Genomic DNA, 229294 nt, shown 5'->3' with positions numbered 1-229294 from the left:
GTGAATTCAATTTACAAAAATACGTATCTTGCATTTGAAATAAGTAGACTCGTAAAGCTCTGTAAGATTTAGAGCTCAGGTTCCGTGGACTTCTGTTTCGGTTTGGCCACATGCAGATCGTCTTTAGGTTTGATGGGTATAGCGACGATGCGGCTGCCCATCGTCATGAAGATCTCAGGATCAGCAAATTTCTCCCGATACTTCTCGGCCAGCTCAGGCGTCAAGGAATCAAAATCCTCTTCGCCAAGCCCACAGACGATGAAGGTCCCGGCGATGATGTCGTAGTCCTCAAGTTTTCGGTTAAGCGGGAGGCCGATGAGCTTGCCTTCCTCATGACAGACAATGGCCACCGGGTCATCATAGGGATAGACGGCTTCGATGTAGCCGCCGACAACCTGCTGCAGGGAGTTCAGGTCACCGTTGATACTGGCCATTCGCGGCGCTTTTTCAGGTTCAACAATCAATACATCCATAGATTTCTTCTCCTTTTCTGTTTTTGAATTTGCACGAAATATTCCTTTTTTCCTATGTTACGCGCAAAAGTAGGAATGGATTTTTCTGTTGTCTGGTAGGGTTTTTCTGACCGTCGCGTTTAACGGTCAGGATGCCACTTAATGAAAAAACCACCTTTTCAGGTGGTTTGGAATAGAAGTCATATTTCTGATAGCTTTATTCACTAATAATACTCAAGGTTGAAAACCAAAATCTGCTTTCATGGTGGATAATTAATTGAAGCTTAGCTGTTGTCATTTGACCTACTGGTCGAACTGGTTATCACCGTAGATTGACTTAAGATACGCTTCAAGCTTGGATGGATCTGTTCCAAAGTCCTTCACATCATGACCCAGAGTTTGAGAAGCTTCATCTGCTGTCAGCCGAAATGTACTTTCACCGTCGGTGATTTCAACATAGTCCAGATTCTTGATTAAGCCAAGTAGCTCTGTGGCGTAAGGTGAGTAGATATTCGTTTCAAAATCCATGATCGCGTCAGTATAAATAACTCTTAAACCATAAGGTTTTTCCGAAGTTTTCAGCTCGAGGGTATAGTCCCCTGCGAATTCAAGCCCAGTTTCTTTGACCAGTCGACTAACTCCTGAGTTATCACCAAGATAATCCAGGCGAAGCTTATATAAATTGGCTGCGCCGTTTCTCCACGGAACTGGATCGATAAACAGCAGTGGATTTGTGGATGTTGTTAATTTATAATCCGCTTTCTGGCCATTCACTAGAACCTCAAGTTGAACCTTTGCTGTGGTAGAATAGTCCACCTGGTAAATATGATAATCTGTTGCTCCAGTTATTTCAGAATCGTTGTATTCAACTCGCAATGATTCCTTAAAGAAATTTTGGAAACCAACAGCTGCCACGCTGACATCCTTAGAAAGCCCAGTTCGATAGACGATATAGTTCGATCGATTCAGATTACTTGATTTATCTTTTGGATACTGGTACTCCAGAACATAAATTCCTGTGCCGGATGCATCGCAACTTTTGAGCCAATCCGATACGACCTTGTTTTCTGCAAAGTCCTCAATACGCATGCCATCCACTGAACCAACGCTGGTCGGATGGCCGCTGCGGAAGCTGGCAAGCCCGAAAACAAGAGTGGATATGATTAGAACGGGAATAAGAATGACGGCCACCAATATCTTGCCCAGCCCATTGTCTTTACGCTTTGGGAGAGTAGGGATCATTGCATCTGCAGGAACGGGTTCTCCGCAATGAGCACAGTTTTGCCAACCGGAAGCGATCGCTTTACCGCAATTAGTACACTTAGCCTTTAAGCTCGTTCCGCATTTAGGGCAAGAGGAGTATTCTTCAAGGATTGGGGCCTTACAATTGGGACATTCCAAACTATTATAATCTGATCTAACCACCAGGTAGATGATCAAGCCAATACCGGATGGGGCCAGAGCCGCAATCAAAGTCCAAAGAGCTGCATTCATCCCACGGCTGTTAGCATCCCGATATACATAGACTCCGATGAGGATGGGGAGCACCAGAAACAGTGCTACGACAAAAATTAGGTAAAAATATGCTGCATCCATTTATCCATCTTCCTTTCTGATTTAGGCATTGAGTGCAAAGGGTACGGCAGAGGCTTTGCCGTAACGGTCAATGAGTTTTCTGGTAAGCAGGACAGTCAATATTCCACTTGCCGACAGGTAAATTCCCAGGAATACGAGACAGATAACACTGGCTAGCATGGAGTATGGGGCCAGCGCAAGCGCCAGAAGAGCAAGGCTGATCAGAAATAGATTGGACGCCGCGGCAAAAAGGAACATGCGCCGAACTTCACGGCGTTTTTGAAAAACAGCATTGAGCATCTGTTCAGTGAGTCTTGGTGGCTGGTATTGTTCAAAATCATAGCTCAATTTCATCGTTGATCATCTCCTTCAACAGCAGTCTGGACTTACTCAATCTGGACTTGACGGTACCTGGGGGAATATTTAAAATCGCTGCGGTTTCACCGATGTCGAGCTCTCTGAAATAGTACAAGACTACTGTCAGTCGAAGTTTTTCAGGAAGTCTTTTCACCGCAGCATGAAGGTCACTAAAGTCCTCTTTTTCTTCCGTGGCAGCTTTTTCAAGTATTGCGTCCTTCGCCTCCTGAGAGTCAAATAGGTCGAAGATCAGGCTGAGTTTTTTCTTTCGCAACTGATCCTTGTAGGTGTTAACGCATATCCGTGTCAGCCAAACTTCAAATTCATACTCAGGGTTGTAGTGGTCAAATTTTTGATGGACCTTCAGCCAGGTCTCCTGGTACAGATCATCGGCATCATCAGGGTTTTGGCACAGTGTCCGACATAGACCATAAAGGCGCCTTCCATGTTTTTCTATGTAATCATCGAGCACTTTACCACCTCCCTTACTAACATATACGAATGCCGACACCAAACGGTTCATTCATTTTTGATTTTTTGTTTATATTTTTTGTTCAGAAGATGGATATCAGGATAAAAAAGAACTGCCGGCCTCTTTGCGGCAGTTCCTTAAGATGCATTAGCCCTTCCGTCTTAATCATTGATGATTACCTTAGATCAACCTCAGTGATATAGTAATCTTTTCCGTCATACACTCCAGCGCGGATTTTCAGCCCGCCAATGGATGTATCCAGACGCGCTGAGATCCGCTGCGTCATATCATTAAAAATGGTATCAACCTGCAAAGTATCAAGGACAGGCGGATCCCATGATAAATCAACAACATATTGGTTCTGGCTTAGGCGAGTGGTCATGTCACGTTCGAGAAGATCCGGTGAATTGTACTCCTCAAAGATGTTGACTTTGTATTGCAGATCATCAAAGTCATTACCAAATGCTTCAGATATGACTTTACGAAAATAATCTATACTGCGGGCAGCCGCATATCGATCGATACGGTCCGCTTCATCCAGAGTCGAAGTGAATATTATTTCAGGCTGACTCTGCGAAGATATCCTGAATGAAAATTCCTTGCGCTTATAGTCGTAGCTTGAACTTACAATCTTAAAATCTTCATCATAACTTGTTTCATATGCCTTAATGATTGCTCTTTGCTGGCTGAATCGCTCAATGATGTTACCTGAAAAAGTCATATAGAAATAGAGCGCAAAGGCAAGCACCGTTAGGAGAAGAAATCCAATAACACCAATAATTATTCGCTTCGATCTCTTTTTCATATTTCAGCGCTCCTTTCTAATTTGTTCTCCTCACGGCAACATATTCTTCCGTATTTATAAGTATTATATTACACCCATTAAGGTATAGGTTAATATAGTTACAAATAGACTCATGACAGGCAAGCTGGAGATGTCACAAAGACTAAACGCAGAGCTATTTTGCGGTATTTTGACCGTGTCTCTTAACGGTAAGAATGCCGCTTAGGGTGGTTGCCGGGATGCGATGGCAATGTCATTCTTCACAGCAACTTCGAATGAAGATGCTTCAATATTTGAATTCCTGAGTCAGTATTTATTTTTGTGAGCACTTCCAGAGTGCCATAGGGTGGTTTCGAATACGTTCTACGATTTCGGTTGATTCAAAAAGCAGCTCCGGCTGATATGTTTTATTCCTAAAGGCATCCAGGAATTCCTGTTCATGGTCCTCTAGCTTTAAAAGCGATTCAAGCCAGGATTTGACTTCCAGCTGAGCAGTCTTAAGATCAAATTTGTCCTTGTTTCGTAATACAGGATAAAGGTCTGTCTTGATACGCTTCTGAGAGACTTCATCGATCGTGTTAAATTGGAACTCAAAAGGCGGAAATTCCGCGCCTATCGCGCTGTAAAAAACAACACACTTTCTGAGCATGGGCTCCTCTGATTCATCAATCAACCCAAATTTCACCAGGTTATAAATGTCATAAAGATCTCGGGGTGCCGTTCGATTGATCAAAGCAACGATTTTGCTTGCAAATATTTCGATGGGGGCCACACTAAGAACAGAAACGCCGGTTGGTTCCCAGGAAGATACAAAATGTCTTTGTCCAGTTTCAAGAACATGACAGCGAAGCATATAGTTGATTTCAACCTTAATGTTATCCTTCATGCCTCCTGAATTTGAGTATTCATAAACAAAAGAATCAAGAGCATGATATTGCTTCGATTTGGGACTTAACAAATAGCCGTTAGCTTTCATAAATTTTTCGATTCGGTCATTGATGATTGATCTTGTCGCCATCATTTCATCCCGAGTGACGTTTTTTGAAAAATCCAGATCAATATCAACAGACAACCTTGGCAAATTGAAAATTGTCAGGTTGATGGCCGTTCCGCCCTTTAGAGCCAAAGAGTTCCCTAGCAAAGCGTCATTTTCGAAAAACTTCAGTATATCAGTCAATCTGCAAACTTTCTCATATGTATCTCGCACAAAACCAAGTTCCTTAGCTTGTTTCCCCAACAATAACTTGTTCCACTCAGACATTGAGATCAACCCCCTTACTGAGGATTGATTTAATATTCTCAGGGGCAAAAATCATCCAATCTTTATGTAGGACAAAGTGCTTGGAAAGGGCATCTTTTTCTGAATACAGATAACTTTTTGATTTGGAGATTTTACTCCTGCAGTAATCAAAAAATAGTTTTGTAAGACCCAACTGTTCAGCAAATTCCTTGAGTAAGAAGCCGGATTTCTGATACAAATTCACCTGCCCATATTCATCAAGATAGGTTATCAGCTTATCAGCTTGTAGTGCAGGGACCAGCAACAGACAACGGAGTAGTTCTTCCAAACCACCAATTTTCTGAAAAGAATAGATACTATCGATGACAGTCCTTTCAAGATCCGTGACTCTGATTTCTGTATTGGTTGTAATTACTCCAGAATCAATTTTCGGAGAAACCCTGGTAAAGGTAATACCATCAAAAGAAAACTCAGTGAATCTGCTGGTTGTCGATACATAGACCTGATGAAAAACTTGATTAGCATAACCATAGTATTCAAATGCACTGTGATGCGAAATATAAGCATCCTCAGCAATATGAGTTGCTATTAAAAATCGGTTTGCGACAGGCTGCTTCGTTTCAAGGCTGATTGCTGTATATAGATCTCTTCGAATTCGATCAATATATCCGTTTTTGACATAATCGTTTAGTATTGAGTGTGCTGCTTTTTCGGTTCCGATTAGGTCAACAACTTCTTGCCGTGAAAAACAACCCAACTCAATTAGTTTGTCTAAATATTTCATTACAACACCTCCGTTTCTATTATTGCACAAAACATTCCTTTTTTCCAATGTTTTGTGCAATTTTAGAAACGGCCATTTTTAAATATGCACGAAACATTCCTTTTTTCCAATGTTTCGTGCAAAATCAGGAATGGATTCTTCTGTTATCTTGTAGGGTTTTTCTGACCGTGGTGTTTTAACTGTCAGGATGCCGCTTAAAGTTGTTGCCGGGATTCGATAGCGTTCAGCAATGGCAATGTCGTTTTTCATGGCTTCGTTGATCCGAGTATAATGCTCCCAGGAATTGAGACACGACAAACCGGTTCCATCCGAATAGAATGGAGAGTATGAGTAAGAAGAAAAAAATCTATAGCCCTGATTTTAAAGCAAAGGTTGTGCTGGAGCTCTTAAGCGGACAGCACTCGCTCAATGAACTAGCCCAGATCCATCAAATCGCACCTGCCACGTTGAGCAGCTGGCACCGCCAGTTCCAGGAACGGGCAGCCCAGATCTTCCAGAGCGGACCGTCCGATCAGGAAGAGGCGCTCGCCCAAAAAGAGGAAGAGATCGCGGTCCTGCAGCAAAAAGTCGGTCAGCTCAGCATCGAGTGTGACTGGCTAAAAAAAAATCTGACGAAGTCTTTGGACCACAAGGAGCGCACCGAACTCGTAACCCCAGAAAATGAGACCCTGACCGTCAAGCGTCAGTGCGAATTGCTTGACGTTAACAGGACCAGCGTCTACCGTACAAAGGAGGAGCGGATAGACCTCGGGGAATCAGAAGAGAATCTTACCCTCATGACGATCATCGACAAGATCCATCTGGAGCACCCGGCCTGGGGTTACCGCAAGATAGCCCACTATCTGCGCAATTCCGGCCACGACATCAACCGTAAGCGGGTTCGGCGCCTGATGCGCCTGATGGACATCCAGGCCCTGTATCCTGGCCCGAACCACTCCCGACGTTACCACGCGCAGTACGTCCGGCCCTACCTTTTGAGGAACCTGGTTATCGAGCGAATCGACCAGGTATGGGGGATCGACATCACCTATGTTCCCCTCAAGAAAGGCTTCTTGTACCTGTTCGTCATCATCGACTGGTTCAGCCGCAGGATCGTCGACTATGAGATCAGCTATAGCCTCGAGAAGGAGTTTGTCCTGCGCTGCCTTAGGCGTGCCTTGTGCGAGAGAAAGCCTGAGATCATGAACTCGGATCAGGGGAGCCACTTCACCTGTCCCGCCTACCTTAAGCTCCTGGACTCCTGCGATGTTAAGGTCTCCATGGACGGCAAAGGACAGGCACTGGATACTGTACGGACCGAGCGGTTCTTCCGCAGTCTGAAATACGACGACCTCTACATCAAGGAGTACGAGACACCAAAGGAGATGATCACAGGGATCAGAAAGTACATCCACACCTACAACACCATTCGTCCGCATGCATCCCTGGGGGGCCTTACCCCCTATGCTTTCTGCCAGAACCAATCAACCCATCACGCAGCCTGAACAAGGTGTTCGGATGAAATCAAAATCCGTGTCTTGACAATAGGGGGCACTTTAAGATGGGATTGTAGCCAGCATCGAATACTTTCCTGCTGTATTTAGCGGCAATCTCAGTATTTTCAGTTGGATCAACACCCCAGGAAGCCGTAATATAGGCGAGAGGTCTTTTCATTTCGGGTTACTCCTTTCAGTTGACTTAAATAGGCTCCCGAGATCTTGATAAAAGTGGGAGCCAGGTCCATAAAGGTCATATTTCACCAGAGCGGTGTAATAGCTGTCGATTGTGGATGGGGCATTGAATAGCGTAGTCAGCAGATATTTCTTGATGTTCCGGATGAAGGTGGTGTTTTTATCCAGGCATTCAAAGACATATTCAATGTGGGTACTGTCGATGCGCTGCAGCCGTCCCTTGACCAAAGATGCCGGGTAATCATCCCCGGCAACGGTGATGGATTCTCGCTTGGAACTGAGAGTCTCAACCATCAGGTCCACGATTTCATCGAGACGGTCTTTGTCGTAGCGCTTCACAATAAACTCGTATTCGATTTTCTCCTGGATGGCCTCCTTGATGGACTGAGCATCCAATCTCATCTCATCCTTCTCGGCCTTGTCTTCTCTTGATAGATCAGGGATTGATGGATGTTTACTTAATTCCTTAGTCATTAATGGATCTTTATTTGTTTTCTTAGTATTTAATTGCATTGGATTTCCCAACGTAGGTTTATCCAACACTGGATTATCCAATATTGGATTTTCCAACATAGGTCTTTCCAATACTGGTTTATCCGATATAGGGTCGCTGATTGCTGAGAGGTCTACCGCCAGGTGAGGCTTTTCAAAAATCGTGTAGTCCGTACCCTTGAGGTGACCAAACTCATTTCTCTCTCTGGTCCGGACAATGTATCCGGACTGTTCCAGTTCGCGTACCGCTTCCCGGATGGCATCGATGCTCTCCCGGTTGATCATGGAAAGTCCCTTAAGGGTGTAATCCCAGTCTTCCGGGAGTGACAGCATCTGGGACAAAAGGCCCTTGGATTTCACCTAAATTCCCGAAAAATTATAACGTGGATGGCGGGTCTACTCCCAAGTTCGTATACAAGCCTTCCTGCTTCTTGGTCACTTCGCCTACTTGGAGAGCCTTCCCTGGATTTTCAAATGCTTCTATGACATCAAGTTCGTCTAGTAGCTCCTGCATGGTGTAGTTTTGGAATAGACCCTTATCGGCCATCGTCTTTTTCAAATGGGACATAAAAATCAGGGCAATGAATTGGACAAACAGCTTTCCGTCCAGCGAGCTTTCAGATGAGACTGCAGTTCGCCTCAGATTGAGCCTTTCTTTAAGATTCCCAAACGCCTTCTCGACCAGATCTTTGTTACGGTAAATCTCCAAGGCTATGATGGGATCCTTGATGTCGTTACTTAACAGCGCGAAAAAGCCATAGTCCTTTTCAGCTCGAGTGATGGCATCCTGTTTGGGAATGATCTTGATTCCACGTACCGGGGTATCTGACAGTTCAAAGTATTTGGCGTACTGCTTCTCGTTCTCTGGTTTTCGATTTCCGCTCGTAAGCTCAGCCTCCAACTGATCCAGCATCAGATTGAAGCGGCTCTCATGTTCCAACGCCTTCTCGCTACTGTAATAGATGTGCAGATACATGCGGCGAGTATCCTTGATGACATCGCCTTTGCGGGGTCTTGTTTGAGAGTAGTTCCATTCAATGGCGGTGGAATGGCTGTATAACTGATAGATTGAGTTGTAGTTGGTCCTTGTTTTTATGCTGTCTCTGACTTTGTCTAATTCTTTTCGCACAAACTTCAGGGATACTTTGGTGGCAATCAGGAATTTCAGGTTGTTCTGATAAAGGGCATTGATGTTGGCTTCACTGTAAAAGCCACGATCCATGACCAGTTTAACTTTGCCAAAATCAAGTTGCTTTAAGTCGGCCAGCAATTTCTTCAGGGTCGAGATATCGCTGATGTTGCCGGCCAGCTTTCTGTAGTAGAACGGCAAGCCTGAGTCTTCTCCAAAGAGCAGCGCCAGGTTAATCTGGGGAAGCGGATCATGATCCTTGTTCATCCCATATTTGACTTGTTTGAGAGACTCTGAATAGGACGAAATGCTGGTGGTATCATAGGCCCAATATTCATTTTCCATCCGGCGCTTGCCCTGCAAGCGAAAGAAACGTTCTTTTGCTTCTTCCGTAATCATCGAGAACAGATCACTGCTTCGTTGGGAAGAGATGCAGGCCCCATGTGGATGAAAATGGGTCCTATCCCATTTCGGGAAACGAAGAAGGGAGTTGCGGTCCTCCAAAATCAAATAGTAGGCCACGGAGAGGATCTTCTTATAAATCTGCGGAAAGCATGCCTTCAAGTCTTGTGTGATGCCCAGCTGCTCCCCGATCGCATCAAACAGATACGTAGCGCCAAAATAACCATGCCGAGTGGAAGTAGATGGAGTCGGCCCTGGTTTAATCACAGTGGAGACCGGAGGTTGAGTGAGTCGTTTGGAAGGGATCAGATTGCCCTGTTCATCACGTTTGCCAATACAAACACGCTTACTTCGAGACTGTTTCTTCTCTTTGTCCCAGTAGTCGATGGATTCGTAGACGTAGATAACTCCGTTTTTCTTGTTTTTGACATCGATGATATTCATGCGCCACCTCACGTTATAATTATAACGTGTTTATGAGGCAAAATCAAGAGAAATTATGCTGCTAATCCAGTGATATCAACGATTTCCAGCATTCCCCGTTATAATTCGCCGGGAATCCAGGATTTCAGCGACAGATCATTGTTCTTCAGATGATGATTCGCCATAACGGTGTAATCCCTCGTTTTCTCAACTCGAAATACAGCCATCTGCATCCCTCCCTTCGACCGGTTGAAGAACAAAGCGGCTAACGCCGCCTGTCGTACCTCGCGTGTTTATTTAGGCTCTGGTGTTAATCAGAGCCCCTCTTATATTCAAATACTTTCCCGAATATGCTTGTATATTTCTCGGGGCGCATCAGCCCGCCACAGGACTCGCAGTCAAACTGCGGAGGTTCGTTAATATTGCTTTGGTCCATTTCGTCAAATGTTTTAACAACACTTAATGGAATTTCTTCCTCTGCCCCACAGCTAGTGCATATATACCGGACGATCGGTTGATTAATCGCCTGCTTGCTTTGATTCGCACCTTGTGTTTTCTTCTTTCGTTTCTTGCTAACCGGCATTTCGTCCTTCCCACCTGTACCTTTCCTGATTTCTTCTTTTCTCAGGTACCACTATATCACTCTTTTTCATGAGTGCACCACATTCGCATTTCAATGGATTTTTATCATATTCGAGCATCATACGGAACTGCCATGTTTTCATTTTCTTTAATCTTGCGTATTTTTCTTTGGATATCAGTCTGCGTTCGATTCGCCTGGCTCTCAAGTTGTTTCGCGAGTAGATTCCATAGTTTCGAATCATCTTAAAGTGAGTATCCGGAATATGAATGATTAACCGCTGGATGAACTCCATGGCACTAATGGATTCCTGAACTTCCTGGGACTGACCGTGAGGCGTATACTTAAATGTCACTGTCTTGCCGTCATATGCAACTATTCTTGATTCAGCGATTGCAGGACGTCCAGCATATCGGGCCAGATACTTCGACACAATCTGAAGATCGGTGATTTCGCCTTTGGCATAAACATAAAATCCATTCTCTTTCTGCTTGTATAGCTTGTTTATCAAAGAACGCATCCATCCCGTTGGAAAGGACTCTTTCATCAGATCGAGCAACTCTTTTTGCCAGAAATACCGTAGTTTCTTGTAATTTAGATACTTTAACGTGCGATCTTCCGTAACTCCCAGACAACGCAAAGACATGATGATATGAACGTGTGGGTTCCATTTCAAGTCCCGGCCAAAAGTGTGAATTACGCTGATGATGCCGGTTTCAAACCGCTGCGTCTGATTCATCTGGTAGATCGTTTCCTTCAAAACTTTAGCAGCGCGATCTGAGAGATCCTTTAGCATTCCCCGGTTCTTCCGAAAATAGATTCTGAGTTCCGCCGGAATCGTAAATACCAGATGCTTATGGGGCGCATTGATCAGTCGGGACTCAAGTTTTTCCGCCCACTTATCCCGGTAGAGCTTTCCGCAACTGGAACAGAAACGGCTTTTACAGGTGAATGGAACCAAGACCTCAGAAGTACATTGTGCACAAGTGTATACAGTCCATCCGTTTTCAAACTTGCCGCAATTCAACATCCGTTCCACTTCTTTGTGGACCGATATGCGAATCATTTCGGGGTGCTCAGCAACGAACTGATCCCAGTGTTCCTCGAAAATCTGCTTAATCTTACCCATATAATCACCTGCTGATTAATTCTTAAAACCATTATAATAAGCGGGTTAAGCTTGTTCCACAAAAGTATAATTTCCTACACCATAAAAAAAGCGCTTCGGATTGAAGCACTTCGGAGGGGAATTACCGTTCCTGTGTTTGCTGTCGCTTCCGCGACCAGCCCTCCAGCAGCTTGATGATGGTTTCCTCCATCTGCTGGGGTGTGTAGGATTTAGGGAAATACTTTTTGAGTTTCTCGCCTGTGAGCGTCACCTTGTCCAGTTCACCTTTCAATCCATTTATTTCTGTCATTTGTATGGATGAAAAGCCATGTCAGCTGCTGGATGAGGCCAGAAAGCCTATTCCGGCATCACCTGGGTATGTCCGCAAGGAAGATAACGAGTATATTCGCAAAGGGACTTGCAGCCTGTTCCTTTTTACTGAACCTTTAGGTGGCTGGCGGCGATGTGATGCATCGGAACGTCGTACCAAGCAGGATTGGGCGGAACAGGTTCGGATTCTTTTGGAAGAAGATTATCCGGACTGTGAGAAGGTCATACTTGTGATGGATAATCTCAACACCCACAACATTTCAGCGTTGTATGAACGGTTTCCGCCAGCTCATGCGTTCCGCCTGAGTCAACGACTGGAGATCCATCATACTCCAAAACATGGAAGCTGGCTCAATATAGCCGAAATAGAACTTAGTGCTTTATCAACTCAATGTCTCAATCGAAGAATCTCGTCAATTGAGATGATGGATCGAGTGGTGAAGTCTTGGGCTACAAAGCGGAACTACAATCAAAAGTCAGTAGACTGGCAATTCGATGTTACAGATGCACGTTGTAAATTGAAACATTTATACCCAGTGATCATTACAAATTAAGATGTTACAGGATACTAGGTGTCTCTATTATGCGCTTACAATCAAGTTACAGAAAATTAAAGTCAAACCAAGCAGGATGAGAAAAACTCCACTCTGATCCCCTTAGGCAAGCTACCCTTCTTGTAAACGAAACTTGAAGGATTAAAGGGTTGATTAGAATGGAGCCTGACTGTATCTGCGTTCATATGTATAAACCGATAATCTAGAGTTTTTGAGACATTTCTGTATTCCAGTCATTTTGGAGCTTTTCTTCCAATGACCATACCAGCTTTTTATATCGGTCGAATCTTTCTTTTCCTTCGAAAACCAATATGGTCATGATCATGTCGATGACGGAAAAAACAGCAGTCAGCGAGTTGAAATAAATGGGATGTTCCGTGTTTACAATAATTGAATTCTTCTCGTCTAAATAAATAGGGGAATTTATGCTGTCAGTGATACAAACAATATTTGCATTTACCGATTTTAGATACTCCATGATATTTATGGTATGTACCGAATAGAAGGGGAAGGAAAAGATAAAATACAGATCATCCTTGTCAGTATTAACCAAGTCGAACATCACTTCAAACTCATCCATAGTATTGACCACTGAATTTCTAAAACCGATGGTTTTTAACCGCAGCTCCATGAATTTGGCGGCGACATAGGAAACCTTATGACCATAAATATGTATGGTCTTGGCTTTTTTTATCCGTTCCGCCACTGAAAACAACAGGTCAGGATCGATTGCTTCATAAGTGGTTCTGATTCTTTCAATTTCCCGGTACCGGTAATCTTCATAAATCTTGAACTTGTTTGTTAGCCCTTTCAGCTCGTGGTCATTTTTTATGCTGATTCCCACGATATTGGTTATATGTGCCTGCAGGCTCTTCTTAATGTCCGAATAATTGGAATAACCGAGTTTTTTAGCGAAATTCAATATTGTCACTTCCGAGACAGAGACATTCTGAGAAAGCTCTTTCAAGGATAAAAAACAGGCTTTCTCTACATTTTCTCTTAAATAATCCGCTATTTTTTTTTGAGTCTTGCTTAGAGTGTCATAGTTTTTTTCCAGTGATTCCAAAATATTCATTGTTCGCTTCCTCTCCTCAAAGCTGATATAACACTACAACCGATAACTGATTCTTTTTTTGTGATTTCCCCAATCAATTCCAGCGGTGCAGCCTTAAAGGATCAGGATTAAAACATTATTCCAGGATCTATTCGAAAGTATCCCTGCAATTCAATTTTTTATCCAGCATCATGATCATGCCGCCGGATATGACCCCACTGATTTCAAGCGTGTCAGCTTCCAAAAGAACGATGTCGGCGTCATTTCCTGCCTTTAATTGGCCTTTTAAGGGTAAACTTAAAACTTTTGAAGGATTCAAGGTTATGACCTTCAGGGCTTGATCCAACTCAATACCATATTTTAGCACGCTTTCCTTAACAGTCTCAAATAAGCTGTCCGAAAGTCCCATGCCCATACCCTTGAAGTTCCTGTTCTCATCAAACAATGGCAGGCTTCCCTGTCCGTCTGACGTCATGGTTATTCTATCGATGGGAGCTCCACGATCAAGCAGAATTTTAAATGCTTGTGCACTGGTGACTTTTTCACTGTCTTTGGATGGGATCCATGAGGTGGTAATATCGATGAACCCGCCTGCCTTGGCAAATGCAGCTCCTTCATTGAGCAGTTTTTCATTTCTTCCAATGTGGGTAGGATAAAATTGAGTGATCGGGATTTCTGTTTCAGCGATAACCTCCCATAACTGGGATAACCCCTTTTTTCCATCACCCAGATGGCAGTTGACGACTCCCGATTTACCTGACAAGATACCTCCCACCCTTGCATCAGAACCAATTCTGGCCAATTCATGCAAGTCAGGCGATGAGCTCCTGTGATCGGAAATAGCCACTTCGCCAACCCCGATCACCGGGTCAAGCAGCATGATATCCGAAATAACCGACCCGGTAAGTGTTCTGATGGGAACCTGATAAGACCCTGTATAACAATAGGCCGATACCCCTTCTTCCCTCAAAGAATATACTTTTGCGATCAGATTCTCCATGGTTCTGCTGATACCGTCCGTACCGAGGCATCCGACACACGTGGTCACGCCGGACTTGATCAGAGTTGTCATTTTCAGCTCCGGTGTCCTCATTTTAAATCCACCTTCACCACCACCGCCCAGCATGTGGACATGACCATCAATAAACCCGGGAACCGCCAGAAGATTTTTACAGTCAATTTCAGTGATGTCAAGATTACCCGTTAGGAATTCTTCTTCCTGGATCTGTTCTATTGAATTTCCTGCAATAAGGAGATTTCTCCGTCCCATATGACTCGGAGAAAACGTGTCTGCGTTTTTTAAAACTATCATATTCACCATTCCTAAGATAATAATTCATCACTGCTTTAGTCCACAGGCAAATAAAGCTATTTTCCCACTCCTGCTTCAGTTTTCAGCGGTGCTTTTTTAAATGCCTCTATAAAATCAACGATATAGTCCGCCGTCGTATCCAGCATTTCATTTCCCCATTCTACCGTCGCGGTATTAGGATGGTCCGGACCGATCCAGCCACTGTCAGTAATATCTGTAACAAGTCTGGGTATATGAATGTTGACGCCTTTATATAGGCTCGTATTGAATCCTGATGCCGTTATCTCGGGGGTTAAATCGTGCATTTCAAGGGGTCCGCCAATTTCGGTCTTATCAACCAGACTCTCATTAATGGCCAAAATTGCTGCGGTTTCCTCACCGCCGCCATGTCCGCCCTTCCATTGGGGATTCATGTCCCAGGCCATCAACCACCAGTTTAATTGCGCCATTATGGCACCCTTTCTTCTTAAGTCAAATCCGACCTGATCAAGGCTTTTCAAATTTCCGCCATGCCCGTTCAATACAATAAAATGCCTTGCTCCGTGCCGGTACAATTCATTGCACACTTGGGACATCAACTGATATAAAAGCTCATTCCCCAGATTGATGGTGCCCGGGAATTCCCTCAGTGAGTCACAAGCTCCAAATGGCAATACGGGAAGCATCAATACATCCGATTTTTTTTCGATTTTATCCATTAAATAACCAGGAATAATCATATCTGTACCCAGGGGCATGTGCCTTCCGTGGGATTCACAGCTGCCAATCCCGATCAGTACCGTATCATTGTCTTTGAAATACTCTTCAATAACCGGCCATCTGCTATACTCAAGTCTCATTTTTTATCTCCCTTGTACTCTATTTGATGATTTTTATTGAAAATTTAAATTGCTTTAAAATAATTGTCGAAACTAATTGCACGATTGATTTATGGATTTCATTCCACTAAGGATATTTGGGATTGCATGTGAAAATACCCGGATAATTGCTGTGCCAGAGATTGGCTGACACAGCAATTGATCTAGATATCTCTGTTGATCGTGATTCTTTGTGTCTAAAATTGTTATTTTGTAACTGTTACGTTCTCGAGCTTATGATATCCGATGGGATCAGCCACAAATCCCTGGATCTTTTTGCTGGCTCCGACTGTTATCGAGTTGTAGTATACAGGAGCATAAGGAGATTCTTCCTGAAGGATGTCTTCCAGATCTGCATAGATCTGTTTTCTTTGAGCTTCATCAAGCGTAGATCTGCCCTTATTGATCAATTCATCAGCTTGAGGGTTATTGAAGAAGGCTCTGTTACCTGCTCTTCCAACCTGAGTTGAATGGGTCAGCGAGAAGTAAGTGTAATCTGCATCAAGGGTTGAGGTGATCCATCCCATATAGGCCATGTCATGTTCACCATTAGAGGTTGAATCGATGAACTTTCCAAATTCTGTAACTTCCACTTCAGTGGTGATCCCCACTTCCTGCAGCATGGCAGCAATTGCCTGAGATACTTCAACCCGTATCTGCGCATCATTGACTGACAGCTTGATTTTCAATCCACTGGCATGACCTGCTTCAGCGAGGAGTTTTTTTGCCAGTTCAGGATCATAAGCATAAGGAGCGTCTTCGGCATATCCAAATACCTTAGGAGCGACCAAATCACCCGCAGGGATTCCATTTCCATAAAGGATTGTATCGATGATCGTCTGTGAGTCGATGGCATGTCTGATTGCCTGTCTGACAAGTTTATTGTCAAAGGGAGCTTTCTTCGTATTGAAGGACAGATAGAAACAGGTCAACGGATCAGCTTCAAAATAAACGAGATTTGAATTGTCTTTGATTTTCTGGACGTCATTGGCCTGAACATCATAAACCAGGTCTAATTCACCTGTTTCCAGAGCGATGGTTCTCTGTGAAGCTTCAGGAATGACCTTCATCACCAAGTTCTTTGTTTTGGCTGGTCCTGCAAAATAATCAGCAAAGCTTTCAAGTGTTGTTGAATCGCCTTGTTTCCATTCAACCAACTTATATGGACCGGAACCAATGGGTTTTGTTGCAAACTCTTTTCCTTCGGTCTTCATCTTTTCCGCATAGGCTTTTGGGATGATGGCAGAGAAAGGCACTGCAAGATTTCTCAAGATAGGTGCATAGGGTTCCTTGGTTTTTACAGTAACTGTGTTGGGATCATTAACTGTTACTGTCTCGATGAAGTTAACAATGTATGAGACCGCAGCAGAGGCGATGGCTCTGTCCAAAGAATATTTGACATCTTCGGCGGTCAGTTCAGTACCGTCATGGAATTTTATTCCCTTTCTGATCTTGAATACAGTGGTTACATTATCCGGCTGTTCCCATGATTCCGCGATTTGACCTACAACCTTTCCGTCTGCATCCAATGTCGTCAACGTATCGAATATATGATTCGTTACCTGCACCGCATAGGTTTCTTTTCCGATGTGCGGATCGAAAGATGTGACGTCGGATCCCTGCCCCCAGGTTAATTTGTCCCCTGCTGCGCCCGATTGGGTAGAATTTCCAGCCTGACTTCCTGTTGTAGAAGTGGCAGTTGTTGAGCAAGCGGTTATCACCATACTTGCTGACAAAACCAATCCTATGAGAATGTTGAGTTCCTTCTTCATTCTTTACGCCTCCTGTTGATTTTTAGTATTATCATATAAAATACATGCTACAAAATGGTCTTTTCCTACTTCTTTCAGCTCAAAATCCCTGCCGGTACACCCGGGTGTTGCATATAAGCACCGTTTTGCAAATCGGCATCCCGGCTCCGGTTCGATGGGCGAGGTCAGTTCTCCCTTCAGTGTGATCTGGTTTCCGGGAAGATCCGGGTTCGGTATCGGAATTGCCGACAAAAGTGCTTTTGTGTAGGGGTGAAGCGGGTTCTTGAATAAGTCCTCCGCCTTGCACTTTTCAACCATCATTCCCAGGTACATTACCGCAATCTCATCAGACAGATGCTTGACGACAGACAGATCATGGGTAATAAAAATGAGCGTCAGTCCAAGCTTATCCTGAATGTCCTGCAGCAGGTTCAAGATCTGAGCCTGTATCGATACATCCAAAGCCGAAACCGGTTCATCGCAGATGATCAGTTTTGGTTTAAGGGCCAGTGCCCGTGCGATCCCGATTCTTTGCCGCCTGCCCCCGTCAAGTTCATGGGGATAAGAGTTGATCAGCCGTTCAGCCAGTCCCACCAGCTTCATAAGATTCAACACTTCCACTTTTATCTTTTCAACTTCGTTTTTCCTGTAAACTTTTTGTATAAGGAACGGTTCTGCAATTGTTTCGTAGATGGTCATCCTTGGGTTCAAAGATGCAAAAGGATCCTGGAATATGATCTGCATATCCCTTCTTTTCTTTTTCATCTCACCCGGGGATAAAGCCAGGACATCCTGTCCCTCGAAAATCACCTCTCCGGAGGTCGGTTCATGCAGTCGTAAAATCGCTCTGCCCATGGTTGATTTTCCGCAGCCTGATTCGCCGACCACTCCAAGCGTTTTTCCCGGATACAACTCAAAGCTTACATCATCCACGGCATGGAGCATGCCTGATGGTGTCTCAAAGTATTTCTTAAGATTCTTTACTTCAAGAATCGGTGCCTTATTGTCAAAGGATGTATTTTTTATCATGCTTTCCTCCCATTGGCAACTTCAGCCCAATGATGACATCTTACTTCATGCTTTTCAGAAACAAGTTCCAGGAGCGGAAGCCTATTATGACAAATCTCAGTCTGGTATGGGCACCTGGTAGAAAACTTGCATCCGGCAGGAAGATCGGAAGGGTCAGGCATGAGTCCGCTTATTGACTGAAGCCTGTCCACTTTTTTTTCCAGCGAGGGGATGGATGCCATAAGACCCAGTGTGTACGGATGTTTCATTTCATGGAAAATATTCCTCACTGACCCGTATTCCACGATCTCTCCTGCATAGATCACAGCCACATCCTCGCAGTTTTGGGCAACCACGCCCAAATCATGGGTTATCAGTAACATGGCGGTATTAAGTTTCTTTTTGAGGTCCGTGATCATTTTTAAAACCTGAGCCTGGATCGTTACATCCAGAGCCGTGGTGGGCTCATCGGCAATTAAAAGCTTAGGGTTACATGCCAGGGCAATTGCGATTATTACTCTTTGTTTCATTCCGCCCGAAAACTGATGCGGATAGTTGTTTGCCCGTCCGGCGGGGATCCCGACCAGCTCCAAACTTTGGAGTACTTTTTTCCAGGATTCTTCGGGATTTAACTTATTGTGTGCGTCGATTACTTCCTGGATCTGCTTTCCTACTGTCATAACAGGATTCAAGGACGTCATCGGGTCCTGGAATATCATGGAGATGTCAAACCCTCTGATTCCCCGGATTTCTGCATCACTGAGTTTTATAAGGTCTTTTCCATTGAATAGGACCGAACCTTGAACGATTTTCCCCGGGGGGGACTGGATCAATCTGACGATCCCCTTGGCAAGGGTAGTCTTTCCGGCTCCGGTCTCTCCCACTAGACCCAGGGTTTTGCCTTCACCGATCGTAAAACTAACATCGTTTAGGGCATGGACGACTCCATCATCGGTTCTGTATTCTATGACAAGGTTTTTAACTTCCAGTAATTCACTCATTTAGATACCTCATCTCTTCATTTTTGGGTCAAGAGCATCCCTAAGTCCATCACCCATCAGGTTTAGGGACAGGATCGTAAGCATGATGGCGATTCCGGGAATAACGGTGATGTGCCAGGCATCCCTCATATAGGTTCTGGCATTTGACAGCATGGTCCCCCATTCGGGTGTCGGCGGCTGAATTCCCAGACCCAGGAATGAAAGACCTGCAATATTCAGCAAAGCGCCGGCAGTACCCATCGTTGCCTGAACAATGATCGGAGACATGGCATTCGGTATGATGTATTTCATGATCTTTCTAAAATCGCTCGCTCCCAGTGCTGTAGCCGCTTCAATGAATTCCTGGTCTTTTATCGTGAGGATCGCTGCCCGCACTATTCTTGCAAAGGTCGGGACCGTCGATATCGCTATGGCAATCAAAACATTGACAAGACTCGTTCCCAAAGCTGCAACTATGGCAGTTGCCAAGAGCATGGGAGGGATCGCAAGCAATATATCCATCGCTCTCATGACGACATTATCAATTCTTTTTCCATAATATCCTGCGATGGCTCCAAAAAATCCTCCGACCAGTACACTGAATACTATTGAAATAACGCTCATGAAAAGAGAATATCTGATTCCCCAAATAATTCTCAAAAACATGTCTCTGCCGAATTCGTCAAGTCCGAAGATGTGCTCACTGCTGGGGGGTTTGAGCCGAAGTCTTAAATTCTGATTGATGACATTTTCCTGATAAAACTTACCGTCCGTTACAAAGTCGATCACGATGGTGCCAAAGGCCAGGATAACCATCGTCATGAGGAAAATCAGCGATATGACTGCAAGCTTGTTTTTAAGAAATCTGCGCCAGGCTTCCTGCCAAAGTGATCTTTGTTTCTTAATTACAATAGCTTTTGCAGTTGAAGTGTTAATTCCTATTTCTGCCATTATTTCACCCTGGATACCTTTCTCATTTGAACTTTTTGAAATTGGGACTTGATCCTTGGATCCACAAACGCATAAATTATATCCACCAAAAGATTCACTACTGAAAATGTTACTGCCATGAAAATTACACAGCCCAATACGATGGGTATGTCTTTGGACTTTATCGACTCAACCATAAGTCTTCCAAGTCCTGGCCAGGAAAATACGGTTTCAGTCAGCATTGCTCCCCCAAGAAGTACTCCAAACTGAAGTCCTACCGAAGTTACAATGGGTATCAATGCATTTCGCAGCATATGACGGCTTGTGACCTGACTTTCGGGGATTCCCTTGGATCTGGCGGTGGCTATATAATCCTGATTAATAACATCCAGCATGGATGATCTGGTCATACGCGCGATGGTTGCGGCATTGTGAGTACATAAGGTAAAGGCGGGTAAGATCAGGCTTTTTAGTAGGGGAACAAATCCGTCTCCCATCCCCTGAGACGGGAGCCAGCCCAATTTAAGCGAAAAAATCATTACGAGGATGAGTCCCAGCCAGAATGTGGGCATGGATACACCAAGCATTGTCACCAGGGTTGCAGAATAATCCAATGCCGAATACTGCTTTTTGGCTGAGATGATACCCACTGGTATTCCCACCGCCAAAGCCAGGATTATGCTGGCGATGGCCAGGATCATCGTTGCTGGAAATCTTTCCAGTACCATTGCTAACACGGGGAGTTTATTTCGATAGGAAAAACCTAAATCACCTTGCAGCGCATCAACTAAAAATTTAAAGTATCTTACAAAGATGGATTGATTCAAGCCTAATTGTTCTCTCATGGCTTCGATCCCCGCTTCGGTCGCCCCATCTCCGAGAATTATTGAAGCTGGATCACCCGGTGTTAAGGATAAAATGAAGTAAACAATAAAAGTTACCCCTAAAAGCACAGGTATCATCATAAGCAATCGCCTGAATATGTATTTATGCATTTCCGATTTCCCCCAATTATTTATGTTATTATCGATTGTATCACAATTCTCGCCTCACTTTATTGCATTTAAAACAAATGCTATACGATTTATTATCATTTAGATTATTTAAAGCAAAAACTATAAAATCGATTAAAAATGGGTTATAATAAAAGTGAAGTGAAAATATTTTCATTAGTTGGACACAATTGTTATTTTCATAACTACAGGCAGAGATGAGCAGCACCCTATGTTAACTCTTAGATTAGCCAAGTGTTGCAAAAAAATCCAAAAATACAATATCAGGAGAAAAGAAGATGATCGGTGGTATTTTTGAAGTAGAAGGTAAATTATCCAAAAATAATAATCTTTTAGAAAAGCTAAAAAAAGATGGAGACATTCAGTTTTTAATGTCTGGTAGATGTGCACTCAGCCACTGTTTGCGTGATTACATCGCAGAGGGTGGAATACCAAGAGCCTATGTACCCGTGTACACCTGCGAGACCGTTCTCGCCCCATTTATACAGTTAGGATTTGAATTAAGCTTTTATGATGTAAATAAGGATTTCAAGCCGGTATTTGACGATGCTCTGCTTGCATCCGCCCCCCTGGTTTTATTCACAGGTTATTACGGTTTTATAAGATATTCAGAAAAGGATCTGCTTAAGGTAAAACAGAACGGAAACTGCATCATTCAAGACATGACGCACACCTTATTAAATGACGAACCTTATTCCGTATATGCAGACTACGTTGCAGGCAGCTTCAGAAAATGGATCGGTGTAGTTTCAGGCGGTGTGGCCATTAAAAAAGATGGAAAATTCAAATCAGAGCCTACTAAGATCCACGAGGAACACGTGTCCCTCAGGCATCAGGCACTTAGTATGGCCTCCGATTGCCAATCATTAGATTCAACCGACAAAGTGTTCTGGAGTGGAGAAATGCTGTTGAGAGAGATTTTTGAAAACCAGGAAAGCGACCCGGAATCAATTGCTGTGGTCACTCATTTCAATGCAGCTGAAGTAATCAAAAGAAGAAGAGAAAACTATCGTTACTTGGCATCGAAACTTAAAACTCTAAAAGAAATCGAGCTGGCCTTTCCAGAACTTAAGGAAGGGGAAACCCCTTCTCACCTGTCTATTTTTTCCAGTGACAGGGATGAGCTTCAAAAATTTCTGAGAGAAAAAATGGTCAAAACCACTGTATATTGGCCCAAGGGCCCTGCCGTACCGGAAAATAAAACTTATCAGGCAGACTATATATTCAATAATATCCTTTCGATCCCCATAGACCAGAGATATTCCTTAAAGGAAATGGATACCATATTTGAAAAAATCACGGAATTTTATAACTCCGGGTCATGAGTTTCAAATTATCATGGGTGGACTAAATGTTTGAAACGAGCCAATTGGTGAACTAAGACCAGGGCGAACGAAAACATCCCTCAGAATTATGAGGGATGTATAAAATCATTATGCAATTTTTGAAATCATAGCTACCTTTGAATACGAGTATTTACATGGGGTACGGTACGGCAGACTCCAACTCAGTTTTCCCGTTCAACCCCTGCTTTTACAGTGATTTCAATGCTTCCTGGACTTCCAGAATGTTTGGAATGGATGCTTCGGCTCCCTTTCGGGTAACAGAGATGGCCGAAGCCTTAGTGGCCAGCAGCAGAGCTTCCGGGATACTTTTATCTTTGCTCAATGCGGCAAAGAAATACCCAGTAAAAGTATCTCCGGCAGCTGTCGTATCGACTGCTTTCACCTGGGTCGATCGGCGGAGTATCCTCTGGCCTTCCTTGAAGGGTTCAGCGGCTTTCTCCATAGCGATGGATATCAGGTGTACCACAAGATCCCCTAAAGTGCCCCCCTATTGTCAAGACACGGATTTTGATTTCATCCGAACACCTTGTTCAGGCTGCGTGACAGGTTGATTGGTTCTGGCAGAAAGCATAGGGGGTAAGGCCCCCCAGGGATGCATGCGGACGAATGGTGTTGTAGGTGTGGATGTACTTTCTGATCCCTGTGATCATCTCCTTTGGTGTCTCGTACTCCTTGATGTAGAGGTCGTCGTATTTCAGACTGCGGAAGAACCGCTCGGTCCGTACATTATCCAGTGCCTGTCCTTTGCCGTCCATGGAGACCTTAACATCGCAGGAGTCCAGGAGCTTAAGGTAGGCGGGACAGGTGAAGTGGCTCCCCTGATCCGAGTTCATGATCTCAGGCTTTCTCTCGCACAAGGCACGCCTAAGGCAGCGCAGGACAAACTCCTTCTCGAGGCTATAGCTGATCTCATAGTCGACGATCCTGCGGCTGAACCAGTCGATGATGACGAACAGGTACAAGAAGCCTTTCTTGAGGGGAACATAGGTGATGTCGATCCCCCATACCTGGTCGATTCGCTCGATAACCAGGTTCCTCAAAAGGTAGGGCCGGACGTACTGCGCGTGGTAACGTCGGGAGTGGTTCGGGCCAGGATACAGGGCCTGGATGTCCATCAGGCGCATCAGGCGCCGAACCCGCTTACGGTTGATGTCGTGGCCGGAATTGCGCAGATAGTGGGCTATCTTGCGGTAACCCCAGGCCGGGTGCTCCAGATGGATCTTGTCGATGATCGTCATGAGGGTAAGATTCTCTTCTGATTCCCCGTGGTCTATCCGGTCCTCCTTTGTACGGTAGACGCTGGTCCTGTTAACGTCAAGCAATTCGCACTGACGCTTGATGGTCAGGGCCTCATTTCCTGGGGTTACGAGTTCGGTGCGCTCCTTGTGGTCCAAAGACTTCGTCAGATTTTTTTTTAGCCAGTCACACTCAATGCTGAGCTGACCGACTTTTTGCTGCAGGCCGCGATCTCTTCCTCTTTTTGGGCGAGCGCCTCCTGATCGGACGGTCCGCTCTGGAAGATCTGGGCTGCCCGTTCCTGGAACTGGCGGTGCCAGCTGCTCAACGTGGCAGGTGCGATTTGATGGATCTGGGCTAGTTCATTGAGCGAGTGCTGTCCGCTTAAGAGCTCCAGCACGACCTTTGCTTTAAAATCAGGGCTATAGATTTTTTTCTTCTTACTCATACTCTCCATTCTATTCGGATGGAACCGGTTTGTCGTGTCTCAATTCCTGGGAGCATTATATTCCTTGCTGTAAGGAATGCCTCTGCTTTTTATCCATTTGCGAGGCCAGCTCTGGTGTGAGGGATTCAAAATCCTCTTCGTCAAGCCCGCAGATAATAAAGGTTCCTGCTATGATGTCTTAATCCTCAAGTTTTCGGTTAAGAGGGAGGCCGATGAGCTTGCCTTCCTCATGACAGACAATGGCAACCGGGTCATCATAGGGACAGACGGCTTCGATGTAACCGCCGACAACCTGCTGCAGAGAGTTCAGGTCACTGGCGATACTGGCCATACGGGGTGCTTTTTCAGGTTTAACAATCAATACGCCCATAGATTTCTTCCTTTTTTTGCTTTGCAAGAACAAAGCGGCTACCGCCGCCTGTCGTACCTCGCGTGTTTATTTAGGCTCTGGTGTTAATCAGAGCCCCTCTTATATTCAAATACTTTCCCGAATATGCTTGTATATTTCTCGGGGCGCATCAGCCCGCCACAGGACTCGCAGTCAAACTGCGGAGGTTCGTTAATATTGCTTTGGTCCATTTCGTCAAATGTTTTAACAACACTTAATGGAATTTCTTCCTCTGCCCCACAGCTAGTGCATATATACCGGACGATCGGTTGATTAATCGCCTGCTTTCTTTGATTCGCACCTTGTGTTTTCTTCTTTCGTTTCTTGCTAACCGGCATTTCGTCCTTCCCACCTGTACCTTTCCTGATTTCTTCTTTTCTCAGGTACCACTATATCACTCTTTTTCATGAGTGCACCACATTCGCATTTCAATGGATTTTTATCATATTCGAGCATCATACGAAACTGCCATGTTTTCATTTTCTTTAATCTTGCGTATTTTTCTTTGGATATCAGTCTGCGTTCGATTCGCCTGGCTCTCAAGTTGTTTCGCGAGTAGATTCCATAGTTTCGAATCATCTTAAACGTATCTTCCAGAAAAAAAACCTCAAAATTGATTGGTGCCTCTTGCTTTGAGGCACTTTTTCAATTTCCAATGTATGGTCAAAACTTGATTTCCAGCAGTTCCGCAATCTTTCTCTGCTCTTCGCTGAGTTCGGAGATGACTTCGCTCTCCACGCCGCTGAATTCGACGATTTCTTTGCGGATCGATTTGAGAACTTCGATGACATAGTCAAAGGTATATTCTTTGTTTTTTCCCTCAACATCGCTTTCCATCAGCGGTTTGATGCGCTGCTTCATGTTCCACATCAGGTAGTAGGCAAGCATACACACAAAGACATGGCAATCCACTCGGTTATCAGTTTTGTGGAATACCGGTCTGATGTCGAGTTGCACTGTCTTCAGGTTGCGGAAGGCCTGTTCAACATTGATCAGTTTCCGATAGCTCCTGACTACTTCCTCGATCTCCATATCTTCTTTCGGCACACTTGTGAAAATGACATAACAGCCGTCAAACTGCTCTTCTTCCCGGATTTTGGCTTCGTCGAAGGACCAGGAGAAGGTTCCGTCGATGATGGTAGACTGCACGAATTTACCGACTTTGAACTTATTGATAACCTTGCCTACCCGGATCCCCAAGTCGCCATCATCAACTTTGCGCTTGCCTCTGGCGATCTTATCCAGCTCAATACGGGTCTTTTCCAGTAATGCACGGCGAGTCTGCCCCTCATCGGCCGCGCGGGCGTTGTTCTTGCACAAGCCATACCGGATTCCCTTTTCAGGGTCCACCACTTCGACGATATTCTTCTCATCGAACATCGACAGCTGCACATCTTCCCGTTCGCAGAGCTTCTCGATCTGGGAATGGGTCAGGGCTGAAATCGTATGGATTTGGAAGGCTTCCTGGGTTTGGATTTTCTCAAACTGCGCCTTTGTGATCATCCCACGGTCACCCACGAAGATGGCATTCTCAACTCCATACTTTTCTTTGATCTCGAGGATCTTCGCCGATACGGTCGTCTCATCCTTGGTGTTTCCCCGGAAGACCTCGACAGCTATGGGGCACCCATCCTGACTGCAAATAAGGCCGATGACGATTTGTTCATGGCCTCTTTTTTTATCACGGTTGTAGCCGTAGGTGATCATTTTGCTGTTTGAATATTTTCCTTCAAAATAGGTACTGGTGATGTCATAGAGGATTACACTGCGCTGGGTCAGATGCTTTTGTGCCAGTTTCTTCTGGATGATGTCCTTGCGCTCCATGAGACGATCCATGGGGCTGTAGCAGTGATGGTTGACATCGATATTCGTGTCAGTCACACCGCACAGTTCCCACAGCGAGCTGAAAGAGCCCACTCGGGTAAGGGACAGCTTGCTGCCCGCATAGATGACGCGGCCGACTATCATAGCCATAACATCCTGCACCCACGGCTCAGCCGGGCGGGAGTAGATGATCTTGTCGAGTCCGGTGGATCTGGCGATCTGGCGCAATGCAAACGAAGCCCCATACTCCTTGGAGTTGAGGATTTTAAAGTCTGATTTCAAGACGACATTGCCTTGAAAAGCAGCCTGGATGAGTTTCAACGTGGCCAAGGGAACGCCAGTGATCCGGGATAGCGTTTCGTGCTTAATGACACCGTTCTCCCTGTAGGAAGAGCGGATGAGACCATACGGATTTGAACGATGGGTTTGGATCTCTAAATGCAGTCGTGAAGACTTTTTATCACTCGACGATTTCATAAGACACCTCACCATTGAACTGTATAGTATTATTATACACTTATATCGATTACATATCAATGGATTTCGATTAAAATGTATGGCTACATTTTCACAATCAATATGGCTGTAATCATTGGCACACAATGATTACAGCCATTTCCCCTCTGGAAGATACGCTTAAAGTGAGTATCCGGAATATGAATGATTACCCCAATTCCCGGAAATAGTATAGTCTACACCTTCGGTTTGATCCCCCAATTGGGTGACATAGATGTTGGATTTTCCTCGAATTAAGTCACAGAGCCGATTTCATATGAGATGGCTCTGTGACTTAATTTATTTTTATCTTGCTTATTACCCCTCTGTAGACTACAATATAAGTAGTCTACAGAGGAGGGATATTATGGCAATGCTCAATATTTCAATCCCAATTCCCACCGAGCGCATCACCTACAAAAAAGATGGCCCGGATAAGCCCAGACGCGTCTATCATGTCGAAAAACGCTACAGAAACGCATTGGGTACCCCTACAGCCAAGGAAGTTGCCATTGGCAAAGAGGATCCTACTCGTCCCGGTTGGATGATCCCCAATGAACGATTCACTGAGTTCTATCCGCTGCCAGTCGATGCCATTTCCCTGACCCCGCCTCAAGAGGTTCTGGCGGCTGGTCATATCGCTCTGTTGTGGCAGCGAGCTGAGGCTATTGGATTGACCAAGGCTTTACAACAGGTATTTCCCTTGCAGGCACAAGAGCTTTTGGCGATGGCCATCTATATGGTCTGCGAAGGCAATGTCATGATGAATCTGGATCTGTTCATCCGGGAGAGCCTACTTTCTACAAGGCTCAGTCTGAATTCCCAGCGCAGCAGCGAACTGTTTGCACAGATCAGCGAAGAGCAGCGCTTTCGGTTTTTAAGCTCTGGAGTGCTCTCCACAAAGACGAGGAACAGACCCTGGCTTATGATGTGACGAGCATATCGACCTATGCGGAGATCCAAATGGCAGAGTACGGCTATAATCGGGATCAGGAAACCCTACCGCAACTCAACATCGGCATGCTCTATGGCACCAAGACAGCCCTCCCGCTTTGCTATGAGATCTACAGCGGAAGTATCGTGGACAAGGCCTTTTTCCCCTATATGATGGAATTGGGCGAATTGGTCGGTCTCAATGATTTGTTCTACATCATGGATCGAGGCTTTCTCACCCTGGACAATCTGAGCTTCATGGCCCAGAACCAACTCAATTTCCTGATGGCTGCTCCCAAATCCCAGAAAATCTATCGTCAGGCATTAATCGAGGCAACCGCGGTGATCCGTCACTCTCGTTATCACATCCCCCAGACCAGCTGCTATGGACTGTCCAAAGTGATCCAGATCAATGAGTTGCCCTATACCCTCCACATCTACCTGAACACATCCAGTGCGGCGGATGAAGAAGCCCGGATCTACCAGCATGTTGATCGTCTCGAGGAAGAGCTGCAAAATCAGATGAAGCCCATCAGTATTACTCGGTATAACAAGTATTATGATGTGACACGCAATGCATCACCGATTGAGGAGTACGAACGCAATCACGAGAAGATCACCGAGATGATTGAGCTGGCCGGCATGTTCTGCCTGCTGAGCAATACCCAGGATAAGAGCGCAGAGGTGGCACTACGACTTTATGGGCGACGGGACATGGTGGAGAAGGCCTTCCAGAATTTAAAAAACAGCATCGACTATGACCGCTTTCTGACGCACACAGAAAAGACGACAGAAGGGAAAGCCTTTGTCGCCTTTTTGAGTCTTATTCTGTGGTCGGATTTGACCAATCATGGGAAAAACAGCGGGGAGAAATCCATCAACCGGTTGGTCAAACAGATGGGAACGATCAAGCGGACCGATTATGGATCAGGCTGCAGTTTGCTCCAGCCACTGACCAGGAAACAAAAGGACATTCTTAGCGCGTTCGCCATCGAACCGGAGGAATTTCTTCAAACCATTCTCCACTTTGAAGTGTAGACTATAGAATTCCCGGGAATTTGGGTGATTAACCGCTGGATGAACTCCATGGCACTAATGGATTCCTGAACTTCCTGGGACTGACCGTGAGGCGTATACTAAAATGTCACTGTCTTGCCGTCATATGCAACTATTCTTGATTCAGCGATTGCAGGACGTCCAGCATATCGGGCCAGATACTTCGACACAATCTGAAGATCGGTGATTTCGCCTTTGGCATAAACATAAAATCCATTCTCTTTCTGCTTGTATAGCTTGTTTATCAAAGAACGCATCCATCCCGTTGGAAAGGACTCTTTCATCAGATCGAGCAACTCTTTTTGCCAGAAATACCGTAGTTTCTTGTAATTTAGATACTTTAACGTGCGATCTTCCGTAGCTCCCAGGCAACGCAAAGACATGATGATATGAACGTGTGGGTTCCATTTCAAGTCCCGGCCAAAAGTGTGAATTACGCTGATGATGCCGGTTTCAAACCGCTGCGTCTGATTCATCTGGTAGATCGTTTCCTTCAAAACTTTAGCAGCGCGATCTGAGAGATCCTTTAGCATTCCCCGGTTCTTCCGAAAATAGATTCTGAGTTCCGCCGGAATCGTAAATACCAGATGCTTATGGGGCGCATTGATCAGTCGGGACTCAAGTTTTTCCGCCCACTTATCCCGGTAGAGCTTTCCGCAACTGGAACAGAAACGGCTTTTACAGGTGAATGGAACCAAGACCTCAGAAGTACATTGTGCACAAGTGTATACAGTCCATCCGTTTTCAAACTTGCCGCAATTCAACATCCGTTCCACTTCTTTGTGGACCGATATGCGAATCATTTCGGGGTGCTCAGCAACGAACTGATCCCAGTGTTCCTCGAAAATCTGCTTAATCTTACCCATATAATCACCTGCTGATTAATTCTTAAAACCATTATAATAAGCGGGTTAAGCTTGTTCCACAAAAGTATAATTTCCTACACCAATAAAAAAGCACCTTCGAATGAAGATGCTTCAATATTTAAATGCCTGAGCCAGTATTTACCTTTGTGAGCACTTCCAGAGCGCCATAGGGTGGTTTCGAATACGTTCTACTATTTCGGTTGATTCAAAAAGTAGCTCCGGCTGATATGTTTTATTTCTAAAGGCATTTAGGAATTCCTGTTCATGGTCCTCTAGCTTTAAAAGAGATTCAAGCCAGGATTTGACTTCCAGCTGAGCAGTCTTAAGATCAAATTTGTCCTTGTTTCGTAATACAGGATAAAGGTCTGTCTTGATACGCTTCTGAGAGACTTCATCGATCGTGTTAAATTGGAACTCAAAAGGCGGAAATTCCGCGCCTATCGCGCTGTAAAAAACAACACACTTTCTGAGCAGGGGCTCCTCTGATTCATCAATCAACCCAAATTTCACCAAGTTATAAATGTCATAAAGATCTCGGGGTGCCGTTCGATTGATCAAAGCAACGATTTTACTTGCAAATATTTCGATGGGGGCCACACTAAGAACAGAAACTCCAATTGGTTCCCAGGAAGATACAAAATGTCTTTGTCCAGTTTCAAGAACATGACAGCGAAGCATATAGTTGATTTCAACCTTAATGTTATCCTTCATGCCTCCTGAATTTGAGTATTCATAAACAAAAGAATCAAGAGCATGATATTGCTTCGATTTGGGACTTAACAAATAGCCGTTAGCTTTCATAAATTTTTCGATTCGGTCATTGATGATTGATCTTGTCGCCATCATTTCATCCCGAGTGACGTTTTTTGAAAAATCCAGATCAATATCAACAGACAACCTTGGCAAATTGAAAATTGTCAGGTTGATGGCCGTTCCGCCCTTTAGAGCCAAAGAGTTCCCTAGCAAAGCGTCATTTTCGAAAAACTTCAGTATATCAGTCAATCTGCAAACTTTCTCATATGTATCTCGCACAAAACCAAGTTCCTTAGCTTGTTTCCCCAACAATAACTTGTTCCACTCAGACATTGAGATCAACCCCCTTACTGAGGATTGATTTAATATTCTCAGGGGCAAAAATCATCCAATCTTTATGTAGGACAAAGTGCTTGGAAAGGGCATCTTTTTCTGAATACAGATAACTTTTTGATTTGGAGATTTTACTCCTGCAGTAATCAAAAAATAGTTTTGTAAGACCCAACTGTTCAGCAAATTCCTTGAGTAAGAAGCCGGATTTCTGATACAAATTCACCTGCCCATATTCATCAAGATAGGTTATCAGCTTATCAGCTTGTAGTGCAGGGACCAGCAACAGACAACGGAGTAGTTCTTCCAAACCACCAATTTTCTGAAAAGAATAGATACTATCGATGACAGTCCTTTCAAGATCCGTGACTCTGATTTCTGTATTGGTTGTAATTACTCCAGAATCAATTTTCGGAGAAACCCTGGTAAAGGTAATACCATCAAAAGAGAAGTCAGTAAATCTGCTGGTTGTCGATACATAGACCTCATGAAAAACTTGATTAGCATAACCATAGTATTCAAATGCACTGTGATGCGAAATATAAGCATCCTCAGCAATATGAGTTGCTATTAAAAATCGGTTTGCGACAGGCTGCTTCGTTTCAAGGCTGATTGCTGTATATAGATCTCTTCGAATTCGATCAATATATCCGTTTTTGACATAATCGTTTAGTATTGAGTGTGCTGCTTTTTCGGTTCCGATTAGGTCAACAACTTCTTGCCGTGAAAAACAACCCAACTCAATTAGTTTGTCTAAATATTTCATTACAACACCTCCGTTTCTATTATTGCACAAAACATTCCTTTTTTCCAATGTTTTGTGCAATTTCAGAAACGGCCATTTTTAAATATGCACGAAACATTCCTTTTTCCCAATGTTACGCGCAAAATCAGGAATGGATTCTTCTGTTATCTTGTAGGGTTTTTCTGACCGTGGTGTTTTAAAACGGTCAGGATACCGCTTAAGGTGGTTGCCGGGATTCGATAGCGTTCAGCGATGGCAATGTCGTTTTTCACGACTTCGTCGATCCGAGAGCCCCAGACTACGAGGACGTTGGAGCGTCTGAGGTAATCGAGCTCGATGTCCTGTCTGTCCTTATGCTCCTGGGGGATGCCGTCATCCATGAAGTTTGAAAGCATCAGGATGGGACAGATGGGATTGTAGCCAGCGTCGAAAACCTTCCGGCTGTATTTGGTTGCAATCTCTGTATTCTCAGTTGGATCAACGCCCCAGGAAGCGGTGATATAGGAGAGAGGTCTCTTCATTTGAAGGAACTCCTTTAAAAAAACGACTTGAAGAAAATTTGATGATAATGCTGGTTTCGCTGATGAGATGTGCACTGAAATCATATTATTTTGATTTCAGTGCAAGTTTGGCATACGATATTAGCACAGAAATCAAATTGAAGGTGGTAGCATGACTATGCCCGATGAACTTCAATCAGTCCTGAAGCAAACTGGCGGAATCGTTACTACTGCCCAAGCAAACGAAGTCGGGGTCTCAAACGAAGGATTGCGCCTGCTTGCTCACTCAGGCGATTTGGAACGAGTGACTACCGGGATTTATGTTTTGCCTGATGAACTTACTGACAATAGAATGTTAAGGCCGCTGCGATGGTTGGCATTGATGCGCGCACCACAATGGATATGGATGCAACGATCAAAGGGCAGGCTCAATCTAAGACTGAATTAACGGTGATCATTGAGAACATCTTAAAAACTCAGATTGACGACGATGCTGTATTTTCATTTCAAGGGATTGAAGAGATCCGAGAGGAAGCGGACTATCCGGGGTATCGTGTATCGATCGGAGTCGTCTTTGATAAAACGCGACAGATGCTGAAGATAGACATCACAACTGACCAAACTCATTTCTCTCTCTGGGACCGACTAAAATCTACGCTGAAATAGCCAGGTTCGATGGGCGAACCTGGCTATTTCAGCGTAGATAGTTTTGTTTGGATCGATCATTTCCCTGCATAATGACCATTTGATGATTCAATCCGACGTTTAATCGCTCAGAAATTAATCGCTAGCCGGCTTTAGCTATCCCCGAGTTCACCTAATATCCGGGCAACCAGTGTCCTGGCCAGGATCACTGGTTTATGGGTTTCCTGTAAGACCAGTTGCTTCATCCCTGCTGTATAGCCGATGCAGTCCATGATGATGAGATCAAGGGAGGGATCACTGAACCCGGTGAGATCCGGCAGAGTGCCAGTCACTTTTTTATCGTAGGGTGACCAGGGGATCACACGGGCTTCCAGTCCTGCGTCCTTCCATTTTATCCGGGTCTGCTCGATCTGCTCGGGATCAGGAATCACCACCCCTATTTTTTTCGTGCCGGAGAGTTCCGGAACGATCCGGTGCAGGATCACCTGGGGGTAAATCAAGGGAACGCTGGCCCGGAAGATATCCGGGAATTTCCCGGTACAGATAAAAGCAATGGCTTGGACTTTTTTCTCTTCCAATCGATCGATACAGTCCTGTAGCCGGCCTAGAATATGCTTTTCCGCAAATTTGACTTCACGTCCATCCCGCAGGGTCGACACCAGCACATAGTCTCCCTGTTCTGGCTTAAGTGTTTGAATTTCCTCATAGGACAGCCCATCCAGTGCGCCAGCCTCCAGGATTTCAACCCACGTTCCGAGATACGGAAGCATTTCCGGGATCACGTCCTGCCGGGGAGACTGACCGATGGTAATGGTGCCCAGCCGGAAGCTCAAGCCCGGACGAGACTCCGGCCTAGCGTCTGAAACTGGTGCATTTCGCCGTACAGTTCCAGTAAATGGCCAAACTCAGCCTCGTCGTAGAAATTGCAATTGTGCCGGCCGAATTCTTTGGCGACTTCCAGGACAAAGCGTCCGGCCTGCTCCAGGTCAAACGGATTGCTGGCACCGGTGGCACATCCCGGCACGGCCGATTCCGTGGTGATGGCGATCCCCACTACCGGGGCTTTGGTCGCCGTCGCCGGCTGGAGGATGCTGTTCAGGTGATACACCCCATTGCCGTAGGGGGTGATGTCCTGGATGCTCAGCGGGAAAACCACCGGGAACTTTCCCGTCGTCGTCTGCATGATGTCTAAGAGCTGGTCACTGACTTTTAAGATATACCCCTCTTTCACCGTGGGGGAGATGGCAAAGCCGCAGTGATTGATGACCCGGTTGCCCTTGGTCGTATCCACCGACAGAATGGCATCCAGATCGCCGTTGACTTCTTCCTGGTTTACCGTGGCCATATCCACCGGAGAATCCATGAACGCAACCGGTTTATGGGGCTGCGTCGGTGCATCCGGGCAAATGTGGGTTGAAACCACGACATCCCCGTCCAGGTGATCCCCTTTATTCTGCATATCCAGGAGCTTTGCCGCAACAGCCAGGGCAACCAGGGCCCCGTCACCATCAGAGACCATGCCGATGCGCTCCGGGCGGGCACCGATGCCGCCTAGCCGTCCCAGTACGCCTAAGGTCGGGGCGGAGCCGCCCTTGGACCGGCCGTTTTTCCCGGGGATCGCCACCCGGATAAAATCGGTCTTGCCTTTATCCCCCGTGATGGTCTTAACGACCACATTCTTCGCACCGTAACTCTCCAGATATTTTTTTAAATCGTTGCCGCTGGCCGTTGCCGTGTCCACCAGCTCATATACTTCCATGATCTGCTTAATAATCATCGATAACCTCACAAATTTTTATTCTCAAAAATTAATTCACACCTAACAGGTCACATAAGGACATTAAGTAGATTTGACTGGCGTTCAGAACGTCTTCGATATCCACTGTCTCGTTGTAGGAATGGATCCCTTCCGTGTTGGACGGTCCGTACTGGATGGTCTGGATCCCCATTTCACGATAATAGCGCGCATCACTGGACGCCCACTGATAAGCTGGCAGAACATCGATGTGCCAGAGTGCCTCGGCATGTTTTTTGACCGTCTGGACAATGGGGGCGTTGATTGGCGTATAGTTGCCCGTGGCCTTCCAGGTGATCTCATACTCCACATCCAGCGCTCCGCTCTGGGCGATGATGCTTTGGATCTTCGCTTCGACCTCGGCCTCATCGGCCCCGATGGGGAGCCGGATATCGACCCGGGCTTCACAGTAATCCGGCACGACGTTTAATTTAGTGCCGCCGCTGATAAGGCCGACACTGGCTGTGACATGGTCGATGACATTTTCGATCCCCGGGGTTTCCAGTTTGTCGGCGGCAATCAATCGCGAGTTTTTGAGGGCCTGGGCTTCTTCCTGGGGGAATTTACCCTGAATCTCATGGAGTTCGCCGATGTGAGAGAGAACCTTCCCCAGTTTCAGGATGGCATTGTCCCCCTTATAGTTGCCCAGGCTGCCGTGGGCCGGTGTGCCGTGGGCTTTTAAGATCAGTTCATTGGATCCCTTCTGGCCGATCTCAATGGTGTAATTCGATGTGGGCTCCGCCACGATACAGGCATCAGCGCCATCGGCATGACCCTCGGTCAGGAGCCATTTCGTACCATACTGCCCGCCCGACTCTTCATCGGAGACGATGTGCAGACGGACGTTCCCGGTCAGCTCGGCCCCCGATTCATTCAAGAGACGCATGGCAAAGAGGATCCCGGCTACCCCGGCTTTCATATCCGACGTCCCCCGGCCAAGGATCCGCTTCTCCGTGACTTCACCGCCGAAGGGATCAAACTCCCACTTCGATAAATCCCCGGCGGGGACCACATCGACATGACCGTTTAAAATAATGCTGTAGCCCTCGTCCGAACCGATTTTCGCAAGGATACAGGGGAATTCATCATTGGCAGCGATCTCGGTGGCCGCGATGCCGGAGTCTTCCAGATATTGTTTGACAAAGTCAATGACCGGCCGCTGAGATCCCGTTGGGTTCTCACTGTTGATCCGGATGAGCTGCGATGTCAATTCGATGAGTTCGCTGCTCCTTCGGCTGGCTTGTTCCATGATTTCAGTTTTAGTTATACTCACGATGTTCCTCCTAGATTTTTTCCTGGAATTTTCATTCGAGTTTATTTGATGAGTGATTCAAGCTGTTAAAGTTGGTTTGATTCTTAAATCGTTAGGATCCGCTTTCCCTGGCGCTCTGGCTGTCATAGAGGTAACAGGCGACCAGATGATCCTTGGCGACTTCCGTCAGTTTCGGGGTCACCCTGCGGCACTTCTCCATGACATAGGGACAGCGGCTGGCAAAGGGACAGCCGATCTGTTCGCCGATGGGACTTGGGATCTCTCCGGTCAGCTTGATCTGGCTGTTTTTTTCAAACGGGCTCTCCGGCGGGATGGCTGACAAGAGGGCCTTCGTATAGGGATGCCTGGCATCGGTATAAATCTCCTCGGCATTGCACTGTTCCACCACCCGCCCAAGGTACATGATGGCGATGCGGTCGCTGACGTGCTTGATGACACTTAAGTCATGGGAGATGAAGATCATCGTCAGTTCATGCTGCTTCTGTAGGCTGTTGAGAAGGTTCAGCACCTGCGCTTGAACCGATACATCCAGAGCGGACACCGGCTCGTCACAGACGAGGATCTCGGGATCCAGGGCCAGGGCCCGCGCGATATTGATGCGCTGCCGCTGACCGCCGGAAAATTCATGAGGAAAGCGATGGATGTGGGATTCACTTAAGCCTACTTCGTTCATCAGCGAACGGACCCTGGCCTTGCGTTCGGGTTTGGACAGGTGGCCGTGCACGATCATGGGCTCCTCGATGGTCTCCCCCGCTGTTTTTCGCGGGTTCAGGGAGGAGTAGGGATCCTGGAAGATCATTTGAATCTCCCGGCGCAGCCCCTTTAAATCCTTCCCGGTCAATTCATTGATATCCTGACCATGGAGGAGGATCTGACCGGAAGTCGCCTGATGAAGGCGTACCAGGCAGCGGCCCAGCGTGGACTTGCCACAGCCGGACTCGCCGATGATCCCCAGGGTCTCCCCCTTATAGAGTTCCAGGTTCACTTGGTTGACGGCATGCAGGATCTTATGCGGCTCCCGAAATTTTGATTTTCTAAGCTTAAACTCTTTGTTGAGTCCGACGACTCTAAGAATCGGTTCTGCCATGGGATGCCGCCTCCTTTCGTTTCAGTGTTTCAGTCTTCGTCTGCCGATGGCAGGCGACAAAGTGATTCTCCCCCACTTCCATGAGCTCTGGGACGACCTCGGAGCAGATGGGCAGGGCGTAGGGGCAGCGCTTGTAGAAATTACAGCAGCCCCCCGTCAGCCGGAGGTCCGGCGGGGCGCCGGGTATGGTCACGAGCTCAGATTTGGAGGCCTGTGACAGTTTCGGCATGGAATCCAAAAGGCCCCAGGTATAGGGATGCCGGGCCGCGCTGTAAAGCGTCTTTGCCGAACAATGCTCCACGGTCTTCCCGGCATACATGACCATGACTTCATCGCACATATCCCAGACGATGCCCAGATTATGGGTGATGAGCAGGATCGCTGTCTCGGACTTTTTCTGCATTTCTTTTAACAGATCCAGGACCTGGGCCTGAACGGTGACATCCAGGGCCGTGGTGGGTTCATCGGCAATGACGAGCTTGGGCTTGGCACTGATGGCCATGGCGATGATCACCCGCTGACACATGCCGCCCGATAATTCATACGGGTAGGACTCCATGCGGCTTTCCGGGTTGGGGATCCCGACTTTTTTGAGCGATTCGATGGATAGCGCCCGGGCTTCGGCTGCCGTCATCGAGCTGTGGGTCCGCAGCATTTCCACCATCTGATAACCCACTTTGAAAACCGGATCCAGCGAGGTCATGGGATCCTGTGAAATCAGGACGACGTCTTTTCCGCGGTAATCCAGGAGCTGGGCCTGGTTAAACCCTAAAATGTCCCTGCCTTCAAAGTGGATCTCGCCGCCGACGATTTTTCCGGTGTTTTTGGGAAGCAGGCGCAGGATCGACGAAGCCGTCATGCTTTTTCCCGAGCCGGATTCACCGACAACGCCTAAGGTCTTCCCTCGCTTCAGATCAAAACTGACCCCATCGACGGCCTTGACGACACCGCTGGCCAGGTATAAATAAGTCTGTAGATTTTTTGCTTCCAGAATCACTTCTGCCATTTTGATCACTCCCATCCGTACTGAGTCTTCATGCGTTGAAATGACTCTTTTAATTCGGTCTGCAACCCGGGATCGCTCATCAGCTCCAGAGCTGTCAGCGCCATAGCCTGAGCCCCGGTCCGGATCACCTGGTGACCCAGGGGACCGCCCACGGTCTCTTCAAATTCTGGGGTGTGTCCCCGCATCCCCTGGGCCACCAGAATATAGGACTGCAGAGCCGGCACCCGATGGGTCACATTGCCCACATCGGTTGTGCCGATGCCCAGCTCCTTGCGCCGGGGTCCCACGACTTCGCCCAGGGCGGTAAATTTCTCTTCAAGTATCTTCTCCAGCACGGGATTATTGCGGATCTCCTCATAGGTCGGTCCGGTGAACCGGTATTCAAAGCGGGTCCCCGTCAAGGCCGCCAGGCCTTCACCCATTTTAATGAGCTGGTCTACCAGCTGGATGCGATACTGATTGTCATAGGAACGGACGGTGAAGGACGCCTGACAGTGATCGGGGATCATGATGGCTTCCTCGCCCCCTTTGGTGATGACCCCCAGGATCTTGCCCCGGTCGGCCACTTCCAGCCGTTGGGCTGCGATGAGGTTAAACAGCGCAAGGATCGGGGTCAGAGCGCTGATCCCCTCCTCGGGCCAGGTGGCTGCATGTGCTTTTTTTCCAAAGAAGTCAACGAGGAGGTCAGTCTTGGAATAACTGATGTCATTTACCACCGTTTCATTGGCCGGATGAAGGATCAATAACGCGTCGTACTCATCGAAGACGCCGTGTTCCAGCATGATGACTTTGCCGCCGCCGCCTTCCTCGCCCGGTGTTCCGATGACGCTGACCTTCCCGCCCAGCTCCTGAATCACGCTCTTTAGAGCGGCACCCGCTCCCACCGCCATGGCGGCCATAAGATTGTGGCCGCAGGCATGGCCCATTCCGGGAACGGCGTCATATTCGCCTAAAAAACCGATGTGGAGGCCCGGCCGGCCTGAATCAAAGACCGCCCGGACGGCTGTGTCAAGCCCGCCCACGCCCTGTTTCACCTGGAAGCCCAGACGGGTCAGGATCCCGGCAAAAGCGGCGCTGGATTTGACTTCCTTGAAGTTATATTCCGGATGCTGCCAGATGTAGTCGGAGAGTGCGATGAGCTCAGGCATGAGCGCATCGACGGTTTTTTGAATTATCTTTTGATCAGCCATTTGAGCCATTGCATTTACCTACTTTTTCATTTTCGGGTCCAGGACATCACGGATGCCGTCCCCCAGAAGATTGAAGCCAAGTACAGTGAACAGGATGAACAGCCCCGAGATCGTGGCTACGTGGGGCGCCGTATTGAGCGTTTCCTTACCGGCCCGCAGGATATTTCCCCAAGAGGCGTCAGGCGGCATGATCCCCAGGCCCAGAAAGCTAAGCGCCGCCTCCGAGATGATGGATCCGGCCGTATTGAGCGTGGCATACACGATGATCGGTGAAACGATGTTGGGCATGATGTGTGAAAAGACGATGCGGGCGTGGGATGCGCCGATCCCCTTCACGGCGTTGCAGTATTCTTCGTTTTTGACGACGTGGACCTGGCCGCGCACGACTCGGGCAAAATTAGGGATGTTGGCGATGCCGACAGCAAGAATGACGTTGAAGACCCCGGGACCCAGGATGGTCATGAGGATGATGGACAACAGGATGAAGGGAAAGGCCATCATGCCGTCCATGACGCGCATGATTAGGGTGTCAGTGGTCCCCCCGACATAACCCGACAGGAGCCCCAAAAGGATCCCGATGGCCGCGCCGACAAAGGTGGCGCCTACGGCGACAAACAGGGAGATGCGGGAGCCAAAGATGATCCGCGATAAGAGATCGCGGCCGAACTCATCGGTGCCAAAGAGGTGCCCGGGGCTGCCGGGCTTTAAAAAGGCACTACCCAGTTTCAGGGCATTGGGATCGTAGGGCGCAAGGACTCCGGCAAAAATGACCAGGATCATCATGAAAGAGACAATGACCAGACCAACCATGGCGGTTTTATTGCGCTTGATCTTGCTCCAGGCACTGTTGGCCCGTCGTTCCTTTTCCAGCATGCGGCTGTGTGCTTCACTGCCCAGGAGATCTGTTTTCTGTTCCATCAGCTTTTCCCTCCTTTGCCTTCATAGCTGACCTTGGGATTGACGACCATGAAGATGAGATCCACAAATAGGTTAACAAACACGAAGGCCATGGCTGTGATCAGGACGGCGCCCTGGACGAGCATGTAATCCCGGTTTTCAATCGCACCGGTGATCAGGGTGCCCATACCCGGCCAGGCGAAAATCGTTTCGGTGAGGATGGCTCCGGTAAAGGCACCGGCCAGCTGAATGCCCACCACCGTCACGATGGGGGGCAGGGCATTTTTAAGGGCATGCCGGAAGATGATGATCCGTTCGCTTAAGCCCCGAGAGCGCAGTGCTTTGATGTAGTCGCTGTTGATGGTCTCGAGCATGCTGGAGCGCGTTATGCGGGTAAAGGTCGCCGTCGGGATAGTCGACAGACAGATCACCGGCAGGATCATGTGACGGATCACGTCCCCCAGACCGTTGCTAATAGACCCCATCCCCATGGTGGGCAGCCAGCCCAGACCGACGCTGAAAATCAGGACAAGCATGAGTCCAAGCCAGAATATGGGCATGGATACGCCCACCAGGGCAAGGACCATGGCCGTGTAGTCAAACACGGAATACTGCTTGACGGCCGACACAATCCCCAGGGGAATGGATACCAGGATCGACAGGATCAGGCTGGTGATGGACAGGACCAGGGTATTGGGCAGCCTCTCCAGGATAAGGTTCAAGACCGATTCGCTGTAGGAATAAGAATGGCCAAAGTTTCCCCTGACGATGTCCCCCAGGTAATTCAGATACTGCTGACCCAGGCTGGCATTTAAACCCATCTCGGTGCGCAGTTTTGTGATCTCATCCAGCGAAGCCTGCGGGCCGAGCATAGCCGCCGCCGGGTCGCCGGGGATCATCCGCGTCAGGACAAACGTGATGGATACGACGATTAGCAGCGTCGGGATGATCTGTAGCAGTCGCTGCAGAACAGTTTTTAACATAGTCTCCTCCTTTGCAGTCCAAGGGATGCGATATAAAAAAGGAAAGGCCTTAAAATGGCATCCGCACACTTTTGGGGCCTTTCACCGTTGCAATTACTACTCAGCGATCCAGACGTTCACTTCTTCATTGACGAGGAAAATGCTGCCATCGGCGCGCTGTACCAGATCCTGGACTTTCGGTGAAACACCCCAGGTCACATTTTCATTGGAGTAGAAAACACCCGGCCGCTTGGCAATGATCGCTTTCACCGCCTGACTGTACAGCTTGGCCCGTGCGGCCTGATCCGTGATCACCAGCGCTTCGTTGAGGAGGCGATCGACTTCCGGATCATTGAATCCCTGGCCATTGCCTAATGAACCGATGGCGGTGGAATGGAAAATCTTATTAAGGAAGAAGTAGGGATCGGGATACCAGGTCCAGGACATGGCGAAGATATCGGCATTGTTCTTGGACGCGATTTCACTGAAGGTGCCCCACTCGGAGGTCATGATCTCCACATCGATATTGAGGTTCATTTTCCAGTACTGCTGGACGATGGTCGCCATACGGACCCGGGCCGGAGTATTGGAAATATAAAGCTTGGTTTTAAAACCATTGGGGAAGCCGGCTTCGGCAAGCAATTCCTTGGCAGCGGCTGGGTCATACGTCGGGACATCGGCTTCCAGGGTCTTATCATATCCCCAGGATCCAGGAGGCAGGGGGAGGCTGGCCGGCTGAGCTTCGCCGTACTGGTAGACTCCCTTTACCAGTTCCTTGGTATCCAGGGCGCGGATCAGGGCTTCACGGACTTTGATGTCCGCTGTGGGACCTTTGACCATGTTGAAGTAGATATAGGCAAAGTGCAGTCCCGGCATTTCCAGGAGCTTGATGGACTGGTCGTCGCGGATGAGCTTGACGGATTCGCCGGTCAGGTTCGAGGCGAAGTCGATTTCACCGGTGCGCAGGGCATTGGCATTCTGGTTCATGTCTGTGATGACTTTGAAGATGACACTGTCCAGGTGGGGCTTGGCGGCCCAGTATTTTTCGTTGCGCACCAGGGTGGTGGCCTGATCCAGCTTGAAGTCCTTCATCATGAAGGGGCCTGTTCCGATGAGGTGATTGCCAAAGGCATCCCCCCAGCCTTCGACTTCTTCCTTGGGCACGATGATGTTGCCGGAATTCGTCAACGCCGTTAAGAAGACTGCGCTGGGCTCCGGTAAGTGCACGATGATCTCAAAATCGTTGACGACTTCAACCGAAGTGATCATATCGAGCCGTTTCATGGCTGATTTTTGGGCAGAGCGTTCCAATGAATATTTAACATCTTCTGCCTTCATCTGGCGGCCGTTCTGGTAAGTTCCCGGATGGAAATACACATCCTGACGGAGCTTAAACGTATAGGCCTTGGCGTCGCTGGACACGGTCCAGGAAGAGGCTATGGCCGGAACGATCTTGGATAAGTCCATGCTGTAGGCCACCAGCGTGTCGCCGACATTCTGGATGATCTGTGATTCATAGGTGCCGGTATAAGTGACCGGATCAAGGTTCTTGGGCGAGGCCGTCAGCGCGACGGTCAGTGTTCCTCCATCCTTTGGTTCCCCCACCGGCACCGTAGCGCCTGCTGTGGTCGTTGTCTTCGTCCCCGCCGCCGTAGTGGCTGGTGTCGTGGTGGAGCAGGCTGACAGGCTGAGACTCAAGCCAAGGGTCATTCCAACCAGAGACAAGATCTTTTTCTTCATTCTTAGTTCCCCCTCATGATATGTTTTGTTCGTAGAATCCTGTAGGTTATCCTCAATGATTGTTCGTGCGTTCACCGTACCGGTCTGTTTTTCAGATATTCACTACCCTTCGCATTTTTATTAAGTATAGTGGAATGAAAACCATTTTCCTATGCGCTTAACTCATGAAACGAACGAGCTTCTTTTTATGGCAATCCATAAAGACCTGTAGTAGAATTTATAAGACAGCCAATTATATGCGCCGATTCAGCATAAAACTTTCAGAAAATCCGCACGAATTGAAACAGATTTAAATCAAGACCAAAACAGGGAGACGCCATGGAATCCATCACCGATCGCTATAAGAAGCTTTTTGAGGAGCCCGCCAATGGCCCTTTGACGACACCCCAAAACCACTCCATCACCGTCAGGGAATACCTGGGCCTTGGAGCAATGCAGTCCACCCGGCTCATTGCCGGAAGAAAAGGCCTAGGCCGGCAGTGCACCTCCATCGTCGTCTGGGAGACACCGGATGGCCTGGACTGGCTTATAGGAGGGGAATTCATCCTCACGGCCGGCTATGCCTTCAAAAATGATCCGGCCATGCTGGACAGCCTCATCGATAAGATCCATGAGCGGGGTTGTGCCGGCATCGCCATCAAGGAGCAGCGCTTCTTGGAGGCGATTCCTCCCAGAATGCTGGAGCGGGCAGATGCCTTGGGCATTCCCCTTATCATCCTGCCGCGCCGGATGGTCTACACTGAGATCGTCTCCGCGTTTTATGAAGCGCTCTTCTATAAATCCAACGCTTATCTTCTGGAATCAAAAAAGACCCATGAAGAACTCTTGGATCTCGTCTTTGACAAGATGGATAATACCGGTATCCTGGAAGCCCTTGGCAACTTAGGGCGCCTGTCCCTGTTCCTGACCGGTCCAGAAAAACTGATCCGCACTAGTTTCCTGTTCCACGATATCAGCGGCCACCCGGTAGAAGAGGACGACCTCTCAGTAATGTTCGACGGATCGGCTTATTCCCACCTGAGGCTCCCCATCCGATTTGAAGATGGTCAATCAGGGCGTCTCCATGTCTTTTCCCTGACGCCGTTCCTGCCCCTGATTCGAAATATGCTGGAACACAGCACCAAAAGCATCCAGTTGAATCTGTCCAAAGCGGACCAGGACATCTATAATGAACTTCGTAATAAACAGATGATCACCAGCATCATCCTCCAGGACCGGAATCTCACCGAGGACTTTATCCGAAACGTCGCCTCCAATATCGGCTGGGATTCCTCCCATCCCTCCTATGGCATCGCGCTCAAGTTCTATCAGATGGACGGGCAGCCCGTACCAGGACAGTATATCCAAACTGAGCTCAATACGATCCTCAACAGCTATGGAAAAAAGATCACCTACCTGCTCAGTGAGAGCAACGGGATCGTCGTGATCTACTTAAACAACCTCACGCAAAACAAACTTTATGAGTTCATTGATCTGATCCAGCGGAAATCCAATGTCCGAAACAAAGCACTTACCGTGTCGATCAGTGTGTCCGCTCCGTTCTACGGTCTGTCAGAATTGCCCAAAGTGCAGGATGAATGCATTTTTGCAGCCCTGATCAATAAGCCGGGAAAGATCCTGACCTATGAGTCCCTGGGCATTATTCGCCTGCTGCATTCCCTGAAGGATGATCCCAATGTCCTTAAGATGTACTCAGACATTATGGTCCGCATCGAGACCTACGATGATCAGAATGGCGGCGTCCTGATGGAGACTCTGCTCCAGTACTTCCAGCACAACCTCAATAAAAAAGAAACGGCGGATGCCATGCACATCCACGTCGAAACCCTCCGCTACCGGCTCAATAAGATTCAGGCATTAACCGGTTGCTCCACCGCTTCTTCCGAAGGTCTCTTCATCCTGCAGATGATGGTCAACTTGACAAACATCATCCAATAAGAAGAATCCGCTCGGACCATAAAATCCCGTATCCGGTCCCTGAGTTTGGGAGTTGAGAATGTTAAAACCCTTGAAATCACTCAATTTGAGCGATTTCAAGGGCGTTTTTTTGTCCTGTTATTTTAAGTTCCTCATCAAATCGACCTTCGTTATACTTCGAAACTGGGTCAGGGTCATATTCTTTCTCAAGGGTTTCAGTCCCAGGATCCGATGCAAGTCCAGGTAGATATTTGATACCTGGATGGGCGTCAGGATGATGTCAGGAAATGTGCCCAGAACCACGACCCGGGGTTCCTCAAGGGTATCCATCAGCACTCCGGCTGAGATCGGGGGCATCTCATGGTCCACCACAAGATACTGGGTGTAGCGGACCATACACAAGGCAAGGAAGCACAGGACGAAATGGCCTCTGATGTGCTTGTCAGTGTACACGTACGCCGGTCTTGCCTCCAAGTCGGACTTGAGCACCCGAAAGCTCTCTTCGATCTTCCACAAGCCGTGGTAGCACGTTGTGACCTCTTCGGTGGTCAAGGCCAGGTTGTTCGTTATGACGGCGTAGTAGCCGTCATATTGCTCAGCTTCTTTGACCTTTTCTTCACTGATCTTCCAGCCGGAAGTATCCAGTTCCATCTCCAGAAACTGGTTGACGCCTCGTTTGAGCGAGGCTTTTATCTGGTAGGGTTTGTCCATTTTCTTGTGCAGCTTCTCCAGCATTCGCTGCCGATCCGCGTAATCTTTGCTCGCTCGGCTGGCGGTCCAGGTCAAGTGGATCTTGACCGGAATACTCTCCTCTCTCGTCTTGCGTGGCCTGTCCGGCTTGCTCTTGGCACTTTCCAATTCTTCCTCAGTCAGAGGCACTTTATACTTGAATTCCTGCGTCACGACCTTTTCTCTCCGCACAAGTTCACCCGTCTTTGGATCCACGATTTGGGTCCAGCCAACCTCATCCCACACCAGCTGCTCGAATTCCTTGGAAGATCGTTTCAGGGTATAGCTGATAACAAAGTCATGGCCTGCTTTGCACAGGTATTCCAGATTCGGTCCCCCGTTGAGTCCGCGATCAGCGATGATGGTGATCTTCTCCATCCCATAGAGCTTGCGAAGGCGCTCAACCGATGTGATCAGAGTGCTCTGGTCCATGGTGTTGCCAGGGAACAGCTCATAGGTCACAGGGATCCCGTTGTTGTCGATCAGGAGTCCCATGACGACTTGAACTTCGTTGTTTTTGTGATCCTTGGAAAATCCAAACATCCTCAGTTCGCCCCAGCGCGTACTCTCAAAGGTGTAGGTCGTAACATCGTAATAGCCACGGTTGCTTTCCCGAGAGGTGTTCTTCTCAAAGAACTTGGCCAAATGCGAGATGAGCTCATCCTTGGATTCATCCAGGACATCCAGCACGTCATAGAGACGGTCAAGTTTCATCTCAGCGATTCCGGCAAAGTTTACCTGATCCTTTGAACAGTCAAGGATACTGGATGGATCCATCAAGCGGTGAATCAGCAGATAGAAAATCATATCCAGGACCTCCTGCTGATCCCGTTTACCGAAGGTTTTCGCAAACAGCTGGTCCAGTTTCAACGTGTCCCAAAGTCTCCGAATCAAGCTATGGCCGAAGTGGTAGCTTTGGGTGACTTCCGATTCATCCCCTAATTCCTGATTGGACAAAGATGCCGTCAGTGGGCAATTGGACTCTTTTTTTTCGAGCGTGCGCCTGCGCGCTTCTTCTTTTAATTTGGCAATGATATCGGGGTCTTGAGCCAGCATCTGGTCGTAGTTGCCCAGGGTCTCAATGACATTAGTTTTTTTTTGATCGGTGCCGGGAATCCGTTTATCTTCCCGAAATTGGATGACTCGGTACTTGCCGGAACCGGTAATTGCTACGTACATGGGACACCTCCGTGCAGAGTTTTTCTTACTATCATTGTACCACAATGTAACAGGATATAACAGGACATATATATAAACAATTTGAGAACATAAAAAAGTCTGCAATCCGCTCTGTTGAACGTTTTGCAGACTTAAAAACATGATTTTGTTGACGCTAACTCCCAAACTCAGGAAAAATTAACCCATAGTTATGCGTTATAATGTCGGTGACTAAACAAACATTATGGGGCACAACTATGAGTCATCTCCTAGTCATTCTCTTTTATTTCGATATATCTGATAATTTAACCACAAGTACGTTATCAATAATTTCTATCGAACCATCCGATGGATAACAAGACATTAACTTGACCTCCTGAAGTTCACCGTATTTTTCACTTTCAGTAGACGTCATCACTACAGCGGGAAAATCATTATAATAATAAAAAAAAGCTCTTAGATTTCTAGTAACTGGATCATTATTATTTATGAGGGAATTTACTGGATAATTTTTGATATTTATTTTTTCCAATTCTCTATACTGTACATATGTTGACGCATCAAATTTGCCGACCAAAGCAATCGTCATTCCTGGTCTATAACCGTCCTCAGACTCAACTCGAGTAATTAGCCTATTATAAAATTGCTCAGCTTGCTCTCTATATATCCAAGATTTAAAATAAGCAGCATTGTTATAAATACAAAAATAAATAACAAAAAAAATTGAACAGCAGGTAACAAGAATCTTGATTCCAGAAAACAGGTGTCCGGATAGCTTAATGTTATTGTTTTGCAAAAAGCACAGGGGAAAGACAAATAGATAGACGAGACTATATGTCATCAGTGTATGGACTATTGATTCGCCACTTCCATTAGAAGAAAACAACTCGATTAACTGTATCACCAGCGGACTTGCCAGGATTAATAATATAAGCAGAAATTTTCTCAATAATGACTTTGTTTTCAAGATGAATAGAACAATATAAGTGGTAGAAGCCAAACACATTATTAACAAAACGATTTGAGTACTCTTTAAATAAAACAGGCCTTTATACCCATTTACGAACATAAAATAAAATGAATTATAGGAACGAATAATCCCAATTTTAATGTTATGGATACTGAATTGCGTCATGGAATTTAGTCCTTGATATGTGCCCATTTCTTCAGCATTTAAAAATAAGAAAATTTTATTAAGCAGCAAGTATAGCACTAATGCTATTCCAACTGCAGCTACTGAGATCACACATGTTCGTATCCACAAATAACAATCGGTATTATCGTCCATTAACCTGTAGAAAAAAAAGAAGAATATAAAACAGATTGCACAAACCAAATAAGGCTGATAAATACCCATCGTTAATGCAATTAATAGAATACCACTCGATGCATTGATGATTGCCTTGATCAAGGCAGAATTCTCATGAAAAACAAAGCTCCGCGTATTTTTATCACTTTCTCCGGAAGTATGTTTTTGTCTCTGTCCATCTAAAAAAACGTTCAATGCTTCTGTAATAAGATACCCACCTAGAATCGACGTAAGCAACGCGAAAAAATAATATGGTGCCGTAAACATGTATCCAAATGTCGCAGTAACCACTGGAAAGCATATCATTATTGAAGTAATAATCATTTGGGGTAATCTTTGTTTCACCTCAAATCTATAAATTATCAAAAAAGCGGATAGTGCGATAAACAACAGGGAAACAACACCATTAATCACCGGAATGCTAATGTTCATTCCGAAAACATTTTTTACTAAAGAGCCCAATAGACCTAACGCCCATCTACCAGACTTATAAGTTGCACCTACATCAAAAGTATGTCTGAAATCATCGTGCCAACTTATTTTATTAAAGAGCATAAAGGAATGTGCCAAAAATCCAAAAACAGTAGCACTCAACAAACAAACATTTAATGTTTTTCTTACTTCCGTTCCTGCTTTAGATTTTGATAATTTTGAAATTAAGTTTTCTTCACCTTCCACTTTGTATCCCCTTTAGTTCACTATATGATTGTTCTTATAAGAGCTGACTTAAGTCCGTAATTACATTGTGTGACATGAACATCTATCTTCTAGCTCCCCATGTTTTTCGTATAGCATGCAAGTAGTGAAAAACTGAGTGTCTGCTTATAAGTAAAAGTACACTGCAACCTTTTAAAAAATCGAAAAATTTTAAAAATTATTTATAAAATCATGTAATTTTATAATTATATAGCCATAGTACAACATTAATCTGATTGAGTATAGACTGAAAATCAGCATCCATTTTTTGAATGCAATCAGGTACTATTTATTGTATCATACTCTCCAGAGTTTATCTTGATTGCAGAAATTTACGTAGATGATCACCATACGAGCATATAAAAAAATCCTGTACAACAATCATCCAGGGTGAAGTTTTTTCAGTATTTTAGGGGTCAACTCAAAACTCCCAATTTTTTATCATCGTCATCTCACCTCTTGTATGTTAACCACACAATGTCTTAATCGAAGAATCCCATCAATTGAAATGATGAATCAAGAAGCTAGGGGGTCACTTTCTTTGTTTTACCGGCTGAGCCGTAATCGATGTTTTTACGGTACTCCTTGGCGTTCCTTCCTTTCACATAGACTGCGAGCTTGATGGCGGCAGCGATCACAATGCTCAGGATCAGGCCCTGCGGAAGCAGGCTCGGCCAGGGGGACCGGAAAGCTAAAGCAAAGCCGTCCATGAGATGCAGCACTTTTGGAGAGATATCCAGTCCTGGAGAATTTCGCCAGGCTTCACATAGCTTCGTGACAAGTAGAGCAATCAGAACGTAGGGGAGGTTTAAAAGGAGCATCCGCTTGATTTTTCCTGTCATCGCGTCAGCTCCTTATCTTTGTTTTTTACCTTGTCCATAACCTTGGTTTGAACAAGCGCTTTGAATTTGGCAAGCTGCTCCAGGATAGAAGGCTGCTTGTCCTTTTTAAGGACCTTCGCTGTGTATTCTGCGAAGGCAGCAGTGAGGGCATCAGCATCCCGGGCTTTGAAGAAGACCAGATATTTGAGTTTCTCTCCGGTGATGTCCTTTTTGAGGGCATAGTCCACGCCGTATTTTCTGGCGACCTGCTCAAAGGACTTGATGTTTTTATCCGTGATCTCGATGTTTGAGACTCCGGCATTCTGACCGATGAGTTCCTTCACGGTCTGCTTGCCATGGGGGATCTGCGGCGGACTGTCCCGGCTCTTCTTCATTTCAGCCAAAAGCTTGATGAGTGCAGCCTTCAGAACACGTCCGGTCATTCGGGCGGTACTGACGGCCAGGGCGACGGTCCTTTTTTCCACTTCTTCCTGCATGAAAAATTCCTCCTTTACAAGTACTGATTATGGAAAAGCTCAGTTTCTAACAACTGAACTTAGAGTGTTAGCGAGAAAGTAGTTTTTGATCGTATTGCCGTGTCTTGATAAATTTATTTACAAATATACTTAAACGAACTACAATATAAGTATATTTGTAAAAAGGGGTGATGATGATGAATTACTTGGAAAAACTTGAAAAGCTCATTCAGAAGCAACACGGCACAGTTTTAAGTGCTGACCTGGATATATATGAAATTCCTAGAACCTATCTTCAAATGATGGTAGCCGAAGGGAAACTGGAAAGAGTGGATCGTGGTGTTTATGTTTCAATCGATGCCATTGAAGATGAAATGTATGCCATGCAAACGAAATATCCAAAATTGATTTATTCTCATGAGACTGCGCTCCATTTGCATGGTCTTTCTGACAGGACGCCTTTTGAGTATTCAGCCTCTGTTCCAAGTGGTTACAAAGTGGTGGGATCAGTCGCAGATCGATTCAAAATCTACTACATCAAAAAAGAGCTGCACGAGCTTGGCGTTGAAACGGTGAAGAGTTCACACGGCAATCCGATCAGGACTTACGATGTCGAGAGAACTGTCTGTGATTTGATCAGAAGCAGAAGTCGGATTGATGTCCAGATTCTAAATGATGCGTTGAAACGATTTGTGAAATTGAAATCTGCGGATCATTCAATTCTCTTGGAATATGCCAGGAAACTGAAAGTTGAAGCAGTACTGAAAAGCTATCTGGAGGTGCTGATGTGAGTGGGAAAGCCATGAGCTTAAAAGCGAAAATCAGAAACTTGGCCAGGAAGAAAGATATGTCCGCCCAAGTCGTGCTTCAAAACTACACGTTTGAACGGTTCCTGGAAATGCTTTCTCAATCAAAGTATCAGGATAAATTCATCCTGAAAGGCGGAATGCTGATTGCGGCACTTGTCGGGTATTCGAAGACATATTCGATGTAGGTGCTGTCGATGCGCTGCAGCCGTTCCTTGACCAGGGAAGCAGAATAATCATCTCCGGCAACGCTGATACATTCTCGCTTGGAACAAAGGGGTTCCACCATCAGGTCCACGATTCATCTAGATGATCTTTGTCAACGCTGAACAATAAACTTATACTCGATTTTTCCCTGGATGGTCTCCTTGTTGGATTGAGCATCCAATCTCATTCTTCTCGATCGTGGCTTCTCTTGATGGATCAGGCCTATAGTATGGACAGATAAATCATTGGAATTTATGTTATTTGCACAAATCATTCAAAGAGCCAAAAACAGAGGGACCTTCCTGAGGTCCCTCTAATTCGTCTTATCTGGTTGCTGCAGCTTATTTCTTACCGACCTTGAAACCATTGTTCGTGTCGCATCTTGTGTACTTCTGATCATCCATCGAACCCGAGATTGGATTCCATCTGGTGGTGATCCAGTAGTTACCGGCTTTGATTTTCAATTTCAGGTTTGCAATCGCGACCCCGTTATTATCGGTCTTGGCAGTTGCGGTTTGCAGAATACCCAAGGTCTCATGCCAGATCGTGAACTCGACCAGACGTCCACCCAGCGGAATGCCAAATTCATCTTTCAGCACTGCCTTGAGCGGAATCATCTGTGAGGAGGAGCTGCTCAGCGGTCCAAAGTAACCAATCTGAGTATCCCGTTTCTGGACAACAACGGAGGCCATATCCTTATCATAGAGTCCCCCTGGATCTGTAACGGTCAATTCGGCATCATAGGTGCCCGGCAGGTCATATACATGATTTACTTTTGGTCCGCCGGATGCACTGGGGGTTCCATCGCCAAAGTCCCATGCATAGTCCAGCATGGACTGCTGATAGGTGCCTGGATTCCATCCACTGCCGGACAGAGTCACCGGAATACCCCATTTGGTGGACATGTCCGGTCCCGCATTCGCAGTGGGTTTCAGGTTATCAACCTCGATGGTGAATGTTTTTGTTGCGGTCAGTCCGGTCATATCCGTTGCCGTGAGCAGTCCGGTAAACATTCCAGGTGCCTCAAAGGTGTGTTTCGGCTTTGCACCATACTCAACACCTCCGTCCGAGAACTCCCACTTCAACGTCGGTATCACACCACAGACGCTCTTACTGAGTGAACCATCAAAGGTAATGGCAGTTCCCTCCGATCCAAAGTATTCGTCTTCGGTAACAGCTGTCGGCGGGATATTGTTGGGAAGAACTTCACCCAGGTTGAAAGACATACCCGGTGCGGAAATGTTAAAGCTCTTGCTTGAAGAACCTAATTCGAAGGTTGGTGTAGCGAAGGAAATTGCATCATGCGGAACCGGAATCAATCCGGCATTAATTCCGACATCAACCACTAGATAGGATGTCACAGTGAAATCCTGGTAGGTAGTCAATTCTCCCAGAGAATAAACCAGATCGTCACCGGATCCCAGATTGCAGGGTACAAACAGATCATCCTCATCCGATGGATCAAGGTACAGGTCTGAATCGGACGGTACTGCATTTCCTCCGATCTCCGCATGGCGCAGTGTTTCAATTCCTTTGGATGAGATGGTGACATCAGCTGCGAGAGATAAGGCAACATACGGCGAATCGGGAAGCTCGGGCAGAATGTCATAGGCTCCCGACTCCAAATGGTAGGTACGCGCCTGATCATCCGGAAGAAGCGGAGCACTGCCTGAGGCGGATCTGGACAGATCCGGTCCGTCAATCGAATGATCTCCGAAAGAATCACTCCAGGAGAATTTCAGATTTGACAGAGACCAGGTAACAGCCAGGAATCCATCTCCGATGTTGCTGTACGTCACATCCGGATCAAGGTGGCGACCCTGGGATCCGCAGAACAAAATATACACGCATGTTTACTACAGTGCCGTGAAGGCAATGGGAATTCGTGAGGACCTGTATGCATCCATTGCTCTATTGCGCGAAAAGGCCACTGAAAACCCAGAAAAATGGATTAATGACGAGGAATGTAGAAAATACCTGGTGATTCGAAAATCCGATAAACAAGCCAGCGGATACACCGTCAGCATTCGAAATGATGTCGTTGAAAAAAGTCTGGAAACGGCAGGTTGGGTGGTCCTGATCAGCAATGACATCAGTGATGCCAAAAGAGCCATGAGCATCTATCGAGACAAGGACGTTGTAGAAAAAGGCTTCCTTCGTCTCAAAAACAGTATTGACCTAGGGAGACTACGTGTCCACAGCGACAACGCCGCTCAAGGGAAACTATTCGTCGGCTTTATTGCCTCTGTTATCATGTCTGGGATTAATCAGGTGATGAGTGACAAGGATCTATACCGTAAATACACCATGAAAGAGCTTCAGCGGATCCTGGCCAAACTCCGAATCCAAGAGATCCATGAACACATCATCATTGCACCGCTAACAAAAGAGCAGCGAATGATCTTTGAGGCATTCGACATTTCCTTGGGGGAGTGATGTTGTTATAAATTCGGGCGGGATTTCAGGTTAAGTATTTACCTTTAACCTTAACATTTCATCCTTTCAGCAATACCTCCTCTTCACCTGTTCCTTTCCGATAGATTCGTCGTCGGATCAAAAACCACGCGATAAAGAAGATCGTCTATTTTAGAAGCATCCTCCTAAATTTCGCTTATATCACTTTAGTTACTAACTTGGAGCGTCCTGCTTATTATTATGAGTACTGGTCATGCAATTAAAAAGATACACTATTCGTTAACTATTGTATTATCAAATTATACAGTGCTCACTCACTTTTTTCTTACGACTTCGATTATTAATAAAGGTAAATTCCTTAATTTTTTATAAAAACTGATCTCCTATATATTTATGTCCTTGTGGGATGTTATTATCATGATGTCAATTAAATTAAAAATCAGTTATTTAACAATTGCTTTCAAAATGAGCAATGAGTTAACGAATGAAAGAAACTGTTTCCTAGGAGAAGGGACTAATTTTTATCGGAGGATGGTTATATTGCTTAATTGGAGAAGTTCTTTAAGAAGGTTTAGTAGAATTACTACTATCGTGTTCGTCATGTTTATAACACTTGCTGGTATCAGCGGGTATACCGCTTACTCACAAGCAATTTCCACTAGTATTTCAGGAAAAAGTATTATTTTCGAAGATATGAAAAACAACTACACTTTCTCAGACCAAAGGCTCCCAGAATCAACAACTGATGAGATAAATGCATTGGGGAAGCTCACAATTACCGGGAATACCAAAGGGAGTTCAATGAGAAATGGATTCCCATCATACAGTGTAAAAACGGGTAACGTTGACTTTTCATATGTTAGTAATAAACCCTTAATCTCGGAAAACTTAGATCAATGGCACCTTGTCGATGATCCTAACAAATCCGTTGATTCAACTATGTTAGATGAAAAGATTGGAAAAGGTGCAATAATTATCCAGACATCAAAGGATGGAATCATTTGGGTAACTGATAAGATTATGACAAATGTCTTTGATACAAACTATGCAGCTTCCGAGCCTTTGTATACTTCAAATGCCCTTCAATTAACTAATGGATGTTACTACCGGATAATCGTTGCTTATAAAACCAGAATTCGGACCGGTCAATCAAAATTTCTTTTTTTTACTCAAGATGATTTTAGCTATCAGAAAAATCTTGAGATCTATGAGTTTTATCTTTTTAATGAAAGTCTTATCCACTTTAATGATCCAAATATGAAGCACTATAAAGTCAGTAATGATCCGATCAGAACTGAACCAACTGGTTATACCGGCGCTAAAGAAATTAAAGTCAGTGATCCTTTCTACAATTTAAATTTAGGGGACTTTACAGTAAGTGGCTTTACCGAAGATTCCAAAGACACCGATGGAAACCCAGTATTTTTAAAAAATCTCGGCGATCAAGTTACCTTATGGTTTAAATTGCAGTACGACATTAACCATCTGAATGGTAACGCTGCATTATCAGTTGTCTCAGATGAAGAAGGCTTTGATAATTATTTCAGAACTACCAAGCAAAACTTTGGAAAAGGCACCTTAATCATTAGACATACTGACTTTCAGAATATAAAAACGCGTCCAACGATATATACGAATTACCTCGAGGCTAATGCAAAAGTCAATGCTGACACGAAGGTTGGATTATACGAAGAAGGCGATTATGAAGTCGCACTCAATTATAAGATCAAGTATGATAAAACGAAGATTCTTGGTCAATCTGTTCTACCTCAGTTCTCTTTCCATCGAGTGTTCTTTAAATTTTCAGTCAGGAACGGTAACTGCATGGTATTTCCATTCGATCTGAGTACTGGCGCAGAGCTTTCAAATACATCTATTACCCCTAATGGCTTTTACCTGGATTTGGCAAAATCTAGATACTTAAGCATAAACGTTAAAAGAGAAATTTTTAAAGAAGGAGCCGATGGTCTTACTGAAGATACAAGGTTTAATAAACCAGCTAAGGATGGCGAAGAGTACAAGGAAGAAGGCGTCTATACGATAACAGTTAAAAATCAATATACCAACCAGGAAACTACGAAAAAAATCTATGTTGGTTCGAATCCCATTTTAAAGGCTCACGTCTTTACCCAGAAACCTATTAGTGAAATAAAAAAAGAAATCGCTAGTGGCGCAACAATAAATGAAGACGGATCCATTAATATGGTATCCAAAGAGACCGTTGCTCCCAAAACAATACCGGAAGTGAATAAGACACAAACGACACAAACGATAGAATCAACAGAATCGCCAAAGGTTGAACAAACCAATCAATTACTCGGATTATCAAACCTTTCAATCGGCATTGGCGTTGCTGTCGTTGCAGGTTTGATAGGAATTGTGAAAATCCGTAAAAGGAAATAGGCTAGTGAAGAATAATAAATACGAGGTCAAAGGTGAATGAATAAAATAATTTCAGTTTTGCTAATTTTTACTCTCCTAATCACAGGCTGTTCGATTACTTCTAATCCAACAGTGAAGCCAAATACTTTGACTTCATCACCATCTCTTCAGAAAAGTGATTCAACCATACTAGCAGATAAGAATACAACGAGTTCTATTTCTGGTGATTTTGAGGATGCCATTTTTCCCGAGGATATAACAAGTATTAGTGACCCATTGCTGCTTCAATACGTGGAAGATCAGGTATTTGCTCAACTGGAATATGAGCTGGATACTAATGAATATATCATTGAGAACGTTAATAGCATATATATTTCGAAGGAATATTTGGACGAATTAGCTTACAACTCTAAATCAAATGTTTATTTCGGCTACACCCTCAAAGAATTGGATTCACACTTTGAGGGTGCCAAATATGTATTTACGCTTTCAGAAAATGGTCAAACAATAGTCAAACAACAGGACGAAAGCATCAATGATACCCTCAACCAAATAATCAAAAACGTTGCGATTGGCGGGGGTGTGATCCTGGTGAGTATTTCAATCTCGGCGGTATCTGCCGGAATGGGGGCACCGGTCATTTCAGCCATATTTGCCGCGGCAGCTTCAAAGGCCACGTCTTATGCAGTTTCTGGTGCTGTTATCGGAGGAATGAGCGCTGCCTTTGTTGAAGGATATGAAACCAAAGACTTTTCTGAGACATTGAAGGCGGGAGCATTGGGTGTCAGTCAAGGATTAAAAGTAGGAGCCATTACAGGAACACTAGTGGGCGGTGTAGGAAAAGCAATTGCTATAACGAAAGCTAATTTTATACATTCAGCCCGCCAGTCCGAACTGGATGTCCTTTCAAAATATGGAGGTCAGGAACAAATAACATTTCTTAACAACCAAAGGGTAGGTTATGGAACTCCCGCAGGCACTAGACCAGATATCGTCAGATATGTAAAAGGAAAATTGGAAGCAATCGAAGTTAAAAATTATGATTTGACTAATAATAGAAGCTTGCTGAATCGGACATTATCAAAAGAAATAGCGGATCGGGTGACGAATCTTCCTCATGGATCCACTCAAAGAATTGTACTGGATGTTAGAGGGCGCCAATATTCGGAGAGTTTTTTAAACAACGTTATTAAAGAGATACAAGAAAACCTATATGATATTTATCCGAATATTCCGGTTGATGTTATGAGGTATTAGGATGCTGATCATAAGTTCTGATTCCCAACAGATCGTCGATGTTGGAACAAACGATATTCTAAACGCATTATCCTCGACCATTCAAGTTTGGTTGTGGCCCTATATTAGTGATATTGAGGAAGCTTTAGAATTTATAATTTATGGAACAAGTGATGCGAATAAAACAATAGAAATAGCAAAGCAGTTTGTATTTATTCGAGACAAATTATCTCTCCTTGGCCCAGAATGTGCAGTTTATGATATATCCAATCCAACTAAACCTGGTCCATGGAATGGATATATTAGTAAAGAGGTAACTTCGTGCGCCAATCTTTTTACAACATCAGACGGGAAAAATTTGCTAGATGAGATCATAAGATTGTGCCACTATGCTGATCAAAATAGCCAATCATTAGTTGTAGTTAAAGAATAGCAGTCAAGCAATAAAACATAGGGTTGCTTGTATTGAAAAATCTCAACATACACTTGCCTAACTAACAACTAAAAAAAATGACCGCCGCATTCCTCTCGTTAACGTGAAGATTGAGTCGGTCATTTATTACTACTTTCTAAGCTATCGATATTAATCTTGTATACCGTACCCTTAAGGTGACCAAACTCATTTCTCTCTCTCTGGTTTGGACGATTTATCCTGGCGGTTCCAGTTCACGAACCACTTCCCGAAAGGCATCGATGCTCTCCCGGTTGATCATGGAAAGGGCCTTGAGGGTTTAATCCCAGTCGTCAGGGAGTGACAGGATCTAAGATAGAAGCCCTTTAGACTTCAGCGACAGATCATTGTTTTTATTGCTCCCCTGATTAAACCTTGCGCATATTAAGAGGCATATTTTGTGGTTTTTGAATGGAAGAACCCCCTGATTTTATTAGGACGCAATTGCACAGTTTTTAAATGTGATCGAACATTATGTTCAAGCTCATCGTCTGTCCTGGGACTTGGTTTTTTACTTATGCCACGTTTGAGATCACTGTTGAGCAATTCATCGGGATTGTATTCTGGGGCATACGGTGGCAGGTAGAACAGCTCAATTTCTTCCTTATGCTTTTCTACCCACGCCATGACTTTTTTAGCATGATGAACCCGCAGATTATCGAGCACCAGGAACACTTTCTTTTTGCTGTCATGCACCAACCGCCGCATAAAATCAATCAGTTTGTCGGCGTTCATGTTGTCTTTATAGAGGACAAAACGCAATTTCCCTCGATTGGAAATTGCTCAAAGCATGTTGATCTTGATATGTTTTGCTTCGGTTCGAACCACGGGCGTTTGACCGATTGGCGCATATCCACGCAAGCAAGTTGACTGATTTTGCAATCCGGTTTCATCTCCAAAGAAAATCTCTGCATTCTCAGCCTCTGCTCGTTCAGTAATGCCAGGAAACTCAGTTTCGACCCAATGCTGCACCTTCTCTGTGTCTTGCTTGTAGGCGCGTTTCATCGGCCGCTGGACTGAGAATCCCCCCCCCGCGCCAAGTAGACCCCTAAAGTAGATACGGGCAGGCTGATTTTATACTTTTCATAAATAAGTTCTGCAATGGTTTTTCTGCTCCACATGCAGTCTTTGAACTTCAATTGATCCGGGGTCTTATCAACCAGGATTTGTTGTATTTCCTTTTCCTGGGCAGGAGTGAGGGTTCGTTTGGCACCCTCTCGGCGACCACGCTTTTGGGGCTTGATCGCTGCGATCCCGCCTTCTTTGTATTGTTTCTTAGTGTTCTGGACGTGCCGCAAGCTTACATCTAACCTGAAATCCCGCCCGAATTTATAACAACATCACTCCCCCAAGGAAATGTCGAATGCCTCAAAGAACATTCGCTGCTCTTTTGTTAGCGGTGCAATGATGATGTGTTCATGGATCTCTTGGATTCGGAGTTTGGCCAGGATCCGCTGAAGCTCTTTCATGGTGTATTTACGGTATAGATCCTTGTCACTCATCACCTGATTAATCCCAGACATGATAACAGAGGCAATAAAGCCGACGAATAGTTTCCCTTGAGCGGCGTTGTCGCTGTGGACACGTAGTCTCCCTAAGTCAATACTGTTTTTGAGACGAAGGAAGCCTTTTTCTACAACGTCCTTGTCTCGATAGATGCTCATGGCTCTTTTGGCATCACTGATGTCATTGCTGATCAGGACCACCCAACCTGCCGTTTCCAGACTTTTTTCAACGACATCATTTCGAATGCTGACGGTGTATCCGCTGGCTTGTTTATCGGATTTTCGAATCACCAGGTATTTTCTACATTCCTCGTCATTAATCCATTTTTCTGGGTTTTCAGTGGCCTTTTCACGCAATAGAGCAATGGATGCATACAGGTCCTCACGAATTCCCATTGCCTTCACGGCACTGTAGTAAACATGCGTGTATATTTTGTTCTGCGGATCCCAGGACCGCTCTTTGGTGACGGCTCTCATCGAGTTGTCATTGATGACAATTGTGTTTTCCACACGATCGATGTCTTTTCGCTCGCTCTCCACTTGCTGCTTGGAAAAAGCGGCGGTAAATGGTACAGCGATTAAAAACTTCACTGTTCCATTGCCGGTGTCATTGAGCAGAAAATCGATATTCCGCTTGCTGTAGAACCCTTTGTCCATCACTACTGTGATTGCCCGATTCTCTGTGATCGCCTCAAACTGACTCAAGGTGGTCGTCAGCGTACGGACATCCTTTTGACTTTCACTGAATAGGGATTGATAGATCGGCAGCCGTCTGGTTTCCCCCATCAGCATACAAAGATTGATCTGGGGGAGATGATCGTGGTCGCGATTGTATCCCCATTCCACATCATCAATCAGTTCCGAATAGGATGATGCAGAGGTGATGTCCAAAGCCAAATAGTCATCCGCTGGATTGGCCTCACACCAGTTCTTATAAAAATCATTCCGTTGCTGATCCGTAATAGAAATCAAAAGTTCACTGATTCGCTGAGAGGTCATCGAGCCCACCGGATACGACTCTGTGCCTGAGATCCAGTCAGAGCAATAAAGAAGTGGATCACTGGTAGAAATCATATAGCAGGCCAACATGAACAGTTCCTGCCAGTAATCAGGGATCGCTTGCCGTAAGGCATCGATCAAACCAAGTCGTTCAGATAGGGAACGATACAGCCAGAACAGCCCATAGGAGCGAACGGATGATTTGCGGACATCTTCGATGGAAAACATGGTTTGTGTGGAAGGGATCTGAATGGGATTACCAGAGATCCGTAGCTCCTCAAGATATTCGGCTTTGTACACTTTATGTCCTGTTTCAGGATCGATCTTGCCGATCGGTCGCCGTTTTTGCCGCGATTGGCCATCTTTATTGCGAAACCCTTCGGCTAAATAAATATATTGATACCGGCCCACCTTTTGGATTACCTCAAAACTCATAACACCCACCTCACTTGTTGTTATAAACATTATAACAACAAGCAGATGAGTATTCAATAATTATAGGGAGAAGCTGAGGTAAACTTTCAAACACTAAATATATACTAAAACCCCCATAATAAACAATACAGTAATTAGTCCAATGCCAGTCAATGCAAGAACCACTCCGATGTTGTATCTTTTGTATTTCTTAGTGCAGATCTTGGAGTTAATGTAAATTTGATTAATCAAGTCCTGTATTTCGTCCGCATCTGTTTGCTTCATCAATTTTCTTTTATAAATATTACAATCATTATTTGAGGCAATATCCACAAAATAAATTTTCGAATCATTTTGACTATTATTAACCCTTGCCAAAAGGACACTAATGATAAGTACCAATCCAATCAGCAAGACGAACATTGAGAGAATGATTAGAATCAGAAAGATAATCGAATGAAAGGTAGCTGAATCAGATGCAGCTTTAACAATTGTGTATAGTTTCGATATCGTTGAATCCGTAATAATTATTGTTAGCATGATTCCAAAAATGCCAAGTATTACTGAGGCTTTAGTATCACAGTTTCCAACAAACTCAATTATGCGCTTTAAGGTGTCACGTGCATCATCTTTGGAATATGCAGTCTCAACAACTTCTCTAACTGGTTTTTGCTTAACATTTTTTTTGTTATGACTCACAACAATTTCAACCCCTCATTTAATATCAATACTCTTCATCAAGAAAATGATTTGTAAGATACTCACAATTCGTCATGATCGTTAGCAAAACTTAATCAATCCCAATCTTCATACGAGAGTGGGTTCAATATAATCCCCTCACTATCCCGTGAGTCTAAGTAATTGAATCCTTGAAATAATCCAGCCTGGGTGGACTGTAAGTGAAGAAGGCAAAGATGACAAACTGCACAATCAGTAATACTGCTCCGACTACGGTGAGCAGCCTGGATGGCTTGAGGTGGTTTAGAATCCAGTACTTTCCACGGTGACCTGCATAAGCTCCCAGTAAAAAAGTAGATACGTGGACACCCAGATGGGAGTGACCGAACACAATCTCATACAGTTCAATCAGTCCGAATGTCGTCAGTTCAAACACTGCAATGCCACCAGCTATTGAAAAGAGGTAATTCGGCAGTTTCCAGTTCGTCCGTTTCAGCATGACATATTCTATGGTACCGACGATCACCATGGGGCTGTAGGCCATTTTCCAGTGTTCCCACTTGCTTTCATTCACGGGGCTGATGAATGCCAGGAAAGGAACTCCGGTGCTTTTGTAGAGCTCATGGAACAATAAACCCAAAACGATGGTGCTGACTAAACCAATCCGGCGGATACTTTTTATTCTCTCCTCCTCGACCATGAAAATCGCCTCCTTCGATTTGTTCGGGAACCGTTCTCTTTTCTTATATTTTACTCTAATGCAAGAGTGTATTAAATCGAATCGTTCATCGGAAAGTGATCCGGTCAGTTATTTATATCTTTTGTGCCTCAAGGCTGATAGGATGATTGTAAGAAGTTAAGCAGAATCCCTTTCCTTTGGCTGCTTGATCAGTTCTCTCTACCCAAAATTAAATTCATTCATGGAGGAACCAGAATGCAATTTCGTATGAAAACCCATCAGCTGAACCAGGATCAAATTGAGAACCTCTTAAACACTGTCCAGACTGGTACCCTGGCTACCATACGACCGGATGGTACTCCTTATGTCACACCGATTCATTTCGTCTTCTTTGATGACCAGCTTTATTTCCACGGATTGCCTCTGGGTCAAAAGATCGAGAACATCAAGAACAATTCCGCTGTCAGTTTTGCGGCTTACACCATGGAAAAGTTACTGCTTGACCCGGCTGAAAATCCCTGTGACACAAACACTCAGTATCAAAGCGTCCTGATCCAGGGTGACGCTTCCCTGATCACAGATCTGGAAGTTAAACGTCTGATTCTGAGCAAGATCATTCAAAAGTACACCCCTCACCTGGCAGACAAGCCTCTGCCGGAGGGGATGGTCAAAGGAACCGCCGTCCTTCAAGTCAGCTGCCGCGAGATCACCGGAAAGTACTACGAATAGGACATATTGTAATGCTCTGTGACAAGACGGATCAGCATGTGTCCCTCCAATGGCGAAGACTCCAACGGCCGAAACTCCGGTGAGGAATTGCTGGCTCACCTTCCGAGCTTCTGCTTACCCCAAAGCCTAGCCCAAAACAAAAAATTCCACAAAAAATAGGACAGGACCGGGCAAGCCCGGTCCTGTTTGTTATGCGAGAACTGTGGATGTGTTGAATTCATTGGACTGAATCGATGCCAGCTCCTGATCCCCCACATAGAAGATGTTGGAGGAAATCATCAGATCCATCAGTCCGTTGACCTCTTCGGCCGTCAGGCCGGCCTTTACATTGGGAATCCGCATGCTGACGGACTTTCCCGCTTTATTCTTGAATTTGCAGACAAGTGTATTCATGGGTTACCTCCTAGGCTTGTGCCAGTTCAGATGAAACAGTGACCTGATACTGGGTGAAGCTGCCCAGCGAGATGGCGGCAATGGCCTTGGCCACGGTCAGGATGGCATCAGGGGTGGCTTCTCCCTTCAGGTTCTTGAACCGGCGGGTTTCGAGAACCTGCTTGCCGGTTTCACTCACGGATTTGAGGAAAATAAGTTCCAGAGACTGGTTTTTCGGTTTTAAAATAGACATAACATCAACTCCTCTTTTTTAATTGGATCTGGGAATTCATTCATTGGCCAGGCAGAGCAACCAAAACCTTTCGATTCTGGCAGCTCCTGGTGCCTGATGCGGTACTGAACAGGACGGATGCCGGTTAGCCCAGCACTGTGGAAGTATTGAACTCATTGGACACAGCCGAAGCCAGTTCCTGATCCCCCACAAAGAAGATATTGGAGGAAATGATGAGAGCCATCAGACCGTTGACTTCTTCCGCCGTGAGGCCGTCCTTCACATTGGGAACCCGCAGACTGACTGCTTTCCCCGCTTTGTTCTTAAATTTGCAGACAAGAGTGTTCATTGGCTACCTCCTAGGCTTCCGCCAGTTCGGATGAAACAGTGACCTGATACTGAGAAAAACTGCCCAGGGAAATCCCCGCGATGGCCTTGGCCACCGACATAATGGCATCCGGGGCGGCATCCCCTTTCAGGTTCTTGAACCGACGGGTTTCAAGAGCCTGCTTTCCGGTGTCGCTGACTGTTTTGAGAAAAATCAGCTCCAGTGATTGGTTTTTGGGTTTAAGTACTGACATATCATCAACTCCTTTCACTCAATAAGTACGCAGCTGTGCCCAAAGGAGCAAATCTTCCTCTCACTTTTTTTAAGGTTTTCTCTCCCCTGCATTAAATCCCGAGTCACATGAATGTCCTCTGATCTAATGCTCCAGTCGTTTCTCCCCTTCCGGGATCTGACCCCAAAGGGAATCCCCCAGCCTGAATCGAGCTTCAGGCTGGGGGATCTGCCGGTATGAGCGATCTTCAATTCTTTCCTATAGATGCAGACTTCCCGGACCTTCCACCCGGAACGCACTGGCCTCGAGTCCCTGGATGGGATCATGGTCCCGCAGCGTGCCGAAATCAAGGCCGGTCAGGGATTCGATCTGGGTAATGGGGACCTGGTACGTTTCATACTCGCCATAGGCAAATTCCAGATCGGTGATCAGATTCTTCTGAGTCTGCAGGTAAGCCGTGGCCGACAGGGCCTGGCCTTCCCGCACAATGACAGCGACTTTCCAGAACTCAGCCGGAATCCGGTATTCTCTGCGGTAGACCATGTCATCGGACCGGAAAACCGGTCCGGTGAAGACCACCACTTTCAGCCGGTGAGTCGCCGCGTTGTTCAGAATGTAGTCCTCCAGATTGAGCCAGGTTTTCTGATTCAGATTCTTATGCTGCGGCGAGCAGTTCGTAAAATGGAAGGTATCCTCATTGGCGCTGGCCGCATCACTGCCCCAGACCGGATCCAGCCGCCGCACCAGATGGCCGCGGTCCAGCTCATTTTTGCTGTAGAGGGCCGGTCCGCACTGGAACTCCTGAGAGATTCTCGGATCATAATACCATTTGTCGCCGCTGCGCTTCAGATTCTGCCGCAGTTCCCCGTCGATATTCGAAGCGGTGTAGAACGCCAGTTTTCTGGACTGACTCATGACAATGGAGAAATGCGTGTAATGGAGCACTTCCTGCCCCTCCTGGGTCCGGGCAATGTCAGGCTGGAGTTCCTCCGACAGTACGGGCAGCGGCACCTCAAAGCCCTCCCCCAGAAAAACGGGATCATAGCCTGTTGCCTTCTCATACCACTCCTGGCCCAGTTCGCCAATCTGCATGAAATCATCTCGAGGCGATTCCGGCAGGGTTCCCCCTAAAAGTTCCTGCAATAAGGCTCTTGCATCCGGCCCGAGTTCATCGGCTCCGGCTGCCAGCCGCTGGAAGATGGAACTGATCCTTACCCCCTCATTGGCTATCCATTTCGACGGGTCCTCCGGATCCGGCACACCGGCATGATGCAGTGCCACCACGATCCACTGGTCATTGAAAACCGGTGAACCCGAGGAACCCGGCTCCGTATCCGTGACATAATGGATGAAATCCTCCGACAGGAACCGCACCTGGTTCTCCCGCACCGTCACGGCCTTCTGTCCGCCCTGGGGATGCTGAATAATCGATACATACTCGCCCTCCAGGATCTTCCCGGCAAAAGGCAGCAGCTTCAGGCAGCCGAAATCCGAAAGCGGACAGACCGTATTGGATGACTCCTGCACCGCCACCAGTGTGAAATCCAGCGCCTCATCCGTGAGGAAGAACCGCCCCGGATCCAGCCGGTAGCTCACCGACTGACGCGGCATGAACTGCTCGTCATCCTCGTAGTTGAATTCCGCCAGGCTGAACTGGGCAGTCTCCGCCGTGTTCAGGACATGGTTATTGGTCAGAAGCAGGGTGGGTGATACCATGAATCCCGTGCCGTAGCCCAGCACCCGTCCTCCCGGCCCCTTCACTGAGATCCGGCAGACCGCCTTCCCGGCATTGAACCCCAGCTGCAGATGGGAGATCGGAAACAGATCGCTTTGATTGATGATCCGTTCGATGGCCAGCCCGTCATAGGGATTGATAATGCTGCGCCGGGTCCTCATCCGGTCCGGAGTCACCAGGGGACCGCGCGCGCCCCGCCGCTGTTTGTCCAGTTTCTGATACCGCCGCTGCGCCGCCCTGACCACGCGGTCATACCGCTCGATCCGCTCTTTTTCATCGGCTGCTTCTTTTGTCCCTCTCCTCATATTCATCCCTCCTGCCTTTCATTCGAACACCTGCTGCTTTTTCAGAACCGTTTTCCCCTCCAGCTGGGGATGCTGAGGATACCCGGCAGAGCGCAGCGAAGCATTGACCTTTTTATGCAGCTCCTGGAACGTCAGCTGATAATCCGCTTCCTTCATCGCCTGCAGCGCGTAGTAAGTCATCGCGCCATGGTAATCACCGTCAAACAGGGCATCATACGAATATTCGCTGCTCTTGCAGCCGCTCAGCAGCAGATCCAGCACCTTGGTCCGCCGGCTGATCTTCCGGCCATTGGCTTTGGCCCGGAACGGATTGTCCAGCGTGGCCCGCTTCAGGAACACCGGATTCAGGAACCGGCAGCGCCTCTGATCCAGGGTATCCCCGATCAATGCCTTGCGCAGATCCCCGGAGTGACATGAATCCGAAATCAGGAACATCCGCACACCCGGCTTGAGCCGATCGAACCGCTCCCGAAGCTCATCATCCAGAATCAGCTGCGACTCACAGTCATACGGACAGATCGCTTCGTCGTATTTGTCCTGCTCTTCCCCACTCTCATCCGCCACATAGGTTCCATGGGACGAATTGGTGAAAACCAGGGTATCTCCCTCGACGCCGTCTTCGATCATCTGATCCAGCTCCGCCAGAATCGCTGCCTTCGTTGCTTCCTGATCCAGCAGTATCTTAACATCCGCCGCCGCAAAGCCAAAATGATCCGTCAGCAGGGCGGCCCAACTTCTGGCATCATTGACGCATCCCTTGAGATCATTGCCCTCAAAGGGATAATCATTGATTCCGACACACAATGCTTTTTTTGCCATTTTACTCTTCCTCCCAGGTCTTTCGGTCAAAACAGAAATCCATCGAAAAAGAAGAGACTCACGGCACAGCTTCCTCCATTGACAGCGGCAGACACCTCAATGGCAGAAACTGAGAGTGAGTCACTTCAGTTGGTTATTCGGTTGGGTTTAACAATAATGATTATCCTGTCAAAATTGAGCAGTAATTTGTTATTCTGACAACATTCAGCACGAATTGGTTACTCTGTCGACCACCGGGAGTAATTGGTATCCTGTTTGTGCGTGATCGGCAGTTGAAATCGTTATTCCGTTTGAACTGTCCTGTTATTAATTCCATTTTATCACTCAAGTGAACAATATTATACAAAGCTGATATGAAAAATCGGACTTAATATACGAATAAACATCATTATCTATTAATAGTTACTATCTTTTTATATACGATAGTGATAATCTTCCATTGGATTATTGTTTTCTCTTTGTCTCCTGCTTCCACAGGATGGCTTCATAGGGTCGCAGCCAGCCCTGCGGCAAATCCGGATAATTGGAGATCAGGCGATGACGGCTTCGGCTGGAGATCCGCCGCCGAATCCGACGGCTCGAGAGATTGCATTCCACGATCAGGGTTTCCTCGGGACTGACGCGGTGATACAGGAACAGGTTCCGAGTCTTTTTGAACCGGATCCGGATCTCGCCGTAGACCAGAACAGGGTGCGATCGGCGCAGCCGGATCAGGCGCCGGTAGAAATTCAGGACGGAATTCGGGTCAGCACTCTCCGCTGCGGCATTCCAGGTCAGATAGTCCTGGTCCTGAGCAATCCAGGGCTCCGCCTCGGAGAAACCGGCCTGGCGATCGCTGTTCCAGGCCATGGGCACCCGGGCATGATCGCGGGTACCCGTCAGGATCTTGCGGCGGGCGGTCTCTTCCCCCATAGTTTTCCTCCAGGTTTGGTACAGATTCAGGCTTTCGACATCGCGCAGCTGGTCCATCGACGTAAAGTTCTGGTTGACGCGGCCCAGTTCCTGACCCTGGAACACGAAGGGTGTGCCCCGCAGCGTCATCTGAAGCAGCGCCAGCAGCTTCGCCAGGACCTTGCGCACCTGCGGTTCCGGATTCACTTTGGAGATCATACGTGGATTGTCGTGATTCTCATAGAACAGCGATATCCAGACCCCGCCGGGATCCTCCATCCAGGGGATGATGTATTCCTTGTAGTAATTCAGGTCATACCGGTAATCGTCCCCTCGAACCTTTCCCGGATTCTCCAGGTGGTCAAAGTTGAAGATCATGTCCAGCTCGCGGCGCGGGGGAGCTGTCAGCAGCTTCGCCGTCTGCCGGCCGATTCCCGGAGTTTCCCCCACAGAAAATGCCTCATAGGGGTCTAAGGCCTGGCGGCGCAGCTCCCGCAGGTACCGATGCAAATTGGGACCGTAGAAATAATGCTCAAAGCCGCGAAAGCCTGAGATGTGAGCCAGACATTCATTGCCCGGCGGCAGACCTGGCCGTTTCGAGATATAGTTGATGACATCCAGCCGGAAGCCGTCCACGCCCCGATCCAGCCAGCTCCGCACCATCCGGAAGATCTCCTCCCGCAGGGCCGGATTGTTCCAGTTTAAATCCATCTGACGCTCACTGAACAGATGCAGAACCCACTGGTCGCGCTGCGGAATTCGTTTCCAGGCGCTCCCGCCGAAAAACGACACCCAGTTATTGGGGTCGTCCCGGAAAAAGTAATAGTCCCCTTTCGGTGAGGAGGGATCCCCCATGGCTTCCTGAAACCAGCGATGCTCATCCGAGGTGTGATTGACCACCAAATCCATGCTCAGCCGCATGCCCCGGCGATGCAGCTCTTGGATCAGCGTGTCAAAATCCGCCATGGTGCCATAAGTTGACAGAATGGCCTGATAGTCCCGGATATCGTAGCCGTTGTCCGCCTCCGGGGAGTCATAGATCGGAGTGAGCCACAGGGCGTCCACTCCCAGATTCTGCAGATAGTCCAGTTTCGCGAGAATTCCGCCCAGGTCTCCCACGCCATCGCCATTGCTGTCCATGAAGCTTTTAGGGTAGATCTGATAGCAAACCGCTTCCTTCCACCAGGCCGCCCGGCCCGGTCCCGAACCGATTACGGGCACATTCGGCTCGCTGTTTAACAGCTCCAGAACCGTTGCGACAAAGCCCTCATCCACCTTCCCCCCGGTCAGGCGCGGCAAATGAGACAGCCGGATCCGCCGGATCAGCGGATGGCCCAGGAACCGCCGGCTGATTTCCATCTGGAGCAGGAGCTTATGGAGGATATCCTGAAACAGCGGCTGATCCATAACATCCCCCACGGTATGATTCTGATTCAGCATGATGAGCTCCCCTCCTCTCAGTCAGCCTGACGCTCGCCCCGGTTTATCCGGTCCGAGCCAGGGCCTGAACCTGCCCCAGCAGGCTCGGGTATTGTCCACCAGCCCCTTCCTCAGGGGATCATTGACGGCATCAAAAATCCAACGCAGCGTCAGCACACCGGTGATGGTCCACATGGTTTCATCCGGCAAATCCAGCACATCCGCCAGATAGTAGAGGAAATACCTGCTCACCAGCGGTGAGAGCATGGCCTGGCCTACGGTTCCAAGCCCGAAGGCAACTCGGCTCCTCCTGGCATTTTCCATCTCCTGCCCCTCCTGTGTCATCATCCGATCGCAGTTCATGAAACCTTGTCTCAAATCTTCTGCCGGGCGGTCCGACCGGGGCAGTCGGATCCTTCTCTTTGCCTTCAGCATAGCACAGCCCTCCCGGATCTTCTATCATCTTGGCAAACAGTGTTTTTATACAATTCCCCCAAAAATCCCAGCAATCAGATCCCCTGCCCAGAAAGGTGAACCATCGCCGCTCCGGATGATTGGAACATCGTCGCTCCGGAAGGCTGGAACCTTCTGGTCCCCGGAACGTAGACAGGCCCTCCGGCGAATCTCGTCGCCGGAGGGCCTGTCTCTTGTCATTCATCTGATTGTCCGGTCATGTTACATGTGATTGTCAGGTCATGTTACATGTGATTGTCAGGTAATGATTCCTGCGACTATTATGCCATCGGGTACCAGGTGTATTAAGCCTGATTCAGCGGCAGTTCCGGCTCTGGGCAGTTCCGGTGCCGAACGGCTCCGGTCTGATCCGGCAGTTCAGGTCAGCTGCCGGGCCGCATTACCTGGTCTGATCCGGATCGTCCCCCAGCAGGTGACGCTCATAGTCCAGCACCGGTGCCAGGAAGCCGTTCTGTTTCAGGCGGGCGGCGATGCCGTCCAGGATTTCCTCCGAAGCTGCCTCCACGGTGTGGAAGTGGTAGCCCGAGGTCATGTGCATGAGCAGAGAGGAGTTGCCGGAGGAGATTTCATGGACCAGGTGGTCAATGTCGCGCCGGGACCGGATCTGCATGGGCGTACGGATCACGCCGTAGACCCGGTGGTTCACAAAGACTTCAACCACGGTGCCGCCGCCGTCGATGATGGTCTGAAGCTCTTTGCTGGTATGGTCTTCGCTGTGGTGCACCTTGAAGACCCGGCGGCAGGATGTCGGCCGGTCCATCCGATAGCCGCGGATTGTGGATTCAATTTGGTAATCGGCTGCCCGCAGGAGCGCAATGTCCTGCACGATGACCTGACGGCTCACCGCAAAGCGGGTGGCCAGGGTCGATGCGGAGATGGGCTCCTCGGAGTTTCGGATCATCTGAATGATCTGGTCTCGTCTCAATTTCCCGGTCGACATAAAATTTCCTCCTCTAGTCGATCGCCCTCAGGTTCTTCATCGAAAAATCCAGGATCGGCGCGGAATGCGTCAGCGCGCCGACTGAAATGTAGTCGATCCCCAGATCCAGGTATCGGGCGATATTTTCCTTTGTTACGTTGCCGGAGCATTCCGTGGCGGCGCGCCCGGCAATGAGCCGGACGGCTTCCTTCATCAGCTCCGGGGACATATTGTCCAGCATGATGATGTCTGCTCCCGCCTCGGCGGCCTCCTGAACCATGTCCAGGGTTTCCGCCTCCACCTCGATTTTGTAGACATGGGAGGCGTAGGCCCTAGCCCGCTCCACCGCCGGACGGATCCCGCCGGCCGCCGCGATGTGGTTGTCCTTTAACATGATGCCGTCAGACAGGTTGAAGCGGTGGTTCTTCCCGCCCCCAACCTTGACCGCGTACTTGTCAAACAGCCGCAGCGTTGGCGTCGTCTTGCGCGTATCCAGCAGCGCGATCCCGGTGCCTTCCAGCACATCGGCCACACCCCGGGTATAGGTTGCGATGCCGCTCATGTGCTGCAGGTAGTTGAGCGCGGTGCGCTCCCCGGTGAGCAGAGCCCGCAGGCTGCCCTGAATCCGGGCAATCACCTGCCCCTGCCGGATCGCTTCGCCGTCATGGACTGCAGCGGCGCACTGCACCTTCGGATCGAGCAGCGCAAACACGCGGCAGAAGACCTCGATCCCGGCCAGAACTCCGTCCTGCTTGCAGATCAGCTCCACGGTTCCCTGCCGGGCGGGATCCACCACAGCGTTCGTGCTCAGATCCTCCTGGGTGATATCCTCCGCCAGGGCCTGTCTGATGTGTTCATCCATCTTGATTCTACCTGAAAAACTATATTGCATGAAGCTGCTCCCCCATTTTTTCCCGGACGGTCCGATGATAGCGCTCCATCAGCGAATCCTCCTGATATTTCTCGAAATCCGGCAGCGCCAGACTGCCGCTGCCCCTCTTCTCTATCTGGGTTCTGTGACTTGCCCCGATCCGCCGGGCGGCCCGGCGGGCAAACACCAGGCTTTCCAGCAGCGAATTGCTGGCCAGCCGGTTGGCTCCGTGGACCCCGTTGCAGCTGGTTTCGCCGATGGCATACAGCCGGGCCATGGAGGTCTGGCTGTCCAGATCCACCTTGATGCCGCCCATGAGGTAGTGCTGGGCCGGCACCACCGGAATGGGCTGGGTCAGCACATCGATGCCGCGCTGGCGGCAGGATTCGTAAATATTGGGGAAATGTGACCGGATCACCTCTTCCCCCAGATGCTGCATCGCCAGATAGACGTGGTCTGTCCCCGTCCGTTCCATCTCCGCCCGTATCGCCGCCGTGACAACGTCCCGCGGCGCCAGCTCATCGGTAAAGCGCTCGCCCCGTTCATTCAGAAGATGCGCCCCCTCGCCCCGGACGGACTCGGAAATCAGCAGACACCGGCTCGACGAAGGATCATAGAACGTGGTGGGGTGCATCTGCACCGCGTCAACCCGCTCTGTGGCGATGCCGTGTTCCAGAGCGATGGCAATGGCATCCCCGGTAATGTGCCGGTAATTGGTGGAGAACTCAAACAGCCCGCCGACACCGCCGCAGGCCAGTACGGTTGAGTCTGCCTGCCACAAGCGCAGCCTGCCGTCTGTTCCCCGGCTGATGACGCCCCGGCACTCCGCCTGCTCCACCAGCAGGTCCACCATGGTTTCATATTCATGGATTTCAATGTTGGACCGTTCTTTCACCCGGGCAATGAGCCGGGTCATGACCTCCCGGCCGGTGATGTCCTGATGATATACGATGCGGGGACGGGAATGCCCCCCTTCCCTGGTACAGAGCAGATTCCCGCCCTGCCGGGCAAAGTCCGTCCCAAAGCTCACCAGATCCTCGATCACCGACCGGGAGGATTCAATCATCAGGGATACCGCCGCCGGATCATTCTGATAATGACCGGCCCGCATCGTATCCTCATAAAAACTCTCGTAATCCGACTCGCCCTGGGCCACACAGATTCCGCCCTGGGCCAGGTAGGAGTCGCTGCGCTCGAGCCGGTCCTTAGTCAGGATGACGACCCGGCAGCGCTCCGGAAGGTTCAGGGCGCAAAATAATCCCGCCACGCCGCTTCCGACGATTACAATATCCGCCTTGCTGTTCACTCCATTCCCTTCTTTCAATCAGTTCGCCAGAAGCAGCATCCGTTCCAGGGTAGCTGCCGCCTGCTCCGTATTGCCGTCCGTAATCCTGATTTCATTGCTGCCGCCGCGCAGCACCTCCCGAATCTTCTCCAGTGTGACCTTCTTCATGCTGGCGCAGACCCGCTCGCCGGGGAAGACGAAGGTCTTGTCCGGACAGGACCGCTTCAGTTCATCCAGAATGCCCATCTCCGTACAGATGATCAGCTCAGACGCCGTGCTTTCCCCGGCCCGCTTCAGAATGCCGGAGGTGCTGCCGATATAGTCGGACAGCGCCAGAATCTCCGGCCGGCACTCCGGATGAGACAGCACCTCGGCGTTGGGATAGTCCCGTCTGGCCTGCTCCAGGTCCGCCGTCCGGATCCCGGTATGGACGCAGCAGGAACCGTTGTGCAGGATAAACTGTTTCTCGGGAACCTGCTGCGCGACAAAGCCCCCCAGGTTCTCATCCGGCACAAAATAGATGTTGCGCTGGGGCATCCCCCGCACCACCTTCACCGCGTTGGCGGAGGTAACGCATACATCGGACTGACCTTTCAGCTCCAGGGTGGAATTGACATAGCAGACCACCGCCAGATCCGCCACTTCCCCCTTGAGCCGCCTGATTTCCGCCAGATCATACATTTCCGCCATGGGACAGCCGGCGCTCAGATCCGGCATGAGCACCGTTTTGTCCGGATTGAGCAGCTTGACGCTCTCCCCCATGAACGTCACGCCGCACAGCACAATGGTCCGCTGCGGCAGCTCCGTGGCCAGCCGGGCCAGATAGTAGGAATCTCCCACATAGTCAGCGGCCGTCTTCACGCGATCCTCCACATAGTAATGCGCCAAAATAACCGCGTCCTTCTCTTGCTTCAGACGTTCAATTTCTCCCAACAACTGATTCATACGCTTCCCCCGTAAACTATCGTTCGTGCCCCAGCCTGAATTCTCGCTGGGGTTAAGACGTAAAGTGTTATAACATGACGGTTTTCACCTGTCAAGGGAGGTGACAAGACACCCATTGATAAAAAATAGTAATCCAGCAGCCCCAGTCTTGGTTTTTGAGATAAAGCCTCCAGATCCTTATCCTTCTTGCAGATCTCTTCCGCAGAATTTGACAGTTCCGTTTCCTGTGCCAGGCCTGAAAAGGTCTCTGAAGCCTACGATAAAACGGTTGCGCTCCTGCCGCCCCCGAACCAATTCCTGAACAATTTTGGCAGCGGAATCCGCATCCCCAGTCTCCGACAGGAGACGTCCAAAACCAATGACTTAATTCCCCCTGTCTTCTGACCGGATCATCCGTTTCTCCCATGCGGCTATTTGGGTTATAATTGACTTGAGCATTCACCTGTACACGGAACATCGGAACTGAGTGGTGCGATGTCCCACTGACTGCAGGACGATTGGAGAGATGAACCATGAAGGCTGAGAAAGCAACCAGACTGTTTGAAAAATACAACCCCACTTCTGACATTGTACGCTGTCCCTATGGGAAGGGTCCCTGGCGGACGCTTCTGGACACCTATGCCCGGGCGGCGGTGAATCTGTATGGCGTGATCGATCGGGATGAACTGGCTGATATTATCAACAGCCAGAATGAGACCCAAACCAGTGGAGAGGAGATCTACCGGCTGCTCCTTCCCCTGATCCACAAGAACGCTCCCTATCTTTTCTACCAGCAGTATCTGGTTGACGCCTCCTTCCTGGAGGATTTCGATGAGGTGACCCAACTGCTGGTGGAACAGGGCCAGAAACCCCGCTATATTCCGGAGAAGGAGGAATTTCTCCGGTTTGTGGATGATGACCATCGGATCGGCCCTCAGATCCAGGAGCTTTACCGCTTCTTAAAGCGGCTGTTTGGCCAGGTCACGCAAGCCCCCGACTTCTTATTCCTGCTGGACCGCTGCATTTTCGGACCAATCAGCTCTTTGGACGTGTTAATGTCCGTCTATGATCTGAACTTCTCGGAAAAAAACCTGGAAACATTCTTCCAATTGATGATGGATACAAAAAACAATACCCGAATCTGGGAGAATAAGGGCCATTCCCCCGAGGAACTGTTCCACCTGATGAAGCAGGAGGATGATCATACTCCGATTGTGGCAAAACCGAAAAAGATCGGTCGGAATGATCCCTGCCCGTGCGGCAGCGGCAAAAAATACAAGCGCTGCTGCGCCAGAACAGAGGACCTGAAAACTGCCCAGCTCCAACAAGCCGACGCCCGTGAATTCTTTCAGATCTGGTTTGGCCTGATCTCCTTCATCAACTTCTTCGGTCCGGATGCCCCCGAGTATGATCTGGAATACTCAGCCAACTCGAACCTGGAAATCTATAAGCTCCGGACTCTTCTCTGGGAACACCCCGAACTGATTGATGATTACATCAAAGCTGCCGATCTGCCTAAGGAGCACGTCGAAATCCTGAAGCTTTGGAAATCAAATCATATAAAAAACAAGTTCTTAGTGATGCGATATGAAGAAAACTACGCCGTACTGCTCGGCTCTAACGAGAAAGCGAAGGATGTCCTGTATGGTGTCGTGGGCATCAGTCAGCCGGTTTCTACCGTGCTGCTCCAAAAGCTTCCCATCATGGTCGATACCGTCCTGCTTCCCTTTAAAGGCAAGATTATCTATGACAGTTTCATGAACCCGATGTCGGTCACTTTTGGCCCGGGAGCCCAAAAGATGTTTCAGGAACAATATGACAAGGTAATCCAGCAGGGGATCATCACCACGTTGGAGTAGAGTTCTCAAGTCACAGGGTCATCCTGCGGCAGCAGACTGAAAAATATAAAATCAGCTACTATGAAAAAGGGCCGCTCTCCCGAGCAGCCCTTTTTCTCTTTCCATTGATTTGGTTCCTGCAGCATCCAATGGCACAAACATACACTCACGATGCATTGCCCAAATTGCAGTTTTCTATTTTTCTGAAAGAGCAGCTTCTTTATCTCTGTCTGTGCAACCTCTTTCTTTTTGTCTGAGCAGCTTCCTTTTGTCTGAGCAGCTTCTATTAATACCATCTTTCAGTACTGCTTTTTTGACCTTTTTCTACGGTACGATTCCCTTCGATGCCGCTTTTCTGTCTCAGATTCTTTCCGGATCCGTTCCTCCATCGAACTGACTCTGACTTCAATCAGACTCACGATGATTTTCCTGGAACGATCTTTTCTCATCACAACGATCACCTTAAAGGGTCACCTTAAAGGGTCACCTTAAAGGGTCACCTAAAGGGATGCATCTGGTAGGACAAACGCATCAATTCAAACAACATAACCTTAAAGGAAACTGTCCCCTGGCCATTACAGGCCAGGGGACAGTTTCAGCTTGAAAGGTGATTTTGGAGCGCACTTTCCCCAAGGTTTTTGTCGTTTTCTCCAAGATCCCTATTTTTTATTCAAATTTGCATTTTCTAAAGCGTTTTTCAAGACATTCTCGTCAAAGGAATTGAGCAGCTTAGCCAGATTATCTTCGAATCCCCAGGAGAAATCCTTCCGGATCAGCCGGATACTGCTGTTCTTTTTCATCAGTGGCTGGACCAGTTTGAACAGGGACAAGGCCATCTTATTGAGGATGCTCAAATTGGTGAACGCCTGTCGATCCACTGTCGTGTTGTCGTCTTCGTGGAAGGTATAGTCCAGATGCCAGTGCAGCTGGTTTTCCACACTCCAATGCCCCCGGATCGCGTCTCCGCCGAGTTCAACATCATTGAGACTGGTGATATAGTATCGGATTTCAGTGCTCTCTTTGCCGGTTATTGTGCTGAATATCCTTTTCTCGTAACAGATGAAATTACGAAGCCCCTGCCACTCCTTATCCAGATCAATGGCCTTGGTCATATAGAACTGCCTGGTTTCAATCTGACTGTGAGATTTTTCAGTGGTCTCGAAATAATTCTTTCCAGCTTTTCGAATTCTGACTTTATTCTTCTCCGTGAAGGATTCAGCGGCAGCCAGTGCCAATTTTCCCTGATTACCCTTCAGGGCACCAACATAGTTTCCGCCTCGCTCCATGATGATTCCGATGGTTTTGGTCTGCGTGTGCAGAGCATCAAAGGTGACGATGGCATTTTTGAGTTGGAGCATTTTGAGTGCTTCCTGGGCAGCGGGGATCTCATTGGTTTTGCTGTCGATCTGATGAGAGACTATGCAGACGCCATTGGAGGCATCGTAGATATGCAGAGTCTGCAGATTACGGATCTCCTGATCAGTACCGGCTTTGCGTCCCGTACCGCGTTCTTCTTTCCCATCAATGCACAGTTGACGTACCGATGATTTGATGCCCAAAGACTTCCTGAGGACAGCCATATTCTCCATTAGAAACAGTACAGTAGCCTTTTCCAGCTGCTCCGAGGCAATCAGTGAGAAGACCCGGCGAAACGTGTCATGAGAAGGAATCCCATTGTTCAGCTTCAGGAATTTTTTCAGCCACTTGTGCTTGGCATTGCCAAACCGCTCGATCTCATTCCAACTCGAGGCATTGCCAAGCACCGCCAGAAAGGCGATCACCAGGATCTCCTCGAGCGGGTAGTCGGTCATCGCCTGGATCCTGACATCTTCGATCTCCCGGAACAGGCGAATAAACCGCTTCATGATCTTTTGGGGAGGGGTGTACTCGTCAATGGTTATGCCGGTGGCTTTGATGACTTCCCGGTATTCCAGGATGGGTCTGCAAATCTTGCTCATAGCTGGTTCTCCCACTTCAAGTTATATTTCAATCGTAGTTGTCTGGTGACCTCGGGTTCCGCGGAACGGTAAATCCGGTCATTGATGCTGACCATGTAGACCAGAGGAAAAAGGAGCATCACGGTTGGAAGATCCTCACCAAAGTGTCTAGCCATCGTGTCCCGGATCATCAATTGACTCCGCTGGATCCCAAACTCTTGGGGCTTGGTCAGAACCGCGTCAAAATCAAGGTCTGGGAAGCGCCTGGATAGATAGGATTGTTTGAACAGAAGAGAGTCGTAAGTTCCATACAAAAACGAGAGGATGGATGCTGCCATGACCAGGTCACCAGCTTTGGTGAAAGTACGGCGCAGGCCTTTGTGGATGTTCTCGCAGATGGTAAGAACCGTTGTGGACATGCCAAACTCCAAAACAACCGGTGGCTCATTCACTTTGTCCTTGGGCGGGATCAAGCCATCTTTCTCAGTGATCCGACCCAGATAACCATCACTGACCCGGCGAACTTTGTCTGTGCCTTTGATCCGCTCCGAATGGGCAGCATACAGATAGTACTTACCTTTGACGACGTTGATGTAGGTACCTGGTTTCTTATGTTTAAGCACCCAATCGGGATAATCAGCCATTCCTTCACCGCCTTTTGTATTACATAGTATGTAATACAATTATGCGCTAAAAACCGACAAATAACAAGGGGAAGTCATTTGTCGGTTAAAATGAAGGCTAATTGATGCGTTTATCCTATGCATCTGGAGGATCAACCTGTGGAATCACCCTTAGGGAGCCCCCTGAGGGATCCCTGTGCCGGGGAAGATACATCGTGCCGGATCGGTGAGTTATGCCAGGCTTATGATACGGTTGCCTGGTTTTGTTTCTTCTTGACGAACCAGATCAGGATGCTGCTGATGACAATGCCCAGCACGGCAAATCCCGTCATGGTCATGAACACATTGCGGTAGCCGGTTATGCCCGGATTCTTGTCCAGCATGCTGCCGTACATGGTATACGCAAAGACGGAGGGGAAGTAACCGATCAGCGATCCGATGGACATCGCTGCACCGGTGATTTCACGGGGTACTTTGACTTCGTCCATTGGTGCGAAGAAGACGGCGCGCATCGAAAAGATGATGGCTCCAAAGCTCAGAGTGGCCGTCATGCCCAGATACACATTCATGCTCTCGTGAGGCAGCATGATGAATCCGGTCATGGCAAGTGCCGCGGCGATAAATCCGTACCGCAGATAACGGGAAGCGGACTTGACTACTTTGTCCGCCAAAAATCCGCCGGCCGGTCCCCCGATCATCTTCAGGCCGTATTGGTTGATGATGCCATAGGCTCCCACCAGAGTCACCGGAAGTCCATAGATTTCGCTGAGGAAAGGAATGAAGGAAGTTAAACCCGCATAGATGGAATAGACGGAGAAAACCGTAAAGGCAGCTGCCCAGATTTCGGGAGATTTAACAGCCCGCATCATTCCTTCGAAAGCCACTTTGTTCTTTCCGACGACACGGCCCGCATGGTCGGTGTCACGGATTTTGTCATCCTCAATCAGGAAAAAGGATACAACGCCTACCACCATGACTATCACTGAATAGAACAGAATGGCGGAACGGAATCCGGTTTTGGCCGCACCCAATGCCGCGAAAATTGCCAGAGCAGAGAAAGCTACAATGGTATCCACGATACCTCGTCCGGCTTCGAGGAATCCGAACAGTCGACCCTGTTCATCCGAGCTGCCCAGTAGCCGAACTGCTTTGAGCAGGACCGGCCAGTATGTTACCTCCCCAAAGATCGCCAGGGCTCCAAAAGAGGCCAGGTAACCATAGTAACCCGGGAACGTCGCCAGATACAGTCCGATGAGTCCTGTTCCGATCAGCGATCCCGGAATCAGGAATCTCTTGGAAAAGCGATCGGCAATATAGATCGAAAAGGTATATCCGATGGTCTGGATGATGGCATAGACGGACAGACCCAGTCCAATCTGTGTATGGTTGAGGCCGAAGTAGGTCTGCATCGGCAGATAGAACGCGTCTTTGAGAGAACTCAGTTTGAAGATCGTGCCGCCGCCAAGAATCAGCACGATGAGAACGAACCACTTGTTGCTTTTGGCAAGGCCTGCTTTTTTACTGTTCACTACATTTTCCATTTCTGATAACCCCCCGGTTATAATACATTTTTCCCTTCTGATGTTTCCATTTCAAAACCCATGATGCCGGCCAGACTAGGCGCGATATCAACAATGCTGAAGTTCCCTAACTTTCTGCCTTTGGCAATGCCCGGTCCCTGGATCAGGAACATGGATCGCATGTCTTTCAGATGTTCATGATAGCCATGCTGCGCTTTCTGCGACGGTATTTTTTGAAGGAAGTCTCCGTCCCATTCTTCCCGTACTTCGACTCCGATTTTCGTTGTCAGCACGAAGTCCGCCTCCGCGTAGCCTCTGCGCTGCTCCTTGGCCTGTTCCCCCGTCATTACCTCGTCAATCAACTCGGGATATTTCTGCTTCAGATCCTTTAATAGCTGATAAACCCCTTCCCGCAAACCATGGTCTGACTTGTCTTTCAACTGAATGTTGGCCGCGCCCCCTCCCCGCTGGGCATACACCTTCCAGTCCGAAATTTTTCCCTTTTCATCAATGGACAGATAGTCATTTTGAAAGAAGACCGTATTGGGCCGGATGTCACAGACATTGTCCGTCATTCCATGATCAGAGATGACACAAATTACCAGGTTGCCTCCGGTCAGCTCCATCGCCTTGTCCACCAGAATGCCCAGGTACTCATCGGTTTTCTCCAGATATTGCAGCGCTTCCCTGCCAAACGTACCGACGTGGTGCGCAATGTCGTCATAGGCGGCAAAATACGTCGTCATAAAGAACGGCTGTTGTTCCAGTCTGGGCTTGATCTTTTCATCCAGCATCCAGAGGCAGGTTTCGAGCTTGGTGGCATCATCGGTGATATCCCACAGCCCGCAGCGGATTCTTCCGACCTGTTCTTCCGCTTCCCGGGCCAGTCCCTGAGGCAGACTGACTGCGCTCAGGAGCTTGCTGTCCAGCTGCGTGGTATCCCGCCATATTTCCGGGATGTTCAGATCCATATCGGCCAGCACCCCGGTTGGAAAACCGACATTCACGGACAGATACCCCTGCTGCTTAGCCATCGACCACAAGGTCGGAACTTCGGAGCTGGCATACCAGTACCAGGCATCCGCATAGCGCCCTGTCGGGTCAAAATACTTGTTGGCATAGGTGCCGTGTGTGGCCGGGTGAGTTCCCGTGATAATGGACTGGTGACAGCAGTAAGTCAGTGAAGGAAAGATCGGATTGACACCGCATTCCGAGTAAGCTCCCTCGGTCAGGAATCGCTGCAGGTTCGGCAGCCGAATCCCATGCTGTTCCGGGTTCAGGGCCAGATCGAACCCCACGGCATCAATCGACACCAGGAGTACACTTGGTTTGATACATTTGCTCATAATCCATCCCGCTTTTCATTAATCTTGAATTCTTGGTTCAAGTATATGAAAACGAATTTGCGATGTCAAGCATTTATGTGTATCTTTGTGTGTTTATAATATTATTTTGTGTACTTCATCCTTCATCGGATATTCATCCTTTCAGCTCGATCCAACAGAATAGATAGCAGGCAAACCTATAAAACCAAAAAAACCTGTCCGAAGACAGGTTTAGTTCTTATTTTATAACTTCCCATGACATCTGAAGTGGTTCCAGAGTTTTCAGGTGAAGGAACGGTGCTCTGGAACAGACTGTGCGAGAAAGCCTCTGAAGGAGTCTCTCTGAGTGGAGATCTCTGAGGGGAGGTCTCTGAGTAAACGTGTCTGTGAACGTCGTGAGGAAACTGCAATTGGAGACAGCCCCTGAATTTTGACGATTCATTTCCCGGAGAGCCTGGAACTCATCACGAATAGATGGCAACCTTCTGGGACTGGTAGTCCCGCAGAATCGTCTCATCCAGGGGCTGATCTGTTACTATGGCATGGATTCTGGAAATATCACAGATACGAAGCAGCGAAGTTGTTTTAAATTTTGTCTGATCTGCCAGGACAACTACCTTCTGTGAAACAGCGATCATCTTTTGCTGAATTCTGATTTCATCCATGCGCCAGTCGGTCAGCCCGCTTTTCGAGGATATCCCCGACACACTCAGGAACGCTTTGTCGATGTTGAAATTCTCTATGGTAGCGAGTGCCGTATCTCCGATGAGTGACAGTTCATCTGTCTTTAAGATGCCGCCGGTTGAAATGACCGTATAAGAATCAACACCGGACAGCTCGTTCAGCACCATCAGGGAATTTGTCAGGACCGTCAGCTTCTTGAAATGATCTTTCAACAGTCTTGCCAGCTCCAGGGTCGTTGTCCCTGAATCCAGGGCGATAGAGTCATTCTCTGAGATCAGAGAAAGCGCTGTTCTGGCAATCTTTCTCTTTTCCTCGATCTGTTCGTCAATCCGGGATTTCAACGCGACATAGGTCGTTCGTTCTGAACCGTCCACTGACCCATGCTGATTTGAAACAGCTCCGCCGTACACGCGGTTCAATAATTTTTTGCTTTCCAGATACTCCAGATCACGCCGAATTGTCTCGGTTGAAACATTGAACTGACGGACCAGATCCGCCACCCGGACGGTTCCCTCTCGATTGAGCTGTTCCAATATCATCTTGTAGCGCTCTTCAGCTAACATATCCATTCCCCTTTTTTCTAAAAGATACTACGAAATCGTAATCATCTCTGCTATAATAACCCATAGAATCACACAAATTAACACAAACTTCATAACAATTATGAAGAACCTTGGTTTTAGTCCAACCGAAATATTGGTCTTGTATGGCTTCTATGTGTTTTTGTGTTCAGTTTAATCTGATTTTATACTACCATCCTTTGTAACGGAAAGAAATACCGGTAGACAAATCTGTGACAGGCGAAGGTCTGACCGGATCCTTCCTTTACAAGGGGAACAGATATCAGAATTGAACTGATCGAATCATTTTGCCGCATTGGCAACGGAGGAATTCACCATGGATCATCTGGAACGTTTTTTCGAGTCCATCTCAGGATCCCTTTGGGGAGACTGGCTGCTGTACGTCCTGATCGGAGTCGGCCTGCTTTACACTGTGGGAACCCGCTTCATCCAGTTCAGGCTGTTTGGCTACGCCATCAATGAATCCATCATTAAACCCTACAGCAAAAATGGTACAACTTCCCAGGGCACCGGTACAATCAAGCCATTCCAGGCACTGGCCACCGCGCTGGCCAGCTGTGTCGGGTCCGGCAATATCATCGGTGTATCCACGGCGCTGATCTCCGGTGGTCCCGGGGCTGTATTCTGGATGTGGGTGGCTGCCTTGGTCGGCATGGCCACCAAATTTGCTGAAATCACTTTGGGGATCCATTTTCGGACGAAGGATGAAGCCGGCGTCTATGTCGGGGGACCGATGTATTATATCCGCGACGGGCTGAAACTTCCGAAACTGGCCTTTCTGACAGCCATTTTCATGACGATTCAGATCATCAGCGGCAACCTGATCCAGTCCAATGCCATCTCCGGCGTACTCCTCAATATGTTCCAGGTTCCCAGGCAATTCTCCAGCATCCTCATTTTCATCGCCTTGTTTCTGGTGGTGGTCGGCGGCATCAAACGATTAAGCAGCTTTGCCCAGAATCTGGTTCCTGTCATGGTCGCTATTTATCTGATCGGAGCTCTGATTGTCATTCTGCTGAATCTGCGGCAGGTCCCCCAGGCCTTCCTCCTGATCTTTCGCGGGGCCTTCAATCTGCAGTCCGGAATCGCCGGGTTCGCCGGCTATTCCATCAGACAGGCCATGCGCTACGGCGTCGCCCGAGGCCTTTATTCCAATGAAGCCGGCGAAGGTTCGGCCCCGGTTCTGCATTCCGGCGCCATCACCGATCACCCCTGCCGCCAGGGACTGTTCGGTATCGCAGAAGTCTTCATTGATACCATTGTCATCTGCACGGTGACCGCACTGGTTCTTCTGGTCACCGGGATTTATTCGACGGGTGCCCCGGCCACGGTTATGGTCGCCAACGCCTTTGCCACCGTTCATCCCCTGATGCGCTACGTGGTCGGCATCAGTCTGGTTCTGTTCGCCTTCACCACACTGACCGCCCAGTGGTACTTCGGATATGTCGCCATTTCCTACTTTGCGGGAAACCGCAAGGCAGTCAATTTTAAGTACATTTTTCCTTTTTTCAGCATCCTGGGAGCAGTCAGCACCATCGACCTGGTCTGGTACATTCAGGATACCGCTCTGGGTCTGCTCGTAATCCCCAATCTGATTGCCCTCATCTTCCTGTACCCCCTGGTCATTTCCTACACCCGGGAGTTCACAGAAATCCTGGCCCGGGAAAAGAACCGGACATCCTGATTCGAGCCTGCAAGCTGACCATCCGGATACTGGGCAGCCTGTTCCCTTCGTTCCCACAAGGGATCCATTTTAACAGCGAAATACTGAAATACGGCGATACAGGAATACCGATTTCCGTGATTCGAGAGAGCCACATGTTGAAACAAAAAATCCCATGAAGTATGAAAAAGGAGCCGCTTCCCACCGGGGAGCGACTCCTTTTTCATACCGTGTTTGATTTTGGTATCAATCCATCTCTTTATTTTTGTCCAAACGGTTCGGGACTGGCGACTTACTGCAGCTTGTCGGTCAGGGCCGTTCGGATCGCTCTCAGGAACGTTTCGCTGTCGACGGAGTGAGCCGGTCGGGTGCTCAGATGAGCCAGATCGGCGGTCATGGTGCCGGATTCAATGGTTTCCAGCGTCGCCTGCTCCAGGGCGTCCGCGAAGCGGATGAGCGGCGCATTGCCATCGAGCTTGCCGCGCTGGCGCAGTGCGCCGCTCCAGGCGAAGATCGTGGCCACCGGGTTGGAGGAGGTCTTCTCGCCCTTCCGGTGCCGGTAGTAATGCTGGGTAATGGTGCCGTGAGCGGCTTCGAATTCATAGCAGCCGTCCGCGCTGACCAGTACGGAAGTCATCATGGCCAGGGAACCGAAGGCGGTGGACACCAGGTCGCTCATGACATCGCCGTCATAGTTCTTCAGTGCCCAGACCATGCCGCCCTGGGAGCGCAGAATGCGGGCTACGGCGTCATCGATCAGGGTATAGAAGTAGGTAATTCCGGCCTGCGCAAAGGCCGCGCGGTAGGTCGAGTCGTAGAGGTCCTGGAAGACTTCCTTGAACCGTCCGTCATACTGTTTCATGATGGTGTCCTTGGCCGAGAACCACAGGTCCTGTCGGGTGGCCAGGGCATATTCAAAACAGGCAGCGGCGAAATGCTCGATGGAATCATCCTTGTTGAAGCAGCCCTGGAGAATTCCCGGTCCTTCAAAGTTATGGATGGTTTCCCGGAACGTCTCACCGTTCTGACCGGTGAACAGAAGCTCCGCTTTCCCCGGTCCGCTTACCCGGTACTCGGTGTCGCGGTAGATGTCTCCGTAGCTGTGGCGGGCGATGGTGATGGGCTTTGTCCAGTGCGGGATATAGGGTCGGATGACCTTGGTCAGGATGGGCTGGCGGAACACCGTCCCGTCCAGAATGGCCCGGATGGTTCCGTTGGGACTGCGCCACATCCGGCTCAGTCCGTACTCCTCCATGCGCTGGGCATTGGGCGTGATGGTGGCGCACTTGACGCCGACCCCGTGCCGCCTGATGGCATGGGCCGCCTCACTGGTGATGGCATCCCCGGTCTGCTCGCGCCGGGGCAGGCCCAGATCATAATACTCGGTTTTCAGTTCCAGGAACGGCTCCAGCAGCTCGGTCTTCACCATCTGCCAGAGCACCCGGGTCATTTCGTCGCCGTCCAGCTCCACTAAAGGGACGGTCATCTGAATTTTTCCGGTCATCTTTTCTCTCCTCCCGCCGGCGCAGCGTTTTGGGCGTACCAGTTCATCAGGCAGCCGGCCAGCACCAGCTCCCGTTCGGCCGGACTGAAGCCGGTCAGCAGCAGTTCCATGGGCTGGACGTCTGCATCGGTCACAACCCACCCCTGGACCCGGTCTGCTCCGCTTTGCACGGCTTCCCGGATGCCGGGCACATACACCCAGTCCCCGGGGGCATAGTCAAAGGCCGTATCAGGCGCAATGGTAAAGGGGAGCATGCCCCAGTTGACACAGTTGGAGCGATAGCGTTTCGTGGCATAGGTCCGGCAGATGTTGGCCAGACCCCCCAGCACCCGCTGGCAGGAGGCTGCCTGCTCCCGGGCTGAACCATCCCCCGGGCTTTCGCAAAACAGCACCGACCCGATCATGGTGTCGGAAAGGTCCGCCGCCTGGCTGCCCAGCCGCTCCAGGACGCTGTTGACTTCCGTCGGTACCTCTCCGCTGCGGCGCTGCTTCTCCAGATGCTGAACCGCCTGACAGCGCCCTACATAGGCCGGTTCCCGGCGGCTGAGGGTAAAAGAGGCCAGTTTCATCGGATTGGACCGGTAGCTCGAAGTTTCTCCCGAAGGAATCAGCTCATCGGTGGTGGTGACCGGATCATGAATCACCGCGGTCAGGCGCAGCAGCAGATGGTCGGCCAGAGACGGAATCGCCGGCCAGGGCGCGATGTTGGGTCCGTATGGCAGGATCGTCTCCGGACGGGGCCGGCCAAAGCCCTGATACACCCGATTCCGGTAAGGCGTGGCGTCATAGGACCGGGGCAGGCTGGATTCATCCTCGTATTCCAGACCCAGGGCCGAGGTCAGGACGCCCTGATGGCGGGCGGTGGCCGCGATGGACCGCGCATCCATCAGAATGACGGAGGCCAGCTGGCCGTCTCCCGGGCGGGAACCTTCCCGGCTGGGGAAGTTTCTGGTGGTATGGCGGATGGACAGCCCGTTGTGGGAAGGCACATCGCCCGCCCCAAAGCAGGGGCCGCAGAAAGCGCTCTTCATCAATACGCCGGCTTCCATGAACTTCGCGGCAATGCCGGCGCCCAGCAGTTCCAGATTCACCGGTACGCTGGAGGGATAAACCGACAGCGAGAACGGTCCGGTGCCGGTGCCAGCCTCGCCCAGAATGGCACTGGCCGCCGCCATATTCTCGAACATGCCGCCGGCGCAGCCGGCAATAATGCCCTGATCCACCATCAGTTTGCCGCCTCTTATCTTATCGGTCAGACGAAAGTCCAGACGGGCTCCAAATTCCTCCTGGGCAGTGCGCTCCACCTGCCGCAGAATGTCACCCGGATTGGCGATGAGCTCGCGCAGGGCTACCGCCCGGGATGGATGGAACGGCAGGGCCGCCATGGGTTCGATCTGATCCAGATCAATCTCAATGAGCCCATCGTACCGGGCCCCCTCCCCGGGCGTCAGCTCGCGGTAGTCCGCCGGCCGGCCGTGGACGGCGTAGAAATCACGGATGACCTCATCGGTCTGCCAGATGGAGGACAGGCAGGCTGCCTCCGTAGTCATGACATCAATGCCCAGGCGGAAGTCTACAGATAAACCGGCAACCCCCGGACCGGCGAATTCCATCACCTTGTTTTTGACAAAGCCGTTGCCGTAAACCGCTCCGGTCAGAGCAATGGCAACATCATGCGGGCCCACCCCCGGCCTGGGCTTTCCCGTGAGCCAGACCAGAATGACTTCCGGCGCCGTGCTGTCCCAGGTACTGCCCAGCAGCTGCTTGACCAGTTCCGGTCCGCCCTCCCCCACCCCCATGGTGCCCAGGGGGCCAAACCGGGTATGGCTGTCCGAGCCCAGAATCATCCGGCCGCAGGCGGCCAGCTCTTCCCGGGCATACTGATGAATGACAGCCAGATTGGCCGGCACATAGATGCCGCCGAACTTCTGCGCTGCCGCCAGCCCGAAGGCATGGTCATCCTCGTTGATGGTGCCGCCCACGGCGCACAGGCTGTTGTGGCAGTTGGTCAGGACATAGGGCATCGGGAACTGCTTCAGCCCGCTGGCCATGGCCGTTTGAATTATCCCGACATAGGTAATGTCATGGGAGATCAGACGGTCAAAGCGCAGCGACAGACGCCCTGCCTCCTGGCAAGAGTCATGGGCGTTAAGAATCGTATAGGCAATGGTATGATTGCGGGAGGCTGCGGCATCGAGCCCCGTCGTCAACTGGGGTACTCCCCCCCGGAGCATCACCGGTGCGTCGGTCAGTCTGATCATGGGTCCACCTCATCTTTAGTTAGGATTTTTTTCAGTATACCATTTTCATCGAATATTGCAATATCTGATGTTCCTAAATTTCATTTTGGATGACATTCAATCATTTATCCCCCTAAAAAATCCTTCAAAATGAAATCATCTGACTTTTAACTTGCAAAAACCTTTCAGTTTCGGTATACTACAGAAAAATCCTGTAAAGGGCGGGGAAACAAATGAATCTGAATCAGTGCGCCATCAACGGCACCCTCACTTCACTGTGCGGGGATCTGCAGAAAGAATACAGCATCGACTCCCATTATTTTGAAGGGGACATGGTCAAGCGCGGCCTGCGCAACGCGGACGGCACCGGCGTCATGGCCGGCGTCAGCAAGATCGGCAGCGTCCAGGGCTACTATATCCGCGACGGCGAACGAGTTGCGATCCCGGGGGAACTCTACTACCGGGGCATCAACGTGATGGATATCGCGGAGAGCCATCAGCGCGAGAACAGTTTCGGCTACGAAGAGGTGGCCTACCTGCTGCTCTTTGGCAAGCTTCCCGCCAAATCTGAATACGACTGCTTCCGGGAAATCCTGTGCCGGACACATAAGCTGCCGGACCGGTTCTTTGAGGACATGATTCTAAAAGCCCCCTCCAAGGATATTATGAACAAACTCGAGCGCAGTGTTCTGGCCCTGTATTCCTACGATGACAACCCGGATGATACGTCCCTGGAGAACGTCATGCGCCAGTCCATCGAACTGGTCGGACGGTTTCCTTCCATTGTAGCCAACGCCTATGCCGTCAAGCGGCACGTGTTTGAAGGGCATTCCCTCTATATCCACCATCCCAAGGAGAACCTGTCGGTGGCTGAGAATTTCCTGCGGATGATCCGTCGGGACAAAGTCTACACCGATGAGGAAGCCAAACTGCTGGACCTCATGTTCATCCTGCACGCCGAGCACGGCGGCGGAAACAACTCCGCCTTCGCCTGCCGCACCGTCTCCAGCAGCGGAACCGACACCTACAGCGCCATCGCCGCTGCCATCGGCTCGCTGAAAGGGCCGCTCCACGGCGGCGCGAACGCGAAAGTCACCCAGATGATGGACTTCATAAAGGCAGAGGTCCAGGATCCAACCGATGACGCCCAGCTGCGCTCCTATCTGGCCAAGCTCCTGGCCGGCCAGGCCGGAGACCGGTCCGGCAAGATCTACGGACTGGGTCACGCGGTCTATACCATCACCGACCCCCGGGCCGTTGCCATCAAAAAATATGCCCGCAGCATGGCCCAGGCCAAGGGCCGCATCCAGGACCTGGAACTCATCGAAAGCGTGGAACGCCTGGGCATCCCCCTGGTATTCGAACGAAGCGGACGGAGCATCTCCCTGTGCGCCAATGTGGATCTGTATTCCGGTCTGGTCTATGACATGCTGGATATACCCAAGGACCTGTTTACCCCCCTCTTCGCCATCGCCCGCATCACCGGCTGGTGCGCCCACCGGATCGAAGAGCTGGTCAACGGCAAGCGCATCATCCGGCCGGCCTACCGCTCCGCCCATGAGATGGCCAGCTACACCCCCATGGAATATCGGACAGAACCGACTGCACCCATTCAGGACACGGTGGAGATTGGATTGGATTGAATCAATAATATGCCAGAAGGAGCTGCCGCTCCCCGGGATGTCCGGGCGAGCAGCAGCTCCTTCTGGCTTGGCTTTGGCTTGGCTTTGGCTTGGCTTTGGCTTGGCTTTGGCTTGGCTAAGCTTAGCTTTGCAATTCATTAGCTATGGCCTGGCCGTGACTTGGCCAGGCCGGACTGTTGCTTCAACAACAGTATCAGACCTCGTTGTATTCGTAGTTCGTGATCCGGTCAATGGAATTGTCCGGATTGACAAACACCACTTTAGGCTTCCAGGCTCTGGCTTCCGCTTCGTCCATCTGGGCATAGCAGATGATGATGACAACATCGCCGGGCTGAACCAGTCGGGCGGCTGCGCCGTTCAGGCAGATGATGCCGGAATCCCGGGTTCCCGGAATGACGTAGGTCTCCAGCCGGGCTCCGTTGTTGTTGTTCACGATCTGAACCTTCTCATTCTCAATGATTCCGGCCGCGTCCATCAGGGTCTTGTCGATGGTAATGCTGCCCATGTAGTTTAACTCCGCCTGGGTGACCGTGGCTTTATGGATCTTGCCTTTGAGCATGTTGAGCAGCATTATCTGACCTCCAGTTCCGGGCCAAACACCACATTGTCAATGAGCCGGGTGGTGCCGAAGAACACGGCAACCGCCACCAGCACGGGCCGCGTCATGGGGCCCTGAACCGGACGCAGATCCTCAAAATCCACCACTTCGACATAGTCGATTCTGGCCAGCGGCTCCGCGGCGATCTGATCGGCCACCTGCCGGCGAATCAAGTCGGCGCTGCGCTCGCCGGATTGCATGGCCTGCAACGCCCGGCTCAGACTTCTGTTCAGCACCAGGGCCGCTGCCTTCTCCTCTGCGCTGAGATAGGCGTTTCTGGAGCTTCTGGCCAGCCCGCCGGCTTCGCGCACAATCGGACTGGCAATGACATCAACCCCGAAGTTCAGGTCCCGGACCATCCGCCGGACCACCGCCACCTGCTGGGCATCCTTCTGGCCAAAATAGGCCCGGTCGGGATTCACGATGCTGAACAGCTTGCTCAGGACCAGGCAGACGCCGTCAAAATGACCCGGCCGCTTGGCGCCGCACAGGACATCGGTCAGTCCGGTGACATGGACCGTGGTGGCCCGGTTGGGAAGGTAGAGCTCCTCCGGTTCCGGATGGAACACCGCGTCGACCCCGGCACTCTGGCACAGGCTGTAGTCCGTCTGGATGTCTCTTGGATACGAGGCGTAATCCTCATTGGGTCCGAATTGGGTCGGATTGACAAACACGCTGGCGATGACCCGGTCGTTTTCCGCCACCGCCTGTTTGAGCAGGCTCAGATGGCCCTCATGAAGCGCTCCCATAGTGGGCACAAATCCAATGGAGCAGCCCTGTTTTTTCCACTCTCGGACGAGTGCCCTTACCTCTTCGATGGTTTTGATCAGCATAATTTCCCCCTCGCTAATTCTTGCTGCGCTCATGCCTGTCGGATCATGAGCCTTTCGACTAATTAATATAATTTTTCCAGCAGCTGCTCGCTGATTCTATATGTATGCTCTGCTGCCGGAAACTGGCCCGTCTCCACTTCGTGGATGTAGGTACCAATCGCCTCAACTATTATACTCCCGATATTGGCGTACTGCCTGACAAATTTCGGAACGAAATCCTGGAACAGACCGAGCATGTCCTGATACACCAGAATCTGTCCGTCGCAGGCTTTTCCCGCTCCGATTCCGATGGTCGGAATTGCCACCTTTCGGGTGATCAGCTCCGCCACCTTCTCTGGGATTCCTTCCAGAACAATCGAAAAGACCCCGGCTTCTTCCAGCGCGGCTGCATCGTCCAGCAGCTGCCGGATGGCTTCCTCGCTCTTTCCCTGGACCTTGAAGCCGCCGAAGGCATTCACCGACTGCGGGGTAAGCCCCAGGTGACCCATCACCGGAATCTGAGCCGCGACGATTGCCCGGATCTGGGGAAGGATGATTCTGCCCCCCTCCAGCTTGACCGCGTTGGCGCCCCCTTCCTTGACCAGGCGTCCGGCATTTTCCACGGCCTGTTCCACCGAAACCTGATAGGACATGAAGGGCATATCGCTCACGACCAGCGCATTGCCGGCCCCCCGTTTTACCGCCCGGGTATGATAAATCATTTCTTCCATGGTGACTGACAGGGTGTCCGGCTCCCCCTTAACCACCATGCCCAGGGAATCTCCGATCAGGATTCCGTTGATCCCGCTCTGATCCATCAGCTTCGCCATGGTATAGTCATAGGCGGTCAGCATGGTCAGCTTTTTTCCTTCGGCTTTCGCCTGGCGAAAGGTCCAGGTTGTATTTTTCATCAGTGCTCTCCTTTCAGACAACGTTCCATTTCCTCATATGCCCGGGCCTGTTCCACCCGCTCATTTTTCCTGGCCAGCTCCAGCAGGCGCAGGGACAGATTCCGGTACAGCCCTTCATCCTCGGGCCGAACCACCGCCAGGTGCCGCCGGACCGGCTGTGCATCGCCCCGCACCACCGGACCGGTCAGTGAATCCGCAAAGCCCTTTTCCCCGATGCTTCGAATGTTTCCTTGGATAAGCGGCAGCATCGCCGCGATGGCGTCCGGTTCGGAAAGATCCATCGCTGTCAGATAGGAAATCCCCGTTTCCAGTAAGGCCAGGGTCAGGTTTGACACAAACACATTGGCCAGATGATAGGCCGCGGCGTCTTCCTTCTTCCGGATGAAGTACGGATTGCCCAGAGTCCGGAGCAGACCCGGCACAGAGTGGGGCATTCGGTCCGCCGCCAGTGAATCATCTTCAGTCAGGCCATCGCCTTCTGCTGAAAAATAGATGGAACTCAGATCCTGCGGCGGAGTCTGTCTGGTGGAGAAGGCATAAATCGGATGCAGTGAACAGACCGTCGCTCCGGACCTCCGGGAACCTGCCAGCGCGTCAGACGTCAGTGAACCGCTGGTATGGCAGATAATCTTGCCGCGCAGCTCCTGACGGGCGAGCTCTGCATCCACCATCGCAACCTGGTCATCCGGCACGGTAACAAACAGCAGATCACTGGCGAAAAGGATGTCCTGCAGGCTTTCAAAGCAGACCGTACCGGTCAAACCTGCCGCATCCCGGGCATGGCCGAGGCTTCCGCCGAAGAATCCGGTCACCTGAATTCCCTGGTGGATCAAGTAGCGAGCCAGACTGACGCCTACTTTCCCCGGACCGATAAATCCTGCTTTCATCATCCTTCCCTCCCTCGGACTGATCCCGGCTTTAATCCGGACTGCTGAGCCAGATCCCCAGCCTGACAGCATCTGCATCGTTTCCCCTTCAGTGGCTCCGGCTCATTCCCGTGGAACTCCTGACGTTTCATCCGGAACCTGAACTCATGGGTTTTTCCAATCCTAACTTTAACACAATTCACCGGATAAGCTAAAGATGAAAGTTTGCTGATCAAAGCTTTTTTGAGTCCACTCCGTCTTTCCCAGGCAGCCGATTCAGGAACAGGGCAGATCGGTTGAAGAATAAAAAGGTGCTCTCCGGACAGACGAAAGAAACTGCTTGGAAATATTTGATCTGCAGTTCTTTGCCGTTGAATCATGCGGTTTTTTTGATCAAATCGTGATACCCTAAGGGTAAACAAATCAATGGAGGAACGCATCATGAACGAAAAAATCCAGCAGCCCCGGTCCGGAATGGGTTATCTCATTCTCTTCATTTCATTGTACCTTCTGGCAATTGCCCTGTTCTTCATTGGACTAAGGCAGACCTATCAGGATTCTGTCCTGGGACCGATTCTGATGATTGTCAGCGGGATCTGGCTTTTGATCGGCTTTGTTCCCTTCTTCGGTCTGAAAATCCTGCGCCCGCAGGAAGCGCTGGTTCTCACCCTGTTCGGCAATTATACCGGCACGCTCAAGGGGGATGGCTTCTTTTTTGTCCATCCGTTCTCTTCCGCCGTCAATCCGGCGGCCGGCACCCGATTGGGTCAAAGCGGCGATGTGGAAGTCGACAAGAAGCGGAAGAACGTGCTCGAACTTGGCACCGGCACCATCCATCCGGCCGAAAAGCCGGACAAGCGGATTTCCCTGAAAGTGATGACCCTCAACAATACCCGGCAGAAAGTGAACGACGCCCTGGGTAATCCGGTGGAAGTCGGTGTGGCGGTGATCTGGCGGGTCGTCGATACAGCCCGGGCGGTATTCAATGTGGACAATTACAAAGAATATCTGTCTCTGCAGTGCGATGCCGCGGTTCGGGACATCGTCAAAATCTATCCTTATGATATTGCTCCCAATGTTGACACCACCGGTGACGGAATGTTTGATGACGGCAGCCTGCGGGGTTCCACCAGCATCGTCGCCGAGCGCATCCGACAGGAAATCCAGGTTAAGGCGGACCTGGCGGGGATCGAAATCCTGGAGGCCCGCATTACCTATCTGGCCTATGCGACGGAAATCGCCTCCGTAATGCTGCAGCGGCAGCAGGCCAGCGCCATCATTGATGCACGGACCATGATTGTGGACGGAGCCGTCAGCATGGTGGAAATGGCTCTGACCAAACTCAGTGAAAACAACATCGTGGAGCTCGATCCGGACCGCAAGGCGGCCATGGTATCAAACCTCCTGGTCATCCTGTGCGGCAACCGGGATGCCCAGCCCATCGTCAACAGCGGAAGCCTGAACTAAGCCTGAATTCCCCGAAGCATCCCGGTTCAGCCGGAGACTGCTTCGAACCACGAAAGGAGTCTCTTATGCTGCAGATCCAAATCCCCGGCTGGAAGGAACTGGCCTTACACCACCTGGTCCTTGACTACAACGGGACCATCGCGGTGGACGGCCGCCTGCTGGAGCCGATCCGGCCACTCCTATCCCAACTGTCCAGTCAGCTCGCCATCCATGTCCTGACGTCGGACACCCGGGGAACGGCCCGGCGGGAACTGGCCGGACTTCCAGTCGTGCTGGAGACCTTCGCCGGCGACGCGGCCAGCATCGCCAAGGAAGCCGTCGTGAACCGGCTGGGAGCTGATTCCTGCGTCTGTGTCGGAAACGGCCGCAATGACACTCGCATGTTCCAGGCAGCTGCCCTGGCCATCGCTGTCCTGGAAGAGGAAGGGACCTGCGCCAGCCTGATCCCACATGCTCATATGCTGGTTCGCTCCAGCCAGGACGCCCTGCTCCTTCTGCTTGATCCCCAGCGCCTGATCGCGGGCCTGAGGGGCTGACTTGATATATCAACTCCACGGCAGCACATTTCCATTCAGCACTCTCATCAACTGAAGCAACTAAAACCGGTCTGGCGCCTCATCGTTTGAGGCACCAGACCGGTTTTTCAATTGAACGTGCTGTCCCGTTGCCCCTCATTGGTTGTTCCCTGAGAGCGGCGTCCACCGTTCCGAAACTGACTGCAGCTTCTTCCCGGAACGGGTTATCACCGGATCCATTCAAGATAGACATTTCGGTAGATAATATACGGAAACTGGTCCAGCAGAACGGTAGATTTGGCACCCTCGGCGATATCCTGGGCCACCGGCTGATTCTGAGCCATTGAGGTCTGGTCAAAGATTTCCTCCAACGTTTCCGGTGAGGAAACGGTCTTGCTGTAGTACGTCTGAGCGTTGGGGCCGATGTGGCGAATCACCAGATCTCGAATTCCCGGACCCTTGGGCGATGTCACGTAGTAAAGTCGGATCCTGTGAGCGCCGCCCTTCTCGGCTCCGGGCGTGTTAATGGTCCGGCCCAGTTCCGATCCTTCTATGTTGTCTGTTCTGTTCCAGCCATAGAGTCTGGCTTCGGGATCATTGGCATAGTGCGATTCAAACCAGGCTCTGGCGTCCTCCCCCTGGGTTTCATTCTCAAACAGTATCTCCACTACAGGCGGATTGGACGGATCATCTTCCCGATGATACCGGGCATAGAGATAAGCCAGACCGTCAAAGGGATGAACTGTGCGCCCGGCGATGTTGCCGATCAGATGCCAGTTCCCGGCCGGATCCGGAATTTTGTCCGATGGGGTCTGATTCTGCTGCAGGAACACCAGTCGAAGGGCGCTCACTGTCATTTCAGAGGGAACAACGGTAAGATGCTGATTGGCATACTCCACATAGGCTTTCTGATATTTTTCTCGGAGGGCGGAAGTCGGAGCGAATTCCCAGATGGGGACCAGCCCGCCGTCTTCAAAATCACACAGATCCGGCTCACTGGCCACGCTGTCCCGCCAGTTCTTCAGCACGGCCGGGTCATACTTCATACTCAGTCCATCCACCCCGTTGCCGCCGAAGGTCATGATGGATTCATCGATGTGCTCGCTGAATTCTTCCGATACGGTGGAGGTGGACCCTTCATAATCCATGCCCAGGGAAGCGAATCCGGCGTTGAATTTTGCTTTGGCCTTGATCTCAAAGTCTTCCTTGTCGCTGACGAACCGCTTCTCAATCGCAATGTTGTAATTAAGCCGTCCTCCGACCCGGATCGAGCGCAGGACGTGGGTTCCCTTTTCGCGGAATACCGTCAAAGGATCTGTCTGTTCCATATACGCCAGAAACGCCGGATTGACATAATTTTTCAAATCCGTCATCGGATCGATGTAGATCTTGTAACGGGAAATATCATAGAAAATCGTCCCGAAATAGCTGCTGGTCTGCTCCAGATGAGTGGATGTAAAGCTGGCTTTGGTGCTTCCTGAGAAGAACAGGTAATTGCCCTCAATGCCGATGGATTTGGCAACTTCCCTGGAATAGCTGCGGGCATTTTCACTAGATACCATGCGATAGTCGCTGTGTTTGACATCATCGCGAAACAGTTTGCCATCGGCCAGCAGACGTTCAAAATCAAGGATTTCCGTTTCCTTGACACAGCCTCGCATGGCATAGTAGGAAAAGATATCGTAGCCTCGGCCCAGCGTGCTCAAAGCCGGCAGATCTTTGTCCGCCAGAGTCAGCGCAAACAAAGAATGTGATGTGGCATTCGTCTGACCGGGTCGGATGGAACCCAGGTTCCCCCAGAAGCTGCCCGGCTTGATGCCCAGCTTGCTGAACAGGATCGAATTGGCAATCTGCTTGTGTTCGGTGCTGGCAGGTGCTGAGAAGCTTCCCGGCAGTTTGATTTCCACATTGCTGGCGTAGTCTGAAAGCTTTGTAACTGGCGTTGTAGTCGCAGGAGTAGTGGCAGGCTGAGAATCCGGCGTTGTCAGGGGCTGAGTGTCCGGTACCGTCTGGGTCTGGATTGCCGATGGAATTTCAGTGGTCGTCTGAAGTGAGGCCTGCGGATCCTTGCCGCCGGAAGCCTGCGCCTGCGTCGTCAAGAAGGAAATTCCGGTTGTCGGAGTCTGGGCGGTTGTTGCGGGCGAGCAGCCAGTCAGCAGCATCCAACAAAGCACAATTCCGGTGATTCGCTGGGAATAGACTGCAGATTTCATAATAAGAAACTCCTTTCCGTAGGAAATGCATTCCCTTATTTTGATCTTACTCCCAGGGAAAAGTAGGTTCAAGACAGTACCTCGACCAATTCTCAGACTGGAGGGATCCCCTGTCAGACTCCCTGAACTCCCTGAAACAGAAACAAGGATCCTCCTCATGATAAACGCACCGGTTGAAATGATATACTGGTTGTAGTCGAAACAGGACATTGGGAGGTACCGGTATGGGAATCAGGGAAAAACTGCTGGGATGGAGGACGGGGAATCGTGAAGAGCGGAACAGAACCAGTCCCCAAAAGCATGACACAGCGGTTCTTTTTGAAACGATGACGGATACGCAGCTCCTGGCCGCACTTTCTCAGCGCATCGCTCCGGCGATCCGAGCCCTTAATGAAAGACAGGTGGTCGAAGGGTTGGATGGGCCAGCCAGAACCCTGTATCTCCTGAATGCCTTTGACCGGGAAATCCGAGGCGGCGGACTCTGTCAGTTCTTTGTAAACTCCAGCCGCGCCCTGGCGCCTTGGATTTCCGAAGCTCTGCTGCAAATTGAAGCGTCGCCCTATGCCCAGCTCTACACCGATTTTACCCGCCGACACCAGATCGACCTGAGTGACCTGGATTCGTTTGCCATCCGCAATTTGAAAGAATACGAGGGGCAGGCTGCCCGTTATCCCTTCGATGACTTTGACCGACCCTTCTATGATCTGGAGCAGGTTCGGCCGTTAGCATCCTACCTTGCCGATTATGCCCGCAAGCATCGGTCAGAATTCTGATTGTCTTATTCAAAGAACCATCCAACGAACCATCCAAAGAACTAGTCAATGAGCCTTCAATGAATTAATCAAAGAACCATTCAGTGAAATAACAAATGATCCTTTCGAAAAAGGAAAGCAGACCAGTCACCGCTGGAATCCACAAGGATTCGGTGACTGGTCTGCTTTGCTTTGAATCGAAGTCATGAAATGTCTGATGCCTGTTACTGTTTTCCGACCTGGCGCAGCCCCTTGATCCCGCCGGTGATGACACTGGTCGCAACGCCGGCCCGCTGGAGCATGGAGGCGGCCGTGATTGCCCGGTTGCCGGAGGCACACAGCAGGTAGACCAGTTTGCCCTTGGGAATTTCCGCCAGCCGATCCCTCAGTTCTTCCAAGGGAATCAGCAGTCGGTTGGGGGGATCTCCCGCGTCATACTCATGCTCCTTGCGCAGATCGAGAAGGACAGAATCCTTTGCCGGTGAATTCATGAACTCTTCGGAAGAGATCGTATCCAGCCGCTCCAGCCGGCATCCGGAGGTCTGCCACTCGACAATGGCCTGAGGAATGAAGCCCCGGATCTGTTCAAAGCCGATCCGCCGGCTCTGTCGGAAGATGTCCTCCAGTCGACTCAGCTGAGTGGGATCAATGATCAGCGCCAGCGGCGTGTCCGGATCCAGAATCGTGCCCAGATGGACGGACCAGTTGTCCATGTTCAGATAGATCGAACCAGGGATATGCCCGCCGTTGAAAGCTTCCTTGGGACGGCAGTCCACCAGGACCAGCTCCTGGTCCGCGGCTTCCTTGAGCGTCACCGGCAGAATCACCATCCCTAGTCCCAAGGGCTGTGCTCCCATGACATTGTACCGGCGCATCCGGTCAAAGTAAGCCGGGCGAAGCCGCATCCGGCCAAACCGCTGTATAAAAGCACTGCGTGACTCATCCTGAAGCTGTTCGTTATAGCGCCGTTCGTAGCCCAGAGTGGAATACGGCCTCTCTTCCATACTCTGACCGCAAGCTGAGCCTGCGCCATGCGCCGGCATAATCAGCACCTCATCTCCTAGGGGCAGCAGCCGTTCAAAGACCGTCTCATACATCAGATTCGTCATGGATTCGAGCTGCTCTGGGCCATACAAATCGGTTCTGGCCAGATCTCCGATGAACAGACTGTCTCCGGTAAACACCAGGTACGGCGTCTCCCGGCCATCTTCATACAGCGCATAGGACAGATGCCCCAGGGTATGGCCCGGGGTATGGATCGCCTTTAAGGCAATTCCACCCAGCTGCAAGGAAAAACCGTCCCGGATCCGATTGCCGTAGACATGCCCCACATCCTCATGACCGGAGATGTAGATGTCAGCCCCGGTCAGCTGACGCAGCTCCTGGCTGCCCAAGATCATATCCTCATGCCGGTGGGTCTCCAGGATCGCCGTAATCTTCCCCCCGGCCTGTCTGGCCAGCTCCAGGTACACCCCGACATCACGCCGCGGATCAATCACCGCCAGATTTCCGCCATCGCCCACCAGGTAGGAATAATGGGCCAGGCCCTCACTTACAATTCGCTGTAGTATCATACGATTCTCCTTATCCTGCAGCTCTCTCTGCATTCATACGCTGCGTTGATTTTTTGCTGAATGGTTACTGAACCGACGGTCCGGCAAGAAACCGCTTTAACCCAAGCCATCTGACATCCCAAATTATTAGGTAATCTCCACTGGCAGAAACCACCGGATTGTATCTTGATCATACAACAAGAATCGTTCCAGTTGAATCCCGTTTCAGGACGTGGTTGAGGATCTTGCTGTAAGTTGCTTACCCCTGGTTGTCTTTGACAGTTCATTCACTTTGGTGTTATTCTCGTCAGCCGCACAGGCGCTCAGATCTCAGATCTCAGGATCGAGTGAATCGCTATCCAGTTCCAACTGGAAGGAATGCAGTTCGTTTCGGCTCTTTTTTTCATGGGACAGAGGAACACAGGAAATCCAGATCCATCATCCTGAGACACGCTCCCTTAAGCGGAGCTTAAAGAAATCAAAGTTCCAAAAGAATCTGATGTCCCGCAGCTGTTGATGTGTGACCCAATCCAGGCTGGTTGAACCCTGTCCGCAAAAACTGCTGCCCGATCCCCCCACTTTCCTGGTTGAGAATCGGACAGCAGTTTCTCAAGCGTTGACAGATGATGAAAAATGACCTAAATGACCCTCCGTCCCAGCCTGTTTATGTTCGTAACCCCCTGACTCTGATCAGGCAAGCCGCTGCGAAACCTCGCAGCGAATGATTCAGCTGATTAATTCAGGGGTTCCTTTGACGTTTCCATGGCAGCGTTCTCATATTTGAAAACACCTGCCACGAGGATGACTGCCGAGATAATAAAAAGGTACAGGCCGCTCCCCGCTGCATTCACGGTAGACCCAAAAAGCTCCACACTCTTTGAAAAGGCAAAGTAGAGTCCGATGATGACTGCCAGAGAACTTGAAATCAGTCCAATGGTTTTATTCATGGGCTTGTCTGCCAATACCACATAGACCGGATAAGCAAAAAGGACTAAGAACAGATACCCGTCTTGTTGGAAACCGGAAGCACTGAAAATTCCTAAATCAACCCATTTCAAGAACAAAGATAAAATTGCCAGGCATAAAGCTATAAAAATTAGCTTTCCCCCAAGACTCCAGCGATTAAAATTAAACTTCATTCCAACCCTCCATCCTAGTTTCGCGAAAATTTCGGCCATTTAACAAAAAATAGCATTTTTCTGAGAATTAACCATTCATTTTCGAGATAAAAAACTCTTTCTCTCACTGGATCTTTGTTTGGCCAGATCCCTACCATCGGAGGCCAATCACAGATTTATCGGTCATCCGTCGTTCCTGGTCGTTCCCTGCTCGGAGTCAGCATTGCGCCGGTACCCCCGTCATGGCGATGCTCAGGATCCGCTGGCCCGATCGCATGAACAGCTCCGGATAGGAAAATTTTGCCCGGTACTTTGCCATCAGCTCCGGAGGCAGCGAAGTAAAATCATCCTCCCCCAAACCACACACAAAGAAAGTTCCGGCAATGATGTCATAATCCTCCAGCGACCGGTTCAGCGGCAGTCCAATCAGCTTCCCTTCCTCATGACAGATCAGAGCCACCGGATCATCATACGGATACACCGCCTCGATGGGTCCCCCCACCACTGCCTGCATGGCTGCCAGTCCGCCGCTGATGCTCTGTTCATAGGGGGCCTGCCCCGGTTCAATAATCAAGATGTCCATCGTCTTCTCCTTTTATTTCCGTTTGGTGTTAGCATTCCAAAACTCGCCGGTTTTTATTCATTTTTTTCAGATTGGATGTTTCCCGATGAACTGAAACCCAAAACAAGCCAGTCGGCTGATCCTGGGGATCAGCCGACTGGCTTGCTTTATTCCTCATGATTGATGAAAGGGGGTTGAAACCACCTTTCATCGCCTGCTAAATGCGCCGCAGGTTCCTCAGGATGTCGTCGAAGGTTTTGCAGTACTTGTCTGCGCCGGTGAAATTCTCCACCTGCTTTAACCGGTCAAAGGCCGCCCCGCCGATCAGCATGGTGGGGGTCCGCGTGCCGAAGGTTTGCTTAACCTTCTCAATGATGAGCTTCACGCTGTCAATGTGAGGAGACATGGTGACGGAAAACAGGACGGCATAGGGCTTGTTTTCCCGAATTGCCTCCAGAATGCTGTCGGTGGGAATGTTGTGGCCCAGAAACAGGATCCGGTAACCTTCTTCCTCCAGCCGGTCTGTAATCATCCGGATTCCGATGGTGTGGAGCTCCGCCCCGGGCACAATGGCCAGGATCAGCCGGCTGCCGGATCGCTCCTGAATCCGCCGGCTCTTGATCAGGGTCAGGTTCTCCAGCGTCATCTCCGAGATAAAATGCTCCTTCCAGACCGGCAGTTCCCCCCGGTCCCACAGCCGGCCGACTTCTTTCAGAGATCGGCTGATCCACTGTTCATGGATCGCCTGGGTGCTCAGCCCCTGGTCGAGCAGGCTGGCAATGATCATCCGGATTCTTGGCTTATCGCAGCGCAGCAGGCTGGACATGTAGTCATCGAATCCGATGGGCTGAGCCGGATGCTCCGGGACACTCTCCGCCGCTGGGGCAGTGACTGCCCGCCCCAGCAGATAATCTACGCTGACCCCGAAGAGGTCACCGATTTCCTTCAGTTTGTCCAGATCAGGCAGACGGGTGCCGTTTTCATAGTTTGCCACGGTCGTCTGACCGATGCCCAGGGACTCAGCGACGGTTTTCTGAGTCCAGCCTTTTTCTTTTCGTACTTCTTTCAGGCGGGTTGAAAATATCTGATTCATCGCATACTCCTGTGGTTCTGATTGTTTATCTGTTTCTGTTCGTTGTATAATACTACCAATTGTAAAATAACTATTTCTCAGATTCTTTATCTAAATTAAACCACATATCGTGTTACTAAACAAGATTTAACTCGTTATGAATTATTATTATTACATTTTGTGTTATACTGAGCCTGAGAAACGAAACCAGAGAACGCGTCAGACCAGCCCTGCGACTGGCGAGAACCGCTCATTATCATAAAAAAGAGGTGTACTAATGAATCGTTATTTAAATGACCTCCTCCGCATCCTGGAGACCGAGGACCGCCTGGACGCGCTCCGCTTCATTCTGGACCTGATGGACCGGGACAATCTGTCCGTTCAGGAAATTCATGAAGAGCTGCTCACCCCGGCCCTGAACAGCATGGTTCCCTCCGGAGATATCAATATGGACATCTGGAAAGAACATGTACGAACATCAATCATTAAATCCGTCATCGAAAATCTCCTGCCCTATGTCGCCAGGGAGCGCGCCGCGGTTTCGACGCCCAAGGGGAAAACCGTTGCCGTGCTCTGCCCGCCTGAGGAATATCACGATGTAGGCGCCCGAATGGCCGCGGATATCCTGACCATCCACGGCTATGAAACGATCTTTGTCGGCGGCAACACCCCCCTGCGGGTGTTTGAAGCCGGATTGGCCACCCTGCCCATCGACTATGTGGCGATCAGCATTTCCAATCCCTACCATCTGGTATCTGCCCGCAACATCATTGAAGGCATTCGATCCAAGTCACCGAGTGTGCGCATCATTGTGGGCGGCAATGCCATCGAGAAGCTGGGCGAACGGGCCGAAGTCCTGAAAGCGGATCGCTTCGTGCATTCCCTGAATGATCTGAAAGACCTGGAAGGAGGTGTCAGCCATGAGTCTCGCGTTTAGCATCGCGCTGCGCTTCTTAAAGTCGAGCAAAGGTCAGACCCTGCTCATCGCGCTGGGCATCGCCATTGGCGTATCGGTTCAGATCTTTATCGGATCCCTGATCCAGGGACTCCAGATTGATCTGGTGGATACGACCATCGGCCGCCAGCCCCAGGTTACACTGGCCTCCAATACCGACGACAAGCTGATTGAAAACTACCAGCCCATTCTGGATGATGTCGCCGCCAATTATCCCGGGGTCAAACATGTCTCCCCGGCAGCCGACGGTCCCGCGCTCTTTACCATTGACGAAGAAAACTACAGCGTGCTCGTGCGCGGGCTGTCCTTCGAACAAGCCGACGGCATCTATCAGATCACAGCCAGCCTGAAAGAAGGCTCTCTTCCAGTCCAGGGGGACGAAGTCATGATCGGACTGGACCTGGCGAAGGAAACCGGCCTGGCCATCGGCGATACCGTTGAAGTCCTGGTGGGATCTCCTGAAAAGTCCACGATGAAGATTACCGGACTGTTTGACCTGGGTGTTTCCAGCCTGAACAAATCCTGGGTACTGACCACACTGGCCACCGCCCAGAACCTGTTTGATTATGGCGACCGGCTCACCGGCATCGAAATGCAGGTGGAGGATGTGTTTGCGGCGGATACCATCGCTCAGTCCATCCAGAAGAATCAGAGGGAAACCATTGAGACCGAGAACTGGAAGGATCAGAATGCCTCGCTCCTGTCCGGCTTGAACGGCCAGAGCGTATCCAGCCTCATGATCCAGGTCTTTGTCATGATCTCCGTCCTGCTGGGCATCGCCAGCGTACTGGCCATAACCGTTGTCCAGAAATCCCGTCAGATCGGCATTTTAAAAGCCATGGGCATACAAGACGGATCCGCCAGCCGGATCTTCCTGTTCCAGGGACTGATGCTGGGTCTGGCCGGCGCCATCCTGGGCATCCTCCTTGGTCTGGGACTGGCTTATGCCTTTACCCGGTTCGCGGTCAATCCCGATGGCACCCCGGTCGTCCCTCTCTTCATCGATCCCCGCTTCATTGCCCTGTCGGCCGGCTTTGCCGTACTGGTCTCCACCCTGGCTGCCCTCATTCCGGCACGCAAGTCCTCCCAGCTGAATCCAATCGAGGTGATCCGCAATGCCTAATGTCATCGAACTGAAAAAAATCAACAAAATATACGGCTCCGGCCCCTATCAGACCCACGTGCTGCACGATTTGGATCTGAACATCGCGCAAGGCTCCTTTACCTCCATCATCGGCCAGTCCGGCAGCGGCAAGAGCACCCTGCTCAACATTGTCGGCACCCTGGATCAGCCCAGCACCGGCGAAGTCTATATCAACGGCCGCCGGACCGACCAGATGAAAAAAAAGGAACTGGCCGTGCTGCGAAATGAAACCCTGGGCTTCATTTTCCAGTTTCACTACCTGCTGCCTGAGTTTACCGCCATGGAGAATGTGCTGATGCCCTACCGCATCCGCAGCGGAAAAGTTCCGCCGGCCGATCTGGCCCGAGCTCATGACATCATGGATCTGGTGGGACTGAGCAAGGTCAAAGACAACCTGGCCACCAAAATGTCCGGCGGGCAGCAGCAGCGTACCGCCATTGCCCGGGCTCTGATGAACCAGCCCAAGATTATTCTGGCCGATGAACCCACCGGTAATCTGGATTCCGATACCACCGAAACCATCTACGAGCTCCTGCGTGAAATCAACGCAAAGCTTGACACCACTTTTGTCATCATCACCCATGACCGGCGCATCGCCGAAAAAGCCGACCGGATCATTGAAATCAGGGACGGACGGATTGCCCTGGACGTGTAGGAGGCAGCCATGATTCATGACACCCGGATTCAACCGCTGAATGACCAGGTCATTCGATCCGACGGCAACTACGTCCTGTACTGGATGCAGGCCTCCCAGCGGACCCGCTGGAATCACGCCCTGGAATTCGCCATTCGCGAGGCCAACCGGCTGGGGCTTCCGCTGGTCACCGGTTTCGGCCTGACCGATGCGTATCCCGAGGCGAACCGGCGCCATTACACCTTTATGGAAGAGGGACTTTTGGACATAGCCGACGCGCTGGCCAGACGCTCCATTCCTTTCCTGATCCGAGCGGCCTCGCCGGAACAGGCGGCCATTGACTGGTCCGGTCAGGCCGCCCTGCTCGTCACCGACCGCGGTTACCAGAAGCATGAAGTCGCCTGGCGGGAAACCGCCGCCCAGTCTGTTTCCTGTGCCATGATTCAGGTGGAGACCAATGTGGTGGTTCCGATGGAGACCGTCTCGGCCAAGGAAGAATACGCCGCGGCCACCATCCGGCGCAAAATCGAACGGCTCCTGCCCGAGTATGGTTTGTCGCTGGATGAGACAGCCCTTCAGACTCAGGCCTTGCCGGCTCACCTGGAGCCCTGGCGGGCAACCCCTGAATCCATCCGCTCTCTGTTCAAAAACCTCCGGGTGGATGAGAGCGTACCTGCAGTGTCTCTGTTCTACTCCGGCGGCGAGCGCGAAGCTTCCCGTCTCTTGGAGGAATTCATCGAACAGCGCCTCGACGGCTATGCCGAGCTGCGCAACGATCCGGCCCGGCACCATACGTCCAACCTGTCACCCTACCTGCACTTTGGCCAGATCTCCCCCCTGGAGATCTACCTGGCATTGACCAGCCTGCACTCGGAAGATAAGCGCTCCTTTCTCGATGAACTCATCGTCCGGCGCGAGCTCTCCATGAACTTTGTCCGCTACAATCCCCATTACGATACCTATGATGCCATCGGCTCCTTTGCCCGCCTCACCCTGGACCAGCATGCCCTGGATCCCCGCCCCGTCCTCTACTCGCTGGAAGAGCTGGAGCAGGCCAAAACCCACGATCCCTACTGGAATGCAGCCCAGCTGGAAATGACCCTGACCGGCAAAATGAGCGGCTATCTTCGAATGTATTGGGGCAAAAAAGTCCTGGAATGGTCGCCTTCCCCGGCCCAGGCCTACCACCGGCTGGTACTGCTCAACAACAAATACAGCCTGGACGGCCGGGATCCCAACGGCTACGCTGGCATTGCCTGGTGCTTCGGCAAGCACGACCGGGCCTGGTCGGAACGCCCCATCTTCGGCAAAGTCCGCTACATGAACGACAAAGGGTTGGAGCGCAAGTTCCGCATCGGCGACTATGTCCGGCAAATAGAGGCTATCCAGTCCCGCCTGCGCGAACCGGATCGATCCCGGCCTTAGGCGATGTAACACGGGGACCAGGCCGGCCACGGCGCCATCGGACGGACCCCGGCCGACCGGAATGAAAGCTCCTCATTGATTCCGGCCCCGGCACTTAAATCCGTTCCATAGAATAGCCCCGCAAACCAATGAACGTTCCCAGGATTCACTGCCTGCCCCGCGAGACACTGCTTTCCTCCGGACTCATCAGAACAAAGCAGTCACTTCTTCCTTATTCTTCTTGATTCCAGGAGCGACACCCCCATTTTAATCCCCCGTGAAATCCCCCGTGAAGTCCTCCGGCAAAACCAGGAAATCACGGGGGCTTTTGTCATTTCCCATTCAATCCTTCATAAAGGATTGGTAAAGAACTGGAGCTTAGATTATCAAATCTCTATATTTGCGAAGGTTGGTCGATAATTGCCGGTTTATTATTGGAATGATAACGTTTTTATGATAGACTATTATCTCGTCTTTGACACTTAATTGAGCAAAAAACTCTGTAGAGTGGCTTTAGAAGCCATTCTACAGAGTTTTTCTATTTGTCTTTTTTGCGTAATTTCTTGCCTTCTTTGACTTGCTTAAAAATATTTCTCATCATTTTCGAGCTGATGATTTCCCGATCTGTGTGAATACCAGCGACTTCATGGAGTTGGTCTGTCAGATCCGTTCTGGTGTAAGCCGGAATATATCCCTTGTTTCCCAATTTTCGAAAGCTCATTCCTCTCAATGTGCTTATGATCTCACTTTCCGTGTATTCTTCACCCAAGTTTAGCTCCAGGATCCGAAAGATCAGCAGTGACAGGAAACAGGTTAGGAAATGCGCATGAATCCGATCCTTATTCCGCAAGTAGACCGGTCGCGCTTTGAACTCGCTTTTCAGAGTCCGGAAGCATGCCTCAATCCTCCAGCGCTGTTTGTTGATGGCCAGAATTTGTTCAACCTCACCATCCACATTCGTGCAGACCGCATAGAAACCATCGTACCGGGCTTCTTCGGCAATCTTATCTGCATTGATTTGGAGGAGTTCTTTTTCAGCCACTTCTCCTTCCGATGTGCAGTGGGTCGATTCAATGAAGCGTTTAGGATCATTCGACCGTTTGCGATTCATCTTAGAAGGAGAAGTGGCCAGCTTCTCAGCCCGCAAGACCTGCTGGTCCCGAATGTTCTTTTGGTAGTGCTTGTATTTGGGGGAATAGGTCACGACCAGATGCTGTTCCAATCCATTTTCCTTGATCCAGCGCTCCTTGAAGTAGATCCGGTTGTTTCTGGGGCTGTCATGGATCTTTCGGATATCGATCTTGGCATCTATGCCCGAGAGGCTCCAGCCGCTCGGATCCAGCGCCCAGCTTTTCAGATGGTCCCTAAGCTGCTTGATGGACTGGGTTACCACATAGGCTCTGTCCTGAATGGCATTAAATTTACGATTGCTGATACTACCCAAGCCGGCATCCGTGCATACAATAAATTTCGAGAGCACAAAGTCTTTGATGATTCGCTTTTCTAAGGGTTTGAGCGTAGGTTGCTCATTCTGATTCCCCGGGTTGATGGAGAAAGCCAGCGGCAGGCCACTGCCGTCCATAAAAAGTCCCATCTGGACAAGGGGCGAGGGCTGATGTTGTTTTGATTGGCCATACTTTCTCAGATCATCCTCCTGCTCGATTTCAAAGAAATAGTTCGTGCAGTCATAGTAGAGAACCTTGGTATTGCGATCCACCGCCTTGAGGCTGTTTCGATAGACCTGAGTTTCGATGTCGCTGCTGTGAGCAGCTAGAAGACTCAGGGCACGATACACTTGGTGGAGTTCAAAATCCGGCCCTTCCAGGTATTGTTTCGAGCACTCATAGGATGAGTGCTTTGAGGAAGGGTTAAGAATTCGGGTATAGAGCAATCGAGAAAGAATCGCGTCGAGATTATATTCGATTTTATGTTCCAGAGCAATGGACTGAGCGATCTTATGCAGTCCGAGCAGATGGTAGATCTGTTCGAGAAAAAGGTATCCCCCCTGGAAGCTGTTGACCTCATTTTTGGGAATTTGCCTAGCACTGGAGAATTTCTGGATTATCGTTTCTTCGCCCAGTTTCTTGGCTTCCCGCAGAGACTGAACGTACTCCTTTGCCCATACAATGGGATCCTGACCCTGTAATTTTTCCTGGAGTTCTGAAATGGTACCTAAGGATTCGACAACGACGGAGGTTCTTTTATTGCCCACAGTGACATCATCGATGACATAGAGGGACTGGGCATTCTTGGATTTGGAAATGCTTAATCTCATAATTTCTCACCCCTTATATCATAACACATTACGAAACATTACGCAATAAAAAGACGGTCGAATTTGACTCAAAAAAATAAAAAAACCCTTGATATCAGGGCATTTCGAAGTTCATTCAGTTGGAGCAAGTGTCAAACTCCCGACTGGAGCTTAGATTATCAAATCTCTATATTTGCGAAGGTTGGTCGATAATTGCCGGTTTATTATTGGAATGATAACGTTTTTATGATAGACTATTATCAAATAATGAGATCATTATCATTGTCTGAACGCTGTTTGAGGAGGGAATGCAATGAAACGCGCCTTACTGCCCTTGCTGTTGATCTCCGCCCTTTTGACTGGCACCGGCTGTACCGCGAAAACGGAATATCTGTCGGCCAAGGACTGGGAATCAAAGCATCCGGACATCCATGCTTCCTACCTGGAAAATAAGGAAATGGAAGCGACAACCTACGGCGGATCGATCCAGGTGGATTATCTGGAAAAGTATCCTTACCTGAAGACCCTGTATGAGGGGTACGGCTTCAGCATCGAATATCTCCGGGCCAGAGGACATGTCTACGCTCTGGAGGATGTCATGGGCACCGAACGGCCCAAGCCGGGAGCCAGCTGCCTGTCCTGCAAAACCAGTGATTTTCTGAAACATCTGGAGGAAAACGGGGTCAAGGGCAATGCCATGAAGTTCGAGGATGTTGCCAAAGCGGAAATGGAGACCATCAGCTGCTATGACTGTCACAAGAACGAGCCCGGTACACTCCACGTGACCCGGGAACATCTCAATGTCGCACTCAAGGGAATCAACAAGGAATTCAAGCCGGCGGAACTGGCCTGTGCTCAATGCCATGTGGAATACTATCTGGAACCGGAAAACAAGGCGGTGGTCATGCCCAGCGTGAACGGCCAGACACCGGAGGCAATGCTGGCTTACTATGACCAGGCCAAATACTCGGACTGGGTACACCCGCGCAGCGGAACGCCGCTGGTGAAAGTCCAGCATCCGGAATGGGAAACCTTCCAGGACAGCCTCCATGACAAGATGGGATTAAGCTGTACCGACTGCCACATGCCGGACGCAAAGAAGGCCGACGGCTCGGTATTTCCCTCGCATCACTGGACCAGCCCGCTTAAAACCATCGAAGCCTCCTGCCTGCTTTGCCACAAAGACGATACGGCAGACAGCCTGAAGCAAAAAGTCGAAACGCTGCAGGGCGGAGTGGAAACTCAGATGAACGCAACGGCAGAACGGATTGTCATCCTGATCAATGAACTGGATGCCGCCACGAAAGCCGGCAAAGCCGAAGCAACCCTGACCCAGGCCCGGGAGAAACACCGCCAGGCTCAATGGTATTGGGATTTTGTCTTTGTTGAGAACAGCGAAGGCTTCCACAACAACGCCTTGTCCAAACGCCTGCTGGATCAAGCTGCCACAGTGACAGAGGAAGCCCTGGCACTGCTCAAATGATCTGCCGCATCGTCCGGGGCTCCGATTGTAAGGAGCCCCTTCTTAATTAGGAGGTTCCCTTGAAACTGCATCCCGTTTTTCGCAAACTGACCCGCCTGGTATCCTCCATGAAATTCGGCATGATTCTGCTGTCTTTCCTGGCGCTTTTCTCCATCACCGGCACGGTGCTGCCCCAGGGCCGGCCGGAAAGTTACTACAGGTCAGCCTATCCCGCCTGGACCGGTCTGATCCGGATCTTCCATCTGGACCGGGTGTTCACCTCCTGGTGGTTTGTCCTGCTGGTGGCTCTGCTGGCTCTGAACCTGACGTTCTGCAGCCTGCGCAGCCTGCCCAGCCTGCTGCATCGGATGAAAAGCTGGCGCAGTGCCGATCAGATCCGGGCCCACCCGCCGGAATACCGCCGCAGCCTGCCCGACAATCTGTCCATGGAAGAAGCCTTCCGCCTGACGGGGTTTACAGTTCAAAAGTCCGCTGACGGCCTGTTCCGGGCCAGACGTCATAACATCGGCTGGCTTGGCTCCTGGCTAACCCATGTCGGCATTCTGCTGATCATCATCTTCTATGTCTTTGGCAAATGGTTCGGGTTTGAGACCATGGTCTACGGAATTCCCGGTTCCTCCGCACCGGTCCTGGAGACGGGCTATACCGTTCGGTTTGATGACTTTGACATCCTCTACCGCGAGGATTATTCCGTCCACCAGTACCTGACCGACGCCGCGATTCTCGACTCAGCCGGCCAGATCGTCCGGAAGGGTGTGCTTCAGGTCAACCAGCCGATGACCGGTCCCGGGTTTGACCTGTTCCAGTCCGGAACCGGCTGGGCACTGACTGCCCGGCTGGAAAAAGACGGACAGGAACTCTCCCATCGGACCCTGTTCCAGTCCGAGGCGTATGCCCAGGACGGGGAAGACATTGTGCTTCAGTTTATGGACTTTTATCCTGATTTTATCCTGCGGGAGGGTCACCCGTACACGAGGAGCCCGTTCCCTCAAAACCCCCGAATCCTCTATGCCATCTATCACAAGGGACAGCAGGTTCAGATGGATCTCGCCGTGCCGGGAACTCCCCTGCGCTTTCTGAATTACACCTTCCATCTGGAATCCCCCCGGCTCTTCACCGTGCTTCAGGCTGTCTCAGATCCCGGGATCCCCGGAGTCCTGGCAGGCGGTCTCCTCCTGCTGGCCGGCATTTTTCTGAGCTTTTACTGGATCCCCCAGGAATTTTACGGAGTCACCGAGAACTCCGGAGCATCCTGGATCACCGCGACCACCCGCCGCAATCAGGCTCTGTTTTATGAAGAGCTTGACCGCAGGCTCAAGATCAACCCATCAGGAGGAACCAACGTATGATGCTGCCGCTGCTTGAAATGGAAAATATCCTGTTCTACGGATCGTTTTCACTCTATGTCCTGGGCATGGTCCTGTTCTTCGCGTTCCTGATCGGAAAGAAAGAAGGCGCCGGACTCTGGGCCACCCGAGCCATGTGGGCCGCATTCGCCTGCCATAGTCTGGCACTGGCAGCCCGGGGCCTGGGAGCCGGCCGAGTTCCCCTGTCAAATCAGTATGAGTTTGCCACCAGTTTCGCCTGGGGCATCGCCCTCTTATTCCTGATCTTCGAGCGTCGCTTCCACTTCAAGGCCATGGGAGCTTTTGTAGCCCCGGTGGTCATCATCGTAATCGGTTATGCCGCCATGCAGAACAAGGATGTGCGCCCCCTGATGCCGGCGCTGCAAAGTGCCTGGCTCGTATTTCATGTCGCCACCGCCGTCATCAGCTACGGCGCGTTCGGGGTTGCCTTCGGCATTTCCGCCATGTACCTGATCCGGGGCCGAATGAAAGAGGATGACTTCATTGCAAAGCATGTGCCCAATCTGGAGATGCTTGACTTGATCAGTTATCGGGCGGTGGCCTTTGGCTATCTGTTCCTCACTCTGGTCATGATCACCGGCGCAATCTGGGCTCAGAAGGCCTGGGCTCGCTACTGGGCCTGGGATCCCAAGGAAACCTGGTCCTTCATCACCTGGATTATCTACTCCATCTACCTGCACATGCGCGTAGTCAAAGGCTGGCGCGGCAAAAAAGCCGCCTGGTTCGCCCTCATCGGCTTTCTCTGCGTGCTGTTCACCTACATCGGAGTCAACACCCTGCTGCCCAGCATCCACAGCTACGCCGGGGCAGTGTCCACCATCCTGTAATCCTTCGTTCCGCTCAAACCGCCCTGCAACGCAACGCGCCTCCGGCAGAAAATCTGCCGGAGGCGCGTTGCGTTCTATTGATTCAGGTTGCGGAATTTATACCAGAGACTGGTTCATGAACCAGATTTGCTTGTCATATCCGGCTACATGATCTTCCATCAGGTTCACCCAGGCAAATTCATCCTTTTCATCTGCCTCGGACCGGATCTTCAGAGCCAGCTCTCTCATATGCTCCAGGTAGTTCTTGGCTTCCTTAAGAGCTTCTTCAATGGAATAGGCCCGAACTTCCAGTTCCTTCATGTCCGTATCGGCCATGTATTCCTTGATTGAAGCGGTTGGCATCTTGCCGTCCATCTTCATGCGCTCTGCCACTTCGTCATATTTCGCGAATGCGTCGTCGTACAGGAATTCCAGATATTCATGAATCTGCTTGAACGCCTTTCCTTCTACATTCCAGTGCAGGTTGTGCAGCATGACATTTCCGACCATTAAATTAGCTAAATACGTTTTTCTCATTTCATACCTCCGATGGTTGATTGAATGGTTTGATTCCATTTTCAGGCTATGCGCCTGTTTTTTCCTACAACTCTATTTTAGACTGATTCAATTTTTAAAGCAATTAATGAATGGTAAACTTCTCGGAATATTTCATTTACAATTGTAACAACCCTTGATATGGGGCGATTTCCTACCCCTTTCAGATCGCCGGGCATTTCCCGATTGCTTCGTGTATAATGAGGACAAACCCCTTCAGCTTTGGATTCCGGGCAGCTGTCATCTGGCTTAAAGTCCTGTCATTGATCCAACTTGAGGACACCCCTTCTTCGGTTGCCCGGGGCTCCAGCCATGGACCGACTGCATCCAAATCCACATTCTACTGAAAAAGGAGAGATCCCATGAATCCGTCATTTCCCGCCATCGATGCGATCCGGCAGCGCACCAGTGTCCGCAACTATTCCGACCAAGTGGTCGAGGCTGAGAAACACCATGCCCTCCGGGACTTTGCGCAATCCCTGGACAATCCCTTCCACCATCCCATTCAGTTTCACTTTCTGGATCTGACCGCCTCCTCCGAGGGAGAAAAACTGGGTACCTATGGAGTGATCCAGGGAGCCCGGCATTATCTCGGAGCGACTTTGACCGAGGGGCCCCATGCCATGCTGGCTCTGGGCTATGAAATGGAACTGGCGATTCTCTACCTGACTCATCTTGGTCTTGGAACCTGCTGGCTGGGCGGAACGTTTGACCGAAAAGGCTTTGCTCAGGCCATGGCCATTGCCCCCGGAGAATCCTTTCCCATTATTACCCCTTATGGGTATGCCGCAGCGAAAAAACACCTGAAGGAACGGGCGATGCGGAAAGTCATCCAGGCAGATCAGCGCAAACCCTGGGAACAGCTGTTTTTTCAGGACAACTTCCAGACACCGCTGACGAAAGAAGCAGCGGGAGCATATTCCGTTCCCCTGGAGATGGTTCGCTTGGGACCATCCGCTTCCAATAAGCAGCCCTGGCGAGTATTGCTCCATGAAACTACATTCCATTTCTATGAGTCAGAAGCTGTCGGATACAGCGCCGCTTTCCCTTATGACATTCAGGAAGTTGATCTGGGAATTGCCGCCCCCACTTCCATTGCTCGGCTCTTGAGCTCGGCCTGCCTGGAACGATCACGCTCTCACCACCCGACCTTCCCTGTCCGGACCCCATGATTTACCGGTTCAGCTGGCGTCCTGACCGAGATGAGGCTAATTAGTCCAGTCTTGGATCCGTTCATGACATTTCGTGGTATTTTTTGAAATCCGGCTGCTGCCGCTCGCGGTTTATTCGTTGTATGATACAATTAATTAATGAATCCGTCGACTGAACCAACCGAAGAGCAGTCCAGAAATCTGCGGAACAAGCACCCGAGGAAACAGCTAAGATTTGGCCGAAGAGGCAATTGAGGAGCTGCCAACAATCGGTCCATCAATCGGCTGCCTATTTCAGCGATTGGTTCAGTCACAATCCAACCAGGCAGGAGATGAAATAAATGGCGAGTGTTGAAATCAACCGCCCCGCTCCGGACTTTGAACTGACAGACTATCAGGGAAATTTGTTCAGACTGTCAGCGCTTCAGGGAAAAAACAATGTTCTGATCGTACTCAACCGCGGGTTTGTCTGACCGTTCTGCCAGCGGCATATGATGCAGTTGCATCAAGATCTGGATCAGTTTACCTCACGGGATACCGTTGTTGTTACCATTGGGCCGGAATCACAGGATAAATTCCGGGAATACTTTGAAAAGAACCAGCTTGGCTTTGTCGGCCTGCCCGACCCCACTCAGCAGGTTCTGAAACTGTACGGGCAAAAGGTCAATTTATTCAAATTAGGCAGAATGCCAGCTCAAATGATCATCGACAAACAGGGCCAGCTGCGCTTTGTCCACTATGGTCATTCCATGCAGGATATTCCGGACAACGCCGAAATTCTGGCCCTCATCGATCAGCTGACTTAAGTGTGCGCTGTGAATTGGAAATCGTGACTATTGTTATCACAGAAAAAGAGGTGATAGCGAGTCTACTAAAAAATCAACACCATGTGATTACCGACCTACGGTAAAGGTGATTCCCATTCAACATCCTGGCGCAAGAACAGGTAATACCCTGACCGCCTGATTCCAAACCCCGAGCCTGATGATGCCAAACCAATCAAGCTTACAATACGATCAGGATCTGATCAACGAGCAGAGAGCTTCTCTGCTTTTTTTCACTGGAACAATTGCTGACCCCTTATCCCTTGAAGACACCTGAAGACACTTGAAGACATCTGAAGACACTTGAAGACACTTGAAGACGCTGAAAGACCCCGCAAGTCTTTCGGAGAAAAAATTCAGCCCTGAGCTATCCGGTCGCCGTCCATGAAACCTGGATGAGCGGACCTCCAACTGATGACCGGGACCCAGCCGTCAGGCTGAATGAAGCACCCTGGCTCGATCACAGGTTCCTCGAAACTCCACTCCTGGAAATGCAAAAAAACAGATTGACAGATATATCGCCATGCGATATATTGAAATCAGATGATACATCGCTTGACGATATATCGAGAGGAGAGTGATGGAATGCCGCTGACCGAATCCACCTATTATATTCTGCTGGCACTGGCAAGACCGAATCATGGTTACGGCATCATGCAGCTGGTAGAAGAAATGACTGCCGGGCGGGTCATCCTGGGAGCAGGAACACTGTACGGCGCGTTGAACACCTTGCTGGAAAAGCAATGGATTCGTCTGGTCCGGGAAGAGGAAGAATCCCGGAAAAAGAAGGAATATGTTCTGACGCTGATGGGAGAAGCCATCCTGCGACAGGAAATGGAACGATTGGAAGAATTGCTTAAAAATGGAAAGAAGGTGCTGATGCAACATGGTCAAATTCAGACTCTACTATGATAAGGATAAAGAAGAGGTCTTCCTGAACTCAATGGCCAATCAGGGGTGGTGCATGGAGCGGTTTATTCTCGGCTTCTACCGCTTTCGCCCCTGTGAAAAAGGCGAATATACTTACCGCATTGATCTGACCAACGACAAATCCGCAGCGGCACTGCGGGATCTGTTTGAACTGATTCAGGATTCCGGTGGCGAAGTCGTTCAAACCTGGGGGGGTATGGACGATCTTCCGCAAACGGGGTTCTTTTGAACTCTATACCGACCCGCAAAGCAAAATCAGCCACTACACCAGAATCCGCAACCTGTTTTTCATTCTGGCACTGGCGGAAACAGCCATCACCGTTTCCAACCTGATGTCTGCCGGACGCACTCAGTTCCCACTGATTCCCGGCTTGCTGCTCGGCCTGATCAGCATCGTTTTCTGGGTTCAGACCGTGCTGTCTCAGCATAAGATCAATCAGATCAAGTCTGCCTTATAGGCTTCCCCGCCCCAGAAAGAGCCTTGTCCGATCCTTCCGGTTCTCTATTTCATCCAGCTGAAGCAAAAAGCCTGCCGCGTCGGCAGGCTTTTTGCTGTATTTACTCGCTTGAAACTATTCAGAAAGTCCAGCATCTGGTCGTTGTTTGATCGTTAGAGCATTTCAAGGAACGCCGCGACTCGTGTCTCGAGCTGCCCGGTATCTTGGGTGGAGTAGTCTGTCTCGATCTTCATAAACGGAATTCCGCTCCGCTTCATTGCCTGCTCCATCGAGTAGGATTCGATATTAAAGGTATGGCAGGCCTGGAGAATGACATCGATGACCCCGTCAGCCTGGTATTTTTTTACCATTTCCAGGGTATTGTCCATCCGCTGGGTATTGGGTGTCATGACGGAGCAGTGCACATCCAGATAATGGTCGGCGATGGCCTGGCGAATATCCTGAGCTGATTCATCAATCAGCTGGCGATTCGTCCGCTCCCCGGAACAGTCATCCAGACACACGATGACCCCTCCGTTTCTCTCGACCAGTTCCCCAACCTTTTGGATTAATCCGCCAGTGGGACAGCCGGTCAGCAGAATGCGCCGGGATCCCTTTGGCACCGCCGATGACGTCTGATCGAGCCGTTCCTGAATCAGCGCCTTCATCCGGCTGGTGTATTCTGCCGGGTGAAAGCTGAACCCTCCGGAATGCAGGGTGACCATCATTTCCACCCCGGTCAGAGCGGGTGGATGGGACTGCTGGAGGTCAAACAGGGCACATTTTGTCCGGCGCAGCTCATTTCTGACGCGAGATGCTTCCCTCAGCTTCTCGTCGGTGATCTGCACCCCAAAGGTTTGTTCGAGGTATCCGGCCAGTCGGTCAATCTCCTCGCGCCAGATCTTGCGGGCGTACGGGCGATCCTGCCCCTGAGGGAGATGCAGAACATAAGTGGGTTTGATGGCGTTGAGCAGTTCATACATTTTTTTCTTGCCGTCACAGGTAGTCTCGCCGATGATCAGGTCCGAAAAATAGGTAAAGGGACATTTATCGGCAACCGCAAACCCATAAGTTGACTTAATCAGGGGGCACAAATTCTTCGGAAGAACCGTTTCCGCCGCCGGAATGGTTTCATTGCTGGTTCCGCACAGGCTGATGGGGCTGAAACCAGCGGCATCCAGAATCTCCATTGGTGTATAGGTGCAAAGACACCCGGCGATTCTTCCTCCCCTCTCCTTAAATTCCTTGGCGGTTAAAAAGGCCTGTTTTCTTTTCTCGTCATACTCCTCAAAGTTGACCGGCAGGCGGGTCAAGTTTTCATTCATAGCTGCGCTCCCCTTTCGATCTCGCTTCCCTCAGGTTCCAAATGTTCGTTGAATCGTTCCAGATCCGACAGCAGCTGCTGATTTAACCGGGCAAACTCCGACAGTGACCGATTCCGCGGCCTGGGAATATCAACCGTCAGATCCCGTTCGATGAATCCCTGACGCCGGCTCATCAGGATGATCCGGTCGGCCAGATAAATCGCTTCATCCACACTGTGCGTCACAAACACAATGGTCTTGCGATGAGTTTCCCAAAGGTTCAGCAGCTCTTTCTGCAGTTGAATCCGGGTATAGGCGTCCAGCGCGCCGAAGGGTTCATCCATCAGCAGAACATCCGGATCATTGGCCAGTGATCGGGCAATGGCTACCCGCTGCTGCATGCCGCCGGACAGTTCATGGGGATAAGAGGCGCGAAACTTGTTTAAACCGACCATTTCCAGGTACTCCTCGACAATGGCTTTCTTCCGGGCTTTATCGGTCCGCTGGAACGCAAGGCCCAGCCCGATGTTGTCTTCCACATTCAGCCAGGGCATGAGCGAGTAGTTCTGGAATACCATTCCAATATTCCGTCCGGGTTTCTGGTAGGGTTGATCGCGATAGAAAACACTTCCTCTGGTGGCAGGTTCAAGACCGGCCATAATGCGCAGCAGGGTGGATTTTCCGCACCCCGAAGGACCTACCAGGCAGACAAATTCATTCTCCCGAATGTCCAGCTGAATGTCCTTCAAAACCTCAAGGGATTTGACGTCCCCCCGGGACTGGTATGTTTTATGAATATGATCCAAAGCAATGACAGTTTTCATATACGTTCGGCTCAAGCGCTCTGCCTTGACCCCCGGACGGAATCAATTCCGCTGCCAGGAGCGGCATGCGTTCTTCAGCCTGTCTCCCTTCAAGATTAATCAATATTCTGATCCGGATTCTTCACCCTGAGGCTGGCCGTGTTGCAGCCGGTTGCTCTTAGCGAACTCTGTTTTCCCAGGAAAAGTACCGTTTCATAATGACCCGAAACACCAGATCCAGAAAAGCCCCAATCGCCCCGATGCAGATGATTCCGGTAATTACCAGGTCCATTCGTGCCAGTTCATAGGCATGCGTGATCAGATAGCCTACCCCGCTCATGCTTCCCGGAAGCATTTCGGCTGCCACCAGACAGACCCAGGCAGAGGTCAGCCCCATACGCAGGCCGTTCAAAATGGTGGGACCTGCCGCCGGCATCAGGACATGAAAGAAAATATCCTTCTGTGATGCGCCGAGCACGCGGGCGCTCTCGACCAGCACCGTCCGGACATTGCTGACGCCAAACATGGCATTCCCCCAGATCGGGAAGAAAGACCCCAGGGCGATCAGAAAGATCATGGAGAGCTTAAAGTTATCAAGCAAAGCATAGGTCGCCCCGTAGGGAATCCGGAAAATTCCTGCCAGACTGCTGATTCCAAACCAGCCCAGGACCAGCGGCATCCAGGCAATGGACGGAATTGGCTTGAACAGAGTAATAAAGTTTTCAAACAGATCCCGCACTGGTTTGAAATAGCCCATGAGCAACCCCAGGGGCAGCGCGATCAGCGCACCCAGCAGATAGCCGATGAATACTCGAACCATGCTGTATGCAATATTTTTGGGGATACTGCCAATTCCGATGAAATTATCAAAGGCATTGGTAAAATTATGAAATACGGTGCCGACCGTCGGCAGGATGGCCTGATTCCCGATGCTTCGGGCAGACAGTTCCCATCCTGCCAGGAAGATCACCGGAAAAATCAGTGACAGGACATTCAGGCGGATCTTTTTCATCTTCATGCGTATAAAAGGTGCTTTCGGATTTCTCGGAAAGCACCGTCTCCTTTCATCGGATTGCCAGACGGACCATTTATTTTACAAAAGAGAAATCGAACACGCTCTTCATGACGACATCCATGGGCTGATCCTTCAGCCGGCCGGTAAACTTGCCGATCTCCGACATGGCCTCATAGTAGGTATGCATGCCATTGGTGAAATGCTCCGTAATGGTGGTTTGATACGTCGTGTCGTTCTTCATCAGAACTGCCTTGTCCAGGCCGATGAATTCTGTCATCAGGTCAGCGGTTTCTTCCCGATGCGTCTGGGCATACTCACTCACATCCTTGGTTACCTGTACCATAGCGGCTACGACCTCAGGATATTTGGTCTTGACCGAATTCATGACATTCATGGTGCAGCATGGGAAATCGACCCATTTGCCTTCCGGCAGCTGATCTAGACGGGCGATGATTTTTCCGATGTTCTGAGCCTCGGCATTTTGCGGATTGGGTACCGGACCTGCCCAGATCTCCACCTGACCGGAGCTCATGGACGGAATCAGGTTGCTGATGCCCTTCAAGTCAGTCAGAACAACATCTGCTTCATAGTCTGCGGTATTTTCTGTTACCTTCAAGCCGGCATCCCGAAGTGCGTATTCCAATACAATCCGAGGGCTGCTGATGGCCGAGTGATATCCGCCGCGAATCGGCTTCTCGCTTGTTTTAGCATATTCAACCAATTCTTCAAACGTATTGTAGGGTGCATTGGCAGCCGCTACGATGGCAACTCCGCCGCTTTGAATGGGACACAGAACACTGACATCGACGCCGGAATCATAGGCGGTCATGATGGCTGTGCTCGAGCAGTAGGCCAGATCCATATGACCCTGTGACATCATCGTGACACTTTCGGCAGCGCCTTTGGAGTGGATAAAATTAATATTTGCAATCACTTCACCGTCTTTGATTAATTCAAGCTGCTTGTCGTTCAATGGCTTTAAGTGGATTGCGCGATCCGCAAACAACTCAGGCTTCAGAAAATTCAAATGCATGTTTCCGGTATGCAGTTCATTGCTCCAGCCTACATTCAGAGTCGGAACCTCTTTCTTCACAGCTGCAGTCGTCTGCCCCGCTTCGGTATTTCCGGCTGGTGCAGCTTTGGTGCCGCAGGCGCTCAGCAGCAGCGTTGACGCAAGTCCAATGGTCAGTAATAGATTTCTCTTTTTCATCTCTATCCCTCTCTCATTTTGTTAAAAATATGTTTAGTACGGTCACATATTATCACGCACCTCACAATTAAGTCAATTATATAAAATTTTCTATCTTTTCTGAATTGACTTATCATGATACAATATTTAACAATATATTCAATATACGCAATTATTATTAACCATTCTTCTTTAATAACTGATCCTGATTAATTTTTAATACTTCCCCATTTTAACATTTCACAAACGGGCGTAATTACAACGCCAAAGATACTATTTCCCTTCAGAACTCTGACTTCTGTTATTCATTGGGGTTCTTCGTCTCAGGCCTCTTCCTTCTCATGGCTCATGACGCTCATGGCTCATGACGCTTATGGCTCATGACGCTTATGGCTCTTAGGTCATGGCTCTTAGCTCGCACAATCGAACTATACTCCAGACAGAATAAAAAACCGCCGAATCCGGCGGTTTTTACTCTGTGGTTATTATCAACTCTTTTGATTAGTCATCCTGACGGTCATCATCGTCATCGTCATGGTCATCATCGTCATCGTCATGGTCATCATCGTCATCGTCATGGTCATCATCATCGTCATGGTCGTCGTCATGGTCATCACCGTCATGGTCATCATCATAGGTAATCCGATCGACATCCACTTCGATGATTTTTCCAGTATAGGCATTGATCGAAATGTCATACTCATTCCCATTGGCCTGAATCTCGACTTCATAGTGATTGTCATCCAGCTCCAGTTCGGTTACTGTTCCGCTGATTCGGTTCAAAGCAATCTTTCGGGCTTCGTCCCTGGTTATTCTGCTGCGCGTTTCCGTCACCTGAGGCTTTGCTGGTGCGGAAGCTTTCTGAACGACCATTTTCGATTCGGTGAATTTCTCGATTTGTCCCGTGTAGATGTTGATTTCAAGATCATATTCCTTGCCATCGGCGCGAATTTCGACTTCATAGCGGTGATCGTCCAGTTCCATTTCCACAATGGTTCCATTCACTTTTGCCAAAGCGATCTGGCGGGCTTCCTCCCGTGTGATCCGCTGCTTTGCTGCCGCTTCAGTCTTATCATTAGCAATGCTGACTGCCGGCTTTGTTGCCGTCACTTTTTTGGATTCGACTCGAAGCACGTCTCCGGTATAGGCATCAATCTTTAATTCGAATTCTTTTCCATCAAAAAGAATTTCAACCTCATACCATTTAGAATCGTCCAGCTCCAGCTCAGTGATGGTGCCGTTATACCTCGCCAGTGCAATTTCGCGGACCTGCTCTCTGCTCAGACGGGTCTTTGCCGCAACCGCTGCTTCTGATCCGGCACTCCGTACAACATCAGATGTCTGAGTGATCGTCTGCTCCGGAATCACCGACAGCTTATCCTTGGAACTTGCCAGTGTCAGAACATCCGGCAGGAAACCTGCAACCAGAGCTGCCAGCAGCAGGATCGGCGTCATCATCATTAGCTTCTTAAGTATCTTATTCATTAGATATCCCTCCCAGGTATTTGATTTGTTACCTGGTTAACTCCGGAGCATCTCATTTTATTGCATCAGATCCAAAACTTTTTTTCTTACCGCTGAGTCCCCATCTTTTTTCTAATCCTCATTGTCATCGTCGTCGTCGTCGTCGTTGTGGTCATTGTCGTCATCGTCGTTGTCGTCGTCGACGTCATCGTCGTTGTCGTCGTTGTCGTCATCGTCGTTGTCGTCGTTGTCGTCATCATCGTCGTCATACAGGTCATCATCATCGATTTCGTCAAAATCCTGACTTTCAAACAGTTGATGAAGATCCACATTAAGTGCTTTCGCCATCTTGACCAGATCATGGACCGACATGTCCTTCAGTACCCCGGGCTGCAGCTTTGGCGCCTGCTCGATCAGCTTGCGGATCAAGGTAGCCTTGCCTTCTGAATCATCGAGTTCATCCAGGATCTCCTCATCCAGTGATTGGATCTCCTGAACCAGAACAACCGGCTTGATCTGCTTACCCTGCAGATGCTGATGGATGAGCTGATCCAGCTTCTGCTTCTGCTCCCTGGCCACGCCTTCCCGGCGGTTGTATACGGACAGCAAAATATATTTCTCGGTCTGCGTCAGATATTTTTTTTCCAGCAGCTGATCCATCAGCTCGCCCGTCACTTCCTCCAGGGATTTCCCCCGATATTCAATGCCTTGGACAATTTGCGCGGCATCCGGATTGATGCCTTCCATTCGGATAACCTGTTCCATTTTATTAGTAGTTACCACAATGCTGGGATTGATGTCATAGTATACCTGACTGTCTGCCCAGACATACTGGCTCTGCCACTGAAAGATCAGTCCGATCATCGCGGCGGAAGCCAGTGTAAACGGAATCAGCCGCTTCAAAGCGGATCCTTTGCGGACTTGCCTTGTGATGTCATCATGTGCTGTCATTTTTTCTACCGGACGCTGCCGGAGCTCATCCAGGACATTGATCGGAGCTTGATCAACCGTCTCTTTAAGTCGTTTGAGTATTTCTTTTTCCGTCATGATCTGACCCCCTTCTCCTCCAGATAAGTTCTCAGTTTTTCCAGTGCCCGGCGATATTTGGACAGTGTTGTCGACAGCTTCAGTCCCAGACTGTCGGCAATTTCCTGATGCTTCATGCCGGATACTGCATGCAGCATCACGATTTCCCGCTCTTCCTCCGTCAGCCGCTTCAGAACCGTTTCCAGGACAAGCTTGTCTTCGGCATCCGTGACATAGGAGAAGCGCTGATCATTGGCAATCAGCTCGGGCTCGAGCTGAATCACCCGGCTCTCTTTGCGGTATTTACTGTAATACAGGTTCTTGGCAATCGTAAACAGCCAGGCCAGGGGTTTCCCCATAGGCTGGTAGAGATGCGCCGCCGACATAACCTTCAGATAGGTATCCTGCAGCAGTTCCACCGCAGCATCATGATCTCTGGTCAGCGACACATTGAAGGCGTACAGGGTCCGCTCGGTCTGGTGATACAGCTGATCCAGCGCGCCCATGTCATTCTGTCCGATCCGCCGGAACAGATCTTCATCGATATCAATGGGAGGATCCCTTTGGATCCGGACTGGCTCCGGGGCCAGAACAAAAGTAAACAAAAGCATGGCATAACTCCTTCTGAACGGATAACGCATGAGTTCATCATTTTATTGCACTGTAGCAAAAATTCCTTGTGGTGTCACCTGACCGGACGTTCTTCGCGCAAAAACTGTCTGATATGACAAAAAAACTGTATGGCCGGTGAAATGCAGCCGCAGGAAATATGATAGGATAAAGCATATTGATTCTTCAAGGATGGTACAACATGTATATCGGTGAAATCGCCGCGCTTCTGACCGCGGCCTGTTGGGTAGGGTCCTCGCTCTCGTTTGAATATGCCGGCAAGCGGGTGGGATCCCTGGTATTGAATCTGATGCGGCTGGTTTTGTCTTTTGTGATCATTTCAGTCATCAACCTGATCATTACCGGGGGATACCAAAACATTAACATGACCCCGCAAAGCTTTGGCATTCTGTTTATTTCCGGGCTGATCGGCTTTGTTCTGGGGGATGTGTTCCTGTTCCAGGCCTTCATCGAAATCGGCGCCCGCATCTCCATGCTGATCATGGCGCTGGCACCCCCTCTGACCGCCATCCTGAGCTACTTGTTCCTGGGCGAAACCCTCGGACTCATGCAGGTCATCGGCATGCTGGTCACGGTACTGGGCATCGCCATCGTCATTCTGGGACGAGGGGACCAAGGAAAAAAACTCGTGGTGAAACATTCCTGGAAAGGACTGATCTTCGCGTTTCTCGGAGCTGTCGGTCAGGCGCTGGGCCTGATTTTTTCCAAAATGGGTGTCCGCGACCTCAATCCCTTTGTTGCCACCCAGGTACGGATCTTCGCCGGAATCCTCGGGTTCATCATCGTTCTGACCCTCTACAAGAAATGGGAAGCCTTCTTTCAGACACTGCGCCTGCGCCATGTCATGGGCCGAATCACCATCGGCTCGATCTTCGGTCCGGTACTGGGCGTATCCCTCTCCCTCATGGCCGTCAAGCACACGTCGACTGCCATTGCCTCCACTCTGATGGGACTGACGCCCATTCTGATCATTCCCATCTCGGTCTTTATTCTCAAGGAAAAGATCAAACTTAACGAAATCATCGGAGCCCTGGTCGGTGTCCTCGGCGTCGCCATCCTGTTTCTGGTGTAATGAGCATGGAACCTCCGATTTGCGGAAGGAAGCCCCCTGGTTCGCCGCAGTCAAAGAAGAGACCGTAAACCCCTGGTTTACGGTATCTTCTTGCTATGTATTTCGTATAGGTTCATTCCGGGTACTGAATGGGCGTTTGATCCGTCGGCCGTTGATTCCCGGCAGCGATTCACAGGTGACAGGTATAAACCGAGTAAAAACTGAACTCCCCTTTGAGAAACTGATTGCTGATATAGATCCCTTCCACGACAAAGCCAATGGACTTGGCTGACTGAATCAGTACCGACTTGTTGTCTTCAATGCGCAGAACGACCTGCTCGGTTTTGCCGCCCCGGCCAATCCACCGGATCAGATCACGCAAAGTTTCCAGAAAATATTCTGCTCCGCAGGCTGTTTCCTCCAGCCAGAGAATGATTTCTTTGGCCCGATCGATTCGTTCATAGGTTCGTACGGCGGCATATCCCAGAACAGTGGTGAAACGCGGATCATAGACCAGAAAGATCTGGGCATCGGCTTCTTGAAGCGTTTGCTCGATCCGGGTGATCTGATCGGATCCCTGCCGCAGTGACAGTTCCTGGATTAAGTTGTCTTTCATTTTTTCATCCACTGGAACCAGCTGTATCCCGATCGCAGATTCAATGGCCATGGTCTCACCTTCTTTCAACCCTTGATATTGCTTGCTTTGACTATATTATAAGCTTGTTCACATAAAAGATACAGATAGTTAACGTTTAATTATGAATTGCATATTTTCCAAGGAAAAATGCAGCTCCGGCGTAATTAGTCGGAAATGGATTCCGTCTCTGAATTATGATTTTTCAGCCCATTCAGCTGCAGTCTCGGCTGAAAAACCGTCTCGCTGCATGGGGAATGCAGGGAGACCCGATTATCTTTTGATTTCGAGGAGTCAAAAAGAATGAACTCATCGATCCTGACCTGAATTACGATCGACTGATTCATCCACGCGGAGGGACTCATCAAAGCTGCCGGACTCATCCAGACAGATCGGAGGATCAGCTTCCGGTGTTGTTTTGTACCCGATAAGATCCCGAAGGAAACTCCGGCAGCTGCGCACCTTTGGGTCCAATCGTCAGCTATAATGGAGGTAACAGGTGATGGGGGCAGTCCCTACGCCATACCCGTCGACTCACCGGAAGGGCCGGGTAAAAGGAGAAATCATGAAACGAATCTTCGATCTTAATGGGTCTGATCTGGAGAGTTTGGATAAGGCAGCGCTGCTTGGGCTGATTCGGACATCGGAAGGCCGTACCGTGGTGGCAGAAACGCTGGTTATGTCTCAGCCGCTGACGGACGGAGTTTCCAATCCCGAACTGGCGGGGGCATTCGGAGCCGATTTGATCCTGCTCAACCGCTTTCATTGTGAACGCCCCTTTGTGTTTGGGCTGGATGACGGCAATGCTAGGCTCTCGAGTCTGGAAGATTATGCCAGCCACATTGCCCGCCAGACGCTGTTGAACCGACAGAATCCCGACTATATCCGCTCCCTGCGCCGGCTGATCGGGCGTCCGCTGGGACTGAATCTGGAACCGGTTCCACCCGGATCCGACGTTCCTTCGGGTCATGCCCTGAACCAGTCCAATCTGGAGTATATCCGGGACCAGGGCTTTGACTGCCTGGTGATCACAGGCAATCCGGGAACGGGCGTGACTGAACGACAGATCCTTGAAGGCATCCGTCAGGCCCGCTCGATCCTCGGGGAGCAAATGGTAATCGTCGCCGGAAAAATGCACTGCGCCGGAACCGATTCCGTCCTCACGGACACCTTTGTCGAATCCTATCTTGAGGCCGGGGCTGACATTCTGCTCCTGCCGGCGCCGGGAACGGTCCCGGGGTTCACGCTCAGCGTGGTTACCGACCTGATCCGACTGATTCATCAACGCGGCGGCCTCGCCATGACCGGCATCGGAACCTCCCAGGAGGGAGCCGGTCCTCAGGTCATCGAACAGATCGCGCTGATGTCCAAAATGGCCGGAGCGGATCTCCAGCACATCGGAGACGCCGGACCGGGCGGCATGGCCCCACCGGAGAATATCATGGCTCTGTCCCTGGCGATCCGGGGCCGCCGCCATACCTATCGCCGCATGGGGGCTTCGATTCTTCGCTGATCCTGCTGCTCCTCAAACCACTTCCGGATCATTCCGCTAAAAAATGCCCTGGTGCCGATGGATTGTCGGCACCAGGGCATTTTCAAGTTTCCTTCAGTTTTTTGGTTCGACTGAGTTCATTCGCTCCGTACGGAAAGCTGCTCTCCGGTTCTTGTAACCGGCTGCCAGCTGATGGGAACCGCTTTATTTGCACTTTGCCTTGATCAGGTCCGCCAGCTCGTGAGCCATGCGGTCGATCTCGGACTGGTCCTCCCCTTCCAGCATAATCCGCAGCAGCGGTTCGGTTCCGGAAGGACGAATCAGAACCCGGCCTTGTCCGTGGAGGGCCGCTTCCATTTCCCTGATTTTCTCTATGACCTGGGGGTCCGATTCATGAATGGTTTTCTTATCCGCCCGGACCCGGACATTGACCAGCACCTGGGGCAGCTCTTTCATGACACCGGCCAGTTCGGACAGCCTCTGTCCCGTCTCGTGGACGATGGATGCCAGCGCCAGGCCGGTGACAAGACCGTCGCCGGTGGTGTTGTGTTCCAGGAAAATGACATGGCCGGATTGCTCGCCGCCCAGGGAATACTGGTTGCGGATCATGTTCTCCAGGACGTAACGGTCACCGACCTTGGTCTGCTCGATTTTTACGCCGTGGGCTTCACAGGCCAGCTTCAGTCCCAGGTTGCTCATGACCGTGACCACCAGGGTATCGTCATGGAGTTTGCCGCGGCGTTTCAGATCCAGCGCGCAGATCAGCATGATGAAATCGCCGTTGACGATGCGTCCGGCTTCATCCACTGCCAGGCAGCGGTCGGCATCGCCGTCGAAGGCCAGGCCCAGATCGCAGCTTTTCTCCACGACGTAGTGCTTAAGCTCATCCATGTGGGTCGAGCCGCAGTCCTTGTTGATATTCAGACCGTCCGGATTGTCGTTGATTACATAGACTTCGGCACCCAGCTTGCGCAGCGCGCTGACCGCTACCCGGGAAGCCGCGCCGTTGGCGCAGTCCACTGCAACTCTCAGGCCGCGCAGATCATTCTCCAGCGTGCCGGCGGCGAATTCCACGTATTCAGCCTCGGCTGAGGTTTCGTGGATGATCCGGCCAAGTCCGCCCCCGGTCGGGGCAGGCGTACCCTCGAGCTTGTTTTCGATGATTGCCTGAATCTGATCCTCAATGCGGTCACTGAGCTTGAGTCCGTTCTGGTCAAAAAACTTAATGCCGTTGAATTCTACCGGATTATGGGACGCAGAGATCATTACCCCGGCATCCGCCTTATACTTTCTGGTCAGATAAGCGATGGCCGGAGTCGGAATCACGCCGACCGGGATCACATTGGCACCCGCCGACAGGATCCCTGCCATCATGGCAGCTTCCAGCATGTCTCCGGAAATCCGGGTATCCTTGCCCACCAGGATGGTCGGCTTATGCGCGCCCTCCGTCAGGACAAAGGCGCCGGCCTTACCCAGCTGAAACGCCAGCTCCGGGGTCAGCTCCTCGTTCGCGATGCCGCGGACACCGTCCGTTCCAAATATTCTTGTCATTTTCACTACCTCGTGTTTTATAAACTAATATTCTCATTTTACCCTAAAGCCAACGAGAATCCTATACTTCAGTTTGACCTGTCATTTTTCCGCTTCTTCCAAGGATCCGCTTTGTGGCCGGCCACTTGTTTCACGGCTAATCCAGCGTCCTGACGGCAGGGAATCTGAATGATGCCGGCTAATCCAGTCTCAGATCAGCGGATCAGTTCTTATCCTGGGTTTCCAGCATGCCTTCGGTTTCGCGGCGGCGGAAGAAGGGATTGTCCAGCTCCCGGATCTGATCATAGACCTGCTTGGTCTGCATCAGCCAGACTTCGCCGGTACCCCGATACACGTGCAGGAAGCCTTCTCCGGCCACGGCGGTTCCCACCAGGGTGCTGGTGGAGCGCTCCACGGTAAAATCAATGGTTCCGCTGCGCAGGAAGGCAATATTGCCATCGACTTTCAGCGTATCATTATTGAGCTTGTACTTGAAGATCTCCTGTTCCGGTACGGGCACTTCCAAAACCGCGATGCCCGGGCCCTTCAGGCTGGTCTGGAAGAGAGTCTCCCGGCCCAGAACGGCTCCGGAAATGCTGCGGATGGCTTTGGCACCCAATGTCACGGTTCCCTCCGCCGCGAAGAACATCCGGTCATCTACAATGACTTCCTCGCCTTCCTCCAGGGAAAGCAGCACATAGTGGTTGAAGGAAGGTTCCAGAAGCACTTCTCCGGTGCCTGAAAAGAGCGGCTTGATGACATGCTCTCCGGTCAGCGTCGAGCTGATGAACTTTTTGACCAGGCCGCCCGGACCGCCCACATTGGAGGAGGCATCCAGGTTGCCCCGCATAAAGGACAGCGCGCCGCTCTCCACAAACACCGACGAATCATGCAGGGAGATTTTCACCTGCCGCAATTTTATGTTGGCACTGCGCATGTAGCTGAGCATAAACGCGCTGGACAAATCCGAAGACCCCTGCAGGTCATCATACTCCAGAATTTGGAATTTAGCGGATGAACTCTCCATTTCAGACAACAGGGTCAGGGCGTTGGAAATATTGATATTGGTTTTCATGCCGTTCCTCCTCTGATCTAGTCAGGCAGCCCGGATCGGACAGCCCATTGATTCCATTATATCCCCATCCGGGCGCTCCGTGACCCCCGGTTTAAAAAATCAGGGGGTCACGGAGTGGAGTCCATGGAAAAAAGGCCCCCGAAGCGGGAGCCTTTTGAGTGTTTGATTATTTCTGGATGGATGCATTCTCAAAGAACAGGAAGCCCAGCGGGGACTTTCTGACACCCTTGACGTAATCCTTGTAGGCTACGACGTTGGTGTAGAAGTAGATGGGGATGATCGGGAGGTCGTTCATCAGAAGAGCCTCGGCGTCATGCAGCATCTGTGTCCGTTTTGCCGCGTCAAGTTCAATCTTGGCTGAAGCGATGAGCTTGTCATACTCCGGATTGTCGTAATGAGCGTCGTTGTTGCCCCAGATGGCAACGTTGTCCTGTCCGGATACCCACATGTCAAGGAATGTCATGGGGTCATTGTAGTCCGCGATCCAGCCGTGTCTTGCGATTTCATAGTCGCCGTTGATACGGGAAGTCTGGAATACAGCCCACTCTTCGTTGGCCAGCTGTACATCGATGCCCAGGTTCTGTTTCCACATAGCCTGTACTGCAACTGCGATGTTCTGATGTCCGGTGTTGTTGTTGTATTTCAGAGTGATGGTAGGGAAGCCTTTTCCATCCGGATAGCCGGCTTCGCCAAGCAGTTTCTTGGCTTCGGCGATGTCGCCTTCTGCCTTGTCGAGGTATTTCTTGGCTTCGGCAAAGTTATTTCCCTTGTCATCCTTGATGCCCATTGGCACATAGCCCCAGGCCGGGATCTGCTGTCCCATGGAGACGTTGTCTACGATCTGCTGTTTGTTGATGGCCAGTGCCAGAGCCCGGCGAACCTGCGGCTTGTTCAGCGCTTCATAGACAGCGGCGTTCTTTTCTTTCAGTTCCGGTCTCATGTTGATGACATAGAAGTAAGTTCCCAGGTAAGGCAGAACTTTCGCGGTGCCATCCTTGATCATGGCCGGGATGTCCTGTGGTGGGGGGGACTCGATCATGTCAACTTCACCCTTCTTGAAGGCAGCCAGATACGTCTGGGCGTCATCGGTCAGGTGCATTTCAATGGTATCAAGCTTTACATTGGCTGCGTTGTAGTAGTTCTCGTTCTTCTTCAGCACGAGGGTTGCTTTCTGAGCGTGGGATTCAAACTTGAATGGTCCGTTGGAAACATGGGTTTCCTTCTTGTCCCACCAGAGGTTGACATCCTTTTCGACCATGTCCTGGCGTACCGGGAAGTAGGTCGGGAATGCCATCAGCGCCAGGAAATAGGCACAGGGAGCTTCCAGGGTTACTTTCAGAGTCTTGTCGTCAACGACTTCGATGCCGACATCTTCTTTCTTAGCTTCTCCCTTGTTGAATTTCTCAGCGTTCTTAATGTAGAACAGCTGGTAGGAATATTCAGAAGCGGCGGGCTTGGTATTCGGATCCAGAGCACGGAACCATGCGTAAGCAAAGTCTCCGGCTTTGACCGGCTGTCCATCCGACCACTTGGCGTCTCTGAGTTTAAAGGTATAAACAAGTTTGTCTGCCGAGACTTCATGGGATGCTGCCATACCGGCGATCGGCTGGTCGTTTTCGTCCGTCTTCATGAGACCCTCGTAGAGGTTCTGCAGGACGGTTCCGCCATCCACCGCGGTATTGAGCGCGGGATCCAGAGTCTTTGGGTCAGCCCCGAGGTTGTACTTGACGATGGAACCTGTGGTGGTTCCCGGAGTCGTGGTTCCGGTGCCTGCTGCGGTGGTGTTGTTGCCCGCCGGCGTACAGGCTGCCAGAAGGGATGCGGTGATGGTCAGGGTGGAGACGATAGAAGCTACCTTGAGTAACTGTCTGTTCATTAAACTTCCTCCTTGTTGTTCTTTGCGTAGTCTTGTTGGTCACGGAAAAGGTGGCAGGCCACATCGCGGCCCGTGCCTTTCACTTCCAGAAGCAGCGGCTGTTCCTTGGCGCAGATCTCCATGGCATGGGGGCATCTGGTCCGGAAATGACATCCGGAAGGAGGGTTGATGGGTGACGGCAGTTCGCCCTGCAGCACGATCCGCTGGTGTTTCCGGGTCGTTTCGGGATCCGGAATCGGAACGGCGGACAGCAGTGCTTTGGTGTAGGGGTGCATTGGGGTGTCATATACATTGGTTGCTTCACCTACTTCCACCAGCTGACCAAGATACATGACTCCGATGTCATCGGAGATATGCTTGACCATGGACAGATCGTGGGCGATGAACAAGTAGGTCAGACCTAGTTCTTCCTGCAGCTCTTCCAGCATGTTGATGATCTGGGCCTGGATGGATACATCCAGAGCGGAGATGGGCTCGTCGCAGACGATGAGCTTGGGTTCCACTGCCAGAGCCCGGGCAATTCCGATGCGCTGGCGCTGACCGCCGGAGAATTCATGAGGATAGCGGTTGATATGTTCCTTGTTTAGGCCGACTTTGCGCAGGAGATACTCAATGCGCTCCTTGCGCTGAGGGCCCTTCATGATCTTATGGATGTCGATGGATTCGCCGATGATGTCACCGACGGTCATCCGGGGGTTGAGGGATGCGTAGGGATCCTGGAAGATCATCTGCATTTCCCGGCGGATCGGTTCCATCTGCTTCTGGCTGTAGTCGGTGATATCCTTGCCGTCGAAGATGATTCGGCCGGAAGTCGGCTTGTACAGCTTGATGATGGTCCGACCAGCGGTGGTTTTTCCGCAGCCGGATTCGCCGACCAGACCCAGGGTCTTGCCGCGGCGGATCTTGAAGGAAACTTTATCCACGGCTTTGACGAAGGTGTCCTTGGCATTGAAGATTCCGGTTTTCACAGGGAAGTACTTGCACAGCTCCTGGACTTCCAGCATGACATCATCCGTCGCTGCGGCGGTCGGGACGTTCGGTTTATTTTCCATTGTCCTCACCTCCTCTGAGCTCGACTTTGGGTGCATTGGCATGGTTGAGCCAGCAGGCTGCTTCATGGGCATCCCCCACCGGGAACAGCGGAGGCCGCTTGGTCAGGCAGATGTTCATGGTGTGAGAGCAGCGGGCAGCAAAGGGGCAGCCCGCGGGGGGCTTGATCAGGTCCGGCGGGGTTCCCTCGATGGGAATCAGCTTTTCCTTGGAGCCGGCCTTGGGATTGGGTACTGAATTGAGCAGGCCCACCGTATAGGGGTGATGAGGCCGGTAGAAGATATCATCGACTGAGCCTTTTTCCACCAGGGTGCCGCCGTACATGACATTGATGCGGCTGCACACGTCGGCTACGACGCCCAGGTCATGGGTAATCAGAATGATTGAGGTGCCGGTTTCTTCCTTGAGCTTTTTCATCAGCTCCAGGATCTGCGCCTGGATGGTTACATCCAGTGCCGTCGTCGGTTCGTCGGCGATGATCAGCTTCGGTTCGCAGATCAGGGCCATGGCGATCATGACGCGCTGGCGCATTCCGCCGGAAAATTCATGGGGATACTGCTTCAGCCGCTTTTCAGGGCTGGGGATCCCGACTTTCTTCATCATTTCAATGGCCACTTTGCGGGCCTCGGCTTTGCTCATGCCGCGATGCTCCATGAGCGGTTCCGTCAGCTGATAGCCGATGGAGTACACCGGATTCAGGCTGGTCATGGGGTCCTGGAAGATCATTCCGATCTCATTCCCCCGGATTTTGCGGATTTCCTCATTGCTGAGCTTGGTCAGCTCCTTGCCGTCAAACTTGATGCTGCCTTCGGTCACTTTGCCGTTGGCGTCCAGAAGACGCATGACGCTCATCATGGTCACCGATTTTCCGGAACCCGACTCGCCAACGATGCCAATGGCCTCGCCGCGGTTCAGGTCGATATCCACTCCGCGGATCGCCTGGACGGTGCCGGCATGGATATAGAAGTTCGTATGGAGGTTTCTGATTTCAAGTAAATTTCCCATCATCTGTCCCTCCTAACGTGACATTTTCGGATCCAGGGCGTCGCGCAATCCGTCACCCAGTAAGTTGAAAGCAAAGATAATCAATGAAATGGCCAGAGCCGGAATAATCAGCTGATAGGGCTGCTGCTGGTAGATCTGCATCGCTTCGGATACCAGGGTACCCAGGGAGGCCTCTGGGGGAGAAATTCCGATTCCGATGTAGGACAGGAAGGACTCCGTAAAGATGGCGGACGGGATCAGCAGTGTCGCCGTTACGATAATGGATGACATGGCGTTGGGCAGCAGGTGCTTGAACAGAATTCGCTGGTTGGTGGCGCCAAGCGTCTTGGCCGCCAGAACAAATTCCGATTCCTTCAGCTGCATGGTTTCACCGCGGACAATCCGCGCCATGGACAGCCAGGACGCAACGCCCAGCGCGATGACGATGGGCAGGATGCCTGCCTTGTTGTCCCCCATGGCCACCATGATCAGAATGACATAGATCTGCATGGGCACGGAGTACAGGATATCGACAAACCGCATCATCAGAGCATCGATTCGACCACCGGCAAAACCGGCGATGGCGCCGTAGAGGACACCGATGACCAGGTTCAGGATCGTAGCCGCGAAGGCAATGACCAGAGAGATCCGCATGCCATAGAGAACCCGGACGAAGATATCGCGGCCGTAGAAGTCCGTTCCGAACCAGTGCTCCGCATTGGGCGACAGGTTCATGATGGAGAAATCCACCGTAGCGATGTCATACTTTGACAGGATCGGTACGAGAAACGCCGAGATGCTGGCAATAATGATAAACAGGAGACTGAGCAGAGCCAGTTTGTTGCCCTTGAACCGCCGCCAGGAATCCTGCCAGTAGGTCGTCGCCGGACGAAGGATTTCTTCGGCATCCAGGCTTTTGCCCTGGATGCGGTCAAAAGCGTCCGCGTTGAGATTGTCAATCACATAATCTGCATGTAAGTTACTCACGATCAGGCCTCCGATCCGTCAAGCTTGATCCGCGGATCAATGACGACGTACAGAATATCCGTGAAGAAATTCAGGAGGATCAGGAAGGTCGCGTAGAAGATGATGACGCCCTGCAGCATGGTGTAGTCACGCTGCTGAATCGCCGAAACGAATTCACGGCCCAGACCCGGGATCGAGAAGATTCCCTCAATCGCGAAGGATCCGGTCAGAACGCCGGCCACCAGGGGTCCGACATAGGTTACTACTGGGATCAGGGTATTGCGCAAGGCGTGTTTCCAGATGACCTTGCTGTCCTGAATTCCCTTGGCCCGGGCCGTCCGGATGTAGTCCGCCTTAATGACGTCCAAGAGTCGGGATCGCGTCAGCCGGGCGATAAAGGCGATGGGATAGCCCGCCAGAGCAATGGAAGGCAGGATGTAATGCTTCCAGGAACTGAGCCCCGTGACGGGCAGCAGATCCAGTTTCAGGCCGATAAACAGGAGCAGCAGAGAGGCCAGTACAAATCCCGGAACCGAGATTCCCACCGTGGCGATGATCATGACGATACGGTCAATGATCTTGCCCTGATTAAAGGCAGCCAGGATGCCCAGCAGCATGCCCATGACCATGGCCAGAATGACTGCCACCGCACCGAGTTTGGCGGAAGCCGGGAACAGATAGGCGATGTAGTCGGAGACCATGCGGCCCGGTTTCTTGAGCATGGGACCCAGGTTGCCCTGCAACAGGCCTTTCATGTACATGAAGTATTGTTCGAGCAATGGCTTGTCCATGCCGAACTGCGCTTTCATATTTTCCAGAACCTGTGGCGGTACATTCCGTTCACTGGTGAACGGACTGCCCGGCATCAGTCGCATCAGGAAAAATACCAGGGTAATGATGAGCCAGATCGTGATCAGACTCATGATCAGTCGTTTGATGATGTACTTGGACATTAAATCTTCCCCCTTAGCCAGTACAGTGAGTTGTCGAATCGATAGGCTTATTATTGCATTAGCGCCCTTAAAAGTCAAAATGACATTGCGGTATTCACAATATCGTATCGTTTACTCAAATCATGTTTCTAATTCTATAATCAATTAACGGCAATTCGTTAAATAATGAGCCCTATAATGAAAAACTATAAAATTAGGTGGTTCAATCGGTTTAATTTTGTACAAACTGTTAATGGTCAAGTTAATTTTATGAACGCAGTTCACAATTGAAAAATGAGCTCTTTTAAAATTTAGTTCTTTTATTTTGGGTATTTATAATTATTACGGCACAAATTCACGTTATTTTCATAGACTTCCATTCATCATTGCCAAGTGGTTAATCATCCACCACTTCATTGAATATTTTATTGAATATCGCATTATTTTCTGCATATTAATGCAAAGAAAGCACCCAGATCCGATCCTGAAATCGGACTGAGTGCTGATATAACTAATAAATATATATTCTTTGGATAACAGCCTGGGCGGCTATTTTATACGGTGAATCCCATTCCGCTCTGAATTGCCTTCTCATTGGCGGCATAGAACTTCTCTTTTCCATGTTCCTTCAGAGATTTCAGCAGCGCTTCGGTTGGGACAATTCCTGTATTTTTCACCAGGGCGCCCAGAAGCACCATGTTGGCAATGGTCTTGGAGCCGATTTCCTGAGCGATGGTCTGGGAGGGGATCCGGATCACCCGGATATCCGTCCGCAGGGACTCATCCGGAATCAGGTCTGCGTCCATGATCAGAAGACCACCCGGTTTGACAGTGGGCTCAAACTTGTCGAAGGAAGGCCGGTTCATGACAATGACCGTGTCCGGGCTGGTAACAACCGGGGAGCCGATCTCATCGGTGGACAGGATCACGGAACAGTTGGCTGTTCCCCCGCGCATTTCCGGGCCGTAGGACGGACACCAGGTGACCTTCATATTTTCATCCATGCCCGCGTAGGCAAGGAATTTCCCCATGGACAGGATGCCCTGTCCGCCGAAGCCGGCAAATATGATTTCCTGCTGTGCCATTATTTCGCCTCCTTCACCTGGGCATCTTTGTCTTTTTTTACGCCCAGTTCGTAGAATGGAATCATGTTGTTTCTCAGCCAGTCCATGGACTCCTGCGGATTCAATCCCCAGTTGGTGGGACAGATCGACAGAACCTCAACAAGGTTATAGCCCTTGCCGGCAATGGCATTCTGGAAGGCCTTCTTGATGGCACGCTTGGTTTTTGCCACGTTGGGCACCGTGTCAACCGAGACACGTTCAACGTAATGAGCTCCTTCGAGCTGAGCGATCATTTCGGAGAAACGGATCGGGAAGCCCTGCGTCGCTGTGTCGCGGCCATAGGGTGAAGTCTCCGTCACCTGACCGGGCAGAGTCGTCGGAGCCATCTGGCCGCCGGTCATGCCGTAGATGCAGTTGTTGATAAAGATAGTAACGATCTGCTCGCCGCGGGCTGCCGCGTGAACGGCTTCCGCTGTTCCGATGGCCGCAATGTCGCCGTCTCCCTGATACGTGAAGACCACGCGATCCGGCAGGGAGCGCTTGATGCCGGTGGCGACTGCCGGAGCACGGCCGTGGGCCGCTTCGAACATGTCACAGGCGAAATAGTCGTAAGCCAGAACCGAGCAGCCGACCGGAGCGACTCCGACGGTCTTTTCGATGATGTTCAGTTCTTCCAGAACTTCTCCCACCAGGCGGTGGATCAGGCCGTGCGTACAGCCCGGACAGTAGTGGGTCGGTACGTCAAGCAGAGCTTTGGTAGGCTGGAAGAGCACTTTCACTTCTTGTTTTTCCATCTGCATCTTAGTTTCCTCCTACCATTGTTTTGATTTTTTCAAGGATCGCGTCCGGGGTCGGGATCATTCCACCGGCACGGCCGTAGAAGCCAACCGGTTTTCTGCCCAGGACAGCCAGCTTGACATCTTCCACCATCTGTCCCATGGACATTTCAACGGAGAGGAAGCCATGCTTTGTGGAATTCACAGTCTTTTCGAATGCTTCAAAGGGGAAGGGCCATAAGGTGATGGGACGGACCAGACCAATCTTGAGACCTTCGGCTTCGGCCAGACGGATCGCATTTTTGCAGATCCGGGCGGTGGTGCCGTAGGCAACCAGGATCAGGTCGGCATCGTCACAGTTGTAGAGTTCGTAGCGAACTTCATTGGCCTTGATGGCGTCAAATTTCTTGAACAGATGAATGTTGTGGTTCTCCAGCTCATCCGCTTTCAGGAAGAGGGAGTTGATGACATTGTGCTTCTTGCGATCGCCCAGTCCGTTGGCTGCCCATTCCTTCACGGGCAGTTCCCGTTCTTCGACATCCGCAAATTCCACGGGTTCCATCATCTGTCCCAGCATGCCGTCGCCCATGACCATGACCGGTGTGCGGTAACGGTCGGCCATATCGAAGGCTTCTCCGATGAAATCAACCATTTCCTGAATCGAAGCCGGTGCCAGGACCGGAACAAAGAAGTCACCGTGTCCCAGACCGCGGGTTGCCTGATTGTAGTCGGACTGTGCCGGCTGAATCGAGCCAAGGCCCGGGCCGCCGCGGACGATGTTGATGATGACGCAGGGCACTTCGGCTCCGGCGATGTATGAGATTCCCTCAGATTTCAAACTGATTCCTGGGGAAGAGGAGGACGTCATGACGCGGATTCCGGCGCCGCCGGCTCCGTATACCATGTTGATGGCAGCTACTTCAGATTCAGCCTGGAGGAACACCCGTCCCATTTTCGGCATCTTTTTTGCCATGTAGGCCGCAACTTCCGTCTGCGGTGTGATCGGATATCCGAAGAAACACTGACAGCCGGCACGAAGCGCCGCCTCGCCAATGGCTTCATTTCCCTTAATTAGTACTTTTTCTCCCATTTAGCTATCCCCCTATTTATACACTGAAATACAAAGATCCGGACACATGCGGGCACAGGATGTGCAGCCGATGCACTGTTCCATCAGTTCCGGCCGGATGGTGGCTGGCTTGTATCCCTTGTCGTTGAGCCGGTCAGCAAAGGATATAATGTGCACCGGACAGACCGTCACACAGTGACCGCAACCCTTGCAGCGATCTTCCCTGAAATTCACTCTTGGCATTTTTACTTTCCCCCCTTATTAATCCACCCACGGTGGCTTCATGGTAATATCGATGGGAATCATTTCCCCGGCGACAACGCTGCGGGCTTCTTCGGCCAGATCCCGCCGCACAGCCGTAAAGGCATGAGGCAGGCCGGTCTGTTCCGACAGCTGACGAATCAGCTGTTCTCCCGCCTGTATGTCGCTTAATGAAGTAGCTGTGCCCAGGTTGGTGTTGTTGACCAGCTTGGATACCTTCAGACGCGATGAATGCTCAATGGCGTCCAGATATTCCCTGACGCCGGGCAGATCCCGGGTCAGCGGGCGATTGATGTTGACGACAAAGAACATGTCATAGTCTTCTTCCCGAAAGAAACGGTTGTATTGGCCGAGAGCGGTCGCACCCATGTCATCTCCGCCTACATCAAAAATTACCGTATGGTCCTTCTGCTGAAAGGCAGCCATAACCTCTGCCGGAACGACCATCAGTTCGGCATTGGCCAGGTGTCGGCCCTGGGAGATCACGCGGATTCCCTCTTCCTTCAGTTCATCTTCCAGATCCCTGGAGCAGAAGTACGGATTGACAATGTCCAGGTCTACAATGGTGACCTTGGCAATTCCTTCCTGCTTCAGTTTTCTGGCATAGTTGATGGCGATTTCGGTTTTTCCGCTTCCGAAATGGCCTGTAAACAGATTGATGCGTTTCATTCCTACCTCATTTCCGTACGGTTTATTAACCTATTCTAATTTTACAATAGAAATTATCAATTCACTAATTTCGAGATTGAAATCAAAAAGATAATTTCTTTATTAATATTTATTATACCATATGCTTCCTGAATCAAATGTTCATCAGCGATGGTCAAATGTTATCAGGTTGGAATGTAAAGGTTGTCAATCCATGATAAAAAGAAAATCAATAAATACATTTTTCACAAAAATACCAATGGCTTTTTGGATTTCCCGAGGGTTCGGCGTATTTATTGAAATTCTTTCGCAAAGGGTCTAGTAGACAGCGACTTCCTCTTCTCCGTTCAAGACGCGCAGGCCGCCCTGAGCCAGGGCCAGGAGCTCATCTTCGCCCGGATAGACGGTGACCGGAGCAATGAAGCTTACCCGCTGGGTGATATAGTCCGTCATCGGCTTGGAGTAAGCGATGCCTCCAGTCAGAATGATCTGATCCACCTTCCCCTTGAGGACACAGGCGCAGGCACCGATCTCCTTGACGGTCTGGTAGGCCATTCCCTCAAAGACCAGCTTGGCCTTTTCGTCGCCCGCTGCCATGCGTTCTTCCACTTCCATCATATTGTTGGTGCCAAGATAGGCGACCACGCCGCCCTGGCCGGTGATCCGGCGCAGCAGCTCCTCCTGGGTATACTGGCCGGAGTAGCACAGCTTCACCAGATCGGCCACCGGCAGTCCGCCGGCCCGTTCGGGCGAGTAAGGTCCTTCCCCGTTCAGTGCGTTGTTGACATCGATGACGCGTCCCTGTTCGTGAGCGCCGACGGATACTCCCCCGCCCAGGTGAACTACGATAAGGTTGAGATCCTGATACGCTTTGCCGATGGCATGGGCATAGCGCCGGGCTACCGCCTTCTGATTGAGGGCATGGAAAATCGATACCCGCTCAATCTCCGGCATTCCCGATATTCTTGCCAGGGGATCCAGTTCATCCACGACTACAGGATCCACGATAAAGGAAGGAATGCCCAGCTCGTCACCGATTTCGCGGGCAATCAGACAGCCCAGGTTGGAGGCATGCTCGCCCTTGGTGGGATTGAGCACATCCTTGACCATCTCATCATTGACGGCATAGGTGCCCGAGGGGATGAACTTGAACAGTCCGCCCCGGCCGACCACTCCATGGAGTGTCTTGAGATCCATATTGTTCTTCTCCAGAACCTTCAGGATGACATCCTTGCGGAAATGAAACTGGTCCGCCACTTTCGCGAACTGAGCGATCTCTTCGGCGGAATGGCGCAGCGTTTCGATCAGAACCGGCTGCTCATCGTCATAGACCCCGATCTTGGTGGATGTTGATCCCGGATTGATTACTAATACTCTTTTCATGTTTACTTCTTTCCTCCCATGGCTGCTAAAGATGCCAGAGCGATGGAATTAACTTTGGCTTCAAAGGAATCCGCTCTGGATGTCACGATGACCGGAGCGGCTGCTCCCATCAGGATGCCCCCGTGACGCTCGCCCTGACAAGTATAGGTCAGCGCTTTGAATACTCCGTTGCCGGCTTCGATGTTAGCCATCAGGAAGATATCGGCATTGCCAGCCACCGGGTGACTGATTTTCTTGTGGGTGGCTGCTTCCTGGTCAATGGCATTGTCAAACGCCAGTGGCCCGTATACGGTGCAGCCGGTGATCTCTCCGGCTTCATTCATTCTGGTCAGCTCCGCTGCATCCAGAGTCGCCGGCATATCGGGATTCACAACCTCGACGGCGCAGACCGGCGCAACCTTGGGATTCTCATTGCCCAGGGCATGAGCCAGCTTCACCGCGTTGTTGATGATGCCAACCTTCTGTTCGAGGGTCGGATACATGGAAAAAGCGGCATCGGTGATATAGATCAGGCGGTCGTAAGGCGGCAGGTCAAACACGCCGACATGGGTGATCAGGTTGCCGGTGCGCAGCCCGACTTCCTTGTTCAGGACGGCCCGCAGGAAATTCTTCGTATCGATCAGGCCCTTCATCAGCATGTCCGCCTGACCGCTGGACACCAGTTCCACTGCTTTCAGGGCCGCCGCTGCCGGGTCGGCTTCATGGATGATGCGCCAGCCGGTCAGGTCCATGTCAAGTTGCTTGGCGATTTCCCGGATTTTGGGCTCATCCCCTACCAGAATGGCATCTGCCAGTCCGTTGGCCTTGCAGAAACTGACCGCTTCCAGAACCGGTTCGTCCTCCGCTGCCGCCACGGCCACTACTTTGTCGGGCAGTGCCTTAATCTGCTGGAATACTTCATCAAAGGATCTGATCATGTTTTTTTGCCTCCAAGTCATAGTTTTTCGCGGTTTCTTCCTTCCGCAGGATCCGCAGTCCGGCTTCCGCCAGGGACTTCATCTCATCCTCGCCCGGTTCTACAATAAACGGCGCGATGAATCCGGCATACTCCCGGATCGTTTCAATGAGCCGTTTGGAATAGGCCAGTCCGCCGGTCAGAATGACCGCCCGGACATCCCCGGCCAGAACCGCGGCGGACGCACCGATTTCCTTGGCAATCTGATAGCCCATGGCCCGGAAGATCAGCTCCGCGTTGTGATCGCCGGCGGCGATCATAGCTTCGACATTGCGTCCGTCATTGGTCTTTAAATACCCCATGAGACCGCCGCCGCCGATGATCTTCTTGAGCAGTTCCTTTTCCGTGTATTTGCCGGAAAAAGCCAGCTTGACCAGATCCCCCACCGGCAGGCTGCCTGCCCGTTCCGGGGAGAAGGGACCGGATTCATTGGCATTGTTGGTGTCGATGACTCGTCCCGCTTGCTGAGGAGCTACCGAGATACCGCCGCCCAGGTGGCAGATGATGAAGTTATCCTTCTGAAAATCGAAGCCCTTCTCCTTGCAGACGCGGCGCGTCACGGATTTCATGTTCAGGTAATGCGAGTTCGAGCGCCGGGTGATTTCCGGCAGTCCGGACAGCCGGGCCACGGGCTCCATTTCGTCACTGGCTACCGGATCTGCGATATAGGCCTGAATGCCGCCGGCTTTGGCCAGATCCCGGGCAATCTGAGCGCCCAGGTTGGAGGCATGGATTCCGGAATATCCCGCTTTGAGATCCTCGATCATCAAGTCGGTCACTTCGTACGTGCCGGTGGGAATGGGTCGAACCAGACCGCCCCGGGAAACGATGATATCCAGGTCCTGCGGCGCAATGCCGATTGACTTGAGCCAGTCCTGGATCGCTGCTTCACGCATTGGCTTCTGGTCTGAAATATCGTCGTATTGCTTTAACTCCTCCATGGAATGGGATAAGGATATTTCATGGGCTACCACTTCATCCTGGAACACTGCCACTTTCGTGGAAGTGGATCCCGGATTGATCGTCAGGATTAAACTCATTCAGATTCCCCCTTGCTTGCAATTGATTTCACCCATCTATCATATCAGATTTCAAAAAGTCATATCTACCGGCGCTCTTCAAAAAAAACCAACCGGCTTTCGCCGGTTGCAAAGGGTGATAATAACAATATAATTTCGTTAATAAACCCCGGTGTCTCACCCGGTGTTTTTAACGAATCAGCGGGCTTGCCGCCTCATAAATGCAAAGTCATTCAGAGTCGGTCGGACGCCCGGTTCGAATTACGGCTTCGGCCGCTTTGATTCCGTCCACTGCCGCGCTGACGATTCCGCCGGCATATCCGGCTCCCTCGCCGCAGGGATAAAGTCCCTGATGCGAAGGACTTTGCAGATCCGCGCCGCGCAGAATCCGCAGCGGCGCCGAGGTTCTGGCTTCCACTCCGGTCAGCAGTCCGTGCTTGTCAAAGCCTCGGATCCGGCGGCCGAAAAGGGGCAGGGCCTGCTGCAGACTGGTTGTCACTGCCAAAGGCAGGGCCTGATGGAGCGGCGCGAAGGCAAAGCCCGGCGTAACGGAAGGATACACCTGCTTTAAGTCCCGGCTGACGCGATTTTTCAGAAAATCAGAAGTCAGCTGCACCGGCGCTTTCCAGTCGGAACCCCCCATGCGAAAAGCCGTCCGCTCCAGCTCACGCTGGAAGGCGATCCCTGAGAGGGGTGCTGTCCCGAAGTCGGCGGGCGATACGGACACCACCACCGCCGAATTCGCGTTGGTCAGGTCTCGGGCATGATAGCTCATGCCGTTGACGCACAGCAGTCCGTCCTCGCTGGAGGCGTTGACGACCTGGCCGCCGGGGCACATGCAGAAGGAATAAACACCGCGGCCCTGGGGCAGATTGGCCGTCAGGCTGTATTCGGATGCCCGCAGCTTGGGGTGGGATGCCCAGACGCCGTACTGGTTCTGGTCCAGCTCCGCCTGCAGATGTTCCACCCGCAGTCCCACCGCGAAGGCTTTGCTCTCCATGGCGACGCCATGGGCGTGAAGCATTTCATACGTATCGCGGGCCGAGTGACCGGGGCAAAGGATCAGCGCAGCCGCCTGAATCCAGTCACCGCCGGCGTTGACATGAGTCACCCGTCCGTTCGCCGTCCGCAGGTCAAGCAGCCTGGTCGAAAAGCGAATCTCTCCGCCCAGCTGAAGGATCTCCCGGCGCAGATTCATGACCACACCCTTGAGCAGATCGGTTCCGACATGAGGTTTGTTGCGATACAGGATTTCCTCGGGAGCACCGGCTCCGGTCAGCGCGCTGAGCACCTGTTCGACCCGAAGGTCACGGATCCGGGTGGTCAGCTTGCCATCGGAGAAGGCTCCGGCGCCGCCCTCGCCGAACTGTACATTGGCCGCCGGATCGAACGCTCCGTTTTGCCAGAACCGTTCCACGGCGCTGGTCCGCTCTGCCATGGCCGGGCCGCGCTCTAAGATCAGAGGCCGATAGCCGGCCCGGGCCAGCGTCAAACCGGCAAAGATGCCGGCCGGGCCGAAGCCGACGACGATGATCCGGCCGATCAGAGGCGCCTCGCCCGGTACCACCGGTTCGCTGACCTCTTCATAATGGGGCGAGACACCGGACGGCAGGGATCCGGCCGCGAGATAGGCAGCTTCCTCCTTCAGGGACACCAGTACCTGGTAGTTAAAATAGATATCTTCCTTTTTACGGGCATCAACGCTTTCTTTCAGAATCCGAAAGGAGTCGATGGCTGAATCCGATACCTCCAGGCGGCGGCATAGTTCGCCCAGCAAAGCTTCGCGTTCCAGCTCGGTTTTTTCAATATGCAGTGACAGATCACGTACTAAGATCATGGTTGGTTCCTTTCGTGAAATTGGCAGGATGAATCCGTTAGACAGGCTGAGACCATGCGATGCATGGTCTCAGAGCGACAACCTTACGGTTCGATGGTGATGTCGACGGTTTCAGGACTGGTCTTGATTAACGTGTAATCCTTGGGCAGGTCGACTTTGATCGGAACTTTGTGCGTACCGGAATCCAGACCCGTCACGTCGGCGGTAATGATGATCAGGGAATCACTCAGTTCATTGAGTTTGGTCTGAGTGCCCGAAATGGTCACCGTTATGGGAATCGGCACCTGCGTCACGGTTCCCTGGGCGGGCTGGCCGGTCAGGGTGACATTCTTGGTGACGGTCTTGGTGGTGATGGGTTCGGCAACCGTAACCACATCAACGATGGCCTCTTTCGGCTTATTCGCGTCATCCAGCACAATCACGTCGATGGGCAGGATCAGCGGCATGGCCCGGCGGGTTTCACCCGGCTCGATCAGTTCCATGTTCAGCGATCCGGTTTCCACTTCGGAAATGTTTTTCAGGATGTTTTCCTTGGCGGTGATGCGGATCGTGGTTGGTTCGGCGGTAATCCGGACCAGGTTGATGCTGGCGTTGACACCGTCCCAGATGGCAGTAACAGGCACGACTTTCACCGGCTGGGGAATATAAGTGACCTCGACATAGCTTTCGGACAGGGTGACGTTGGGCACGATCTGACCGTCGGAGTCAAGCGCTTCCAGTTTGAGCACTTCCCGGGCCAGCTGGCTGATGTTCTTTTTCTCGGAGATCGGCTTGACGGCAGCGACGCGATCGACGCTGGCCTTGGGGCCGGACACCGTGACAAAATTCGTATCGATCTGGGGCTCGGGCACATAGAAGCCGGGAGCGGCCTCGTAGATCAGGCGGTCCTTCTTGATTTCCACCGGTTTTTTCAGGTATTCATCGACCTGGAGCTTCACCGCCGGATTGGATCCGGTCAGATTGACACCGGAGGGAGTCTGAACATACGTGACCTGAACTTCCTGTTCCCCGACCTTAAGGGCTCGCTGCGTCACATCCAGCGTGACATTGATGGCATCGGCATTAATGGAGTATAGATCATTCGCCGGCCCTTCCAGCGGCACCCGCACGGTCAGCTGCTGGTTTGGCACCAGGATCAGCCCCTTGGCCAGCAGGGTATCCGCATTCTGGACTTGGACGGATACGTTGTTGAACGTCATCCGCTGCGGCGGATTGGTTGTATTGATGATGAACACCCACAGAGCGATGGAAGCGATGATGCATAAAATCTTTATGAGGAGGTCGTTGACTTGTCTTTTAGCCATTTTTTCACCTTCTCTCTCATCGATTCTTCGTCCTTCAGCTGCTTTTTAAACAAGATCTTCAACAATATGGCTTTCAAGCGGTCCTTGTCATAGTTTCGGACCAGTTTTCCGTTCAGCGCCAGGGAGATTACCCCGGTTTCCTCCGATACCACGATCACCGCGGCATCCGATACTTCCGTCAGTCCGATGGCCGCGCGATGACGGGTGCCCAGTTTCTTGGAGATCTCGCTGGAAGTCGTCAGCGGCAGCATGCAGCCGGCGGCGGCGATCCGGTCATTCCGGATGATCATGGCTCCGTCATGCAGCGGTGTATTGGGAACAAAAATGTTCTCCATCAGGGGCGCGGAAACTTTAGCGTCAATCATGGTTCCGGTCGAGATGATTTCCCGCAGCATGGTCTGCTGCTCAATGGCAATCAGCGCGCCGGTCTTCGACTGACTCATGCTCTCCACCGCCGTGGCAATTTCAGTAATCATTTCTTCCCAGGCCCGCTCCTCCGGGGTAATGTGACGATCGTTGAAGGCTGACCGCCCCAGATGTTCCAGTGCCCGCCGGATTTCCGGCTGGAAGATGATGACGAAGGAAAGCACCCCCAGCGTAATCGCCCGGGAGAGCAGGAAATAGAGCATGGTCATGTTGGAAATGTAGGAAATGGGAATCAGGGCGAGAATAATGAGTATTCCTTTCAGAAGCTGCTCCGCCCGGGTCTCCCGGATCAGCCAGTACAGCTTGTACAGCAGCCAGGCAACGATCAGGATCTCAATGATGGAGGCAAATCTGAGGTTCAGCAGAGTGTTTTTGATCATATCGAATTTTTCCATAGTAAAACCTCTTCCTCCCAGTCGTAAATAATCTATTTCCATTATAACAACCAACCGGATGAAAACCAAAAGAAAAGTAAAAGAACCTTGAAAAGCTCACGGTTCCAGACAAACTCGGATGGATTTCCGCATCAGCTGCAATATTTATATTAACCACTGCCAGACTGATACTATAAATGTTCCGATCATAACACCCCTGTCTAAATCCAATATTCATTCCTGGCAAGAATGAGTGAACCTTACATTCACTTGATGGAATCCGAGAATATGACAATCATCTTTTTTACAAATTCCCCTCCATTTAATTTGACAATGATCACCTTATGCATCCCGGATCGGATGTATGATTTCGACAGCCAGAGATCGCTTCATTATGAAGAAAGCCTGAAATGAGAGTGTTTCGGACATATTTCTTGAAAACAGCAAATTTACAGTATAATAACCATAGAAACTGCTCCTTCTTTCAGGCTGAACTGACTTTTCTCCCGGGGGCTGCCCCCTGGATCCTGCCTAATTGTATTTTGTGAGGTTTAATATGAAACGAACCAACCGCCTGCGGGCACCAATCCAAACCTTGGAACAAATCGCGGTGACCGTGCTCTCTGCCTGGCTGATGTCCAGTGCGGTGATGAATCTGGTTCATCGCCGAACCGCGGATTATTTCTCCCTGAGTTATGCTGGATTAAGCGGAACGCTGCCGTTGCTTCTGCTCTTTCTGGGGCTGACGGGTCTGCTCTTATGGACCGCTCCAGCACTGGATGAGTATGTCGGAGCCGATCCCTACAGCAGAATTCTGTATCTGAGCTGGCTGATCTTCTCCACAGGCGTTCTGTGGCGGCTGGACTATGAGATTCCGTCGGTCACTCACCTGATGGTGAATCTGACCGCCTTTATCCTGGCCAGGGAGATCCATCGATCCTCCTGGAACGGCGGCCCGCTGGGTGACCGCATCCTGACTCTGGCCGGCGGACTTCTGCTCATCCGGAATGTGTGGGTGGTTCCCTGGTCCGGACTGGGAGAATCACTGGCTAACTACCTTGGGGTCGAAACAGGCATTCTGTTCCCTCTGCTGCTGGCCTGGCTGGGGTTGGCCGTAATCTTCGGCGTACTGCTTGCGCGGCGAAGAATTCTGCCGCGAACCGTGGGTGCCGTTTGGGGAGTGGCGGCCGCTGTCTTCCTGATCCAGGCCATTCTGCTCGGCCGGATTCTGTATGCCCGGGTGGAAAGCCTCTCCACCCCCACCTATGACTTCAACCTGTTTGCCCAGATGTTCCATAACCTGGCCGAAACGCTGCAGCCGGTCACGACCCTGGAACGGAACATGCCCCTGTCTCACTTCAAGGTTCACCTCTCGCCCATCTATTACCTGCTTCTGCCTTTTTATCTGGTTTTCCGCTCGCCAGCTGCCCTGAATGTGTTTCAGGCAATGGTGGTGGCATCGGGTGTATTCCCTCTGGTCCTGATCCTGCGCCAGCGCCAGCTGAATCGGATGATTCAGGGAATCCTGTGCGGTGTTTTCCTGGTTTCGACGCCCCTGATCACGTCCAACTTTTACGACCTGCACGAGAACTGCTTCCTGGTGCCCATCCTGTTATGGCTGATCTGGTTCATTGAAAAGCGGTCCAACCTCGGCCTTGCCGTCATGACGCTCCTGACCCTGTCGGTCAAGGAGGACGCGGTGATCTATCTCTGGGCTCTGGCCGCCTTCATGATCCTGGATCGGCGGATGGTCCGCCAGGGCCTGGCTATGCTGGGCGTATCCGGACTCTATTTCATGGGTGCTGTCCGTTATCTCAATGAGTTCGGGGACGGAGCCATGACCGACCGCTTCCACAGTCTGATCAGCGTGCCCCAGTGGTCCCTGCTGTCCGTCCCCTTTGCGGTCTGGCGCAACCCGGGATTCATTCTCTCCCAGATCTACCGGGAAGACAAGCTGCCCTATCTGATTCAGATGCTGGCTCCGCTTGGATTCCTGCCGCTGTTAACCCGCCGTCTCAGCCGCTGGGTGCTGCTCGTCCCCTTCCTGCTGATGAACCTGATGGTAGACTATCAGTATCAGTTTGATATTCGCTTCCAGTATAATTACGGATCCTATATCCTGCTGTTCTACCTGGCCATTCTGTTTCTGTCCGATCAGGACAGTCTGACGACCCCCGAACCGGCATCCTTGAAGCCATCCCGGCTGACTGGCCTTCTCCTGGCAGGGGCCCTGGCCAGCGGATATTTATTCTCCGGCTTGCACCTTTTGGACTACGAACAGTATCCCGCGCTGCTCCGCACCGAAGCCGCTTCCCTGTCAGTCATGAAGGAAGCCCTGGCCGAAATCCCTGACTCAGCCAGCGTCCTGGCTTCGGATTTTCTGACCGGTGCGCTGTCCCAGCGAAAAGAGCTGTATGATCTGAGCTACAATGTCACGCCGACCGGCTATTTCCCCGCCGATTACATAGTGGTGGATCTGCGGCCGGTGTATAAGGGAGACCACGAAAAGCTCGTCCCGCGCTTCCTGACCGATGGCTATGTGATCAAAACCCAGCTGGATCAGCAGCTGCTGATCCTGAAATCGCCAACAGCCGGCGATTGAGCCAGCGCCGCTCTGTATGGAGAGGTCATGGGCTCCGAAGAAGCAATCAGCCCCTCGTTGGTCCGAATCCACTGGATTTCTGACAAACGGGGGGCTTTCGGGTTCGATGCGCTTCGGGTTGGATTAAATCGCGTAATCCAGCAGGGACAGGATGCGGCCGCGGGGCTGAACTTCTGAAGCCGGAACGCCGACCACGGTGGTGTAAGGAGCGGTGTCCTTCAGAACTACTGCGTTAGCGCCGATTTTGGTACCGGTAGCAATGTAGATGTCACCCAGCACTTTCGCGGAGGCGCCGATCACGACATGGTCGCCCACTGTCGGATGCCGTTTCCCCTTGTCCCGGCCGGTGCCGCCCAGCGTCGCGCCATGGAACATGGTCACGTCATTGCCGATGATGGCGGTTTCACCGATGACCACCCCCATGCCGTGATCAATGAACAATCCTTTGCCGATCAGAGCTCCCGGATGAATTTCAATGCCGGTCCGCCGGCGGGCAATATTGGCGATCCAGCGGGCCAGAAAACGATGATTTTTCAGGTAGAGCGAATGGGCGATGCGGTGAGCCAGGATCGCCTTGATATGGGGATAAAGCAGGAGGACCTCCCAGCGGTTTTGAGCAGCCGGGTCACGTTCCAGGACGGAATCAACATCCTCCAGCAGGGATCGTATGAATCGAATCATCAGGGTTTCCTCCTTCTAATATTTCACCATGGACAGGTACTTTTCTCCGCCGTCCGGTGAGATGGTCATGATGTTCTTGTCCTGACCATAGCGTTTGGCCAGCTGGCGGGCTGCCGCCACATTGGCTCCGGTGGAGATCCCCACCAGCATGCCGATGGCAGCCGAAACTTCCACCGCCGTATCAATCGCTTCCTCATCGGTGATCGTCAAAATCTCGTCCACATACTCTGACTGATAATTTCCGGGAATGAATCCGGCGCCGATGCCCTGAATCTTGTGGGGAGCCGGGCCGCTGCCGGACAGAACGGCTGATTTGGCCGGTTCCACCGCAACGGTGCGGATGGCGGCACTATGCTCCTTCAGCCGCCGGGATACGCCGGTGATGGTACCGCCGGTTCCCACCCCCGCCGTGAAGATATCCACCTCAGGCAGCTGACGCAGGATTTCCGGTCCCGTGGTCATATAGTGAATCCTCGCATTGGCCGGATTATTGAACTGATCGGGCATGAACATGGAGGGATCCGCCGCGACCAGTTCCCTGGCCCGTTCGATGGCACCGCTCATTCCTTTGGTTCCTTCGGTCAGGATCAGGGTCGCTCCGTGTGCCGCCAGGATGCTGCGCCGCTCTACGCTCATGGTTTCAGGCATGGTGATGATGACGCGATAGCCCGACATGCGCCCGATCAGAGCCAGGGCAATGCCGGTATTTCCGCTGGTCGGTTCCACGATGGTCCCGTTCTTTTTGAGCAGGCCCTGGCTTTCCGCTTCCCGGATCATGCCCAGGGCTGCCCGATCCTTAACACTGCCGCCCGGATTGAATTTCTCCATTTTAAGATAAATATTCTCTCCCGGCAGCTTGACCACCGGTGTATTCCCTACAAGATCCAATGTAGTTCTGATGTCCATCTGTATAACCTTCTTTCTTTGATTTCCTCTGAAATAACTAGCAAATTCGAGCGTGAAGGTCTGCGAAAAAACAAAAAATCCATCTCTTATCCAAGAGACGGATGAATTCCGCGGTTCCACTCTAATTGCTTTTGCCCACTTTTCCATAGCACGATCATGCTACTCCACGTTAACGGGTGGTTCCGCAGCAGCCTACTTGATTCGGTGCTGTACTCCAAAGGGCACTTCCCCTGTCCTTCCAATAAGCATCCTTTCAGCCGATGAGACGCTCTCTCTAAAAATTCGTGACAGACTACTTTCCTTTTTCGCTGTATTTCCTAGTAATTCAGTTGGGATTATGTTCCTAATTATATTGCTTCCAATCAAAAAAGGCAACGGGCTCCCAGATTTTTCACAAAATTATTTTTTCTTCTCTTATTCCTCAGCATTGACGCCCAGTTCAGTCCCTGGTCATCAGATGCTTCTCCAGGACGATGACCTGATGCGTGACGCCCTCCCCGGCGTGGGTTCTGCGGTCAGTTTCGCGGAAGCCGGCGTTATGCCAGAAACGCAGGGCGCGGTGATTGTCCCTCAGCACAGCCAGCCGGATTCTGACCGCTCCTTCCGACCGAAGCTGCTCTTCCAGCCACCGGTAGATTGCCCTGGACTGGCCAGTCCCATGAAGGGAAGCCGCCGTCATGAAGAGTCCAACGTACCAGATGCCGGCTTCCGGGTAATCCCTGAGCCAGTCGGCCACAGCGGCCGGCCGAGAGCCTTGCCCGGTCTGCCCCTCAATCAGGCAGAACTGCTTGTCGACCAAAGGGTCGCCGGGCGGACGTTCCTCCAGGATCGAAAGGACATCACTCATCTGCGCGGTCCTTCCCTGAAACATCAGAAAATATCCGGGATTGGACTGGAATATCTCAAGGATCTTTTGCCGGTCCTCCTCGCCCTCAATGGAATGCAATTGATAGGTCATTGGTTTCTCTCCTCTTTTATGATCCAACGTTTGGATCCGACAGTATATGGTCCGACTGTTTCTCGATCCGACTGTTCCAGAATCCGCTGTTCTTTGCTCCGACTGTACCGTGACCCATTGTTCTTTGCTCCAGCTGTTCCGTAAATCGACTGTTCCGCAAACCGGGACTTCTGGGATTCAAGTGGACAGTGGGCCGTTTTCAATGAAATGCTTCGATGCAAAAAACCAGGCGAGGCCTGGTTTTTTGAGTTTATTGAAGTTTGGCTTTGCTTACTGGAATACCGGATTAACGGTTTCTTTCAACAAATTTCTTGATTTCAGCCTTCGGTTTGAAACCGACCATGGTATCCACGACCCGGCCGTTCTTAATGGCGAGTACGGTTGGGATGGATCCAACGCGATAACGGGCAGCGGTGGAGGGGTTTTCATCTACATTCAGCTTGGCAAAAGTCACGCCGGCAACTTCACCGGACACTTCTTCAAAGATGGGACCCAGCATTTTGCAGGGACCGCACCAGCTGGCCCAAAAATCAACTAATACCAATTCGCTGCTTTTTTCCACTACGTCAGCGAAATTGGAGTCTGTAACATGTTCGATCATTCTACTTGTCCTCCTCGACTTCAATGTAAATTGATTATATCAGACAAACCCGTCAAATATTTTAAATAAAGGGCGGGAAGTATGAAGAGTTTTTTAATATTTATCGACCGGATCCCCTGCTTCGCTCTGCAGAATGATCTCCCGGGCTGACAGAATTCCGCCGGGGGCCATGCTGAACTGATCCAGTCCGAGCCGGACCAGGAACGCGATGGCTTCCGGATCTCCTGCCATTTCGCCGCACATTCCGACGCTTTTTCCCCAGGCATGGCCGCCTTCGATGGTCATCTGTATCAGACGCAGGACGGCGGGATGCATGGGGTCATACAGTCCTGAAACTTTTTCGGACATCCGGTCGCAGGCCAGGGTGTACTGGGTCAGGTCATTGGTGCCGATGGAGAGGAAGTCCACTTCAGAGGCAATCTCTTTTGCCATAATGGCGGTGGAGGGAATCTCCACCGTAATGCCCCAGGCTATGGTTTTGCTCCAGGGAATATTCTCTCGATCCAGTTCGGCCTGGCAGTCTTCTACCAGGGCCATGGCTGCCCGGTACTCCTCGATGCCGGAAATCATGGGAAACATCACCTTCAGATTGCCATACACCGAGGCCCGCAGCAGAGCCCGCAGCTGAACCTTGAACAGGTCGGGGCGATCCAGGCAAAGCCGGATGGCCCGATACCCGAGGAAGGGGTTCTCCTCCCGGGGCAGATCCAGGGAGTGGGCCGCCTTGTCGCCGCCGATGTCCAGGGTTCGGATGATGACCGGCTTGCCCTCCATCCGTTCCAGAACATAGCGGAAGGCTTCCACCTGTTCCTCTTCGCTGGGCAGGTCCAGGCGGTTCATGTACAGGAATTCCGTCCGGTAGAGTCCGATTCCGTCGGCCCCGTTGGCAATGGCCTGGTCGACATCCTGAGGCCGGCTGATATTGGCGGCTACTTCAATGTCCTTGCCGTCCAGCGTCCGGGTCCGGACATGAATCAGGCGGCGCAGCGCTTCCTGCTCCTCCCGGTATTCCTGTTCCCGTTCGTGAAACATCCGAATCTGTTCCGGAGTCGGATTAACCAGGACTTCCCCCCGGTTTCCGTCCACCAGCATATGGTCTCCGCTCTTCACCCGGGCGGTGATGTTCTTCAGGCCGACCACTGCCGGAATTTGCATGGAACGGGCCATGATGGCGGTGTGTGAGGTCCGCCCGCCGGCATCGGTGACAAAGGCGATGACTTTCGAACGATCCAGTGCTGCTGTATCCGAAGGCGTCAGATCCCTGGCCACGAGCACGGTTTGTTCGGCATGAGACTCTTCCTCGGGCTGTTCACCGGACAGGATGCGCAGCAGTCGCCGGCTGACGTCTTCCAGATCGGCTGCCCGTTCCCTCATGTATTCATCCTCCAGCGAGGCAAACATCTGACCGAACTGATCGGACACCTCGGCCAGGGCTGCCATGGAAGACAGGCGCTCCTGCCGGATTTTTGACTCCACCGCTTCCATGTACTCCGGATCCTCCAGAAACATCAGATGCGCATCAAAGACTGCCGCGTGATCTTCGCCCAGATCAATGGCTGCCTGACGGCGAATTTCCTCCAGCTGAAGCCTGGCTTCCTGACGGGCCTGCTCCAGGCGAGCCAGTTCCTGACGTGGATCATAATGGTTTCCGGTCTCAATCAGCAGTTCCCAGTCCCGCTTCAGATGCACTATGCCGCTGGCGTACCCCTCGGCCGCCGCAATTCCCTGGTATATCACTTTATGTTCGCCTCCTCTGCCTTGATTTTCGTGATGAGGTCAGCTCCCGCGGTCGATTCCAGATAGCGCCGGGTGGCCGGCGGAACCAGGCGGAAAGCCTGCTCATATTCATCCCGGGCCAGATGTCGCCGCACTCTGGAGGCGCTGATTACGCCGCCTTCGGCTTCCACCCGCGGAATGATGCTGAACGCAATGCCGGTTTTCCCCAGTTCCCTGGCCAGAGCCTCATTGTAGGCTCCGGTCACTGGATCAAGGGGTTCCTCTCCCACAAACCGGTGGGTGATCCCCAGCTGCCGGGCATAGTAATTCGCAAAAATTCCTGCGTCGGTGGTTGTGTAGGCTGCAAGTTCGTCATCCATCCGCTTCAGAAAATAGGTGGGAAAAGTCGCCTGAGAAATGATGTAGGGTCCCCCGGGAAGAACTTTGACGCCAGGCAAGTCCCTGACGGCTTCCCGGGCGATGGCCAGACGGTCGCGGAACGGCACCAGCGACAGATCCTCCTCCACCAGGAAGATGATCAGCTCATCCACCTGACGGCGGGCTGTTTCAATCAGATAGAGGTGTCCCAGCGTCATGGGGTTCAGATTCATCACAATTGCCCCGCGGGTGCCGGCGGGCTCCCCCAGCTCCTGCCGGAGCTCACCCAGGTAGGAGTTGATATCGCGATTGCCGGACTCCAGCAGCGCGGCATACTCATTTTCCATGACGAGCTGAAAGCCGGCTGCCTGAAAAAGCGGCCGGCTGGCCGGCGACGTAAAAATAAAGTAATGATAGATGCCCTGGGCGAAGGCATCATCCAGGAGGGCGCCCAAAAGGATCGAGGTCAGATTCTCCCCCTGGTGATCGGGGTGAATGCCGAAATACTTAAAGACATTGCCGCTGCGCGAAGCCGTGGCAATCAGCTCCTCCTCCCCGCGCACCACATAGGTCGCCTGGGCGTCTGGGCCATAGTTCAAATGAAAGTGCCGGGCCAGCCAATCGCGCACTTCACGGATGGCCCGCGGATTGTTCAGATTGATTTTTTCCGGATAATACATAGAATCCCTCGCTTTGTTTCTGATTCCATTATATCACCAACCGATGCTAACCCCGGTTGGTGAAAACCACCTGCCCCTGACCGGGCGTTACCGATCCCCGGAGAAGGCCCCCCAGGAAAGTGCGGTCCCGGAGAAAGCGGGAGAACATGAATCGTCCCTTTACGGAATGGCTTTCCACTCCGTATAATGGAATCATGTGTTAAAATCTCAGAGCAAAATCGACCATAAAAGGAGGATTTGTCATGTTTCAGGAAACCACAGCCTGTCATCTCACCGTGATGGTGATGGTGACCAACGACCAGGATGAAGTACTGACCCTGGAGCGGATCAAATCCTGGCCCGGCATCACCTTTCCCGGAGGTCATCTGGAAGCGGATGAATCCGTGCTGGACTGCGCCCGCCGAGAAGTGCTGGAGGAAACCGGCATCCGGATTCATCAGCTGCGCCTGACCGGACTCATTCACTGGCTGAACCGGGAGAACGGCGAACGGTATCTGGTTCATTGCGTGCGGTCCAAAGCCCTGGGCGGCTCCCTGCACGAGTCTGCCGAAGGCCCCGTGGCCTGGCTGCCCCTGGCCGAGCTTCCGACGGTCCGGCTGTGCCCCGGCTTTCTCCAGCAGCTCCCCTTGTTTTTCGAGGGCGGCGTGCAGGAAGCGTTCGGAACCTACGGTTCAACCGGCGATTCGCCTCTGACATTTGACGAAGGAGCTTAATCCATGAAACAACGCACCAATCGAATCATCAGCGGCCTCTGTCTGGCGGCGCTCCTGATCCTCTCCTACTCCCTGATTCTGGGGCGAGGCCGGGCTATTCCCGAAGCCATCGACTACCGCGATGTCCGCCATATCATCCTGACTTACGGTGACCAGACCCGGGTTCTGCGAACGGTCCACGTCAACGAAATCGAAGCCCTGACCGAAACCCTGGCTGCCATGGAACTTAAGCCGGGACTGGCGCCCATCGTACCGGGACAGGAAGTGGCCACCATGGCCATCTGGTATTCCCGCGGCAAGTATGAAAACAAGTATATTTTTATGAAGAACTCTGTCATGAAAACCGAAGGACTGGCCCTGCCCTACCATTATGTTCTGATTGACGACCACGGCATGGTGAATCTGATCCGTCAGATCGTATCAGAGCCCGATCCCCTGTCCAATCAGACGGATTCGGAAAGCATCGAGGAACAGACCAGGCCTTAATCCGGACTCCGGGTTTCATCCGCCCGAGCCGTCGGCAGCGAGGTTCAAAAAAAGACTGCATCGAAGGGTATGTCCTTTGATGTAGTCTTTTCTCTTTCAACCGCTGGCTGACCGCCGAACGTTATTTCAGATAGTGCAGGATGCCTGCCTGAGCAAACAGCGATACGAATACTACTGACGTATCGATGATTACTCCGGCGATCATCGGCTTGATGCCGACCCCTGCGACTTCCCTGAGGCTGGTTTTCAGCCCGATCGCTGCCAGTGCCATGGACAGGAAAAATTTGGAAAGAAACACGATGCCTGGGACCAGGCTCTCCGGTACCAACCCGACGCTTCGGATGGCGACCACAGCGAGAAAGCCCAGAATGAACCAGGGAAAAATCTTTGCCAGCTCAACCTTCTCCGCTGCCTGGGAATCCACTTCTTTTTTTGCGTAGATCCAGGAAAAGATCAGAACGACCGGAACAATGAACAGCGTTCGCGTCAGCTTCACGATGGTTGCCAGCACCCCGGCCGCATCGGAAAAGGCATATCCCGCCGCGACGACCGATGAAGTGTCATTCACCGCGGTACCGATCCACAGGCCGTATCCCGTATCGCCAAGACCGAGCAGTCGTCCGATCCAGGGAAAGGCAATCACAGTAATGATGTCAAAAATAAAGGTTGCGGATATCGCGTAGGCAATATCCCGGTTCTTGGCCCGAATGGCCGGTCCCAGGGTTGCCACTGCAGTGCCTCCGCAAATCGCGGTGCTGACCGACAGAAGGCTGGCCAGCTTCCAGTTGATCTTGAAGACTTTCTTGCACAGATACCCCACTCCGAAAGAGGTCGCCAGCGTAAACACCATGAGGATCAACGCATACTTTCCAGCCTGAATAACCTGAGAAAAGCTGAGCGTGATCCCCGCCAGGATGATCCCCGTCCGGAGAATTCTCTTTGAGGACCAGTTGATCCCCGCTTCAACCGCCTCATTGGATCCGATCAGCGGATTCAGCAGCATGCCTATCATCAGGGCCAGGAGTGTTCCTCCCAGGATACCGGCCGGGAGAAGATCGCTGATCAGAAATGCCGCCGCGGCAATTGCGCCGGAGAGCGTGATCCCCGGGATGTACTTTTTAACATGACTCATACGAATAAATTTCCTTTCCTTCTCGATGATGTTGACCTGTGTTTGATTTTATCACTCCTATTTGATAAATTAAAATTATATATCCTTATTCATCTATTACTTAAAATTATGGAGCGCCAAATAATGCTTGATTTCAGACACGAAACATTTTTAACGTTATGCTCCTGCCGAAGCTATACGAAAGCAGCAGAGATTCTGCATCTGACGCAGCCTGCCGTATCACAGCACATGAAACATCTGGAAGAGCTCTACGGCTGCCGGCTGATTGATACCTCCAACCGGAAAATCCGACTGACCCAGCAAGGTGAACAGTTAAGAGAATTTGCCATGACGGTATTTTCGGATGCCAAACACTTCAAGGAGAACATTCAGTCCCCGCAGACAGCTCCGATGCAGTTTTCCTTCGGGGCCACCCTGTCGATCGGGGAGTATGTGATGCCTGGAATCCTCTCCCGCCTGCTGAACAGATACCCGGACCTGAAAATCCATATGTCCGTCGCAAATACCCAGGTTCTGCTGGAGCGACTGAACAGCGGTGAACTGGATTTCATTGTGGTGGAAGGCCTGTTCGATCAGTCACAGTACGACTCCACCCTGTTCAGTCTCGAACGGTTTGTTCCCGTCTGTTCCCCGAAATCAGAACTGGCGCAAGGAGCGGCAAGTTTCAAGAAGCTGACCGAAAGCCGCCTCATACTGCGGGAGCAGGGTTCGGGCACACGGGAGATATTTGAAAACATCCTGCAGAAAAATAACTATTCGCTCCACGCCTTTCAGAAAGTGATCGAAATAGGCAATATGGCGGCCATCAAGAAAATGGTAGCCGATGATCTGGGCATTACGTTTCTGTTTGAGGTGGCCGGGCGAAAGGAAATTGAGGAAGGTCGTCTCGCGGTGATCCATATCCCCGGTTTTTCGGAACAGCGTGAATTTAATTTCGTCCTGCTGAAGGACAGCTACTTCCGCTCACGCTACCTGACGATCTATGAACTCCTGAAACAGACCTTCCTTGAGATCCAGGACTGAACCCTGAAAACAGGGGTTCATCCGCTGACTTCCTCAAACGAAAGAAGTCAGCATAGTACAAAAAATCGGCATAGCCGGAACCATGATCCAGGCTATGCCGAGAATCGATCGAATGACTTTTCCTGAACGGATGATCAAAAAAACTCCAGAAGCAGTTATGCACAAGACATGTACCTGCTTCTGGAGTTTTTTCCCGAAATGGACTGCCCACCATGATTGGGGGATCCGGATTGGGGATTGGGGATTGGGGACTGGGGACTGGGATCCGGATTAAGATCCTCTGATTCGTGATTGGCTGCCCTGATGGGAAAAGGGGTGCCCTGATGGGGATATGAGTGACCCGATGGGGATATGAGTGACCCGATTGGGATTGGGGTAACATGACGAGGATATCGGGGAATGATCGGGAAATGGTCATTCAAGTGGAACAGAGATTAGATTCAGCGGCAAATGAGATACTAGTCCGGAATCTGACGGAATGCACTGAGGTCAGGGGGGTGATCCGCTCCAGGATCGCTGGAACCCGGGCGGTTGTTATGGAGACAGGGGCGGCAGTGTATGCTGTCATGGTTACAAGTTGGATGAGCTGTTTTCTTGCGGGCGGTACCTGAATTTATCCAAAATGTGCACCAATGCCACCCTGGGGTGATGGACCATTAACCTCGGGCCGGAATATTTCATGATGTGGGTGATCTTTGACTTCATGTCTTTTTTGTAGCAGCAGGTTTTGCAGTCCCCGCAGTTCGGCTTGTTCTCCCCATACCGGCAATTGCTCACGCGGGTGAGGGCATAATCCAGCACTTCCCTGCAGTCGGGACAAAGTTCATTGTCACCGCTGTGGTTCTTTGCGCAATATAATTTCACCATGATTTCGATCGTGTTTTTCTGCTGTGTTATCCTGTTTGTCTGATTTGATTTCATCACATATCCTTTTCCATTTTCATATTCTTTTGACTCTGGGAACAGGCCGGTGTCGGATTGAGGCTGCCGTCTGAAGCCGGTTCTTCCAGGCCGCCCGTTCAAAGGGTGAATCATATTCGACGGATGCTTCGCGGCTACATCTTGGAGATCATTCCTGACAGGAATGGAATCAGCCAGATTACCCATACAACCAGACTGAAGCGATGAAAGGTTTTGGCCTGCCCTTCATCTTTTTTATACAGTACCCAGCTCGCCCACACCGCATGAACCAGCATCAGCAGGATCGCAGCCAGTCCGGTGAGACTGTGCAGATTGAACCCGACTGCGGCAGCAGAAATCTGATTACTCCTGGCAATGGATTCCATGGTCAGGGTACCCGTGGTATCGAACACCAGCCCAATGAAGAAGAGAACCGTATGCCACAGCTTGAGTTTCCCCTGCAGCTTTTCAGCCCAGACCCCGACCGTATAGAAAATGAGTGCACTTGTGATAAGAATAATTGCTAATGTTAACATAATCCTAACCTCCTGAAATATTGTGAATCTCTTTAGCCGGTTGAACCGGCCCAGCTCCGTTCGTTTTATGAAATACCCCGGACACGAAGCACTTGAATCCTAAGTGAACATCGTTCAGTTTGACCCTGAATAAAACCCACCGGACGGTGGGTTTTTTTTTAATAAATAATGCGCTTCACGATTTCACACAGCGTGTCACACGAACTCACGCGTTTCATGAACAATGTCATGAGATTGGTGAAAACAAATTCGATAAAATCATTTTCGCTAAACTGACTGGTAAAAACCCCCTTTTTTACCAGCGGATCCTGCTCGAGCGAATCAAACAGCCCCTTTTTCATATGGCTGAAATACCGCTGCATGACTTCCCGACCCTTCGTCTTGTCAAACTGAGCCGCGTTTAATGAATGCACACTGAAAAAGGAAGGGTACTTCAGGCAGCCTTTTTGAATGCGGTTGAATAAAGCCCGTAAATGGTCGGTAAAACTCACCCCGGCGCTGTCATCCCCTGGTTCCATGATGATCTCAATCCAGACGGATTCAATCGTGGACACCACCAGATCACTCTTGGACGGAAAATAATTGTAGACGGAACCAACTGAAATTCCGCATTTTTGCGCGACATCGCGGATGCTCAGGCGTTCCACCCCGGACTCAATCATAATTTCTTTTCCCGCCGCGAGAATTGCTTCTCTGGAAGTAACAATGGTATTCATACTCCACCCCCAAACTGAACAATGTTCATTTTAACAATCAGTCTTTGGATTGTCAATCACTTTCCACCCCGGACTGCCTTGGTCAAAATCCTGGCCACGAACACTCCAAAGCCGGTGATCCGACCAAAAAAGAAGAATCCCATCGAAAACATTCCATGAGATCCTTCTTTGATGAAGACAATCATTCTGCCTTTGATCCGGTCGGCTGGTCCAGTCGGCTGATCCAGTCCGCTGACCGGAGCGGATCGACCGGTCGAAGTTATGGAAAGTCTACTCCAGCACCTGACGCACGACGTCAAGAACCGAACCGTCCCGGTATTCCACGACGGCGACGATGCGCTCCCCGGTCTGAATCGGCTGGGGCTTGCCGGTCAGGCGTTCCGCCAAAGCCTGCAGTTCTTCAATCGAGTGGACGGCTACTCCTGCCTGGCGCAGGGCTTCTGCCAGTTCCGGGCGCTTGGAGTTGACCGCGATGCCGCGGTCGGTTACCAGTACATCCACTGTCTCACCCGGGGTGGTAATGGTGGTGACCCGTTCCTTAATCAGCGGAATCCGGGCGGATACCAGCTTGGAGACAATGACGGTCAGCTTTGAACCGGCCGCGGTGTCGGCATGGCCGCCGGAACCGCCCATGATGATTCCGGTGGAACCGGTGGTGACATTGACATTGAACTCAGGATCCATTTCAGTGGCACCCAGGATGACGATATCCAGGTCATTGACCACGGCTCCCTTGTTGTGGGGATTGCCGTACAGATCGCCGGACATGGCCATGTGATTCGGATTTTCCCGGAAGCTGCGCACCGCGTCCAGGTCAAAGCACTGGACATCCCACAGCGCCTTGAACAGGCCGGCTTCCATCATGCGGACAATGTAGCCGGTGATGCCGCCGGAGGCAAAGCTGCCGGTGATGCCGTGCTCCTTCATGTAGATCTCGAGTTCCTTGGCGACAGCCAGGGAGATGCCGCCGGCACCGGTCTGGAAAGACAGTCCTTCTTTCAGCAGTCCGGAAGCAGCCATTACCTTCAGGGTATCGGAGGCGATTTTCAGGCCCACCGGATCCTTGGTAATCTGCGTGGTCCCGGAAACAATGCCCTTGGGATTCCCGATGGAATCCACCACCACCACATAATCAACCAGGTTCTGGCGAATTTCGGCGGGGCACAGCGGATACGGCTCCAGGTGGTCGGTTACCGCCACCACGACATCGGCATATTCGGCATCGGCAATGGCATAGCCCAGGGTGCCGCAGGCCGAAGGTCCGGTCACGCCGTTGAGATTGCCGCTGGGATCCGCTGCCGGAGCGGCAATGAAGGCCACATCAATGTGGACATCACCCTCGGCAATGGCGCGGGGCCGGCCGCCGTGGGTCGTCATGACCGCCGGATGCTTCAGCTGGCCGCGGGAAACAGCCTGAGCCACAGGCCCGGACATATAGTCGGTATGAATATCGGTGACGGTGCCGTCTTCCATCAGCTGAACCAGCGGTGCATGAGTGGGAAACAGCGACGAGGCTGCTACCCGGATGTTTTTGAGGCCCAGTCGGCGCACTTCTTCCATGACCAGATTGAGGACATAGTCGCCGTTGCGCAGGTGATGATGGAAGGAGAAGGTCATGCCGTCTTTCAGCTCCAGGCTTTCCATCAGGCTTCTCAGGTCTTTCTGCAGCTTCGGCTGACCCGGCCGGGACATCTTGCCCTGACGGGGAATGCAGGGCTTTACCCGCTCGGGGTCAAACACCTGGCGGTACGGCGTGACTTTGCCATAGCCTTCGATTTCAGCCGGCAATGTATGTTTAGTTTCCACAGTATTCTCCCTCCTTGACCAGGTTCAGTGCTTCAGCCAGCTCCAGGGTCTGACGGGCCCGGGCGATGATGGGGGCATCCACCATTTTTCCGTCCAGGGAAAAGACCCCTTTGCCTTCCTGAGCGGCCAGTTCCATCGCCTCCATTACGCGCAGCGCGTACTGAATCTCTTTTCCCTTGGGGGCAAAGACCTGATGGATCACCGGCAGGTGTCGGGGATTGATGGAGGATTTGGCATTAAAGCCGATGGAACGGGCATATTCCGTATCCCGGGCAAGCCCCTCCAGATCTTCGGCATCGGTCCAGGGGGTATCGATGCAGGTGATTTTGGCCGCCTTGCAGGCTGATACAACTCTGGTCCGGGCATAGTTGATTTCGTTGCCGGCCTTGGTCCGGATCACGCCCAGGTCGCTGGTCAGGTCTTCGCCGCCCAGCAGGACGCCGTCGATTCTGGAATCGAGGCGGGTGAGCTCATAGGCCTGTTCCACGCCCAGTGCCGACTCAATCAGGGCCAGGATGGATCCGGCATAGCCAATCTCGTCGAGCCAGGGCAGAACCTGGCTCATGGTCTCCACCGTCGCCTTAGGCACCAGGATGGCATCGACTTTCGTTCCGGCCAAAGCCTGGATATCTGCCCGGCAGAAGCCGGAATCCGGCGGATTGATCCGCACCACCACTTCAATGGCTGAGTAGTCAAATACCTGCAGCGCTTCGCGCAGCAGACCTCTGGCGGCATCCTTCTCCGTCAGGGCTACCGCATCCTCGAGGTCAAAAATAATGGAATCGGCGCCCAGGATATCCGCGCTCATCAGCATTCCGGGGTTATTGGCCGGAACGAACTGGAAACTCCGTCTGAGTCCTTTCATGCCTTATGCCCCCCTTTCCAGCGCGGTGCGCACTCTGGCCCGGATAGCAAAATCCAGTGCCCCGCGATCCTTGGCGATAACCCGGACCGCTTCCACCTGCATTTCATCCAGCACTTCATTGATGACGGCCAGGATGGCGTCACCAAACTGCTGCTTGACCGGTGATTCCAGTTCAATGGTCCGATCGGCGGCCGGATAGACCTGGATCAGAATGTCATTGGATTCCAGGGATCCGGCTTTGGCCGGTTTATTCAGCGTCATGGGATTCCCTCCATTCCAGGTACTGAGCCTGTCCGATCTTATAGAGGTCATTGCCCTGGCTGTCCGTCAGAACCGTCAGGGGAAGATCTTCCACGACCAGTCGGCGGATGGCTTCCGCTCCCAGGTCTTCATACGCGATGTTGATCGCTTCGCGAACGCTCTTGCCGATGATGGCCCCCAGACCACCGATGGCGCCGAAGTAGACCGCCCCGTTCTTTTTAATGGATTCGGTGACTTCGTCACTGCGATAGCCCTTGCCGATCATGCCCTTCAGGCCTAAATCCAGCAGCCGCGGCGCATAGGCGTCCATGCGATAGCTGGTGGTGGGCCCGGCAGAGCCGAAGATCTGGCCCGGCTTTTCCGGGGTGGGTCCGACATAATAGATGACCTGGTCCTTCAGTTCAAAGGGCAGGGTTTCGCCCCGGTCCAGGGCTTCCACCAGCCGCTTGTGGGCGGCGTCGCGTCCGGTATAGATGACGCCGGACAAAAGCACGATGTCCCCGGCCCGCAGCGAAGCGATGGCTTCACGGGTCAGCGGGGCCTGGATGCGCTTCACTTGATCCTCTTTCTGATGTACATGTTGTTCCATGGTGCCCCTCCTATAAAATGATTTCCTTGTGCCGCGTCGCGTGGCAGTTGATGTTCACAGCAACCGGCAGGCCGGCGATATGGGTCGGGTAGTATTCGATGGCTACGGCAATGGCTGTCGTCTGTCCGCCATAGCCCTGAGGGCCGATGCCCAGGCGGTTGATCTCATCCAGCAGCTCCGCTTCAAGGTCCTGGTAGAAGGGTTTGGCATTGGGCTGATCCAGCGGGCGCATCAGCGCCTTCTTGGCCAGGGCAGCCGCCTTGTCAAAGGTTCCGCCCAGGCCGACACCGACCACGATGGGCGGGCAGGCATTGGGTCCGGCTTCCCGGCAGACTTTCAGGATGAATTCCTTGACGCCGGCCAGACCGTCCGAAGGTTTGAGCATCTTCATCTGGCTCATGTTTTCTGAACCGAAACCCTTGGGCGCGACCTGGATTTTCAGGCGGTCGCCCGGAACCAGGGACAGATTGATGACGGCCGGGGTATTGTCTTTGGTATTGATCCGGTTGAGGGGATCCTCCACCACGGACTTGCGCAGGAAACCGTCGGCATAGCCCTGGCGAACGCCTTCATTGATGGCGTCTTCCAGCGTGCCGCCCACCAGATGGACATCCTGACCCAGTTCAACAAATACTACAGCCATGCCGGTATCCTGGCACATCGGCAGCTGTTCCTGAGCGGCCAGGTCCGCATTGTTGATGATCCGGCCCAGGGTATCCGAGGCCAGGATCCATTTTTCCTTCTTCTGGGACTCTACCAGACGGCCCTTGACGTCCTCCGGCAGATAATAATTGGCGTCCATGGCCAGCTGACGGACAGCTTTGGTCACTTCGCCCACATTGATTTCTCTGATTGTACTCATGTCGTTCTCCTCTCCGGGATCTTCTCGTTCTTGCGCCTCGCGGCACGATATCGGTTCTCAGTTTGGCGCCTTCGGCCGGACAGTCAGCCCGGCAGCCGGTAATCGGGATGAATCGCAGCCGGCCTTCGGATCACCCGGCTTTTCTCCTGATTCGGTCTTGCCAAAATCAAGCTTACGCCATATGTCTGGTTTCGTCAAAGGCCTGCCATTGCTGGCAGGCCTTTGCTGGTTCCGGTCCAGCCGGGGATCGCCTGTGCTTAGCTGTTCTTTCTGCGACGGCTCAGGGCCAGGACCCGATTCATTTCATTGTTGACGATCATGTAACCTTCATCGACGCCCATGCCCGGTTTGGCCAGACACTGAGTGGCTCCACAGGCCATGGCGATGTTGGTCAGGATTTCAGCGGAACGGTTGGTTTCGTTGCAGGTTCCGCCGCTGTATGCTCCCTTGCCGGTCTTGCGGCAGTAGAGCAGGGCTTCGATGGTGTTGTTGACGCCACCCAGGTCAGGTGTCTTGACCTGGAGCATGTGGCCGGCGTTGGCATCGGCAAAATCCACGACGTCTTCGTAGGTGTTGCACCACTCGTCCGCTACGATCTCCACGTCCGATCCGGCTTCGGCCAGGTAACGGGTGATTTCAGCCAGGGCCTTGATCTGAGCTTCGCGCTCATCCACATCGACCGGTCCTTCGATCCGGAGGTGGTAGGGCTTGGCGATTTCGCCGAGCTCGGCAACATATTCAGCCACGCGCTTGAAGTCGTTGGCAAAGGCCTGTCCGATGGTGCCGTATACGTCGATGTGCAGGATCGGCTCATAGCCTTCGCTCTGCTTTTGCTCGGAAATACGCTGTCTGAGCCAGAGCACATAGTCCTTCAGGATCTCGCCGTTGCGGCCGAGTTTTTCTTCCACATTGTTGATCAGGGCGTGGGGGAGGACATCGGCTCCCTTGATGATCATTTTGTCTACGTTGTTGTAGCGGTCATCGCCGGACTGAGTAAAGATCGGAATCCGCTTCAGTTCGACGCCGGTCTGGTATTCATCCACCACGACTTCGGCCATGGTGCGGTGCTGGCTCTTGGCCACGGCATCCAGAATCGCCTGGGTGACGCCGTAACGGATTGCGGTATGGAACTTCTTGCCGTTATGCTCCATCGCATCGACTTCTTCAGCCAGTTCCCGGAAGGAAGTCAGTTCCCGTCCGATCAGCTTGGGCGCGATCTCAGATTCGATGACCGGAATGAAATCCTGTGCCAGGAACAGCGGATCCCGGCCGCCGGCTCCGGAGTACTGCACGGCAGCACATTCGCCCAAGGCTACCTGTCCGTCTTCGAGTACGAGCATCACGGAGATGGCTTCGCCCTTCTGGCGGATCTTGGAGAAGCCTGGGGTAACGGCTTCGCCGGTGTAAAAGAATCCGTCGTGGCCTGCGCCCTTCTTAATGGCTTTCTGATCGTCAAAGTAAAAGCCTGTAGTCCCTTCTGATAAAACAACGTCGATGATCTTCATTTGAAACTCCTTCTTTCCTCAAGTGGTTGGGTTGTTTTTTATTTGAATCGAATCACGGGATCAGGCGATCCCGTGATCCGGGTATCAGTAAATAATCCTGGAGGTTATTCCGGCTTGTAGATATTATCCTTCTTGGTTTCCGGGCGTCCGATCAGGCGGCCGCGGCCGACGGCATAGATGTCGTCAACGGTCATCTGGAAGCCGATGTTACGCTTTTCAAAGGCAGCGCGCTCGTTCAGCTTGGTCCGGTTGATGTCCTTAACTTCATCGCTGAAGGGGATGTTGCCGAACATCAGGTAGCGGATGGCGCCGGAATTGTCGCGGGCCGGCATCATCTTGCCCTGGTTGTATTTGCTGGGAGCGAACGGGATATCCATGATGCCCATTTCAAAGGCCTTGACCGTTCCGATGGCCAGATCGCCGTGACCGACCTTGTAGACGGCGTCAACGATGCACTGAACTTCGGCTTTGATCAGTTCGATTTCGTTCTTCAGTTCCAGGGAGGACGGCAGGCGCTGTCCCTGAAGCAGTGACAGAACCATTTTGGTGTCCTTGATGCCCTGCGCGTTAGCTTCCTTGGTAGGAATACCGACCGCTTCATGCGGGGTCTTGACGATAACCTTGGTGGCTCCGGACAATGCCGCTGTCATAGCTCCGAGGGAAATCAGGCCGAACGCCCGGGATTCATCCTCGGGGAAACCGCCCATCCACTGATGGAACACGGTGGTGACAAACACGTCCTTGTGTCCTGCCATTTCAAGGTATTCCTTGGTCTGCTCTTCCAGGGCACGAATGGCTGCCACGTCCTGAATGACGTTGCCGCACTGGCCGTAACCGACGGTGATGTTCTTGACTCCCTGCTCCGCTGCGAGGAGAGCTTCCACAATGGCAACCGCGTTGCTGGTAGAAGGCGGAACCAGGGTTCCGGTCAGGGGACCGAATGGTTCGCGGTTGATCTGAATGCCCTGCTCCTCGTAGAAGCCGACCAGACGGTCGCAGTACTGCCAGTCGAGGACAGTCTTTTCCATGGGCACGGATTTGGCGTAAGGGATATTGTAGGAAATTCCGCCGCCTTCATTGGAGGTCCAGCCGCCGGCGTGAATGATTTCTGCCAGCAGACGTCCGTCCGGTGTGCCGTGACGGGCCTGCAGCGGCAGGTTGACGGATTCCAGCACCTTGCGGCAGGCATGAACGCCGTGGTTGACGACCGGGAATCCGTTGAGCAGGCTTCGGCCGGCTTTGATGGATTCGTCGATGCCGATCTGGCATTCGTGATACCGGTTCTGGCGGGTATAGGAGTCAATGGTGGAGGGCAGCAGGTCCGCTCCGCCTTCATCCTGCAGGTAGCGCAGCAGCTCGATGTGCTCATCGATCAGGGCGACACCCGCTCTGGGCTGAGCCAGCGTCAGCCGGTTCTCCTTGGCCCAGCGCAGCTTCTTGGCAAAGTTCTTGTGATCCGGCAGAGCTTTCAGAAAGTCCACCGCTTCCTGCAGGTTGACATCCTTGCCCGTCGGCCACTGAGCGAGGACTTCCTGGCGTTCCTCGAAAAATTCGGCTTCGGTCAGCTTTTTATTTTCCAGTTTTCTCATGAATTGTTCACTCCCGTTGTTTCTCTATTTTTCTATTTCCTGCGGCATCTGGAATGGACTTCATTCCAAAGCCTGTTACACGTTGACGATATATTTCTTCATGATGCGCACGGCCAGATCCTTATCCTCTTCGGCCAGAAGTCCCATGGCAGACAGAATATACTCTTTGTCCACCAGAAAATTCGGCTTCACCGGCTTGAGGGCGTTGATCTCATCCTGGCGATAGGTGCCGGCTTCGAGTATCTCATGCGGATGTTCCGAATGGATCAGGACGCCGCCGGTTCCGATCATATAGCGCACTTCCAAGAGATCCTTGCCCTCCTGGGAGTACATGATGCCCATGGGCGAGTAAACGGCTTCCACCGTGCCGGCATGACGGGACATGGAGTGATCGGTGGCAATCTTGGCCATGGCCTGATCAAAGTCCTTTTCATCCTCCGTCGTCGGGACGAGCCGGATGTTCTGGGACCGGCGCCGGCATTCGGCTTCCACATCCTGGTCCTTGTTGCTGAGGTATTTCTTCATTTCCCTGGTGGATGACGCTTCAAACAGGGACAGAGCGGAATACCGCATGCCCAGGTCCCCTTCCACCGTTCGCTTGGCGAAGGGCTCTTCCAACCCCCGGAAGGTGACGCCCGGTTTGGTCGGCATGCCGGTGCAGATGGAATGAATGTCGGTGGTCGCGCCGCCGATGTCGACAACGATCAGATCCCCGATGCCTTCTTCCTCGTCGGACCCCTGGGACAGGGCTTCCGCTGCCTTGAGCACCGCCTGCGGTGTGGGCATCAGGATGCCCGAGATGAAGTTCTGCGCTTCGCCCATGCCCTTGGCCTGGATGATCCGGGACATGAAGACCTTGCGGATCGCTTCCCGGGCCGGATCCACATCCAGCACATTGAGGCGGGGCATGACATTGTCGGTGATGTAGTATTCCATATTGGACTGGTCAAAGATTTTCCGGATTTCGTCCCGGGCACTTTTGTTGCCGGCCACGATGATGGGTTTTCGGATGTAGGAACCGGCCAGCATTCCCGCGTTGAAAATGATGGTTTCCTTGTTCCCCCCGTCGGTTCCGCCGGCCAGCAGGATAATATCCGGCTTGAGCTGGCTGATTTCACTGATTTCGTCCGATGAAAGATTGAAACTGTAGGTTTTGATGACCCGCGCTCCGGCACCCAGGGCAGCGCGCTTGGCTGCTTCCGCGGTGAGATCCGGCACCAGACCGATGGCCACCATTTTCAAGCCTCCGGCTGCAGAAGAACAGGCAAGCTTCTTAATATAGTGAGCCTGCCTGCCTAACTTTGCATGGATCTCCTCCATGGCGGTATTGAACCCCTCCATGATGTTGGTCTCTACCGTGGTGATGGCTTTGGCGGTGGCGGCAATTTCTTCTTTCTCGGTATCTACGGCTGTCAGCTTGGTGTAAGTTGACCCGAAGTCGATGAGAAGATAATATTCCATTCGCCTATGCACCTGCTCCTTCCCGAGCCGGCACATCCATTTTAAGATCCACCCTCAGATCCGCGATATCCTGTTCCACCGGTGTTCCGGGCTTGTAAACCCGGTCAAATCCCATATCCTTGAACCGGGCATGCACTTCATCCCAGTTCTGCTTGCCGACTACGATGTTGCCCCCGACATAAAGGAGGATGTCCTTGAGTCCGGCTTCATTGCACTTGTCGCGCATGCCGCGGCAGTCGATTTCCCCATGACCGTACAAAGAGGAGACAATGATGGCATCCGCATCGGTTTCGATGGCGGCATTGATGAAATCTTCCTGGGAGGACAAAACGCCCACGTTGACGACTTCAAAGCCTGCTTCTGAGAACGTGTAATCCAGAATCTTATTTCCGACTGCATGGCAGTCTGCACCAATGACACCTATGACCAGTTTCTTCTTTTCCATGTTGATCCTTCCTGATTTCCCTTTTTTATCTTTTTTTACTGCTTCGTCTATTTCTTCTTCTGTGGATTGTTCGGTCTGTTTCTTCTTTTATTCAGTTTCTTTTGCCTGACCTCTCGGTCTGGTTCTTTCGGCTGTGTTAATGTCTCTTATTTTCTTCGGCTCAATCACTTTTTATGTGGGATTATGATTTTCCCTGTTTACACGGAGAGGTCGACGTGGTAGCCTGACTGGCCGACTAGCCCAGCATTTATGCAGCATAGCGGCAAGGCTGGCGGAACCACGCCGACAGAGGCTCCATGTCAACTTGGGAAAATCCCACAGTTTTTGTGATTGACCCTTTTCTTCTGTTATTTTGTTCGTTATTTTCGTTCGTTATTTTCGTTTGTTATTTTCTTCTGTTTCTTCTTCTGTCTTCATGGTCTTGTGATTTCAATGAATGAGAACGGTGACTGTGAACCCCTTCCCTCGTCTGGGCCGGATCGCATCAGACGATGTTCAGCTCCAGGAGATTCTGCTTGAGGGTCTTGAGTGTGCCTTCATCCAGGTTGTACAGGAAGGGAATGATCCGCTCCTGTTCGACATAGGTCCTGACGTCCCGGAAACGACCGGGTGATACGATGATCTGATCCCTGTCTGCCAGAATCCGTTCCAGCTGGTCCGGGTCCTGGGTATTGGTATACACCAGATCCAGATCGGTCAGACCGGCATTGTCGAATGCCTGCTGCACCTTGCTTTTGAATTCATCGGAGATGCAGACAAAAGCCAGCCTGGTCTCCCGCGGCAGGCGGGCGATCCGAACGATGGTCTTCAGGTCGGGATTGATTGCGACCCCAAGGACGGTTTTGCCGAAGCTCTCAACATACTCGAGCACTTCGGGGACATGGTTGAAGGTTGAAACAATAACTTTGGCCTTGTACAGCAGCAGTCTGGTCTCATCCGTCATCTCGATGAGGTCGGCGATGGTCAGAGGATCGCATTTCATGTTCGTCCCCGCTTCAATCTGCTGGGCAAAGTACCTGGCCTGTTCGGTATTGCACTCAATGTACACCGCGCTGGCTGTCCGGATCAGATCCAGTTTCTCTTCGACGCGCTGTTCCACCAGATGCAGGAAATCCTTCGCTTCCATGCCGTAGTCCAAAGCTTCCTTCATTCCGGCATCCACCAGATGCAGAATCCGCTCATGAACTTCGCCGTGGATGATCCGGTCCGATTCTTCGGCGACAAACGTTCCCTTTCCCTGCCTTGAAATCAGAAGCCCTTCTTTTTCCAGGTCCTTATAGGCAGCGGATACAGTATTGCGGCTGATTTTCAGATGTTCGGACAATTCTCGTTCTGTCGGCATCTTGAAGCCGGCAGAAAGTTCTTTTGATCTGATTTTATCGGTTATGGCATGCTTGACCTGCTTATACAGGGGTATGCCTGAACCTTTGTTAAGAACAAGTTCCATAATCCCACTCCATTCAAATCCATTATAGTATGAACCCTGATTATTTCAATCAAAATTTCAGTACCATTACAGGCCATTGGAGCCTGAAAACCTTTACTTTTTTCAGTTATATCAATCCATTAAGTGCCATTGCATAAGTTTGTGCATAAGTTGTCACTCGTTTTTTCAAAATGAAGGGATTTATGACGTCGTGTAATGGATATCAGGCCATTTCTGCAAGATCGGACTGTACACCATTCAAAAAACCCGTCATTTTTCCGGGCTCAAATCCTCCCTGGTTTCGCTCCGTTTACAAATTGTTAACAATTACCCAGGGATTCTTCCCTGCCTCATCCCCTCTGACTTAACAAATGATAGGAATGACAGCAAAAATTAGGAAGAAAGGCAGTTGTTAACAAAACCCTCCCGCTCCGTCAATCATTGTTAAACGTCAGTTCACTCCCCATTGAAAAACTGATGGGATAATAGCAGAACAGGCAGGAACAAATCCTGGTCTGTCATCCGATCAGCGGATGCTCCCGCATGCCCCGATATTGCTGGCGCAGCCGATACTCAGCGGATGCAGCCAAAGAGCTGTCAAATGCCTGTCAGGTACCTGTCAAAAACCTGTCAAGCCCCATTCAACCAGCGATCACCCACTCTGCCAGCGGCGGATCTACGACATATTCAGCACCTATTCAACACATCAACCAAGGAGGAAACAATGGAAGGAAAAACCGGACGTGGGATGCATCCCGCAGACAATAAGACAGAACTGTTCCCGAAAGGCGAAGAAATTATTAAGGAAGAACTGGCAGAGCAGCCTGGAAAAGAGAACTGGATGGCGACGGAACCGATTTATGAAGATGTCAGCGTGAAGGGTTATGGCCGGCTGAAAGATAAAGTGGCCATTATTACGGGCGGTGATTCAGGCATCGGCCGGGCGGTTGCCATCGCCTACGCCAAGGAAGGCGCTCACCTGCTGTTAGCCTATAAGGACGAGCATGCCGACGCAGACCTGACGAAAGCGGAATGCGAGAAGCATGGCGTCCGGGTGGTGACACTGACCGGAGACATCGGCACTCCGGAGTTTTCCAGGCAGATCATCGCCCGAACCATGGAGGAATTCGGTCAACTGGATATCCTGGTCAACAATGCTGCGGAACAGCACCCTCAGCCCAGCCTGCTGGACATCACCGATGAACAGCTGGAAAATACGTTCCGCACCAATATATTCGGCATGTTCTACCTGACCCGGGAGGCCCTGCCCCATCTGAAGGAAGGTGCCAGCATCATCAATACCACATCCATCACTGCCTTCCGCGGCAATGATCAGCTCATCGACTACTCTTCCACCAAGGGAGCCATCGCCGGTTTTACCCGAGCTCTGGCCGCAAACCTTGGCGCCCAGAAGATTCGGGTGAATCAGGTAGCGCCGGGACCCATCTGGACGCCTCTGATTCCCTCGACCTTCTCCGGGGAAGGCCTGGATAACTTCGGCCGCGGCGGCCCGCTGGATCGTCCCGGACAGCCGGTGGAACTGGCAGAGGCTTATGTCTTCCTGGCCTGGGACTATGCCTCAAGCTTTATCACAGGTCAGACCATCCACATCAACGGCGGTGAGATCATCAACGGTTAGCATTCCGTTTCATGGCCTCTGAATCAGCCCGATCTTTCGATATCAACTCAATCAGTCAATCCATTCGATATCAACTCAATCACTCAATCCCTTCGATATCAACTCAATCACTCATCCCCTTCGATGTCAGATCAGTCAGCCTGACAGACAGCCCCCCGTTCTTCCGGATACCTGGAAGAACGGGGGGCTGGTTTTCTTGGTACTGATATTTGCTTGATGATTCCTTTGAGTTTCAAAACCGGCAGCCGTCGGGACGGTTCCACTCTAAGGCAGGTGCCGGCTTTTCAAGGTGACTTCGCATATATTGACGCAGTGGTTCCCCACCCGCTTCAGATGAGAAATCACGTCAAGGAACAGGATGCCGGAAGTGGTCGTGCATTTGCCCCGATTGAGTCGGATGATGTGCTGATCGCGATAGGTCCCTTCGAGCCGGCCGATCTGACGTTCCAGATCATAGACGGTCGAAGCCAGGTTTTTGTCGCCATAGCGGAAGGAGTCAATCGCCACATTGATCGCTTCAATCACATACTGATACAGATTGACGATTTCCTGGCCGGCTTCTTCGCTGATTTCTTCCTGCTTGTCCACCCGTTCCTTTGCCAGCAGCTGGATCGACTTTGCCAGGTCACCGATCTTCTCCAGATCGGCGATGACATGATGGATGGAGGTCAGCCGGCCCTGGCCGGATTCGGTGGGTTCGGCCGCGGATAGCTTGACCAGAAAGCTGGTGATCTGAATCTCCAGGTAGTTGATGTAATCTTCGTTGCCCTGAATTTCGTCAAAATCCCGATCATCCTTCTGCAGGAACGCATCCACCGCCATCCGGATATTTTTCCGGGCATAGTCGGCCATGCGCAGCGTTTGCTGAATCACCTGCTCCTCCGCAATGGTCGGTGAGGTAATCATCCGGCTGTCCAGCAGCGGCGAAGTCGTTACCTCCACATCCTGCCGGCGTCCCGGCAGGATATCCGTCAGCCGGATCAACGGACGGATCAGGGGGGATACCACCAAAACCATGGCTAAATTAAAGAGCAGATGCAGGTTGGCGATCTGCAGGGGCTGGCTGCCATTGGAAAAGCGGGCAGACAGATCAATGAGAACGCCGCTCAGCGGAAGCAGCACCAGCACACCGGTCAGATTGAACAGAAAATGGAGCAGGGCTACGCGCTTTCCGTCGCGCTGAGCGCCAATGGAAGAGAGCAGCGCGGTGGAAGTCGTTCCCAGATTCGCCCCGAGAATAATAGGGAAAGAGGCGGACAGACTGATCGAACCATTGGCTGCCAGCATGATCAGAATCGCCAGCGTAGCAGAGGAAGACTGGAGCAGCACTGTGAGGCCGATCCCCAGGAGCAGCGCAAAAAACCAGTTATCCCCCAGGGAGGCTGTAATGCCTTCCAGATCGTGGGCAAATTCCGGAACGGATATGGAAAGCTCCAGAAATCTCAGGCCGGCAAGCACGATGCCCAGTCCAAGAAAGATCAGTGCCAGATCCCGCTTCTTCTTTTCTTTGGCAAAAATGTACAGATACGCCCCGATCAGAAAAAAGACCGGCATGAAAAAGCTGGTATCAAAGACCAGTATATGATTTTTCAGCGGGGTGGCTAAGTTCGCCCCCAGAACGATCCCGGCGGCCTGTGCCAGGGTAATGATCCCCGAATTGACCAGTCCCATGGCCAGAATCACGGTGGCGGAAGAAAACTGCAGCACCAGGGTCAGAAACAGACCCACAGCAAAAGCTCCCATCGGGTTCTGCGTCAGGCGTCCGATCAGTTCCCGCAGTTTTCCCCGAGCGACGCTTTCCAGTCCCTCCCCTAAAAGTTTTACTCCAAATAAAAATAAGGCGACGCTGCCAAACAGGTTCAGCAGCTCCAAACTCAATTTCATGACAATCCTCCCATAGACTGGCTAGCCTGATTTTACCACAGGGACTCCCTGTCTGTCGCTCTTCAGGAACCCCAATTCCCGGAAATAGTATAGTCTACACCTTCGGTTTGATCCCCCAATTGGGTGACATAGATGTTGGATTTTCCTCGAATTAAGTCACAGAGCCGATTTCATATGAGATGGCTCTGTGACTTAATTTATTTTTATCTTGCTTATTACCCCTCTGTAGACTATAATATAAGTAGTCTACAGAGGAGGGATATTATGGCAATGCTCAATATTTCAATCCCAATTCCCACCGAGCGCATCACCTACAAAAAAGATGGCCCGGATAAGCCCAGACGCGTCTATCATGTCGAAAAACGCTACAGAAACGCATTGGGTACCCCTACAGCCAAGGAAGTTGCCATTGGCAAAGAGGATCCTACTCGTCCCGGTTGGATGATCCCCAATGAACGATTCACTGAGTTCTATCCGCTGCCAGTCGATGCCATTTCCCTGACCCCGCCTCAAGAGGTTCTGGCGGCTGGTCATATCGCTCTGTTGTGGCAGCGAGCTGAGGCTATTGGATTGACCAAGGCTTTACAACAGGTATTTCCCTTGCAGGCACAAGAGCTTTTGGCGATGGCCATCTATATGGTCTGCGAAGGCAATGTCATGATGAATCTGGATCTGTTCATCCGGGAGAGCCTACTTTCTACAAGGCTCAGTCTGAATTCCCAGCGCAGCAGCGAACTGTTTGCACAGATCAGCGAAGAGCAGCGCTTTCGGTTTTTTAAGCTCTGGAGTGCTTTCCACAAAGACGAGGAACAGACCCTGGCTTATGATGTGACGAGCATATCGACCTATGCGGAGATCCAAATGGCAGAGTACGGCTATAATCGGGATCAGGAAACCCTACCGCAACTCAACATCGGCATGCTTTATGGCACCAAGACAGCCCTCCCGCTTTGCTATGAGATCTACAGCGGAAGTATCGTGGACAAGGCCTTTTTCCCCTATATGATGGAATTGGGCGAATTGGTCGGTCTCAATGATTTGTTCTACATCATGGATCGAGGCTTTCTCACCCTAGACAATCTGAGCTTCATGGCCCAGAACCAACTCAATTTCCTGATGGCTGCTCCCAAATCCCAGAAAATCTATCGTCAGGCATTAATCGAGGCAACCGCGGTGATCCGTCACTCTCGTTATCACATCCCCCAGACCAGCTGCTATGGACTGTCCAAAGTGATCCAGATCAATGAGTTGCCCTATACCCTCCACATCTACCTGAACACATCCAGTGCGGCGGATGAAGAAGCCCGGATCTACCAGCATGTTGATCGTCTCGAGGAAGAGCTGCAAAATCAGATGAAGCCCATCAGTATTACTCGGTATAACAAGTATTATGATGTGACACGCAATGCATCACCGATTGAGGAGTACGAACGCAATCACGAGAAGATCACCGAGATGATTGAGCTGGCCGGCATGTTCTGCCTGCTGAGCAATACCCAGGATAAGAGCGCAGAGGAGGCACTACGACTTTATGGGCGACGGGACACGGTGGAGAAGGCCTTCCAGAATTTAAAAAACAGCATCGACTATGACCGCTTTCTGACGCACACAGAAAAGACGACAGAAGGGAAAGCCTTTGTCGCCTTTTTGAGTCTTATTCTGTGGTCGGATTTGACCAATCATGGGAAAAACAGCGGGGAGAAATCCATCAACCGGGTGGTCAAACAGATGGGAACGATCAAGCGGACCGATTATGGATCAGGCTGCAGTTTGCTCCAGCCACTGACCAGGAAACAAAAGGACATTCTTAGCGCGTTCGCCATCGAACCGGAGGAATTTCTTCAAACCATTCTCCACTTTGAAGTGTAGACTATAGAATTCCCGGGAATTTGGGTCAGGAATCCGGCCGGTGAGGTGAAGTGCTCCGATACTCCAACCATCCGGACTGTTCACCTCTGACATGAAACTCCCCGGCGGAAGCATCGCAATGCGTCCGCCGGGGAGTGATCGGAGGGTGGTTCATACAAGGGGGTGAACAGGAGAAATTATTGAAGTGTCGTCATACCGGTTCTTTCCGGGATTCTGATCAATAGCGCAGGATCGCCAGGTACGGCTCCGGCCGGGATTCATCTTCGTAGGCCATCGGCTTAATTTTCGCGCCGGTCGCAGTCAGATCATTGATGAGGCTGTCCAGCTCCTGCGAATCCTCGCTGATGTACTGCTCATTGACCAGGAATTCGGCGACGCGCCCTTCCTGAGCCAGCTTGCGGATTTTAGCCAGATCCGTCTCAGCCCGGTTGTCACTCAGCGCCACGGAGGCCATGTCGGTGGTTTTCTGATATTTTGCCTTGCGCCGGTCCTCCATGATTTTGGTGACGGTATCCCGGATCTGATGAGCATTCAGCGAGTCCAGCGGTTTATCGATGGCCGCCTCCGCGTAGAAGTCGCCTTTGGCGATTTCCCGGAAGGCAGAAAGATTTTCCGTTGTTCCGGACAAAATTACGGGCATGGGCTGATCTTTGTACAGACGGGTAAAAGCGTTATCCAGATACCGGAAATACTTTTCCCGATCCTTGCGCTCTTCTTCAGCTTTGGACCAGCCGCCGTGGTAGGATCCGACCAGACCGTTGAAGTTGCCGGAGCCTCCGTCCGAATCCGGATCGAAGTCGTCAAACAGGTCATAGAAGTCCTGTTCCAGACCCGCCGGACGAACCGCCTTTACAGTATGTCCGTCAAAGTAGTAGAGCCTCAGCCGGTTTCGGCTGATATCGGCCAGGAATGCTTCCGGTTCGCCTTCCTGATATTTTAACAGGGGCAGGACATGGAATTCATGGCCGATCTTGATCGAAGCCGGAACAGGATAGGTGAGATGATGAATCCGAGTTTCGGCCTCTGAGGCGAGAATGCCAATGCCTCCCTTGGTACGGTTCCAGAACATGATGTCCTTCTGGAGCTGGTTTAATTCATCCATAACCCGGACCAGGGTTCCTTCCGGGAACTCCTTCAGTTTTTCCTCGGCGTCTCGTAATAGATTCTTGAATACGATGGGGTCCTGACGATTTTCAGGATCGGAGAGATGTGTCGGCATGAACAGGGAGAGTTTCGCTCCATCGGTTTGCTTCATTGGCTGCTTGAGCGTTTCATTCATATCCATCGTCCTCCAGTTCTTATTGATGAGCTGGATCCCCTGAGGGGATCCGGTCAGGCGAAAGTCGCTTTTCGTTGATATTATTTCCTATCGTTATACTTTATATAATTATAGCAACGATTATCTCAAAATAGTGTCAAACCGGAAAACGTTAAGAGAAGTTTTATAGAAAAGTCTTATTTGATGAAAAAGAGACACCCGGTAAAGGATGTCTCTCTTATAACGAACTCAGGAGCTCTCTATCTGGCAGGTTCGAAAGGGATGCCCCAAGTCCGCATCGGCAGGGACAAATCCCGAAGGGCAGCGGACCGGACCGAAGTGAGTATCAGTACCGCTTCCAGGTGTGCTTCATGAACAGCAGCAGGATCGGATAGATTTCCAGGCGGCCGGCGATCATGCCGATGGTAAGAACCACTTTGGAGAAATCCGAAAAATCGTTGTAGCTGTAAATCGGTCCGACCATGCCCAATCCCGGGCCGATGTTGTTGAAGGTCGCGGCCACAGCGGAAAAGCTTGAAACGAAATTCGGCACATCCGGTGATACCAGCAGCACCAGTCCCCAAAAGACAATGCAGTAAATCACGAGATATTTCAGGACGCTGTCCGTCACGCTTTTCATGACCGCCCGGTTCTCGTACCGGACCACCAGGGTCCGCTTGGGCTCCCGCACCCGGCGCAGTTCGGACAGAGCATTCTTGGCCAGAATCCCGATTCGGGATACCTTCAGACCGCCGGCGGTGGATCCGGCCATGGCGCCTACAAACATCAGCAGCAACAGGATGATATGGGTCTGCATGGGCCAGGTCGCGTAATCCACTGTAGTGAACCCAGTTGTTGTAATGATGGAAGATACCGTAAAGAAGACATGGCGCAGGCGTTCGGTCAGTGGTCCGTACAGGTCTTTCAGATTATAGGAAATGAAGACAATTGCCCCGGCGATGATGGCCAGGTACCAGCGCAGCTCCTCATTCTTGAACACAGCCTTCCAGTTGCCGGCCAGAAGGAAAAAGTAGAGGTTGAAATTCACCCCAAACAGGATCATGGCGATGCTAAGCACCATTTCGATATAAGCGCTGTTATAGGGGAAAATGGAGCCGTTGCGGATGCCAAACCCTCCGGTGCCGGCGGCGCCGAAGCCGTGCAGCATGGAATCAAACAGCGGCATGCCGCCCAGCATCAGAAACAGTACCGTCAACGCCCACATCCCCAGGTAGACGATATAGAGAATCCGGGCGGTGCTGCCGGTTTTGGAGACGATTTTGCCAAATACCGGCCCCGGCACTTCTGCCTTCATGATATGGACGGTATCGTCTCCCATTCTGGGCAGGATGGCCATGGTGAACACCAGGATTCCCATGCCGCCGATCAGATGGGTGAAGCTGCGCCAGAACAGCATGGAATGTGTCAGCGCCTCCACGTCAGTCAGAATACTGGCTCCGGTGGTGGTAAAGCCCGAGGCTGTTTCAAACAAGGCATTGACCAATGACGGAATCTGGCCCGAGATAAAAAAGGGCAGAGCACCGAAAAAAGACAGCACCACCCAGGACAAACCGGTAATGACGAGGCCCTCCTTGGTATAGAGCTTGTCGATCACCGGCTTCTTGCGTCCCAGCAGCGCGCCGCAAATGACAAGCAGCACCATGGTAATCAGGAATGACCAGGCGTTAATCGGCGCTTCGCGGTAGATCAGAGCCACGGCCACCGGAAAGATCATCAAACTGGCTTCAACCCATAAAACCCGCCCGATGGCCCAGCCTACAATTCCATAGTTCATGCCTTGCCCTCCAGAATATCGTCGATATCGTCAAACAGCTTGCTGGTCGTGACCACCAGCACCTGATCGCTGCACTGAATCGTCGTATTGCCATCCGGATAGATGATCTGGCTGCCGCGCAGGATGCAGGCAATGATGGCGTCTTTGCGGATTTTCAGTTTGCGCAGCGGGACGTTCAGTGCTCGGCTTTCCTTGTTGATGGTGAACATCAGAGCTTCGGCGTTGTTGCCGGCAATCCGATAGATGTCATCGACATTGGATGACCGGGATGATTCCACCGAGCGAACTTTTTTCAGAATCCGGTTGGCCACCAGGAACTTGGGGGTGACCACCGCGTCAATGCCTTGGTTCTGGAGGAGCTTCAGGATGTTGGTGCGGTTGACCTTCGTGATGATCTTCTGCACGCCTTTGTGGAGGCCGAACAGCGAGGCAATGATGTTCTCCTCGTCAATTCCGGTAAGAGTGACCATGCAGTCATAGGATGAAATCCGGGCTTCTTCCAGAAAATCCTGATCGGAACCGTCACCCTGCAGAATCCGGGCGAAGGGAAGCTGTTCCGACAGCTCTTCTGCCCGGGCTGGGTCCACCTCGAGGATGGTGATTTCCTTGCCGCTGGATTCCAGGAGCTTGGCCAGATAGAACGAAATATGGCCGCCCCCCAGAATCAGGACGCTGCGGATGGTCTTTTCGGAGCGGCCGACCAGTGTGTAAAAGTTGCTGATGGCACTGCGCTCCCCGACGATAAAGAAGTTGTCGCCGGTCTGAAGTCTGGTGGTGCCGTCCGGAATGATCACCTCGCCATTGCGCTCGATGACCGTAACCAGAATAGCTCCAAACCGCTGCCGGAACTCTACCAGGGGCATATTGTGCAGTTTGCTGCCCGGATCGATGTGCAGTTCAATCAGACTGACCCGGTTATTGGAAAAACTTTCGATATTCAGCGCATGGGAATTCCGGATCAGCCCCGCAATGTGGAAGGCGGCCTCATAGTCCGGATTAATCAGCACATCCAGCCCCAGTCCCTGATTGAGCATGTTGTTCTTGTTGGTATAGATGGGATTGCGGACACGGACCGTGGTATGGTGAGCTCCCAGATGCTTGGCCAGGATCGCCGCGATCATGTTGACCTCATCGGAGCTGGTTACGGCAATGAACATGTCCGCCCGATGGATCTCCGCTTCCATCAGCGTTTCATAGTCCGCCGCATTCCCCACAATTCCGGTGATGTCGTTCATGTCAATGATATCCTGAAGGATCTGTTCTTTCATTTCTATTAAAAAGACGTCATGGTTGGCCTTGGACAGTTCCTGACACAGGAACGTACCAACTTTCCCCCCGCCTCCGATTACAATTCTCATACGTACCTCCTCATGCGGTATAGCCATTATACCAGCCTTTTTCCGTAGTTACCAAACGGTCCGTCGGTCCCTGTGTCCCGATCGGATCCGCCTGTGTCTTCAGGTCCGGGCCAGGCCGGGAATTCGGCCAACAGTACGGTCAACGGGATGCTCAAACCATGCCCCCTGGACAAAGCAGGTGGTATCGTCCTGGATCAATGGCCGGACCGAAAACCCCTTCGGATCCAGCGGAGCAAACCCAAGCACCGCTTCCCGGATGCCGCCGCCGAATCCCTGGATCACCTGATGCAGGTTGACGGGATCCGGCCCAAATACCTCATGCAGAATCAGGGTATCCCCCTGGATTTCGGCAATCACCCAGGCGTTTTGCTCCTCCAGATAATACACCGATTCCGGCATGAACTTCGTCAGGTAGAACAGCAGCAGGGGTACCGGATCCTGAAGCCACATGCGGTGCTGAATCGCGCTGGCGCGAATCGCTTCCACCAGCCGGGCCCGGTCTGCATCACTATGCAGCGGCAGGCTGCGGACGCGGGCAGTGCCTTGATTGATCACAGCCTTGTAAAACTCCTGCTCGGTATGGGGACGAAAGCCAAATTTAGGATAAAGGCCGACCACCGAGTCATTGGCATAAAGAAACCACCCGTCTGTCTGACCGCCAAAATCCCGGCGAACCTCATCCAGGAGAAGCCGGATCCAGCCTTTTCCACGCTCGGACACCCGTGTCATCACGGTTCCCAGCTGCAGCAGCCGAGCCGGCCGGTTGTCGTCCAAGAACACCATGGGGCTGACCGAGACATTGGCAATGACCTCACCCTGTCGAAAAATCGAATACGGGATATAATTCTCATTCCAGCACCCCAGTTGATACCAGTCTTCAAAATCCAGTCCAAAGACAGAAGTCGCCAGCCGGTTAAAGGACGCTCTTTGTTCCGGATCTGCCTGATAGCCTTTGATCAGGCGAATCGGATCCGATTCCGTCATTTGATTCATCCTCTGCCCCTCACTTTCAAACGATCTAAACTCATTATAAGGGATGATGAATTCTCATGCGAATGCGACGGTGCATTCGGGAGATCCTCCGAATAGTTCCTGTATGCGCAAATGCAGTCCTGGATAAGCAAAGCCAGCCCTGCTGCCAAACCTGCCTCCGATCCCTGGCAGGGATGACCATGGGCGTTTATGATCTGAAGTCGGAAAGGACTCGTAATAGAGAAAAAAAGGATGTTTCAATGCAATGCAAGTTTGAAAACATCCTTTTGATATTCGATTGGTGGTGAGATCCTTATCTCTTGGAGAACTGAGGAGACTTACGAGCTTTCTTCAAGCCGTACTTCTTTCTTTCCTTCATTCTGGAATCTCGGGTCAGGAATCCTGCTCTCTTCAATTCCGGTTTGAGGTTCTCATCGGATTTGACCAGGGCGCGGGAAATTCCGTGGCGGATTGCTCCGGCCTGTCCGGTGGTTCCGCCGCCGTGGACGTTAACCAGGACATCAAATGTGGCTTTCATTCCAACGAGTTCCAGCGGCTGATTAACGATCAGACGGGTGGTTTCCATCGGGAAATAGTTTTCGAATTCTCTCTTGTTGATGATGACTTTGCCTTCACCGGGAACAAGTCTTACTCTCGCAACGGATTTCTTTCTTCTTCCTGTGGCCATGTATTGAACTTTTGCCATTTACTGATTTCCTCCCCTTAGTACTTCAGTTCCAGAACTTCTGGATTCTGTGCAGCGTGAGGATGTTCGGATCCTCTGTATACCTTCAGCTTTGTTGCCATCTGACGGCCAAGGACTCCCTTGGGCAGCATTCTTCTGACAGCTTCAGTCATTGCGAATTCAGGCTTCTTTTCCATTACCACACGGTAAGGAGTTTCCTTCAGTCCGCCCGGATACAGGGAATGATGACGCAGCATCTTCTGATCCAGCTTCTTGCCGGTCAGAACGACCTTCTCTGCATTGATGATTATTACAAAATCACCTGTGTCTACATTGGTAGTGAACTCAGGTTTATTCTTTCCTCTCAAGATTGATGCAACCTGACTAGCCACTCTACCAAGAGGCTTTCCGGCAGCATCGACGACATACCATTTTCTTTCAATTTCTCCAGCTTTCGCTAAATATGATTTCATCTTTAAACCTCCCGTTTTACTGTCCGCTGTAAAAAATAGGATTCGGGGCTAGTGAATCCTTACTTTTTCATATAACAAACATTAGTATTATATTACACGCATCGGCGTGTGTCAAACGAATAATGCACTTTTTCGACCTAGAAACAAATTTTTCTCAGACGGGGCACAATGATCGGATGAATCACCTTCATGATGCGTCCAACCAGCAGCGCTGAGAGCACGGTTCCTTCGCGCACCCCCGACACATTTTTCAGGAATAGAAAGGACAGCAGAATCGCTGTGGTCACCACAGTGGTATCCAGCATGATTTTCACATCGGAAAAGGTCCGTTTGGGGAACAGTCGGTCGCGTACGGCCACGGTCAAAGCCTCCATGGGCATGTTGATGAGGTTGACATTGACATAGAGAACGACGCCGATACTGATCAGGAGCATGCTGATGCCCAGCATCAGGAGCTGTCCGGGGTAAGTCGGAATTCGGAAATCCCCTAGCAGTACTTTTGTAAAATCCACAAAGTAGCCGAACAGGACGGAAAACAGGAGCTGCGTCAGATCGATCCAGCGGAATTTTTTGCCCAGGAGTATCATCTGAAGCGCGATGTAGATCAGGTAGCTGGCCATAACCATAAGTCCGAGATTCAGGCCGGTGATCAGGCTGGCGACATAGGGCAGCGAGCTGACCGGGGATACACCCAGTCGGGAATTGACGGAAAAAGCGACGCCCAGAGCCAGGATAAACAGGCCGATGACATAAAAGAGGAACCGAACGGCCAGTTTGGCCGTGGGCCGCGGCAGCTGCATCAGCATATGACGTGCCTCCCGTGGTTGTCCCATGCTGTCTGAGGATGGGAAGATTTATTCATTTGTTTCAATGGATTCACTCCTTGTTCTGATGGGTTGCTGCGGTGATGGCCGCGCGGTCGTTGTCCGGATTCTGTCCGGGACTGGCTGTGGGTCTGAATACGCGATGAATCAGGAGAATCAGGAGATTGTAAATTAGAAAAACGGCCCCAAGATAGACCGGCCGCGGCAGCTGGCTCAGCTGTTCGGAAAACATCGGGGGAAACTCAAAATAGCTGTAATTTCCCTGGATCCTTGGATTGAGCCAGAGGACAAACAAATTGAAGGCATTGGTGAAGAACAGACTGAAGATCAGTCCCTGCCTGGTCAGGCGGATTTCCTCCACCGCCAGGAGATAAGCCACGGCCCAGACCATCAAAAGGTGGCCGCCAAAATAGGTAAAGCTGGTAACGTGGGGAAAATGCATCGGATACACCACCGGGAAGACTAAGGCCAGGACACCCCCGAAGGTTCCCCAGTAGACCGCCAGGTGTCTGGCCCAGGACTGTCTGGTCAGAAGCGCCAGCAGGATGGCCAGAATGGCTGTGCGGCAGATATACAGGGGCAGTCCGTCGCCCAGTGTAAAGGTCCCGGCCAGCGCGTACCAGCCATACTGGGTTACCTGCTCCAGCAGCAGCCCGCCGATGAGGAACCGGCGGAGTCTTTGACGAGGATCCCGCTTCAAGGGTTCCCGCCAGTTCCGGATCATCCAGATTCCGGCCAGAGTCAGTCCCATCAGCAGAAAGTGGACTGGGGTAAACAGCGGAAACCGGTAATCTTCCCAGTTTCCGCGAAAAAAGTAATCCAGCATCGCCTTAAGATCCATGAAAATTTCCATCCCGTCCAATGTCCTGCGGGTCATAGGCAACGCCTTCCAGCATCAGCCCCCGAGCCGGAGCCACCCGTCCGGCTTTGAGACGGTCCCCGTGCATTAAGGCCTCCCTCACCTCTTCCAAGGTGCGGGTTCCGTGTCCGACATAGAACAGGGTGCCGGCGATAATCCGGACCATGTTATACAGAAATCCGTCGCCTGATACCGTCAGGGTAAACACGCGGTCCTGCCGGTCCAGGCGGATGTCATAAATCGTGCGGGTAGTGGACTGGACGGAGGATCCGGTGGATCGGAAGGCCCGAAAATCGTGGGTGCCGCGGAAAAGCTCCAGGGTCTCGCCAATGGCCGCGAAGTCGAGCTCCCCTTTTTCCTGGGCAACGTACTGGCGGCCGACTGCCAGATCGGTGTCGGAATTAATGAACCGGTAGCAGTAGGTTTTGGCTCGGGCATGCTTTCGGGCATGAAATTCCGGCGGCACGGCAAAACTTTCCCGGATCCGGATGTCCGCCGGCAGAACGTTGTTCAGCGGGAACTTAATGCGGTCGGGAGGGATCGTAGATGCGGTCCGAAAGTTCATGACATAGCAGCTGGCGTGGACGCCGGCATCGGTGCGGGAACAGCCGGTGACCCGGACCGTCTCGCCGGTGACGGCAAGGATCGCACGTTCCATCTCATTCTGCACCGTCCGGCCGAAATCCTGAGCCTGCCAGCCGTTGAATCCGGTCCCTTCAAATTCCAGGACCAGCGCGATGTTGATCAAATCCCGGGTCATCTCGGTGCTACCACAGACCAAGGCGCGGCAGGCCGGTCACAACAACCAGCAGCAGGTAGAGTGCCAGGGCTCCGTAAGCCAGGAAATCACGCTTTCGGTAAGCCAGTTCCTTCATGCGGGTCCGGCCTTCCCCACCCCGGTAGCAGCGGGCTTCCATGGCCATGGCAAGGTCCTCGGCCCGACGGAAGGACGATATGAAAAGGGGCACCAGCAGCGGAATCAGACTCTTGGCTTTCTTGACCAGGTTTTTTGAATCAAAGTCGGCTCCGCGGGCCATCTGAGCTTTCATGATCTTATCCGTTTCATCCATCAGAGTGGGAATGAAGCGCAGCGCGATGGACATCATCATGGCCAGCTCATGGGCGGGCATCCCGAAGCGGCGGAACGGGTTCAGCAATTTTTCAATGCCGTCGGTCAGCTCAATCGGCGACGTGGTCAGCGTCAGGAGTGAAGTGCCCATAATCAGAAGCACCAGGCGCAGACTCATGAACAGAGCCAGCCGGAGACCTTCCCGGTAGACCCGGAGGAAGCCCAGCTGCAGAATGGGATCGCCGCTGCCCCCCGTCAGGAACAGGTTGAGCAGTGCCGTGAGCAGAATCAGCATGAAGACGCCCTTGAGCCCCTTGTACAGGAACTGGAATCTGACTTTGGCCAGGTAGGTAATCAGCAGGATAAAACCAAAGACCACGGCATAGGCCGTATAGGTCCGGACCAGGAACAGGGAGGTGATGAACACCAGGGTTGCCAGAATCTTGGTCCGGGGATCCAGCCGGTGGATCACCGAATCACTGGGAATATACTGACCCAGGGTAATATTCTTGATCATTTGCACTCACCGCCTTTTCCCAGAGCTGCCGCAATTGCTTCGGCCGCCTCCCGGACATGGATGATGTCGGAAGGCACGTCAAAGCCGTGTTCCTTCAGCCGGCGCATCAGATAGGTCACCTGAGGCGACGCCAGGCCCATGGCTTCCAGCCGGTCCGCCTGGGAGAAAATGACTTTGGGTACATCCGCCATGACGACCTTGCCCTCATACATCACCAGGACCAGGTCCGCCAGATCGGCCACATCCTCCATGGAATGCGATACCAGGATCGTCGTCATGCCGTAATTCTCATGCAGCCGCTTCAGCTGGGACAGAATCTCTTCCCGGCCACGGGGATCGAGTCCGGCAGTCGGCTCATCCAGGATGAGGACGCGGGGCTCCATGGCCACCACACCGGCTATGGCAACGCGGCGTTTCTGACCTCCGGAGAGCTCAAAGGGACTTTTATGCCGGTATTCCTCAAAATCCAGGCCCACCAGCTCAATGGCCCGGCGAACCCGGCTGGCGATCTCGTCTTCGGTTAAATTAAGATTGCCCGGACCGAAGGCCACGTCCTTCTCGACGGTTTCTTCAAACAGCTGATACTCCGGATACTGGAACACCAGACCCACTTTTTTGCGAATGTCCGATTTCTTGACGTTCTCGGCATGGATGTCCACCCCATCGACCAGAATCCGGCCGGAGGTTGGCTGAATCAGCCCGTTGAAGTGCTGGATCAGCGTGGATTTTCCCGAACCGGTATGGCCGATGAGAGCCACAAACTTTCCTTCCGGGATTTCCAGACTGATGTCATCCAGCGCCTTTTTGGCAAAGGGCGTTCCGGGTGAGTATTCAAATGTTACATGTTCTGCTTTAATTGACATAATATACCAACCATTTCATCGATGGTCAGAATGTGCGTATCGATCGGGATGCCGGCTGTCTGAAGCAGATAGGCGACTTCCGTGACCTGGGGCACATCCAGCCCGATTGCTTTAATTTCCTGAACCCGTGAAAAGACATTGACCGGAGTATCATCCATCATGATGCTGCCTTCCTCGATGACCACGATGCGGTCAGCCTGGACGGCTTCTTCCATATAATGGGTAATATGAATGACGGTAATGCCATAATCCCGATTGAGCTCGCGCACTGTTTCCATGACTTCCTTGCGGCCGGAAGGATCCAGCATGGCCGTCGGTTCATCAAAGATAATGCACTTAGGCCGCATGGCAAGGATTCCGGCGATGGCAATGCGCTGCTTCTGGCCGCCGGACAGCAGGTGCGGCGCATGCTTGCGGAATTCGTACATCCCGACTTCCTTCAGTGCCTTCTCCACCCGCTGGCGGATCTCCTGGGGCGGAATCCCCAGGTTCTCGCAGCCGAAGGCTACGTCCTCCTCCACAATGGTGGCTACCATCTGGTTGTCCGGGTTCTGGAATACCATGCCGGCTCGGGAACGCACTTCCCAGGTATTGGCGGGGTTGGTGGCGTCGATGGAATCGACCCAGATCCCGCCGCGAACCGGCAGCAGCAGCGCGTTAAAATGCTTGGCCAGCGTCGACTTGCCGGATCCGTTGTGACCCAGGATGCATAGAAACTGGCCCTTGGGAACCGTCAGCGTGATATCCTTGATGGAATATTGAATTTCGCTCTCGGGGAGCGCAGTCTGATTTCCATCTTCATCGTATTGGTGATAATAATGATAAAGATGTTCCGTTCTGATCATTGGATCGCCGGGCAATCCCGTTTTTTCGTCCATAGCATGGCCCATCCTGACGTTAAATTTTTGCTGGCCGCACAATGACAGCCAGACTTTTAAAATTGAGCATAATTGTACTTCTAAATTATATATGAAGGGGAACGAGTTCTCAATGTAAGGGCTTGTCTTCCACGAGATTTACCAGTACAGATTCCCCGTCCGGACTGATGGAGGATTCTGAATAAGTGTCCGGCATCCTTTCTCCCGGATCCAGGATGCCTTGCCTTCCGGACCCCTCCCTGCCGGCACAGAGCGGCGGCGCATCCTGTCATTGGGTTGAAATCCCTCCGGCGGAGGATTATGATGAAAGAAAGGGGATGATTCCATGACGAAAAAAAAGTCGATTCTGATCGCCCTGTCGACGATCCTGTTCTTCGGATCGTTCTTCCTGACCTGGCTGGATTATCGAACCCAGACCGATCTGACGGGCCTTGATTTTGTACAGCAGTATCGGTTCCTGTTATTGGCACTGTCGCTGCTGGCAGTTATTCTGCTGGTCCTTGGACAGTATTCCATGACCTCAGGACTGTTTGTCCTGCTGTTTCTGGCGGAGCTTTTCTACGCGTCTGCCCGGAATATGAACCGACTGGCGCCCGGCTTCTATCTGTCGCTGATCATGACCGTGGTCACCGGCGTGCTGGTAATGACTCTGAAGGATCAGCCCAGCCGCAACATCCTGCGCCGGCACGGAACGACGTCCCTGCTGCAGCAGGAAGAACCGGAAGCTCAGGAACAGACGCAGCGCTGATCTGTGGTCAGCACCTGCTTCCTGCGATTGCTGGAGAATAACCCTCTCCGGTCTTTGGATATTAAATCAATATATGACAAAAGCCGGCTGTGAGCCGGCTTTTTCATATTGGGGATTAAACCAGTTCCAGGATGGCAACTTCCGCTGCATCGCCCCGTCTTGGTCCCACTTTGTAGATTCTTGTGTATCCGCCTTCGCGTTCTGCGTACTTCGGTGCGATTGTGTCGAATAATTCGGCAACCACCGCTTCCTCCGTGATAAAGGCCAGAGCCTGTCTTCTTGCATGAAGATCGCCTCTCTTGCCGAGAGTGATCATTTTTTCAGCAATGGACTGGGTTTCCTTGGCTCTTGTATATGTTGTCTGAATGACACCATGCTTCAGGAAGTTTGTTACAAGGCTTCTCAGCATGGCTCTTCTCTGGTCAGTACTTCTGCCAAGTTTTCTTTCAATAGCCATTTTCTATCCTCCTACTCGTCGCTCGTTTTCAGACCTAAACCAAGGTCTTTTAATTTTCTTTCAACTTCTTCCAGGGACTTTTTACCCAAATTCCGGACTTTCATCATGTCTTCCATGGATTTATGGGTGAGTTCCTGAACCGTGTTGATGCCTGCCCGCTTGAGGCAGTTATAGGACCGAACCGAAAGATCCAGTTCTTCGATGGTCATCTCCAGAACTTTTTCCTTCTTATCTTCCTCTTTTTCGATCATGATCTCCATGTCATTGTTGTTGTCCACTAACGTCATGAAGAGTTTGAAGTGCTCGATCAGGATCTTCGCAGACAGGCTGATCGCTTCTTCGATTTTGATGGTGCCATTGGTCCAAAGCTCCAGAGTGAGTTCATCATAGTTCATGACCTGGCCGACCCGGGTGTTGTTCACCGTGAAGTTTACACGCTTAACCGGCGTGTAGATGGAGTCGACTGGAATCGTCTGGAGTGAGTGTTCCTCAGACTTGTTGTTCATCTGAGACACATATCCGCGACCGCGGTCAATGGCGATCTCGATATAGAGCTTTGCGTTGTCGTCCAATGTCGCGATGTGGAAGTCCTGGTTGACGATCTCAACGTCACCGTCGGTCTTGATATCAGCGCCTGTTACTTCACAGGGACCCACTGCATCAATGTAGATGCTCTTCGGTCCGTCGCCCTGCATTTTGATGGCAAGGTTCTTGATGTTAAGTACGAGTTCAGTGACATCTTCCTTCACACCGGGAACGGTGGAAAATTCATGGAGTACCCCGTCAATCTTGACGGAGTTGGGGGCTACACCGGGCAGCGAGGAGAGAAGAATTCTTCTCAGGGCATTGCCCAGGGTGATGCCGTAACCCTGCAATAAGGGTTCCACCACGATTTTTCCATAGGTCCCGTCTTCATTGGTCTCAACGACCGTTATTTTTGGCTTTTCGATTTCCAGCATTGATTTAAAACCCTCCTTGATGATTTTGGCAACTATACGTGAGGGCAACTGATCTATTCACGTACCATGTGCCGCCCGATCGCTCGGGCGGGGTGAATGTATCCCTCAGGACTACATTCTCCTTCTCTTGGGGGGTCTGCATCCATTGTGCGGGAGCGGAGTGACATCCTTGATCATGGTCACTTCGAGTCCGGCTGCCTGGAGGGAACGAATCGCAGCTTCTCTGCCTGAACCAGGTCCCTTGACGAAGACTTCGATGGTTCTCAGGCCATGCTCCATGGCTGCCTTGGCAGCGGTCTCTGCAGCCAGCTGAGCTGCAAAGGGAGTGCTCTTTTTGGAACCCTTGAATCCAAGTGCTCCGGCGCTGGACCAGGACAGGGCATTGCCAGCCGCGTCAGTGATCGTAACGATGGAGTTATTGAAGGTCGACTGGATATGGGCCTGGCCGCGTTCGACATTCTTGCGTTCTTTTCTTTTTCTTGTCTTCTTGACATTCTTAGCTTGTGCCATTTTCCTGCCTCCCTACTTCTTCTTATTCGCGATGGTCTTTTTCTTGCCTTTTCTGGTTCTCGCGTTGGTTTTGGTTCTCTGGCCGCGGACCGGCAGACCCTTTCTGTGACGCATGCCTCTGTAGCATCCGATTTCGGACAGACGCTTGATGTTCAGAGCGATTTCTCTTCTGAGGTCGCCTTCCACCTTCACGTTCTTGTTGACATAGTCACGCAGCAAGTTTTCTTCTTCTTCTGACAGGTTCTTCACCCGGATGTCCGGGTTTACGCCTGTTTCAGCCAGGATTCTTCTGGCTGTGGAAATTCCGATTCCATAAATATATGTTAATCCGATTTCTACCCGTTTTTCCTTCGGTAGATCGATACCAGCGATTCTCGCCATATTCCTATTACACCTCCGTGTTTAAATTGATCAACTAGCCCTGTTTCTGCTTGTGCTTGGGATTTTCACAGATAACCATGACCTTCCCTTTACGCTTGATGACTTTGCACTTTTCGCAGATCGGCTTTACTGATGGTCTTACTTTCATCGTTCAAACCTCCTTATTTGGATCTCCAGGTGATTCTGCCCTTGGTCAGATCGTAGGGTGACAGTTCTACCGTCACGCGGTCGCCCGGCAGGATCTTAATATAGTTCATTCTGAGTTTTCCTGAAATGTGTGCTGTAATGCAGTGGCCGCTCTCCAGCTTAACCTGGAAATTGGCGTTGGGTAGAGCCTCTAATACCTCTCCCTGCATTTCAATTACATCGTCTTTTGACATAGGTAATCAAACCTCCTTTTTGCGATTCGTTAAAAATTGCTTGATCCGGTCATCGCCTTGTTTTGTTTCCGTCCAATCCATGGGGATGGGATTCAGGTTTTCGGTGCAGACGATGTGTTTTTTGTTTTTCCGTTTCGGTGAGCTGACGGTTTTCTGTTCTCCATCCGCCACCCGGACAAAATAGGCATCGATGATCTCCACCACCACGTAGTGCTTGCCGCGGTCGCGTCCTTTGACAGACAGGACTTCGCGTCCCAGTAATTCTTCCATGGATCAATCTCCTGATTACCAATAGTCATAAATCCGTGAGGGAATTTATAACTAAGCAGCACGATCAACGTGCGTTAAATCGTTAATGTCAACAGCTGCGGACCGCCAGACGTCAGTGCCACGGTATTTTCATAATGGGCAGACAGGCTGCCATCGACCGTTTTCACTGTCCATTGGTCCTTGAGTACTTTCACTTCATAACTGCCCACATTAACCATGGGCTCGATGGCAAGAACCATTCCTTCCCGCAGCACCACTCCCGCTCCTGGTTTCCCATAGTTGGGGACATTGGGCTGCTCATGAAGGTTTCGTCCGATGCCGTGACCTACGTAATCCCTCACCACGCCGTAGCCGGACATGGTGAGATAGGATCCGATGGCGTGGGAGATATCGCCCAGCCGGCCGCCTTCCCGGAACATCTCGACTCCCTTGAAAAAGGACTCTTCTGTGATCCGGATCAGGTCTTTGGCAGTCTGGCTGACTTCACCCACGGCGAAGGTCCTGGCGGCGTCCCCGTGGTAACGGTCAATCATCGCTCCCATGTCCACCGAGATGATGTCGCCGTCCTTCAGAATGACCTCTTTCGAGGGAATTCCGTGGATAACCACATCATTGACCGATGCACAGATGGAACCGGGAAAACCGCCGTACCCCTTGAAGGACGGTACCGCCCCTTGCTTAGTTATAAATTCTTCTGCAATCCGATCCAGATGTGCCGTGGAGATGCCGGGGCGGATGTTCGCTTCCATCAGTCGGAGCGCTTCTTCCACAATCCGGCCTGCGACCTTCATCTTTTGGATCTCGTTGTTATTCTTGAGTATGATCATGGAGTCTGACCTCACTCAGTACTTTCACAATGTCATTAAAAATCTGATTGATGGCCCTGGTGCCGTCAACGGATTTCAAGATGCAGCGCTCATCATAGAAACTGATGAGGGGTTTGGTTTGCTCGTCGTACACATCCAACCGCTCTTCCACTGTTTCCGCCTTGTCATCCAAACGCTGAATCACCTGGTGTCCGCAGATGTCACACGTGTCTTTCTTCAAGGGCGGATTATGCTTCAAGTGGTAGGACGCCCCACAGGAGGGACAGATCCGTCGGCCGGTGATCCGGTCGAGGATCGCTTCACGAGGGACTGCGATCAGTAAGGCACAATCCAGCTGATCGTGTTTTCTCCTTAGCATTTCCTCAAGGAAATCAGCCTGCACAACCGTTCTGGGATAGCCGTCCAGGAGATAGCCGCGGTGGCAGTCTTCCTGATTGAGCCGGTCCTCAATGAGGTCCAGCGTCAGTTGATCCGGGACCAGCTGACCGGCATCCATGTATCGCTTGGCAGTTTTGCCGAGCTTGGTTCCCTCTGAAATATTTTTTCTGAAAATATCACCGGTGGAAATATGCGGAATGTTGAAATACTTGCTGATACTTTGAGCCTGAGTCCCTTTTCCTGCTCCCGGTGCGCCTAAAAGAACAATTTTCATGCTACGCTCCTATTTCAGGAAGCCTTTATAATGCCTTGTCATCAGCTGTGATTCCAGCTGTCTGATGGTATCCAGGGCCACCCCGATCACAATGAACAGAACGGTTCCACCGAAATTCATCTGCTGATAGCTCGAATCCAGTTTGCCGATCAGTAACGGGAAGATCGCAATGACAGCCGCAAACAACCCGGCGTAGAACGCCACACGGTTGAACACGCCATCCAGATAGTTCTCAGTTGCCTTGCCCGGTTTGATGCCATTGACATAACCGCCGGACTTTTGCATGTTCTCCGCCATTTCTTCCGGCTTCATGGTGATCTGGGTATAGAATACGCAGAAGAAGACGACAAGAATAGCGTAAACGAGGATGTACATCCAGGTTTCCCGGTTGAACGGGTTGAACCAGGCTTTGGAGATCGTCATGGTTTCCAGGATCTTGTTGTTCGGGAACAGCTGATACAGTGTTGCCGGGAACTCCATCATGGACATGGCGAAGATGATTCCAAGAACGGCTGACGAAGCGACGCCGATGGGGAGGTGCTGGGTCTGGGCTTTGGTCGCCCGGCCATTAACCATCCGACCGGCATACTGTACGGGAATCCGGCGTTCTCCCAGGGAGAAGTAGACTACACCGATGAAAAGCGCCAGGAGCAGCAAAGTGACCAGGATCGCGTTCATGGGATTGCCGGAAGCAGTCAGTGCCATCTGCTGCAGCGTCTGCGGCAGTCTGGAAATGATATTGATGAAGATCAGAACCGAGATACCGTTTCCGATTCCATACGAGGTGATCTGATCGCCCAGCCACATGAGGAAGAATGTTCCGGCCACGAGGGTCAGGATAATCAGAATAACGGCGGATGCGCTGCGGTTGCTGACCGCGCCGGTGTTGGCGACCAGAACATAGGTTCCGTAGGCCATCAGGGCTGAGATTGCAAGGGCTGCATACCGGGTCCAGTTCTGGATTTTCTTCCGGCCTTCTTCGCCTTCCTTCTGGAGGTTTTCCAGGGGCGGAATGGCGACGGTCAGAAGCTGCATGATAATTGAGGCATTGATGTAGGGAATGACGCCCAGTGCGAACAGACTGAAGCGTCCCAGTGCACCGCCTGAAATCAGGTTGTACAGACCGAGCAGGTCGCCCTGATTGGTCAGTTTGGCTAATTCCCGTGGATCAACGTAAGGTACTGTGATGTGATTTCCAAGGCGGAAAACAAAGACGATGAGAAGCATAAATAACATTTTTTTCCGCAGTTCTTTTGTTTTCCAGGCATTGGTAAAAATCTCAAACATTATAGAACCTCCGCTTTTCCTCCAGCAGCTTCAATCTTTTCAGAAGCAGACTTAGAGAACTTACTTACCTTTACAGTTAATGCTTTTTCGATAGTTCCGTTTCCTAAAATCTTAACGCCGTCAAGCTTTTTGGAGATCACGCCTTTCTCTAAAAGCAGCTGTTCGGTCACTTCAGTTCCATTTTCAAATATGTTCAAACGATCCAAATTGATGGCATTGTATTCCTTGCTGAAAGGATTGGTGAAGCCTCTCTTGGGCAACCGCCGGAACAGAGGCATCTGTCCGCCTTCGAAGCCGGGTCTTACACCGCCGCCGGTTCTGGAATTCTGACCTTTTTCTCCTTTACCGGAGTTTCTTCCAAGGCCTGATCCGGTTCCGCGTCCAAGCCGCTTGGGGGCTTTTCTGGATCCTTCCGGGGATTTGAGCTCATGTAATTTCATCGTGTTACACCTCCTTGACTAAAAAATTATTCTTCTACCTTCAGGAGATAAGAGATCTCCTTGATCATGCCGTTGATGGCATCATTGCTCTCTTTTTCAACCGTCTTGCCGATTTTGGACAAGCCCAGGGCCTTGGCGGTCGCAATGTGAGATTTCTTTCTTCCGATCAGACTCTTGGTCAGTGTAATCTTCATTGTTCTCCTCCTATCCCCGGATCTCGTCAGCGGTCTTGCCGCGAAGCTTGGCGATCTTATCTGCGGAACGCAGTTCAGACAGGCCGTTCAGCGTAGCGCGAACCATGTTTCTGGGGTTGTTGGATCCCAGGGACTTGGCGCGAACGTCTTTCAGTCCGGCAAGTTCAAGGACTGCTCTGGCAGGTCCTCCGGCGATAACTCCGGTACCTTCCTTGGCGGGCATGATCAGAACGCGTCCGGTTCCGAATATACCGTCGATGGAGTGAGGTACTGTCGTTCCGTCCAATGCGACCTCAATGAGGTTCTTCTTGGCGTCTTCGATTCCTTTTCTGATGGCTTCCGGAATTTCAATGGACTTGCCAGTTCCGACACCAACATGTCCGTTTTCATCTCCAACGACAACGAGTGCGCTGAATCTGAAATTACGTCCACCCTTGACAACCTTCGTTACTCGGCCGATTTTAACGACTTTTTCTTTCAGGTCCAGTGTGCTTGGATCAATTCTCAATTGATGTTACCTCCTTCTAGAATTCAAGTCCTGCTTCTCTTGCGGCATCCGCAAGGGCTTGGACTCGTCCATGGTAGATGTAGCCGCCGCGGTCAAATACAACTTTGTCGATTCCGGCATTCTTGGCCTTCTTCGCTACTGCTTCGCCGACTTTCTTGGCAGCTTCGATGTTCCAGCCAGTTCCTTCAAATTCCTTATCCAGGCTTGAGGCGGCAACCAGGGTAACACCCTTTGTATCATCGATGATCTGAGCATAAATATTCTTTTCGCTCCGGTAGACAGAAAGTCTGGGACGCTCGGAAGTGCCTGTGACTTTTCTTCTCACTCTTACGTGACGTCTTTCTCTGGAAGCGGTTTTGTTTTCCTTCTTAAACATCGCGATTCACTCCTTTACTTACCAGTCTTTCCGACTTTACGACGGATCTGTTCGCCTTCGAACTTAATACCCTTTCCAAGGTACGGTTCCGGCTTTCTCCATTTACGGATATCCGCCGCCATGTCGCCGACCTTTTCCTTGTCAATTCCCTTGACAATGACTTTGGTCGGAGCCGGTGTTTCAAAGGTAACCCCTTCCAGGACGACGATTTCAACCGGATGGGAGTAACCCAGGTTCATGACCAGCTTGTTTCCCTGAACACTGGCTCTGTAACCGACGCCGTTGAGTTCAAGGTTCTTCTGGTAACCAGCGGTAACACCGACAACCATGTTGTTGATGAGAGCTCTGGTCAGGCCATGCAGGGCACGGTCTTCCTTCAAATCGGAAGGTCTGGTTACAACGATCTCGTTGTTCTCATTCTTCTCGATATTCATTCTATTGTTAAACGCTTTTTCAAGCTGTCCTTTTGGTCCCTTGACAGTGACGACATTGTCGTCTGACACTGTGAAAGTTACACCATTGGGAATTGCTATCGGCGCTTTGCCTACTCTTGACATACTATAGTTTCCTCCTTAGCTGTAACTTCTACCAGATGTAGCAGATTACTTCGCCGCCGAGTCCTAAATTACGGGCTTCCTTATCCGCGACCATCCCCTTGGAGGTTGAGATCACGGCAGTGCCCAGGCCATTCAGAACCTTCGGAACTTCACCTGACTTGCAATATACTCTTAATCCGGGCTTCGAGATTCTCTTGAGTCCCTTAATTACCTTCTCCTTGCCTTCGCCATACTTCAAAGTGAGCTTCATCATGGGAATGATTCCCACGTTGTACTCTTCTACACTCTTGATATAGCCTTCCTGCAGAAGGATCTCCACAACGGCTTTCTTGACCTTGGAAGACGGTACTTCCACTGATTCATGCCTTGCATCATTTGCGTTCCTGATTCTTGTTAAAAGGTCCGCAATCGGATCTGTCATCATATCTTATATGCCTCCTTTCCTAAAATTACCAGCTGGCCTTGCGCACGCCTGGGATTTCGCCCTTATACGCAAGTTCTCTGAAGCATATACGGCATACACCATATTTTTTCAATACTGAGTGAGGTCTTCCACAGATTCTGCATCTTGTGTAAGCCCGGGATGAGAATTTCGGTTCTCTCTTCCATTTTTCGATCATAGCTTTACGTGCCAAATCTATTTACCTCCTAGTTCTGTGCGAAGGGCATGCCGAGGAATCTTAACAGTTCTCTGGCTTCCTCATCGGTTTTTGCTGTGGTTACGAACACAATGTCCATTCCCCGGACTTTATCGATCTTATCGTATTCGATTTCCGGGAAAATGAGCTGTTCTTTAATACCCAGCGAGTAGTTGCCTCTTCCGTCAAAGCTCTTGTCTGAAATTCCACGGAAATCGCGGACACGGGGAAGAGCGATGTTGATGAGTTTGTCAGCGAATTCGTACATGTTCGCTTTTCTTAAGGTGACCTTGGCTCCGATGGCCATGTTCTCTCTTAATTTGAAGTTGGCAACGGATTTCTTCGCACGGGTAATGACCGGCTTCTGTCCGGAGATGATCTGGAGGTCCGATACGGCGGATTCCAGAACTTTGGAGTTTTCCTTAGCTTCGCCAACGCCCATATTGATCACGATCTTTTCGAGCTTTGGCACTTCCATGACGTTCTTGTATCCAAACTTTTCCATCATGGCTGCTACAACTTCATTGTTGTATTTATCCTGTAATCTTGGCATATGTTACCTCCTGTTTAAAGTTCGCTGTCGCAGGCTTTGCAGTACCGTACTTTGGCACCGTCTTCCCGGAAGCGGTAGCTGGGACGTACGCCTTTTTTACAGGTTTCGCACCACAGCATGACCTTGCTGGAATTGATGGGCGCTTCCATCTTAACGATCTCGGATTTCATGGCATTCTTGGAGGCCTTGAGGTGCTTGGTGACGATGTTGACATCTTTCACCAGAACCGTGCCCTTCTTCGGATGCGCTTCCAGGATCTCACTCTTTACGCCCTTGTCGTTACCGGAGATCACGACAACTTTGTCATTTTTTCTTACATGCATTTTCATTGTCTCTCACTCCTTATATTACTTCTGGAGCCAGGGAAAGGATCTTCTGGAAGTCCTTGTCTCTCAACTCTCTGGCTACAGGCCCGAAAATACGGGTACCTTTCGGGTTCTTGTCATCTTTGATGATTACGGCTGCGTTTTCATCGAACCGGATGTAGGTACCGTCCACTCTGCGGACTCCCTTGACGGAACGTACGATGACCGCTTTCACTACATCACCCTTCTTAACAACTCCGCCTGGTGTTGCGGACTTTACGGAAGCGACGATGGTGTCTCCTATATTTCCATACCTTCTTCTGGATCCGCCCATAACCCGGATGCACATAATTTCTTTCGCACCTGAATTATCAGCGACCTTTAAAAGTGTCTGTTGCTGAATCATTTCTGACCTCCTTCCAAAGCCTTACTTGGCCTTCTCTATGATTTCGACCAGTCTAAAGTGTTTGTCCTTTGACAAAGGTCTTGTTTCCATGATTAAAACTCTGTCGTTAATCTGAGCTTCGTTCTTTTCATCATGGGCCTTGTACTTAGTGGTCCGATTAACGGTTTTTCCATACAGCGGATGTCTGACCTTGGTTTCGATGGCTACGACAATGGTCTTGTCCATCTTGTTGGAGACAACGCGGCCGATGAGAGTTTTTCTATTTTTTCTGCCCGCAGATTCCATTACTTCGGTCGCTACGGTTTCATTTTTAACTTCTTCCATGTTTTAATGACCTCCTTTCAAAGTCTACTGCTCTACAACGGAGCCAATTTCCTGCTCTCTCAGAACAGTTTTGATCTGAGCGATGGATTTCTTGACTTCTTTGATTCTGATCGGATTCTCGAGCTGACCGGTGGAAAGCTGGAACCGGAGGTTGAAGAGCTCTTTCTTCAGATCAGTCAGTCTGGCTTCTAAATCTTCAGAAGAATTCTTTCTGATTTCGTTAAGTTCTCTGGTCCTCATTACTCTTCACCACCCATTTCTTCAAAATCTTTTCTTGTAACAAATTTTGTGGAGATCGGCAGTTTGTGGGATGCAAGTCTCATGGCCTCACGGGCACGATCCTCGTCGACTCCGGCCAGTTCAAACAGAACGCGGCCCGGCTTCACGACGGCAACCCAATATTCAACTGAGCCCTTACCGGATCCCATACGGGTTTCAGCCGGCTTTTCGGTGATGGGCTTATCAGGGAATATTTTGATCCACTGCTTTCCACCTCTTTTAATATAACGATTTATGGCAACACGGGCAGCTTCGATCTGGTTGGATGTGATCCAGCCTGGTTCCAAGGCCTGAAGACCAAACTCGCCGTAGGCAATAAAATTGCCTCGGGTTGCTTTTCCTCGCATATTGCCCTTCTGCTGCTTTCTGTGTTTCACTCTCTTAGGCATTAACATGTGTCGTTCCTCCTTTCAAAAGATCCTAGTTTCTCTGGCTCTTGTCTTCCTGGTTCTTTTTAACAGGAAGGATCTCGCCCTTGTACACCCAGACCTTGACACCGATCTTTCCATAGATCGTATCAGCCTCGGCGAATCCGTAATCAATGTCAGCTCTCAGAGTCTGCAGCGGAATGGTTCCTTCATGGTAAGCCTCGGACCGGGCAATTTCTGCTCCGCCCAGACGGCCTCCGCACATGGTTTTAACACCCTTGACTCCATAAGCTCTCATGCCTCTCTGGATGGTCTGCTTCATGGCGCGGCGGAAGGAAATACGCTTTTCCAGCTGAGCGGCGATGTTTTCAGCCATCAGCTGAGCATTGGCATCGACATTCTTCACTTCGACGATGTTTAAAACTACATTCTTATCAGGAGTCAGCGCACTGATCTCTTTTTTCAGCTGATCAATCCCTGAACCACCCTTTCCGATGACGATGCCCGGCTTGGCGGTATAGATGTTCAGCTTTAATCTCTTGGCAGCCCGCTCGATCTCGATCTTGGAGATACCGGCTGTGTAGAGCTTCTTCTTAACAAATTCTCTGACTTTATTGTCTTCGACGAGGTTGTCGGCGAAGTTTTTCTTATCAGCGTACCATCTGGAATTCCAGTCTCTGATGACGCCGACTCTGAATCCGTTTGGATTAACTTTCTGTCCCACTAGCTTTTTACCTCCTTATGCTCTTTCTGCGACGACCACGGTGATGTGGCTGGTTCTCTTGAAAATGGAGAAGGCCCGACCCTGTGCATGGGGCTGGAATCTCTTAATGATAGGACCAGGTCCAACGTGGCACTCGGTAACATAAAGGGCGTCGCGGTCCAGTTCCAGATTGTTTTCAGCATTGGCTGCTGCACTCTTAAGGACTTTGCCGACTACAACAGCGGCGTCTTTGGGAGTGTACTGCAGAATAGCCAGGGCTTCGTTGACATTCTTGCCGCGGATGAGGTCCAGCACGATGTTGACCTTCATGGGGCTCATGCGAACATATTTGGCAACTGCTTTGGCAGTTACTTTTTCCATGGCGGCGGCTTTCGCTGCTCTTCTTTCTGCTTTTTCTTCCTTGGTCAGATGAAGCTTTTCCTTCTTCACAGCCGTTTTTTCAGCGAGGCGGACGCGGCGGTCTTCACGCTTGGCTTTTGCCTTGGCGCGGCCGGCGCTGCGGCGCTCGTCCTTTTCAACGGACTTTTTGGACTTCGGTGCTTCGTTAACCACTTCGGTGGAAGGAGCCTCTGTCGTTTCTACCGTTTCATTTACGTTCAATTCATCAAACATTTAGTACTCCTCCTTCCTATCTCATTTTGGACTTTTTCTCAGAGGCATGGCCTCTGTAAGTGCGGGTGAACGCGAATTCGCCCAGCTTATGTCCCACCATATCCTCGGAGATGTAAACCGGGATGTGTTTTCTGCCGTCATGGACAGCGATGGTGTGACCGATCATTTCGGGGAAGATGGTTGATGACCTGGACCAGGTCTTGAGTACCTTCTTTTCTCCCTTAGCATTCATTTCTTCTATTTTCTTCATAAGACCTTCGTGTACGAAAGGTCCCTTCTTAATTGATCTGCTCAAGTTCTTCCTCCCTTCGAGAATTCAAGGTGAAAAGCAATCCCGAAGGATTACTTCTCATTCCTTCTCTTGACGATAAGTCTGTCAGAGTATTTTTTGTGCTTTCTTGTTCTAAGACCCAGTGCCGGTTTACCCCAGGGAGTAAGCGGGCCGGGACGGCCGATCGGAGTCTTTCCTTCTCCACCACCATGGGGGTGATCCACGGGGTTCATGACGGAACCTCTGACGGTGGGACGGATGCCAAGGTGTCTGACGCGTCCTGCATTACCATAGTTCTCAATTTCGTGAGTGGTATTGGAGACGGTTCCGATCGTAGCCTTGCACTCGATCCGGACGTATCTCATTTCGCCGGAAGGAAGTCTCAAGGTGGCGTAGTCGCCTTCCTTAGCCATCAGCTGAGCGGATGCACCGGCGGAACGGACCATCTGGGCCCCTTTGCCTCTCTGCAGCTCAATGTTGTGGATGACAGTACCGACCGGGATGTTCTTCATCGGAAGCGCGTTGCCTGGCTTGATGTCAGCCTTCACGCCGGATTCAACCTTGTCGCCGACTTTGAGTCCGACCGGGGTGATGATGTATCTTTTCTCTCCATCAGCATAGACGATGAGTGAGATGTACGCGGAGCGGTTCGGATCGTACTCGATGGTTGCGACCTTTCCCGGAATGCCGTCCTTGTCTCTCTTAAAGTCGATGATTCTGTATTTCTGCTTGTGTCCGCCACCTCTGTGTCTGACAGTGATCTTTCCATGGGCATTACGTCCGGCCTGTTTCTTCTTGGTGACAAGAAGCGATTTTTCAGGCTTGTCGGTCGTGATCTCCTCAAAGGTGCTCATGGTCATTTGTCTTCTGGAAGGTGTCGTCGGTTTAAAACCTCTGATTGCCATTGTTGTTTCCTCCTGTGATTATTATCTGGCTCACTTGCCAATAGTGGGAAAAATCCCCTTCAGCCTGGGTAGGCTTTGGTTCAGCCTGATTCCAGGTCTGAAAGTCAGTCCATTGCGGCCTGACTTACTCTGTTGCCAGAGTAATTAGTTCATGTTTTCGAAGAACTCGATGGACTTGGAGTCCTGTGTCAGAGTTACGACAGCCTTCTTGGTGTCGGGACGCTTGCCCATGTGAACGCCGACCCGCTTGTCCTTGCCAAGGCGGTTCTGAGTCTTCACGGATTCGACGGTTACGCCAAATGCCTCTTCGACTGCGTTCTTAATCATGGTTTTGTCTGCATCGACATGAACTAAGAATGTGTACTTTCTTGCTTCCATACCAGCCATTGATTTTTCAGTGATGACCGGTTTTCTGATGATATCCCAGCTTGTCAGCTTCAATGCCATTATGCGTACACCTCCTCAATTTTCTTGACTGCATCCTGAGTCAGGATGAGCTTTTCATATTTTACGATGTCATAAACATTGATGTTGTTGCAGGGGACCATGGTGATCCCTTCAATGTTTCTGGCGCTCTTGTACGCGTTCATTTCCACATCACCGGTAACGATGAGGGCTTTCTTCACGGACAGCTTCTTGAGCAGCTCAGCCATAGTTCTGGTCTTGGGAGCTTCCATTTTCAGGGAGTCAATAACCAGAACGTTCTCTTCTTTAACCTTTGAGGATAAAGCAGATTTCATGGCAACTCTCTTCATTGACTTCGGAATGGCCATCCGGTAGCTTCTCGGCTTCGGAGCGAAGACGATACCACCATGTGCCCACTGCGGTGAACGGGTGGAACCCTGACGAGCCCGGCCAGTTCCCTTCTGACGCCACGGCTTGATTCCGCCTCCGGAAACTTCCGCTCTGGTCTTGGCTGACTGGGTTCCCTGTCTCTTGTTAGCAAGGAGAGCCAAGATGACCTGATGCATTGCAGCTTCGTTGACCGGGAAATCGAACACTGACGCGTTCAGTTCCACATCGCCAACCTGGCTGCCTTCAATGTTATATAATCCAACTTTCGGCATTTTTTAGTCCTCCTTCCTAAGCTTTTACGCTGTTTCTGATCACAACGGTTCCCTTGTTGGGACCTGGGATTCCGCCCTTGATCAAAATCACGTTGCGTTCCGGCATAACCTTGACGATCTCAAGATTGAGCACGGTTCTTTTGACATTACCCATGTGACCGGGCATTTTTCTATTTTTGAAGGTTCTGGAAGGATCGGAGGATGCTCCCTGGGAACCAGGTGCACGGTGGAACTTGGATCCGTGGGTCTCAGGACCGCGGCTGAAGTTCCATCTCTTGATAACGCCCTGGAATCCCTTTCCTTTGGAAATACCGGAAACGTCAATCTTTTCGCCTTCTGCGAACACATCTACTTTGATTTCATCTTTTACATTGTATGAGGAAATATCTTCCAGCCGGAATTCCTTCAGGAACCGTTTGGGAGTAACACCTGCCTTAGCGAATGTACCCTTTCTCGGTTTGTTGACGAGAGATTCTCTGATCTCGCCGAATCCAACCTGGATTGCATTGTAGCCTTCTTTTTCCTCTGTTTTGATCTGTACAACGACGTTTGGCAGTGCTTCAACGACGGTAACAGGGATCATTCTGCCTTGTTCATCGAAAATCTGGGTCATCCCGATTTTCTTTCCCATGATTGCTTTCTTCATTACATATACCTCCTGTAAATATTAGCGGATCGCAAAGGCTTCCTTTGCGGTCATAATGATTTTTAGGGATTACCTAGAACCATTAAAGCTTGATTTCGATATCGACGCCAGCAGGCAAATCAAGTCTCATAAGGGCATCGACAGTCTTTGGGGTCGGGTTGATGATGTCGATCAATCTCTTGTGAGTCCGGATTTCGAACTGTTCTCTGGAATCTTTGTACTTGTGGACTGCCCGAAGGATCGTAACGATCTCCTTGTCGGTCGGCAGCGGAACGGGTCCTACGACCTTCGCGCCTGAGTTCTTAGCGCTGTCCACGATTCTCTCTGCGCTCTGATCCAATAAAGAGTGATCGAAGGCTTTGAGTCTGATTCTGATTTTCTGAGTTGCCATGTTTTTCCTCCTTTTCTGGTACGTATTACTTCCACGCACAACAGCGGTATCACCGTAAACTGTCCCGGGTGTGTCATCGAAAAAATGCGCACGCCGAACAGCCGATGACTCCGACGTCTCGGCTTGAGGCCGAGGCTTGCTCATCAGGAATTCCCTGGAAGTCCAGCCACCTCCTGAGTCATCGCTACTGTTTCGCAACTTAATTATTATACTACAGAAGCACCGCTCTCATCAATACTTTTTCTTCGACCCGAAAAAAAATATCTTGAAAAGGCCATACTCCCGCATTCTAAATCATCAAGCTTTCTAATTCTAAAGCAAGTCCTAATAAAAAACAACAACTTTTCAAATTTTAGCCCAAATAAGAGGCGGAAATTTGTGATTCTATAGTCCCAACGCCATAAATTCAAAGAATGCTCGTTTTTCGTAACCTAATCACCTTACATCTTCAACCAATAAGAAACGTTACATTTAATTATGATGATTCCTGAGCAATGCTAAAAGAACTATATTCTTAAAGATGCGCAAGCTTCATAATGTATCAAGGAATTAATTAAAGTTGAAATTGGTGATCAATTCATGGGGTTTAATTTCATTGTGGATTATCTTGCCTTTATCCTAATATTTTTAAAGAAAGCTTCAATCACCAAAACGGATAGAAAAAAATTAGTCAGAGCATTTCAGTATGAGTGCGAATTATTAAGATCTTCAATTCCGGTAGGGATATACGATAGGATACTTGGGACTGATGTACAAGAAAAACTCAAATTATTATATAATTATTAGAGTATTCCATTTATTTACTTGACTATTATTTCATGATATGATGTAAACAAGAAATGCGGTGGTAACTCTTCGGGGTCCACTCAGGGCGGATTGTTGAGACGATCCGTCTTTTAATATATCCACAGTGACTTATTGCCAACCAATTCACTACCAAAAATAACCATCCTTTGGAGTCATGAGTGAAAACTTAGGTTTCTTATATAGCATTCAAATGCAAAAAGATCCTGTTACTGCTATTGTTCCTTGTCCAGAAGTTGATGGTATTTCTTGTCCGGGAATTGCTGGAAAGAATGGCAAGTTGAGAGAAATTTCAACTTGCCATTTTGTTTAGCTCAGTTCCCCATTGATGACCAGTTTGACCATGTGGTCGTCAATGATTCGCTTTCCACTTTGGTAACCAAAGATCAGGGTGCTGGTACACACTTGGTTGACTAGCCTGGCGGATCCACCGGAATATCGATAGATTGCCTCAGTAGCCTCATCTGAGAAGAGCTCATGGTCGATCCCGGCATATTCCAGGTGGCGTTTCATGTATCCCTTCACCTGTGAGTGGTCCATCAATTGCATTTTGCACTGGATGTCGATCCGTTGCCGGATCGCCGTATAGGACTGCATCTGGAGTTTCTCCCATAGCTCGACCTGGCCCACCAGTACCAGTGCCATGGGACTGACGGCATCCATCCGGAAGTTGAGGAGAAAACGTACCTCTTCAAGCATTTCTCGATCCAGCAGATGAGCCTCATCGACAACGACCACCGGACGCTTATTGTGGAGCCCTTTCATCAGCTCGATCTCTTTATGCAGCTGGCGTTTGGCATCCCCTCGATAGAATCTTGATTCGGCCCCCAGCTGATCCAGCATCCCTTTGTAGAAATTTCTCGGCGTCATTTTCGAGTCTGCCAGATAGATCAGGGTGTATCTGGTGTCATCCAGTTGATCGCGGAATCGGCGAATGGTGGTCGTCTTACCAGTGCCGCACTCTCCGGTGAGTACACAGAAGAGTTGCCGTTCGGCGACATAGGATAATCTGCTCAGGGACTCCTCCAGCGTATTGGAGGGGAATAGTTCCGTCGTCGGCAGATCCCGACAGAATGGAGTTTTCTTGAAGCCATAAAACGCTTCAAACATCACTGCCACCCCCTTTTCTTATGTCTTTGAAAGAGATGGCCGTAGACTGCTGTTTGTCTTTTCGCTTCTGATTCTGCTTTTGGGCACCATCGAGTAACCGGGAAGAGGTTGGCTTGACTGGAGTCAGGAACTCCGGCAGCTGAGGCTTGGGCGCCACCCGCTCCCCAATGACCAGCTTTCTCACCACAAAGGGTTTGTCATCCTGATACTCAATGCTCAGTTCCTCGGTGTTACTGGGGTCATAGACCACTTCCACGCTGCGAGCCACATAGGGTAGCCCAACTTCATACTTCGCGCCGCCAAAGTTGATGCAGCCACTCTTGTCGACTTTTCTGGTCTCGGCGTGCAAAAAGGCGTTGGCGACCTTCTCCGCCGGCAGATATTTCAAGGGCCTGGGATCCAGATTATACGCCTGATGCGGGGTCGTTCCATTGAGTGCGGTATGCGGTTTGTTCTGGTAGCATTCTTCCAACCAGATCCAGAACCGCTCATTCATAGCCTCCAGAGATCGCTCCGAGTTATCGAATTTATACTCATCGAGAAATCGATCGATATTCTGATTGAACTTTTCTATTTTCCCAGTGCCTTCCGGGGAGTAGGGCTTTGCGAAGATCAGCCGGATGCCAAGCTTTGCGCAGGCTCTGGACATCCACTTATTTTTAAACTGGCGGCCGTTATCGAAGTATGCCTGCTCTGGAATTCCCCACTTGAGGATGGCTTTGCGGAAGCAATCCTCAACGATGCTCTGCTCCAGGTTCGAGTAGAACTGGGCATGGAGGATCATCCGGGTAGCGTCGTCCAAAAACGCCACCAGATAGACCTGCTGCGGCTTGTTTCCAGGACCGATCGGCAGGTAACAGCCATACTTGATATCCGAATGCCACAGTTTGTTGCGGGTGCGTTTTTGAAATCGGCGGGTAGCTACCCCGCCAGCGGCATAGATGGCCATATGCTTCCCGCTGTAGCCCTTCTCCTGCAATTTCTCCTGCAGGCTGCTTCGCTTGATCGAGCCAGCTTCGGTGAGGCCTTCCCATTCCATGATTCGAATGATCTCAGCCACACTTCTGGACGGGATCTCTTTGCGCAGCCGCACGGCTTCGTCCAACACCGGCGCCGGGATGGCTCTTGAATCCTGCGATCCCCTCGCCTGCGGTATCAGTCCGGAAAATCCCTTCTGCTGATAACTATTCAGATATCGCCGTAAGGTCCGCTCGGAAATCCCAGCCTCGCGGCAGATCTGCTCCTTAAGCACCCGGATCTGCCCCTTGTCCAAGTCATGGGAAAGAAGGGGCGCCAGTAGAATCGCCCGTTGCGTCGCTATTTCCTGTGCTTTTTCCTTGTCCTTCATGTCATGCCTCCATTCAATTTCGAGTGATGACATGATTTTAGAGGACTCCTCGGTGGACACCTATGCCAACTGGGTATGTGGCCATCGGTGATTGTTGACTAAAATCCGGACAACCTTTTTCAGCCAGCCCGCAGGCTCGCCTACAAAGAAGAAAATCCTATCGAGTATGGACTGAGGCAGATCGGAAAAGTCGACCCCATAGTCCTGAGTGACTGTAGCATATGTACTGAGCAGAGCACCGACTAAAGCGTGGGCTCTGGAGTTGAACCAGGCTCGGACCCGCCGAATGGTCGAATTCTCAACGGGCACCGCTTCATGTTGACCGGTGATGATCTGCTCCAGGATCGTTGTGGTCTGCCGCTTATAGGGAGTTAAGAGATCCGGAAGTTCGTGATGGATCTTCCCGCAACCGGGGTTGGTACAGCGCAGGCGACGAAGCACCAGGATCATGACATCCCCATTCTCGTCGATCACTGATCTCCTGCGGGAGCCAATGACCTTAAGCGACTGATGACAGATGGGACATATGCTTTTCTCCATACTCCGAACAAAAAACACCCTGATCGGGATTCCATTCTAAAACGTATTTTGATATACTGATCATGCTAATAACTTAGTAAGGATCCTCCCTGATGACTCGGCGCGAACCATAGAGTCAGGGAGGATCTCTTTTTGTCCTCCACAATATTATTATGGACATTATATCCGTCTATTTACGGACAGGCAAGGCTGGCTACTATAGGACGATTGGTTCCGGCATAAACAAGATCCGATTAATTCCCATTCATTATTTTACCTCTTCAATGCGAAAAAAATGTTCTTCGATTCTTACTGATTGAACCTAACGAGTCAAATGGATTAGTCTATCAAAAGAAAATCTTGTATTTCAAAATAAGTAGATCACCTTACGGATTTATATAGCCGGAGGTGATCTCTTTTTTGTGGGATATTAATTGTTACCCCATTAAGTAAAAGTATTATACTCACCAAAATGTTGCCTTTGCAGAGAAACAGAGGAATAATTTCCCGAATACTTTATGTTATATATTGCAAGTCTAATCCGGTCGGTACTCCAGGATATCGCCCGGCTGACAGTCCAGCGCCTTGCAGATTTCCTCCAGGGTGGAAAAGCGGATAGCCTTGGCCTTTCCGTTCTTCAGGATCGATATATTCGCCATGGTGATGCCCACCCGCTCAGACAGTTCGGTAACGCTCATCTTGCGACGGGCCAGCATGACATCTAAGTTAATTACGATTGCCATAATGCCCTCCTCATATCGTCAGGTCCTGGTCGGTTTTCAGTTCGATGGCCTGACTGAGCAGTTTATCCAGAAAGGCGGCAAACACCGCAACGACTGCCGGAGCCACTACCAAAAACAGTCCGATGAGAATAACGCCTGGAGCATCATCCACTTCACCTGCAATATAAAATAGAGGAAGTCCGAGCACGTAGAGTCCGGCAATCAACCCGGCATAGCGCTTGATGCGCCGGATCGCCTGGACCGATAACTCGGAAAACGCCTGTCCGGCATCAATGAGGCTGAGCAGCTTCAGCGCCTGGACCAGTGCCAGATAGAAGGGAATTACCGTCAGATATATGACTGTCAGTATGGCATACAGCACTCCGGCCATTGCCGAACTTCCTTGGGCTGCTTCCCGGATCACGATGGGATAAAGGGCGATTGCCAGGACCAGAACCGGAAAACCGATCAGAATAACCGCCAGTTTCAGAAACCAGGTTTCTTTCTTCAAGATAACACCTCAAATTCTTGACTTGTTACCTGATTGTAACACTCTTTTTATCGATATTCAATAAAATCATCTTATGATTCAATATGAAAGGCGGTATGCGCAGTAGTGGCCTGCATATAAATCAAAGGGGATCCATCCAGTCCTGACATGCATGTGACTTATGAAGTGATCTGTGCCAGGTCATACATGTCTCGTACAGCAGCAGGCTGGTTGTTCATTTGATATATTCTGCGGCGACCCCTTTCTTGCAGTCAGTTCCACAATGATTCCGGTGTATTTCTGAGCAAACCGATGGACTCGGGTATCCCCCAGCGGTCACACCGGGGATCGCAAACCGTTCTTTTCCCACCCGCTTTTTCGCCCTTATTCTATCTTTCCAATATTGGAGGTCTAATATGGAACAACCAATTATTCCAGATGCATTGCCGCTGTCCCAGGGAGAATTTCAATCCCGCCTTGCCGGCAGCAAAGAATTGATTCAAACGATTCATCCGATGCGACGACGCCTGCTGACGTTGTTCGGCATCCCGATGGCCTGGTTCTTCGCCAATCATTATCTGGCGAGTCCCCGAGGCTTCTACCAGGCTTTGTTCTGGCCGTTTTTCGTCCTGGTCGGCTTCTGGTTCTTCAAGGATTACCTCCGGTACCGGGACATCACCGTGGTCTTTGGCCTGGGGGCAGTTCTGGCCGGTTCCGCCCATGCCGCTCTGTATGCTTCGGTCCCGCTGTCCGTGATCAATTTTATCGGACTGCCGCTTCTGGCTGTATTCAGCCTCATTCTGGCATTGCGAAGCCATCCGAACATGACACCCAGGCCATTCCTGACCGCTCTGGACGTCCTTCTGACCGGCCCTTTGCGCAGCTTGTACTACCTGCCTGGTTTTTTGAGAAGCCCGGGGCACAAGCCCGTCAAAGCCACCAGCCGAAAGACTGCTCAGGACGTTGTGATTGGATTGCTCATCACCTTGCCCCTGATTCTCTTCCTGCTCAGTCTGCTGACCCGGGCGGATGCCGAATTCGCCCGTTCCCTCGGGAGTTTCTGGCAGAACTTCCTGTCCGGTTTCCAGCTGAGCCAGGCGGCGAGCCGGATCGTTGGTACTCTTATGGCCCTGGTCTATTTTCTCGGGGTCATCATCACTCTCCTGCTGACCAGAGACCATCCACCGATGGTAATCAGCACGGATTCCAAACACTCTTCGACGATTTCACTGGTAGTTCTCTGGTCGGTCAATACTCTGTACGCCCTGTTTACTCTGACGCAGTTCCGTACTCTGTACTTCCCCAAAACAGCGTTAAGCGCAATGAACCAGAGCATTTCCCAGTACGCCCGATCCGGCTTCTTCAGTCTGCTTCTGGTACTGGCCATCAACCTGTTCTTGCTGTGGGTGCTGTACAGCTTTACCAGTGACTCTCCCCTGACGAATCGCTGGATGAAATCCGGTTTTCTCCTGATGATGCTCTTCACGGCCAACATGATTATCTCCAGTTTTTACAAGATGGGGCTGTATGAGTCCGAATTTGGTTACACCCATCTGAGGCTGTTCGTCAAGTTCGCACTGATCTTCTTTGCCCTTGGTCTCATTCTGGTGGGATTGCATCTGGCCGGCAAAAACCGCAGTCTGCTGAAATCATTGACTCTGCTGGCGCTGAGTCTCTATATGGTACTGAACCTGCTGAACCTGGACGGTCTGATCGCAGTCAAAGCTCAGTCAATTTACCAGAACCGGGGACGGCTTGATATCGCCTACCTGTCGGAACTGACGGCAGATGCCTACGGCCCCATGAAAGCTGCCTTCCAGTTTGATCAAGCCAGCGATCCCCGAATCATCGAGCTGAAAAATAAGTACACCGGCAAGATCTACCATGACCTGAATGATGAGTATCTCCTGCTGCACCCTCTGGCCAGAACGCTGAGTGAACTTCGAATCAGACCTTAATGCTCGCCCCACATAATCCAAAATGCAACCACTTCTGAAATGGGGATCCTGGTGAACTTCCCATGCTCTGTGCATGTGGCTGGTCTCTCATAGAACTACAAGAAATCAGCCTTGGAAAGCTCAAATCCTCAGTGGGGCAGCTGCAGGCTGCCCGCCGAAACAGTCGATCCTACGCAAAGAGCAGAGCAGCCCCCAGGCTGCTCTGCTCTTCGCTTTTCGTCTGAACCGTATTGTCGTCTGATCCGGATCGAAACGGGATTCTGTTCTGTTGGTCGCTCAGCTCCTAGGAGCCAATCTTGCGGGAGAATCCCATTAAATCCATCTGGAGGTTGAATATGTCATTGGCGGTCAGCCCGGAGAGGCTGCCTCTGACAAAGTCTTTCTCGGAACAGGAACTGATTCCGTCGCGGCGGCAACCCGTTCCGGCAATAATGGTCGGAACCCCGTCACCGGAGTGATCCCGCACTTCGCAGGGGGTTGAATGATCGGCGGTGAAGGATATCAGGCATTGCTCCAGATCAACGGCCCGCATCAGATCCCCCATCATCGCGTCAATCGCTTCGATCATCCCGATCTTTTTCTCCGGCTCATTATCATGGCCGGCCAGATCGGTGGCTTTGATGTGAACGACGACCCAGTCATATCCCTGATGGAGAAGCTCAATCGCCCAGTCTGACTTTCCCTTTAAATTGGTATCAAAGCTGCCGGTGAATGAATCATCTGTAAACACGCTCATTCCTACAATGCCGGCGATGCCAAGCACCGTTAAATCCCCTCCGATGCAGGCTCCTCTGATCCCGTTGCGTTCATTCAGGGTCTGGAACGCCATTTTCTGACCGCTGCCCCGGGTCAGGATGACATTGGCCGGTAGCAATCCCTGGACCAGTCTGGCCTGGTTGACCGGATGATCATTGAGTACCGGTGTAGCCCGGGTGAGAAATTCCCAAAGCAGCTCCGCCGTTCTGGCGGCTTCGGCGCTTCCATCCGTTCCCTGCGGCCGGGGCAGAAGCTCCCCTTCATGAGCCGTCCCCGGATCCGCATCGCTGACCCGGTCGGACAATCCGCGGCCGCGCAGCACAACGGCTACCCGGTGCTCGGTCAGTTCCTTGACCAGGACTGTCGTTCCATCACTCAGAACCATGCCGGTCAAAGCGTCCGCCAGAGCGGCGGTACCGGTTCTGATCCGGCCGGCGCGCCTGTCAATAACAATTCCAGCCTCGTCGATGGTGGCGAAATTCCCCCGAAACGCCACGTCGCCGTCCATCAGGTCCAGGCCGCCGCTGAACGCCTCCAGCGGTCCCCGACCGGAATAGGTCACGGCACTGTCATACCCAAAGATATGAAGATGCCCGACATCGGTGCCGACCGGCTTGCCTGGCGCGATGGGGTAGACATTGCCCGTCATGCCCATCGCGGCCAGCTGGTCCAGATTCGGTGTCAGAGCCGCTTCCAGCGGAGTTTTATGATTCAATCGCGCAATGGGACGGTCACCCAGCCCATCCGCAATGATCAGCAGTCCTTGTTTCTTTCTCATAGTTGATTCCTTTCTATACTTAAGCCGCTTGCTTCTGAAGCAGATCGCGGTTCTTCCACATGAACGCAGCAGACAGCACCAGTCCCAGGACGACGATGACCGTACCGTGGATCGGATTGCGGCGGAAGAGGTTCATGGCAAACTTGACTTCTTTTCCGGACTTGACTTCGGCAAAGTCAAATCCGCCGAACACCTGACCATCCGTCGTTTCGATGGAGAAGGGTTTCTTATCGCTGAAATCAACGATATTCAGGAGTTCCCGTTCAGCAGGCACGCCCATCTTGAGCTGGTAGGCGGCAATGTCCACCGGAGTGGTATTGCGGAATTTATAGCCGACTTCAATCACATCGTTTGGCAGAGTTTCCCCTAAATCCGCCTCTTCGCCAACGTACTGGCCCTCCAGCCGGAAGGATGCAACAACTGAAACCTCGGTCTCTTTCTCCTGGAAGCTCATGGTATAGTAGCTTAAGTCACCCAGCTCCGTTTTTTCAGGCATGCTGAGGATGGTTCCGGTCGTCGCGGTCACCTGGATCAGCTCCGCTTTCTTGTTGAACGGGAAAACGATCTGTCCCAGTTCATTGGTCGTTGCCGTGACGCTCTGATTCAATACGGCGTGTTCTCCCTGCGGTACAACCTGATCTTCAATCCGGGTAATCCCGGATAAGCCTTCGGCCAGCACCGGAGTCCAAAGCATGCTGAAGGTCAGCAGCAGGACGGCAAAAATTCTGAGTTTTTTCATGTTCCGTTTCCTCCTATGCGATCCCAAGAATCTTGAACCAGGTCAGCGCGGCAACCACCATGAGACCCCACTTCACCAGCAGCACCAGAACTCCGTAGGTGAGCTGCTCCAGCACTGTAAAGAATCCGGTTCCGTAGTAGATCAGGTTGACCTTGGAATGGGGCGGCAGAGTGATGGTATCGGCGATGCAGAAGGCAGCCGGCAGAGCCAGGGCAACCGGATCATAGCCAGTGGCCTTGGCGATTCCGATAATGGTCGGGATCAGGATAATGGTTCGTACCGTCTTGGAGGTAAACAGGAAGTGGCTGAAGCTGGCGATAAAGGTTACGACGGCAAACAGCACGATAAAGCTCATGTTTTCAATCCCGATGCGGGAGAAGATCTTATTCAGGCCCCAGGCCGCCAGACCGGTTTCATCCAGCGCGACGCCGCCGGCATAAGCGCCGCAGGCAAAGATCAGAAGATTCCAGGAAATCTTGGCTTCCTTCCACTTCAGGATGCCAATATAGGGCATGAAGAACATGGCAGCCGACAGGAGCGCTACCATGACCAGGCTGAGCCGGAAGCCAAAGAACTTCAGCTGCAGGCTGTCCAGCGCCCAGAGGGAAAGCGTTCCCAGGAAAATGACCAGGGCCTTTTTCTCGTCCAGCGACATCTTGCCCAGCTTGTCTTTTTCCTCACGCAGCCGGGAGATGTCAATCTTTTTGTTTTTTTCGGCCTTGGGCAAAGGAAACAGAACTTTTCCGATGAAGAACATGGCAACCAGGGTGGCAATGGTAACCGGTGCGGATGCCATGAACCACTCCAGCCACGAAACTTCATGACCGGTCAGATCCTTGATGAAGCTGATGGCCAGAATCTGAGATGAGGTTGCGGTCACGATCGCCGCCGTGGACAGATTGTTCGCCTGAATGCCATGCAAAGCCAGAGACTTGCCAAAATTATTCTTCGGGTCCTGGATACTCAGCTCAAAGGCTTCCACCACCAGCAATACGATGGGGAACATCATGGCCGCCCGCGCTGTGGTGGAGGGCACGATAAAAGCGATCAGGAAGTTCGTGGCAATCAGCAGCGCCATAATGCTGTTGGCTGTCTTGCCGAACTTAACCAGCAGCGAGAGTGCCATGCGCTTGGCCAGGCCGCTTTTTTCCATGCCGGACGCGATAATGAAGGCGGCAAAGGTCAGCCAGATCACTTCATATCCCAGAACGCTCATGGCCTGTTCTTCACTCCAGGCTCCTGACAGCGGCAGAGCAACGATCACGAGCAGCGATACTGCATAATTCGGCAGACTCTCTGTGATCCAGAGTGTCAGTGCGGAAAGAAAAATTCCCATCGCCATTTTACCGGCGTAGGACAATCCTTCGGGTGTCGGCATCAAATAAATCAGTGCAAAGATGATAAAGGCCAGCGGCAGACCGAAGAACTTCATTTTTTGCTCAAACGGACTTTTCTGCTTGGTCACTTTTACTGGTGATTCCATTTCCATATCCCCTTCCATTCCATTCCAACGATGTCCAGCTTTAATGCCCGGGTTGTCAAAGCTGGCTGTTCAGTCCTGTGATCCCAGGACAATCCTAATGATAATAAAAAAGCAGAACAATGAACAATCACGACATTTTATCATAATCATCAGCAAAAGTGATAGCAGACTGAAGAAGAACCGATTTCATAAATAAATCTTATTAAGTTAGCTCCTCGAATTTTTTTTCTAAGTGATGCCTTGGTTTTTATATGCATATGTTTTATACTACAATAAAAAATGTTTATGATAATTCGCCAGGTCAGCGCCGAATGAGGAGGTTTCCGATCGGACTGATTCCTTCCCACCACTGCCTTTCCCCACCGATGCAAGGAGCTGCTATGAATCTGGATTCCATTCAAACCTTTCTTCTTCTGGCACAGACCCAAAGTTTTACCCGAACCGCCGAACAGCTGTTCTGCACGCAGGCTGCCGTATCCATGCGGATCCAGCGCCTCGAGGAGTGTTTCGAGTGCGCGCTGTTCACCCGCAACAAGAAACGGGCCGAGCTGACCAAAGAAGGGCAGCTCCTGCTGCCCTACGCTCAGCAGATTCAGAACAGCTTTGCCAACGCCCGAACGCATCTGCTTCAGTCGAAACTGATGGAGGAGTCGCATTTTGCCATCACCTCTTCCAGTACGCCCGGAACTTACATTCTGCCCAGCCTTCTGCTGAAGTTTCAGCAGAAGTATCCCTTCATCACCATTGTGAACAACGTCCAGTACACTAAAAATGTGATTGACCAGGTGCTGGACGGAACCTACCCCATGGGCTTTATTTCAAAACCGGAATTCGAGGCTCCGCCGGAGCTGGTCTGTGAGTCCATCCTGGAGGATCCTCTCCTGATCGTTGTTCCGCCGGATCATCGCTTCACGCACCGGCCTTCCATCAACCTGAACGAGCTGGCGGAAGAAACATTTCTGATCTCCAATCCCCATACCTCCCTGATTCCGTATCTGGAACAAGCCGGAAAGTTCAGATTCGATTCCAAGCGCCTGTTCTCCGTCGGCTCCATTGAAGCCATCAAGCAAAGTCTGTACAATCGCATGGGGATATCCATCCTGTCCGAAAGCGCCGTCCGGCAGGAACTGGATCTTGGTCTACTGTGCAGGGTGAATCTGACTCAGTCGATTCCGCTGTGCCGCAACATTTACTATATTCACCGCCGGGACCGCAGACTTACTCTGGCTTCCGACTTGTTCCTGAAGTTCATCCGAGAGTCTCTGACCGAGAATTCGGCCACAGCGTTCCCCGATCCGAAATGATTCCTCGAACCTGCTTCGACCTCATGCAATAAACCAGCCCTGGCTTAACGCCAGGGCTGGTTCGCTGGATGGGGTCTTATTTATGATCCGGAGTAATTCTACACCCGGTTGGTTTAAATTTCTACAGCAGCGACTGGGCAACCGCCTTCGCCTGAGCGAGAACTTCCTCGGTGGGATTCCAGTTGCACTTGATTTCAACATCGGTTACGGGGAAACCGGCTTTTTCAAGCATTTCCCGGAGCACCTTATTGCCTTCACCGCTCCAGCCATAACAGCCAAACACCGCGGCTTTCTTGCCGGTCATCTTCAGTTCCTTCAGGAAGTGGAGCCAGCCGCCGACAGAGGAGAGGATATCCTGTCCCACGGTGGGAGATCCCACCGCGATGGCTTTGGATTTGAAGACTTCCGTCATGATGTCATTCTTGTCGGTGGTCGAGATGCTGTAGACCTTGATCTTGGTGGTCGGCGCCATCTCGCTCAGCTCCTGCGCGATGCGGTGAGCAATCTTCTTGGTGCCGTCCCACATCGTATCATAGATCACCGTGATCTGATCCTCCTGATAGTCATCACTCCACTTGGCGTAAGCCTCAATGATCTGCAGCGGATTCTCCCGCCAGATTACGCCGTGGCTCGGAGCGATGATGTCGATGGGCAGGTTGAGTCCGACCACTTCTGTGATCTTTTTCTTGACCAGGGGCGAGAAGGGCGACAGGATGTTGGCATAGTACTTGATAGCCTCTTCCCAGAGCAGACACTGGTCCGCCTTGTCATTGAAGAGCTCGTCGCAGGCAAAGTGCTGGCCGAAGGCATCATTGGAGAACAGGATATTGTCGCCGGTCATATAGGTTGCCATGGAATCAGGCCAGTGCAGCATGCGCATTTCTACGAATACCAGCTGCTTGCCGTTGCCGATGTCCAGGCTGTCCCCGGTTTTCACCACATTGAAGTTCCACTCCGGATGGTGGTACTGTCCCACCAGAGATTTTACGGCATTGGCGGTGCAGTAAATGGGAGTATTGGGAATTTCTTTCATGAGCTGGGGCAGAACACCGGAGTGATCGACTTCCCCGTGATTGACGATGATGTAGTCAATCTTGGCCAGGTCCACCTCTTTCTTGAGGTTGTCGAGGAATTCCGTCGAATGCGGGGTCCAGACCGTGTCGATCAAAACTGTTTTTTCTTCCTCAATCAGGTAGGCATTCTGGCTGGAACCATGGTTGACGCTGTAGTCATCCCCGTGGAAGGTATCCAGTTCCCAGTCGATTTTTCCGATCCATGAGACGTTGTTCTTGACCGTTCTTTTCATTAATTCATACTCCTTTCCTTTGTGGCGATAAGTACTGTTTTTTTCTTCGCGGTGTGAGTGAAGACAAGTTCGAGGGTCACAATGGCCCTTGAAACGAGGAAATCAGTGCTGGCATGCAGGATCCGGTGAGATTGTTCACCCCTGTCTTGATTCAGTGGATAGCCCGCCTGGTCTGATCAATAGTTTGTTTCCTCCGTCTTATGCTTTCAGTATAGCGAGGCAATGACCTCAAGAATATGATTCAAATCAACTTTGAAGGAGTTCTTCCAGCCCTTCGATATTTTTCAGCTGAATCCAGCCATGGCCCTTCGTGATGAGGCCTGATTCAGCCAGTTCGCTCAATTTCCGATTCACCGTTTCCTTGGTCAGATGGATGGAGTTTCCGATATCGGACTGGGTCAGTTCCAGCTGATCCGCACCCGTGCGCTGCCGGCGCTCCAGCAGGAACATTACCAGCTTTTTCATGGTGTCCCGGGTCGAAATAATTTCCAGGAGCGCATGGCTCTGATCCAGTTTCAGCGACAGGTACTCCATGATCTTGATTCCGATCCGGGGCTGTTCCATTATGAGCTCCTTGATGCGCTCATAGGAGATTAAACAGATTCCAACCGGACTCATGGTCACTGCCGTTTCCTTCTGCCGCTGGGTGGAGAACAGCTCATCGCCGCCATGGATATCTCCCGGAGTCATTATATCCAGAACAATTTCCTCACCCTCCTGACCGTAGCGGATCAGTTTGACCTTGCCCCGGCGCAGGATAATAAGACGGTCCGTCGGATCGCCTTCTCGAAATATGATTTCCTGATTCGGATAGTCGCGATGCTCAACCAGACGGGCGATGGCATCGATCTCCGCCCGGGACAACTTCATAAATGCGGGCACATGGCTCACACAGACATCCTCGTGGTGGCAGGTCTGGCACTCCTGTGCTTCTGCCTGGGGTTTCATTTCGCTTCTCATGGCCTAATTATAGCATCAAACCAAATGGATGGGCCTACAGGCCCTGCCACCATCCGGTTAACAAATCATGAACCCTGATTCGAAAGCAGCGAGTCCGGTCCGAAGATCCGCTTCCATTTCCGGAGGATTAAGATCAGACCGAATGTGACTTAACCCGGCTGAACCTGTTCCTGGTACCGGCAGTATTCAATCCGCATAAAAAAAGAGACCGGAATGTCTAACCCACACTCCGGCGAAAAGGGAATCAACTAGCAATATACATCCCGTCTGGATTTCAATTGATTCTCCAGAGGAACGATATCCAAATAGAGGGCCTGATGCTCCCGGATGGTCTTTCGAACCGACTCAAGAGCTTCAGGAAAGACCAGGATGGACATGCCGCAGGGTTTGCTGCCCTTGACCTGCCGAGGCGTTGAAGCGATCCGATGATCGATCCCGCTCTGATCCAGCAGATCATGCAATGCCATGCCTTGATCATAGTTTTCAAATAATATATAGTACACCAGGTCTTTAGCCATGGAGCATTTCAACAAAGGCTCCGATCCGTGTGCGCAGCTGTTCCGCATCGGTGTCGGTATAGTCCGTTTCCAGATTGAGTATAGGAATTCCGGCTTCTTTCAGGGCTTTCGTCACATTGAATTTTTCAATGTCGTACAGTCCGCAGAATTTCAGATTGCAGTCAATGACGCCATCCGCTTTGTATTCCCGGGCCAGGCGCAGAATGTCTTCGATCCGGCCCTGATTGGGGGTAAAGCAGGCACAGTTGTTTTTCATGTAGCGCCGGGCCAGTGCGTCATACTGTCCGTCCAGGCTGTTCGGTTTTTCATCCACCAGGTGTTCAAAGTAGCGGGTTCCGGTGCACATTTCTTCACACACCACCACCGCTCCGCTGGTTTCGATAATGTTATGCAGTTTCCAGTTCGGGACTGCCAAAGGCGTTCCGGTGACCAGGATCCGCTTGGTCCCCTGAGGGACTACGGAAACACCATCCCGGATCCGCTCTTCCAGTTCGTCGGCCAGCCGGTTGCACATCTTGGCGCAGCGCTCCGGATCATCAAAGAACGAGATCTGGGTCATCAACAGGGCATCCCGGCCGGAGATCGGCACCACTTCGGATTTTCTGGCATCATAAACTCTGGCCAGAGCCCGTCTTTTCTGATTGAGCAGACGGATTGCCTCACTGAGCTTTTCGGGTGTAACTGGATTCCCTGTGACTTCTTCCACCGTGCCGGCAAAATGAGCAATCTCCTGCTTCCACTTCAGAATATCTTCTTCCCGCTTCATCTGAGGAACATCCATGACATGCATAGGAACTTCCTTCCCGAGAATTTCGTAGGCTTTTTTCTTGCCGTCACAGGTCGTTTCTCCAACGTACATATCGGCAATTTGGAAGAAGGGGCAGGTTTTTCCGAGACGCGCGCCGACGGAAGCTTTTATTAAGGAGCAGGTACTCTTGGGCAGAACCGCCTCCCCGTCCGGAACCCAGAACTGGGAACCGCCGCAAAGACCGGTGACAATGCCATTGGCTGCCACAATCACTTCATCCGGGACAAAGACACAGAAGGTGCCGAAGACTTTCTGACCGTTTTTCTGAGCTTCCACCAGTTCGGCTGGACGGATGCCATGGACCTGTGAGATCACCAGATCCCAGAAATCCATTGCTTTGGGCCGATTTTCCTGAGTCAGGAAAACATCTCCGACTGCCATCGGCAGCACCTGGCACAAAGTATCATGATTCTCCAGGTCCATTCCCAGTTCCCGCCACATCTGTACGTAATCTGACATACTGTTCCTCCATCGATCGAAGATCATCGATCCGCTTTTTTTATTTTTTACCTGCCGCTGGCCCTGAATTCCCCTTCATTGCTCCAACCGGTATGCTTTGATCAAATTCTTGTTGATGAAATTCTCTTCTGGGGAATTTCTCTATTGTCGAAAATACCTATTATCGATGTTCTCGCTTTATAGATCTTCTCGATTTATTGATGTTTTCAATTATCGATGTTCTCAATTATCGAAAATATCATTGCTGAAATTTTCCTGATCCAGTTCACTTTTTTCTAGGCTTTCCTTGTCGCTGACCGGTCAATCGCGCATCGATTCCGAAATTTCTTTCAAGGCTTCCAGGGCCCTCCGGACCTCGGTTTCGGTATTGTACCAGGAAAAACTGAATCGAACCGCGCCGGTGCGATCGGTTCCCAGCGCGCGGTGCAGCCGGGGTGCGCAGTGAGCGCCTGGCCTGGTGGCGATCTCATAGCGCTGGGCCAGTTCATCGGACACTTCCCCAGAATCGAGATCTGCCAGATTTAAAGCGACTATGGCGGCCCGTTCCCGGTCTGAAAAATCGCCATAGATTCGAACGCCTGGAATATCCTTTAGTCCGGCGACAAACTGACGCATCAGCCTCTGTTCGTGTTCGCGAATCACACTCTGACCGGTGGTTTCTATAAAGTCCACCCCTGCGGCCAGTCCAGCAATTCCGTGAGTGTTCAGGGTACCGGCTTCAAGCCGGGCCGGCATGGAATCGGGCTGGCTTTCCTCATAGGAATTCACCCCGGTTCCTCCGACCAGGAGCGGTCGAAGCTTCAGTCCTTCCCTGAGACAGAGTCCGCCGGTGCCCTGTGGTCCCATCAGTCCCTTATGACCGGTAAAGCAAAGCGCGTCGATCCCCATCTCCTGCATATGGACAGGAAAAATTCCGGCGGTCTGCGAGGCATCGACAACAAATGGAATTCCGGCCTCTTGGGCAATCGCTCCGATCGTCACGAGATCCACGAGGTTCCCGGTCAAATTCGAAGCATGCGTTGATATAATGGCACTGGTCGAAGGACGAATCAGCCGACGGAAGTCATCCATGTACAGCCGGCCTTTGGTATCAGACCGCACAAAGCTTAATTTGACCGCCGCTTCGCGCTTCAGGCGATAGAGCGGACGGAGCACTGAATTATGCTCAAGATCCGTGGTAATGACATGGTCACCGGGGCGTATCAGACCCGTGATTACAGTGTTGAGCGCCTGAGTAGAATTCGCAGTAAAGACCACATGATCGGCCCGGGCACAGCCAAACAACCGGGCCAGGCGAACCCTGGCCTGATAGACGATCCGACTGGCTTCCAGAGAGGATGCGTGAGTCCCCCGGGAAGCATTTCCCATAGAGGTCATTGCCTGAATCACGGCATCGATCACACCGGGCGGTTTCTGAAGGGTCGTCGCTGCATTATCCAGATAGATCACCGGGACACCTCCCGGGAACCCTCGGTGCAGGCGTAAAGGGCTGCTCCGATGGCACCGGCGTATCGACCCAGCGGCACAGACTGTACGGGCACCTTCAGCAGCGCTGAGAGTGACTGGCGGACATATTCCGCGTCACATAGACCGCCGGTGAGGCAGACAATCCCCGGTTGACTCATATACCGGGCTGCCTGCGACGCCACTTTTCGAACAATGGAATCGACAATTCCAAAGGCAATATTTTCCTTGGCCTCGCCCCGTCCGATCAGGCTGATCACTTCAGACTCGGCGAATACAGTGCACATGGAACTGATGGAGGTGCCTCCGCCGGACTGAGCCAATTGAAACATCTCATCCAGGGTGACTCCGAGGGTATTGGCCATGACTTCCAGAAAGCGGCCGGTGCCGGCCGAGCACTTGTCATTCATGTTGAAATCGCTGACCACTCCCTCGTCGACCCGGATAATCTTCGTATCCTGGCCGCCGATATCAATGACCGTAAGGTTCTGCGTGTCATGTATATGGCAGGCTCCCCTCCCGTGACAGCTGATTTCAGTGATGCGCCGGTCGGCATAGGGAACTGAAATCCGACCGTAGCCGGTTGCTACACAAAGATCTTCCCAGGGATCCACTCCCTGGGATTTCAAACTGTCCCCGATGGACCGGGCTGTATCCGCACTGCTCCAGCCGGTTGGCTGAAGCAGATGGTGCAGTACCTTGCGATCCTGATCCATTACAATGGTCTTGGCACTGGTAGATCCGATGTCAATTCCGATAAAATAACTCATATGAATCCTCTTTTTACAGAAGCAATCTTCTGATTATCGTTTGTTTCCTATCATGATTATAGATTGCTGTTAAATTTGCTACAAATAGTTAGATTAAATCATAAGCGGTTTGTTATCGGTAATATCGATAACAAACCGCTTATGGTTCCTATTTTTATTTTATGAGTAGGATTGAAACGGCTCCGTTCGGACCAGCTCCAGAAACGACTGGCCAAGTTCACTCAATCCGCCTTTTTTACGATGGATCATATAGAACCGTCGCACCACTGGAATCTCTTCCAGTTCGAACTGGATCACCTGCCCAGTCTTGACGGCATCCTGAACCGTCCGGGCGGACATCAGGGCCACCCCGGTCCCCAGACGAACCAGTTCCTTAATACAGTCCGGGTCTGAGGTTCGCACCACCGGCGCCAGCGGTTTCTTTCGACCTTCCAGCCGGTTGAGGTAAAAATCAACCATCGCTTGAGTACCCGAACCGGTTTCCCGGAGAATCAGCGGCTGATCCAGCAGTTCCCTGCCATACACGCCTCTTTCCTTCATCTGGAAGAATTCCGGCAGATTGGGGGTCACAAGCACCAGATGATCCTCCCCCACGGCCTCATAGGTCAGAGACTGACGGTTGTAATGGGTTCCGACAAATCCAAGCTGGATTTCATGGTTCATCAGGAGATTCATAATTTCCTCGCTGTCGCCGGTGTGAATTGAAACAGATGTACCAGGATGCTTCTTCAGAAATTCAGAGACATACCGGGGAACAAAACTTTGGGCCGGTACGGTGGAAGCCCCGATCACCAGCTCTTTTTCCACATAACCTGACAGGCTGTGCTCCAGAGCATCGCAGCGGCTGATAATCTCCCTGGCATAGGGAATCAGTCGATTGCCTTCTTTGGTCAGGCGGATCTGTTTCTTAGCTTCCCGCAGAAACAGGTCCACGCCAAGTTCTTCTTCCAAGGCCTGGATATGACTGCTGATGGTAGACTGAGACAGAAACAGCTTCATGGCTGCGCCTGTGAAACTGCCCATTTCGGCTACCGTCAGAAAGACTCGGAGTTGTTTTAAATTAAGATTTTTCATGCAGCATCACCCAGTTCAGCATATCACACTCTCCCTGCCCAAGGAAAAGATTTCATCTGTCATTCTTACGCGCAAATCTTGGCATCCGGGACAGGCGGCTGTTTCCAGACTCAACTAAAGCAGTGCTTGAGAGGATGGATCCATCCGCCTGACTCAATTTTCAACTCATCAAGGAGCACTTGATAGACGAAGTGAACCTGCGTCGATAGAATAGAACCAGGAGCTCTGAATCAATCCAAACGAGGAAACCATATTATGAAACCATTCAACTGGTTCCGGGACAAACCGTCTCAGGATCTGAATAAGGAGAACGAATTAATGTTTGAAATGGAACAAATCGGAAAAAGAATCTCCAGTCATCGAAAACAACGGAATATGACCCAGCAGGATCTGGCGGATCAGATGGGTGTAACCTACCAGGCCGTATCCAACTGGGAGCGGGGCCTTTCCATTCCTGATGTGCTTCGCTTAAAGGACCTGTCTGCCCTGTTTGACATCTCTCTGGACGAACTGATGGGGAACGATAAGGATGCCCGGATTGTCAAAGTAGCCTCCGGAACGGAGACACCGCACAGCGTCGCCGAACTGGTCGAATCGGCTCCCTATATGAAACCGAAGGATCTGGAAGAACGGCTGCTGGACCAAATAGGAAATCCTCCCGCTGAGCCCTGCCAGAGGCAGTCTGCTCCGATGGCACCACAACCCCCGGTGATTGAACCACCACAGGCGGTCGAGCCTCCTCAGGCGATCGAACCGATCAAAAAAATCGAACCGATCCAAAAAATCGAACCGATCATGTCAATCAAGCCGATCCAGTCAATCGAACCAGTCCAGGCAGTCGAAGCAGTGGCGGCATCGGATCGGTTGCCTGAAACGCTTCATTCCGCAATAGAAGCTAAGGCCGCTGATCCGGAAGCCATCCTTCCTCTGGTCTCCAAAGCCCAGTTCGAAAATGACTCTGATCAAGAAGAACCGACTCATGAAGAGCAAAACCAGGATCAGTCCTTCCGGTTTGAGGATATCGCCGCCATGGCACCTTTCCTCAGTTCGGATGCCCTGGAGCGGGTGCTGCGTCAGATCATCAGCCAGGATCAGACCTTTGAGCCGCAGCTGCTCAGTACGATCGCGCCCTTCCTGGACGGCGAACATTTGGGTGGACTGATCCGCCTGGCCGTTGAGAAGGAACTCCCGGTAACGGGAGACCTGCTGCTCTCCACCTCCCCCTTTATCGAGTCAGACGCGTTGGAACTGCTGGCCATCGAACTGGTCCGAACCGGGAAAATCTCACCGGATCACCTGATCGCGCTGGCACCTTTCCTGGACGGGGATGGTCTGCATCGAATCATCAAGCAGTCTGATCAGGCCGGCCAGTCCCTCCCGGAGGATGTCATTCTTGGACTCGCTCCCTTCCTTGATTCTGAGACGATTCATCTGCTGCTGAAATCGCGCCCCGCAGCCAGCAGCTTCCTGATTCAGGGACTGCTCCCGTTTGCGGATGAAGGCGTACTGGAAGATCTTCTTCTGCGAACGTTCAATCGCCGATAATCCGCTCAGGGGAAACTCCGGGGACGTGAATCCCGGTCATTTGCCAATGCTTAGGTTTGGCTCACCCTTCGACTGGATATCGGAACCATTTGCTTGTAGGGCAATCACTGACATCAGCTCCCTTAAAAACGTTCACCCCTGGCATGGGATTTCCTCCTATGCCAGGGGTGCTGTTTTTCTATTCAGTTTATCCGATCCGTAATAATTCTACTGTCGGGTATGTTTTCTCTGACCGCAGCCTCTTCTAGCTGTTTGGTCCCTCAACTGGTTTGTCCCTCTAACTGATTTGTACTTACCTTCCGGACATGATTCATTACGGGGTGATCATTCGGTTTCCGGCCTCTTCCAGCGCCCGCGCCATCTGCAGATCCATCGGCTGAATCAGGTTGTTGGTATGAAGCGGACTGCCCGGAATATTCAGATCCGGGCGTATCCCGCGATCCTGAATCTCCTGTCCATCGGGTAGGATGTAGTAGCCGGTGACCAGTTTAATGCCCTCGCCTTGCGGCAGGTTGATGTATGAGTAAACTCGGCCTTCGCCGGGAGTGGCTTCTCCGACGAGGAGAGCATTCGCCTGTTTCTTCAGAGCACCGGCCACAAATTCGGCAGTACCTTCGCTTCGGCTGTTGATCAGGACGACCACCGGTTTTCCGGCCAGGAGCCCGCTGTCCGAGGTAAACTGGCGTGTGCTGCCTCTGGTATCCCTGATTGTCACAATGGCCTGTCCCTGCGGAATAAACTTTCCGGCCAGCCGCACAGCCTCCGTAATCTTGCCCGCCGGCAGGTCGCGCAGATCCAGAACAAACGCCTGAGCACCTGCCCGGGTCATCTCCTCAAACCGTTTATCCAGCTCCTGTTCCACTCGCTCATTGAATTCAGGAATTCGCAGGATCCCGATGCCATCCTTTACCAGGGATCGTACTTTCTGGGGAGTCAGAAGTCGAAGTCCGACCAGGACGTTGTACTGATGATCCTCCCGGAGCAGCTGCAGGGAAACCGTTCGACGATCATTATGAAGCATTAAATTGCGAGCAGCCTCAATTTCATTCCCGGTATAAACCCGCTCATTGATCTTGAGGAGAATATCACCGGGATAAATTCCCGCCTTCTCCGCCTGACTGTCTTCATCCACTCGGAGGACAATCAGCCGTCCGTCCTCCACCCCGAGGTGGATCCCGGTTCCCCGGATCAGGGAAGGCCTGGCCTGGATTTCCGCGAATTCCCGGGCATTGAAGTACTGGCCGCCGCCCTGAAGGGAATTGACCATGCCTTTCAAGGCTCCTTCCAGCAGGGTGTTCTCAACAATGGGGCCATTGTACATATTTATCACGTGGCTTTTGATATCCTCCAGTTTCGTCCAGTCCATGGCTGGTGTGGCTGGTTTCGGAGTCATAGTGACCGGCGGGGTGCCCTGGCCAAACCATCCGGGCAGCCTGGTTCTTGTTCCATATCCCAGCACCGCAGATATCACCAGCAGGATGGCCAGCAGCAAGACGGTCTGTCTGGATTGACTGTTATTCTTTTGATCCATCGTTTACCGCCTCCTGGTGATTGATTCCTGTTCAGATAATTTTTATTCAGTAAGATCTGCGCCCAGTGAATTCTTAAAATGATCCAGGGCAGCCTGATGTCCGGCCGGATTGAATGAGGCCACACAGGAAAGCGGGATCTCGATGCGGTAACTAAGGTTATAGGCATCAAATGCTGTGTGCAGGACACAAATGTCCGTGCAGACGCCGGTGATGACGACGGTATCGACGCCATGACTGCGCAAAAGGGCATCCAGCGGCGTTCCGTAGAAAGAGGAATACCGTACTTTGTCAAACCAGTGCACGCTTGGCTTTCCCTGGTATTGCTCATATACATCCTTTACCCGTCCATACAGCTCCCGGCCTTTCGTTCCTCGAATATTGTGGGGCGGAAACAACCGGCTCTCCGGATGGCAGGGGTCATCGGCTTCATGAACATCCATGGTGAAGATGACCAGGTCTCCCTGTTCCACAAACTGACGAATCCGCTCGACAAGAGCTGACTCAATCGCCTGTCCGGGCTCCCCGCAGGTCAGTTTTCCGTCCGTGGCGATAAAATCATAGGAATAGTCGACAACGATCAGTGCTTTCTTCATGTGCTGACCTCCATTCAAGTTCTGTCATTCCATGATATCCTATTTTCCGGCCTTTTGTACTACAAATCGGAGAAGAAATCCAGCCAGAAGAATTCCCAGTCCGGAAGCAATCACGGTCCAGTCCATGGTCAGGGCCATAACCAGACAGGCAATCAACCCGGCCCAGGAAATCCAGTCGGGGAACAGTCCCTTGCCTTCCTTCATGCGCAGGGCTGCCAGGTTCGCCAGGGTATAGTACAGCAGGATTGCAAAAGTGGCCGTCCGGGCGATCACGGGAATGGAACCGATCATAACCAGGATCGCGATAATGGCCGCGGTGATACCGATGCTCAGGGCTGGCACTCCGGTGGGACTGACCCGGCTGAAGAACCGGGGCAGGTCACTGCGCTCAGACATGGCGTACATCATCCGGGAAATGCCCAGAATCTGGGAGAGCAGAACTCCCAGCATAGCGGTACAGGCCGCCAGTCCGATGATGGTCGTGATTCCGGGGGTGCCCAGCTGTCTGGCTGCGGCCTCCAGCGGGGCCGAAGAGCCCGCAAGTGCCGCGCTGCCAACGGATCCGACTGCAGCCAGACCTACCAGACTGTACAGAATAACGGAAGCAATCAAAGTGATTATCACGGCCCTTGGTATGGTTTTTTTGGGTTCCTGCACTTCACCGCCCAGTGTTGTAATCCGGGCATAGCCGGTAAAGGCAAAGAACAGAAGACCGGCCGACTGCAGGACACTGCGCCAGCCGCTTGGTGCAAAGGGAATCAGGTTTTCCGGCTTGAAAGCGCCCAATCCCGAGATGATAAAGTAGAGTAAACCCAGAATCGTCACACTGACGATGATCTGGTTCATTCGCCCCACCTTCTTGATGCCTGCCAGATTGGCCAGCGTCAGGATCGCTATGGCAGTGAGTGCGGCCGCCTGAGGATTCACCCCGGGAATCAGCTGACTCAGATAACTGCCAAATCCGAGAGCGACAACACCTCCGGCCGACAGCTTGGATAACAGAAATGTCCAGCCGGCTGCAAAACCGGTTGCCGGATTCAAAACCTGATATCCATACTCATAGGTTCCGCCGGATGCCGGATAAACACTGGCCAGTTTTGCCGAGGACAGGCCATTGCATGTCGCCGCGAACCCCGCGATCAGCATGCCCAGTAAAAAAGCCGGTCCGGCCAGTCCGGCAGCCAGCCCGGTTACCACAAATATGCCGGCTCCGATCACAGCGCCCAGCCCCACAGCTACTGCGCCGGTCAGATCCAGATCACGTTTCAGTTTATTGGTTGAATTCTGCATAATCTATACCCATCCTTGTTGATATCTCATATTTTTTCTAATCATATCAAAAAGGTTTTTACGCTCTGTTAACTGGATGAAAACAATATAATATGTTTTCATCTCCAATAATGCAAAACTCAAACCACAGGCTAAAAGTCATTCCCAAAGAAAAGACAGCAGATCGTCATCTGCTGCCTTTATCCTTAGAAAACAATATTTAGTTGTTCCCTTAACTCAAATGGATGCCTGATTTGTTATAACCTCTTCCAGGTTTGTACAGGTAATGTTCTAATCCCTTCCGGATTTGTACATACTATGCTTGTGCCTATCGCACTGTAGCATGAACCGTTGATCCCTTTCGGATCTGCGGCTGGCTCCATTTTCGTTGTAACTTCAGGAACTCCATCCACACCAGCATATTGTAGTTATACAAGATCATGAATCATTGGATTCGATGACTGCTGGTTATATAAGAGATGATCTTGCGATCATATTCTTATCCAGATATACAAGTCAAATTTTGATCTTTTATGCTGATGTTTTTGGTGGAGATGCCTTCAGTTCTTCCTGCATCGGCTACCACCTCGATTGCTTGATTTGCTGCCTCAGGATTTAATTTGCGTGAATATCATAGAAGATATTATTGAAATCAATCACTGGTGCAACATCATCCGTTGGATCGGCTTCTTTTGGATTCAGATACTTTTCGATGGTTGTGAGAATGTTTCCGGATCATCATCTGAAACGATAGTTTTGGATCGGATCATTAACTTGGTCTTAATGTTGGATCTTACTTGGGTTTGGGTTTTCATCCCTAACTTTAGCTGGATCTTGGATCTTGACTTGGTTTTTGATTTGGTCCTTGACTTGGTTTACTGATTTGGTTCCGAGTATTGATTGTTTTGGTTTACCAGTTACACTTGTTTTGGATTGGATCGTGAACTTGTTCTTGATTTGGCCCTTTCATTGGTAAGGTTTGATCCGAACTAATGTTGAAGGATTGGGATCATTGACTAGTTTTTGATTTGTTCCTAACGAGTTTGGTTGGCTTCCGAAACTTTCGATCGGATCTTGATCTGGTGGATTCTCGCTCCCTTGACAATAAATATCAAGGAATAACTGAATTCGTTAAGTATTGATCTGTTATCCATCAGAGGCTTTTCTTTTGGATTAAGTACATCATAACGTATCCCAGCTATTAAATCAACTGTTTTTTTAACTTTTTTTCGTAAATAGTTTTTTAACGGTTTTTTCATTTTTGAAATTATAAGCATCACATTGCTAATTCTTGTCAAACTCAGGCACAATGCACCTTATGCTATTCAATTGTGCTAAATCATTTTCGGGTTTATTCCCTGAGTTCATCATTTGGTCATATCGAGTTCCTAAGGAAGCGCAAAGCTCCATCCCTTGGCCCGGATCGTATCGATGTATTTCCCCAGGACTTCCAGGTCTGAACTGGAAACGACATGAAGCAGTACAATGGAACCCTGCTTCGTCTGATTCAGCAGCGACTCCAGCGTAACTTCCGGGGAAAGCTGATTCTCCGGATCCCAGTCCCGCAGAGCAACCTGGTAGAGTTCCGTGGTATAACCCATCCAGTGAACCAGTCCCAGTGTCCGTTCCGAAAAAATCCCAGAAGGCGGACGATAGTACCAGCGGGCCGGTGACTGTCCAATCGCTGCTTTATATTGGTTCTCCCACCGCATCAGATCATTGTAGACCAATGCCATGGAATCAGCCATCAGATCCACTGTATCCGGGTGGCTCCAGGAGTGATTTCCCACCTGATGCCCTTCGTTGAGCATTCGTTTCACCAGGGTTGGATGATCTCTCAGGTAGGTTCCGGTCAGATAAAACCTGGCTTTGACATTTTTGGCTTTCAGTACATCAAGAAAGCCTGC

At 51.0% G+C, this 229294-nt stretch carries 235 protein-coding genes, 5 pseudogenes and 1 other annotated feature (1 of these 241 running past the window's edge); of the genes and pseudogenes, 48 read left to right on the top strand and 192 right to left on the bottom strand.

Features of this window, described 5'->3' with window-relative positions; genetic code table 11:
* Positions 1–68: 68 nt before the first annotated feature.
* The 8 genes from P6M73_RS03265 to P6M73_RS03230 form a co-directional block, all read right to left on the bottom strand.
* Positions 69–473 (bottom strand): DUF3846 domain-containing protein, encoded by a 405-nt coding sequence (locus tag P6M73_RS03265; protein ID WP_277854717.1) that lies wholly within the window; start codon positions 471–473, stop codon positions 69–71.
* A gap of 282 nt (positions 474–755) precedes the next feature.
* Positions 756–2048 carry a DUF4825 domain-containing protein gene (locus tag P6M73_RS03260; RefSeq protein WP_277854716.1) on the bottom strand — a complete coding sequence of 431 codons (1293 nt, stop codon included), beginning with the start codon at positions 2046–2048 and terminating at the stop codon, positions 756–758.
* A gap of 21 nt (positions 2049–2069) precedes the next feature.
* A complete protein-coding gene (locus P6M73_RS03255; protein WP_277854715.1) occupies positions 2070–2381 on the bottom strand; it encodes a hypothetical protein in 312 nt (103 codons plus the stop codon).
* Complete coding sequence (locus P6M73_RS03250; RefSeq protein ID WP_277854714.1) at positions 2365–2856, bottom strand: RNA polymerase sigma factor; 492 nt, start codon at positions 2854–2856, stop codon at positions 2365–2367. The genes P6M73_RS03255 and P6M73_RS03250 overlap by 17 nt, the downstream gene beginning before the upstream one ends.
* A 175-nt stretch (positions 2857–3031) precedes the next feature.
* Entirely contained in the window at positions 3032–3661 is a 630-nt protein-coding gene (locus tag P6M73_RS03245) for a hypothetical protein (protein ID WP_277854713.1), read from the bottom strand.
* Positions 3662–3953: 292 nt separating this feature from the next.
* The gene (locus P6M73_RS03240) at positions 3954–4901 is read right to left on the bottom strand and encodes a nucleotidyl transferase AbiEii/AbiGii toxin family protein (RefSeq protein ID WP_277854712.1); all 948 of its coding nucleotides are present in this window, start codon (positions 4899–4901) and stop codon (positions 3954–3956) included.
* Positions 4894–5664: a type IV toxin-antitoxin system AbiEi family antitoxin domain-containing protein gene (locus P6M73_RS03235; RefSeq protein WP_277854711.1), complete on the bottom strand. Its 771-nt coding sequence runs from the start codon at positions 5662–5664 to the stop codon at positions 4894–4896. The genes P6M73_RS03240 and P6M73_RS03235 overlap by 8 nt, the downstream gene beginning before the upstream one ends.
* A 78-nt stretch (positions 5665–5742) precedes the next feature.
* Positions 5743–5913, bottom strand: coding sequence for a hypothetical protein (locus tag P6M73_RS03230; protein WP_489666467.1), 171 nt, complete (start codon positions 5911–5913; stop codon positions 5743–5745).
* A gap of 77 nt (positions 5914–5990) precedes the next feature.
* Between P6M73_RS03230 and P6M73_RS03225 the strand changes: the two genes are divergently transcribed.
* Positions 5991–7148 (top strand): IS3 family transposase, encoded by a 1158-nt coding sequence (locus P6M73_RS03225; RefSeq protein WP_277854710.1) that lies wholly within the window; start codon positions 5991–5993, stop codon positions 7146–7148.
* 165 nt (positions 7149–7313) lie between these two features.
* On the opposite strand, the gene P6M73_RS03220 is transcribed toward P6M73_RS03225, so the two are convergent.
* The 6 genes and pseudogenes from P6M73_RS03220 to P6M73_RS03195 form a co-directional block, all read right to left on the bottom strand.
* A complete protein-coding gene (locus tag P6M73_RS03220) occupies positions 7314–8186 on the bottom strand; it encodes a DUF6017 domain-containing protein (RefSeq protein WP_277854709.1) in 873 nt (290 codons plus the stop codon).
* Between the two features lie 16 nt (positions 8187–8202).
* Positions 8203–9801, bottom strand: a complete 1599-nt coding sequence (locus tag P6M73_RS03215) for an IS1634 family transposase (RefSeq protein ID WP_277853047.1) — start codon at positions 9799–9801, stop codon at positions 8203–8205.
* Between the two features lie 119 nt (positions 9802–9920).
* A pseudogene (locus P6M73_RS16920) lies at positions 9921–10010 on the bottom strand (helix-turn-helix domain-containing protein); the annotation flags it as partial.
* An 80-nt stretch (positions 10011–10090) separates the two neighbouring features.
* Positions 10091–10363: a hypothetical protein gene (locus P6M73_RS03205; protein ID WP_277854708.1), complete on the bottom strand. Its 273-nt coding sequence runs from the start codon at positions 10361–10363 to the stop codon at positions 10091–10093.
* Complete coding sequence (locus P6M73_RS03200) at positions 10353–11489, bottom strand: IS91 family transposase (RefSeq protein WP_489666466.1); 1137 nt, start codon at positions 11487–11489, stop codon at positions 10353–10355. The genes P6M73_RS03205 and P6M73_RS03200 overlap by 11 nt, the downstream gene beginning before the upstream one ends.
* A gap of 121 nt (positions 11490–11610) precedes the next feature.
* Positions 11611–11757, bottom strand: a pseudogene (locus P6M73_RS03195) (ParB/RepB/Spo0J family partition protein); the annotation flags it as partial.
* 25 nt (positions 11758–11782) lie between these two features.
* Here P6M73_RS03195 and P6M73_RS03190 point away from each other — a divergent pair.
* Positions 11783–12352: an IS630 family transposase gene (locus P6M73_RS03190; RefSeq protein ID WP_277854706.1), complete on the top strand. Its 570-nt coding sequence runs from the start codon at positions 11783–11785 to the stop codon at positions 12350–12352.
* Positions 12353–12554: 202 nt separating this feature from the next.
* Here P6M73_RS03190 and P6M73_RS03185 read toward each other — a convergent pair whose 3' ends face one another.
* The 8 genes from P6M73_RS03185 to P6M73_RS03150 all read right to left on the bottom strand — a co-directional run bounded on the left by P6M73_RS03185 (position 12555) and on the right by P6M73_RS03150 (position 21239).
* Positions 12555–13427, bottom strand: a complete 873-nt coding sequence (locus tag P6M73_RS03185; protein ID WP_277854705.1) for a MurR/RpiR family transcriptional regulator — start codon at positions 13425–13427, stop codon at positions 12555–12557.
* Positions 13428–13554: 127 nt separating this feature from the next.
* Positions 13555–14718 (bottom strand): beta-aspartyl-peptidase, encoded by a 1164-nt coding sequence (gene iadA, locus P6M73_RS03180; protein ID WP_277854704.1) that lies wholly within the window; start codon positions 14716–14718, stop codon positions 13555–13557.
* Positions 14719–14774: 56 nt separating this feature from the next.
* The gene (locus P6M73_RS03175) at positions 14775–15557 is read right to left on the bottom strand and encodes a creatininase family protein (protein WP_277854703.1); all 783 of its coding nucleotides are present in this window, start codon (positions 15555–15557) and stop codon (positions 14775–14777) included.
* A 224-nt stretch (positions 15558–15781) separates the two neighbouring features.
* The gene (locus tag P6M73_RS03170; protein ID WP_277854702.1) at positions 15782–17347 is read right to left on the bottom strand and encodes an ABC transporter substrate-binding protein; all 1566 of its coding nucleotides are present in this window, start codon (positions 17345–17347) and stop codon (positions 15782–15784) included.
* Positions 17348–17350: 3 nt separating this feature from the next.
* Positions 17351–18355 (bottom strand): ABC transporter ATP-binding protein, encoded by a 1005-nt coding sequence (locus P6M73_RS03165; RefSeq protein ID WP_277854701.1) that lies wholly within the window; start codon positions 18353–18355, stop codon positions 17351–17353.
* Positions 18352–19335 (bottom strand): ABC transporter ATP-binding protein, encoded by a 984-nt coding sequence (locus P6M73_RS03160; protein ID WP_277854700.1) that lies wholly within the window; start codon positions 19333–19335, stop codon positions 18352–18354. Before P6M73_RS03160 ends, P6M73_RS03165 begins: the two co-directional genes overlap by 4 nt.
* A gap of 9 nt (positions 19336–19344) precedes the next feature.
* Positions 19345–20265 (bottom strand): ABC transporter permease, encoded by a 921-nt coding sequence (locus tag P6M73_RS03155; protein WP_277854699.1) that lies wholly within the window; start codon positions 20263–20265, stop codon positions 19345–19347.
* On the bottom strand, positions 20265–21239 hold the full coding sequence (locus P6M73_RS03150; RefSeq protein WP_277854698.1) for an ABC transporter permease: 975 nt from the start codon (positions 21237–21239) through the stop codon (positions 20265–20267). Before P6M73_RS03150 ends, P6M73_RS03155 begins: the two co-directional genes overlap by 1 nt.
* 296 nt (positions 21240–21535) lie before the next feature.
* On the opposite strand from P6M73_RS03150, the gene P6M73_RS03145 reads away from it, so the two are divergent.
* Positions 21536–22582, top strand: coding sequence for a DegT/DnrJ/EryC1/StrS family aminotransferase (locus P6M73_RS03145; RefSeq protein WP_277854697.1), 1047 nt, complete (start codon positions 21536–21538; stop codon positions 22580–22582).
* A gap of 208 nt (positions 22583–22790) precedes the next feature.
* On the opposite strand, the gene P6M73_RS03140 is transcribed toward P6M73_RS03145, so the two are convergent.
* Entirely contained in the window at positions 22791–22985 is a 195-nt protein-coding gene (locus P6M73_RS03140; protein ID WP_489666484.1) for a PfkB family carbohydrate kinase, read from the bottom strand.
* Between P6M73_RS03140 and P6M73_RS16915 the strand changes: the two genes are divergently transcribed.
* A complete protein-coding gene (locus P6M73_RS16915; RefSeq protein ID WP_489666483.1) occupies positions 22914–23081 on the top strand; it encodes an IS66 family transposase in 168 nt (55 codons plus the stop codon). The genes P6M73_RS03140 and P6M73_RS16915 overlap by 72 nt on opposite strands.
* Positions 23082–23133: 52 nt before the next feature.
* On the opposite strand, the gene P6M73_RS03135 is transcribed toward P6M73_RS16915, so the two are convergent.
* From P6M73_RS03135 to P6M73_RS03120, 4 genes and pseudogenes are all read right to left on the bottom strand, one after another.
* Positions 23134–24287, bottom strand: a protein-coding gene (locus P6M73_RS03135; protein WP_277854695.1) for an IS3 family transposase whose coding sequence is annotated in 2 segments (ribosomal slippage) — positions 23134–24065 and positions 24065–24287 — 1155 coding nt in all. Because the reading frame shifts where the segments join, the coding sequence is not laid out codon by codon here.
* Between the two features lie 55 nt (positions 24288–24342).
* A pseudogene (locus P6M73_RS16910) lies at positions 24343–24657 on the bottom strand (DUF3846 domain-containing protein).
* A gap of 83 nt (positions 24658–24740) precedes the next feature.
* Positions 24741–25013, bottom strand: a complete 273-nt coding sequence (locus tag P6M73_RS03125; RefSeq protein ID WP_277854693.1) for a hypothetical protein — start codon at positions 25011–25013, stop codon at positions 24741–24743.
* A gap of 325 nt (positions 25014–25338) precedes the next feature.
* Positions 25339–26976, bottom strand: coding sequence for an IS1634 family transposase (locus P6M73_RS03120; RefSeq protein WP_277853696.1), 1638 nt, complete (start codon positions 26974–26976; stop codon positions 25339–25341).
* Between the two features lie 385 nt (positions 26977–27361).
* Between P6M73_RS03120 and P6M73_RS03115 the strand changes: the two genes are divergently transcribed.
* Together P6M73_RS03115 and P6M73_RS03110 are read left to right on the top strand one after the other, a co-directional pair.
* On the top strand, positions 27362–27928 hold the full coding sequence (locus P6M73_RS03115) for a hypothetical protein (RefSeq protein WP_277853159.1): 567 nt from the start codon (positions 27362–27364) through the stop codon (positions 27926–27928).
* Entirely contained in the window at positions 27925–28965 is a 1041-nt protein-coding gene (locus tag P6M73_RS03110; RefSeq protein WP_489666465.1) for an IS1634 family transposase, read from the top strand. Before P6M73_RS03115 ends, P6M73_RS03110 begins: the two co-directional genes overlap by 4 nt.
* A 98-nt stretch (positions 28966–29063) precedes the next feature.
* Here the strand turns inward: P6M73_RS03110 and P6M73_RS03105 are convergent, their stop codons facing one another.
* The 4 genes from P6M73_RS03105 to P6M73_RS03090 all read right to left on the bottom strand — a co-directional run bounded on the left by P6M73_RS03105 (position 29064) and on the right by P6M73_RS03090 (position 32198).
* A complete protein-coding gene (locus P6M73_RS03105; RefSeq protein WP_277854691.1) occupies positions 29064–29849 on the bottom strand; it encodes an IS91 family transposase in 786 nt (261 codons plus the stop codon).
* A gap of 138 nt (positions 29850–29987) precedes the next feature.
* Entirely contained in the window at positions 29988–30935 is a 948-nt protein-coding gene (locus P6M73_RS03100; protein ID WP_277854690.1) for a nucleotidyl transferase AbiEii/AbiGii toxin family protein, read from the bottom strand.
* Positions 30928–31698, bottom strand: a complete 771-nt coding sequence (locus P6M73_RS03095) for a type IV toxin-antitoxin system AbiEi family antitoxin domain-containing protein (protein WP_277854689.1) — start codon at positions 31696–31698, stop codon at positions 30928–30930. The genes P6M73_RS03100 and P6M73_RS03095 overlap by 8 nt, the downstream gene beginning before the upstream one ends.
* A gap of 143 nt (positions 31699–31841) precedes the next feature.
* Positions 31842–32198 carry a DUF7768 domain-containing protein gene (locus P6M73_RS03090; RefSeq protein ID WP_277854688.1) on the bottom strand — a complete coding sequence of 119 codons (357 nt, stop codon included), beginning with the start codon at positions 32196–32198 and terminating at the stop codon, positions 31842–31844.
* 151 nt (positions 32199–32349) lie between these two features.
* On the opposite strand from P6M73_RS03090, the gene P6M73_RS16905 reads away from it, so the two are divergent.
* Both P6M73_RS16905 and P6M73_RS03085 read left to right on the top strand, forming a co-directional pair.
* A complete protein-coding gene (locus P6M73_RS16905) occupies positions 32350–32625 on the top strand; it encodes a type IV toxin-antitoxin system AbiEi family antitoxin domain-containing protein (RefSeq protein ID WP_489666464.1) in 276 nt (91 codons plus the stop codon).
* On the top strand, positions 32547–32843 hold the full coding sequence (locus P6M73_RS03085) for a nucleotidyl transferase AbiEii/AbiGii toxin family protein (RefSeq protein WP_277854687.1): 297 nt from the start codon (positions 32547–32549) through the stop codon (positions 32841–32843). The genes P6M73_RS16905 and P6M73_RS03085 overlap by 79 nt, the downstream gene beginning before the upstream one ends.
* Positions 32844–32974: 131 nt before the next feature.
* Here P6M73_RS03085 and P6M73_RS03080 read toward each other — a convergent pair whose 3' ends face one another.
* The 9 genes from P6M73_RS03080 to P6M73_RS03040 form a co-directional block, all read right to left on the bottom strand.
* Positions 32975–33655 (bottom strand): AroM family protein, encoded by a 681-nt coding sequence (locus P6M73_RS03080; protein ID WP_277854686.1) that lies wholly within the window; start codon positions 33653–33655, stop codon positions 32975–32977.
* Complete coding sequence (locus tag P6M73_RS03075) at positions 33652–34599, bottom strand: DUF1177 domain-containing protein (RefSeq protein ID WP_277854685.1); 948 nt, start codon at positions 34597–34599, stop codon at positions 33652–33654. Before P6M73_RS03075 ends, P6M73_RS03080 begins: the two co-directional genes overlap by 4 nt.
* 31 nt (positions 34600–34630) lie before the next feature.
* Positions 34631–35890, bottom strand: a complete 1260-nt coding sequence (locus P6M73_RS03070; protein ID WP_277854684.1) for a M20 family metallopeptidase — start codon at positions 35888–35890, stop codon at positions 34631–34633.
* 91 nt (positions 35891–35981) lie between these two features.
* On the bottom strand, positions 35982–36977 hold the full coding sequence (locus tag P6M73_RS03065; RefSeq protein WP_277854683.1) for an ABC transporter ATP-binding protein: 996 nt from the start codon (positions 36975–36977) through the stop codon (positions 35982–35984).
* Positions 36958–37983 carry an ABC transporter ATP-binding protein gene (locus P6M73_RS03060; protein ID WP_277854682.1) on the bottom strand — a complete coding sequence of 342 codons (1026 nt, stop codon included), beginning with the start codon at positions 37981–37983 and terminating at the stop codon, positions 36958–36960. The genes P6M73_RS03065 and P6M73_RS03060 overlap by 20 nt, the downstream gene beginning before the upstream one ends.
* Before the next feature lie 5 nt (positions 37984–37988).
* A complete protein-coding gene (locus tag P6M73_RS03055) occupies positions 37989–39173 on the bottom strand; it encodes a M20 family metallopeptidase (RefSeq protein ID WP_277854681.1) in 1185 nt (394 codons plus the stop codon).
* Positions 39174–39191: 18 nt separating this feature from the next.
* Positions 39192–40091: an ABC transporter permease gene (locus P6M73_RS03050; protein WP_277854680.1), complete on the bottom strand. Its 900-nt coding sequence runs from the start codon at positions 40089–40091 to the stop codon at positions 39192–39194.
* Entirely contained in the window at positions 40091–41053 is a 963-nt protein-coding gene (locus tag P6M73_RS03045) for an ABC transporter permease (protein WP_277854679.1), read from the bottom strand. The genes P6M73_RS03050 and P6M73_RS03045 overlap by 1 nt, the downstream gene beginning before the upstream one ends.
* A 96-nt stretch (positions 41054–41149) precedes the next feature.
* On the bottom strand, positions 41150–42772 hold the full coding sequence (locus P6M73_RS03040; protein WP_277854678.1) for an ABC transporter substrate-binding protein: 1623 nt from the start codon (positions 42770–42772) through the stop codon (positions 41150–41152).
* Positions 42773–43090: 318 nt separating this feature from the next.
* Between P6M73_RS03040 and P6M73_RS03035 the strand changes: the two genes are divergently transcribed.
* Positions 43091–44710, top strand: coding sequence for a PucR family transcriptional regulator (locus P6M73_RS03035; protein ID WP_277854677.1), 1620 nt, complete (start codon positions 43091–43093; stop codon positions 44708–44710).
* 117 nt (positions 44711–44827) lie between these two features.
* On the opposite strand, the gene P6M73_RS03030 is transcribed toward P6M73_RS03035, so the two are convergent.
* The 4 genes from P6M73_RS03030 to P6M73_RS03015 form a co-directional block, all read right to left on the bottom strand.
* Positions 44828–46597 (bottom strand): IS1634 family transposase, encoded by a 1770-nt coding sequence (locus P6M73_RS03030; protein ID WP_277854676.1) that lies wholly within the window; start codon positions 46595–46597, stop codon positions 44828–44830.
* A 262-nt stretch (positions 46598–46859) separates the two neighbouring features.
* Complete coding sequence (locus tag P6M73_RS03025) at positions 46860–48563, bottom strand: glucosyltransferase domain-containing protein (RefSeq protein WP_277854675.1); 1704 nt, start codon at positions 48561–48563, stop codon at positions 46860–46862.
* Positions 48564–49105: 542 nt separating this feature from the next.
* Entirely contained in the window at positions 49106–49423 is a 318-nt protein-coding gene (locus P6M73_RS03020; protein WP_277854674.1) for a conjugal transfer protein TraG, read from the bottom strand.
* On the bottom strand, positions 49420–49899 hold the full coding sequence (locus P6M73_RS03015) for a PcfB family protein (RefSeq protein ID WP_277854673.1): 480 nt from the start codon (positions 49897–49899) through the stop codon (positions 49420–49422). Before P6M73_RS03015 ends, P6M73_RS03020 begins: the two co-directional genes overlap by 4 nt.
* A gap of 185 nt (positions 49900–50084) precedes the next feature.
* On the opposite strand from P6M73_RS03015, the gene P6M73_RS03010 reads away from it, so the two are divergent.
* Together P6M73_RS03010 and P6M73_RS03005 are read left to right on the top strand one after the other, a co-directional pair.
* The gene (locus P6M73_RS03010) at positions 50085–50669 is read left to right on the top strand and encodes a type IV toxin-antitoxin system AbiEi family antitoxin domain-containing protein (protein ID WP_277854672.1); all 585 of its coding nucleotides are present in this window, start codon (positions 50085–50087) and stop codon (positions 50667–50669) included.
* A gap of 56 nt (positions 50670–50725) precedes the next feature.
* Positions 50726–50872: a hypothetical protein gene (locus tag P6M73_RS03005; protein WP_489666514.1), complete on the top strand. Its 147-nt coding sequence runs from the start codon at positions 50726–50728 to the stop codon at positions 50870–50872.
* 38 nt (positions 50873–50910) lie between these two features.
* Here the strand turns inward: P6M73_RS03005 and P6M73_RS16900 are convergent.
* Positions 50911–50973: pseudogene (locus P6M73_RS16900) on the bottom strand (hypothetical protein); the annotation flags it as partial.
* Positions 50974–51232: 259 nt separating this feature from the next.
* Positions 51233–52690 (bottom strand): PKD domain-containing protein, encoded by a 1458-nt coding sequence (locus P6M73_RS03000; protein ID WP_277854671.1) that lies wholly within the window; start codon positions 52688–52690, stop codon positions 51233–51235.
* Between P6M73_RS03000 and P6M73_RS02995 the strand changes: the two genes are divergently transcribed.
* From P6M73_RS02995 to P6M73_RS02980, 4 genes are all read left to right on the top strand, one after another.
* Entirely contained in the window at positions 52674–53327 is a 654-nt protein-coding gene (locus P6M73_RS02995) for a transposase (RefSeq protein WP_277854670.1), read from the top strand. The two genes, P6M73_RS03000 and P6M73_RS02995, sit on opposite strands and share 17 nt — an antisense overlap.
* Positions 53328–53723: 396 nt before the next feature.
* Positions 53724–55709, top strand: coding sequence for a hypothetical protein (locus P6M73_RS02990; RefSeq protein ID WP_277854669.1), 1986 nt, complete (start codon positions 53724–53726; stop codon positions 55707–55709).
* Between the two features lie 36 nt (positions 55710–55745).
* Positions 55746–56945, top strand: coding sequence for a hypothetical protein (locus P6M73_RS02985; protein WP_277854668.1), 1200 nt, complete (start codon positions 55746–55748; stop codon positions 56943–56945).
* A gap of 1 nt (position 56946) precedes the next feature.
* A complete protein-coding gene (locus P6M73_RS02980; RefSeq protein WP_277854667.1) occupies positions 56947–57357 on the top strand; it encodes an Imm70 family immunity protein in 411 nt (136 codons plus the stop codon).
* Positions 57358–57759: 402 nt separating this feature from the next.
* Here the strand turns inward: P6M73_RS02980 and P6M73_RS02975 are convergent, their stop codons facing one another.
* The 6 genes from P6M73_RS02975 to P6M73_RS02950 form a co-directional block, all read right to left on the bottom strand.
* Entirely contained in the window at positions 57760–58155 is a 396-nt protein-coding gene (locus P6M73_RS02975) for a transposase (protein ID WP_277855723.1), read from the bottom strand.
* Between the two features lie 3 nt (positions 58156–58158).
* The gene (locus tag P6M73_RS02970) at positions 58159–58380 is read right to left on the bottom strand and encodes a hypothetical protein (RefSeq protein ID WP_277854666.1); all 222 of its coding nucleotides are present in this window, start codon (positions 58378–58380) and stop codon (positions 58159–58161) included.
* On the bottom strand, positions 58377–58673 hold the full coding sequence (locus tag P6M73_RS02965; protein ID WP_277854665.1) for a helix-turn-helix domain-containing protein: 297 nt from the start codon (positions 58671–58673) through the stop codon (positions 58377–58379). The genes P6M73_RS02970 and P6M73_RS02965 overlap by 4 nt, the downstream gene beginning before the upstream one ends.
* A gap of 42 nt (positions 58674–58715) precedes the next feature.
* Positions 58716–60314 (bottom strand): IS1634 family transposase, encoded by a 1599-nt coding sequence (locus P6M73_RS02960; RefSeq protein ID WP_277854664.1) that lies wholly within the window; start codon positions 60312–60314, stop codon positions 58716–58718.
* A 93-nt stretch (positions 60315–60407) separates the two neighbouring features.
* Positions 60408–60992, bottom strand: a complete 585-nt coding sequence (locus P6M73_RS02955; RefSeq protein WP_277854663.1) for a Pycsar system effector family protein — start codon at positions 60990–60992, stop codon at positions 60408–60410.
* Positions 60993–61146: 154 nt separating this feature from the next.
* Positions 61147–61671, bottom strand: coding sequence for a DUF6512 family protein (locus tag P6M73_RS02950; protein ID WP_277854662.1), 525 nt, complete (start codon positions 61669–61671; stop codon positions 61147–61149).
* Between the two features lie 234 nt (positions 61672–61905).
* On the opposite strand from P6M73_RS02950, the gene P6M73_RS02945 reads away from it, so the two are divergent.
* Positions 61906–62379, top strand: a complete 474-nt coding sequence (locus tag P6M73_RS02945; protein ID WP_277854661.1) for a pyridoxamine 5'-phosphate oxidase family protein — start codon at positions 61906–61908, stop codon at positions 62377–62379.
* A 189-nt stretch (positions 62380–62568) separates the two neighbouring features.
* Here P6M73_RS02945 and P6M73_RS02940 read toward each other — a convergent pair whose 3' ends face one another.
* The 12 genes from P6M73_RS02940 to nadA all read right to left on the bottom strand — a co-directional run bounded on the left by P6M73_RS02940 (position 62569) and on the right by nadA (position 73206).
* Positions 62569–62772 (bottom strand): DUF2922 domain-containing protein, encoded by a 204-nt coding sequence (locus P6M73_RS02940; RefSeq protein ID WP_277854660.1) that lies wholly within the window; start codon positions 62770–62772, stop codon positions 62569–62571.
* Between the two features lie 10 nt (positions 62773–62782).
* Positions 62783–63004, bottom strand: coding sequence for a DUF1659 domain-containing protein (locus P6M73_RS02935; protein WP_277854659.1), 222 nt, complete (start codon positions 63002–63004; stop codon positions 62783–62785).
* Between the two features lie 124 nt (positions 63005–63128).
* Positions 63129–63332 (bottom strand): DUF2922 domain-containing protein, encoded by a 204-nt coding sequence (locus P6M73_RS02930; RefSeq protein WP_277854658.1) that lies wholly within the window; start codon positions 63330–63332, stop codon positions 63129–63131.
* Between the two features lie 10 nt (positions 63333–63342).
* Positions 63343–63564 carry a DUF1659 domain-containing protein gene (locus P6M73_RS02925; protein ID WP_277854657.1) on the bottom strand — a complete coding sequence of 74 codons (222 nt, stop codon included), beginning with the start codon at positions 63562–63564 and terminating at the stop codon, positions 63343–63345.
* Between the two features lie 237 nt (positions 63565–63801).
* On the bottom strand, positions 63802–65583 hold the full coding sequence (locus P6M73_RS02920) for a DNA/RNA non-specific endonuclease (protein ID WP_277854656.1): 1782 nt from the start codon (positions 65581–65583) through the stop codon (positions 63802–63804).
* An 18-nt stretch (positions 65584–65601) separates the two neighbouring features.
* A complete protein-coding gene (locus P6M73_RS02915; protein ID WP_277854655.1) occupies positions 65602–66402 on the bottom strand; it encodes a caspase family protein in 801 nt (266 codons plus the stop codon).
* A gap of 444 nt (positions 66403–66846) precedes the next feature.
* Positions 66847–68733 carry an alpha-glucosidase gene (locus P6M73_RS02910; protein ID WP_277854654.1) on the bottom strand — a complete coding sequence of 629 codons (1887 nt, stop codon included), beginning with the start codon at positions 68731–68733 and terminating at the stop codon, positions 66847–66849.
* A gap of 21 nt (positions 68734–68754) precedes the next feature.
* Positions 68755–69147, bottom strand: coding sequence for an MFS transporter (locus P6M73_RS02905; protein WP_277854653.1), 393 nt, complete (start codon positions 69145–69147; stop codon positions 68755–68757).
* A 418-nt stretch (positions 69148–69565) separates the two neighbouring features.
* Entirely contained in the window at positions 69566–70126 is a 561-nt protein-coding gene (locus P6M73_RS02900) for a transcription repressor NadR (protein WP_277854652.1), read from the bottom strand.
* Between the two features lie 13 nt (positions 70127–70139).
* Complete coding sequence (gene nadC, locus P6M73_RS02895) at positions 70140–70997, bottom strand: carboxylating nicotinate-nucleotide diphosphorylase (protein ID WP_277854651.1); 858 nt, start codon at positions 70995–70997, stop codon at positions 70140–70142.
* The gene (locus P6M73_RS02890; protein ID WP_277854650.1) at positions 70987–72282 is read right to left on the bottom strand and encodes an L-aspartate oxidase; all 1296 of its coding nucleotides are present in this window, start codon (positions 72280–72282) and stop codon (positions 70987–70989) included. Before P6M73_RS02890 ends, nadC begins: the two co-directional genes overlap by 11 nt.
* 18 nt (positions 72283–72300) lie before the next feature.
* Positions 72301–73206, bottom strand: a complete 906-nt coding sequence (nadA, locus tag P6M73_RS02885; RefSeq protein ID WP_277854649.1) for a quinolinate synthase NadA — start codon at positions 73204–73206, stop codon at positions 72301–72303.
* 512 nt (positions 73207–73718) lie between these two features.
* Here nadA and P6M73_RS02880 point away from each other — a divergent pair.
* On the top strand, positions 73719–75044 hold the full coding sequence (locus tag P6M73_RS02880; RefSeq protein ID WP_277854648.1) for a YecA family protein: 1326 nt from the start codon (positions 73719–73721) through the stop codon (positions 75042–75044).
* A gap of 5 nt (positions 75045–75049) precedes the next feature.
* Here P6M73_RS02880 and P6M73_RS02875 read toward each other — a convergent pair whose 3' ends face one another.
* The 6 genes from P6M73_RS02875 to P6M73_RS02850 all read right to left on the bottom strand — a co-directional run bounded on the left by P6M73_RS02875 (position 75050) and on the right by P6M73_RS02850 (position 81675).
* Positions 75050–75319 (bottom strand): hypothetical protein, encoded by a 270-nt coding sequence (locus P6M73_RS02875; RefSeq protein ID WP_277854647.1) that lies wholly within the window; start codon positions 75317–75319, stop codon positions 75050–75052.
* A 363-nt stretch (positions 75320–75682) separates the two neighbouring features.
* Positions 75683–76981: an ISAs1 family transposase gene (locus P6M73_RS02870; protein WP_277852793.1), complete on the bottom strand. Its 1299-nt coding sequence runs from the start codon at positions 76979–76981 to the stop codon at positions 75683–75685.
* A complete protein-coding gene (locus P6M73_RS02865; protein WP_277852792.1) occupies positions 76978–77604 on the bottom strand; it encodes a hypothetical protein in 627 nt (208 codons plus the stop codon). The genes P6M73_RS02870 and P6M73_RS02865 overlap by 4 nt, the downstream gene beginning before the upstream one ends.
* Positions 77605–77825: 221 nt before the next feature.
* On the bottom strand, positions 77826–79124 hold the full coding sequence (locus P6M73_RS02860; RefSeq protein WP_277854646.1) for an MFS transporter: 1299 nt from the start codon (positions 79122–79124) through the stop codon (positions 77826–77828).
* A gap of 17 nt (positions 79125–79141) precedes the next feature.
* Positions 79142–80449: an alkaline phosphatase family protein gene (locus tag P6M73_RS02855; protein WP_277854645.1), complete on the bottom strand. Its 1308-nt coding sequence runs from the start codon at positions 80447–80449 to the stop codon at positions 79142–79144.
* A gap of 443 nt (positions 80450–80892) precedes the next feature.
* Positions 80893–81675, bottom strand: coding sequence for a DeoR/GlpR family DNA-binding transcription regulator (locus P6M73_RS02850; protein WP_277854644.1), 783 nt, complete (start codon positions 81673–81675; stop codon positions 80893–80895).
* A gap of 334 nt (positions 81676–82009) precedes the next feature.
* Here P6M73_RS02850 and P6M73_RS02845 point away from each other — a divergent pair, with 334 nt between their 5' ends.
* Complete coding sequence (locus tag P6M73_RS02845; RefSeq protein ID WP_277854643.1) at positions 82010–83377, top strand: alanine/glycine:cation symporter family protein; 1368 nt, start codon at positions 82010–82012, stop codon at positions 83375–83377.
* 271 nt (positions 83378–83648) lie between these two features.
* Here P6M73_RS02845 and P6M73_RS02840 read toward each other — a convergent pair whose 3' ends face one another.
* Positions 83649–84860, bottom strand: a complete 1212-nt coding sequence (locus tag P6M73_RS02840; protein WP_277854642.1) for an NADP-dependent isocitrate dehydrogenase — start codon at positions 84858–84860, stop codon at positions 83649–83651.
* The gene (locus P6M73_RS02835; RefSeq protein WP_277854641.1) at positions 84857–87121 is read right to left on the bottom strand and encodes a hydratase; all 2265 of its coding nucleotides are present in this window, start codon (positions 87119–87121) and stop codon (positions 84857–84859) included. The genes P6M73_RS02840 and P6M73_RS02835 overlap by 4 nt, the downstream gene beginning before the upstream one ends.
* Before the next feature lie 212 nt (positions 87122–87333).
* Here P6M73_RS02835 and P6M73_RS02830 point away from each other — a divergent pair, with 212 nt between their 5' ends.
* Positions 87334–88743: a citrate synthase gene (locus P6M73_RS02830; RefSeq protein ID WP_277854640.1), complete on the top strand. Its 1410-nt coding sequence runs from the start codon at positions 87334–87336 to the stop codon at positions 88741–88743.
* Positions 88744–88936: 193 nt separating this feature from the next.
* Here the strand turns inward: P6M73_RS02830 and panD are convergent, their stop codons facing one another.
* The 4 genes from panD to P6M73_RS02810 all read right to left on the bottom strand — a co-directional run bounded on the left by panD (position 88937) and on the right by P6M73_RS02810 (position 91954).
* Positions 88937–89314 carry an aspartate 1-decarboxylase gene (gene panD / locus P6M73_RS02825; RefSeq protein WP_277854639.1) on the bottom strand — a complete coding sequence of 126 codons (378 nt, stop codon included), beginning with the start codon at positions 89312–89314 and terminating at the stop codon, positions 88937–88939.
* Complete coding sequence (gene panC, locus P6M73_RS02820) at positions 89314–90174, bottom strand: pantoate--beta-alanine ligase (protein WP_277854638.1); 861 nt, start codon at positions 90172–90174, stop codon at positions 89314–89316. Before panC ends, panD begins: the two co-directional genes overlap by 1 nt.
* Positions 90175–90236: 62 nt before the next feature.
* Complete coding sequence (gene panB, locus P6M73_RS02815) at positions 90237–91064, bottom strand: 3-methyl-2-oxobutanoate hydroxymethyltransferase (RefSeq protein ID WP_277854637.1); 828 nt, start codon at positions 91062–91064, stop codon at positions 90237–90239.
* Positions 91064–91954 (bottom strand): Rossmann-like and DUF2520 domain-containing protein, encoded by an 891-nt coding sequence (locus P6M73_RS02810; RefSeq protein WP_277854636.1) that lies wholly within the window; start codon positions 91952–91954, stop codon positions 91064–91066. Before P6M73_RS02810 ends, panB begins: the two co-directional genes overlap by 1 nt.
* Positions 91955–92371: 417 nt before the next feature.
* Here P6M73_RS02810 and P6M73_RS02805 point away from each other — a divergent pair, with 417 nt between their 5' ends.
* Together P6M73_RS02805 and P6M73_RS02800 are read left to right on the top strand one after the other, a co-directional pair.
* Positions 92372–93397 carry an SPFH domain-containing protein gene (locus tag P6M73_RS02805; protein ID WP_277854635.1) on the top strand — a complete coding sequence of 342 codons (1026 nt, stop codon included), beginning with the start codon at positions 92372–92374 and terminating at the stop codon, positions 93395–93397.
* A gap of 65 nt (positions 93398–93462) precedes the next feature.
* Positions 93463–93933, top strand: a complete 471-nt coding sequence (locus P6M73_RS02800) for an HAD family hydrolase (protein ID WP_277854634.1) — start codon at positions 93463–93465, stop codon at positions 93931–93933.
* A 206-nt stretch (positions 93934–94139) separates the two neighbouring features.
* Here the strand turns inward: P6M73_RS02800 and P6M73_RS02795 are convergent, their stop codons facing one another.
* Positions 94140–96125 (bottom strand): MAC/perforin domain-containing protein, encoded by a 1986-nt coding sequence (locus P6M73_RS02795; protein WP_277854633.1) that lies wholly within the window; start codon positions 96123–96125, stop codon positions 94140–94142.
* A gap of 224 nt (positions 96126–96349) precedes the next feature.
* Between P6M73_RS02795 and P6M73_RS02790 the strand changes: the two genes are divergently transcribed.
* Positions 96350–96898, top strand: coding sequence for a DMP19 family protein (locus P6M73_RS02790; RefSeq protein ID WP_277854632.1), 549 nt, complete (start codon positions 96350–96352; stop codon positions 96896–96898).
* 203 nt (positions 96899–97101) lie between these two features.
* Here P6M73_RS02790 and P6M73_RS02785 read toward each other — a convergent pair whose 3' ends face one another.
* The 4 genes from P6M73_RS02785 to P6M73_RS02770 form a co-directional block, all read right to left on the bottom strand.
* Positions 97102–98451, bottom strand: a complete 1350-nt coding sequence (locus tag P6M73_RS02785) for an MBL fold metallo-hydrolase (RefSeq protein ID WP_277854631.1) — start codon at positions 98449–98451, stop codon at positions 97102–97104.
* A gap of 713 nt (positions 98452–99164) precedes the next feature.
* Positions 99165–99569, bottom strand: a complete 405-nt coding sequence (locus tag P6M73_RS02780) for a hypothetical protein (protein WP_277854630.1) — start codon at positions 99567–99569, stop codon at positions 99165–99167.
* 196 nt (positions 99570–99765) lie between these two features.
* Positions 99766–100131 (bottom strand): DUF3846 domain-containing protein, encoded by a 366-nt coding sequence (locus tag P6M73_RS02775; protein WP_277854629.1) that lies wholly within the window; start codon positions 100129–100131, stop codon positions 99766–99768.
* Between the two features lie 196 nt (positions 100132–100327).
* Positions 100328–101203, bottom strand: coding sequence for a helix-turn-helix domain-containing protein (locus P6M73_RS02770; RefSeq protein WP_277854628.1), 876 nt, complete (start codon positions 101201–101203; stop codon positions 100328–100330).
* Positions 101204–101459: 256 nt separating this feature from the next.
* On the opposite strand from P6M73_RS02770, the gene P6M73_RS02765 reads away from it, so the two are divergent.
* From P6M73_RS02765 to P6M73_RS02750, 4 genes are read left to right on the top strand one after another with little or no spacing between them, the layout of a single operon-like run.
* Positions 101460–102119: a cobalamin B12-binding domain-containing protein gene (locus tag P6M73_RS02765; protein ID WP_277854627.1), complete on the top strand. Its 660-nt coding sequence runs from the start codon at positions 101460–101462 to the stop codon at positions 102117–102119.
* A complete protein-coding gene (locus P6M73_RS02760) occupies positions 102103–103260 on the top strand; it encodes an ABC transporter permease (RefSeq protein WP_277854626.1) in 1158 nt (385 codons plus the stop codon). Before P6M73_RS02765 ends, P6M73_RS02760 begins: the two co-directional genes overlap by 17 nt.
* Entirely contained in the window at positions 103253–103936 is a 684-nt protein-coding gene (locus tag P6M73_RS02755) for an ABC transporter ATP-binding protein (protein WP_277854625.1), read from the top strand. Before P6M73_RS02760 ends, P6M73_RS02755 begins: the two co-directional genes overlap by 8 nt.
* 9 nt (positions 103937–103945) lie before the next feature.
* Entirely contained in the window at positions 103946–105340 is a 1395-nt protein-coding gene (locus P6M73_RS02750) for a deoxyribodipyrimidine photo-lyase (protein WP_277854624.1), read from the top strand.
* A gap of 517 nt (positions 105341–105857) precedes the next feature.
* Here P6M73_RS02750 and P6M73_RS02745 read toward each other — a convergent pair.
* Positions 105858–107594 carry an IS1634 family transposase gene (locus tag P6M73_RS02745; RefSeq protein ID WP_277854623.1) on the bottom strand — a complete coding sequence of 579 codons (1737 nt, stop codon included), beginning with the start codon at positions 107592–107594 and terminating at the stop codon, positions 105858–105860.
* 292 nt (positions 107595–107886) lie between these two features.
* Between P6M73_RS02745 and P6M73_RS02740 the strand changes: the two genes are divergently transcribed.
* From P6M73_RS02740 to ccsB, 3 genes are read left to right on the top strand one after another with little or no spacing between them, the layout of a single operon-like run.
* Positions 107887–109056: an ammonia-forming cytochrome c nitrite reductase subunit c552 gene (locus P6M73_RS02740; RefSeq protein ID WP_277854622.1), complete on the top strand. Its 1170-nt coding sequence runs from the start codon at positions 107887–107889 to the stop codon at positions 109054–109056.
* A gap of 59 nt (positions 109057–109115) precedes the next feature.
* Complete coding sequence (locus tag P6M73_RS02735; RefSeq protein ID WP_277854621.1) at positions 109116–110405, top strand: cytochrome c biogenesis ResB family protein; 1290 nt, start codon at positions 109116–109118, stop codon at positions 110403–110405.
* Complete coding sequence (gene ccsB, locus P6M73_RS02730; RefSeq protein WP_277854620.1) at positions 110402–111250, top strand: c-type cytochrome biogenesis protein CcsB; 849 nt, start codon at positions 110402–110404, stop codon at positions 111248–111250. Before P6M73_RS02735 ends, ccsB begins: the two co-directional genes overlap by 4 nt.
* Before the next feature lie 96 nt (positions 111251–111346).
* Here ccsB and P6M73_RS02725 read toward each other — a convergent pair whose 3' ends face one another.
* Entirely contained in the window at positions 111347–111766 is a 420-nt protein-coding gene (locus P6M73_RS02725; protein ID WP_277854619.1) for a Dps family protein, read from the bottom strand.
* A gap of 380 nt (positions 111767–112146) precedes the next feature.
* Here P6M73_RS02725 and P6M73_RS02720 point away from each other — a divergent pair, with 380 nt between their 5' ends.
* From P6M73_RS02720 to P6M73_RS02700, 6 genes and pseudogenes are all read left to right on the top strand, one after another.
* A complete protein-coding gene (locus tag P6M73_RS02720; RefSeq protein ID WP_277854618.1) occupies positions 112147–112956 on the top strand; it encodes a nitroreductase family protein in 810 nt (269 codons plus the stop codon).
* Between the two features lie 320 nt (positions 112957–113276).
* Complete coding sequence (locus P6M73_RS16810) at positions 113277–113408, top strand: hypothetical protein (protein ID WP_347276311.1); 132 nt, start codon at positions 113277–113279, stop codon at positions 113406–113408.
* Between the two features lie 12 nt (positions 113409–113420).
* Positions 113421–113741, top strand: a pseudogene (locus tag P6M73_RS02715) (peroxiredoxin family protein); the annotation flags it as partial.
* 603 nt (positions 113742–114344) lie between these two features.
* Positions 114345–114671: a PadR family transcriptional regulator gene (locus P6M73_RS02710; protein ID WP_277854616.1), complete on the top strand. Its 327-nt coding sequence runs from the start codon at positions 114345–114347 to the stop codon at positions 114669–114671.
* Entirely contained in the window at positions 114646–114918 is a 273-nt protein-coding gene (locus P6M73_RS02705) for a DUF2812 domain-containing protein (RefSeq protein WP_277854615.1), read from the top strand. Before P6M73_RS02710 ends, P6M73_RS02705 begins: the two co-directional genes overlap by 26 nt.
* Complete coding sequence (locus P6M73_RS02700) at positions 114857–115147, top strand: hypothetical protein (protein ID WP_277854614.1); 291 nt, start codon at positions 114857–114859, stop codon at positions 115145–115147. Before P6M73_RS02705 ends, P6M73_RS02700 begins: the two co-directional genes overlap by 62 nt.
* A 152-nt stretch (positions 115148–115299) precedes the next feature.
* On the opposite strand, the gene P6M73_RS02695 is transcribed toward P6M73_RS02700, so the two are convergent.
* The 7 genes from P6M73_RS02695 to P6M73_RS02665 all read right to left on the bottom strand — a co-directional run bounded on the left by P6M73_RS02695 (position 115300) and on the right by P6M73_RS02665 (position 122538).
* Positions 115300–116451 carry a double-cubane-cluster-containing anaerobic reductase gene (locus tag P6M73_RS02695; RefSeq protein WP_277854613.1) on the bottom strand — a complete coding sequence of 384 codons (1152 nt, stop codon included), beginning with the start codon at positions 116449–116451 and terminating at the stop codon, positions 115300–115302.
* A complete protein-coding gene (locus P6M73_RS02690; RefSeq protein WP_277854612.1) occupies positions 116448–117269 on the bottom strand; it encodes an ABC transporter ATP-binding protein in 822 nt (273 codons plus the stop codon). Before P6M73_RS02690 ends, P6M73_RS02695 begins: the two co-directional genes overlap by 4 nt.
* A gap of 142 nt (positions 117270–117411) precedes the next feature.
* Positions 117412–118245, bottom strand: a complete 834-nt coding sequence (locus P6M73_RS02685) for an ABC transporter permease (RefSeq protein WP_277854611.1) — start codon at positions 118243–118245, stop codon at positions 117412–117414.
* A gap of 76 nt (positions 118246–118321) precedes the next feature.
* Positions 118322–119458: an ABC transporter substrate-binding protein gene (locus P6M73_RS02680; protein WP_277854610.1), complete on the bottom strand. Its 1137-nt coding sequence runs from the start codon at positions 119456–119458 to the stop codon at positions 118322–118324.
* A gap of 480 nt (positions 119459–119938) precedes the next feature.
* Positions 119939–120922, bottom strand: coding sequence for a PepSY domain-containing protein (locus P6M73_RS02675; RefSeq protein WP_277854609.1), 984 nt, complete (start codon positions 120920–120922; stop codon positions 119939–119941).
* A 111-nt stretch (positions 120923–121033) separates the two neighbouring features.
* Positions 121034–121948, bottom strand: coding sequence for an anti-sigma-I factor RsgI family protein (locus tag P6M73_RS02670; RefSeq protein WP_277854608.1), 915 nt, complete (start codon positions 121946–121948; stop codon positions 121034–121036).
* Positions 121945–122538 (bottom strand): RNA polymerase sigma factor, encoded by a 594-nt coding sequence (locus P6M73_RS02665; protein ID WP_277854607.1) that lies wholly within the window; start codon positions 122536–122538, stop codon positions 121945–121947. The genes P6M73_RS02670 and P6M73_RS02665 overlap by 4 nt, the downstream gene beginning before the upstream one ends.
* Before the next feature lie 200 nt (positions 122539–122738).
* Here P6M73_RS02665 and P6M73_RS02660 point away from each other — a divergent pair, with 200 nt between their 5' ends.
* Positions 122739–123629 carry a DMT family transporter gene (locus P6M73_RS02660; protein ID WP_277854606.1) on the top strand — a complete coding sequence of 297 codons (891 nt, stop codon included), beginning with the start codon at positions 122739–122741 and terminating at the stop codon, positions 123627–123629.
* Positions 123630–123798: 169 nt separating this feature from the next.
* Here P6M73_RS02660 and P6M73_RS02655 read toward each other — a convergent pair whose 3' ends face one another.
* Entirely contained in the window at positions 123799–124275 is a 477-nt protein-coding gene (locus P6M73_RS02655; protein ID WP_277854605.1) for a GNAT family N-acetyltransferase, read from the bottom strand.
* 532 nt (positions 124276–124807) lie between these two features.
* Here P6M73_RS02655 and P6M73_RS02650 point away from each other — a divergent pair.
* Positions 124808–125755 carry a DUF7916 family protein gene (locus tag P6M73_RS02650; RefSeq protein ID WP_277854604.1) on the top strand — a complete coding sequence of 316 codons (948 nt, stop codon included), beginning with the start codon at positions 124808–124810 and terminating at the stop codon, positions 125753–125755.
* 183 nt (positions 125756–125938) lie between these two features.
* Here the strand turns inward: P6M73_RS02650 and glmM are convergent, their stop codons facing one another.
* The 18 genes from glmM to cdaA all read right to left on the bottom strand — a co-directional run bounded on the left by glmM (position 125939) and on the right by cdaA (position 145284).
* Complete coding sequence (gene glmM, locus P6M73_RS02645) at positions 125939–127285, bottom strand: phosphoglucosamine mutase (RefSeq protein ID WP_277854603.1); 1347 nt, start codon at positions 127283–127285, stop codon at positions 125939–125941.
* Positions 127286–127487: 202 nt separating this feature from the next.
* A complete protein-coding gene (locus tag P6M73_RS02640) occupies positions 127488–128339 on the bottom strand; it encodes an AIM24 family protein (RefSeq protein ID WP_277854602.1) in 852 nt (283 codons plus the stop codon).
* Between the two features lie 166 nt (positions 128340–128505).
* On the bottom strand, positions 128506–130215 hold the full coding sequence (locus P6M73_RS02635) for a peptide ABC transporter substrate-binding protein (RefSeq protein WP_277854601.1): 1710 nt from the start codon (positions 130213–130215) through the stop codon (positions 128506–128508).
* Positions 130215–131267 carry an ABC transporter ATP-binding protein gene (locus P6M73_RS02630; protein ID WP_277854600.1) on the bottom strand — a complete coding sequence of 351 codons (1053 nt, stop codon included), beginning with the start codon at positions 131265–131267 and terminating at the stop codon, positions 130215–130217. Before P6M73_RS02630 ends, P6M73_RS02635 begins: the two co-directional genes overlap by 1 nt.
* A complete protein-coding gene (locus P6M73_RS02625; RefSeq protein WP_277855722.1) occupies positions 131257–132270 on the bottom strand; it encodes an ABC transporter ATP-binding protein in 1014 nt (337 codons plus the stop codon). The genes P6M73_RS02630 and P6M73_RS02625 overlap by 11 nt, the downstream gene beginning before the upstream one ends.
* A gap of 12 nt (positions 132271–132282) precedes the next feature.
* Entirely contained in the window at positions 132283–133236 is a 954-nt protein-coding gene (locus tag P6M73_RS02620) for an ABC transporter permease (protein WP_277854599.1), read from the bottom strand.
* A 2-nt stretch (positions 133237–133238) separates the two neighbouring features.
* Positions 133239–134168, bottom strand: a complete 930-nt coding sequence (locus P6M73_RS02615) for an ABC transporter permease (protein ID WP_277854598.1) — start codon at positions 134166–134168, stop codon at positions 133239–133241.
* Between the two features lie 533 nt (positions 134169–134701).
* Positions 134702–135232 (bottom strand): 2-oxoacid:ferredoxin oxidoreductase subunit gamma family protein, encoded by a 531-nt coding sequence (locus P6M73_RS02610; protein WP_277854597.1) that lies wholly within the window; start codon positions 135230–135232, stop codon positions 134702–134704.
* Positions 135232–136005, bottom strand: a complete 774-nt coding sequence (locus tag P6M73_RS02605) for a thiamine pyrophosphate-dependent enzyme (RefSeq protein WP_489666482.1) — start codon at positions 136003–136005, stop codon at positions 135232–135234. Before P6M73_RS02605 ends, P6M73_RS02610 begins: the two co-directional genes overlap by 1 nt.
* 7 nt (positions 136006–136012) lie before the next feature.
* Positions 136013–137077 carry a 3-methyl-2-oxobutanoate dehydrogenase subunit VorB gene (locus P6M73_RS02600; RefSeq protein ID WP_277854596.1) on the bottom strand — a complete coding sequence of 355 codons (1065 nt, stop codon included), beginning with the start codon at positions 137075–137077 and terminating at the stop codon, positions 136013–136015.
* A gap of 12 nt (positions 137078–137089) precedes the next feature.
* Positions 137090–137299, bottom strand: a complete 210-nt coding sequence (locus P6M73_RS02595) for a 4Fe-4S dicluster domain-containing protein (protein ID WP_277854595.1) — start codon at positions 137297–137299, stop codon at positions 137090–137092.
* An 18-nt stretch (positions 137300–137317) separates the two neighbouring features.
* Complete coding sequence (locus tag P6M73_RS02590) at positions 137318–137986, bottom strand: nucleoside/nucleotide kinase family protein (RefSeq protein WP_277854594.1); 669 nt, start codon at positions 137984–137986, stop codon at positions 137318–137320.
* Between the two features lie 297 nt (positions 137987–138283).
* Positions 138284–139348 (bottom strand): butyrate kinase, encoded by a 1065-nt coding sequence (gene buk, locus P6M73_RS02585; RefSeq protein ID WP_277854593.1) that lies wholly within the window; start codon positions 139346–139348, stop codon positions 138284–138286.
* Between the two features lie 2 nt (positions 139349–139350).
* Positions 139351–140265, bottom strand: coding sequence for a phosphate butyryltransferase (gene ptb / locus P6M73_RS02580; protein WP_277854592.1), 915 nt, complete (start codon positions 140263–140265; stop codon positions 139351–139353).
* The gene (buk, locus tag P6M73_RS02575) at positions 140249–141343 is read right to left on the bottom strand and encodes a butyrate kinase (RefSeq protein ID WP_277854591.1); all 1095 of its coding nucleotides are present in this window, start codon (positions 141341–141343) and stop codon (positions 140249–140251) included. Before buk (P6M73_RS02575) ends, ptb begins: the two co-directional genes overlap by 17 nt.
* Positions 141344–141551: 208 nt before the next feature.
* A complete protein-coding gene (locus tag P6M73_RS02570; RefSeq protein ID WP_277854590.1) occupies positions 141552–143159 on the bottom strand; it encodes an NAD(P)/FAD-dependent oxidoreductase in 1608 nt (535 codons plus the stop codon).
* Between the two features lie 83 nt (positions 143160–143242).
* Positions 143243–144463, bottom strand: a complete 1221-nt coding sequence (locus P6M73_RS02565) for a CdaR family protein (protein WP_277854589.1) — start codon at positions 144461–144463, stop codon at positions 143243–143245.
* On the bottom strand, positions 144430–145284 hold the full coding sequence (gene cdaA / locus P6M73_RS02560; protein WP_277854588.1) for a diadenylate cyclase CdaA: 855 nt from the start codon (positions 145282–145284) through the stop codon (positions 144430–144432). The genes P6M73_RS02565 and cdaA overlap by 34 nt, the downstream gene beginning before the upstream one ends.
* A gap of 535 nt (positions 145285–145819) precedes the next feature.
* On the opposite strand from cdaA, the gene P6M73_RS02555 reads away from it, so the two are divergent.
* Positions 145820–147865, top strand: a complete 2046-nt coding sequence (locus P6M73_RS02555; RefSeq protein WP_277854587.1) for a DUF2079 domain-containing protein — start codon at positions 145820–145822, stop codon at positions 147863–147865.
* Positions 147866–147988: 123 nt separating this feature from the next.
* On the opposite strand, the gene cysE is transcribed toward P6M73_RS02555, so the two are convergent.
* From cysE to P6M73_RS02525, 6 genes are all read right to left on the bottom strand, one after another.
* Positions 147989–148546: a serine O-acetyltransferase gene (gene cysE / locus P6M73_RS02550; RefSeq protein WP_277854586.1), complete on the bottom strand. Its 558-nt coding sequence runs from the start codon at positions 148544–148546 to the stop codon at positions 147989–147991.
* A 15-nt stretch (positions 148547–148561) separates the two neighbouring features.
* Entirely contained in the window at positions 148562–149452 is an 891-nt protein-coding gene (cysK, locus tag P6M73_RS02545; protein WP_277854585.1) for a cysteine synthase A, read from the bottom strand.
* Positions 149453–149542: 90 nt separating this feature from the next.
* Positions 149543–149770, bottom strand: a binding site (T-box leader).
* Positions 149771–149891: 121 nt separating this feature from the next.
* The gene (locus tag P6M73_RS02540; RefSeq protein WP_277854584.1) at positions 149892–150410 is read right to left on the bottom strand and encodes a GNAT family N-acetyltransferase; all 519 of its coding nucleotides are present in this window, start codon (positions 150408–150410) and stop codon (positions 149892–149894) included.
* A gap of 286 nt (positions 150411–150696) precedes the next feature.
* Positions 150697–151011: a thioredoxin gene (trxA, locus tag P6M73_RS02535; protein WP_277854583.1), complete on the bottom strand. Its 315-nt coding sequence runs from the start codon at positions 151009–151011 to the stop codon at positions 150697–150699.
* Between the two features lie 93 nt (positions 151012–151104).
* Positions 151105–152745: a phosphoenolpyruvate--protein phosphotransferase gene (gene ptsP, locus P6M73_RS02530; protein WP_277855720.1), complete on the bottom strand. Its 1641-nt coding sequence runs from the start codon at positions 152743–152745 to the stop codon at positions 151105–151107.
* Positions 152745–153785, bottom strand: a complete 1041-nt coding sequence (locus P6M73_RS02525; RefSeq protein ID WP_277854582.1) for a [citrate (pro-3S)-lyase] ligase — start codon at positions 153783–153785, stop codon at positions 152745–152747. The genes ptsP and P6M73_RS02525 overlap by 1 nt, the downstream gene beginning before the upstream one ends.
* Positions 153786–154027: 242 nt before the next feature.
* Between P6M73_RS02525 and P6M73_RS02520 the strand changes: the two genes are divergently transcribed.
* A complete protein-coding gene (locus tag P6M73_RS02520; protein ID WP_277854581.1) occupies positions 154028–154498 on the top strand; it encodes an 8-oxo-dGTP diphosphatase in 471 nt (156 codons plus the stop codon).
* A 3-nt stretch (positions 154499–154501) separates the two neighbouring features.
* Positions 154502–154984 (top strand): hypothetical protein, encoded by a 483-nt coding sequence (locus tag P6M73_RS02515; protein WP_277854580.1) that lies wholly within the window; start codon positions 154502–154504, stop codon positions 154982–154984.
* A 121-nt stretch (positions 154985–155105) separates the two neighbouring features.
* On the opposite strand, the gene P6M73_RS02510 is transcribed toward P6M73_RS02515, so the two are convergent.
* Entirely contained in the window at positions 155106–156116 is a 1011-nt protein-coding gene (locus P6M73_RS02510; protein WP_277854579.1) for a YeiH family protein, read from the bottom strand.
* 123 nt (positions 156117–156239) lie between these two features.
* Here P6M73_RS02510 and P6M73_RS02505 point away from each other — a divergent pair, with 123 nt between their 5' ends.
* Positions 156240–157139 (top strand): LysR family transcriptional regulator, encoded by a 900-nt coding sequence (locus P6M73_RS02505; RefSeq protein ID WP_277854578.1) that lies wholly within the window; start codon positions 156240–156242, stop codon positions 157137–157139.
* Between the two features lie 570 nt (positions 157140–157709).
* Here the strand turns inward: P6M73_RS02505 and P6M73_RS02500 are convergent.
* The 13 genes from P6M73_RS02500 to P6M73_RS02440 form a co-directional block, all read right to left on the bottom strand.
* Positions 157710–158060, bottom strand: a complete 351-nt coding sequence (locus P6M73_RS02500) for a nitrous oxide-stimulated promoter family protein (protein ID WP_277855719.1) — start codon at positions 158058–158060, stop codon at positions 157710–157712.
* A gap of 134 nt (positions 158061–158194) precedes the next feature.
* On the bottom strand, positions 158195–158575 hold the full coding sequence (locus P6M73_RS02495) for an HsmA family protein (RefSeq protein ID WP_277854577.1): 381 nt from the start codon (positions 158573–158575) through the stop codon (positions 158195–158197).
* A 158-nt stretch (positions 158576–158733) separates the two neighbouring features.
* Positions 158734–159291: a TetR/AcrR family transcriptional regulator gene (locus tag P6M73_RS02490; protein ID WP_277854576.1), complete on the bottom strand. Its 558-nt coding sequence runs from the start codon at positions 159289–159291 to the stop codon at positions 158734–158736.
* A gap of 270 nt (positions 159292–159561) precedes the next feature.
* Positions 159562–161097 carry a citrate lyase subunit alpha gene (gene citF / locus P6M73_RS02485; protein ID WP_277854575.1) on the bottom strand — a complete coding sequence of 512 codons (1536 nt, stop codon included), beginning with the start codon at positions 161095–161097 and terminating at the stop codon, positions 159562–159564.
* On the bottom strand, positions 161087–161962 hold the full coding sequence (locus P6M73_RS02480; protein ID WP_277854574.1) for an HpcH/HpaI aldolase/citrate lyase family protein: 876 nt from the start codon (positions 161960–161962) through the stop codon (positions 161087–161089). The genes citF and P6M73_RS02480 overlap by 11 nt, the downstream gene beginning before the upstream one ends.
* 3 nt (positions 161963–161965) lie before the next feature.
* On the bottom strand, positions 161966–162223 hold the full coding sequence (gene citD / locus P6M73_RS02475) for a citrate lyase acyl carrier protein (protein ID WP_277854573.1): 258 nt from the start codon (positions 162221–162223) through the stop codon (positions 161966–161968).
* Positions 162210–162812 carry a Fe-S-containing hydro-lyase gene (locus P6M73_RS02470; protein ID WP_277854572.1) on the bottom strand — a complete coding sequence of 201 codons (603 nt, stop codon included), beginning with the start codon at positions 162810–162812 and terminating at the stop codon, positions 162210–162212. The genes citD and P6M73_RS02470 overlap by 14 nt, the downstream gene beginning before the upstream one ends.
* Before the next feature lie 10 nt (positions 162813–162822).
* On the bottom strand, positions 162823–163665 hold the full coding sequence (locus P6M73_RS02465; RefSeq protein WP_277855718.1) for a fumarate hydratase: 843 nt from the start codon (positions 163663–163665) through the stop codon (positions 162823–162825).
* A gap of 266 nt (positions 163666–163931) precedes the next feature.
* Positions 163932–165179, bottom strand: a complete 1248-nt coding sequence (locus P6M73_RS02460; protein WP_277854571.1) for a methylaspartate ammonia-lyase — start codon at positions 165177–165179, stop codon at positions 163932–163934.
* 104 nt (positions 165180–165283) lie between these two features.
* Complete coding sequence (locus P6M73_RS02455; protein WP_277854570.1) at positions 165284–166768, bottom strand: methylaspartate mutase subunit E; 1485 nt, start codon at positions 166766–166768, stop codon at positions 165284–165286.
* Positions 166769–166843: 75 nt separating this feature from the next.
* A complete protein-coding gene (gene glmL / locus P6M73_RS02450) occupies positions 166844–168229 on the bottom strand; it encodes a methylaspartate mutase accessory protein GlmL (protein ID WP_277854569.1) in 1386 nt (461 codons plus the stop codon).
* A gap of 4 nt (positions 168230–168233) precedes the next feature.
* On the bottom strand, positions 168234–168674 hold the full coding sequence (glmS, locus tag P6M73_RS02445) for a methylaspartate mutase subunit S (RefSeq protein ID WP_277854568.1): 441 nt from the start codon (positions 168672–168674) through the stop codon (positions 168234–168236).
* Between the two features lie 484 nt (positions 168675–169158).
* A complete protein-coding gene (locus P6M73_RS02440) occupies positions 169159–170121 on the bottom strand; it encodes a GntR family transcriptional regulator (RefSeq protein WP_277854567.1) in 963 nt (320 codons plus the stop codon).
* Positions 170122–170824: 703 nt separating this feature from the next.
* Here P6M73_RS02440 and P6M73_RS02435 point away from each other — a divergent pair.
* Entirely contained in the window at positions 170825–171739 is a 915-nt protein-coding gene (locus tag P6M73_RS02435; RefSeq protein ID WP_277854566.1) for an SDR family oxidoreductase, read from the top strand.
* A gap of 264 nt (positions 171740–172003) precedes the next feature.
* Here the strand turns inward: P6M73_RS02435 and P6M73_RS02430 are convergent, their stop codons facing one another.
* Positions 172004–173623, bottom strand: coding sequence for a Na/Pi cotransporter family protein (locus P6M73_RS02430; RefSeq protein ID WP_277854565.1), 1620 nt, complete (start codon positions 173621–173623; stop codon positions 172004–172006).
* 264 nt (positions 173624–173887) lie between these two features.
* On the opposite strand from P6M73_RS02430, the gene P6M73_RS02425 reads away from it, so the two are divergent.
* Positions 173888–175492, top strand: a complete 1605-nt coding sequence (locus P6M73_RS02425; RefSeq protein WP_277854564.1) for an IS1634 family transposase — start codon at positions 173888–173890, stop codon at positions 175490–175492.
* Positions 175493–175709: 217 nt separating this feature from the next.
* Here the strand turns inward: P6M73_RS02425 and P6M73_RS02420 are convergent, their stop codons facing one another.
* From P6M73_RS02420 to P6M73_RS02365, 12 genes are all read right to left on the bottom strand, one after another.
* Positions 175710–176771 (bottom strand): baeRF3 domain-containing protein, encoded by a 1062-nt coding sequence (locus P6M73_RS02420; RefSeq protein ID WP_277854563.1) that lies wholly within the window; start codon positions 176769–176771, stop codon positions 175710–175712.
* Between the two features lie 325 nt (positions 176772–177096).
* Positions 177097–178545 carry a TrkH family potassium uptake protein gene (locus P6M73_RS02415; RefSeq protein WP_277854562.1) on the bottom strand — a complete coding sequence of 483 codons (1449 nt, stop codon included), beginning with the start codon at positions 178543–178545 and terminating at the stop codon, positions 177097–177099.
* Positions 178542–179903 (bottom strand): Trk system potassium transporter TrkA, encoded by a 1362-nt coding sequence (trkA, locus tag P6M73_RS02410; RefSeq protein WP_277854561.1) that lies wholly within the window; start codon positions 179901–179903, stop codon positions 178542–178544. Before trkA ends, P6M73_RS02415 begins: the two co-directional genes overlap by 4 nt.
* 99 nt (positions 179904–180002) lie before the next feature.
* Positions 180003–180896: a hypothetical protein gene (locus tag P6M73_RS02405; protein ID WP_277854560.1), complete on the bottom strand. Its 894-nt coding sequence runs from the start codon at positions 180894–180896 to the stop codon at positions 180003–180005.
* 292 nt (positions 180897–181188) lie between these two features.
* A complete protein-coding gene (gene rpsI / locus P6M73_RS02400; protein ID WP_277854559.1) occupies positions 181189–181581 on the bottom strand; it encodes a 30S ribosomal protein S9 in 393 nt (130 codons plus the stop codon).
* Positions 181582–181598: 17 nt separating this feature from the next.
* Positions 181599–182033, bottom strand: coding sequence for a 50S ribosomal protein L13 (gene rplM / locus P6M73_RS02395; protein WP_277854558.1), 435 nt, complete (start codon positions 182031–182033; stop codon positions 181599–181601).
* Positions 182034–182170: 137 nt separating this feature from the next.
* A complete protein-coding gene (locus P6M73_RS02390; protein WP_277854557.1) occupies positions 182171–182839 on the bottom strand; it encodes a YczE/YyaS/YitT family protein in 669 nt (222 codons plus the stop codon).
* A 70-nt stretch (positions 182840–182909) separates the two neighbouring features.
* The gene (locus P6M73_RS02385; RefSeq protein WP_277854556.1) at positions 182910–183698 is read right to left on the bottom strand and encodes a YwaF family protein; all 789 of its coding nucleotides are present in this window, start codon (positions 183696–183698) and stop codon (positions 182910–182912) included.
* Complete coding sequence (gene truA / locus P6M73_RS02380; RefSeq protein WP_277854555.1) at positions 183688–184476, bottom strand: tRNA pseudouridine(38-40) synthase TruA; 789 nt, start codon at positions 184474–184476, stop codon at positions 183688–183690. The genes P6M73_RS02385 and truA overlap by 11 nt, the downstream gene beginning before the upstream one ends.
* A gap of 7 nt (positions 184477–184483) precedes the next feature.
* On the bottom strand, positions 184484–185302 hold the full coding sequence (locus P6M73_RS02375) for an energy-coupling factor transporter transmembrane component T family protein (RefSeq protein WP_277854554.1): 819 nt from the start codon (positions 185300–185302) through the stop codon (positions 184484–184486).
* Positions 185299–186165: an energy-coupling factor transporter ATPase gene (locus P6M73_RS02370; protein ID WP_277854553.1), complete on the bottom strand. Its 867-nt coding sequence runs from the start codon at positions 186163–186165 to the stop codon at positions 185299–185301. The genes P6M73_RS02375 and P6M73_RS02370 overlap by 4 nt, the downstream gene beginning before the upstream one ends.
* Positions 186141–187043, bottom strand: a complete 903-nt coding sequence (locus P6M73_RS02365) for an energy-coupling factor transporter ATPase (protein WP_277854552.1) — start codon at positions 187041–187043, stop codon at positions 186141–186143. Before P6M73_RS02365 ends, P6M73_RS02370 begins: the two co-directional genes overlap by 25 nt.
* 325 nt (positions 187044–187368) lie before the next feature.
* On the opposite strand from P6M73_RS02365, the gene P6M73_RS02360 reads away from it, so the two are divergent.
* Entirely contained in the window at positions 187369–187791 is a 423-nt protein-coding gene (locus P6M73_RS02360) for a hypothetical protein (protein WP_277854551.1), read from the top strand.
* A 115-nt stretch (positions 187792–187906) separates the two neighbouring features.
* On the opposite strand, the gene rplQ is transcribed toward P6M73_RS02360, so the two are convergent.
* The 31 genes from rplQ to rpsJ form a co-directional block, all read right to left on the bottom strand.
* On the bottom strand, positions 187907–188248 hold the full coding sequence (rplQ, locus tag P6M73_RS02355) for a 50S ribosomal protein L17 (RefSeq protein ID WP_277854550.1): 342 nt from the start codon (positions 188246–188248) through the stop codon (positions 187907–187909).
* 11 nt (positions 188249–188259) lie between these two features.
* The gene (locus tag P6M73_RS02350) at positions 188260–189207 is read right to left on the bottom strand and encodes a DNA-directed RNA polymerase subunit alpha (RefSeq protein WP_277854549.1); all 948 of its coding nucleotides are present in this window, start codon (positions 189205–189207) and stop codon (positions 188260–188262) included.
* Between the two features lie 111 nt (positions 189208–189318).
* Positions 189319–189717: a 30S ribosomal protein S11 gene (rpsK, locus tag P6M73_RS02345; RefSeq protein WP_277854548.1), complete on the bottom strand. Its 399-nt coding sequence runs from the start codon at positions 189715–189717 to the stop codon at positions 189319–189321.
* Positions 189718–189729: 12 nt separating this feature from the next.
* On the bottom strand, positions 189730–190098 hold the full coding sequence (gene rpsM / locus P6M73_RS02340) for a 30S ribosomal protein S13 (protein WP_277854547.1): 369 nt from the start codon (positions 190096–190098) through the stop codon (positions 189730–189732).
* Positions 190099–190132: 34 nt separating this feature from the next.
* On the bottom strand, positions 190133–190246 hold the full coding sequence (rpmJ, locus tag P6M73_RS02335) for a 50S ribosomal protein L36 (RefSeq protein WP_002509257.1): 114 nt from the start codon (positions 190244–190246) through the stop codon (positions 190133–190135).
* A gap of 13 nt (positions 190247–190259) precedes the next feature.
* Positions 190260–190478: a translation initiation factor IF-1 gene (infA, locus tag P6M73_RS02330; protein ID WP_277854546.1), complete on the bottom strand. Its 219-nt coding sequence runs from the start codon at positions 190476–190478 to the stop codon at positions 190260–190262.
* A gap of 6 nt (positions 190479–190484) precedes the next feature.
* The gene (locus P6M73_RS02325) at positions 190485–190748 is read right to left on the bottom strand and encodes a KOW domain-containing RNA-binding protein (RefSeq protein WP_277854545.1); all 264 of its coding nucleotides are present in this window, start codon (positions 190746–190748) and stop codon (positions 190485–190487) included.
* 74 nt (positions 190749–190822) lie between these two features.
* Entirely contained in the window at positions 190823–191575 is a 753-nt protein-coding gene (map, locus tag P6M73_RS02320) for a type I methionyl aminopeptidase (protein WP_277854544.1), read from the bottom strand.
* Positions 191556–192227 carry an adenylate kinase gene (locus tag P6M73_RS02315; RefSeq protein ID WP_277854543.1) on the bottom strand — a complete coding sequence of 224 codons (672 nt, stop codon included), beginning with the start codon at positions 192225–192227 and terminating at the stop codon, positions 191556–191558. Before P6M73_RS02315 ends, map begins: the two co-directional genes overlap by 20 nt.
* Before the next feature lie 9 nt (positions 192228–192236).
* Positions 192237–193514 (bottom strand): preprotein translocase subunit SecY, encoded by a 1278-nt coding sequence (gene secY / locus P6M73_RS02310; protein ID WP_277854542.1) that lies wholly within the window; start codon positions 193512–193514, stop codon positions 192237–192239.
* Positions 193514–193954, bottom strand: a complete 441-nt coding sequence (rplO, locus tag P6M73_RS02305; RefSeq protein WP_277854541.1) for a 50S ribosomal protein L15 — start codon at positions 193952–193954, stop codon at positions 193514–193516. Before rplO ends, secY begins: the two co-directional genes overlap by 1 nt.
* Before the next feature lie 26 nt (positions 193955–193980).
* Positions 193981–194148: a 50S ribosomal protein L30 gene (gene rpmD, locus P6M73_RS02300; protein WP_277854540.1), complete on the bottom strand. Its 168-nt coding sequence runs from the start codon at positions 194146–194148 to the stop codon at positions 193981–193983.
* A gap of 10 nt (positions 194149–194158) precedes the next feature.
* Positions 194159–194656, bottom strand: a complete 498-nt coding sequence (gene rpsE / locus P6M73_RS02295) for a 30S ribosomal protein S5 (RefSeq protein ID WP_277854539.1) — start codon at positions 194654–194656, stop codon at positions 194159–194161.
* 16 nt (positions 194657–194672) lie between these two features.
* Complete coding sequence (rplR, locus tag P6M73_RS02290) at positions 194673–195032, bottom strand: 50S ribosomal protein L18 (RefSeq protein ID WP_277854538.1); 360 nt, start codon at positions 195030–195032, stop codon at positions 194673–194675.
* Between the two features lie 14 nt (positions 195033–195046).
* Positions 195047–195589: a 50S ribosomal protein L6 gene (rplF, locus tag P6M73_RS02285; RefSeq protein WP_277854537.1), complete on the bottom strand. Its 543-nt coding sequence runs from the start codon at positions 195587–195589 to the stop codon at positions 195047–195049.
* A 28-nt stretch (positions 195590–195617) separates the two neighbouring features.
* Entirely contained in the window at positions 195618–196013 is a 396-nt protein-coding gene (rpsH, locus tag P6M73_RS02280; protein ID WP_277854536.1) for a 30S ribosomal protein S8, read from the bottom strand.
* A gap of 25 nt (positions 196014–196038) precedes the next feature.
* Positions 196039–196224, bottom strand: a complete 186-nt coding sequence (locus tag P6M73_RS02275) for a type Z 30S ribosomal protein S14 (protein ID WP_277854535.1) — start codon at positions 196222–196224, stop codon at positions 196039–196041.
* Positions 196225–196237: 13 nt separating this feature from the next.
* Positions 196238–196780, bottom strand: a complete 543-nt coding sequence (gene rplE, locus P6M73_RS02270) for a 50S ribosomal protein L5 (RefSeq protein WP_277854534.1) — start codon at positions 196778–196780, stop codon at positions 196238–196240.
* A 14-nt stretch (positions 196781–196794) separates the two neighbouring features.
* On the bottom strand, positions 196795–197109 hold the full coding sequence (rplX, locus tag P6M73_RS02265; RefSeq protein WP_277854533.1) for a 50S ribosomal protein L24: 315 nt from the start codon (positions 197107–197109) through the stop codon (positions 196795–196797).
* Positions 197110–197122: 13 nt separating this feature from the next.
* Positions 197123–197491, bottom strand: a complete 369-nt coding sequence (gene rplN, locus P6M73_RS02260) for a 50S ribosomal protein L14 (RefSeq protein ID WP_277854532.1) — start codon at positions 197489–197491, stop codon at positions 197123–197125.
* 21 nt (positions 197492–197512) lie between these two features.
* Entirely contained in the window at positions 197513–197776 is a 264-nt protein-coding gene (rpsQ, locus tag P6M73_RS02255; protein ID WP_277855717.1) for a 30S ribosomal protein S17, read from the bottom strand.
* A 63-nt stretch (positions 197777–197839) separates the two neighbouring features.
* Positions 197840–198055 carry a 50S ribosomal protein L29 gene (gene rpmC, locus P6M73_RS02250; protein WP_277854531.1) on the bottom strand — a complete coding sequence of 72 codons (216 nt, stop codon included), beginning with the start codon at positions 198053–198055 and terminating at the stop codon, positions 197840–197842.
* The gene (rplP, locus tag P6M73_RS02245; RefSeq protein ID WP_277854530.1) at positions 198055–198489 is read right to left on the bottom strand and encodes a 50S ribosomal protein L16; all 435 of its coding nucleotides are present in this window, start codon (positions 198487–198489) and stop codon (positions 198055–198057) included. The genes rpmC and rplP overlap by 1 nt, the downstream gene beginning before the upstream one ends.
* Before the next feature lie 25 nt (positions 198490–198514).
* Complete coding sequence (gene rpsC / locus P6M73_RS02240; RefSeq protein WP_277854529.1) at positions 198515–199186, bottom strand: 30S ribosomal protein S3; 672 nt, start codon at positions 199184–199186, stop codon at positions 198515–198517.
* A 15-nt stretch (positions 199187–199201) separates the two neighbouring features.
* Positions 199202–199546: a 50S ribosomal protein L22 gene (gene rplV, locus P6M73_RS02235; RefSeq protein WP_277855716.1), complete on the bottom strand. Its 345-nt coding sequence runs from the start codon at positions 199544–199546 to the stop codon at positions 199202–199204.
* 268 nt (positions 199547–199814) lie between these two features.
* Positions 199815–200093, bottom strand: a complete 279-nt coding sequence (rpsS, locus tag P6M73_RS02230) for a 30S ribosomal protein S19 (protein ID WP_277854528.1) — start codon at positions 200091–200093, stop codon at positions 199815–199817.
* 47 nt (positions 200094–200140) lie between these two features.
* The gene (gene rplB, locus P6M73_RS02225) at positions 200141–200974 is read right to left on the bottom strand and encodes a 50S ribosomal protein L2 (protein ID WP_277854527.1); all 834 of its coding nucleotides are present in this window, start codon (positions 200972–200974) and stop codon (positions 200141–200143) included.
* Between the two features lie 144 nt (positions 200975–201118).
* Positions 201119–201415 (bottom strand): 50S ribosomal protein L23, encoded by a 297-nt coding sequence (gene rplW / locus P6M73_RS02220; protein ID WP_277855715.1) that lies wholly within the window; start codon positions 201413–201415, stop codon positions 201119–201121.
* 5 nt (positions 201416–201420) lie between these two features.
* Positions 201421–202041, bottom strand: a complete 621-nt coding sequence (rplD, locus tag P6M73_RS02215; RefSeq protein WP_277854526.1) for a 50S ribosomal protein L4 — start codon at positions 202039–202041, stop codon at positions 201421–201423.
* A 16-nt stretch (positions 202042–202057) separates the two neighbouring features.
* A complete protein-coding gene (gene rplC, locus P6M73_RS02210) occupies positions 202058–202687 on the bottom strand; it encodes a 50S ribosomal protein L3 (RefSeq protein WP_277854525.1) in 630 nt (209 codons plus the stop codon).
* A gap of 82 nt (positions 202688–202769) precedes the next feature.
* Positions 202770–203078: a 30S ribosomal protein S10 gene (rpsJ, locus tag P6M73_RS02205; RefSeq protein WP_277854524.1), complete on the bottom strand. Its 309-nt coding sequence runs from the start codon at positions 203076–203078 to the stop codon at positions 202770–202772.
* 961 nt (positions 203079–204039) lie between these two features.
* Here rpsJ and P6M73_RS02200 point away from each other — a divergent pair.
* Complete coding sequence (locus P6M73_RS02200; RefSeq protein WP_277854523.1) at positions 204040–204195, top strand: hypothetical protein; 156 nt, start codon at positions 204040–204042, stop codon at positions 204193–204195.
* Here P6M73_RS02200 and P6M73_RS02195 read toward each other — a convergent pair.
* The 5 genes from P6M73_RS02195 to P6M73_RS02175 all read right to left on the bottom strand — a co-directional run bounded on the left by P6M73_RS02195 (position 204192) and on the right by P6M73_RS02175 (position 208092).
* Positions 204192–204992, bottom strand: coding sequence for an ExeA family protein (locus tag P6M73_RS02195; RefSeq protein ID WP_277853148.1), 801 nt, complete (start codon positions 204990–204992; stop codon positions 204192–204194). The two genes, P6M73_RS02200 and P6M73_RS02195, sit on opposite strands and share 4 nt — an antisense overlap.
* Complete coding sequence (locus P6M73_RS02190) at positions 204985–206340, bottom strand: DDE-type integrase/transposase/recombinase (protein WP_277854522.1); 1356 nt, start codon at positions 206338–206340, stop codon at positions 204985–204987. Before P6M73_RS02190 ends, P6M73_RS02195 begins: the two co-directional genes overlap by 8 nt.
* 60 nt (positions 206341–206400) lie before the next feature.
* Positions 206401–206880 (bottom strand): DUF6431 domain-containing protein, encoded by a 480-nt coding sequence (locus P6M73_RS02185; RefSeq protein ID WP_277853146.1) that lies wholly within the window; start codon positions 206878–206880, stop codon positions 206401–206403.
* A gap of 515 nt (positions 206881–207395) precedes the next feature.
* Positions 207396–207602, bottom strand: a complete 207-nt coding sequence (locus P6M73_RS02180; protein WP_277854521.1) for a helix-turn-helix domain-containing protein — start codon at positions 207600–207602, stop codon at positions 207396–207398.
* A gap of 10 nt (positions 207603–207612) precedes the next feature.
* Positions 207613–208092 (bottom strand): DUF2975 domain-containing protein, encoded by a 480-nt coding sequence (locus P6M73_RS02175; RefSeq protein ID WP_277854520.1) that lies wholly within the window; start codon positions 208090–208092, stop codon positions 207613–207615.
* Positions 208093–208487: 395 nt separating this feature from the next.
* Here P6M73_RS02175 and P6M73_RS02170 point away from each other — a divergent pair, with 395 nt between their 5' ends.
* Entirely contained in the window at positions 208488–210029 is a 1542-nt protein-coding gene (locus tag P6M73_RS02170) for a DUF4153 domain-containing protein (RefSeq protein WP_277854519.1), read from the top strand.
* Positions 210030–210312: 283 nt separating this feature from the next.
* Here P6M73_RS02170 and apgM read toward each other — a convergent pair whose 3' ends face one another.
* Genes apgM through P6M73_RS02155 form a run of 3 tightly spaced genes read right to left on the bottom strand, consistent with a single transcriptional unit; the run spans position 210313 to position 213785 of the window.
* Positions 210313–211563: a 2,3-bisphosphoglycerate-independent phosphoglycerate mutase gene (gene apgM, locus P6M73_RS02165; protein WP_277854518.1), complete on the bottom strand. Its 1251-nt coding sequence runs from the start codon at positions 211561–211563 to the stop codon at positions 210313–210315.
* A gap of 19 nt (positions 211564–211582) precedes the next feature.
* Positions 211583–212302: a hypothetical protein gene (locus tag P6M73_RS02160; protein WP_277854517.1), complete on the bottom strand. Its 720-nt coding sequence runs from the start codon at positions 212300–212302 to the stop codon at positions 211583–211585.
* Positions 212303–212315: 13 nt separating this feature from the next.
* Complete coding sequence (locus P6M73_RS02155) at positions 212316–213785, bottom strand: SLC13 family permease (protein ID WP_277854516.1); 1470 nt, start codon at positions 213783–213785, stop codon at positions 212316–212318.
* A 380-nt stretch (positions 213786–214165) separates the two neighbouring features.
* Here P6M73_RS02155 and P6M73_RS02150 point away from each other — a divergent pair, with 380 nt between their 5' ends.
* Positions 214166–215089: a LysR family transcriptional regulator gene (locus tag P6M73_RS02150; protein WP_277854515.1), complete on the top strand. Its 924-nt coding sequence runs from the start codon at positions 214166–214168 to the stop codon at positions 215087–215089.
* 121 nt (positions 215090–215210) lie between these two features.
* Here P6M73_RS02150 and P6M73_RS02145 read toward each other — a convergent pair whose 3' ends face one another.
* The 7 genes from P6M73_RS02145 to P6M73_RS02115 form a co-directional block, all read right to left on the bottom strand.
* The gene (locus P6M73_RS02145) at positions 215211–216395 is read right to left on the bottom strand and encodes an oxygen-binding di-iron domain-containing protein (protein WP_277854514.1); all 1185 of its coding nucleotides are present in this window, start codon (positions 216393–216395) and stop codon (positions 215211–215213) included.
* 246 nt (positions 216396–216641) lie between these two features.
* Complete coding sequence (locus P6M73_RS02140; protein ID WP_277854513.1) at positions 216642–217343, bottom strand: Crp/Fnr family transcriptional regulator; 702 nt, start codon at positions 217341–217343, stop codon at positions 216642–216644.
* Between the two features lie 260 nt (positions 217344–217603).
* The gene (locus P6M73_RS02135) at positions 217604–217873 is read right to left on the bottom strand and encodes a putative Se/S carrier protein (protein ID WP_277854512.1); all 270 of its coding nucleotides are present in this window, start codon (positions 217871–217873) and stop codon (positions 217604–217606) included.
* Positions 217866–219140: a double-cubane-cluster-containing anaerobic reductase gene (locus P6M73_RS02130; protein WP_277854511.1), complete on the bottom strand. Its 1275-nt coding sequence runs from the start codon at positions 219138–219140 to the stop codon at positions 217866–217868. Before P6M73_RS02130 ends, P6M73_RS02135 begins: the two co-directional genes overlap by 8 nt.
* Positions 219141–219440: 300 nt before the next feature.
* Positions 219441–220589, bottom strand: coding sequence for an aminotransferase class V-fold PLP-dependent enzyme (locus tag P6M73_RS02125; protein WP_277854510.1), 1149 nt, complete (start codon positions 220587–220589; stop codon positions 219441–219443).
* Positions 220586–221374 carry an acyl-CoA dehydratase activase gene (locus P6M73_RS02120; RefSeq protein ID WP_277854509.1) on the bottom strand — a complete coding sequence of 263 codons (789 nt, stop codon included), beginning with the start codon at positions 221372–221374 and terminating at the stop codon, positions 220586–220588. Before P6M73_RS02120 ends, P6M73_RS02125 begins: the two co-directional genes overlap by 4 nt.
* A 159-nt stretch (positions 221375–221533) precedes the next feature.
* Positions 221534–222448, bottom strand: coding sequence for a selenium metabolism-associated LysR family transcriptional regulator (locus P6M73_RS02115; protein ID WP_277854508.1), 915 nt, complete (start codon positions 222446–222448; stop codon positions 221534–221536).
* A gap of 255 nt (positions 222449–222703) precedes the next feature.
* Here P6M73_RS02115 and P6M73_RS02110 point away from each other — a divergent pair, with 255 nt between their 5' ends.
* A complete protein-coding gene (locus tag P6M73_RS02110) occupies positions 222704–223993 on the top strand; it encodes a helix-turn-helix domain-containing protein (RefSeq protein ID WP_277854507.1) in 1290 nt (429 codons plus the stop codon).
* Positions 223994–224306: 313 nt separating this feature from the next.
* On the opposite strand, the gene P6M73_RS02105 is transcribed toward P6M73_RS02110, so the two are convergent.
* The 4 genes from P6M73_RS02105 to P6M73_RS02090 all read right to left on the bottom strand — a co-directional run.
* A complete protein-coding gene (locus P6M73_RS02105; protein ID WP_277854506.1) occupies positions 224307–225524 on the bottom strand; it encodes a S41 family peptidase in 1218 nt (405 codons plus the stop codon).
* Between the two features lie 42 nt (positions 225525–225566).
* A complete protein-coding gene (locus P6M73_RS02100; RefSeq protein ID WP_277854505.1) occupies positions 225567–226118 on the bottom strand; it encodes a cysteine hydrolase family protein in 552 nt (183 codons plus the stop codon).
* Between the two features lie 39 nt (positions 226119–226157).
* On the bottom strand, positions 226158–227408 hold the full coding sequence (locus P6M73_RS02095) for an APC family permease (protein ID WP_277854504.1): 1251 nt from the start codon (positions 227406–227408) through the stop codon (positions 226158–226160).
* Between the two features lie 1367 nt (positions 227409–228775).
* Positions 228776–229294, bottom strand: the 3' portion of a protein-coding gene (locus P6M73_RS02090) for an SH3 domain-containing protein (RefSeq protein WP_277854503.1). It continues 825 nt past the right edge of the window; 519 of the gene's 1344 nt are visible here — the last part of the coding sequence; its start codon lies off the right edge, out of view; its stop codon occupies positions 228776–228778.

Source organism: Anaerococcoides asporogena (genome assembly GCF_029590275.1).
In the GTDB taxonomy this organism is placed as follows: Bacteria; Bacillota; Clostridia; order Clostridiales; family Clostridiaceae; genus JG1575.
Note: the sequence above shows the minus strand (reverse complement) of the source record. Positions and strands in the feature narration are given on the sequence as shown.

Coding starts and splice junctions, on each gene's coding strand:
- P6M73_RS03265 (WP_277854717.1), bottom strand. CDS start 473: ATGGATGTATTGATTGTTGAACCTGAAAAAGCGCCGCGAATGGCCAGT.
- P6M73_RS03260 (WP_277854716.1), bottom strand. CDS start 2,048: ATGGATGCAGCATATTTTTACCTAATTTTTGTCGTAGCACTGTTTCTG.
- P6M73_RS03255 (WP_277854715.1), bottom strand. CDS start 2,381: ATGAAATTGAGCTATGATTTTGAACAATACCAGCCACCAAGACTCACT.
- P6M73_RS03245 (WP_277854713.1), bottom strand. CDS start 3,661: ATGAAAAAGAGATCGAAGCGAATAATTATTGGTGTTATTGGATTTCTT.
- P6M73_RS03240 (WP_277854712.1), bottom strand. CDS start 4,901: ATGTCTGAGTGGAACAAGTTATTGTTGGGGAAACAAGCTAAGGAACTT.
- P6M73_RS03235 (WP_277854711.1), bottom strand. CDS start 5,664: ATGAAATATTTAGACAAACTAATTGAGTTGGGTTGTTTTTCACGGCAA.
- P6M73_RS03230 (WP_489666467.1), bottom strand. CDS start 5,913: ATGAAAAACGACATTGCCATTGCTGAACGCTATCGAATCCCGGCAACA.
- P6M73_RS03225 (WP_277854710.1), top strand. CDS start 5,991: ATGAGTAAGAAGAAAAAAATCTATAGCCCTGATTTTAAAGCAAAGGTT.
- P6M73_RS03215 (WP_277853047.1), bottom strand. CDS start 9,801: ATGAATATCATCGATGTCAAAAACAAGAAAAACGGAGTTATCTACGTC.
- P6M73_RS03205 (WP_277854708.1), bottom strand. CDS start 10,363: ATGCCGGTTAGCAAGAAACGAAAGAAGAAAACACAAGGTGCGAATCAA.
- P6M73_RS03200 (WP_489666466.1), bottom strand. CDS start 11,489: ATGGGTAAGATTAAGCAGATTTTCGAGGAACACTGGGATCAGTTCGTT.
- P6M73_RS03190 (WP_277854706.1), top strand. CDS start 11,783: ATGGATGAAAAGCCATGTCAGCTGCTGGATGAGGCCAGAAAGCCTATT.
- P6M73_RS03185 (WP_277854705.1), bottom strand. CDS start 13,427: ATGAATATTTTGGAATCACTGGAAAAAAACTATGACACTCTAAGCAAG.
- iadA (WP_277854704.1), bottom strand. CDS start 14,718: ATGATAGTTTTAAAAAACGCAGACACGTTTTCTCCGAGTCATATGGGA.
- P6M73_RS03175 (WP_277854703.1), bottom strand. CDS start 15,557: ATGAGACTTGAGTATAGCAGATGGCCGGTTATTGAAGAGTATTTCAAA.
- P6M73_RS03170 (WP_277854702.1), bottom strand. CDS start 17,347: ATGAAGAAGGAACTCAACATTCTCATAGGATTGGTTTTGTCAGCAAGT.
- P6M73_RS03165 (WP_277854701.1), bottom strand. CDS start 18,355: ATGATAAAAAATACATCCTTTGACAATAAGGCACCGATTCTTGAAGTA.
- P6M73_RS03160 (WP_277854700.1), bottom strand. CDS start 19,335: ATGAGTGAATTACTGGAAGTTAAAAACCTTGTCATAGAATACAGAACC.
- P6M73_RS03155 (WP_277854699.1), bottom strand. CDS start 20,265: ATGGCAGAAATAGGAATTAACACTTCAACTGCAAAAGCTATTGTAATT.
- P6M73_RS03150 (WP_277854698.1), bottom strand. CDS start 21,239: ATGCATAAATACATATTCAGGCGATTGCTTATGATGATACCTGTGCTT.
- P6M73_RS03145 (WP_277854697.1), top strand. CDS start 21,536: ATGATCGGTGGTATTTTTGAAGTAGAAGGTAAATTATCCAAAAATAAT.
- P6M73_RS03125 (WP_277854693.1), bottom strand. CDS start 25,013: ATGCCGGTTAGCAAGAAACGAAAGAAGAAAACACAAGGTGCGAATCAA.
- P6M73_RS03120 (WP_277853696.1), bottom strand. CDS start 26,976: ATGAAATCGTCGAGTGATAAAAAGTCTTCACGACTGCATTTAGAGATC.
- P6M73_RS03115 (WP_277853159.1), top strand. CDS start 27,362: ATGGCAATGCTCAATATTTCAATCCCAATTCCCACCGAGCGCATCACC.
- P6M73_RS03105 (WP_277854691.1), bottom strand. CDS start 29,849: ATGGGTAAGATTAAGCAGATTTTCGAGGAACACTGGGATCAGTTCGTT.
- P6M73_RS03100 (WP_277854690.1), bottom strand. CDS start 30,935: ATGTCTGAGTGGAACAAGTTATTGTTGGGGAAACAAGCTAAGGAACTT.
- P6M73_RS03095 (WP_277854689.1), bottom strand. CDS start 31,698: ATGAAATATTTAGACAAACTAATTGAGTTGGGTTGTTTTTCACGGCAA.
- P6M73_RS03090 (WP_277854688.1), bottom strand. CDS start 32,198: ATGAAGAGACCTCTCTCCTATATCACCGCTTCCTGGGGCGTTGATCCA.
- P6M73_RS16905 (WP_489666464.1), top strand. CDS start 32,350: ATGACTATGCCCGATGAACTTCAATCAGTCCTGAAGCAAACTGGCGGA.
- P6M73_RS03085 (WP_277854687.1), top strand. CDS start 32,547: ATGGTTGGCATTGATGCGCGCACCACAATGGATATGGATGCAACGATC.
- P6M73_RS03075 (WP_277854685.1), bottom strand. CDS start 34,599: ATGATTATTAAGCAGATCATGGAAGTATATGAGCTGGTGGACACGGCA.
- P6M73_RS03065 (WP_277854683.1), bottom strand. CDS start 36,977: ATGGCAGAACCGATTCTTAGAGTCGTCGGACTCAACAAAGAGTTTAAG.
- P6M73_RS03060 (WP_277854682.1), bottom strand. CDS start 37,983: ATGGCAGAAGTGATTCTGGAAGCAAAAAATCTACAGACTTATTTATAC.
- P6M73_RS03055 (WP_277854681.1), bottom strand. CDS start 39,173: ATGGCTGATCAAAAGATAATTCAAAAAACCGTCGATGCGCTCATGCCT.
- P6M73_RS03050 (WP_277854680.1), bottom strand. CDS start 40,091: ATGGAACAGAAAACAGATCTCCTGGGCAGTGAAGCACACAGCCGCATG.
- P6M73_RS03045 (WP_277854679.1), bottom strand. CDS start 41,053: ATGTTAAAAACTGTTCTGCAGCGACTGCTACAGATCATCCCGACGCTG.
- P6M73_RS03040 (WP_277854678.1), bottom strand. CDS start 42,772: ATGAAGAAAAAGATCTTGTCTCTGGTTGGAATGACCCTTGGCTTGAGT.
- P6M73_RS03035 (WP_277854677.1), top strand. CDS start 43,091: ATGGAATCCATCACCGATCGCTATAAGAAGCTTTTTGAGGAGCCCGCC.
- P6M73_RS03030 (WP_277854676.1), bottom strand. CDS start 46,597: ATGTACGTAGCAATTACCGGTTCCGGCAAGTACCGAGTCATCCAATTT.
- P6M73_RS03020 (WP_277854674.1), bottom strand. CDS start 49,423: ATGACAGGAAAAATCAAGCGGATGCTCCTTTTAAACCTCCCCTACGTT.
- P6M73_RS03015 (WP_277854673.1), bottom strand. CDS start 49,899: ATGCAGGAAGAAGTGGAAAAAAGGACCGTCGCCCTGGCCGTCAGTACC.
- P6M73_RS03005 (WP_489666514.1), top strand. CDS start 50,726: ATGTCCGCCCAAGTCGTGCTTCAAAACTACACGTTTGAACGGTTCCTG.
- P6M73_RS02995 (WP_277854670.1), top strand. CDS start 52,674: ATGTTGCTGTACGTCACATCCGGATCAAGGTGGCGACCCTGGGATCCG.
- P6M73_RS02990 (WP_277854669.1), top strand. CDS start 53,724: ATGATGTCAATTAAATTAAAAATCAGTTATTTAACAATTGCTTTCAAA.
- P6M73_RS02985 (WP_277854668.1), top strand. CDS start 55,746: ATGAATAAAATAATTTCAGTTTTGCTAATTTTTACTCTCCTAATCACA.
- P6M73_RS02980 (WP_277854667.1), top strand. CDS start 56,947: ATGCTGATCATAAGTTCTGATTCCCAACAGATCGTCGATGTTGGAACA.
- P6M73_RS02970 (WP_277854666.1), bottom strand. CDS start 58,380: ATGAAACGCGCCTACAAGCAAGACACAGAGAAGGTGCAGCATTGGGTC.
- P6M73_RS02960 (WP_277854664.1), bottom strand. CDS start 60,314: ATGAGTTTTGAGGTAATCCAAAAGGTGGGCCGGTATCAATATATTTAT.
- P6M73_RS02950 (WP_277854662.1), bottom strand. CDS start 61,671: ATGGTCGAGGAGGAGAGAATAAAAAGTATCCGCCGGATTGGTTTAGTC.
- P6M73_RS02945 (WP_277854661.1), top strand. CDS start 61,906: ATGCAATTTCGTATGAAAACCCATCAGCTGAACCAGGATCAAATTGAG.
- P6M73_RS02940 (WP_277854660.1), bottom strand. CDS start 62,772: ATGAATACACTTGTCTGCAAATTCAAGAATAAAGCGGGAAAGTCCGTC.
- P6M73_RS02935 (WP_277854659.1), bottom strand. CDS start 63,004: ATGTCTATTTTAAAACCGAAAAACCAGTCTCTGGAACTTATTTTCCTC.
- P6M73_RS02930 (WP_277854658.1), bottom strand. CDS start 63,332: ATGAACACTCTTGTCTGCAAATTTAAGAACAAAGCGGGGAAAGCAGTC.
- P6M73_RS02925 (WP_277854657.1), bottom strand. CDS start 63,564: ATGTCAGTACTTAAACCCAAAAACCAATCACTGGAGCTGATTTTTCTC.
- P6M73_RS02920 (WP_277854656.1), bottom strand. CDS start 65,583: ATGAGGAGAGGGACAAAAGAAGCAGCCGATGAAAAAGAGCGGATCGAG.
- P6M73_RS02915 (WP_277854655.1), bottom strand. CDS start 66,402: ATGGCAAAAAAAGCATTGTGTGTCGGAATCAATGATTATCCCTTTGAG.
- P6M73_RS02910 (WP_277854654.1), bottom strand. CDS start 68,733: ATGCTGAATCAGAATCATACCGTGGGGGATGTTATGGATCAGCCGCTG.
- P6M73_RS02905 (WP_277854653.1), bottom strand. CDS start 69,147: ATGCTGAAGGCAAAGAGAAGGATCCGACTGCCCCGGTCGGACCGCCCG.
- P6M73_RS02900 (WP_277854652.1), bottom strand. CDS start 70,126: ATGTCGACCGGGAAATTGAGACGAGACCAGATCATTCAGATGATCCGA.
- nadC (WP_277854651.1), bottom strand. CDS start 70,997: ATGCAATATAGTTTTTCAGGTAGAATCAAGATGGATGAACACATCAGA.
- nadA (WP_277854649.1), bottom strand. CDS start 73,206: ATGAATCAGTTGTTGGGAGAAATTGAACGTCTGAAGCAAGAGAAGGAC.
- P6M73_RS02880 (WP_277854648.1), top strand. CDS start 73,719: ATGAAGGCTGAGAAAGCAACCAGACTGTTTGAAAAATACAACCCCACT.
- P6M73_RS02875 (WP_277854647.1), bottom strand. CDS start 75,319: ATGGTATTAATAGAAGCTGCTCAGACAAAAGGAAGCTGCTCAGACAAA.
- P6M73_RS02870 (WP_277852793.1), bottom strand. CDS start 76,981: ATGAGCAAGATTTGCAGACCCATCCTGGAATACCGGGAAGTCATCAAA.
- P6M73_RS02865 (WP_277852792.1), bottom strand. CDS start 77,604: ATGGCTGATTATCCCGATTGGGTGCTTAAACATAAGAAACCAGGTACC.
- P6M73_RS02860 (WP_277854646.1), bottom strand. CDS start 79,124: ATGGAAAATGTAGTGAACAGTAAAAAAGCAGGCCTTGCCAAAAGCAAC.
- P6M73_RS02855 (WP_277854645.1), bottom strand. CDS start 80,449: ATGAGCAAATGTATCAAACCAAGTGTACTCCTGGTGTCGATTGATGCC.
- P6M73_RS02850 (WP_277854644.1), bottom strand. CDS start 81,675: ATGTTAGCTGAAGAGCGCTACAAGATGATATTGGAACAGCTCAATCGA.
- P6M73_RS02845 (WP_277854643.1), top strand. CDS start 82,010: ATGGATCATCTGGAACGTTTTTTCGAGTCCATCTCAGGATCCCTTTGG.
- P6M73_RS02840 (WP_277854642.1), bottom strand. CDS start 84,860: ATGACCGGAAAAATTCAGATGACCGTCCCTTTAGTGGAGCTGGACGGC.
- P6M73_RS02835 (WP_277854641.1), bottom strand. CDS start 87,121: ATGATCAGACTGACCGACGCACCGGTGATGCTCCGGGGGGGAGTACCC.
- P6M73_RS02830 (WP_277854640.1), top strand. CDS start 87,334: ATGAATCTGAATCAGTGCGCCATCAACGGCACCCTCACTTCACTGTGC.
- panD (WP_277854639.1), bottom strand. CDS start 89,314: ATGCTGCTCAACATGCTCAAAGGCAAGATCCATAAAGCCACGGTCACC.
- panC (WP_277854638.1), bottom strand. CDS start 90,174: ATGCTGATCAAAACCATCGAAGAGGTAAGGGCACTCGTCCGAGAGTGG.
- panB (WP_277854637.1), bottom strand. CDS start 91,064: ATGAAAAATACAACCTGGACCTTTCGCCAGGCGAAAGCCGAAGGAAAA.
- P6M73_RS02810 (WP_277854636.1), bottom strand. CDS start 91,954: ATGATGAAAGCAGGATTTATCGGTCCGGGGAAAGTAGGCGTCAGTCTG.
- P6M73_RS02805 (WP_277854635.1), top strand. CDS start 92,372: ATGAACGAAAAAATCCAGCAGCCCCGGTCCGGAATGGGTTATCTCATT.
- P6M73_RS02800 (WP_277854634.1), top strand. CDS start 93,463: ATGCTGCAGATCCAAATCCCCGGCTGGAAGGAACTGGCCTTACACCAC.
- P6M73_RS02795 (WP_277854633.1), bottom strand. CDS start 96,125: ATGAAATCTGCAGTCTATTCCCAGCGAATCACCGGAATTGTGCTTTGT.
- P6M73_RS02790 (WP_277854632.1), top strand. CDS start 96,350: ATGGGAATCAGGGAAAAACTGCTGGGATGGAGGACGGGGAATCGTGAA.
- P6M73_RS02785 (WP_277854631.1), bottom strand. CDS start 98,451: ATGATACTACAGCGAATTGTAAGTGAGGGCCTGGCCCATTATTCCTAC.
- P6M73_RS02780 (WP_277854630.1), bottom strand. CDS start 99,569: ATGAAGTTTAATTTTAATCGCTGGAGTCTTGGGGGAAAGCTAATTTTT.
- P6M73_RS02775 (WP_277854629.1), bottom strand. CDS start 100,131: ATGGACATCTTGATTATTGAACCGGGGCAGGCCCCCTATGAACAGAGC.
- P6M73_RS02770 (WP_277854628.1), bottom strand. CDS start 101,203: ATGAATCAGATATTTTCAACCCGCCTGAAAGAAGTACGAAAAGAAAAA.
- P6M73_RS02765 (WP_277854627.1), top strand. CDS start 101,460: ATGAATCGTTATTTAAATGACCTCCTCCGCATCCTGGAGACCGAGGAC.
- P6M73_RS02760 (WP_277854626.1), top strand. CDS start 102,103: ATGAGTCTCGCGTTTAGCATCGCGCTGCGCTTCTTAAAGTCGAGCAAA.
- P6M73_RS02755 (WP_277854625.1), top strand. CDS start 103,253: ATGCCTAATGTCATCGAACTGAAAAAAATCAACAAAATATACGGCTCC.
- P6M73_RS02750 (WP_277854624.1), top strand. CDS start 103,946: ATGATTCATGACACCCGGATTCAACCGCTGAATGACCAGGTCATTCGA.
- P6M73_RS02745 (WP_277854623.1), bottom strand. CDS start 107,594: ATGAGATTAAGCATTTCCAAATCCAAGAATGCCCAGTCCCTCTATGTC.
- P6M73_RS02740 (WP_277854622.1), top strand. CDS start 107,887: ATGAAACGCGCCTTACTGCCCTTGCTGTTGATCTCCGCCCTTTTGACT.
- ccsB (WP_277854620.1), top strand. CDS start 110,402: ATGATGCTGCCGCTGCTTGAAATGGAAAATATCCTGTTCTACGGATCG.
- P6M73_RS02725 (WP_277854619.1), bottom strand. CDS start 111,766: ATGAGAAAAACGTATTTAGCTAATTTAATGGTCGGAAATGTCATGCTG.
- P6M73_RS02720 (WP_277854618.1), top strand. CDS start 112,147: ATGAATCCGTCATTTCCCGCCATCGATGCGATCCGGCAGCGCACCAGT.
- P6M73_RS16810 (WP_347276311.1), top strand. CDS start 113,277: ATGGCGAGTGTTGAAATCAACCGCCCCGCTCCGGACTTTGAACTGACA.
- P6M73_RS02710 (WP_277854616.1), top strand. CDS start 114,345: ATGCCGCTGACCGAATCCACCTATTATATTCTGCTGGCACTGGCAAGA.
- P6M73_RS02705 (WP_277854615.1), top strand. CDS start 114,646: ATGGTCAAATTCAGACTCTACTATGATAAGGATAAAGAAGAGGTCTTC.
- P6M73_RS02695 (WP_277854613.1), bottom strand. CDS start 116,451: ATGAATGAAAACTTGACCCGCCTGCCGGTCAACTTTGAGGAGTATGAC.
- P6M73_RS02685 (WP_277854611.1), bottom strand. CDS start 118,245: ATGAAAAAGATCCGCCTGAATGTCCTGTCACTGATTTTTCCGGTGATC.
- P6M73_RS02680 (WP_277854610.1), bottom strand. CDS start 119,458: ATGAAAAAGAGAAATCTATTACTGACCATTGGACTTGCGTCAACGCTG.
- P6M73_RS02675 (WP_277854609.1), bottom strand. CDS start 120,922: ATGAATAAGATACTTAAGAAGCTAATGATGATGACGCCGATCCTGCTG.
- P6M73_RS02670 (WP_277854608.1), bottom strand. CDS start 121,948: ATGACGGAAAAAGAAATACTCAAACGACTTAAAGAGACGGTTGATCAA.
- P6M73_RS02665 (WP_277854607.1), bottom strand. CDS start 122,538: ATGCTTTTGTTTACTTTTGTTCTGGCCCCGGAGCCAGTCCGGATCCAA.
- P6M73_RS02660 (WP_277854606.1), top strand. CDS start 122,739: ATGTATATCGGTGAAATCGCCGCGCTTCTGACCGCGGCCTGTTGGGTA.
- P6M73_RS02655 (WP_277854605.1), bottom strand. CDS start 124,275: ATGGCCATTGAATCTGCGATCGGGATACAGCTGGTTCCAGTGGATGAA.
- P6M73_RS02650 (WP_277854604.1), top strand. CDS start 124,808: ATGAAACGAATCTTCGATCTTAATGGGTCTGATCTGGAGAGTTTGGAT.
- glmM (WP_277854603.1), bottom strand. CDS start 127,285: ATGACAAGAATATTTGGAACGGACGGTGTCCGCGGCATCGCGAACGAG.
- P6M73_RS02640 (WP_277854602.1), bottom strand. CDS start 128,339: ATGAAAACCAATATCAATATTTCCAACGCCCTGACCCTGTTGTCTGAA.
- P6M73_RS02635 (WP_277854601.1), bottom strand. CDS start 130,215: ATGAACAGACAGTTACTCAAGGTAGCTTCTATCGTCTCCACCCTGACC.
- P6M73_RS02630 (WP_277854600.1), bottom strand. CDS start 131,267: ATGGAAAATAAACCGAACGTCCCGACCGCCGCAGCGACGGATGATGTC.
- P6M73_RS02625 (WP_277855722.1), bottom strand. CDS start 132,270: ATGGGAAATTTACTTGAAATCAGAAACCTCCATACGAACTTCTATATC.
- P6M73_RS02615 (WP_277854598.1), bottom strand. CDS start 134,168: ATGTCCAAGTACATCATCAAACGACTGATCATGAGTCTGATCACGATC.
- P6M73_RS02610 (WP_277854597.1), bottom strand. CDS start 135,232: ATGGCACAGCAGGAAATCATATTTGCCGGCTTCGGCGGACAGGGCATC.
- P6M73_RS02605 (WP_489666482.1), bottom strand. CDS start 136,005: ATGGAAAAACAAGAAGTGAAAGTGCTCTTCCAGCCTACCAAAGCTCTG.
- P6M73_RS02600 (WP_277854596.1), bottom strand. CDS start 137,077: ATGGGAGAAAAAGTACTAATTAAGGGAAATGAAGCCATTGGCGAGGCG.
- P6M73_RS02595 (WP_277854595.1), bottom strand. CDS start 137,299: ATGCCAAGAGTGAATTTCAGGGAAGATCGCTGCAAGGGTTGCGGTCAC.
- P6M73_RS02590 (WP_277854594.1), bottom strand. CDS start 137,986: ATGAAACGCATCAATCTGTTTACAGGCCATTTCGGAAGCGGAAAAACC.
- buk (WP_277854593.1), bottom strand. CDS start 139,348: ATGAAAAGAGTATTAGTAATCAATCCGGGATCAACATCCACCAAGATC.
- ptb (WP_277854592.1), bottom strand. CDS start 140,265: ATGATCAGATCCTTTGATGAAGTATTCCAGCAGATTAAGGCACTGCCC.
- buk (WP_277854591.1), bottom strand. CDS start 141,343: ATGAGTTTAATCCTGACGATCAATCCGGGATCCACTTCCACGAAAGTG.
- P6M73_RS02570 (WP_277854590.1), bottom strand. CDS start 143,159: ATGATCTTAGTACGTGATCTGTCACTGCATATTGAAAAAACCGAGCTG.
- P6M73_RS02565 (WP_277854589.1), bottom strand. CDS start 144,463: ATGGCTAAAAGACAAGTCAACGACCTCCTCATAAAGATTTTATGCATC.
- cdaA (WP_277854588.1), bottom strand. CDS start 145,284: ATGGAAAAATTCGATATGATCAAAAACACTCTGCTGAACCTCAGATTT.
- P6M73_RS02555 (WP_277854587.1), top strand. CDS start 145,820: ATGAAACGAACCAACCGCCTGCGGGCACCAATCCAAACCTTGGAACAA.
- cysE (WP_277854586.1), bottom strand. CDS start 148,546: ATGATTCGATTCATACGATCCCTGCTGGAGGATGTTGATTCCGTCCTG.
- cysK (WP_277854585.1), bottom strand. CDS start 149,452: ATGGACATCAGAACTACATTGGATCTTGTAGGGAATACACCGGTGGTC.
- P6M73_RS02540 (WP_277854584.1), bottom strand. CDS start 150,410: ATGACCTATCAATTGCATTCCATTGAGGGCGAGGAGGACCGGCAAAAG.
- trxA (WP_277854583.1), bottom strand. CDS start 151,011: ATGATCGAACATGTTACAGACTCCAATTTCGCTGACGTAGTGGAAAAA.
- P6M73_RS02525 (WP_277854582.1), bottom strand. CDS start 153,785: ATGTATTATCCGGAAAAAATCAATCTGAACAATCCGCGGGCCATCCGT.
- P6M73_RS02520 (WP_277854581.1), top strand. CDS start 154,028: ATGTTTCAGGAAACCACAGCCTGTCATCTCACCGTGATGGTGATGGTG.
- P6M73_RS02515 (WP_277854580.1), top strand. CDS start 154,502: ATGAAACAACGCACCAATCGAATCATCAGCGGCCTCTGTCTGGCGGCG.
- P6M73_RS02510 (WP_277854579.1), bottom strand. CDS start 156,116: ATGAGTCATGTTAAAAAGTACATCCCGGGGATCACGCTCTCCGGCGCA.
- P6M73_RS02505 (WP_277854578.1), top strand. CDS start 156,240: ATGCTTGATTTCAGACACGAAACATTTTTAACGTTATGCTCCTGCCGA.
- P6M73_RS02500 (WP_277855719.1), bottom strand. CDS start 158,060: ATGAAATCAAATCAGACAAACAGGATAACACAGCAGAAAAACACGATC.
- P6M73_RS02495 (WP_277854577.1), bottom strand. CDS start 158,575: ATGTTAACATTAGCAATTATTCTTATCACAAGTGCACTCATTTTCTAT.
- P6M73_RS02490 (WP_277854576.1), bottom strand. CDS start 159,291: ATGAATACCATTGTTACTTCCAGAGAAGCAATTCTCGCGGCGGGAAAA.
- P6M73_RS02480 (WP_277854574.1), bottom strand. CDS start 161,962: ATGAAAGGACTCAGACGGAGTTTCCAGTTCGTTCCGGCCAATAACCCC.
- citD (WP_277854573.1), bottom strand. CDS start 162,223: ATGACGCTGAATAAACCGGCCAAAGCCGGATCCCTGGAATCCAATGAC.
- P6M73_RS02470 (WP_277854572.1), bottom strand. CDS start 162,812: ATGGAACAACATGTACATCAGAAAGAGGATCAAGTGAAGCGCATCCAG.
- P6M73_RS02460 (WP_277854571.1), bottom strand. CDS start 165,179: ATGAAGATCATCGACGTTGTTTTATCAGAAGGGACTACAGGCTTTTAC.
- P6M73_RS02455 (WP_277854570.1), bottom strand. CDS start 166,768: ATGAGAAAACTGGAAAATAAAAAGCTGACCGAAGCCGAATTTTTCGAG.
- glmL (WP_277854569.1), bottom strand. CDS start 168,229: ATGGAATATTATCTTCTCATCGACTTCGGGTCAACTTACACCAAGCTG.
- glmS (WP_277854568.1), bottom strand. CDS start 168,674: ATGGAAAAGAAGAAACTGGTCATAGGTGTCATTGGTGCAGACTGCCAT.
- P6M73_RS02440 (WP_277854567.1), bottom strand. CDS start 170,121: ATGGAACTTGTTCTTAACAAAGGTTCAGGCATACCCCTGTATAAGCAG.
- P6M73_RS02435 (WP_277854566.1), top strand. CDS start 170,825: ATGGAAGGAAAAACCGGACGTGGGATGCATCCCGCAGACAATAAGACA.
- P6M73_RS02430 (WP_277854565.1), bottom strand. CDS start 173,623: ATGAAATTGAGTTTGGAGCTGCTGAACCTGTTTGGCAGCGTCGCCTTA.
- P6M73_RS02425 (WP_277854564.1), top strand. CDS start 173,888: ATGGCAATGCTCAATATTTCAATCCCAATTCCCACCGAGCGCATCACC.
- P6M73_RS02420 (WP_277854563.1), bottom strand. CDS start 176,771: ATGAATGAAACGCTCAAGCAGCCAATGAAGCAAACCGATGGAGCGAAA.
- P6M73_RS02415 (WP_277854562.1), bottom strand. CDS start 178,545: ATGAACTATGGAATTGTAGGCTGGGCCATCGGGCGGGTTTTATGGGTT.
- trkA (WP_277854561.1), bottom strand. CDS start 179,903: ATGAGAATTGTAATCGGAGGCGGGGGGAAAGTTGGTACGTTCCTGTGT.
- P6M73_RS02405 (WP_277854560.1), bottom strand. CDS start 180,896: ATGAATCAAATGACGGAATCGGATCCGATTCGCCTGATCAAAGGCTAT.
- rpsI (WP_277854559.1), bottom strand. CDS start 181,581: ATGGCAAAAGTTCAATACATGGCCACAGGAAGAAGAAAGAAATCCGTT.
- rplM (WP_277854558.1), bottom strand. CDS start 182,033: ATGAAATCATATTTAGCGAAAGCTGGAGAAATTGAAAGAAAATGGTAT.
- P6M73_RS02390 (WP_277854557.1), bottom strand. CDS start 182,839: ATGCTGATGCAGCTGCCGCGGCCCACGGCCAAACTGGCCGTTCGGTTC.
- P6M73_RS02385 (WP_277854556.1), bottom strand. CDS start 183,698: ATGGATCTTAAGGCGATGCTGGATTACTTTTTTCGCGGAAACTGGGAA.
- truA (WP_277854555.1), bottom strand. CDS start 184,476: ATGACCCGGGATTTGATCAACATCGCGCTGGTCCTGGAATTTGAAGGG.
- P6M73_RS02375 (WP_277854554.1), bottom strand. CDS start 185,302: ATGATCAAGAATATTACCCTGGGTCAGTATATTCCCAGTGATTCGGTG.
- P6M73_RS02370 (WP_277854553.1), bottom strand. CDS start 186,165: ATGTCAATTAAAGCAGAACATGTAACATTTGAATACTCACCCGGAACG.
- P6M73_RS02365 (WP_277854552.1), bottom strand. CDS start 187,043: ATGGACGAAAAAACGGGATTGCCCGGCGATCCAATGATCAGAACGGAA.
- P6M73_RS02360 (WP_277854551.1), top strand. CDS start 187,369: ATGACGAAAAAAAAGTCGATTCTGATCGCCCTGTCGACGATCCTGTTC.
- rplQ (WP_277854550.1), bottom strand. CDS start 188,248: ATGGCTATTGAAAGAAAACTTGGCAGAAGTACTGACCAGAGAAGAGCC.
- P6M73_RS02350 (WP_277854549.1), bottom strand. CDS start 189,207: ATGCTGGAAATCGAAAAGCCAAAAATAACGGTCGTTGAGACCAATGAA.
- rpsK (WP_277854548.1), bottom strand. CDS start 189,717: ATGGCACAAGCTAAGAATGTCAAGAAGACAAGAAAAAGAAAAGAACGC.
- rpsM (WP_277854547.1), bottom strand. CDS start 190,098: ATGGCGAGAATCGCTGGTATCGATCTACCGAAGGAAAAACGGGTAGAA.
- rpmJ (WP_002509257.1), bottom strand. CDS start 190,246: ATGAAAGTAAGACCATCAGTAAAGCCGATCTGCGAAAAGTGCAAAGTC.
- infA (WP_277854546.1), bottom strand. CDS start 190,478: ATGTCAAAAGACGATGTAATTGAAATGCAGGGAGAGGTATTAGAGGCT.
- P6M73_RS02325 (WP_277854545.1), bottom strand. CDS start 190,748: ATGGAAGAATTACTGGGACGCGAAGTCCTGTCTGTCAAAGGACGCGAC.
- map (WP_277854544.1), bottom strand. CDS start 191,575: ATGATCATACTCAAGAATAACAACGAGATCCAAAAGATGAAGGTCGCA.
- P6M73_RS02315 (WP_277854543.1), bottom strand. CDS start 192,227: ATGAAAATTGTTCTTTTAGGCGCACCGGGAGCAGGAAAAGGGACTCAG.
- secY (WP_277854542.1), bottom strand. CDS start 193,514: ATGTTTGAGATTTTTACCAATGCCTGGAAAACAAAAGAACTGCGGAAA.
- rplO (WP_277854541.1), bottom strand. CDS start 193,954: ATGAAATTACATGAGCTCAAATCCCCGGAAGGATCCAGAAAAGCCCCC.
- rpmD (WP_277854540.1), bottom strand. CDS start 194,148: ATGAAGATTACACTGACCAAGAGTCTGATCGGAAGAAAGAAATCTCAC.
- rplR (WP_277854538.1), bottom strand. CDS start 195,032: ATGTTTAAGAAGGAAAACAAAACCGCTTCCAGAGAAAGACGTCACGTA.
- rplF (WP_277854537.1), bottom strand. CDS start 195,589: ATGTCAAGAGTAGGCAAAGCGCCGATAGCAATTCCCAATGGTGTAACT.
- rpsH (WP_277854536.1), bottom strand. CDS start 196,013: ATGATGACAGATCCGATTGCGGACCTTTTAACAAGAATCAGGAACGCA.
- rplE (WP_277854534.1), bottom strand. CDS start 196,780: ATGCCAAGATTACAGGATAAATACAACAATGAAGTTGTAGCAGCCATG.
- rplX (WP_277854533.1), bottom strand. CDS start 197,109: ATGAAAATGCATGTAAGAAAAAATGACAAAGTTGTCGTGATCTCCGGT.
- rplN (WP_277854532.1), bottom strand. CDS start 197,491: ATGATTCAGCAACAGACACTTTTAAAGGTCGCTGATAATTCAGGTGCG.
- rpsQ (WP_277855717.1), bottom strand. CDS start 197,776: ATGGAATCTGCGGGCAGAAAAAATAGAAAAACTCTCATCGGCCGCGTT.
- rpmC (WP_277854531.1), bottom strand. CDS start 198,055: ATGAGGACCAGAGAACTTAACGAAATCAGAAAGAATTCTTCTGAAGAT.
- rplP (WP_277854530.1), bottom strand. CDS start 198,489: ATGTTAATGCCTAAGAGAGTGAAACACAGAAAGCAGCAGAAGGGCAAT.
- rplV (WP_277855716.1), bottom strand. CDS start 199,546: ATGGAAAAAGTAACTGCCAAAGCAGTTGCCAAATATGTTCGCATGAGC.
- rplB (WP_277854527.1), bottom strand. CDS start 200,974: ATGGCAATCAGAGGTTTTAAACCGACGACACCTTCCAGAAGACAAATG.
- rplD (WP_277854526.1), bottom strand. CDS start 202,041: ATGCCGAAAGTTGGATTATATAACATTGAAGGCAGCCAGGTTGGCGAT.
- rplC (WP_277854525.1), bottom strand. CDS start 202,687: ATGAAGAAAGCAATCATGGGAAAGAAAATCGGGATGACCCAGATTTTC.
- rpsJ (WP_277854524.1), bottom strand. CDS start 203,078: ATGGCAACTCAGAAAATCAGAATCAGACTCAAAGCCTTCGATCACTCT.
- P6M73_RS02200 (WP_277854523.1), top strand. CDS start 204,040: ATGAGTGAAAACTTAGGTTTCTTATATAGCATTCAAATGCAAAAAGAT.
- P6M73_RS02195 (WP_277853148.1), bottom strand. CDS start 204,992: ATGTTTGAAGCGTTTTATGGCTTCAAGAAAACTCCATTCTGTCGGGAT.
- P6M73_RS02190 (WP_277854522.1), bottom strand. CDS start 206,340: ATGAAGGACAAGGAAAAAGCACAGGAAATAGCGACGCAACGGGCGATT.
- P6M73_RS02185 (WP_277853146.1), bottom strand. CDS start 206,880: ATGGAGAAAAGCATATGTCCCATCTGTCATCAGTCGCTTAAGGTCATT.
- P6M73_RS02180 (WP_277854521.1), bottom strand. CDS start 207,602: ATGGCAATCGTAATTAACTTAGATGTCATGCTGGCCCGTCGCAAGATG.
- P6M73_RS02170 (WP_277854519.1), top strand. CDS start 208,488: ATGGAACAACCAATTATTCCAGATGCATTGCCGCTGTCCCAGGGAGAA.
- apgM (WP_277854518.1), bottom strand. CDS start 211,563: ATGAGAAAGAAACAAGGACTGCTGATCATTGCGGATGGGCTGGGTGAC.
- P6M73_RS02160 (WP_277854517.1), bottom strand. CDS start 212,302: ATGAAAAAACTCAGAATTTTTGCCGTCCTGCTGCTGACCTTCAGCATG.
- P6M73_RS02155 (WP_277854516.1), bottom strand. CDS start 213,785: ATGGAATCACCAGTAAAAGTGACCAAGCAGAAAAGTCCGTTTGAGCAA.
- P6M73_RS02150 (WP_277854515.1), top strand. CDS start 214,166: ATGAATCTGGATTCCATTCAAACCTTTCTTCTTCTGGCACAGACCCAA.
- P6M73_RS02145 (WP_277854514.1), bottom strand. CDS start 216,395: ATGAAAAGAACGGTCAAGAACAACGTCTCATGGATCGGAAAAATCGAC.
- P6M73_RS02140 (WP_277854513.1), bottom strand. CDS start 217,343: ATGAAACCCCAGGCAGAAGCACAGGAGTGCCAGACCTGCCACCACGAG.
- P6M73_RS02135 (WP_277854512.1), bottom strand. CDS start 217,873: ATGGCTAAAGACCTGGTGTACTATATATTATTTGAAAACTATGATCAA.
- P6M73_RS02130 (WP_277854511.1), bottom strand. CDS start 219,140: ATGTCAGATTACGTACAGATGTGGCGGGAACTGGGAATGGACCTGGAG.
- P6M73_RS02120 (WP_277854509.1), bottom strand. CDS start 221,374: ATGAGTTATTTTATCGGAATTGACATCGGATCTACCAGTGCCAAGACC.
- P6M73_RS02115 (WP_277854508.1), bottom strand. CDS start 222,448: ATGAAAAATCTTAATTTAAAACAACTCCGAGTCTTTCTGACGGTAGCC.
- P6M73_RS02110 (WP_277854507.1), top strand. CDS start 222,704: ATGAAACCATTCAACTGGTTCCGGGACAAACCGTCTCAGGATCTGAAT.
- P6M73_RS02105 (WP_277854506.1), bottom strand. CDS start 225,524: ATGGATCAAAAGAATAACAGTCAATCCAGACAGACCGTCTTGCTGCTG.
- P6M73_RS02100 (WP_277854505.1), bottom strand. CDS start 226,118: ATGAAGAAAGCACTGATCGTTGTCGACTATTCCTATGATTTTATCGCC.
- P6M73_RS02095 (WP_277854504.1), bottom strand. CDS start 227,408: ATGCAGAATTCAACCAATAAACTGAAACGTGATCTGGATCTGACCGGC.